179 protein-coding genes, 12 tRNA genes and 3 rRNA genes (2 of these 194 cut by a window edge) are annotated in these 230,686 nt (G+C 38.4%); 58 read left to right on the plus strand and 136 right to left on the minus strand.

Features of this window, described 5'->3' with window-relative positions; translation table 11 throughout:
- On the minus strand, positions 1-313 hold the 5' portion of the coding sequence (locus tag AC0L3W_RS10195; protein WP_409438968.1) for a sensor domain-containing protein. Its footprint begins 2,393 nt before the window's first position; 313 of the gene's 2,706 nt are visible here — the first part of the coding sequence; it begins with the start codon at positions 311-313; the stop codon falls past the left edge of the window.
- A gap of 145 nt (positions 314-458) precedes the next feature.
- Positions 459-4,355, minus strand: coding sequence for a phosphoribosylformylglycinamidine synthase (gene purL / locus AC0L3W_RS10200; protein WP_409438967.1), 3,897 nt, complete (start codon positions 4,353-4,355; stop codon positions 459-461).
- 192 nt (positions 4,356-4,547) lie between these two features.
- Between purL and mltF the strand changes: the two genes are divergently transcribed.
- From mltF to AC0L3W_RS10215, 3 genes are all read left to right on the plus strand, one after another.
- Positions 4,548-6,380, plus strand: a complete 1,833-nt coding sequence (mltF, locus tag AC0L3W_RS10205) for a membrane-bound lytic murein transglycosylase MltF (protein WP_409438966.1) — start codon at positions 4,548-4,550, stop codon at positions 6,378-6,380.
- 192 nt (positions 6,381-6,572) lie between these two features.
- The gene (locus AC0L3W_RS10210; RefSeq protein ID WP_409438965.1) at positions 6,573-6,989 is read left to right on the plus strand and encodes a CBS domain-containing protein; all 417 of its coding nucleotides are present in this window, start codon (positions 6,573-6,575) and stop codon (positions 6,987-6,989) included.
- Between the two features lie 221 nt (positions 6,990-7,210).
- The gene (locus tag AC0L3W_RS10215; RefSeq protein WP_290041207.1) at positions 7,211-8,152 is read left to right on the plus strand and encodes a DMT family transporter; all 942 of its coding nucleotides are present in this window, start codon (positions 7,211-7,213) and stop codon (positions 8,150-8,152) included.
- 84 nt (positions 8,153-8,236) lie between these two features.
- Here AC0L3W_RS10215 and AC0L3W_RS10220 read toward each other — a convergent pair whose 3' ends face one another.
- From AC0L3W_RS10220 to ndk, 4 genes are all read right to left on the minus strand, one after another.
- On the minus strand, positions 8,237-8,407 hold the full coding sequence (locus AC0L3W_RS10220) for a hypothetical protein (protein ID WP_169727660.1): 171 nt from the start codon (positions 8,405-8,407) through the stop codon (positions 8,237-8,239).
- Complete coding sequence (tadA, locus tag AC0L3W_RS10225) at positions 8,397-8,900, minus strand: tRNA adenosine(34) deaminase TadA (RefSeq protein ID WP_290041211.1); 504 nt, start codon at positions 8,898-8,900, stop codon at positions 8,397-8,399. Before tadA ends, AC0L3W_RS10220 begins: the two co-directional genes overlap by 11 nt.
- Before the next feature lie 4 nt (positions 8,901-8,904).
- Positions 8,905-9,777 (minus strand): prepilin peptidase, encoded by an 873-nt coding sequence (locus AC0L3W_RS10230; RefSeq protein WP_409438964.1) that lies wholly within the window; start codon positions 9,775-9,777, stop codon positions 8,905-8,907.
- A gap of 175 nt (positions 9,778-9,952) precedes the next feature.
- Positions 9,953-10,381 carry a nucleoside-diphosphate kinase gene (gene ndk / locus AC0L3W_RS10235; RefSeq protein ID WP_290041215.1) on the minus strand — a complete coding sequence of 143 codons (429 nt, stop codon included), beginning with the start codon at positions 10,379-10,381 and terminating at the stop codon, positions 9,953-9,955.
- Between the two features lie 150 nt (positions 10,382-10,531).
- Between ndk and AC0L3W_RS10240 the strand changes: the two genes are divergently transcribed.
- Entirely contained in the window at positions 10,532-11,416 is an 885-nt protein-coding gene (locus AC0L3W_RS10240) for an endonuclease/exonuclease/phosphatase family protein (protein ID WP_290041218.1), read from the plus strand.
- Positions 11,417-11,969: 553 nt separating this feature from the next.
- Here the strand turns inward: AC0L3W_RS10240 and AC0L3W_RS10245 are convergent.
- The 4 genes from AC0L3W_RS10245 to orn form a co-directional block, all read right to left on the minus strand.
- Positions 11,970-12,045 (minus strand) — tRNA-Gly (locus tag AC0L3W_RS10245).
- A 44-nt stretch (positions 12,046-12,089) separates the two neighbouring features.
- Positions 12,090-12,165, minus strand: a tRNA-Gly gene (locus AC0L3W_RS10250).
- Positions 12,166-12,215: 50 nt separating this feature from the next.
- Positions 12,216-12,291: transfer RNA gene (locus AC0L3W_RS10255), tRNA-Gly, on the minus strand.
- Positions 12,292-12,652: 361 nt separating this feature from the next.
- Complete coding sequence (gene orn, locus AC0L3W_RS10260; protein ID WP_290040542.1) at positions 12,653-13,192, minus strand: oligoribonuclease; 540 nt, start codon at positions 13,190-13,192, stop codon at positions 12,653-12,655.
- A 95-nt stretch (positions 13,193-13,287) separates the two neighbouring features.
- Between orn and rsgA the strand changes: the two genes are divergently transcribed.
- From rsgA to AC0L3W_RS10290, 6 genes are all read left to right on the plus strand, one after another.
- Positions 13,288-14,328 (plus strand): small ribosomal subunit biogenesis GTPase RsgA, encoded by a 1,041-nt coding sequence (rsgA, locus tag AC0L3W_RS10265; protein WP_290040543.1) that lies wholly within the window; start codon positions 13,288-13,290, stop codon positions 14,326-14,328.
- 57 nt (positions 14,329-14,385) lie between these two features.
- On the plus strand, positions 14,386-15,237 hold the full coding sequence (gene asd, locus AC0L3W_RS10270) for an archaetidylserine decarboxylase (RefSeq protein ID WP_290040545.1): 852 nt from the start codon (positions 14,386-14,388) through the stop codon (positions 15,235-15,237).
- Between the two features lie 52 nt (positions 15,238-15,289).
- Positions 15,290-16,828 (plus strand): threonine ammonia-lyase, biosynthetic, encoded by a 1,539-nt coding sequence (ilvA, locus tag AC0L3W_RS10275; protein ID WP_409438963.1) that lies wholly within the window; start codon positions 15,290-15,292, stop codon positions 16,826-16,828.
- Between the two features lie 9 nt (positions 16,829-16,837).
- Entirely contained in the window at positions 16,838-17,911 is a 1,074-nt protein-coding gene (locus tag AC0L3W_RS10280) for a potassium channel family protein (protein WP_409438962.1), read from the plus strand.
- 90 nt (positions 17,912-18,001) lie between these two features.
- Positions 18,002-18,913, plus strand: coding sequence for a MotA/TolQ/ExbB proton channel family protein (locus tag AC0L3W_RS10285; RefSeq protein ID WP_290040553.1), 912 nt, complete (start codon positions 18,002-18,004; stop codon positions 18,911-18,913).
- Positions 18,914-18,952: 39 nt separating this feature from the next.
- Positions 18,953-20,098: an energy transducer TonB gene (locus AC0L3W_RS10290; protein WP_409438961.1), complete on the plus strand. Its 1,146-nt coding sequence runs from the start codon at positions 18,953-18,955 to the stop codon at positions 20,096-20,098.
- Positions 20,099-20,844: 746 nt separating this feature from the next.
- Here the strand turns inward: AC0L3W_RS10290 and AC0L3W_RS10295 are convergent.
- The 8 genes from AC0L3W_RS10295 to AC0L3W_RS10330 form a co-directional block, all read right to left on the minus strand.
- Positions 20,845-21,822 (minus strand): hypothetical protein, encoded by a 978-nt coding sequence (locus tag AC0L3W_RS10295; protein WP_409438960.1) that lies wholly within the window; start codon positions 21,820-21,822, stop codon positions 20,845-20,847.
- 188 nt (positions 21,823-22,010) lie between these two features.
- Entirely contained in the window at positions 22,011-22,712 is a 702-nt protein-coding gene (locus AC0L3W_RS10300; protein WP_409438959.1) for a M48 family metallopeptidase, read from the minus strand.
- On the minus strand, positions 22,712-26,032 hold the full coding sequence (locus AC0L3W_RS10305; protein ID WP_409438958.1) for a type I restriction endonuclease subunit R: 3,321 nt from the start codon (positions 26,030-26,032) through the stop codon (positions 22,712-22,714). The genes AC0L3W_RS10300 and AC0L3W_RS10305 overlap by 1 nt, the downstream gene beginning before the upstream one ends.
- Positions 26,032-28,401, minus strand: coding sequence for an AAA family ATPase (locus tag AC0L3W_RS10310; protein WP_409438957.1), 2,370 nt, complete (start codon positions 28,399-28,401; stop codon positions 26,032-26,034). Before AC0L3W_RS10310 ends, AC0L3W_RS10305 begins: the two co-directional genes overlap by 1 nt.
- Positions 28,402-28,433: 32 nt before the next feature.
- Entirely contained in the window at positions 28,434-31,250 is a 2,817-nt protein-coding gene (locus AC0L3W_RS10315; RefSeq protein ID WP_409438956.1) for a hypothetical protein, read from the minus strand.
- Complete coding sequence (locus tag AC0L3W_RS10320) at positions 31,243-32,148, minus strand: SIR2 family protein (RefSeq protein ID WP_409438955.1); 906 nt, start codon at positions 32,146-32,148, stop codon at positions 31,243-31,245. Before AC0L3W_RS10320 ends, AC0L3W_RS10315 begins: the two co-directional genes overlap by 8 nt.
- Positions 32,148-33,416 carry a restriction endonuclease subunit S gene (locus AC0L3W_RS10325; protein ID WP_409438954.1) on the minus strand — a complete coding sequence of 423 codons (1,269 nt, stop codon included), beginning with the start codon at positions 33,414-33,416 and terminating at the stop codon, positions 32,148-32,150. The genes AC0L3W_RS10320 and AC0L3W_RS10325 overlap by 1 nt, the downstream gene beginning before the upstream one ends.
- The gene (locus tag AC0L3W_RS10330; RefSeq protein ID WP_409438953.1) at positions 33,409-35,964 is read right to left on the minus strand and encodes a type I restriction-modification system subunit M; all 2,556 of its coding nucleotides are present in this window, start codon (positions 35,962-35,964) and stop codon (positions 33,409-33,411) included. The genes AC0L3W_RS10325 and AC0L3W_RS10330 overlap by 8 nt, the downstream gene beginning before the upstream one ends.
- Positions 35,965-36,187: 223 nt before the next feature.
- Here AC0L3W_RS10330 and AC0L3W_RS10335 point away from each other — a divergent pair, with 223 nt between their 5' ends.
- Both AC0L3W_RS10335 and AC0L3W_RS10340 read left to right on the plus strand, forming a co-directional pair.
- Entirely contained in the window at positions 36,188-37,183 is a 996-nt protein-coding gene (locus AC0L3W_RS10335; protein WP_409438952.1) for a TniQ family protein, read from the plus strand.
- Between the two features lie 18 nt (positions 37,184-37,201).
- Positions 37,202-38,328, plus strand: a protein-coding gene (locus AC0L3W_RS10340) for an IS3 family transposase (protein ID WP_409438951.1) whose coding sequence is annotated in 2 segments (ribosomal slippage) — positions 37,202-37,436 and positions 37,436-38,328 — 1,128 coding nt in all. Because the reading frame shifts where the segments join, the coding sequence is not laid out codon by codon here.
- 5 nt (positions 38,329-38,333) lie between these two features.
- Here the strand turns inward: AC0L3W_RS10340 and AC0L3W_RS10345 are convergent.
- From AC0L3W_RS10345 to nudF, 5 genes are all read right to left on the minus strand, one after another.
- Positions 38,334-38,855 (minus strand): Tn7 transposase TnsA N-terminal domain-containing protein, encoded by a 522-nt coding sequence (locus AC0L3W_RS10345; protein ID WP_409438950.1) that lies wholly within the window; start codon positions 38,853-38,855, stop codon positions 38,334-38,336.
- A gap of 114 nt (positions 38,856-38,969) precedes the next feature.
- Positions 38,970-40,859: a DNA topoisomerase IV subunit B gene (parE, locus tag AC0L3W_RS10350; protein WP_290040557.1), complete on the minus strand. Its 1,890-nt coding sequence runs from the start codon at positions 40,857-40,859 to the stop codon at positions 38,970-38,972.
- 95 nt (positions 40,860-40,954) lie between these two features.
- Complete coding sequence (locus tag AC0L3W_RS10355; RefSeq protein ID WP_290040559.1) at positions 40,955-41,542, minus strand: YqiA/YcfP family alpha/beta fold hydrolase; 588 nt, start codon at positions 41,540-41,542, stop codon at positions 40,955-40,957.
- Between the two features lie 19 nt (positions 41,543-41,561).
- Positions 41,562-42,398: a 3',5'-cyclic-AMP phosphodiesterase gene (gene cpdA, locus AC0L3W_RS10360; protein WP_290040562.1), complete on the minus strand. Its 837-nt coding sequence runs from the start codon at positions 42,396-42,398 to the stop codon at positions 41,562-41,564.
- A gap of 171 nt (positions 42,399-42,569) precedes the next feature.
- Complete coding sequence (gene nudF, locus AC0L3W_RS10365) at positions 42,570-43,166, minus strand: ADP-ribose diphosphatase (protein WP_290040564.1); 597 nt, start codon at positions 43,164-43,166, stop codon at positions 42,570-42,572.
- A 422-nt stretch (positions 43,167-43,588) separates the two neighbouring features.
- On the opposite strand from nudF, the gene AC0L3W_RS10370 reads away from it, so the two are divergent.
- Positions 43,589-44,926: a TolC family outer membrane protein gene (locus AC0L3W_RS10370; protein WP_409438949.1), complete on the plus strand. Its 1,338-nt coding sequence runs from the start codon at positions 43,589-43,591 to the stop codon at positions 44,924-44,926.
- A 69-nt stretch (positions 44,927-44,995) separates the two neighbouring features.
- On the opposite strand, the gene hldE is transcribed toward AC0L3W_RS10370, so the two are convergent.
- From hldE to ffh, 7 genes are all read right to left on the minus strand, one after another.
- Positions 44,996-46,438: a bifunctional D-glycero-beta-D-manno-heptose-7-phosphate kinase/D-glycero-beta-D-manno-heptose 1-phosphate adenylyltransferase HldE gene (gene hldE / locus AC0L3W_RS10375; RefSeq protein ID WP_290040567.1), complete on the minus strand. Its 1,443-nt coding sequence runs from the start codon at positions 46,436-46,438 to the stop codon at positions 44,996-44,998.
- Between the two features lie 91 nt (positions 46,439-46,529).
- The gene (locus AC0L3W_RS10380; protein WP_290040568.1) at positions 46,530-46,901 is read right to left on the minus strand and encodes a YbaN family protein; all 372 of its coding nucleotides are present in this window, start codon (positions 46,899-46,901) and stop codon (positions 46,530-46,532) included.
- Between the two features lie 579 nt (positions 46,902-47,480).
- A complete protein-coding gene (gene rplS, locus AC0L3W_RS10385) occupies positions 47,481-47,831 on the minus strand; it encodes a 50S ribosomal protein L19 (protein ID WP_113818297.1) in 351 nt (116 codons plus the stop codon).
- Between the two features lie 42 nt (positions 47,832-47,873).
- On the minus strand, positions 47,874-48,620 hold the full coding sequence (trmD, locus tag AC0L3W_RS10390) for a tRNA (guanosine(37)-N1)-methyltransferase TrmD (protein ID WP_290040569.1): 747 nt from the start codon (positions 48,618-48,620) through the stop codon (positions 47,874-47,876).
- 19 nt (positions 48,621-48,639) lie between these two features.
- The gene (rimM, locus tag AC0L3W_RS10395; RefSeq protein ID WP_290040570.1) at positions 48,640-49,167 is read right to left on the minus strand and encodes a ribosome maturation factor RimM; all 528 of its coding nucleotides are present in this window, start codon (positions 49,165-49,167) and stop codon (positions 48,640-48,642) included.
- Between the two features lie 26 nt (positions 49,168-49,193).
- Positions 49,194-49,442: a 30S ribosomal protein S16 gene (gene rpsP, locus AC0L3W_RS10400; RefSeq protein ID WP_028869134.1), complete on the minus strand. Its 249-nt coding sequence runs from the start codon at positions 49,440-49,442 to the stop codon at positions 49,194-49,196.
- Between the two features lie 208 nt (positions 49,443-49,650).
- Positions 49,651-51,075, minus strand: coding sequence for a signal recognition particle protein (gene ffh, locus AC0L3W_RS10405; RefSeq protein ID WP_290040571.1), 1,425 nt, complete (start codon positions 51,073-51,075; stop codon positions 49,651-49,653).
- Between the two features lie 298 nt (positions 51,076-51,373).
- On the opposite strand from ffh, the gene AC0L3W_RS10410 reads away from it, so the two are divergent.
- Entirely contained in the window at positions 51,374-52,162 is a 789-nt protein-coding gene (locus AC0L3W_RS10410; protein ID WP_290040573.1) for a cytochrome C assembly family protein, read from the plus strand.
- 87 nt (positions 52,163-52,249) lie between these two features.
- Here AC0L3W_RS10410 and AC0L3W_RS10415 read toward each other — a convergent pair whose 3' ends face one another.
- Positions 52,250-52,966, minus strand: a complete 717-nt coding sequence (locus AC0L3W_RS10415; protein ID WP_409438948.1) for an endonuclease — start codon at positions 52,964-52,966, stop codon at positions 52,250-52,252.
- Between the two features lie 350 nt (positions 52,967-53,316).
- Here AC0L3W_RS10415 and AC0L3W_RS10420 point away from each other — a divergent pair, with 350 nt between their 5' ends.
- Positions 53,317-54,594 (plus strand): HlyC/CorC family transporter, encoded by a 1,278-nt coding sequence (locus AC0L3W_RS10420; protein WP_290040577.1) that lies wholly within the window; start codon positions 53,317-53,319, stop codon positions 54,592-54,594.
- Between the two features lie 360 nt (positions 54,595-54,954).
- Entirely contained in the window at positions 54,955-56,484 is a 1,530-nt protein-coding gene (gene focA, locus AC0L3W_RS10425; RefSeq protein WP_409438947.1) for a formate transporter FocA, read from the plus strand.
- Between the two features lie 33 nt (positions 56,485-56,517).
- Here focA and AC0L3W_RS10430 read toward each other — a convergent pair whose 3' ends face one another.
- From AC0L3W_RS10430 to AC0L3W_RS10505, 16 genes are all read right to left on the minus strand, one after another.
- On the minus strand, positions 56,518-57,441 hold the full coding sequence (locus AC0L3W_RS10430) for a LysR substrate-binding domain-containing protein (protein ID WP_290040581.1): 924 nt from the start codon (positions 57,439-57,441) through the stop codon (positions 56,518-56,520).
- A gap of 149 nt (positions 57,442-57,590) precedes the next feature.
- Positions 57,591-58,100 (minus strand): S-ribosylhomocysteine lyase, encoded by a 510-nt coding sequence (luxS, locus tag AC0L3W_RS10435; RefSeq protein WP_409438946.1) that lies wholly within the window; start codon positions 58,098-58,100, stop codon positions 57,591-57,593.
- Positions 58,101-58,156: 56 nt separating this feature from the next.
- Positions 58,157-58,771 carry a transglycosylase SLT domain-containing protein gene (locus AC0L3W_RS10440; RefSeq protein WP_290040585.1) on the minus strand — a complete coding sequence of 205 codons (615 nt, stop codon included), beginning with the start codon at positions 58,769-58,771 and terminating at the stop codon, positions 58,157-58,159.
- Between the two features lie 163 nt (positions 58,772-58,934).
- Positions 58,935-60,515, minus strand: a complete 1,581-nt coding sequence (gshA, locus tag AC0L3W_RS10445) for a glutamate--cysteine ligase (protein ID WP_290040587.1) — start codon at positions 60,513-60,515, stop codon at positions 58,935-58,937.
- Between the two features lie 247 nt (positions 60,516-60,762).
- Complete coding sequence (locus AC0L3W_RS10450) at positions 60,763-61,170, minus strand: YqaA family protein (protein WP_290040589.1); 408 nt, start codon at positions 61,168-61,170, stop codon at positions 60,763-60,765.
- Positions 61,171-61,258: 88 nt separating this feature from the next.
- Positions 61,259-62,377 (minus strand): sodium ion-translocating decarboxylase subunit beta, encoded by a 1,119-nt coding sequence (locus tag AC0L3W_RS10455; RefSeq protein ID WP_409440404.1) that lies wholly within the window; start codon positions 62,375-62,377, stop codon positions 61,259-61,261.
- A gap of 22 nt (positions 62,378-62,399) precedes the next feature.
- Positions 62,400-64,196: a sodium-extruding oxaloacetate decarboxylase subunit alpha gene (gene oadA / locus AC0L3W_RS10460; protein ID WP_409438945.1), complete on the minus strand. Its 1,797-nt coding sequence runs from the start codon at positions 64,194-64,196 to the stop codon at positions 62,400-62,402.
- A gap of 32 nt (positions 64,197-64,228) precedes the next feature.
- Positions 64,229-64,483, minus strand: coding sequence for an OadG family transporter subunit (locus AC0L3W_RS10465; RefSeq protein ID WP_113818313.1), 255 nt, complete (start codon positions 64,481-64,483; stop codon positions 64,229-64,231).
- Between the two features lie 579 nt (positions 64,484-65,062).
- Positions 65,063-65,139, minus strand: a tRNA-Arg gene (locus tag AC0L3W_RS10470).
- Between the two features lie 81 nt (positions 65,140-65,220).
- A tRNA-Arg gene (locus AC0L3W_RS10475) sits at positions 65,221-65,297 on the minus strand.
- A gap of 63 nt (positions 65,298-65,360) precedes the next feature.
- A tRNA-Arg gene (locus AC0L3W_RS10480) sits at positions 65,361-65,437 on the minus strand.
- 18 nt (positions 65,438-65,455) lie between these two features.
- Positions 65,456-65,548: transfer RNA gene (locus AC0L3W_RS10485), tRNA-Ser, on the minus strand.
- A 1,502-nt stretch (positions 65,549-67,050) separates the two neighbouring features.
- On the minus strand, positions 67,051-67,233 hold the full coding sequence (gene csrA, locus AC0L3W_RS10490) for a carbon storage regulator CsrA (protein ID WP_113818314.1): 183 nt from the start codon (positions 67,231-67,233) through the stop codon (positions 67,051-67,053).
- Between the two features lie 98 nt (positions 67,234-67,331).
- A complete protein-coding gene (locus tag AC0L3W_RS10495) occupies positions 67,332-68,564 on the minus strand; it encodes an aspartate kinase (protein WP_290040598.1) in 1,233 nt (410 codons plus the stop codon).
- 41 nt (positions 68,565-68,605) lie between these two features.
- The gene (gene alaS, locus AC0L3W_RS10500; protein WP_409438944.1) at positions 68,606-71,233 is read right to left on the minus strand and encodes an alanine--tRNA ligase; all 2,628 of its coding nucleotides are present in this window, start codon (positions 71,231-71,233) and stop codon (positions 68,606-68,608) included.
- Between the two features lie 318 nt (positions 71,234-71,551).
- Positions 71,552-72,394: a 23S rRNA (adenine(2030)-N(6))-methyltransferase RlmJ gene (locus AC0L3W_RS10505; protein WP_290040600.1), complete on the minus strand. Its 843-nt coding sequence runs from the start codon at positions 72,392-72,394 to the stop codon at positions 71,552-71,554.
- Positions 72,395-73,059: 665 nt separating this feature from the next.
- On the opposite strand from AC0L3W_RS10505, the gene AC0L3W_RS10510 reads away from it, so the two are divergent.
- Entirely contained in the window at positions 73,060-73,701 is a 642-nt protein-coding gene (locus AC0L3W_RS10510) for a single-stranded DNA-binding protein (protein WP_409438943.1), read from the plus strand.
- Positions 73,702-73,933: 232 nt separating this feature from the next.
- On the opposite strand, the gene AC0L3W_RS10515 is transcribed toward AC0L3W_RS10510, so the two are convergent.
- Positions 73,934-74,935 carry a Gfo/Idh/MocA family protein gene (locus AC0L3W_RS10515; protein ID WP_409438942.1) on the minus strand — a complete coding sequence of 334 codons (1,002 nt, stop codon included), beginning with the start codon at positions 74,933-74,935 and terminating at the stop codon, positions 73,934-73,936.
- Positions 74,936-74,941: 6 nt separating this feature from the next.
- Positions 74,942-75,241, minus strand: a complete 300-nt coding sequence (locus AC0L3W_RS10520) for a putative quinol monooxygenase (protein WP_409438941.1) — start codon at positions 75,239-75,241, stop codon at positions 74,942-74,944.
- A gap of 110 nt (positions 75,242-75,351) precedes the next feature.
- Here AC0L3W_RS10520 and AC0L3W_RS10525 point away from each other — a divergent pair, with 110 nt between their 5' ends.
- Positions 75,352-76,233 carry a LysR substrate-binding domain-containing protein gene (locus tag AC0L3W_RS10525; protein WP_409438940.1) on the plus strand — a complete coding sequence of 294 codons (882 nt, stop codon included), beginning with the start codon at positions 75,352-75,354 and terminating at the stop codon, positions 76,231-76,233.
- A gap of 334 nt (positions 76,234-76,567) precedes the next feature.
- On the opposite strand, the gene AC0L3W_RS10530 is transcribed toward AC0L3W_RS10525, so the two are convergent.
- Positions 76,568-77,719, minus strand: coding sequence for an iron-containing alcohol dehydrogenase (locus tag AC0L3W_RS10530; RefSeq protein ID WP_409438939.1), 1,152 nt, complete (start codon positions 77,717-77,719; stop codon positions 76,568-76,570).
- Positions 77,720-77,978: 259 nt separating this feature from the next.
- Between AC0L3W_RS10530 and ohrR the strand changes: the two genes are divergently transcribed.
- The 3 genes from ohrR (at position 77,979) to AC0L3W_RS10545 (ending at position 81,133) form a co-directional block, all read left to right on the plus strand.
- Positions 77,979-78,446 carry a transcriptional regulator OhrR gene (ohrR, locus tag AC0L3W_RS10535; RefSeq protein ID WP_290040604.1) on the plus strand — a complete coding sequence of 156 codons (468 nt, stop codon included), beginning with the start codon at positions 77,979-77,981 and terminating at the stop codon, positions 78,444-78,446.
- Positions 78,447-78,481: 35 nt separating this feature from the next.
- Complete coding sequence (locus tag AC0L3W_RS10540; protein WP_409438938.1) at positions 78,482-79,096, plus strand: glutathione S-transferase family protein; 615 nt, start codon at positions 78,482-78,484, stop codon at positions 79,094-79,096.
- Between the two features lie 267 nt (positions 79,097-79,363).
- A complete protein-coding gene (locus tag AC0L3W_RS10545) occupies positions 79,364-81,133 on the plus strand; it encodes an alkaline phosphatase D family protein (protein ID WP_409438937.1) in 1,770 nt (589 codons plus the stop codon).
- 61 nt (positions 81,134-81,194) lie between these two features.
- On the opposite strand, the gene ansA is transcribed toward AC0L3W_RS10545, so the two are convergent.
- On the minus strand, positions 81,195-82,214 hold the full coding sequence (ansA, locus tag AC0L3W_RS10550) for an asparaginase (RefSeq protein ID WP_290040608.1): 1,020 nt from the start codon (positions 82,212-82,214) through the stop codon (positions 81,195-81,197).
- A gap of 647 nt (positions 82,215-82,861) precedes the next feature.
- On the opposite strand from ansA, the gene AC0L3W_RS10555 reads away from it, so the two are divergent.
- The 3 genes from AC0L3W_RS10555 (at position 82,862) to AC0L3W_RS10565 (ending at position 85,259) form a co-directional block, all read left to right on the plus strand.
- Positions 82,862-83,497, plus strand: coding sequence for an alternative oxidase (locus AC0L3W_RS10555; protein ID WP_290040609.1), 636 nt, complete (start codon positions 82,862-82,864; stop codon positions 83,495-83,497).
- Between the two features lie 313 nt (positions 83,498-83,810).
- Positions 83,811-84,545, plus strand: a complete 735-nt coding sequence (locus AC0L3W_RS10560; protein ID WP_409438936.1) for a tRNA-uridine aminocarboxypropyltransferase — start codon at positions 83,811-83,813, stop codon at positions 84,543-84,545.
- Between the two features lie 84 nt (positions 84,546-84,629).
- A complete protein-coding gene (locus AC0L3W_RS10565) occupies positions 84,630-85,259 on the plus strand; it encodes a LysE family translocator (RefSeq protein WP_409438935.1) in 630 nt (209 codons plus the stop codon).
- Between the two features lie 77 nt (positions 85,260-85,336).
- Here the strand turns inward: AC0L3W_RS10565 and AC0L3W_RS10570 are convergent, their stop codons facing one another.
- The 6 genes from AC0L3W_RS10570 to AC0L3W_RS10595 all read right to left on the minus strand — a co-directional run bounded on the left by AC0L3W_RS10570 (position 85,337) and on the right by AC0L3W_RS10595 (position 90,011).
- On the minus strand, positions 85,337-86,245 hold the full coding sequence (locus AC0L3W_RS10570; protein WP_409438934.1) for an aldo/keto reductase: 909 nt from the start codon (positions 86,243-86,245) through the stop codon (positions 85,337-85,339).
- Positions 86,246-86,761: 516 nt separating this feature from the next.
- On the minus strand, positions 86,762-87,688 hold the full coding sequence (locus AC0L3W_RS10575) for a porin (RefSeq protein ID WP_290040618.1): 927 nt from the start codon (positions 87,686-87,688) through the stop codon (positions 86,762-86,764).
- A gap of 709 nt (positions 87,689-88,397) precedes the next feature.
- Positions 88,398-88,847: an outer membrane beta-barrel protein gene (locus AC0L3W_RS10580; RefSeq protein WP_290040619.1), complete on the minus strand. Its 450-nt coding sequence runs from the start codon at positions 88,845-88,847 to the stop codon at positions 88,398-88,400.
- Between the two features lie 843 nt (positions 88,848-89,690).
- Positions 89,691-89,767: transfer RNA gene (locus AC0L3W_RS10585), tRNA-Pro, on the minus strand.
- Between the two features lie 26 nt (positions 89,768-89,793).
- A tRNA-His gene (locus AC0L3W_RS10590) sits at positions 89,794-89,869 on the minus strand.
- A 65-nt stretch (positions 89,870-89,934) separates the two neighbouring features.
- A tRNA-Arg gene (locus AC0L3W_RS10595) sits at positions 89,935-90,011 on the minus strand.
- A 208-nt stretch (positions 90,012-90,219) separates the two neighbouring features.
- Here AC0L3W_RS10595 and rnr point away from each other — a divergent pair.
- Both rnr and rlmB read left to right on the plus strand, forming a co-directional pair.
- Entirely contained in the window at positions 90,220-92,730 is a 2,511-nt protein-coding gene (gene rnr / locus AC0L3W_RS10600) for a ribonuclease R (protein ID WP_290040620.1), read from the plus strand.
- 51 nt (positions 92,731-92,781) lie between these two features.
- Positions 92,782-93,522: a 23S rRNA (guanosine(2251)-2'-O)-methyltransferase RlmB gene (gene rlmB, locus AC0L3W_RS10605; RefSeq protein WP_409438933.1), complete on the plus strand. Its 741-nt coding sequence runs from the start codon at positions 92,782-92,784 to the stop codon at positions 93,520-93,522.
- Between the two features lie 78 nt (positions 93,523-93,600).
- On the opposite strand, the gene AC0L3W_RS10610 is transcribed toward rlmB, so the two are convergent.
- Entirely contained in the window at positions 93,601-94,914 is a 1,314-nt protein-coding gene (locus AC0L3W_RS10610; protein WP_290040622.1) for a DUF481 domain-containing protein, read from the minus strand.
- A 240-nt stretch (positions 94,915-95,154) separates the two neighbouring features.
- Between AC0L3W_RS10610 and rpsF the strand changes: the two genes are divergently transcribed.
- Genes rpsF through rplI form a run of 4 tightly spaced genes read left to right on the plus strand, consistent with a single transcriptional unit; the run spans position 95,155 to position 96,567 of the window.
- Entirely contained in the window at positions 95,155-95,547 is a 393-nt protein-coding gene (gene rpsF, locus AC0L3W_RS10615; RefSeq protein ID WP_290040624.1) for a 30S ribosomal protein S6, read from the plus strand.
- 8 nt (positions 95,548-95,555) lie between these two features.
- Complete coding sequence (priB, locus tag AC0L3W_RS10620; RefSeq protein WP_290040626.1) at positions 95,556-95,861, plus strand: primosomal replication protein N; 306 nt, start codon at positions 95,556-95,558, stop codon at positions 95,859-95,861.
- 9 nt (positions 95,862-95,870) lie between these two features.
- A complete protein-coding gene (gene rpsR / locus AC0L3W_RS10625) occupies positions 95,871-96,098 on the plus strand; it encodes a 30S ribosomal protein S18 (RefSeq protein WP_113820525.1) in 228 nt (75 codons plus the stop codon).
- Positions 96,099-96,114: 16 nt separating this feature from the next.
- Complete coding sequence (rplI, locus tag AC0L3W_RS10630) at positions 96,115-96,567, plus strand: 50S ribosomal protein L9 (RefSeq protein WP_113820526.1); 453 nt, start codon at positions 96,115-96,117, stop codon at positions 96,565-96,567.
- A 54-nt stretch (positions 96,568-96,621) separates the two neighbouring features.
- On the opposite strand, the gene AC0L3W_RS10635 is transcribed toward rplI, so the two are convergent.
- The 4 genes from AC0L3W_RS10635 to AC0L3W_RS10650 form a co-directional block, all read right to left on the minus strand.
- A complete protein-coding gene (locus tag AC0L3W_RS10635) occupies positions 96,622-97,947 on the minus strand; it encodes an IS4 family transposase (RefSeq protein ID WP_409438932.1) in 1,326 nt (441 codons plus the stop codon).
- 196 nt (positions 97,948-98,143) lie between these two features.
- Entirely contained in the window at positions 98,144-98,818 is a 675-nt protein-coding gene (locus AC0L3W_RS10640; protein WP_409438931.1) for a response regulator, read from the minus strand.
- Positions 98,819-98,954: 136 nt separating this feature from the next.
- Positions 98,955-100,400 (minus strand): ATP-binding protein, encoded by a 1,446-nt coding sequence (locus AC0L3W_RS10645; RefSeq protein WP_409438930.1) that lies wholly within the window; start codon positions 100,398-100,400, stop codon positions 98,955-98,957.
- A gap of 474 nt (positions 100,401-100,874) precedes the next feature.
- On the minus strand, positions 100,875-101,165 hold the full coding sequence (locus AC0L3W_RS10650; protein ID WP_290040632.1) for an EF-hand domain-containing protein: 291 nt from the start codon (positions 101,163-101,165) through the stop codon (positions 100,875-100,877).
- Between the two features lie 176 nt (positions 101,166-101,341).
- Here AC0L3W_RS10650 and AC0L3W_RS10655 point away from each other — a divergent pair, with 176 nt between their 5' ends.
- Positions 101,342-101,803, plus strand: coding sequence for a GAF domain-containing protein (locus tag AC0L3W_RS10655; RefSeq protein ID WP_290040633.1), 462 nt, complete (start codon positions 101,342-101,344; stop codon positions 101,801-101,803).
- 59 nt (positions 101,804-101,862) lie between these two features.
- On the opposite strand, the gene AC0L3W_RS10660 is transcribed toward AC0L3W_RS10655, so the two are convergent.
- From AC0L3W_RS10660 to prfB, 4 genes are all read right to left on the minus strand, one after another.
- Positions 101,863-102,621 carry a DUF6969 family protein gene (locus AC0L3W_RS10660; protein WP_290040634.1) on the minus strand — a complete coding sequence of 253 codons (759 nt, stop codon included), beginning with the start codon at positions 102,619-102,621 and terminating at the stop codon, positions 101,863-101,865.
- Between the two features lie 91 nt (positions 102,622-102,712).
- Positions 102,713-102,988 carry a hypothetical protein gene (locus tag AC0L3W_RS10665; RefSeq protein ID WP_290040636.1) on the minus strand — a complete coding sequence of 92 codons (276 nt, stop codon included), beginning with the start codon at positions 102,986-102,988 and terminating at the stop codon, positions 102,713-102,715.
- 661 nt (positions 102,989-103,649) lie between these two features.
- The gene (gene lysS / locus AC0L3W_RS10670; RefSeq protein WP_290040637.1) at positions 103,650-105,167 is read right to left on the minus strand and encodes a lysine--tRNA ligase; all 1,518 of its coding nucleotides are present in this window, start codon (positions 105,165-105,167) and stop codon (positions 103,650-103,652) included.
- Between the two features lie 61 nt (positions 105,168-105,228).
- A protein-coding gene (prfB, locus tag AC0L3W_RS10675) for a peptide chain release factor 2 (RefSeq protein WP_181817787.1) occupies positions 105,229-106,327 on the minus strand; the annotation gives its coding sequence in 2 pieces (ribosomal slippage) (positions 105,229-106,251 and positions 106,253-106,327; 1,098 coding nt in all).
- Positions 106,328-106,770: 443 nt separating this feature from the next.
- Between prfB and AC0L3W_RS10680 the strand changes: the two genes are divergently transcribed.
- The 9 genes from AC0L3W_RS10680 (at position 106,771) to AC0L3W_RS10720 (ending at position 115,798) form a co-directional block, all read left to right on the plus strand.
- Positions 106,771-108,495 carry an acetolactate synthase 3 large subunit gene (locus AC0L3W_RS10680; protein WP_290040640.1) on the plus strand — a complete coding sequence of 575 codons (1,725 nt, stop codon included), beginning with the start codon at positions 106,771-106,773 and terminating at the stop codon, positions 108,493-108,495.
- Entirely contained in the window at positions 108,488-108,988 is a 501-nt protein-coding gene (gene ilvN / locus AC0L3W_RS10685) for an acetolactate synthase small subunit (RefSeq protein ID WP_290040641.1), read from the plus strand. Before AC0L3W_RS10680 ends, ilvN begins: the two co-directional genes overlap by 8 nt.
- 162 nt (positions 108,989-109,150) lie before the next feature.
- Complete coding sequence (locus AC0L3W_RS10690) at positions 109,151-109,360, plus strand: hypothetical protein (protein ID WP_290040643.1); 210 nt, start codon at positions 109,151-109,153, stop codon at positions 109,358-109,360.
- Positions 109,357-109,812 carry a copper chaperone PCu(A)C gene (locus tag AC0L3W_RS10695; protein WP_409438929.1) on the plus strand — a complete coding sequence of 152 codons (456 nt, stop codon included), beginning with the start codon at positions 109,357-109,359 and terminating at the stop codon, positions 109,810-109,812. The genes AC0L3W_RS10690 and AC0L3W_RS10695 overlap by 4 nt, the downstream gene beginning before the upstream one ends.
- A gap of 29 nt (positions 109,813-109,841) precedes the next feature.
- Positions 109,842-110,453: a TIGR04219 family outer membrane beta-barrel protein gene (locus tag AC0L3W_RS10700; protein WP_409438928.1), complete on the plus strand. Its 612-nt coding sequence runs from the start codon at positions 109,842-109,844 to the stop codon at positions 110,451-110,453.
- Positions 110,454-110,734: 281 nt separating this feature from the next.
- Positions 110,735-112,534: an assimilatory sulfite reductase (NADPH) flavoprotein subunit gene (locus AC0L3W_RS10705; RefSeq protein WP_409438927.1), complete on the plus strand. Its 1,800-nt coding sequence runs from the start codon at positions 110,735-110,737 to the stop codon at positions 112,532-112,534.
- On the plus strand, positions 112,534-114,285 hold the full coding sequence (cysI, locus tag AC0L3W_RS10710; protein ID WP_409438926.1) for an assimilatory sulfite reductase (NADPH) hemoprotein subunit: 1,752 nt from the start codon (positions 112,534-112,536) through the stop codon (positions 114,283-114,285). The genes AC0L3W_RS10705 and cysI overlap by 1 nt, the downstream gene beginning before the upstream one ends.
- Positions 114,278-115,042 (plus strand): phosphoadenylyl-sulfate reductase, encoded by a 765-nt coding sequence (locus AC0L3W_RS10715; RefSeq protein ID WP_290040652.1) that lies wholly within the window; start codon positions 114,278-114,280, stop codon positions 115,040-115,042. The genes cysI and AC0L3W_RS10715 overlap by 8 nt, the downstream gene beginning before the upstream one ends.
- A 129-nt stretch (positions 115,043-115,171) precedes the next feature.
- Positions 115,172-115,798, plus strand: coding sequence for a tetratricopeptide repeat protein (locus AC0L3W_RS10720; protein ID WP_409438925.1), 627 nt, complete (start codon positions 115,172-115,174; stop codon positions 115,796-115,798).
- A 3,881-nt stretch (positions 115,799-119,679) separates the two neighbouring features.
- On the opposite strand, the gene AC0L3W_RS10725 is transcribed toward AC0L3W_RS10720, so the two are convergent.
- The 11 genes from AC0L3W_RS10725 to AC0L3W_RS10775 form a co-directional block, all read right to left on the minus strand.
- Positions 119,680-120,651 carry an IS30 family transposase gene (locus tag AC0L3W_RS10725; protein ID WP_409438924.1) on the minus strand — a complete coding sequence of 324 codons (972 nt, stop codon included), beginning with the start codon at positions 120,649-120,651 and terminating at the stop codon, positions 119,680-119,682.
- Positions 120,652-121,232: 581 nt separating this feature from the next.
- The gene (gene tuf / locus AC0L3W_RS10730) at positions 121,233-122,417 is read right to left on the minus strand and encodes an elongation factor Tu (RefSeq protein WP_290040656.1); all 1,185 of its coding nucleotides are present in this window, start codon (positions 122,415-122,417) and stop codon (positions 121,233-121,235) included.
- Positions 122,418-122,491: 74 nt separating this feature from the next.
- Positions 122,492-124,588 carry an elongation factor G gene (fusA, locus tag AC0L3W_RS10735; RefSeq protein WP_409438923.1) on the minus strand — a complete coding sequence of 699 codons (2,097 nt, stop codon included), beginning with the start codon at positions 124,586-124,588 and terminating at the stop codon, positions 122,492-122,494.
- Between the two features lie 77 nt (positions 124,589-124,665).
- Positions 124,666-125,136: a 30S ribosomal protein S7 gene (rpsG, locus tag AC0L3W_RS10740; RefSeq protein WP_113820545.1), complete on the minus strand. Its 471-nt coding sequence runs from the start codon at positions 125,134-125,136 to the stop codon at positions 124,666-124,668.
- Between the two features lie 84 nt (positions 125,137-125,220).
- Complete coding sequence (gene rpsL / locus AC0L3W_RS10745) at positions 125,221-125,595, minus strand: 30S ribosomal protein S12 (protein WP_025565709.1); 375 nt, start codon at positions 125,593-125,595, stop codon at positions 125,221-125,223.
- A gap of 208 nt (positions 125,596-125,803) precedes the next feature.
- Positions 125,804-126,097, minus strand: a complete 294-nt coding sequence (gene tusB, locus AC0L3W_RS10750) for a sulfurtransferase complex subunit TusB (protein ID WP_409438922.1) — start codon at positions 126,095-126,097, stop codon at positions 125,804-125,806.
- Positions 126,098-126,457: a sulfurtransferase complex subunit TusC gene (gene tusC, locus AC0L3W_RS10755; protein WP_290040662.1), complete on the minus strand. Its 360-nt coding sequence runs from the start codon at positions 126,455-126,457 to the stop codon at positions 126,098-126,100. It abuts the gene before it with no gap.
- Positions 126,458-126,467: 10 nt separating this feature from the next.
- Entirely contained in the window at positions 126,468-126,872 is a 405-nt protein-coding gene (gene tusD, locus AC0L3W_RS10760) for a sulfurtransferase complex subunit TusD (RefSeq protein WP_409438921.1), read from the minus strand.
- Between the two features lie 9 nt (positions 126,873-126,881).
- Positions 126,882-127,268 (minus strand): RidA family protein, encoded by a 387-nt coding sequence (locus AC0L3W_RS10765; protein WP_333388668.1) that lies wholly within the window; start codon positions 127,266-127,268, stop codon positions 126,882-126,884.
- A gap of 3,314 nt (positions 127,269-130,582) precedes the next feature.
- Entirely contained in the window at positions 130,583-131,233 is a 651-nt protein-coding gene (locus tag AC0L3W_RS10770; RefSeq protein WP_290040667.1) for an ABC transporter ATP-binding protein, read from the minus strand.
- 139 nt (positions 131,234-131,372) lie between these two features.
- Positions 131,373-133,403: a HAMP domain-containing methyl-accepting chemotaxis protein gene (locus AC0L3W_RS10775; RefSeq protein WP_409438920.1), complete on the minus strand. Its 2,031-nt coding sequence runs from the start codon at positions 133,401-133,403 to the stop codon at positions 131,373-131,375.
- Between the two features lie 289 nt (positions 133,404-133,692).
- On the opposite strand from AC0L3W_RS10775, the gene AC0L3W_RS10780 reads away from it, so the two are divergent.
- Entirely contained in the window at positions 133,693-134,997 is a 1,305-nt protein-coding gene (locus AC0L3W_RS10780; protein ID WP_409438919.1) for an ABC transporter substrate-binding protein, read from the plus strand.
- Between the two features lie 1,765 nt (positions 134,998-136,762).
- On the opposite strand, the gene AC0L3W_RS10785 is transcribed toward AC0L3W_RS10780, so the two are convergent.
- The 21 genes from AC0L3W_RS10785 to AC0L3W_RS10885 form a co-directional block, all read right to left on the minus strand.
- Complete coding sequence (locus AC0L3W_RS10785) at positions 136,763-138,139, minus strand: MBL fold metallo-hydrolase RNA specificity domain-containing protein (protein WP_409438918.1); 1,377 nt, start codon at positions 138,137-138,139, stop codon at positions 136,763-136,765.
- A gap of 177 nt (positions 138,140-138,316) precedes the next feature.
- On the minus strand, positions 138,317-140,398 hold the full coding sequence (locus tag AC0L3W_RS10790) for a glycosyltransferase (protein ID WP_409438917.1): 2,082 nt from the start codon (positions 140,396-140,398) through the stop codon (positions 138,317-138,319).
- Positions 140,398-141,195, minus strand: a complete 798-nt coding sequence (locus AC0L3W_RS10795) for a sulfotransferase (protein ID WP_409438916.1) — start codon at positions 141,193-141,195, stop codon at positions 140,398-140,400. Before AC0L3W_RS10795 ends, AC0L3W_RS10790 begins: the two co-directional genes overlap by 1 nt.
- Positions 141,192-142,949: a glycosyltransferase family 2 protein gene (locus tag AC0L3W_RS10800; RefSeq protein ID WP_409438915.1), complete on the minus strand. Its 1,758-nt coding sequence runs from the start codon at positions 142,947-142,949 to the stop codon at positions 141,192-141,194. Before AC0L3W_RS10800 ends, AC0L3W_RS10795 begins: the two co-directional genes overlap by 4 nt.
- 52 nt (positions 142,950-143,001) lie before the next feature.
- Positions 143,002-143,751: a hypothetical protein gene (locus tag AC0L3W_RS10805; RefSeq protein WP_409438914.1), complete on the minus strand. Its 750-nt coding sequence runs from the start codon at positions 143,749-143,751 to the stop codon at positions 143,002-143,004.
- A gap of 291 nt (positions 143,752-144,042) precedes the next feature.
- Entirely contained in the window at positions 144,043-145,062 is a 1,020-nt protein-coding gene (locus tag AC0L3W_RS10810) for a glycosyltransferase family 61 protein (protein ID WP_409438913.1), read from the minus strand.
- A gap of 9 nt (positions 145,063-145,071) precedes the next feature.
- Positions 145,072-147,096: a glycosyltransferase family 2 protein gene (locus AC0L3W_RS10815; protein WP_409438912.1), complete on the minus strand. Its 2,025-nt coding sequence runs from the start codon at positions 147,094-147,096 to the stop codon at positions 145,072-145,074.
- Between the two features lie 288 nt (positions 147,097-147,384).
- The gene (locus tag AC0L3W_RS10820; RefSeq protein WP_409438911.1) at positions 147,385-148,017 is read right to left on the minus strand and encodes a hypothetical protein; all 633 of its coding nucleotides are present in this window, start codon (positions 148,015-148,017) and stop codon (positions 147,385-147,387) included.
- Entirely contained in the window at positions 148,014-148,892 is an 879-nt protein-coding gene (locus AC0L3W_RS10825; RefSeq protein ID WP_409438910.1) for a sulfotransferase, read from the minus strand. The genes AC0L3W_RS10820 and AC0L3W_RS10825 overlap by 4 nt, the downstream gene beginning before the upstream one ends.
- The gene (locus tag AC0L3W_RS10830; protein ID WP_409438909.1) at positions 148,892-152,389 is read right to left on the minus strand and encodes a glycosyltransferase; all 3,498 of its coding nucleotides are present in this window, start codon (positions 152,387-152,389) and stop codon (positions 148,892-148,894) included. The genes AC0L3W_RS10825 and AC0L3W_RS10830 overlap by 1 nt, the downstream gene beginning before the upstream one ends.
- Positions 152,386-153,480 carry a dTDP-glucose 4,6-dehydratase gene (rfbB, locus tag AC0L3W_RS10835; RefSeq protein ID WP_409438908.1) on the minus strand — a complete coding sequence of 365 codons (1,095 nt, stop codon included), beginning with the start codon at positions 153,478-153,480 and terminating at the stop codon, positions 152,386-152,388. Before rfbB ends, AC0L3W_RS10830 begins: the two co-directional genes overlap by 4 nt.
- Positions 153,481-153,794: 314 nt before the next feature.
- Positions 153,795-154,139, minus strand: coding sequence for a four helix bundle protein (locus AC0L3W_RS10840; protein WP_409438907.1), 345 nt, complete (start codon positions 154,137-154,139; stop codon positions 153,795-153,797).
- A gap of 60 nt (positions 154,140-154,199) precedes the next feature.
- Positions 154,200-155,090 (minus strand): dTDP-4-dehydrorhamnose reductase, encoded by an 891-nt coding sequence (rfbD, locus tag AC0L3W_RS10845; RefSeq protein WP_409438906.1) that lies wholly within the window; start codon positions 155,088-155,090, stop codon positions 154,200-154,202.
- A gap of 34 nt (positions 155,091-155,124) precedes the next feature.
- The gene (locus AC0L3W_RS10850; protein WP_409438905.1) at positions 155,125-156,078 is read right to left on the minus strand and encodes a glycosyltransferase family 2 protein; all 954 of its coding nucleotides are present in this window, start codon (positions 156,076-156,078) and stop codon (positions 155,125-155,127) included.
- Positions 156,075-156,878, minus strand: coding sequence for a glycosyltransferase family protein (locus AC0L3W_RS10855; RefSeq protein WP_409438904.1), 804 nt, complete (start codon positions 156,876-156,878; stop codon positions 156,075-156,077). The genes AC0L3W_RS10850 and AC0L3W_RS10855 overlap by 4 nt, the downstream gene beginning before the upstream one ends.
- A gap of 3 nt (positions 156,879-156,881) precedes the next feature.
- Positions 156,882-157,427, minus strand: a complete 546-nt coding sequence (gene rfbC, locus AC0L3W_RS10860) for a dTDP-4-dehydrorhamnose 3,5-epimerase (RefSeq protein WP_409438903.1) — start codon at positions 157,425-157,427, stop codon at positions 156,882-156,884.
- A 1,138-nt stretch (positions 157,428-158,565) separates the two neighbouring features.
- Positions 158,566-159,471 carry a glucose-1-phosphate thymidylyltransferase RfbA gene (rfbA, locus tag AC0L3W_RS10865; protein ID WP_290040706.1) on the minus strand — a complete coding sequence of 302 codons (906 nt, stop codon included), beginning with the start codon at positions 159,469-159,471 and terminating at the stop codon, positions 158,566-158,568.
- Positions 159,472-159,512: 41 nt separating this feature from the next.
- Positions 159,513-160,829, minus strand: a complete 1,317-nt coding sequence (locus tag AC0L3W_RS10870) for a KpsE/RkpR family capsule polysaccharide export protein (RefSeq protein ID WP_409438902.1) — start codon at positions 160,827-160,829, stop codon at positions 159,513-159,515.
- 112 nt (positions 160,830-160,941) lie between these two features.
- The gene (locus AC0L3W_RS10875; RefSeq protein WP_409438901.1) at positions 160,942-161,727 is read right to left on the minus strand and encodes an ABC transporter permease; all 786 of its coding nucleotides are present in this window, start codon (positions 161,725-161,727) and stop codon (positions 160,942-160,944) included.
- Between the two features lie 48 nt (positions 161,728-161,775).
- Complete coding sequence (locus tag AC0L3W_RS10880; protein WP_409438900.1) at positions 161,776-163,524, minus strand: polysaccharide biosynthesis/export family protein; 1,749 nt, start codon at positions 163,522-163,524, stop codon at positions 161,776-161,778.
- A 33-nt stretch (positions 163,525-163,557) separates the two neighbouring features.
- A complete protein-coding gene (locus tag AC0L3W_RS10885; protein ID WP_290040711.1) occupies positions 163,558-163,962 on the minus strand; it encodes a hypothetical protein in 405 nt (134 codons plus the stop codon).
- 361 nt (positions 163,963-164,323) lie between these two features.
- On the opposite strand from AC0L3W_RS10885, the gene AC0L3W_RS10890 reads away from it, so the two are divergent.
- Positions 164,324-165,172, plus strand: coding sequence for a class I SAM-dependent methyltransferase (locus tag AC0L3W_RS10890; RefSeq protein WP_409438899.1), 849 nt, complete (start codon positions 164,324-164,326; stop codon positions 165,170-165,172).
- Between the two features lie 1,097 nt (positions 165,173-166,269).
- On the opposite strand, the gene AC0L3W_RS10895 is transcribed toward AC0L3W_RS10890, so the two are convergent.
- The 6 genes from AC0L3W_RS10895 to nirB form a co-directional block, all read right to left on the minus strand.
- Positions 166,270-166,791: a transposase gene (locus AC0L3W_RS10895; RefSeq protein WP_409438898.1), complete on the minus strand. Its 522-nt coding sequence runs from the start codon at positions 166,789-166,791 to the stop codon at positions 166,270-166,272.
- Positions 166,792-167,560: 769 nt separating this feature from the next.
- Complete coding sequence (locus AC0L3W_RS10900; protein ID WP_409438897.1) at positions 167,561-168,082, minus strand: transposase; 522 nt, start codon at positions 168,080-168,082, stop codon at positions 167,561-167,563.
- 498 nt (positions 168,083-168,580) lie between these two features.
- Positions 168,581-170,338, minus strand: coding sequence for a bifunctional protein-serine/threonine kinase/phosphatase (locus AC0L3W_RS10905; RefSeq protein ID WP_409438896.1), 1,758 nt, complete (start codon positions 170,336-170,338; stop codon positions 168,581-168,583).
- Positions 170,339-170,357: 19 nt separating this feature from the next.
- Positions 170,358-171,830, minus strand: coding sequence for a NarK family nitrate/nitrite MFS transporter (locus AC0L3W_RS10910; protein ID WP_290040721.1), 1,473 nt, complete (start codon positions 171,828-171,830; stop codon positions 170,358-170,360).
- Positions 171,831-171,990: 160 nt separating this feature from the next.
- Positions 171,991-172,338: a nitrite reductase small subunit NirD gene (nirD, locus tag AC0L3W_RS10915; protein WP_409438895.1), complete on the minus strand. Its 348-nt coding sequence runs from the start codon at positions 172,336-172,338 to the stop codon at positions 171,991-171,993.
- A gap of 12 nt (positions 172,339-172,350) precedes the next feature.
- Positions 172,351-174,876, minus strand: coding sequence for a nitrite reductase large subunit NirB (nirB, locus tag AC0L3W_RS10920; RefSeq protein ID WP_409438894.1), 2,526 nt, complete (start codon positions 174,874-174,876; stop codon positions 172,351-172,353).
- Positions 174,877-175,353: 477 nt separating this feature from the next.
- Here nirB and AC0L3W_RS10925 point away from each other — a divergent pair, with 477 nt between their 5' ends.
- Positions 175,354-178,080, plus strand: a complete 2,727-nt coding sequence (locus tag AC0L3W_RS10925) for a nitrate reductase (RefSeq protein WP_409438893.1) — start codon at positions 175,354-175,356, stop codon at positions 178,078-178,080.
- Positions 178,081-179,612: 1,532 nt separating this feature from the next.
- On the opposite strand, the gene rpoC is transcribed toward AC0L3W_RS10925, so the two are convergent.
- The 18 genes from rpoC to AC0L3W_RS11015 form a co-directional block, all read right to left on the minus strand.
- Complete coding sequence (gene rpoC, locus AC0L3W_RS10930) at positions 179,613-183,863, minus strand: DNA-directed RNA polymerase subunit beta' (RefSeq protein ID WP_409438892.1); 4,251 nt, start codon at positions 183,861-183,863, stop codon at positions 179,613-179,615.
- Between the two features lie 80 nt (positions 183,864-183,943).
- Positions 183,944-187,981 carry a DNA-directed RNA polymerase subunit beta gene (rpoB, locus tag AC0L3W_RS10935; RefSeq protein WP_290040728.1) on the minus strand — a complete coding sequence of 1,346 codons (4,038 nt, stop codon included), beginning with the start codon at positions 187,979-187,981 and terminating at the stop codon, positions 183,944-183,946.
- A 239-nt stretch (positions 187,982-188,220) separates the two neighbouring features.
- Positions 188,221-188,586 (minus strand): 50S ribosomal protein L7/L12, encoded by a 366-nt coding sequence (gene rplL / locus AC0L3W_RS10940; RefSeq protein ID WP_290040729.1) that lies wholly within the window; start codon positions 188,584-188,586, stop codon positions 188,221-188,223.
- Between the two features lie 43 nt (positions 188,587-188,629).
- A complete protein-coding gene (gene rplJ / locus AC0L3W_RS10945; protein ID WP_290040730.1) occupies positions 188,630-189,133 on the minus strand; it encodes a 50S ribosomal protein L10 in 504 nt (167 codons plus the stop codon).
- Positions 189,134-189,400: 267 nt separating this feature from the next.
- Positions 189,401-190,105: a 50S ribosomal protein L1 gene (rplA, locus tag AC0L3W_RS10950; protein ID WP_290040731.1), complete on the minus strand. Its 705-nt coding sequence runs from the start codon at positions 190,103-190,105 to the stop codon at positions 189,401-189,403.
- 4 nt (positions 190,106-190,109) lie between these two features.
- Positions 190,110-190,538: a 50S ribosomal protein L11 gene (rplK, locus tag AC0L3W_RS10955; RefSeq protein WP_113818378.1), complete on the minus strand. Its 429-nt coding sequence runs from the start codon at positions 190,536-190,538 to the stop codon at positions 190,110-190,112.
- Between the two features lie 284 nt (positions 190,539-190,822).
- A complete protein-coding gene (gene nusG, locus AC0L3W_RS10960) occupies positions 190,823-191,371 on the minus strand; it encodes a transcription termination/antitermination protein NusG (protein WP_290040733.1) in 549 nt (182 codons plus the stop codon).
- A 9-nt stretch (positions 191,372-191,380) separates the two neighbouring features.
- Positions 191,381-191,761: a preprotein translocase subunit SecE gene (gene secE, locus AC0L3W_RS10965; protein ID WP_290040735.1), complete on the minus strand. Its 381-nt coding sequence runs from the start codon at positions 191,759-191,761 to the stop codon at positions 191,381-191,383.
- 1,451 nt (positions 191,762-193,212) lie between these two features.
- Positions 193,213-194,382: a nucleotide sugar dehydrogenase gene (locus AC0L3W_RS10970; RefSeq protein ID WP_409438891.1), complete on the minus strand. Its 1,170-nt coding sequence runs from the start codon at positions 194,380-194,382 to the stop codon at positions 193,213-193,215.
- Between the two features lie 180 nt (positions 194,383-194,562).
- Positions 194,563-195,519, minus strand: a complete 957-nt coding sequence (locus tag AC0L3W_RS10975; RefSeq protein WP_409438890.1) for a DHH family phosphoesterase — start codon at positions 195,517-195,519, stop codon at positions 194,563-194,565.
- 57 nt (positions 195,520-195,576) lie between these two features.
- Positions 195,577-196,692, minus strand: a complete 1,116-nt coding sequence (wecA, locus tag AC0L3W_RS10980; protein WP_290040738.1) for a UDP-N-acetylglucosamine--undecaprenyl-phosphate N-acetylglucosaminephosphotransferase — start codon at positions 196,690-196,692, stop codon at positions 195,577-195,579.
- 535 nt (positions 196,693-197,227) lie between these two features.
- Positions 197,228-198,154: a 5-oxoprolinase subunit C family protein gene (locus tag AC0L3W_RS10985; RefSeq protein ID WP_290040739.1), complete on the minus strand. Its 927-nt coding sequence runs from the start codon at positions 198,152-198,154 to the stop codon at positions 197,228-197,230.
- 21 nt (positions 198,155-198,175) lie between these two features.
- Complete coding sequence (locus AC0L3W_RS10990; RefSeq protein WP_409438889.1) at positions 198,176-198,859, minus strand: 5-oxoprolinase subunit B family protein; 684 nt, start codon at positions 198,857-198,859, stop codon at positions 198,176-198,178.
- Positions 198,856-199,614: a 5-oxoprolinase subunit PxpA gene (locus AC0L3W_RS10995; protein WP_290040743.1), complete on the minus strand. Its 759-nt coding sequence runs from the start codon at positions 199,612-199,614 to the stop codon at positions 198,856-198,858. The genes AC0L3W_RS10990 and AC0L3W_RS10995 overlap by 4 nt, the downstream gene beginning before the upstream one ends.
- 20 nt (positions 199,615-199,634) lie before the next feature.
- Positions 199,635-200,150 (minus strand): winged helix DNA-binding protein, encoded by a 516-nt coding sequence (locus AC0L3W_RS11000; RefSeq protein WP_409438888.1) that lies wholly within the window; start codon positions 200,148-200,150, stop codon positions 199,635-199,637.
- Positions 200,151-200,153: 3 nt separating this feature from the next.
- Positions 200,154-201,458, minus strand: coding sequence for a TRAP transporter large permease (locus tag AC0L3W_RS11005; RefSeq protein WP_409438887.1), 1,305 nt, complete (start codon positions 201,456-201,458; stop codon positions 200,154-200,156).
- Entirely contained in the window at positions 201,455-202,012 is a 558-nt protein-coding gene (locus tag AC0L3W_RS11010) for a TRAP transporter small permease (protein WP_290040749.1), read from the minus strand. Before AC0L3W_RS11010 ends, AC0L3W_RS11005 begins: the two co-directional genes overlap by 4 nt.
- 99 nt (positions 202,013-202,111) lie before the next feature.
- Positions 202,112-203,080 carry a TRAP transporter substrate-binding protein gene (locus tag AC0L3W_RS11015; protein WP_409438886.1) on the minus strand — a complete coding sequence of 323 codons (969 nt, stop codon included), beginning with the start codon at positions 203,078-203,080 and terminating at the stop codon, positions 202,112-202,114.
- A gap of 523 nt (positions 203,081-203,603) precedes the next feature.
- Between AC0L3W_RS11015 and AC0L3W_RS11020 the strand changes: the two genes are divergently transcribed.
- Genes AC0L3W_RS11020 through pcp form a run of 3 tightly spaced genes read left to right on the plus strand, consistent with a single transcriptional unit; the run spans position 203,604 to position 205,842 of the window.
- Complete coding sequence (locus tag AC0L3W_RS11020) at positions 203,604-204,296, plus strand: DUF969 domain-containing protein (protein ID WP_409438885.1); 693 nt, start codon at positions 203,604-203,606, stop codon at positions 204,294-204,296.
- Entirely contained in the window at positions 204,290-205,195 is a 906-nt protein-coding gene (locus tag AC0L3W_RS11025) for a DUF979 domain-containing protein (protein ID WP_290040754.1), read from the plus strand. Before AC0L3W_RS11020 ends, AC0L3W_RS11025 begins: the two co-directional genes overlap by 7 nt.
- Positions 205,196-205,203: 8 nt before the next feature.
- On the plus strand, positions 205,204-205,842 hold the full coding sequence (pcp, locus tag AC0L3W_RS11030; protein WP_290040755.1) for a pyroglutamyl-peptidase I: 639 nt from the start codon (positions 205,204-205,206) through the stop codon (positions 205,840-205,842).
- An 83-nt stretch (positions 205,843-205,925) separates the two neighbouring features.
- Here pcp and AC0L3W_RS11035 read toward each other — a convergent pair whose 3' ends face one another.
- Complete coding sequence (locus AC0L3W_RS11035; protein WP_290040756.1) at positions 205,926-206,750, minus strand: 2-keto-4-pentenoate hydratase; 825 nt, start codon at positions 206,748-206,750, stop codon at positions 205,926-205,928.
- 351 nt (positions 206,751-207,101) lie between these two features.
- Here AC0L3W_RS11035 and AC0L3W_RS11040 point away from each other — a divergent pair, with 351 nt between their 5' ends.
- The 3 genes from AC0L3W_RS11040 to AC0L3W_RS11050 are packed head-to-tail and all read left to right on the plus strand — an operon-like array spanning position 207,102 to position 210,181.
- On the plus strand, positions 207,102-207,797 hold the full coding sequence (locus AC0L3W_RS11040; RefSeq protein ID WP_409438884.1) for an ABC transporter ATP-binding protein: 696 nt from the start codon (positions 207,102-207,104) through the stop codon (positions 207,795-207,797).
- Positions 207,797-209,512: an ABC transporter permease gene (locus AC0L3W_RS11045; protein ID WP_409438883.1), complete on the plus strand. Its 1,716-nt coding sequence runs from the start codon at positions 207,797-207,799 to the stop codon at positions 209,510-209,512. The genes AC0L3W_RS11040 and AC0L3W_RS11045 overlap by 1 nt, the downstream gene beginning before the upstream one ends.
- A 6-nt stretch (positions 209,513-209,518) precedes the next feature.
- Positions 209,519-210,181, plus strand: a complete 663-nt coding sequence (locus AC0L3W_RS11050) for a DUF3299 domain-containing protein (protein WP_409438882.1) — start codon at positions 209,519-209,521, stop codon at positions 210,179-210,181.
- A 52-nt stretch (positions 210,182-210,233) separates the two neighbouring features.
- Here the strand turns inward: AC0L3W_RS11050 and AC0L3W_RS11055 are convergent, their stop codons facing one another.
- The gene (locus tag AC0L3W_RS11055; protein ID WP_409438881.1) at positions 210,234-210,662 is read right to left on the minus strand and encodes a hypothetical protein; all 429 of its coding nucleotides are present in this window, start codon (positions 210,660-210,662) and stop codon (positions 210,234-210,236) included.
- Positions 210,663-210,831: 169 nt separating this feature from the next.
- On the opposite strand from AC0L3W_RS11055, the gene AC0L3W_RS11060 reads away from it, so the two are divergent.
- Genes AC0L3W_RS11060 through AC0L3W_RS11070 form a run of 3 tightly spaced genes read left to right on the plus strand, consistent with a single transcriptional unit; the run spans position 210,832 to position 212,568 of the window.
- Entirely contained in the window at positions 210,832-211,437 is a 606-nt protein-coding gene (locus AC0L3W_RS11060) for a flavin reductase family protein (protein ID WP_290040764.1), read from the plus strand.
- Complete coding sequence (locus tag AC0L3W_RS11065) at positions 211,434-211,871, plus strand: thiol-disulfide oxidoreductase DCC family protein (RefSeq protein WP_409438880.1); 438 nt, start codon at positions 211,434-211,436, stop codon at positions 211,869-211,871. Before AC0L3W_RS11060 ends, AC0L3W_RS11065 begins: the two co-directional genes overlap by 4 nt.
- Positions 211,834-212,568, plus strand: a complete 735-nt coding sequence (locus AC0L3W_RS11070) for an SDR family NAD(P)-dependent oxidoreductase (protein WP_290040766.1) — start codon at positions 211,834-211,836, stop codon at positions 212,566-212,568. The genes AC0L3W_RS11065 and AC0L3W_RS11070 overlap by 38 nt, the downstream gene beginning before the upstream one ends.
- A 32-nt stretch (positions 212,569-212,600) precedes the next feature.
- On the opposite strand, the gene AC0L3W_RS11075 is transcribed toward AC0L3W_RS11070, so the two are convergent.
- From AC0L3W_RS11075 to gmhB, 8 genes are all read right to left on the minus strand, one after another.
- Positions 212,601-212,996, minus strand: coding sequence for a DUF2391 family protein (locus AC0L3W_RS11075; RefSeq protein WP_290040767.1), 396 nt, complete (start codon positions 212,994-212,996; stop codon positions 212,601-212,603).
- A 33-nt stretch (positions 212,997-213,029) separates the two neighbouring features.
- Entirely contained in the window at positions 213,030-214,160 is a 1,131-nt protein-coding gene (locus AC0L3W_RS11080; protein ID WP_409438879.1) for a DUF3541 domain-containing protein, read from the minus strand.
- A gap of 804 nt (positions 214,161-214,964) precedes the next feature.
- Positions 214,965-215,080: ribosomal RNA gene (rrf, locus tag AC0L3W_RS11085) — 5S ribosomal RNA — on the minus strand.
- 148 nt (positions 215,081-215,228) lie between these two features.
- Positions 215,229-218,117, minus strand: a 23S ribosomal RNA gene (locus tag AC0L3W_RS11090).
- 476 nt (positions 218,118-218,593) lie between these two features.
- A tRNA-Ala gene (locus tag AC0L3W_RS11095) sits at positions 218,594-218,669 on the minus strand.
- A gap of 114 nt (positions 218,670-218,783) precedes the next feature.
- Positions 218,784-218,860 (minus strand) — tRNA-Ile (locus AC0L3W_RS11100).
- Positions 218,861-219,018: 158 nt separating this feature from the next.
- Positions 219,019-220,561: ribosomal RNA gene (locus tag AC0L3W_RS11105) — 16S ribosomal RNA — on the minus strand.
- Together the 16S, 23S and 5S rRNA genes with 2 tRNA genes alongside form the textbook arrangement of a ribosomal RNA operon.
- A gap of 529 nt (positions 220,562-221,090) precedes the next feature.
- Complete coding sequence (gene gmhB / locus AC0L3W_RS11110) at positions 221,091-221,642, minus strand: D-glycero-beta-D-manno-heptose 1,7-bisphosphate 7-phosphatase (RefSeq protein ID WP_409438878.1); 552 nt, start codon at positions 221,640-221,642, stop codon at positions 221,091-221,093.
- Positions 221,643-221,726: 84 nt separating this feature from the next.
- Between gmhB and rcsF the strand changes: the two genes are divergently transcribed.
- Complete coding sequence (rcsF, locus tag AC0L3W_RS11115; protein ID WP_409438877.1) at positions 221,727-222,107, plus strand: Rcs stress response system protein RcsF; 381 nt, start codon at positions 221,727-221,729, stop codon at positions 222,105-222,107.
- Positions 222,082-222,825, plus strand: a complete 744-nt coding sequence (gene tsaA / locus AC0L3W_RS11120; RefSeq protein ID WP_409438876.1) for a tRNA (N6-threonylcarbamoyladenosine(37)-N6)-methyltransferase TrmO — start codon at positions 222,082-222,084, stop codon at positions 222,823-222,825. The genes rcsF and tsaA overlap by 26 nt, the downstream gene beginning before the upstream one ends.
- A 12-nt stretch (positions 222,826-222,837) precedes the next feature.
- Here tsaA and AC0L3W_RS11125 read toward each other — a convergent pair whose 3' ends face one another.
- The gene (locus tag AC0L3W_RS11125; protein WP_290039382.1) at positions 222,838-223,386 is read right to left on the minus strand and encodes a rhomboid family intramembrane serine protease; all 549 of its coding nucleotides are present in this window, start codon (positions 223,384-223,386) and stop codon (positions 222,838-222,840) included.
- A 164-nt stretch (positions 223,387-223,550) separates the two neighbouring features.
- On the opposite strand from AC0L3W_RS11125, the gene AC0L3W_RS11130 reads away from it, so the two are divergent.
- The 3 genes from AC0L3W_RS11130 to AC0L3W_RS11140 all read left to right on the plus strand — a co-directional run bounded on the left by AC0L3W_RS11130 (position 223,551) and on the right by AC0L3W_RS11140 (position 227,194).
- Positions 223,551-225,266, plus strand: a complete 1,716-nt coding sequence (locus tag AC0L3W_RS11130) for a proline--tRNA ligase (RefSeq protein WP_290039383.1) — start codon at positions 223,551-223,553, stop codon at positions 225,264-225,266.
- Positions 225,267-225,386: 120 nt separating this feature from the next.
- Positions 225,387-226,400 carry an alpha/beta fold hydrolase gene (locus AC0L3W_RS11135; RefSeq protein WP_409438875.1) on the plus strand — a complete coding sequence of 338 codons (1,014 nt, stop codon included), beginning with the start codon at positions 225,387-225,389 and terminating at the stop codon, positions 226,398-226,400.
- A complete protein-coding gene (locus AC0L3W_RS11140) occupies positions 226,388-227,194 on the plus strand; it encodes a Cof-type HAD-IIB family hydrolase (RefSeq protein ID WP_409438874.1) in 807 nt (268 codons plus the stop codon). Before AC0L3W_RS11135 ends, AC0L3W_RS11140 begins: the two co-directional genes overlap by 13 nt.
- A gap of 86 nt (positions 227,195-227,280) precedes the next feature.
- Here the strand turns inward: AC0L3W_RS11140 and yaaA are convergent, their stop codons facing one another.
- The 3 genes from yaaA to AC0L3W_RS11155 all read right to left on the minus strand — a co-directional run bounded on the left by yaaA (position 227,281) and on the right by AC0L3W_RS11155 (position 230,279).
- Complete coding sequence (gene yaaA / locus AC0L3W_RS11145) at positions 227,281-228,057, minus strand: peroxide stress protein YaaA (protein WP_409438873.1); 777 nt, start codon at positions 228,055-228,057, stop codon at positions 227,281-227,283.
- A 68-nt stretch (positions 228,058-228,125) separates the two neighbouring features.
- Positions 228,126-229,235, minus strand: a complete 1,110-nt coding sequence (locus AC0L3W_RS11150) for a PilT/PilU family type 4a pilus ATPase (protein ID WP_290039387.1) — start codon at positions 229,233-229,235, stop codon at positions 228,126-228,128.
- A gap of 9 nt (positions 229,236-229,244) precedes the next feature.
- Entirely contained in the window at positions 229,245-230,279 is a 1,035-nt protein-coding gene (locus AC0L3W_RS11155) for a type IV pilus twitching motility protein PilT (protein ID WP_290039388.1), read from the minus strand.
- A gap of 20 nt (positions 230,280-230,299) precedes the next feature.
- Between AC0L3W_RS11155 and AC0L3W_RS11160 the strand changes: the two genes are divergently transcribed.
- A protein-coding gene (locus AC0L3W_RS11160; RefSeq protein ID WP_409438872.1) for a YggS family pyridoxal phosphate-dependent enzyme crosses the window boundary here: on the plus strand, positions 230,300-230,686 show its 5' portion. The gene runs 306 nt beyond the window's last position; 387 of the gene's 693 nt are visible here — the first part of the coding sequence; its start codon is at positions 230,300-230,302; its stop codon lies off the right edge, out of view.

Raw genomic sequence — 230,686 nt, forward strand, 5'->3', positions numbered from 1 at the left:
CATCTGAAATACAATCTTTTGCTTTAGCGTCAGTAAAGCATGCGGACGTTGCATTGTCCTCTTCTTGGCTTGATAAATAGATACACTCTAATACAGGATAGAGCTGTTTTATACGTTCTTTTAATACCCCTGAGATAGGAACTTCACAAATGAAGTAATCAAAATCTTGCTCTTGCAACATTTCCTCAAGACCATTAACACAATGACAGTGGGTAAGATTTGCTGCACCAAACGCTGCATTGATGGGTAATAAGGCTTTAACTAACTGTACATTATTACCTATGTATAAAACCTTACTGACTTGACTAGACAACCGAACTGCCCTCCATGACGAAAACAATAACATTAACAAACTGCACTACTACAAATACTTTGAGTTAATACCATTAATATAATAACAGTCGTTCATTAGAACACAAAAAGGGAGCTTTACGCCCCCTTTTATTCATTAATTATTTTTAACCTAATTGTTTGCGCACATTTCTGAACATACGCATCCATGGGCTATCTTCTTTCCATTCATCTGGATGCCAAGAGTTAGCAACCGTTCTGAATACACGCTCAGGGTGAGGCATCATGATAGTGACACGACCGTCCTTAGACGTTAGACCAGTAATACCATTTGGCGAACCATTTGGATTAGATGGGTAAGATTCAGTGTTATTACCGTAGTTATCGATAAAGCGTAATGCAACAGAACCACTTGCTTCAATAGCTGCAAGGTGTGAGCTGTCTTTCACTTCCACACGACCTTCACCGTGAGATACTGCGATAGGCATTTGTGAGCCCGCCATATCATTTAAGAATAACGAGTTAGACTTTTGCACTTCTACCAAACTGAAACGTGCTTCGAAACGCTCTGAGTTATTGCGAACAAAACGCGGCCAGAGATCAGAACCTGGAATTAACTCGTTGAGGTTTGATAACATCTGACAACCGTTACACACGCCTAATGCAAATGAGTTTTCACGCTCAAAGAAAGTTTGGAACTGAGTACGAGCTTGTTCGTTGAACAGAATAGACTTAGCCCAACCTTCACCAGCACCTAATACGTCACCGTAAGAGAAACCACCACAAGCCACTAAACCAGCAAAGTTCTCTAGTTGAACATTACCCGACAGAATATCACTCATGTGTACATCAATCGCAGAGAAACCAGCGCGGTTGAAGGCTGCTGCCATCTCTTGCTGCGAGTTAACACCTTGCTCACGCAAGATAGCCATACGCGGTTTAACACCTTTAGCAATATAAGGTGCTGCAACATCTTCGTTAATATCAAACGTCAATTTAGTCGATAGACCTGGGTCTTTATCGTCTAATTTAAGGTCAAACTCTTGTTGTGCACATTCAGAGTTATCACGTAATGATTGCATTTTCAGTGTTGTTTCAGCCCAAATACCACGGAACTCCGCACGTTTAGCTGCTAATACTTCAACACCATCGCGTAGGAATTCAATTTGGTCTGTGCTATTGATTGAACCAATCACTAGGGAGCTAGAAGATAAACCGTGGCCAGCTAAAGTATTTAATACCGCTTCTTTATCTTCACGTTTAACTTGAATTACCGCACCTAACTCTTCTGAGTACAATGCAGAGAAGTCATCGCTACCAACTTGATCAAGCTTAACGGTTACACCGCAATGTCCTGCAAAGGCCATTTCTGTAATAGTTGAGAATAAACCACCGTCACTTCTATCGTGATAAGCTAATAATTTCTTATCAGCTAATAAGCTTTGCACTGAGTTAAAGAAGCCTTTTAATAATTCTGGGCTATCTAAATCAGGCGTTGTTTCACCTAACTGCTTATATACTTGCGCCAGTGATGACCCACCTAAACGGTTTTTGCCGTTACCTAAGTCGATTAGGATCAGGTCGGTTTCACCTTGGTCTGTGCGTAATTGCGGTGTCACCGTATTACGGATATCACGTACTGCACCAAATGCAGTGATAATCAATGATAATGGTGAAGTCACCTCTTTATCACTGCCATCTTCTTCCTGCCAACGTGTCTTCATTGACATTGAGTCTTTACCTACAGGAATAGTAAGCTCTAATTCAGGACATAATTCTTCACCAACCGCTTTAACTGCTTCGTATAAACCAGCATCTTCACCAGGGTGACCGGTTGCTGACATCCAGTTAGCAGATAGTTTAATACGTTTGAAATCACCAATATCAGAACAAGCGATATTAGTAATTGATTCAGCCACAGCTAAGCGAGCAGATGCACCAAAGTTAAGTAATGCCACAGGTGTACGTTCACCTAATGCCATTGACTCACCAAAATAAGTATCGTAACTTGCAGCTGTTACAGCACAATCGGCAACAGGTACCTGCCAAGGACCGACCATTTGGTCACGAGCAACTAAGCCCGTTACAGTTCGGTCACCGATAGTAATCAAAAAGGTTTTTTCTGCGATTGAAGGTAAACGTAACAAACGCTCTGCCGCTTCTTTCACACTTGCACCAGATAAGTCTAACGCTTTACCTTTAGCTGTTTGTGATTGAACATCACGATGCATTTTAGGTGCTTTACCCAATAACACTTCTAATGGCATATCGATTGGTTTGTTATCAAACTCAGGATCGTTCAGCGTTAAGTGTAACTCTTCAGTGGCTGTACCGATCACCGCATATTGTGCACGTTCACGCTTACAAATCGCTTCAAAAGTCGCTAGATTTTCAGGCTTAACCGCCATTACGTAACGTTCTTGAGACTCATTACACCAGATTTCATGTGGTGCCATGCTTTTCTCGTCATTTGGAATTGCACGTAAATCAAATACACCACCACGGCCACCATCATCCACTAACTCAGGCATAGCATTAGATAAACCACCCGCACCTACATCGTGAATAAATTGAATTGGGTTATTTTCACCCATCTGCCAACAACGATCGATTACTTCCTGACAACGACGTTCCATTTCTGGATTCTCGCGCTGTACTGAAGCAAAATCTAAGTTTTCAGAAGAAGCACCAGAGTCCATTGAAGACGCGGCCCCCCCCCCTAAACCGATATTCATTGCAGGCCCACCTAACACGATCAGTTTCGCGCCAACTGGGATATCTTTTTTCTGTACGTGTTCACGGCGGATGTTACCTAAACCACCAGCAAGCATAATTGGCTTGTGGTAACCACGGATCTCGCTACCGTTATGGCTATCTACTTTTTCTTCATAAGTACGGAAATAACCTAGGATATTAGGGCGACCAAATTCATTATTAAATGCAGCACCGCCCAAAGGTGCTTCTAACATAATATCCAAAGCAGAAACGATACGGCTTGGCTTACCAAAATCTGTTTCCCATGCTTGTTCAAAGCTAGGAATACGTAAATTAGATACAGAGAAACCCACTAAACCAGCTTTCGGTTTAGAGCCAATACCTGTTGCGCCTTCATCACGAATTTCACCACCAGAGCCAGTTGCAGCACCTGGGAATGGAGAGATAGCAGTTGGATGGTTATGTGTTTCCACCTTCATTAAGATATCGATATCTTCATGGTGGTAACCAAATTCACGGTCATCAACACTTGGGAAGAAACGCCCTGCTTGGTAACCTTCCATTACCGCTGCATTATCTTTATATGCAGACAATACGTATTCAGGATGTAATTCGTGGGTATTACGAATCATTTTAAATAATGATTTAGGCTGTTTTTGACCATCAATGGTCCAATCAGCATTAAATATTTTATGACGACAATGCTCTGAGTTTGCCTGTGCAAACATCATTAGTTCGATATCGTTAGGGTTACGATTTAACTTAATAAAGTTTTCCACTAAGTAATCGATTTCATCATCTGCAAGTGCTAGACCTAAGTTCACATTGGCAGTTTCTAATGCGCTACGGCCTTCGCCTAACACATCAACACTGGTCATTTTTCCTGGCGTACCTTGGACAAATAAGGTCGCGGCGTCTTCCAACGAAGTTAACACGACTTCCATCATGCGATCATGCAACAAGTCTGTTAACGCTTGAATTTGTTGTTCATTTAACTCTGTTTCAGTTTCAACGTAATAAGCGATACCACGCTCTAAACGTTTTACTTTGGTAAGACCACAGTTTTTAGCAATGTCCGTTGCTTTTGAAGACCAAGGCGAAATAGTGCCTGGGCGTGGTGTAACAAATAACAGAGTCCCTACTGGGTCATGCTCTGCAATTTTAGGTCCGTAAGTTAATAGCTTTTGTAGAACAGCTAACTCTTGGTCATTTAAAGAATCAGATAGATCTGCAGCATGCATAAATTCAGCATATAGGCCTGTTACAGGTAAATCTAATACTTCACAGTTTTTCAACAACTGGTTAACACGAAATGTCGATAAGGCAGGTGCCCCACGCAAAATTTCCATAGGTTATTACTCTCGTTGGATAAATAAATGAACTTGGGTTTAGCTCAATATTATAAAAGAAAAGCATTTTTTATTAAATAGAAACACTCTATAGTCTGTCATAAATAAACCTGATAATTGGTAAATAAATAGATATTTAAATCGTTTCTTGAATAATCTACCAATTCGACTCATTGGATCGGCAACATTTTTATGAATAAACCTGTTTTTCTCACTTCTACGACTATTAAATTTAAGCTATTTTTAAGCGCCATTTTTATATTTTTGTTAACCGCTTGTAATCCGGTCACCCCAATGACCGATCTTGAAGAGATGCAAGCACGGCAAACATTAATCATGGGCACCATGAATAGTGCACTGACTTATAGCTTCGATGGCGACAATTACAGTGGATTGGATTACGAATTAGGCAAGAAGTTTGCTAAATACCTCAACCTAAAATTAATTATTAAAGAATATGACGATTTCGACTCATTATTTTCAGCCTTAGAAGATAATGAAATAGACTTTGCAGGAGCTGGCTTAACCTTAACTCCTAAGCGTGCCGAGAAATATCGTAGTTCACCACCTTATTATTATCTTTCACAAACCTTGGTTTATCATAAAGGCACTTACCGCCCTCGCGACATCTCAGACATAGATGCGCCAGTTAATGTGCTTAAAGGCAGTAGTCATGAGGAAAATATTAAAGCCTCGTTAATTGACTACCCGGATCTCGTGATCAATGTTTTAGAAAATGAAGACCAAGAGTCTCTATTACAAAAAGTTGCCCAAAAAGAGATTCAATATGCGATTGTTGACAGTACCACTTTGGCACAAAAGCAGCGTTATTACCCTTCACTTGCAGAAGCTTTCACTATCTATGAAAAACAACCTGTAGCTTGGTTAATTCGTAAAGCTCAAGATGACTCTTTTTATTCAGCAATGATTGAGTTCATGGGTAACCAATATAACTCAGGTACCATTGCTAAAGTTGAAGAAAAGTATTTTGGCCACATCGGTGACTTTGATTACGTCGACACACGTATTTTCTTAAAGCGTATTGATAGCCGCTTACCTAAATACGAAGCGCTATTTAAACAATATGCCACGCCTGAAGTGCCATGGTTATTACTTGCATCAGTGAGTTATCAAGAGTCACATTGGAACCCGAAAGCCACCTCCCCAACGGGTGTTCGAGGCATGATGATGTTGACCTTAGACACCGCTAAATTTGTAGGAGTTAAAAACCGTGTTAATGCAGAACAAAGTATTCAAGGTGGTGCCAAATACCTCACACAATTAATCAAACGTTTACCTGAAAGCATCCCTGAAGATGAACGAATTTGGTTTGCATTAGCCTCTTATAATATTGGTTTAGGGCATCTATTAGACGTGCGAAGAATTACCAAAATGCGCGAGCAAAATCCAGATTCTTGGGCTGATGTCAAAGAAAACTTACCACTATTACATGAGCGAAAATGGTACACCAAAACCCGTTACGGTTATGCCCGTGGACGCGAAGCGAAGCATTATGTTGATAATATTCGAGAATACTTAGAAACATTAACTTGGCATGCTCAAGAGCAAGAAAAAGCACTTAAATTAGCGGAAGAGCAAAAAGCAGAAGAAGCAAGATTGGCAGCAATTGCAAAAGCCGAGGAAGAAAGACTAGCGGCTATTGAATTAGAAAAACAAAAAAAACTTGAAGAGGAAAAATTAGCCGAAGCACAACGTCAAGCAGCAATTGAAGCTGAAAATCAAGCAAGGATAGCAGCTGATAAACAAGCAGAAGAAGCTAAGCAAGCCGCGTTAGAAGCAGCAGAAAAAGCTGAAGCAAAGGCAGCGGCCAAATTAGCTGAAGAACAAAAAGAGCAAGCCGAAGCGGCCGTAAAACTAGCCGAAGAACAAAAAGCACAGGCCGAAGCCGCTGCTAAGCTAGCAGCTGAGCAAAAGGCACAAGCAGATGCTGCTGCTAAATTAGCAGAAGAACAAACACAAACAGAACCAGCCCCCAAAGTAGATCAAACGACAGTTACCCCTTAATGGACTTTTAGTGGGAGGCTGAGCCTCTCACTAACACCAATCAAACTAGCCTCGAAGCAACTAACCCTACCCAGTGCCCCAGAAAAGCAACAACAAAACCTATTAAATTAATAAAAACAATCGATTTAGACAATTATAAAACTTCATTTATGATGACTGATATTAACTTCCAATAATTATAAAGGCCTTGCAATGAGCAAAAAAACAATTAGCCAAATCATGAAAAACAACCCCATCACATTACAGTGCCACACATCGCTAACTGATATCGTAAAAACCTTAATTAGTAGTCAACAATCACAATTACCAGTGGTTAATAACGAGAAAAAGTTACTAGGAATGGTATCGTTAGTAGGATGTCAAAAAGCATTATTAAGCAGTGCTTACCATTGTGATAAACCAGTACAGGTTGATAACGTCATGGCGACAAACTTTAATACATTCAATGCCGATGAAGATTTATCTGAAGTCGCCATTAAAACGCAGCATTTATCGGATAATATATTCCCTGTTGTGAAAGGCGATAAGTTAATCGGCATTATGAAACGAACAGATTTACTGACACACTTACAAAACAATTTATCTTTGTGTTCGCAAAAGCAGTTGTAATCCTTTTCTAAGGGATAAATGAAGCTAAAATGGAAAATACAAATTTAAAGGATAAACCTTAGAAAATGAATAAAGGTTGATTTGTAAACAGCAGATCAACCACTTAGTAAGATCCTACCTTGATTTAACTCAACCTAAGCCACGATACAAAAATAGTTTTCTGTACAAATGCATTAAAAATAGGCAGAGTGCACACCCTTTTTATTTTAAGAGCGACATCAATGAACGTAATATTGGCAATGATAGCTGCATTTTTTTGGGGTACAACCTATGCAGTAACACAGTACACTTTAAGCGGATGGCCGCCTCTATTATTGGGAGCATTACGCGCATTGCCAGCAGGTTTACTGCTACTTGCCTTCAAACCAAATTTACCAAAAGCACATGAATGGCCTGTATTAATACGATTAGGCTCGATTAATATCGCCCTGTTCTTTGGCTTATTATTTATTATGGCGCAAACACTGCCTTCTGCTATATCAGGGGTTGGCATGGTTTCATTACCGGTATTTGCCATGTTTTACTATTGGATTGTTCATAAAAGTACACCAACGAAGGTGCAACTGATCTCAGGAGGCACTTTAATCACACTTGCGTGGTTCTTATTTGACCCATTACATCTGAAACTTAACCCCGTAGGCTTAGTGGCTATGCTTTGTGCTTTAGCCTGTATTGTGATCGGCAGTAATATCACTAAAAACTTAGGCTTAAAAATGCACTGGTGGCCGGTTTTATGTTGGCAGTTAATTATTGGCGGTAGTATTTTAACCGTGATCGCAATAATGCATGCTTTATCTTCACCAGCACAATATGTCTCGGCTTTACAAAATATTAGCTACCTGAATATTGGTGGCTTAGTCTGGCTAATCGTTCTGAATACCATGTTGGCTTATTCATTATATGTTTGGTTATTAAGCCGAATGACAGTAGTTGAGTTTACTTTTGCAGGCATTAGCAATCCGATTGCAGGGATTTTGATGGGGTTAATATTGGTTGGAGAGCAGTTTACTCATATTCAATATGTATTAATGGCTTTGATCATTATGACCTCGTTATTAGGGTCTTTATTAAGTACTTATTTTGCTAAAAAACAAGCTAATAAGCAGGTAAATAAAACCATCATTAACAATGAAATTAAACCTACAGCGACTAAGTCTATTTAACAGAAAATAAAAAACACCTTTATTTATATGCTTTGTTATATAAATAAAGGTGTTAAATATTATTCATCTTATTAGCGAATAAGCTTAATCTTTCTTTTCAATGGTTACTTGTATATTTTTACTATTACCAGCAAACCACTTTTGAACATATAAACTCCCGACAATTGGTGCTTGCCCCTCTTCTGGCACTTCTTTATAACGGACGCTGTTTTTAGTCTCTTTTTCTATTTCAAAATTAACGACTTTATTGCTCATTATTGCGCTCCTTTTTTAAGGCTTTTTTTTCTTTACGGCGGCGTTTAAAGAAATCACTGATTTTTGTCGCACATTGTTCGGCATCAACACCAGCTGTAACTTCAACTTGATGGTTCAGTTGTTCATGACGCACTAAATCAAACACGCTCCCCGCCGCACCGGTTTTATAATCACCCGCACCATAAACTAAACGTTTGATACGAGAGTGTACAATCGCACCTGCACACATAGGACAAGGCTCTAAAGTCACGTATAAAGTACAATCAATTAGACGGTAGTTTTGTAAATATTGTCCAGCTTTGGCAATAGCATTCACCTCTGCATGGGCACAAGCGTTATGTTCAACAATCGACAGGTTCCAACCTTCACCAACAATTTGGTTATCTTTAACCAGCACAGCACCGACAGGGATCTCGCCAAGCGTTTCAGCTTTATCCGCTAAAGATAAAGCATATTGCATCCAGTCATGGTCGGTAAAATGTTCAGTATTCATGGTACTAAAGAATCAAAGAGTAATAGAGGTCAGTTAATTCTGCACCGTAGACTAAATAAACCCAACCTGCTATCGCTAAATATGGGCCAAAAGGCATTGGTTTGCTTTGTTTATCCTTAGATAAAGCGATCATAATAATGCCCAAAATGGCACCAGCAAATGAAGAGAGAATAATAATTAAAGGCAGCGCTTGCCAACCAAACCATGCACCTAACGCAGCTAATAATTTAAAGTCACCGTATCCCATGCCCTCCTTGCCCGTCAGGAGCTTAAACGCCCAGTAAACTGACCAAAGGGTCAAGTAACCGAAAACAGCGCCTAAAACCGCATCCTGAAGCCCTATGAAGGTATCAGACATATTCACCAGTAAACCTAACCAAACCAATGGTAAAGTTAACTGATCCGGCAGTAACATAGTATCTACATCAATAAAGGTTAAACTAATCAAGGTCCAAGTGAACAATAGTGCAAATAAAACAGGCCAACCAAACGGAATGACATAAGCAACAGCTAATGACATTAAACCAGTCAATAACTCTATGCTTGGGTAACGAGCAGGGATATTGCAATCACAATGCTTGCAACGACCTTTTTGTAGCAACCAGCTGACTAATGGAATATTTTCAAGTGAACCAATCAAATGATTACATTTAGGGCAACGCGAACGAGGTAGTACTAAATTGAAGGTGGAATCGTCAACTTTAATATTACTGTCAGGAAATGTTTCTGCACAATCAGCTTCCCAACTACGTTGCATCATCACAGGCAAGCGATAAATCACCACATTTAAAAATGAACCAACCAATAAGCCTAAGACTAAAACAAGCCCAAAATAAAAAGAGGGAACTTGTTCCATCAATGTGATCACGTCACTCATAAATGCCTTCATTGTTAATATTTAAATTAATGCGGGTAAAAATTCAGCATCACCAGATTTATTGGTAATGCTGAATGTAGGTGGTTAATCACACTGATTAACGTCATCAAAGCTATAGACTGTTAATGAAAACATTCTATAGCCGTATTAACCAATATGAACAATATCAAATAGATTATGCTTTAACGCAAATCTCATCATCAACAAAGAAATAAGCAATCTCACGTGCAGCAGATTCAGGGCTATCTGAACCATGTACCGCATTTAAACGAGTAGACTCAGCAAAATCAGCACGGATAGTACCCGCAGCTGCTTGTGTTGGATCAGTTTTGCCAATAAGTTCACGATAAGCAGGAATGATATCTTCACCCTGTAATACTAACGCCATCGTTGGGCCAGATGTCATGAAGTCAATCAATGGCTCATAAAAATCTCTGCCTTCATGCTCAGCATAAAATCCTTCTGCTTGCTCACGCGTTAATTGCATTAGTTTTGCAGCAACAACAGTGAAGCCAGCTTGTTCGAATCGTTGTAAGATAGTGCCAATTAGTTGTTTACCAACAGCATCAGGTTTAATCATGGAAAGTGTTCTTTCTAATGGCATAATAGTTTCTTAAATTAGTTAATGGGACTCATAATATACCCTGTATAGACACTGGCTATCAATAACAACCTGACCATTCAGAACTCAATATCACATTTCCTTCATATAGATGGGTATTTATCGTGCAGTTTTTATTTAAGGCAATACAAAATGCGAGCTAATTTCAATATAAAAAAAATCATCTTAATATCCTTAATAGTGCTGATTGCAATTGTTCTCTGGTTTATTAGTAATGGTTTACTCCCTCATACGCCGGCACAAATGACCATTATTAATCAAGAACAAAGGCAATATTCAGCGACTTGCCCTGCATTGAGCGAACCTTTATTAACGACGAATAATAGCGTTTTACCAACGACCTTTTCTTTATTAAATTGGAATATTTATAAACAACAAAATACACAATGGTTAGCGCAATTAACTAAATGGGCAAAACAAGCCAACTTACTAACGTTACAAGAGGCTAAATATGAACCTGCTTTAAAACTGTTTTTACAACAGCAAAAACTTTCATCTTTACAAAATATAGCCTTTGAATATCAACAGATTAATTATGGTGTAAATACCTTAAGTAGCGCGACTGCGCTGCAAGTTTGTGGAACTCGTTATACGGAACCCTGGAGTCGAATCCCTAAAAGTGCAATTGCATCAACTTATCAAATAGCAGGAAGTACCAACCTTTTATTAGTTGTGAATATACATGGGGTGAACTTCACACTAACCTCAACACCATTAGCCGAACAATTAACTCCTTTTATCGCCTTAATCAAGGATCACAAAGGTCCAGTTATTGTAACTGGTGACTTTAATACATGGAGTGAAGCCCGAACATCGGTTGTCGATCAAGCATTAACAGAATTAGGTTTAAATGAAGTGACTTTTACCACGGATAACAGGCTAAAAATATTCAATACCCCCTTAGACCATGTTTTTTATAAAGGTTTAGCTGTCACTAATGCCCGAAGTATTCCAACCAATGCTTCCGATCACACACCGCAATTAGTCACTTTTATACCAATTGCATTAAATAAGTGATCTAAATTTTGCACAGGGAAAATGACTGAGTTCAAAGCGTAATTTAAGTCAAATAGTTGTTCTATTTACGAAAATTACAACGAAGAAATAAGTTATTTTAACAAGTAAAATAGATCCGTTAATTAGTGCGATTGGCATTAGTGCAACAATTGAGAATTGATCTACTGAGTAGGCTAATAGTATTTAGATAAATAATTTTTGAAAAATAAGGTTGTTTGATTCTTTGGGATATGAGGATACTTTAGGAAGTAAATTTGAAGCGGTACACGAGACTAAAAAAACAGGTGCCCCCAGCACTTAATCCGGGCAAGGTTGTTTGATTCTTTGGGATATTAGGATATTTTAGGAAGTAAATTGGAGCGGTACACGAGACTCGAACTCGTGACCCCTGCACTTAATCTGGGCAAGGTTGTTTGATTCTTTGGGATATGGAGATACTTTAGGAAGTAAATTTGGAGCGGTACACGAGACTAAAAAAACACGTGACCCCAGCACTTAATCAGGGCAAGGTTGTTTGATTCTTTGGGATATTAGGATATTTTAGGAAGTAAATTGGAGCGGTACACGAGACTCGAACTCGTGACCCCAACCTTGGCAAGGTTGTGCTCTACCAACTGAGCTAGTACCGCTTAATTTGAAGCTATTCGGAATAATAAATTTTAAAATTAAAATTTGGAGCGGTACACGAGACTCGAACTCGTGACCCCAACCTTGGCAAGGTTGTGCTCTACCAACTGAGCTAGTACCGCTTAATTTAAAGCTATTCGGAATAATAAATTTTAATTTTGAAATTAAAATTTGGAGCGGTACACGAGACTCGAACTCGTGACCCCAACCTTGGCAAGGTTGTGCTCTACCAACTGAGCTAGTACCGCATCACATTTTCCTGTAGCGGCTAGTAAAGCATTTGGTGATGCCTGTCCGTTACGAGGTGCGAATTATAGAGATGGCGGTAATGATTGCAAGCTTTTTTTAGCTATTTTCTACTTAACTTAGTTTGCTTGCAGAGTTTTTGAGCAACGGCCTAATAACTTGTCTAAAAAGCGACCGAATAAATCTCAACTCGGGATACGCCAAACCATATAATACCGCTATTCCCGCAGGTTTCAGCATTAAATCACCGACCAATAGCCAGCGATTGCTAGGATAATTCGCCTTGACCATGCAAAACTAACGGCATTAAATAATGAGATAAAATAAGAAATTGAATTACGTACTAATCGCACCGAGTTGAAGTTAATAAGTAAAAAAGTGCTTCTGGTAATGCTGTAATTCAGAAATTGATTCTTTAATATCTTGTAACGCTAGATGGGTACCAGACTTTTTATGTGCAGCTACCATCTCCGGAGCCCAACGACGACCTAATTCCTTAATAGTACTCACATCAATACTACGGTAATGGAAAAAAGCTTCCAAGGTTGGCATATGTTTCACCATAAAACGACGATCTTGACCGATGCTATTTCCACATAATGGTGCCGCACCTGCTGGTACCCATTCTTTAAGAAAATCAAGCGTCGCCTGTTCTGCTTGAGCACAACTAATATCACTGGCTTTTACACGTGCAGTTAACCCTGAATTACCATGATGTTCAGTACACCAATCATCCATTGCATCTAATGCAGCATCGCTTTGATGAATTACAAACTGTGGGCCTTCCGCTAAAATATTTAAATCGCTATCAGTAACAATAGTGGCAATCTCAATAATTTTATCGGTATCAGGGTTCAACCCGGTCATCTCTAAGTCAATCCACACCAAATTATCTTTATTCATTTTCCTAACACCCTTTTATATTGATGAATCGCTATTTAATATAAGAATAGAGTATAATACTCGATTAAAATCACCAGTGGTAGCAAAGGAAGTCTGTGGCTAAGAAGAAAAAACTCAGTAAAAACCAAATCCGTCGTGTTCAAAGCAATCATAACAAACGCTTAACACCTAAAAGCGACACGCAATGGGATGAAGCTGAACTCGGTCCGCAACTCGAAGGGTTAGTGGTTAGTCGATTTGGGCAACATGCAGATATTGAAGATGACCAAGGTAAAGTAGAACGTTGTACATTGCGCCGCTCAATCCGATCTTTAGTGACTGGCGATCGCGTAGTATGGCGTGCAGGCAAAGAGTCCCATCAAGGGATCAGCGGTGTGATTGAAGCCGTTCACCCTCGTAAAACCGTATTAACTCGTCCAGATTATTATGATGGCATCAAGCCGATTGCAGCGAATATCGATCACATCATTATTGTTAGCTCTATTGCTCCTGAGTTTTCTCGTAACATTATCGACCGCTACCTTGTCGCTTGTGAAGATATTGGTATTACTCCAATCATCGTATTGAATAAAGTCGATTTACTAGATGAAGAATCAGCAAAACTTATTGATAAAGAGTTACAAAGCTACCGAGATATTGGTTATCAGGTTATTTATAGCTCTAAATTAGGTGATGGTTTAGACCACCTAAAATCAGTGATGAAAGATAAGGTGAATATCTTTGTAGGGCAATCTGGTGTAGGTAAAACATCACTGCTTAATATGCTATTACCTGAAGTTGAAGCGTTAACTGGTGAAATATCAGAAGGTTCAGGATTAGGTAAACATACCACCACCACAGCTCGCCTGTATCATTTTACAGAAGGGGGTGACTTAATTGATAGCCCAGGGATTCGCGAGTTCTCGCTTTGGCACTTGGAAGCAGAACGTATTGCCAGTGGATTCATAGAATTTAGAGAGTTTTTAGGCGGTTGTCGCTTTAGAGACTGTAAACACCAAGCAGATCCTGGTTGTGCACTTGTAGCTGCCGTTGAAGATGGACATATTGATAGTGCTCGATTCAATAGTTTCCTGCGTATTTTAGAAACAATGGATGATGCAAAAAATGCGCGTCATCGCGATCCTAATGTGTACTAACGACTACATATTAGTGAGCTTTATACTTTAATTACATTAAAAACAGAGAGTTTTAATATGAACGACCAAATGAAAATCGTTTTTCAATATATTCTGCCGAAACATTTATTCACCTTTATTGCCGGTAAATTAGCAGAAGCTAAGATGGGGGCATTCACCACCTTCTTAATTAAAAAATTCATTAAGCAGTTCAATATCGATATGAGTGAAGCAAAACACTCTGAAGCAGAAGATTTTGATACCTTTAACGACTTTTTTACCCGTGAACTAAAAAGTGGTTTACGCCCTATTGTTGAAGGTGATGAAAACCTGGCTATTCCAGTCGATGGCTGTATTAGTCAACAGGGAGAGATTAAACAAGGTCGCATTTTCCAAGCTAAAGGCCATGACTTTAGCTTACGTGAATTGTTAGGGGGAAGAGATGATGTTGCAGCACCATTCGATGATGGTCTATTTTCTACTATTTATTTAGCACCTAAAGATTACCACCGCATCCATATGCCTATTACCGGTAAATTAGAGAAGCTCATTTTTATCCCTGGTGACCTATTCTCAGTAAACCCATTAACGGCACAAAATGTACCTAATTTATTTGCTCGTAATGAACGTGCTGTGGCCATTTTCTCAACGGCAATTGGACCAATGGCAATGGTATTAGTCGGTGCGACTATTGTGGGTAGCATTGAAACCGTATGGGAAGGTACTTTAAAAGCACCAAAAAACAAAGAACTACAATACTGGGATTACCAAGATCAAGAGATAGTGATCGAAAAAGGCCAAGAGATGGGCCGCTTTAAACTAGGTAGTACTATTGTTGCCCTATTCCCTAAAGATAGTATAGAGTTTGACGAGCAACTTGAACCCTCTAGTGTGACGCGTTTAGGCAAGCTATTTGCAACAGTAAAATAAACGATTTGCTCCACAGCAGTAAAAGACAAAAATAATAATAACAAGGCCTGTAATGTCAAACATCACCAGTGAACAATATTTAAAAAACATCTTATTAGCACCTATCTATGAAGCTGCTATTGAGACAAAGCTACAACCTTTAAATAAATTATCTAAGCGTTTAGATAACCATATTTTACTGAAACGAGAGGACTTACAGCCAGTTCATTCTTTTAAACTACGTGGTGCTTATAATAAATTAGCCAGCTTAACTGACGCTCAAAAGGCAAACGGTGTCATTGCTGCTTCTGCCGGTAACCATGCGCAAGGCCTTGCTTTATCAGCACAAAGGATGGGTGTAAAAGCCACTATCGTAATGCCAAAAACAACGCCAGATATTAAAGTTAACTCTGTGCGTAGTTTTGGTGCAACCGTGGTACTTATCGGAGAAAGTTTTGACGCGGCCAACGCTCATTCATTAGCGTTGGCAGAGCAACATGGTTATACCCTAATCCACCCTTTTGATGACCCAGATATTATTGCTGGTCAAGGCACTGTGGGTAAAGAACTACTTCAACAAGATGCACATATTGATAAAATATTTGTACCTGTGGGCGGCGGCGGTTTAGCAGCTGGTATTGCGGTATATATTAAGCAATTGCTACCACATATTAAAATTATTGCCGTTGAACCAGAAGATGCAGCGTGCTTGCAAGCAGCATTAGCTGCTGGTGAGCCCGTTACCCTACCTAAAGTAGGATTATTTGCTGATGGTGTTGCAGTAAAAACCATCGGTAAAGAAACCTTCCGTTTATGCCAACAATATATCGACGAAGTGATTACTGTAAACAGTGATGAAATTTGTGCTTCGGTTAAAGATATCTTTGATGATACTCGTGCCATTGCAGAACCCGCTGGTGCACTATCACTTGCAGGGTTAAAGAAGTACGCTCATCAACATCAATTAAAAGGTCAACGCTTAACGGCTATTTTAAGTGGTGCTAACGTTAACTTTCATAGCTTACGTTATGTTTCTGAACGCTGTGAATTAGGCGAGCAAAACGAAAGTATCTTAGCCGTGACTATCCCCGAAAAACAAGGTGCATTTTTAGCTTTCTGTAATCAATTAGATGGACGTGCTATCACAGAATTTAACTATCGTTATAGCGATAGCCAGTCCGCGAATATTTTTGTTGGTGTAAGAACACCGCAAGGATTTGATGAATTAACCAGCTTAACCGAAGGGTTAACCGATGCAGGTTACCCAGTGACAGATTTAAGTCATGATGAAACGGCTAAGTTACATGTTCGTTATATGGTCGGTGGAGTCCCTTCTCAGCAACTCACAGAGCGCTTGTATAGCTTTGAATTTCCTGAGCACCCTAACGCCCTATTAAAGTTTTTAAATCTACTCGGCATGCACGCAAACATCACTTTATTTCACTATCGTAATCACGGTGCCGCTTACGGGCAAGTACTCGCAGGGTTTGAGGTAGATGACACACAAACAGCTGAATTTAGTCAACATTTAGATGCACTGGGTTATAGTTATAAAGACGAAACCCTTAACCCTGCATATCGATACTTTTTATCACATGCTAACAATAACTAAGATAGTCACATGCGTACTTATTTATCGTCATCAGAATTAGCTAGAATTTTACAAAAGCTGACTCGCAGATTAACTTGGCCAGCGATGTTGGCCTTATTATTAATGCAAGCAGCCATTACCTATTTTTTATTTGTGCTTGCACAAGAATCAGAGTTAATCTCAGATCCTGTCAGGTTCTTTTATTATAATATGGTTGTAGTATCAACAGTCGGCTTTGGCGATTTCAGTCCAACAACGGATTTAGGTAAAGCAATAGTCGCACTCTGGCAAATCCCATCGGGTTTGATTGTATTTGCTTCATTTATCGGTAAAACAACACAACTATTCATTGATATAGCGAGAAAAAATATGAACGGTAGTAATGACTACTCACACTTAACTGACCATATTCTACTGTTATGTTGGGATGAGCATTCAACAAACCAAATTGTGCAGCTAATTTTAGGTGATAAGAAGCGCCAACAACGCCGCATTTTGTTGTGTGTTACACAAGATATGAAAAACCCTCTACCTGATGTTGAAGAGGTCTCTTTTGCGAAATTAGGTGCTTTCTCTGATACCAAAGAATTAGATCGTATCGCATTACGAAAAGCACAACGAATTATTATAGATGGTAAGTCTGATGACGAAACCTTATCTATCGCCCTAAGTATTGCCACTTTTGCCGATAAAAATGCCAATATTACTGCACATTTTTTTGATGAAACGAAAGCTCAACTATTAAAAATTCACTGCCCTAATATTGAATGTAGCATTGATAACAGTGCACAAATGATGGTCAGAAGCATGCAAGATCCAGGCTCAAGTAAGGTTACTGAAAAGCTTTTATCAACGCTAGATGGCGCAACGTTATACAGTTTTTTAGTACCGAGCCTTGAAAAAAGCATTACTTTTGGCGAGCTATTTGACACCTTTAAACACCATTATGACATGATTTTAATTGGTTTCAGTAAACATAAAAATGGTCAAGAGATGAACTTAAACCCAAATAGTAACAGCTTGGTGAATAGCGGTTTTTACCTGCATTATATTGCCAATGAACGCCTTGATGAAAATGATATAAATTGGAAAGAGATCAAATAAATAACAAGTAAGCCGAATAAAGTGGGAAGTTCTTCTAATTTCTATTATTCTAAGTATTATTAACTTTAGAATGCTAGGATGCAGTAGATAATGAGTACAGGTATGTCTCCCTCACACTTTTTAACGTGGTTAGATCCCATAACACAATATATGCCAACTTGGTTTCAACAAGGTGGCTCTATTATGTGGTTATTGCTATTACTGTCGATTATTACTAACGTCGTTATTTTAGAGCGATTATTCTTTTGGTTTATTTACAGTTTACAAAAAGAACGCTACATCGTACAAGAATGCTTTGCCGCCCTAACAAGACAACAAAAAACCGAAGCTTTACTTGCTTGCCAAGCTCTTAAAAGTCCTGCGTTAACTATGCTTCAAGAAGGCATCAATCTATTACCTTTATCACCTAAAGAGCGCATGACTTATGCTCAAAAAATACAGATAAGTCAAATGTCACGAGGTCAAAAGTTATTACGTTCAGCTATGTTTATCACCCCTATATTAGGCTTATCTGGTGCGCTGTTAATATTGACTCAATCCTTTGATATGTTTAGCCATCAAACAATACAAGATGCAGCAGTAATTATTCCTAGTATTGCTCAGGCACTTATTCCCCTTACTTGTAGTGTTGCGATACTGCTACTTATTTTAGTACCACATCAACTATTTCGTTCTCTATTGATAAAGCAAACATTACATCTAGAAAATATCAGACATCAGTTCCATCATATTTGTATGCAACATCACCTAGTTCAAACTTCAGAAGAAGCTCCCTCCCCTAAAGAAGAAGTCGTTAAACAAGAAAATAAACCGGTATCAGAGCAACAAGAAATGCCATACCACTATGAGTTCTCAGATGAAACAGGTGAGGTGCACGTAGCGATTCATGAACAAACAGAAGCAATTAAGCAGGTTCCTCATTCAGCCATTGCAAAAATGTATAATCAGGAATTAGCCTTAGGAAAAACGAAATCTTACGAACATACTAATAAACTTCAATAGGCACTCGCTTAAGTAATCTAGATAGAGTAAAAATATTCCATGAAAACGTCATATCATTATTTTACATTTATTATTATTAGTCTGTTGTTGCACTATTTATTCTTTTATTTAATAGATATTAACTCAGAGAGTGAGCAAGCACTTAGCAATACTCAACTTGTCAACACTCAGCCTATTGCAGTGCGAACTATTACAGCTCAAACTAACAAAATACCTAACGCTGCCACTAATTTAGATGAATCAAAGTTAGACACACAGATAGATGAAGCAGAACAAAGTATAGATGCAACGACAATCAGCGCTGACAATATAATGACCACGCATAAAGCAGCTGAAATAGATGTTAAAAATCAAACGCTTTCAGAGCAGCAAACGAAGATAGAAGCAGTTTACACACCAGCACTCAATACTGAAAGTCTCAACACATTGCAGACGCAACGGATTCAAGACGAACAAGCAAAGCAAAAACACATTGAAGAGGAAGCATTGGCAGCCCAACAAGCGATTGTGACGCAACCAGAGCTTATTATAACTTCGACAGTTCAAAGCGATGGCGATGACCTAAGTAAAGAGCAGCTAAAACTCAGTAATGCAGGTTATTCAGTTAACCTTAAAACACATAAAGCAACTGAAGCCGCTTTATTAAAAGCAGACCTATTTGAACAAGAAATAGTGAATTTACCTAAGTTACCTAAGAAAAGAAGTGTTAAAAAGAAGGTGTTGGTGAGTTCTACAACATCGCCAATAAAAACACCAAAACCAATAAGTAATAACTTAACAACTGCAAACACGATGCATGAAAGTGTAATCAACGACAAAGCAATAGCTAAAACAACAATTAAGACAACAGCTAAAACCGCTAAACCGACCTTTAAGCCTAAAGTCGATACTGAATTACTTAGCCTAAGCGACACCATTAAATTACCGGAAGCCGTTGCCATATCAGGTAAAAAACCCAGCTACCCAGAGGTTGCAGCGAAACTAAACAAAAAAGGACAAGTTGTCGCGTCTATGACAGTATTACCAACAGGCAGCACCAAGGAGGCAGAAATTCTTAAATCCAGTGGGTCTAAAGAGTTAGATCAGGCTGTTATAGAGTTTATCGTACAGGAGCGTTTTATGCCTAGTTTACAAGGACAGGATAAAGTATCTAGCAAACAGGTATTCTCATTCAGTTATGAATAATTCATCGCCACTAAAGTATAAGCTGCTCATATTAACTAAGCAGCTATCGCTATAACAACGATAAACTACACTGTTATGCAGACATACTCCCGAGGAGCGATGATATGAAATATTTAATGATAGGATTAACAGAGTTACTGACATTGTCAGCAGCGGTAAATTTGGATGCCGAAAGCGTAGAGATAGCATTAAGGACAAGCTAGATAGTTATCAAAATGATTCTTGTTTAGATATCATTGGAGGAAAACAAATAGCCCCTCAAAAAGCTTACAAGTACATACTTGTTATAAGCTATAAAGGCACTCTGGCTAGCGGATAACTTTTTGAAAGTAACAATATTGCCAAGACCCTTTTTTATCACTCAATTTAATGTCTGCACACATTTATCAGAAAGAAAGGAAGACGCTCTGAGAACACCAAGGGACTTCTTCTTCTACTCACTCCAAAAAAGTCATCTCACAAAAATGTAGCGAAAACCGCGATATTTTCCCAACAGTGTTTTACCCGTGTACTGGCATTTAATAAGTGATTCATTAGCCAGCTATCACAATAATAACAATAACTGTTAATACTACACTAATCGACTAACGAGGCCATTGACGATTGATATTAGTTGTTGTTTAAAGCATAAGTTGTCCTAATATTTTAACTTAAAGCTAGTAAATACAATATTCTTATTTTTATAAAAACCACAAAAATAAAGCATAAGATGGCATATAAAAAATAAAACAAAGCATAAGTTGTCATTATATTTCAATTTTTAAATGTTGATAAAATCTACTTTTAACGGACTCTACATATAATGGGTAGCGGCTGAATTGGTCAACAATAAACTGAGGGCTTAACTCCATGTGAGTTAATTCATTTTGCATTCTTTGAAAAATTTGCAAAAAATACACTGGTGAGCAAGCAGTATAAATCTCATCATCGAAATCTATATCTGTTTCATAAGGCATAAATAACACATTAATATCCTTTCTGAATTTATCGATAGTAATAAAATAATAGGTTAATGTATTGCCTTTTTTTTCTGGTTTTAACCAACGTTGAAATTGTTTCTTTATTCGACTTATATCTGGATCTACTTCGTGTTCCAATGACCCAGGATTCTGTGCTTTAACAATATCTCTATAGTAGACAGTACTCTTGATCACTTTTCCTGAATATTCTTGTTTCTCCCATCTTTCTTTAGCAATTTTCAAGAGCAGAGTATTGGACTTAATTAGCTTTCCTTTCTCGCATAATTTGGGGAGATATTTTTCAAAAATGAAATGACTTTTAAGATCGGATTCATGTACGAGAGCAATCAAAACCTCAAAGATTGCTACTAGGCTTAAAACTTTTGCAATGTTGTATTTGATTTTTTCATCTGGCTTATTTTCCAAATCTTGCGATTGGAAATTATCAAGTAAAAGCCATTTAGCAATATAATCATTCGTTAATTCTTCTGAAATACTTGAAGGTTCTTTTCTACACTGTCCGATAAAGTCTCGTTCGGTATGGCACAAGTGAGTTACGTAATTCAAAAAGGGTAAAAGATGTTCACATCCTCCCACTTTGTTAACTTTATAAATTGCACCATTGACCAAGCAAGCCAAATCAAACCAACCACCATAGTTTTCATCAGCCATACCATCAGGAATAAATGCTTTAAGATCAAGTGAGGGGAAAGTAATTTTATAAAGTTTGATTAATTCATCAATATCGAGCAGCCCTTTTCTCACTTTTCTAAAAAATTGGTTGTCTGCATCAAAAGATTTACCTTCGGGGTTAATCAGATGATCAAAAAATAGCGCAGGTCATGTTGGACTGCGTTTTTCACCTTATAGGCCGTAGCGAAGTTATTAAGTTATATATTGTGTAGCTCTTTAAAAACAGGAGAAGTAGTTTTTCCTTTTTCTGTATTAATAAATTACAAGCTCATCCCCGCCCCATTAAATTTCAGCCATTTTTTTGCTTCATCATAATCAGGCATTACTTTTTCAATTGTTCGCCAAAATTTAGGGGAATGATTTCTATCTTCTAAGTGAGCAAGCTCATGAACAATAACGTAGTCTAATACGCTTAAAGGTAACATAGCGCATTTCCAATGAAGGTTAATAGTGCCTTTAGATGTGCATGACCCCCATCGGTTTTGTAGTTCCATCACACGAATGCTAGATGGTTTAAGCTGCATTTTAGGTTGATAGAGCTTAAGCCTTTCATCCAGTCGATTTTGTAGTTTTGTTTTATAAAACCTTTTAAAGTGTTCTGGTGCATCAATTACTTCTGATCTTAGTAACTTAAACTGTCCATAGTGAAAAGAGAGTGGTTCCTCTTGCTCTGTCACAAGTTTTAAACGATAGTTCCTACCAAAGTACAGGAAACTTTCTCCATTCACGTATTCACGATGAATTCGTGTTCGATTAAGATCTTCCCATTCAGCCAGGCTTTTATAAATCCAACTTCTTTTAGACTCGATAATTTGCTCTATTTTATCGACATCAAAAGGTGCAGGCGCAATAACCAAAACGGAGCCATCACGTTCAATATAAATACTTGTTGTTTTACGGTCACTTTTCTTTAGTTGGTAGCTAATATCCTTATATGTGCTGACACTTTCGATATTAACCACTAATTATCACCTTTCGATTTTTTACTTGATAAAATGTCTAATTCTCTTCTCTTGGCTAAGTTTAATAGCTCTACTGTGACTAGTTCGAAAGATTCTTCTAAAGCAGGAATTTCACTCAAGATAAATATTTCCTGAATTTTCCCTTCCAACTCATCAACCATATTGGGTCTATCCCAAAAGTTAAGACCTTCAATTTTCTCAGCCATCGTTTCTATAATTTGTTCAACGACCTTCTTAATGGCCGTTAACTCATTCGCCTGACAATTTCCATCAAAAGCTAATTCAATAATAAGGTCAGTGAACGGATCTCCAGCAGTAGTATCTTTCCCTCGACCTTCATCAATTTTTTCTCTTAAAGTTCCCAACTCAAGCAGCATTTGATCCCAGTTTTCATTGTATTTTTTAAGAATGTCTTCAAGCTTTTCACTGAATCGCTTATACATTACTGGGTCATCGGCTTCATTCACCTTACAGTGCTTGCGAATGGCGTGCTCCATCTCACTAGCTGCTGCGCGGTCATCTTTATGCTCGTTCAACGTGGTTATAAATTTATCTGAAAATAGTTCTACAGGCGGTACTTTAGGGTTGATACCTAAACTAACCAAATGCTCACTAACAAGCTTTCTCACCTTCTCTCCTGCACCACCAATATTGATCGAGTCATCCTTATACCTTTCTCTCGCTTTCGCTTGTAAGTGACTAAATTGATACATTGGAATTTTGTAAGGATGAGCTAATTTATTTGGCAAAATTATATCCATGCTCTGCATGAATTTTTTAAGGTAAACATTAAAACTATCGCGTGTTTTAACGTCTTCTAAAGATTGAATTACCGCTTCAGTTACCTTGTATCTTTCAATATCAGAAGTTAGCTTTTGTTGAACGAGGTTTTCAACTTGATTGATATTCTTATCTTCAAACAACTGTACCAATTGTCTATAACGGCTTTGTAATACTGGCATTTCAGATTCTACAGATTTGAACGTAGCTAAAATATCTTTTTGATCTTTACCAGAATATAGAGATAAAGCTTCTTTTAAGTTCTCAGTTAAACCAATATAGTCCACGACATAGCCAACAGTTTTACCGGGGTATGTTCTGTTAACACGCGCTATTGCTTGTAGTAAGTTATGTTCTTTGAGCTTTTTATCAATATACATAACCTGCTCAATTGGTGCATCGAAACCAGTTAACAGCATGTCACAAACAATTAGAAATGCGATACCAGTGTCTGGTTTTTCATGGTCAAATTTCTTTTTGAAATTTTCAACAGCATTACGTTTACGAGACTGATTTCGAGAAGCAACAAATGCTGCCTTCTCATTTGTGCCATCAGAAGAAATAACAACCATAGCATCAAGGAATTCTACTTGCTTTAAAAGCTCACTATCTTGCTCAATAGTTGGCTTTTCCTTTTCTTCTTCAGCCCATTGTTTTAAGGCTTTTCTTATATACGTTTGATAATGCAGTGCCGCTTGTTTTGAAGAACAAACTACCTGACCTTTATAACCGCTAGGTAATACTTTTTGCACATAGTGTTTAACAAGATCATTGGCAATTTCTTCAATGCGGTCCTCTGCCTCTAGTATGTCACCTGTGGCACCGTATTTTTTGCGAATTGCAGCTATTTCTTCATCACTTCTATCTTTGAATAGGTTATCAAATTTTGTATCAAAGCCGTGTTTATCATAGATTGCAGAATCTGCCGTTTTACCTTCATACAATATTTGCAATGTCGCGCCATCATCTACCGCATCTTGAAGCTTATATTCATCAATATAAGGCTCATCTGGGTTATTACCAAAGCGCTTCCATGTAGGGTCGTTATGGTGATCTGCTATTAGTGGCGTACCAGTAAAAGCAAGACGAGTCGCATTTGGAAATGCATCAAACATATTGTCAGATAAGCTAGATTTATCTTGGCCTGTTTTTTGTGTGCGATGCGCTTCATCAATCATGATAAGCACTTTGTCTGAAGGGTTAACTTCACCAAAGCTTTCGAATAATTTTACAATATTATCCTTATCGCTTTTAGCAGCGTACTCAGAAGGTGGTTCAGCAACAGACTTGCCAAGAGCTTCATTTAAATAGTCAGGAGTATTGCTATCATCATCTTCCCTAAACTTGTGTACCATCACCATATTTAGTGTCGAGCGATCATCACTTAACTCACTTTTAACTTCATCGCTACTAGATATTTTATAAACTTTTTCACCCGTCAAGTCAGCCGTTACACCTAACTGTTTATCCAAATCTTTTCTGTCATTTACCATTAACACTTTATAGTCTTTTAAGTCTTCAGTACTTCGCATCTTGCGCACTAAAAAAACCATAGTTAATGATTTACCACTACCTTGTGTATGCCAAACCACACCAGAACGCTCATCACTCGTTTCACCAGTTCTGATACGTAGAATAATCTTATTAACTGCTCGGTATTGCTGATAACGTGCGACCACCTTAATCCTTTGTTTACCTGCATCCATAAACAAAGTGAAGTTATTTGTTATATCAATCAGGTTTCTTGGGTGTAACATGCCCTGAACAAGTGTTTCTTGCTTTCGGTGCTTTCCTGATGTTGGATCTACGTAAGGTGTATCATCTGGATAGATGGTCTTCCAATTAAAGTAGTATTCTTCTGTTGAGGTAATGGTGCCGAATTTTGCATCATCACCATACATTCCTATCATCAACTGGTTGCTATAAAACAGCTTCTCTTCACCCTCAATTAGCTGAGAGCCTTCAGGTTCACGTAGGTCAGCATAACGCCTTAACTGTTCAACTGCTTGGTTCATCGGGTCTGAAGTAAAGCTATTCACATCTTTACACTCAATCACAACTAGTGGAAGACCGTTAACGAATAGTACTACATCAGGAATTATGCATTCTTTAACGCCAGCCGGGGTATCAATTCGGTACTGGTTAATTGCAATAAAGCTATTAGCTTTCCAGTTATCAAAATCAATAATTTTTATCGTAGGGTTTTGCTCACCAGTGACAGTATTTTCATCTACTTGCCACTTCTTTATGCGATCCATAAACTCTTGATTGTTTTCAAGCAGGCTTTTTACACCAAAATCAGTAAAATCGTCATAAAGCCCATCAAGTTGCGCATCTGTTAGCCAGCATTGTTCATCAATGGTATTAAGCAAGCTGATAGCCTTTATAAATTCGCGCTTAATTACACATTCTCTGAAGTGATCTCTATAACTAATACTAGGGTCTTTAGGTATAACACTTGAAGAGTGTTCAATCACTTGCCATCCCATAGTTGCGAGCTGATTTAAAAGAGGCTTTTCTACAAATTGATATTCAGACATTAAGCCTCTCCAACTGGTTCTGGTACTAACACATAAAACACGAACTCTAAAAAATTAGAAATAGTCGTTCTTTGATTTTCGATATCATCATCAACCCAAACGTGATGCTCTGGGTTAAGCTCTTCACGCCAATCATGTAATTGACGAGCAATTTCTTGTGAAACGATTTTCTTTTCTTCTAATGCATTGATACGTTTACTCAAGGTTTCACCAGTGATTTGTTTAAAACGTATTTGTTTTGAAAAGCGCAAATTGAGTACTTCTTCAAGATATACGCGAGGCTTACAACTCAACTTATCCGTGCTTCGTTCAACAAAATCAATTAATTCTTCGGTATTTAAATGGTGAGCTGATTTTACAAAAGCATCTTTATTACCAACCTCTAAATATGAACCTTGAGCATTTTTCTTAATTTCGATAAGCGCAATATCATCTTTTGAAAATCCATGTACTTTTAAGAAATTAGCAACACCATCTTTAAAGTGACTAAGCATAATTACTTGCTGGCACTTATCAGCCAATTTAACCAGCTTACTATGCGTTTGCCCAACTCTATTCTCATCAAATGAAGTTACGGGATCATCAAAAATGACAATTGTCTTTGCTACGATCTCATCATCAAGTGAGTCTAACGATGCTAGAAAGATTGATAAGCCAAGTGAACGCCTATCAGATTCACTGAAAATCTTATCTAAATCCTGCTCAGCAATATCAGTCCCTTTAAACTTAACTTTAAAGCTATAAATAGGTTTATCACCACGAGGTTCATGCTTATATTCAAGCTTAAAATCTCGGCTACCCAAATCGTTAAAATGTTTATTAATTTTAGTAAAGTACTCCTTTAAATAATCACCTTGCTCATTACGCAGCGACTCTTTCAGTTTCGGAATACCTTCTTCTAGTTTGCTAATTTCTTTTGATAAAGCTACATGGTCATTACAGGCATCATTCTTCTCATATCTATCAACATGCAGAGCCAGCAGAAGCCCTTCTGATTTTAAGCGCTCAAGATCTTTTTCAATTTGCTCAACTTCAAATTGCGCTTTAAAATCGTTAGCTCGTTTGTTAAATGTTTGGTAATAAGTATTAAGCAATACTATGTCAACAGATAACCCATGAAGAAATTGATCAAATTCCGTTACATCGATGGTTTCAAAGACCTTCTTTGGATCTGCTAACTTCGCCTCAATAGTTGAATTAAACTCGCCAATTATTTTGACAGCCAACAAGATTAGTTTATCGATTTTTGTTTGTATTAAAGCATGGGAGTCTTTGATATTAGATATGGTTTCAGGAATTTCACCTTCGTTAGAAAGTTCAGGGTAGCTACCTGTGACTAAACTAGCGTTTTCAATTGAAGACTTAAGCTTTTCTATCCAATATTTAGTTAACAAAGGATGATGCTGAGTTACCGCAGATTTCACAAAGCCTTCATGCCTTGCAAACTGATCATCAAAACACTGACGATAAAGGTCTAATAATTCATTGGCTTGTGGTGAAATCATCTGGCCACAGAAGTGACAATTATCGCCATCGAGTAAGCTTAAACCTTGTTTAATCCACTGTTCAGCACCTTCTGGTTTTACAAAGTGTTTTTCGATATGACGATTCAATTCAGCTTTAGCAGCTTCATGTGGGTTGTCTAATCCCGTATTTAACACATTGTTTATAGCAACTACTGCATCACTAAAATCCGTAGCCACTCTCTGGGGAAATAAATTTTTTCTTTCCCTGATGGCTTTGCTTGCTCTCTTTTGTGAATTGAGCAAAGCGTAGTCTTCACGTTTATTTTCTAGCGCGACTTTAGTTGCATCAATGTCGGCTACTAGTGGCTCAGCAATGAACGATTTTACATCATCTATTTTGGATAATTCGCTTTGAACAAGCTTTTTCAGATTAGAGCGTTTTTCTTTTAATGATTTATTCTTTTCCGAAATTATTTCAGCTTTAGCGACACCTTGAGAGCCTAGAATAAAATCACTAAAACACTCTTTGGTAGTTCGGGTCAGTGTTCTACCTAAAAATACGTTTTGGTGATAAAAAGCATCATCATAAACCGCTAAACCCAGATGACTAGGTAACTTATTCGACCAATTACCATTACTGAAAATGGCTTTTATTTCTTCCTTACCATCTGCATCTAAAAATTTAAGCTCAACTCTCTGAGCTGAGCCATCCTCTGGAATACTTTTCCTTGCTGTGAGTGTATCCGCTTCATCAGATTTTAAAGATGAAAATATATCGCCCAAGGTACTTTTACCATAGGTATTACGACCATACACAAGCGTGAGCTTTTCAAATTGGCTTTGACTAGCATTACAGTTTTTATAAGTACCAACATTTTTTATTGAGGAAATCCGTTTTAGCAAAACTACTCCTTAACTGACTAAGTTAGATATTATTAGCCGTTACTAATTCTTTTATAAAGTTCAACAACTACTTCATCATTGGCTCTTATGTACATATCAGCGATTTCTTTAGCTACTGAACTACCGCCTTGGCCTAGAGATATTAGATTATTGAATATTGTTTCCAAAGGCTCTAGATCATACATATAGAAAGGTTTTGAAAGTGCAACCTTCCAGATATCAGCTGCATCCAATGCATGCATTTCACTTAACCTTGCTAACTCCACCATAAAGTCCATTCCATTGTGATCATCATTAATGAACGGGGCGACTGCAATCAACCACTTTTTGGACTGCTCATCTAACTCTTCTACATATTCAGCCCACAGCGCCAACTTTGAAGCTAACGGTCTTCTGTCACCAGCTTGCTGTTCGATAATTTGAACTAAGTCCGGCCACAAAGCGAAAACAAGTTCTTTGGTCATATCGATATTTTGATCTCTTATCGACCACAAAAACCAAATCACTTTGCTTAATTCATTATCATTATTACGATCGAGAAGAAGTCTTAATAAACTATCGTCATCAAAATTTTCTCTTTTTTGAATATGCACAATGCAAATGTATTCAATAAAGCGCTCTTTAACAGTATCAGATAAATCATCATGATCTAATAATGCAGTATAAAAGCCTTTTTCCTTAAACATCTGATGTATCTCAGGGATCAGCCATGCAACATACGAATATGCTTGAACTGCGCAAACCCACTGAAGTGAATTTACATTACCAAACATTCTCTCTAAATTACGATGAGTCCAGTCGTTAGATAAGTAAAAAAAGTTACGGATATACATCAGTAAGATTGTAATGAATTCATACTCATTAGCTGATTCGGGCTTAAGCAATTCACTATCAAACGTTGGTAAATATGTAGCCCAAATTTCTTGATGTTCTGTTGAGTTTTTCTCAACGTTTCGACACTGATACAGAGCTAACTTTAAGTAAGCTTCTATACACCTACCTCTTGGGCTATTGATTGCAATAGATACAGCATCAGAATCTCTACCAAAGTCTTCTCCCGCTGCGCGTTCAAGAATTATTTCTAGGATGTTTTTTACACCATCAGCTAAATCTAAATTAAAAGCTCTCTCATCTTTTTCACACCCTGATTCAACTAAACGGCAGAAAGAGCTAATTACCCAGTCCTTATCACCTATGAAGGGAGCAGATTCAGTGTTGTCATTTGACTCCCAAAATGAATTATCGTTAAATACCTTTGAAGAGAAACCTAAGATTTTAGGCCACAGCTCACTCCATGAGCGTTGTGCTTTGTCTGTCCACAACTTGGAATAAGCCGTAAATATCTGATTTAAATAGTGTGGTTTAAGCTTAGTGAATGCGTCTAAATTATTAAGCACTTCACAGCTATCAAGTAAAACTAAGTCTTCAAACGTATTAACTAACCCTTCAATACCTGGCTCATTAAAGTGGCTAACCACATTATACTCATTTAAAAAGCTAACTAACTCATTAGTATTTTCAAGCATTACTGCTAACTCGGAGACCGATACAGGAGAAACGTCTACAGCAACACCACCACTCATATAACTTGAAAAGTCAGGATGGTCTGGCTCAACATCCGTAATATCAATACAAGCTTGATATTTAGTTTGAGCTATCTCACTTAAGTCTTTAATTGCAGCAAACCAATTTGATTGCTTGTACGCTGTTGGCTTGTCTTGAACTGCCCCTGTGTCTTCATTCGTCACTGATAGAGATTCTATTACAGCAACAATTGACTGTTGCTGCTGTTCGCATATATTAGGAAAGTTCTTATGTAAAAAATGCCAAAGCTCATGCCGATACTTATCGTTAAAATGACTAGGTTCTATAACTAAATCTATTACTTTCTCATCAAGTTTATTAAAGCACTCACTAGCGACATGGATACCAATTCGCTTGATTGTCTGGTAATCGCTATTGATAATCTCAGTAAGTTTTTCTAATGCATTGGCATCACTAGTTGTTTGAGCGTAGCCTAATAAAGAATCTCTAAAAAGCTTTAAAACGATATCGTCTGCATCATTTCTTCTACTATTTTGCTTATGTTCAGGTATTGCGTTACGCCAAATGTTTGACCACTTATCATTGCCATTAATATCCAGTACTTTTTTAAGCTTTAGCTCAAACAAGTTTATAGCTACCAAGCCAAGTTTTTCACCTAACTCTAACGCTGAATTATCAACAAATTTACCAGCTAAATAATCATCAAACCCAAGTACAGCTTCTTGTCTATTATTAGAATATCGCCCTTCGACACTGTTAATTGTGAATAATTTATCTAGCAGGTCTATGGCAAAAACTATTGATTCCTCGCTATTAACCTCAACAAGTTCAATAACCCATTCACTAACTTCTTTACTAATAAGATGTCGATCAAACTTGTCAATTAACCAATAACCAATGCAATCAAAATCATCAACCGTTAAAATCTCTAATGGTATGTTTCTCAGTATCTTACTGAATTGCCACCATGTTCGATAATTACTGCGCTCGTTTGCAATAGCATACTGAGTTACTTCTTCAATAAGAGTTAAATATTTTGGGGCCATTTCAACATCATTCACCTCTTTTAACTTTAGAGATGATGCAACTAGATATTCAGTTATGGGCCAAGAAGGAATTTGGAAAGTATTGTCTGAAGTCTCAATTGGTGTGGGATTTAGCTCTGGTGAAAATAGCCCATGATCTTTAAAAGCGTCAAACCATATTGTGCTATCAACTTTTTTAAATAGCCAAGGTTGTAGAGCTGGATCATCAATAACTCGTTGTAAAGCACTACGCTGCTTTGCACTTAGCTCATTACTCATCGAGATCTGCCTCTAACGCGGCTAACTTGTCGGCAAGAGCTAAATCATTAAACTCAAGTTCATTTCCCCACTTTTTAATAATGGCTTGTTGCTGAGCATAATCTTCATGGTCACGAGGAAATATTATTAGTTGCGCATTAAATGACTGCTCATAATAATCTTTTAACTTCTTAAATAACGGCTCTTCAGCATTAAAGAAACCTTGTAGAATAAATAGTCTTTTTTGAGGTTCTTCTTTCTGGTCACTAGACTTCAATACATATTCAAGTATTTCAGTCTCTTCCAACCCATAACCAAGAAATAATACAATTTTGCTTGAAAAAAGGTGGGTAAGAAATTTGGGAACTTCGTCAGAAACATAATGCTCTAAGTAATCTTTTGTTGTAACTATCATACTTGAAGGGTCATCCACGCAGCCATGTAGATGAATTACAGCACCTTTAGTATCTAACTTAGCGTTCAATAAGTCTTTTCGTTTGAAACAACGCCAACTTGTTTCTGGTTTTCCGTGAGATAATTTGGGCTTGATCAATTTGTCGTAATTTGTAGTTACAAAAGTACAATCATATTTATTGATAAAGTCATAAACATCACACCAAGGCTTATCTAATTGAAATATTTTTTTATAATCAACCTTCGCACCATTGTCATCATCTAATATTTTAGCAATAGATAAGCGCTTTCTTGGATCTGGAAGCGCATTAATTAATGACTTTTCATGATGATCTATGACCTCATTCTTTACTAATTGATTGACAACAGCATCAGCAAAGCCATCCCAAGATGGGTGTCCCGCCATTCTTGAAATACCAGCCCCTATAAATAAGACTAAATTCCCTGCTTTTGCAGCCTCTATTATTTCTTCGGGTAGCTTAGGTTCTGCTCTTAAAATTGCCATTAATTAACCTGCTTTTTGCCTGTTAGTAAGTCTTGCATCAGCCCCTTTTTCTTTAGCTTTAGTTTTTCTAGATATTCTTTTTCAGTGATAATTCTAAAGTTAATAGATGAAAGCCTTTTCGTTACTTCTTTCTGCTCATCTCCAGTTGGCACTTTGATAAGCATCTTTGCAAGTTGGCTTTGAGTAATCTTAGGTTGAGCACTACCAGATACTATGTTTTCATAATTTATATTTTCGAGGTATTCTGTATAAAAATCGATGTCCATACCAACCTTGGTTGTCATAATATGAGCATGATTATTAACCCAAATCTGTCCTTTTACTTTGAAAGCTAATGGAAGGTTTCGAGACAGCACATTTTCACCATCTTCGCCTAATAAGATAAATGAACCTTCAAAAATAAAATCATTAATATAATCAATAATTCCACTTGCGCCATAGTACGGGTATTGTCCCCCCATGCTAGCTCTATCTTCTTGCTTTAACGGAACTCTCTGACGGTCCAGAAAGTTTAAACAATTACATAATGGTTCTACTCCCCACCCCTTAGGAATCCAGCCTAACTCTGTTTCTTGATATAGCTCAGGTAATTCTTCATAGCTTGGGCGTAACTGACCATAGTTTTGGTTGGTTTCTGGTGTTCCAGAAAGCTCTATGCCACGAGTGAATAAATCCGCCATCATGCCTTTTTTAACAGAAGTATATTTGTCGATAAGGTTTTGGGTTTGGTCAATTAGGTTATCAACAGTGCTTAATAGCTTGGCGATTTTATTTTGTTGCTTAATAGGCGGTAAAATCAGCTCAAATTTATTTAACTTTTGCTGTTGTATGCCTGTTACAGTAGATCCTGTAGAACGCTGAAACAACCTTGTTTGAAAGTCATCTCCTCTCATCAAATAAGCTATATAAGTGCTATTGGCAACTTTATCATTTATCTTTAACAGGATTACTCTCTGACTTAGAATGTATTTATAATTGTCTGGAATTTGGGCAACATTACCCAAAGGCGCTTCCATAGTAAACACAATATCGCCTAGCTTACACTCACCTCTTGTCATCCACTTATTGTAAAGTTCAATGCTACCCAAATGTGCTTCTTTTTCTTTATCTATATAGCCCCGCTTAACATTATTAGCTGACAAGGATAGTATTTCACCGTTTCCCCAGTCCATACCAATTTTTAAAGGGGTTCTCCCTCTAAAGTCGATTACTTTATCAACTACATTTTGAAATGGAACGATATCCCAATCGGTTGCTAAGTTACTCATAACCTAACTCCATCAAAAAATCATTTAGCAAGGCTGCTTGTTGGTCGCGTTCAAAAAGAATATCTTTCACTGTAATCGCGTACTTGTTATGAAGGTTTTCAACGACCTTTACTAATTGAGCTAGCAACTGACATAAGTAGTGAGCATAACTAGCGACCATTTGTTGTTTAAAGCGTGCTTCAATTAACTCCTTTGCTTCCTCAGGTGTAATTTTCTCACGCGCAGCATCAATTAACTCTTCTTTTTTCTTTTCAGCTTCTTTGATACCACCCTTTAAGTCTTTCAGTTCTTTTTCAAGTGCATTATGCAACTCCAGCTTAGTATCAATTACGCTGTTAGCTGTGGTTAGCTTTTCAATGCCTACTTCAAGCAGCAAAGCTCGTGTAGGATCTTCTTTTTTGGCAAATTTTAGCTCTTTTTTTAAATCGCGAAGTTGACCATTATTCTCTTTTTTCGCATCTTTAAATGCTTTTACCTGAGGTTTTGACAATATACCAGATTCAGATTCTTGCTCGTCTTCATTATCTTCTTCAGGCGTTTCATTTGCCGCAGCAAAGAGTGCTTCAAGTTCGGTAATTCTGGCAGTATCTTTTTTCAAGCTAGCTAGTACTTCAGGAAATTGTGATGCTAGAATTTCTTCATCAGGGATCAGCTCAGCGTTCCAACCTGAGTTAGCGATAGATTTTAGATCTGCCTCATATTGCTTGAAGTTGCTGGCCATCGCACCGCGAACCTGGTAAATAGATAACAAGTTTTCAGGTAATAGCGCAGTCACAATACTATTTAACGCATCACGCCTTAGGTCAAATACGCCTTTAGACCCTAATTTATCATCGCCAAGCTGGTGAAATGCTGGTAAGAATTGCGTATCCCACCATTGTCTTAATTGAGTGTTAAATGCATCATGTTTGGCAATAAGCTGCGGGTGATTCTCAATAGTAATTTTAATATCAGCTTTGCTTTCAATTATCTCATTAAAAGAGAAGTAGTAACCACTAGCTTGTTTAGGGTGCCCCGAAGTAAATAAGGCTTCTTTTAGGTTTGAGTAATTTTGCCAATGTGAATCAAGACTGTTTACTTCATCAGCAGGAACGCCACCGTTTAAGTGTGCTTTTACATCCTGTGACTCTGATGCCGGACTGTTATCAACGTAACGTCTGATATTTAAGTTGAACTCTTCGTCTTCAAGCTCACTAACAGGCACTGCTCGTGCGTACTTCTCGATTTCATTTTCTGTGTTTGACGTTAAAGCGCCATAAACATGAGTGATCTTTTCAATGTCTTCTGGACGAAGGCTATTTTGATTTTTACCTTCTTTGTATTCTCGGTCAGCATTGATAAATACTACGTGTTTGCGCTTAGCTGCATTTGCTTTGTTAAACACTAAAACACACGCAGGAATGCCAGTACCGTAGAATAAGCCTTGTGGTAAGCCGATAACAGCTTCAAGAATGCCTTCTTCAACAAATCGTTGGCGACATATTTTTTCTTCACCACCACGGAATAACACTCCATGCGGCATTACTATTGCCATTTTTCCATCTTGCTTGAGTGAAGCAAGCATATGCTGTACAAACATGAAGTCAGCTTTTTTGCCGCCTTCAGGCAACCATGTGTGAAAACGGCCTTGATGTGTCATGCCATCACGACTGTAGTTCTGCGAAAATGGAGGATTCGCGATCAGCCGTGAAAAAGTGCGTATCTCGCCATTGGCATCGACATGTTGAGGTTTAGCCAGTGTATCTTCATTCTGAATATTCGCACCGCCAACACCGTGTAATATCATGTTCATTTTACAAATAGACCATGTGGTGCCGCTATCTTCCTGCCCAAATAAATCTATTTTGCTTACGTCATCACCCGTTTCTTCAACGTATTTTTTACTTTGAATCAACATGCCACCACTACCAACAGTAGGGTCGTAGATCTCCATACCTTCACCGGGCTGTAGAATCTCAACTAATAAGCGAACCACTTCTGAAGGGGTGTAAAATTCACCGCCTTTTTTACCCGCGCTATCGGCAAAATGCTTAATTAAATATTCATAAGCAGCACCAAGGAGGTCTGGAAATTCAAAGTCGTCATTAGTTAGCGGGATAGTGTTAAAGTGTTGGATAAAGTTAACGAGAACACTATCTTCCATAGGCTTTTTGCCTACTTTTTTGTTGAAGTTAATGTGCTTAAGTACGTCTTCCAGACCCTTTTTAATATTCGCATCTTCAAGAGCTGCAAGTGCTTTATTTAACTCAGTACCGACATTCTTTTTAATGTGTTTTATGGTTGACCATGCAGCCGCTTCTGGTACAAAGTAATCAAACTGTGAGGGTAATGAAACGAGCTTTTCAATTGCAGACTCTGACTTACCTTCTTTTGCTAAGCGTGCTCGAATAGCGGCTTTATCAGCTTCAAATTGATCAGACATACGTTTTAAGAACAACATACCAAAAATATATTCTTTGTATTCTGATGCATCCATTTTGCCACGTAATATGTCACATGCTTTAAATAGTAGGCTTTCTAATTTAGTTAGTGTCAGTTTATTGCTCATATATGCTTACGCTTTCCAATTAATTATGTTTTCAATAAGTGTACTTACCATCATACCTAAAACTCCTGATTTAATTGAGGTTTATATCAAAATATAAATATATAAAAAACTAGACAAATAAACATGTCTCGTAGAAATATGCATGCCTTATAACTACATATAAGTTATCTGTTGAATCATAATTTCTGTTCTATTATTAGTTTATTAAGCACTAAGGTATTTTATGATGTTTTTAGTCAGACCAACTCCCTTAAAAAGTGAACACCTACTTAGCTATCTGCTACGCCTTTCTATTGTTAATGGTTTTAAAAATACAGTTCAATTATTACGCTGTATTGATCTCCCCCTAACGAATAATCGTCTTCCACCTAAGAAAGTGGCTCTAGGGAACTTTCCCATTGAGTTACTACAAAAAGAGTTAAACCTAAGAACTAATCAATTATCAGCCACTTTGCTTCATCAAGTTGACGATAATTTTTATCGATTTAATCAGCTTATCATTCCAACTTCATCGATTAATTTTTCAAAGCCAACATTCTGCCCACAATGCTTTAGCGAAGAGTCAAATCAGCCTATCCATCATTTGTTACTAGCCGTCACTCATTGTCAGAAGCACCAATGTGTACTTATTGATTTTAATGTGCGTAATGAGAAACGTTTAACTTGGTCAACGCCTGGTTTACCAACAATTATGGAGGACGCTTCCTCAACAGTGAGAAAAGAGATTATACCAACCGTTACCTGCAACATTAATCAATTACTCTTATCACCTTCAGAACGATTGTTAATAGACAAACAGCAGTTTGACCTCAAAAACTACCTTGTGCTTTTACACTTTTTTGCCCATTACCATCAAAGAAGCTTTAGCAATCAAACTAAACGAGCATTACAGCTTCCTAACGAGCAGAGGGCTAAACTATACAACACTGCTAGCAATTACCTCAATGACTGGCCTACAGGCTTCTATAAGCTTCTTAATCGCTTTATTATTAACCCTATGGCACAAAGAGGAGAAACTGGCATCAGGCACTATTTTCGAGATTTATACGATGAAATATATTCAGGTGCACAACAGGAGATTTTTGCTTACCAATTCTTAATGGGTGCTTTTGAGAGTTATCTGGAAAATGAGTTTTCAGAATCAGCTTTTACTAATAGCTTAACGAGAATAAAGATGATCTTCCCTCAAATCTGTAGACATCTTATATTTAGAAACTGAAATTTAAAGAGAGATGTTATGAGTAATAATAAATACCCCCAAGAATTCAAAGATGAAGCTGTTAGACAAGTGATAAATAATGGTTATTCAGTTCCTGATGTTGCCAAGCGTTTAGGTATTTCTGATAAATCCCTCTATTACTGGGTCAAAAAAGCAAAAGTTCCACCAACTAAATCAGCCGAGCAGGATGAAATTAAAAAGCTTAAAGCCGAGCTCAAGCGGGTAACCGAAGAAAGGAATATTTTAAAGGAAGCCGCCGCGTTCTTTGCAAGCGAGTCAAGGAAAGATACGCATTCATAAAAACCAGGCTCAATGTTTATCGCGTTAAATCGATGTGTTTAGCGCTTAATGTTCATCGCAGTGGTTTCTATGCTTGGCTTAAACAGCCAGAATCTAAGCAGAAGCAAGAGAACAAACGCCTCCTAGTGCGAATTAAAGAAGCATATGCAGAAAGTGGAGGAGTATATGGAAGTCCTAGAATAACACATGAGCTTCGTCGACTTGGTGAAACCTGTGGAGAAAATCGCGTTGCTCGATTAATGAAACACAATAAATTGAAAGCCAACATTGGCTATAAGCGTCGTTTCTTTAAGTCATCGGTACCATCACTCATTGCAGATAATCATTTACAGCAACAATTCGTTGTATGTGAGCCTGATACAGCTTGGGTTGCAGATATTACCTACATAAAAACGAATGAGGGTTGGTTATATTTAGCGGTTGTTTTAGATCTATTCTCTCGAAAAATTATTGGTTGGTCTATGCAAGCTAACATGGGTAAAGATATCGTAATTAAGGCGTTGTTGATGGCGGTTTGGAGGCGAAGTCCTAAACAAAAAGTGATCGTTCATAGTGATCAAGGAAGCCAATATGGCAGTGGTGATTATCGTGACTTTTTAACATCGAATAATCTGGTGCCAAGTATGAGTCGTCGAGGTCATTGTTTGGATAATGCAGTAGTAGAAAGCTTTTTTCATTCACTAAAAACGGAAAGAGTTAAGCGAAAAATCTACGAGGATCGTAATACAGCTCGAGCAGACTTGTTCAATTATATTGAGATGTTTTACAATCGGAAGCGATTACATAGCCACCTTGGCCATGTGTCTCCTGATGAGTATGAAAAAAGGTACTTAATCGAGAATTAATGTGTCTACAAAGTCGGGGGAAGATCAAATATCTGATTATTTTTTACAGAAACTTTAACAAAGTATAAAAAATCAGGATCAATAGTGACCTTTGAAAACTTATAGAGTAGACATAAATTCTCATACATATACTGCTTAGTGATAAATTCATCTGTAATTAAAAAAAGATCTTTACCAAGTTCTCTTGCTGTTTTTTTCTGCTCAGCAAATCTAAGCTCAAATTCATCATCTCGTTCAACATCTTTTTGGTATTTAATTTCATAATAACAGGATGATTTTTCATAAAAGGCTTCAAAATCGGGTGTGTACCAGTGCCTTTTCCCACCATACCAATATGCAATAGCGGTTGGCTGGGCTTCATATTTTATCACTTCATTGTCAAACTCAAGATAGTAACAAAAATCAGATTCAAGTGGGCTCTCAGTTAAAGTTGGAGAAATGTCAGATTTTATGGAGGGAAACTTAGTGATGCTTTTCGACAAAAGGTTATTTAAATTTCGTTTTTTAGGGGCTTTGAATCGGTTCATAAATATCTCCTTGATACTAACACTTTAGTACCAATTAGATATTTATGCCAACTTATGCTTTATACTTTAGGACAACTTATGCTTTCTATATGACAACTTATGCTTTATACAACATTAGTCAATCGCAGCCATATCACCACTTTCTTCTAACCAAGTTTTACGGTCACCTGCACGCTTTTTAGCTAATAACATATCCATCATTTCTAACATTTTATCTGCGTCTTCGATGGTTAGTTGCACTAAACGACGGGTATTTGGATCCATGGTGGTTTCACGCAGTTGTAATGGGTTCATTTCACCCAAACCTTTAAATCGCTGCACATTTACTTTGCCACGCTTTTTCTCAGCTTCAATGCGATCTAAAATGCCATTCTTTTCAGCTTCATCAAGGGCATAATAGACCTCTTTACCAATATCAATTCGATATAAAGGAGGCATAGCAACATAAAAATGACCTGCATCTACAACCGCTCTAAAGTGCTTTACAAATAGCGCACAAATCAGTGTGGCGATATGTAGTCCATCTGAATCGGCATCGGCTAAGATGCATATTTTTCCATAACGTAACGCTGATAAATCACTAGAAGCTGGGTCAATACCAATAGCAACTGAGATATTATGGATCTCTTCAGAATTTAGAATGATATCCGACTCGTCTTCCCATGTATTCTTGATCTTTCCGCGTAGTGGCATAATCGCTTGAAACTCTCGATCTCGGGCTTGTTTTGCACTCCCTCCCGCCGAGTCACCTTCCACTAAAAATAACTCTCCGCGCTCCGGGTCTTGTGTCGAACAATCCGTCAACTTACCTGGTAAAGCAGGCCCTTGAGTAACCTTTTTACGTGCCACTTTTTTACTTTTACGATTTCGTGTTTGAGCGTTGTTAATACAAAAGTCAGCAAGTATTTCAGCTTCAGTCACATTGGCGTTTAACCACAAACTAAATGCATCTTTCACAACACCGGAAACAAACACAGCACATTGGCGAGACGATAAACGTTCTTTCGTTTGCCCTGCAAATTGAGGCTCTTTAATTTTAACTGATAAGATATAACTACATTTATCCCAAATATCCTCTGGGCTTAACTTCAAGCCACGCGGTAGTAAATTACGAATATCACAAAACTCACGCATAGCATCCAATAACCCCTGACGGAAACCATTTACATGGGTCCCGCCTTGCGCTGTCGGAATAAGGTTTACATAACTCTCAGTAATTGAGTCGCCACCTTCAGGTAACCAGACCACAGCCCAATCGGCCATTTCATTGTTAGCAGAGAACTTACCAACAAAGGGTGCAGAAGGTAGTAACTCATTTTCAGCAACAGCTTCTAATAAATAGTCATTAAGACCATCTTGATAGCACCATTCATAATTATTTTTATTTACACGATCTTTAAATTTAATGCTTAAACCCGGGCATAAAACAGCTTTTGCTTTTAACAAGTGCAATAAACGAGACACGGAAAATTTAAAGCTATCAAAGTATTTAGGATCAGGTCTAAAGTGAACGCTCGTACCGGTATTACGTTTACCACAAACACCTATTTCACTTAGTTCTTCAACTTTATCGCCATTTTCAAAGGCGATATGAAACACTTTTGCATCGCGACGAATCTGTACATCCACTCGCGTTGATAAGGCATTTACTACTGAGATACCTACCCCATGTAAACCACCTGATATTTCATAGTTTTTACCAGAAAATTTGCCCCCAGCATGTAGCTTACAAAAGATTAGCTCGACACCTGTTATTTTCTCTTCTGGGTGAATATCAATAGGCATACCTCGACCATCATCTATGACTTCTAAAGATTGATCTTCATGCAAAATAACTTGAATTGAACTTGCGTGGCCGGCTAATGCTTCATCTACAGAGTTATCAATAACTTCCTGACCTAAATGGTTAGGACGATTAGTCTCTGTATACATACCTGGTCGATGGCGAACGGGATCTAGTCCGTTTAATACTTCAATGGAATCCGAATTATACTGTTCGCTCATGCATGCACCTATTTGACGTCTATTATGTAGTGTTGATCTTGGGTTATTTTTCTGTGCTTAAGTTAACACAGAACAAATATATTGATTGTATGTATTTAATAAAGAAAGTGAATTATTTCTGCTAAGTAGCGTTCGAAACCAACAAAACTATGATCGCCTCCCTTCTCACAAGTTATTTTACACTGAGAGTACTTTTGTAAAGCATCGCGATAATCCAACACTTCATCGTCTTCTTGTAACAACACCCAAATATTTTCAGGGTGACTTATATTGTCAACGTTCAAAGCAACGAGTTGCTGAACATAATCTTGATCAATAAAGTAATCTTCCAATAAATGCGGATGAGTTTGCTTACCTTGATAGCGTGTCAATAATAAATCAGGCGTCACCGCTGGATTAATCAAAATCACCTTCGCCGTATATTGTTGTGCGACTTTAGTTGCTAAAAATCCGCCTAAAGAGCTACCCATCACAGTAATTTCACAACCGGTATATTGATTAAAAATAGATTTAATCGTTTCCCACATTTGTTGAGGAAAAACGGGAAGTTGTGGACAAACAAAATGGATATCGGGATGTTCTGAAGCTAGGTATTCACGCATTTGTTGCGCTTTTAATGAACCAGGAGAACTGTGAAAACCGTGTAACGAAAGTAAAACTTTAGTTATATTAGGGTCTCTCATTTTACCTCTTTATATAATATTAATAGCCTGTTGCGTTTTCATCTGTTGTAAATTCACCAGCTTTGAGTCGCTCTACTTGAGTTTCTATTTTACCTGACTTTGTTAATACTAAATAGCGATATCCAGGCGGTTTATCATCAAGTGCGAAATCATCACTTTGAGGTTTAAACTGAACACAGGTTGACGGGCTCGTTATATAACGTACTTTATTTTTGACAGTATCAAATGATTGATGAACATGACCAGATAACACCGCATTTACGTTATTAAATTTACTAATCAGTGCGATAAATTGGTCATTGTTTTTAAGAATATGCTGATCTAACCATGCTGCTCCAACCGGTAAAACATGATGGTGTACCGCAATCAAAGTATGTTTATCAGGATGTTGTTGTAGCTTTTGTTCAAGAAATGATAACTGTGAGTCACTTAAATGGCCGTATGGCACCCCTGAGACTTGGGAATCTAATAAGATAATTTGCCAATGTTCGCTAATAATTTGCTTGGTTTGTGCTAACCCTTCAGCCAACAACGATGGCAACATGATTTCTTGCATATCATGATTACCCGGCAACCAATAACAAGGCATCTGCAATGTTTTGATACGGTCACTAAAATCCACGTAAGATTGAGCAGAGTGATCTTGAGATAAATCACCGGTACATAATACCGCCGCACACTGCCCCGCATACTTTGCAGCATGTTTGATAATGGCATCGTAACTGGTAACGGTTTTAATACCCAACAGATCTTTTTCACTATCAGCAAAAAGGTGAGTATCGGTAATTTGTAATAGCTTTATATCCCCTTCGGGGTCAGGCACTAGGTTTACAATTGTCTGATTTACACCATTCATCTATTATCTGTTTCGCTCTGCTGTAATGAAAAAGGCTACTAACTACAGTAGCTTTAATGAAATTTAAGCTAATTATTTTACCATCGTCATAAAAATGAAAATGATTTAATCGTTAAAAATGTCGACAGCGCCACATTTCCGATAAATGAAAGACAAAAATTGTATATTGAGTTAGATATTTAACCCCTCTTTGTGGTTAAGCTCCAACCACTGCAAACCAATAATAGTAATGCCATTATTAATCTTACCTGTTTGTACCCATTTATAAGCTTCTGCCCTTGATACCACATGTACACGAATGTCTTCACCTTCATCGGCTAAACCGAATACACCTTGCACATTAGTGCTGTCCACATTCGCAATAAATAAATCAACGGTTTCAGTAGAGCCACCAGGGCTAACAAAGTAACTCAACATGAATTGGCAGTTTTCAACCACTAAACCAGCTTCTTCATAAGCTTCTCTTATCACAGTTTGTTCCGCGCTTTGCCCTTCATCGATCATACCGGCAATCAATTCTAATAACCAAGGGGAGCGGTCAGAATCTATTGCACCTAAGCGAAATTGTTCAACTAATATCACCTTATCCTGAGCTTTATCATAGGCTAATAAGGCTGCTGCTTTACCTCGCTCAAAACACTCTCTTTCGATAGGCTGATTCCATTCACCCGAAAACAGTTTATGGCGAATAGTCCATTTATTACATTTAAAAAAACCTTTATAAAGTGGTTCATTAGATATTATTTCAACATCATTTTTATCGTACATTTTTTCATCCATTATTTTTTATTTAAGGTATCTAAGCATTAGACTTAATAACACTCTAATCGCTTTAAAAAATATTACTTTGTTCGGTTATTATTGATAGATTAAATGAAACTCATAAATGCATAAAACGCACTAATAAACGATTTACTCGTTTTTTAAAAAGTTATACGATAATCGTAATAATTAATTGATTAAAATTAATAATTACAGGTCTATATAATTTAAAAAATAACCTTTAAAAATCATTTGGATAGCGTAAAAACATCATAACTAAGTTGGAAAAAATACGAGTCTATTTATATTTTCATTGTATTTCTAAGCAACAAATAATAGTTAATAATAGGTTTTTATAATACCCTACAATAACAAGTATTAGTCTTTCTTCACACGAACAAAAATACATTCAACAGGATCTCTTTACCATGACGCTAAAACGCATTTATATCGCGACCTTATTAGGTTTATCAAGTCTAGCTGTTAATGCAGATACTTTAAAACAAGTATATGAAACAGCTAAATATAAAGATCCGGTAATTTTAAAAAGTAAAGCCGAATATGACCTATACAAAGAACAAATAAACGAATCTAAAGCTGATCTATTACCACAAATTGGATTTGGATTAGATGCGAATAGAGTACAATCAAGCCGCGATACTAGCCGTTACAATTATTTTGGCGCAGGCTTCGATCTAACGCAATCAATCTATAATGGCGCTTATTGGCAAAATGCAGATATTGCTGAAAAACAAGCAGTACAGTTTGGCACTATTTATGGTTATGCTGCGCAAAATTTAATATACCGTGTAGCCGTTGCTTATTTTGATGTATTACGTGCCGATGAGTCAGTAAAGTCAGTTGAAGCAAATAAACGTGCGGTTGAACGTCAATTAGAGCAAACTAAACAACGTTTTGATGTTGGTTTAATTGCCATCACAGACGTACACGAAGCACAGGCTGAGTACGATAGAACGGTGGCAGATTTAATCACAGCAAAAAATACGCTAGCAAACAATTATTATCTATTACGCCAGTTAACCGGCGAAGATGTTAAAAAAGTCACTTATCTTGATACAGAAAACTTTCAACCAGTTGCATTGGAAGGAGATGTAAATGTGTGGCGCAATAAAGCGATTGAACATAATTTGGAACTGCACTCCAAACGTATCGCTAAAGAGCTAGCTAAAATGAATATCGATTTAGCGGAAGCTGGTCATGGTCCAACGATTGATTTCACATTAGACCTAGATTATGACGATTATAATTATGACGACTCAACTTCAAGTTCTTATGCAGCTAAATCAGCAACGGCAGGATTAAGTTTAGATGTACCAATTTACACTGGCGGTTCAATCACTTCACAGGTAAAACAAGCACAGTACAGCTATGTAATGGCTAGCCAAGACTTAGTAGAAACCTTCCGTAGTACAGAAGTAAGTATTAGTAGTGGTTACAACAACGTGCAAGCTTCTGTTAGTTCTGTACGAGCTTATGAGCAAACCGTTATTTCATCACAAAGTGCATTAGATGCAGCTGAAGCAAGCTTTGAAGTAGGTACACGTACGATTGTTGATGTATTGGATGCAACACGTAGCTTATACGAGTCTGAGAACCTATTAGCCAATGCACGTTATGATTACATCATCAACATGCTACAACTGAAATTGTCGGCAGGAACATTAACTGAGCAGGATCTATTTGATATTTCTGCAGGGCTATCAAAGCAAAGCAACGAAAGTCAAAAAAGTAACACTAGCTCTTAATTGAAGTTGTTTAAAAGATGAATAAAAGGGAAGCAGCAGCTTCCCTTTTTTATGGGTTAAATGAACGAGTTATTTAGTATGATTGGCATTACTTCGAATAGTGTTGATTATTTCAGAAGTAGAACAGCCATCTTTGAATTGTAAAACACGTACTTCGCCACCATTAGCAATCACTTCTTCACCGCCAGCAATCTCTTCCGGTTTATAGTCACCACCTTTTACCAATAAGTCAGGCAATACACCTGCAATCAGACGTTGTGGTGTATCTTCGGTGAACTCTACAACCCAATCCACAGCACCTAAACCCGCTAATACGGCCATTCGACGATCCACTGGATTAACAGGTCGGCCATCGCCTTTTAAACGACGGACAGATTGATCGCTATTAACTGCAACGATAAGGCGTTCCCCCTGCTCTCTTGCGGTATTTAGATATGACACATGTCCAGCATGTAAAATATCAAAGCAACCATTTGTCATCACGACTTTTTCACCACGATGCTGCGCTAATTTTACCGCTAACTTTAACTGTTCTTCCGATAACACACCAAAACCAATCTCTTGCTGGCTAAATACTGCATTTGCTAATTCAATAGTATTAACCGTTGAAGTACCAATTTTACCGACAACAACTCCCGCCCCTGCATTCGCTAATGCACAAGCATCTTCAAAACTACTACCAGCAGCAATAGAAGCGGCTAAGACAGCAATAACCGTATCACCAGCACCAGTAACATCAAAAACTTCCTGTGCTTGTGTAGGTAGATGGAAAGGAGCTTGGTTCTCACGAATCAAAGTCATACCATGCTCACTTCGAGTTACTAACATCGCCTCCAAATCTAACTCTTTGACCAATTGAGCGGCACGTTCAAATAATATTTGATCATTTTCACAATGCCCAACGACAGCTTCAAATTCAGATAAGTTAGGTGTTAATAAAGTTGCACCTCGATACTTTTCAAAATCAGTCCCTTTTGGATCCACTAATATTCTTGCACCTTGTTGCTTAGCAATTTGAATCATATTTTGCACGTCAGCAAGTGAGCCTTTATTGTAATCAGAAAAAACAACAACAGGACTTTTACCGCTCAATGCTTTGTTCATATTAGCGATCATTGGCGCACTATCAACATCGCTAAAAGAGGTTTCAAAATCTAGACGAATCAATTGTTGATGACGACTTAATACACGCAATTTAGTAATAGTTGGTGCACTGCTTACAGCAACAAAATCAGTTTCAACGTTTACAGAGTTTAAGCTATCTTTAATTGCTTGAGCGGCTTCATCTTCACCAACTAAACCAATGATATTTGACTTAGCGCCTAAAGCGGCAATATTTAGGGCAACATTGGCAGCACCGCCAGGGCGTTCTTCAATCTGTTTAACATTAACAACAGGAACAGGAGCTTCTGGAGAAATTCGCGCTGCAGGGCCGTGCCAATAGCGATCTAACATTACATCACCAATGACTAATACATTCGCTTTTTCATATTCAGGTAGGGTTATTTTCATTTTATTTATCTCTAAACCATATATCGGCTTAGATTATCACAGACATAATCAAATCACATTTTCAAACATCAAATTTGCAGACAAATAAAGATTAATACTCAGGTAGGCGTCTAATAAATAAAAGTAATATACACATCATGGTGATCAACATTAATTGTAAATATGGCTTTCCAATTAACAGAGAGATAGAGATTAAAAAACTAATCACAACACTTAAGTAAATTGCTGGTTTACGTTCTTTATGGATTTTTTTATGTGCTTGCCAATTTCTCAAGTCATTACCGATACCCGGTAAGTTTAATAGCCATTGTTGAAATTGAGGAGAACTTTTTGAAAAACAAAATAACGCAAGAATAAAGAAAGGGGTAGCTGGCAATAGCGGTAGAATAACGCCTAAAGCACCTAATATAGTCGATATTAAACCGATACTAAATAAAGTATATTTTAATAACAGTGCTCTCATTCGCACTCCCAGTAGGTGATCATATTTATACCCATTCACTATCTAGCAGATTGATTTACTTAGTCCAAACAACTCACTTATGTATGGTAAGTTTGATAAAGAAAATAATCATTAATGAATTGACATATTTTGGTCAATTCTCAAACAGGTGATTAACGACATTAATCTTCAAATGGCATCAATTTATACCTGAATTTAGTTTTTTCTGAAAAATTTAAACACATACTTAATGAAATTAAGTATTACTGGGCTCGTAACTTATTTTGCATTGATACTAGCAGTATTTAACCAAGGGCACTTTTAACCTTCATGATTATTAAAAAATAATAGACTAAAAACAATTAGTTGCAAGTTACACAACTCTAAATATATCCATTAAGAGTTATAATTTTTTGCAGAGAAACATACCTTAATTTAAATTATAGAATGTTGTCTAACCAAAAATTATTTTTATCTATTAATTTTACTTACATAAGTAAAAATATAAGTAAAAAAAAGGCCTGCATCAGCAGACCTTTTTATTATAGCAATTTGCAACTTACATATTTTAGCTTATTTTATTAAGCTAAAATAATGAAATTACTTACCTAGCTTCTCTTTAATACGAGCAGCTTTACCAGTAAGTTCACGTAAGTAGTAAAGTTTAGCTTGGCGAACCAGACCGCGACGTTTAACTTCAACGCTTCCTACAAGTGGGCTGTGAGTTTGGAATACACGCTCAACACCTTCACCGCTCGAGATTTTACGAACTGTGAATGCTGAATGTAAACCACGGTTACGCTTAGCAATAACAACACCTTCAAATGCTTGAAGACGCTCTTTTTCACCTTCTTTTACGCGAACACGTACAACAACAGTATCACCTTGAGAAAACTCAGGGATATCTGTACGAAGTTGTTCGTTTTCAATTGCTTCTATAATCTTGCTCATTTTTATACCTTTTTATGCCTAGTTAACTAATAACATCGCTGTCTAGTTGGAGCTACTGTCCAGAGCAGCAAGCAATTTTGCTTGCTCGTCAGTCAGAGCTAGGTTTTGTAATAAATCGGGTCTTCTTTGTTTCGTGCGTTGTAATGATTGAGTTAATCGCCATTGACGAATCTTCTCGTGATCACCACTCAATAAAACACTTGGCACTTGTTTCCCATCTAACACCTCAGGTCTTGTGTAGTGAGGACAGTCTAACAAGCCATCCGCAAAGGAGTCTTGCTCAGCTGACTGACTATGACCTAGTACACCCGGTACAAAACGTACCACAGCATCCATTAAAATCATTGCCGGTAGCTCACCACCACTTAGCACATAATCACCAACAGACCATTCTTCATCTATTAAGCTTTCGATTATGCGTTCGTCTATCCCTTCATAGCGCCCTGCCACTAATATCAAAGCATCAGAGCTTGATAGTGACTGTGCACCTTGATGGTCTAAACGTCGACCTTGAGGAGAAAGGTAAATCACCTTTGCCTCATGCCCTGCTTCTCTTGCGCTCTGTTTTGCTGCGTTGATTGCATCCCGCAAAGGTTGCACCATCATCAACATACCAGGCCCACCACCATAGGGACGATCATCGACCGTTCTATGTTTATCTAATGTAAAATCACGAGGATTCCAACATTCGATAGAGATCAGGTTATTATTAATCGCTCGACCTGTTACCCCATTTTCGCTAATGGCCCGAAACATGTCCGGGAAGAGGCTAATAACCCCTAACCACATAACTTTTCTCCTAGGGTAATTAGAAATCAGGTTCCCAATTAACAGTAATTAGTTGGCTTGCAATATCAACATTTGATATTACTTGCTCTTCGATGAACGGAATTAACCGTTCTTTTTGCCCAAAAGCATCATTCGAGTTGGCTTTTACAACAAGTACATCATTTGAACCTGTTTCCATCAAATCGGTGACAACACCAAGATGATAACCTTTGTCAGTTTTAACCTGACACCCGACCAAATCTCGCCAGTAAAAGTCAGCTTCCAATTCAGGAAGACTTGATGGATTCACTAAAAGCTCAATACCCACTAAGGCTTGTACTTCTTCACGAACATCATAACCATCTACTTTTGCAACAAAACCTTTATTGTGGCGTTTCCAATCAGTAATAATAACTTCTTGAACTCCACCAGCAGATTTCATTAACAATGGTTTGTATTGAAAAATACTTTCCGGATCATCGGTGTAGGAGTGGACTTTTAACCAGCCTTTGATGCCATATACCGCACCAAACTTGCCTATCTCTATTGGTTGTGCTTTATCGCTCACCGAATATCCCCTTCACCTAACTGCAATTAAGCAGCTACTGCGTTATCTTTTACTAATTTAGCTACACGATCACTTAGCTGTGCGCCAAGACCAACCCAATGGTTGATGCGATCTGTATCTAAACGTAATTTTTCTGATTGACCTTGTGCTGTTGGGTTAAAGAAACCAACTTTTTCAAGGAAACGGCCGTCACGTGGGCTACGGCTATCAGTTACTACCACTTGGTAGAATGGGCGTTTTTTAGCGCCACCACGAGCTAAACGAATAGTTACCATATCGTCCTCTTTATATTGTTAAACGTCGAAAGTCAGTGAATTCTGACCACCTGCTTCTGTAGAAAGCCGCAAAATTATACTCTTATTTGAGAAAAGAACAATCAAAATCACAATTTACAAAGGGTAGTTAATACTAAAAAAGCAAAAAGCCCCGTCGAATCGCTTTCAACGGGGCTTTAGAACCAATTTAACTAAGCTTCATAGACGCTTATTTTTTACGAAAACCACCTAAACCAGGAGGCATTTTCATCCCACCAGGCATGCCGCCACCCATTCCAGGCATACCACCGCCCATCATGCCTTGCATTCCACCCATCATCTTACGCATACCGCCTTTACCAGACATTTTTTTCATCATCTTCTGCATTTGCGTAAACTGTTTAAGTAGTTTGTTCACATCTTGTATTTGAGTGCCAGACCCCATCGCGATACGACGCTTACGTCCGCCTTTAATAATTTCAGGTTTAGCACGCTCTTTTTTGGTCATAGAGTTAATGATCGCTTCCATTTGATTGGTTGCTTTATCGTTAACTTGGCTTTTCATCGCCTCAGGCACATTCGACATACCCGGTAATTTATCCATCATCCCCATCATGCCACCCATGCTTTTCATTTGCACTAACTGGTCACGGAAGTCTTCCAGATCAAAACCTTTACCTTTTTGTACTTTGCTCGCTAATTTTGCCGCTTTATCTTTATCGACTTTGGTTTCAAGCTCTTCAATTAATGAAAGCACATCACCCATGCCTAAGATACGAGAGGCAATACGATCTGGGTAGAATGGCTCTAGCGCATCAATTTTCTCCCCCATACCGATAAACTTAATCGGTTTACCAGTAATATGGCGAATAGATAACGCTGCACCACCACGTGCATCACCATCGGCTTTAGTTAGGATAACACCGGTTAATGGTAAAGCTTCGTTAAACGCTTGTGCTGTATTAGCGGCATCTTGACCAGTCATTGCATCAACAACAAACAGTGTTTCAACTGGGTTAATCGCTTGATGAAGATCTTTAATCTCATTCATCATTTCGCCATCAACGTGTAAACGACCGGCAGTATCGACAATAACTACATCAATGAATTTCTTTTTTGCATGCGCAATAGCTGCATTAGCAATATCGATTGGCTTTTGCGTGATATCACTTGGAAAGAACTCAACATCAACCTCAGATGCTAAGGTTTCTAATTGTTTGATTGCCGCTGGACGGTAAATATCCGCACTCACGACTAGAACAGACTTTTTCTCTTTGTTTTTTAATAGTAATGAAAGTTTAGCAACAGAGGTGGTTTTACCCGCACCTTGCAAACCAGCCATCAATAATACAGCTGGCGGCTGGGTTGCTAGATTTAAGTTTTCATTTACTTCACCCATTGCTAATTCAAGCTCGCTTTGTACGATCTTGATAAACGCTTGCCCTGGATTTAGTGTTTTAGTCACTTCTCTACCGATAGCACGCTTTTTAACTGCTTGAATAAAATCACGAACAACAGGTAATGCTACATCCGCTTCTAACAGTGCCATACGCACTTCGCGTAATGTACCTTTGATATTATCTTCTGTTAATCGACCTTTGCCGCTGATATTTTTCAGCGTTTTCGACAATCTGTCCGTTAAGTTCTCAAACATGTTTATGACTCATTGCTATAAATTATTAGGATTCTGCTATTATACCCGTTATCACCCAAGGTGCAAAATACAACAGCAATTGTGATTGTTTAGTGCCACCTCATCGTTAATGCCATTACCTTCTACTAATTCTCACATTTAACTATTTTGATTGTAACCATAATATAAAAAATCTAAATGATAATAGTTATAATTGCTTTTGTGACCAATGAAAAATACTATTAACTTCTCATCTGCCTAATAAAGCTTATAATGTGAGCCCTAAACAGACTCATTTTATGACAATAGGTAACAACATATGGATCTACTGGCCATTATCAGCATTGTATTTTATGTACTAAGTGGCGTTCATGCTAGTCGTCAGCTTTTTTCACGTAATCAGACTCTTACTTTTCCATTGATAAGCCTATCAAGTATTGCTTTATTAACGCATGCATTTTGGTTATATCAACATATATTTCTGATTAACGGTCAAAACCTCCCTATCTTAAATGTTTTGTCATTAGCGACTTTTGTGATTGCGCTACTCTCTTTTGCGATGAGTAAAAAAATTAACACAGGCGTACTATTACCAATTGTTTACGGGTTTAATGCAATCAACTTTATTGCACTTATGTTTTTACCGAGCCATTACATTACCCATTTAGAAAATCATCCACAGCTTGGTTTACATATTATTTTAGCCATTCTCGCCTATGCATTGATGACCATTGCTAGTCTATTTGCGATGCAACTTGCTTATGTAGACCACCGTTTAAAGAAGCATAAAATGCTGCTGGGTAAAGTTAATCTACCGCCACTAATGACCTTAGAAAAAAGCCTATTTCAACTGATCTTTATTGGTTTTATTTTATTAACTGGAACCTTAGTGACTGGCTTTATTTTCTTAGAGGATATGTTTGAATCTGAGAATGCACATAAAGCAATATTAACCATGATCGCTTGGGTGGTGTATGCCGTGTTATTGTGGGGCCATTACAAGAATGGTTGGCGTGGGCGTTTAGTTATTTACATTACCATAGCAGGCTCATCACTATTAACGCTGGCTTACTTCGGTAGCCGAGTAGTACGAGAAATAATTCTATAATATTTTTATAGATAAAATGGTACTTATAAAGAAAGCAGCATCACTATAATATGCTGCTTTCTTAATTATCTAACGTCCTTTATTTTCCTAATTAAAACCAGCCGCTTGGCAGCTTTGTTCAAGAATCTCATTATTACTTCCCTGAATTTTACTAATACGCTTAGCTCGCTCACATTCCCAAGCACTCACAGGATAAGTTTTATTCCAAGCATTCATTAATTGGCGCTGCTGCTTACTCATTTTATAATGGTCATAAAAACTATCCATGTATAAGTAAGTACGCGCAATAACACCACGACTTCCTACTGGGGGCTCCGCTTTACTGTTTTCAATTTTCATGGCACAGCTACCAAAACTGTTTTTAATATCACCTAACATCACAAAATTATAATTACGGCGACTAGCGTTAACGGAGCCAATAGCTGGGTATAAGTTATACATATCTGCTTGCATATAACGATACTCTTCATTGGCTTTTTCAGCACAACGTCGTCCTTTATAAGCCTCCCCCTTACTGGTCACACAAATTGGGTTACCAGTACGCCATTCGCTAAAGTTACGGCCAAAGTTCTCTGCAGGTACGACATGTTCCCACTCGATGCGTTTTGCTCTTTTTTGATACTTGTCACTTTCAAAACCATTAGGTGGAATAATGTTTTTCTTACTATCAAACTCAGCTTCACAATATAAGGTGTGACGATCTTGAGAAGTTAAATAAATCTCTTTTTCCAGTTTCTTCTTTGCGCTGGAAAAAGACTGTATTTGTGTATTTGCTGCGTGAAGTGATAAAGAGAGTGGCAACATGGATAAAATAAGAAGTGATTTGATAATTATATTCCCTTATAAAAAAGGGCCTATTATCTACTGTAATATGCATGAAAAACAAGCAATTAAGAGGAATAAAAAAGAATTAATTAAATTATAATGAACAGCATTAAGCATAGTCAAAGTAGATAAAAATAACGGTCGTTTTTAAATATAAAAATCAACCAAATCATCTTCTTTGATGAAACTTATTCAAGGCTTTTATGGTTTCTATCAAAAATTAATTATTAATCTTCATTTTTCGAAAATCTACTTTGTTATATCGGAGTTTCTTCGCTAATATCGAGGTTATTAATGTAATTTTTTTAAAGCAACCATAGAGACAACTTTTGAACGATATACCTACAAGTGCACTATTTATTAGCTTAGTCATTTTAATCATCATTTCGGCTTATTTTTCAAGCTCTGAAACCAGTATGATGTCTTTGAATCGCTACCGCTTACGCCACTTAGCTGAAGATAAAAATAAAACTGCTCTACGTGTTGAAAAGTTATTAAATAAACCAGATAAACTCATCGGGTTAATTTTGATTGGTAATAACTTAGTGAACATTTTAGCATCAGCGATTGCCACCATTATCGGACAACGTTTATTTGGCGATGCCGGTATTGCTATCGCAACGGGTGTATTAACCTTTGTAATACTAATTTTTGCAGAAGTCACACCAAAAACACTAGCTGTTTTATACCCTGAAAAAATAGCTTTCCCAAGTTCAGTATTGCTTGCACCATTACAAAAACTGCTCAGTCCATTTGTTTGGTGTATTAATGGTATATCTAATGGTCTTTTAAGAATATTTGGTATTAATGTTAATGAACAAAGTGATAACGCCCTTTCAAGTGATGAATTAAGGTCAGTGGTGAATGAAGCAGGTTCAATGATCCCAGAGCATCACCAACAAATGTTACTAAGTATTTTAGAATTAGAAAAAGTTACTGTTGATGAAATTATGGTGCCGCGTAATGAAATTGCCGCAATCGACATTAATCAAGATTGGGAAACCATATTAAAGCAACTAAAACATCGTACTCATACCATGACTCTGCTTTATCGAGATACAATTGATGATGCCATTGGTTTTTTACATGCACGAGACTCTTTGCTTAATTTTTTAAAAGAAGATTTCTCAAAAACAACTTTATTACGAAGTGTACGTGAGTTGTACTTCATTCCTGAAGGTACTCCACTCAATACCCAATTAATAAAATTCCAACAAAATAAAGAACGTATGGGTTTAGTAGTTGATGAATACGGTGATATTCAAGGCCTAGTAACCTTAGCTGATATTCTTGAAGAGATTGTAGGTGACTTCACTACAACGCATGAACCACATAGTTCTGAAGAAATACACAAACAGCAAGATGATAGTTACATTATCGAAGGTAGTATTGGCATACGAGACCTCAATAAAGAGATGGGCTGGTCATTACCTACCGATGGTCCGCGTACATTAAATGGATTAATTCTAGAGCACTTAGAGACCATTCCAACTTCAGCCGTGAGTACTCGAATTTGTGGTTACCCAATGGAAATAATGGAAGTGGAAAATAACATGGTTAAGTTAGTTAAAATTCTGCCTGCACTGTATACGGAAGAAAACCCATAAATAGATAAATAAAACGCCTCAAAAATCCATTACATCATAGCTAACCACCTTAGTTGCGGTTAGCTATGACAATTATCCACAATTCAAACATCAAGTCCTCTACGGTAATATTTATTACTTAAACACTAACCAATGATATTAATACGACTCCTTTAAAACATTAAACAATCCATATTAGTAATATCAAACGTTCAATTCTTAATAAGACATCTTCAAAAATTACTATCAATATTCTTGATAGTGATAATAAAAACTATCAAATATTTTTCTTTAGCTAATCGTCGTATTGTTTTTATAGCGAATCAACAACGCTATTTAAACATTTTATTCACACATACTTCGGAGGCTTAGTGATTGAATATGAATCAACCCACTAGCAGCATAAATGAAAATACGATCAAACAAATGCCATTAGCCTCGCCTTTATTAGAGGTGAGTCAATATGGATTACATAAAATTAATAAAAGCATACGGCACTCTTTTGGTCTATCAGTGTTTGCCGGGATATTCATCGCCATTGCTTTTGTTTTTTACGTTACCGTTACAACCGGATCAGACACCTCATCCTGGGGATTAACCAGACTAGCAGGCGGTATTGCTTTTAGCCTTGGCCTTATATTAGTCGTTGTCTGCGGCGCAGAACTCTTTACTAGTACCTTATTAAGTAGTGTTGCTTGGGCACAAGGTAAACTCAATAGTAAACAGCTATTAGCTTGTTGGGGGCGTGTTTATATCGGTAACTTTGTAGGGGCAATGTTAGTTCTGCTATTAGTCGTCGGTGGCAAAATGTACCTACTTGATAGTGGCCAATGGGGATTAAGTGTACTCAAGCTTGCACAACATAAAATTCATCATACTTGGTTAGAGGCCTTCTCATTAGGAGTGTTATGTAACCTATTAGTTTGCCTAGGGATTTGGATGACATTCAGCAGCAAAGATATGTTAACTAAATCACTACTACTGATCCTGCCCGTTGCAATGTTTGTTAGCAGTGGTTTTGAACATAGCATTGCAAATTTATTCATGGTGCCTTTAGGTATTGTTTTACAAAACACCGTCTCCCCTGAATACCTTCTATCACTGGGGTATAACGTCAATAGTTTCGGCGACCTAACCGTGAGTCACTTTGTTACCAGCAACCTCATTCCAGTAACACTTGGCAATATCGTAGGAGGAGGTGTCATGGTTGGCTTAGGTTATTGGTTTATTTATGACTCAGCACCACAAACTTTAATCAAAACAGACACTTCAATAGAACAACTTCAAGTAAACACATATACAGCTACTTCAGCAGCTATCCACCTTCCATCACAAGGAGTTTCAATCATGAACAATTCATCACTTACACAATTAACCGTAGCTCAAATTATGGATACACAAGCACTAAAGTTAACGGCGAAACAAAGCGCGGCATCAGCTTTACTACAATTATCAACACACAAGGTACGTGGCGCGGTGGTCGTTAATACAGAAAATAATTTAATAGGGTTTGTCTCAGAACAGGATTTATTACGCTCATGGTGGGCTAACGATTTCGAACTAGACAGTGAATTAACGGTAAACGATGTCATGCAAACTGAAGTGCTTAGTGTCACCCCCGAACAAAGCGTGTCTGAACTCATTGAGTTTATGACTGTGGATAAAACGGTTCTTTACCCTGTCAGTGACTCAGGAGTGTTACTGTCTAGTCAATATTTAGATTATAAACAACGCCTCAACAAAGCAGCGGCTAAACGCCCCTCTATTTATCCGGTGATAGACAATGGGCAAGTCGTTGCCACAATCAGTCGTCAACATATTACCGATTATTTGTTACGTGATTTTTCACCTGAAACGAATCAAGTCAGCAGCACTCACTCTATTAATGAAAACGATAATCAAGCGGCTTAGTTGAAAGGTCGCTTGATAGCTAAAACTATAAAGTTAATCATAAAAGTGATTAACTTTATTTTTTTTAGCATCTCGAACCAAGCGTTTTGCTTCGGTCATCACACACTCTTTTAGAGGGTTTTCACCTAACTCATTTAACCAAACAAAGGATAAGCTACGATGCATATTCAAATCAGGGGTGTCTAGAATAACTAATTCTCCATTTGCCACCTCTTGATGAACATCTAGTAAAGGCAAGCAACCTAAATAAACACCATTTTTTACTAGCTCTTTAATCACAGCAACACTTTCATACTCTTTCCACACATCCAGTTGTTCAATTAGTCCATAAACTGCACTTTCAAAAATTCTTCTGGTTCCTGAACCATGCTCTCGCAGTATCCATCGAGCTTGCTCTAAACGAGCCAAGTTCACTTTTTGATCATTAGCATAAGGATGGTAAGGATTTGTGAAGACCACAAGATGATCATCAACAATTGCTTCTTGCATGACTCTGCTATCATCATTTCTCGCTTCAATAATACCTAATTCAAATTCATGATTTAATAGCCCTCGAATCACTTCTTCACTATTCTTAATGCTCAATTCAATACGTAACTCAGGGAAATCACTATCAATATTACTGATTAAACGCGGTAAAAGATGTTTAGCAGGAGTTTGACTTGCACATAATGATAGAGAGCCGCTAATCAGATTCTGATCTTTTAACCCCTGTTCAATTTGTTGTGCATTTTGAATGAGTTTTCTGGCTTGTGGTCTCAACCAACGTCCCCAGTGGCTTAAGGTTAAGCGATTGCCATGACGAATAAATAAAGGTCTATCTAATAAGTTTTCAAGCTGTGCTAAAGACATGCTAACAGCAGATTGTGTCATGCATAACTCATCGGCAGCTCTACTAACCCCTTCGTTACTAGCAATAGCGTTAAAAACTTGCAGTTGTTTCAATGTATATTTCATAATCTTTCATTGATGATTGATTTGCTATCAATGTAAACTATCAATTATTTTGATACTTGATATGAAACAAGTTATACCAATTGTTTTTTACTAAAAATAAAAAAGGCTGCAAAGCAGCCTTTTAGATGATGAATGGTTAATCAGTTGAATTACAATGCTTGTAATTGTGCTTCTGATAAAGAGATATCGTCATTTTTGTTTACACCAACACCCGCATCAATGATTGCTTGTGCAATCTCTTTTGCTTCTTCAAGTGAGTGCATTGCATAGGTACCACATTGGTATTCATTCAACTCAGGTATCTCATTTTGATCGGCAACGTTTAATACGTCTTGCATCGCTGCCAACCAAGCTTTACCTACTTGATCTTCACTTGGTGCGCCGATCAGGCTCATGTAAAAACCTGTGCGACAACCCATTGGTGAAATATCAATGATCTCTACTGTATCGCTATTTAAGTGATCACGCATAAACCCAGCATAAAGGTGCTCAAGTGTATGAATTCCCTTCTCTGATAAAATATCCTTATTAGGAGCGGTAAAGCGTAAGTCAAAGACAGTAATAGTATCTTTGCTTGGCGTTTGCATTGTTTTAGCAATACGCACAGCAGGTGCTTTCATGATCGTATGATCAACGGTAAAGCTATCTAATAATGGCATGGTCTTTCCTTTTTACTAAGTGACGTGTTTTATTTAATAAGTTTAATTTAAGCCTGTTATGTGAAAAATAAACGCCATAACCAGCTTGAATCTAAATTTTCTTGGCAACCTCTTAACTGTGTTGCATAACGCTTGGAACGAGCATCAACTTTTTTCGATACATTAATCAACCAAGCTTTTTGGTTATAGGTTTTATTCTTATAACCGGTCCAGCCTTCATGATAATTCAAATATTGGTTATATGCATCCCACTTCGATATACCGTTTATTTTATGGGTTTTATTAGTAAACCATCCCATAAAATCGATAGCATCACCAAAGTCGTCTCGATCCGACCAACTGTTACCAGATTCTTTTTGGTAATCCCCCCACGCAGCGTCACGTGCTTGAGCATAACCATAGGCATCACTCACTCGTCCAATCGGAATAAACCAAAAGTACTCCATTGGTGGAGCGGCATCATGTTTAAAGCTACTTTCTTGATACATCATAGCCATAGGCACATGAATAGGCGTACCCCAACGTTCATTCATCTCTTTAGAGGCGGAGTACCAGTCACGATATTCAAAAAAGATATCACAAATATTTTCTGGGTTTTCTGGAGGAGCTGTAGAGCAAGCCATTAACGATATAGGGACAAGTAAAATACTTAATTTTTTAACTAAATACATTTGATTTTATTCCCCACTTTACCGTTTTTTCGCTCATCAAAAGAGTAGAGTTATTGCGCCAGTTCACTAACTTTACAAACTAAGTAACAACGAGGTTAATCGCCATAACACTATGTTTAAAAAAGAAGTAAATAAGTGGCTTTATCTACTTCTTTAATCTTGGCTACTGTTTATTGGCATTAGCAAAATAGTTTGCTAAGAAATCAGGGAAAGACAATGTATCTGCATCTTCAATCTGCTTTTGTTTAACAATAGACTGTTGTTTTTGCTCTGCAAACTCTTGGTCAGACCAAATAGTATAAGATTGCTCAGTCAATTCAGCTTTATACTGTTTACTCAACTGTAACGCTAATGAACCATTATCCCCTTGCGTCTGTTTAATACGCTCTAAAATACGTGCTGAACTGGTATTTTCAGGGTGACTGAAACGAGGGCTAATATGTCGCATTGCATTTTGGTAGCAGTCATCACTGTTGTTTTTATCTAATAAAACCGCCATTTCCATCAGCTGAGAATTTAACCATTCTCCCCAACCTGCAATATCTAAAGTTTGCTGTGCAATCTCCAACGTTAACTGTGGATCACGACCACGTGTAACGACTTCATTAAAGTTGCTTGCGCAGGCTTTATATTCTTGCTGAGATAATTCAGGAGAATCAATGCTTGCACACCAAGTTAGGAATAAGTCTAAGAAATGTACTTGCTCTTTGGTAATGCCTAACTTACAAAATGGATTAACATCCAACGAACGGATCTCAATATACTCAATACCACGTGCTTTTAGTGCTTGAGATGGCGTTTCATTTGCAGTTTGTACGCGCTTTGCACGAATCGATGCGTATAATTCATTTTCAATTTGTAACACATTGTCATTAAGCTGTAAGTACTCACCTTCTTTTACAATTCCCATTTCAGTGAAGCTAGGATCTTTCATTGACAAAGCCTTACGCACACTGCTTAAGTAATCATCTAAACTATTATAACAAATGTTTAAGCCTGACTGAGAACTGTTGGTATAGCCTAAATCACTTAATCGTAATGAGGTACCGTAAGGTAAATAGATAGTCCCTTTACCCGTTGTTTCGAAAGATAACTTAGTCTCTTTACCTTGTAGAAAAGATTTACAAATTGCAGGCGAAGCACCAAATAAATAAGGGATGACCCAACCATAACGTAAGTAGTTACGAATCAAGCCCATATAACCTGCTGATTGTGCAGCTTGGCCTGTTAAAGGAGAGTTGTGGAGTTTAGCCCAAACATCCCAAAAATCAGCAGGGAGTGAAAAGTTATAATGCACGCCTGAGATAATCTGCATCATACTACCGTAGCGATTTTTCAAACCTTGACGATAAGTTGTTTTCATTCGACCAATATTAGAAGTACCGAACTGTGCTAATTCAACGTGATCTTCAGTTTGTACATAACAAGGCATACTCATTGGCCATAAGTATTGCTCACTTGGTAAATTAACAGCCACGTGGTGATGAATATCATTTAAATAATCAAAGAGTTGATCTACACCTTTTGCAACGGGTGTAATGAACTCTAATAAACTTTCTGCAAAGTCAGTAGTGATCGAGTCATGCGTTAATGCACAACCATAAGCACTCGGGTGCTTCTCCTGAGATAACTTTCCGTCTGCATTAACACGTAATGTTTCGCGCTCTATACCGCGACCAAATTCAGTGAGACTTGTAGAGTATTTGCTGAGGATAGTGATACGCTGTTGAAAATTGTTAGCCAAAAGTAAGCCCCTGAGTAATTTTTAGAGCGCTAACTTTACCACTGAACTTCATTGAACTAAATAAGGATTTTCTTAAACTAACCAGTAAAATTCAGAACATGAACATTTGTTCCAATAAAGCCGCTATTTATGGCCTTCTTTATATTATTTTATCTACCGAAAAAAGTATTTCTAATGCTAAAGAGTATAATTAACATTATCTAACCTCGGTTCTGATTAACGGAAGCGAGACCTTAACTATTCAATATTAAAAAATAAACAACCACATCAAAAATAGATAGCGAACACTTTTACTCAATACAATATTTAAGAAAGCGGTTGCACGTGGTAACTTTAACCACCCTGCGAATAAACAAATAACGTCACCAATAACCGGTAACCAGCTTAACAGTAAAGCAGCATTTCCCCACTTTTTACAAAAAGCGAAGGTTTGAGGATACTTTAACGCGGCTTTATCTTGCCCAAACGAAAAATAATAGCCCAAAAAGTAAGTGGTTACTGCGCCTAGGCTATTACCAAGTGTAACGGCGAAGAAATATCCCCACTTTACACTCAATGTTTGTTTCAGATAATAAACAAACAAAACTTCTGAGCCACCGGGAAATAACGTCGAAGAGATAAAACCACTACTAAATAGCAGCCAGTAATCATTCATTAACCTTGATAACTCCAATTGATTAAGCAACAAAAAAGGCCACTATGATGAAGTGGCCTTAGAGATTAAACTATATTAAGAGAATGTGTTAACCAACAATCGCTAACAACACACCTGCTGCAACAGCACTACCTAGTACACCTGCAACATTGGGTCCCATGGCATGCATTAATAGGAAATTATGAGGATTAGCTTCTAACCCTACTTTATTTGCTACACGAGCAGCCATTGGCACCGCAGAAACACCGGCCGCACCAATTAGAGGATTGATTGGACTTTTCGAGAAACGCCCCATCCCTTTTGCCATTAAGACACCTGATGCAGTACCGATTGAAAAGGCAATTGCGCCCAAGCCTAAAATACCCAATGTTTCTAAATTTAAGAACTTATCTGCAGACAGTTTAGAGCCAACGCCTAAGCCTAAGAAAATAGTCACAATGTTAATCAGCTCGTTTTGTGCCGTAGAACTTAAACGATCAACCACACCAGATTCACGCATCAAATTACCTAAACAAAACATGCCTACTAGAGGCGTAGCCGCAGGTAAAAATAGAATGGTCATAAACAATACGGCCAGCGGAAAAATAATTTTTTCCTTCTTACTCACTGGACGTAACTGTTCCATTTTAATCTCACGCTCTGCAGGTGTTGTTAGCGCACGCATAATTGGCGGTTGGATAATAGGAACCAATGCCATGTATGAATAAGCTGCTACCGCGATTGCGCCGAGTAAGTCAGGAGCCAACTTAGACGCTAAGAAAATAGCTGTTGGCCCATCAGCGCCACCAATAATGGCAATCGCCGATGCATCCGCTAAGCTAAACTCGAATCCAGGCACCAAGTTTAATAAAATAGCGCCAAATAATGTCGCAAAAATACCAAACTGCGCCGCAGCCCCTAAGAACAAAGTCTTAGGATTTGCAATTAGCGCTCCAAAATCAGTTAAAGCCCCTACACCCATGAAGATGATTAATGGGAAAATCCCTGTTTCAATCCCAATATGGTAAATGTAATAAAGCATGCCACCTTCATCATTAAAACCAGCATTAGGGATATTCGCTAAAATAGCGCCAAACCCAATAGGCAATAATAATAAAGGTTCAAATTTACGAGCAATGGCTAGGTACAATAACAAAGCCCCTACAGCCATCATCACTAACTCAGGCCACTGGAAGTTCGCTATCCCAGTATCTGCCCATAGTGTCATTAATCCATTCACGTTATCTTCCTTAACCTATTAAGAACAATGATTCGCCTACAGTAACCGCATCACCTTCACGGATATTCACTGCTTGTACTGTGCCTGATTTAGGCGCACGTATCTCGGTTTCCATTTTCATCGCTTCCATGATTAATAAAACGTCACCTTCATTAACCTGATCACCGACCTTCGACAATACTTTAAAAATATTACCCGCTAAAGGTGCCGGTACATCTTCGCCTTCTCCAGTTGTAGCAACAGGGGCTACTGGAGCCGCACCTGATGTTGTTGCTTGAAGTGCTGCACTATTAGCTTTAACTGGCGCAATACCATCAATACTCCCCTCAGGGCCAACTTGTACTGTGTATAATTGACCATCAACAGAAACAGAATAAGCTTCAGGCTCTTTAGCAGCCGATGCAACCACCATATCATCAGCACTTGGTACAGGTTCAAAGGCATCTGGATTATTACGGTTTTCTAGGAATTTTAAGCCAATCTCAGGAAATAGCGCAAAGATCAATGCATCATCTACTTCATTTTCAGCAATTTTAATGCCTTTCTCTGCCGCTAACTTTTTGAATTCCGCTTCAATAGAGGCCATTTCTGGTGCGATATTATCAGCAGGGCGACAAGTGATTGCACTTGCCCCATCTAATACTTTCGCTTGCAGTTCAGTATTAACAGGGGCAGGTGTTGAACCATACTCACCTTTTAATACACCAGCCGTTTCTTTAGTGATGTTTTTGTAGCGTTCACCCATTAATACGTTAATGACTGACTGCGTACCTACAATTTGCGAAGTAGGTGTTACTAATGGAATAAAACCAAGATCTTCACGAACACGTGGAATCTCTTTTAATACTTCATCCATTTTATCACCAGCACCTTGCTGTTTAAGCTGGCTTTCCATGTTGGTTAACATGCCACCCGGTACTTGCGCCAATAAAATACGAGGATCAACCCCTTTTAATTCACCTTCAAATTTAACGTATTTTTTACGTACTTCACGGAAGTAAGATGAGATATCTTCTAATTGATGCAGATCTAAGCCTGTATCACGTGCAGTTCCTTCCACAATTGAAACTAATGTTTCTGTTGGTGAATGGCCGTAAGTCATACTCATTGATGAGATAGCCGTATCGATAATATCAACACCAGAATCGATCGCTTTTTGTTGTGTTGCAACACTTAGACCAGTGGTTGCGTGACAATGTAATGCTAATGGAATGTCAGTACAGGCTTTAATTTTTGTTACTAGCTCTTCTGCAACATAAGGCTTTAATAAACCAGCCATATCTTTAATACAGATAGAGTGGGAGCCCATATCCTCAAGGCGTTTTGCCATGTCCACCCAACCATCGATAGTATGCACAGGGCTAGTAGTATATGACAGAGTACCTTGTGCATGTGCACCAACTTCAATTGCAGATTTAATCGCAGTATCAAAGTTACGAAGATCGTTCATCGCATCAAAAATACGGAAAACATCTACACCATTAGTATGTGCGCGCTCAACAAATTTTTGCACAACATCGTCAGCATAGTGACGGTAACCTAATAAGTTTTGTGCTCTTAATAACATTTGTTGTGGTGTATTAGGCATCGCAGCTTTGAGTGCGCGAATACGATCCCAAGGATCTTCACCTAAATAACGAATACATGAATCAAAAGTAGCGCCACCCCACGTCTCTAAAGACCAGTAACCTACTTTATCTAGTTTCTCTGCAATGGGTAGCATATCGTCAATGCGCATGCGTGTTGCAAATAATGATTGGTGTGCATCACGTAACACAACTTCTGTGATTGCTAGAGGCTTAGACATATTCACTTGCTCCTTTATTAATTTCTTGTCCATTATGCTGATTGTGCTTTACGGTATTGTTGCACTGCTGAAGTAATAGCAGCAATGACTTGTGGGTTAACCTGAGTGTCACTCGCTGTAGGAACAGCTGGTGCTTTTCTTTGCGGAGTTGCAACAGGTTTATCTGCAGGGATGTATTTCGCCATTAACGTAATACAAATAAATAATAACCCTAAAAACAAATAAACAAATGCCATACCAAGACCCAGTAACATTAAAGCAGTAACTAAAGAGCCTGAAATATCCATAGACGTATCCTTATCCTTTTATAAATATCCAACTTAACTGCTAACAACTACAAAAGTGAATATTTATTCAATAAATGTATTTTTCATGTTGCAATAAAGTGGACTTTGAATACCTGCCAGAAAGTGTTCCGATTTAATAATAATGAATCAACAATAAGTTATTTAATTGAATTAACTTATTAATATATATCACTATTAATAAAATATTATCTGGCAGCAGTTTATTGTACTGGTTTGACCTATAAAATGAAAGTGAGCGAAGTTGACCAACTAGGCAGAGTTGAGATTTAAAACCCACTATTTAATGTTATTTCCATCCATTTTGTGCTTTCAATTTCCTATACAAAACATGACTTAATTTGCAATTAAACTAAATAAACATGCAGCATCACTAAATAAAAAATAGACAGAAAAATAAACGGCATAAAAGAACTTAAATAATTTATTAAAAACATCAAAAAGTATAAATAATATAAATAAAGACAGGCAGTTTAATCATAAAGAACAAATGAATTATAATTCAAGGTTATTGAATAAATATAATGAGGGGTATTAGGGATAACAACATAATCAAAGAAATGGTGCGGGTGAAGGGATTCGAACCCCTGACCGCCTGGTTCGTAGCCAGGTACTCTATCCAGCTGAGCTACACCCGCATTGGTGTTTAATATTATTGGGAATAATATTAATAAAGCTCTAAAAACAAAAAAACTTACCTAAGGTAAGCCTTTAAAGAATGGTGCGGGTGAAGGGATTCGAACCCCTGACCGCCTGGTTCGTAGCCAGGTACTCTATCCAGCTGAGCTACACCCGCCGCGATATTCTTTTGTTTTTATTCAATTCTTAAGCTCACCGTATTTTCGTGCAAATAGAAATATGGTGCGGGTGAAGGGATTCGAACCCCTGACCGCCTGGTTCGTAGCCAGGTACTCTATCCAGCTGAGCTACACCCGCTTTAAGAATCTACAAGAATGGCGGTGGAGGAGGGATTCGAACCCTCGAACAGGCTATAAACCCGTTACTCCCTTAGCAGGGGAGCGCCTTCGGCCACTCGGCCACCCCACCGTCGTCTTGTTGGCGCACATATTACTGTCTTATGAAAACAAGTCAAACTTTTTTTAAAGAAAAAGTTTTGCTTGCTTGCTAATTAAACAAACTGCTTGTTTTTTACGTTAAATGAGGGATTTTCAAGCTATCTAAAAGTAAGTTTTATATTTATTTCATAGCAAGCCAATTGATACTGCTCGCAAAAGATTACATCAAAAGGTAATTAACGGATAAAAAGGGAGTAACTATTAAGGAAATGCCAAAAGAGATCATAGAGCGCTCACATTTATGATTTTAGACTTCTGCTTAATAACCCCTGTGCGGCAAAATAAAAAGCTAAAACAAGCAGTCGTAGCTATCAAACAAAGTTTCATATTAAGGCCGTATGCTTACCCTGCAGCTTTTGCATTAAATATACCTAATAGCAGCAGCCATTAGGCTAAGTCTAATGTCAGGGCGCTGACTTAAGTCTGCCAGTAGGCAAATCATCGCATACAGCTATTTAACTGCATCGGACTAAATGAACCAACAAATATTCACAACATCACAATACTTAAAAAACACAAAAACCAAAATACTGCAGGCTAAAGCCAGCGCCCCTTAAAAGATGTGTCGTAATTTTCATAAATATCGATAAAACACAAAAAACAAAATACTGTAGGCAAAAGCCAATGTGCGCGTCATCGCATGCGGATATTAATGGCTTTAAAGTTAACGAAGCGACAAGTATTTACAGAATCAAAATACTAAAAAACACACAAAAGCAAATACTGCAGGCTAAAGCCTGCGCCCCTTAAAAGATGTGTCGTAACTTTCGTAAATATCGATAAAACATAAAGCCAAAATACTGCAGACAAAAGCCAATGTGCGCGTCATCGCATGCGGATATTAATGGCTTTAAAGTTAACGAAGCGACAAGTATTTACAGAGTCAAAATACTAAAAAACACACAAAAGCAAACACTGCAGGCTAAAGCCAGCGCCCCTTAAAAGATGTGTCGTAATTTTCATAAATATCGATAAAACACAAAAAACAAAATACTGCAGGCAAAAGCCAATGTGCGCGTCATCGCATGCCGATATTAATGGCTTTAGAGTTAACGAAGCGACAAATATTTACAGAATCAAAATACTAAAAAACACACAAAAACAAAATACTTCAGACTAAAGCCAGTGCCCCTTAAAAGATGTGTCGTAATTTTCATAAATATCGATAAAACACAAAAAACAAAATACTGCAGGCAAAAGCCAGCCCCTTAAAAGGTGTGTCGTAACTTTTATAAATATCGATAAAAGTATTAAATCAAAATAGCTTTCGTATTATCCACCTACAAACGTAAACAAGTCGTATTAGACTGAACGAAGTGGCAAATATTCACAACATTAAAAGCAATACACAAACAAACCTAAAAAAACCAACAGGCATAAAAAAAGAGCTAATTAGCTCTTCTTTTCAACATCATGTTTATTACTGTTAATAGCGGCTATTAGCCTCTATACAAAAAATTAACAACTAACAAGTTAACTTGCGGTTGCGTTCTTTTCTGCTTGAATACGCATGTAGATCTCTTCACGATGTACAGATACATCTTTTGGCGCATTAACACCAACGCGTACTTGGTTACCTTTAACGCCTAATACAGTCACAGTCACGTTGTCACCGATCATTAGTGTTTCGCCAACACGGCGGGTCAAAATTAGCATATTTAAGCTCCTAAATTATTCGATTGAATATAATGATTAATCAGTATGGCTCATAACACAGTAAAAACGCTATTTATTTACTGTGTTATCGCATAGTTTTATTTTTCTTGCTTTGGTTCACTCTCAAGCTCAAATGCTTTGTGTAAAGCACGTACAGCCAATTCTAAGTATTTACTATCTACTAATACTGAGATTTTAATTTCAGAAGTAGCAATTTGATGCATATTGATTCCTTCAGCACCCAATGTTTCAAACATTTTTTGTGCTACACCAGGGTGGTTCCACATACCCACACCAACAATAGACACTTTGGCAATCTCGTTATTACCTTGTACTGAATCGGCACTTAACTTAGTACAAACTTCATTTAATAGCTTAGTTGCTTCAGCATAATCATCACGATGTACAGTAAAAGTAAAATCAGTTTTACCATCACCTAATGTATTTTGCACAATCATATCGATATCGATATTAGCAGCACCAATAGGTGAAAGGATTTGAGCAGCAATGGTTGGTTGATCAGGCACACCAGATAAAGTTAAACGCGCTTCATCACGGTTGAATGCGATGCCAGAGATAACAGGAGATTCCATTTTATTTTCCTCATAACTAATTAACGTACCACCACCATCTTTAAAACTAGAAAGTACACGTAGTGGCACGTTGTATTTTCCTGCAAATTCTACAGAACGAATCTGTAATACCTTAGCACCTAGACTCGCCATTTCTAACATCTCTTCGAAAGTGATGCTATCAAGACGACGTGCATTTGGTTCAACACGAGGGTCAGTAGTATATACACCATCAACATCAGTATAGATCTGACATTCATCGGCTTTTAATGCTGCTGCAATTGCCACGGCTGAAGTATCACTACCACCACGACCTAATGTTGTGATGTTGTTATCTTCACTACGGCCTTGGAAGCCAGCAACCACAACCACCCTACCCGCTTTTAAATGCTTCTGAAGGTTCTCAGTTTCAACATTTAAAATACGTGCTTTAGAGTGACTCGCATCAGTTTTCATGCGAATTTGGTCGCCCGTCATCGACACTGCTTCAACATCTAGGTTATGCAACGCCATTGACAATAATGCAATCGTCGTTTGCTCACCTGTTGTTAATAGCACGTCCATTTCGCGTGCACTTGGTTTCTCAATAAACTCTTTTGCTAAGGCAATTAAACGGTTTGTTTCACCTGACATTGCAGATAAAACAACCACTACATCATGACCCGCTTCTCTTGTTGCTTTGACTTTATCTGCAACCACTTTAATACGCTCAACAGTACCAACTGAAGTACCGCCATATTTTTGAACTATCAGTGCCATCTCATTTCCTTGCTATACTCTCGGGTATAGACCCTTAATTCTTACAAACGTTCGGTTAACCAAGGGTTAACTAACGCTAATGCATCTTTTAAAGCAGCTGGGTTATTTCCGCCAGCCATCGCCATATCAGGACGACCGCCACCTTTACCGCCAACAGGAACAGCAACAACATTAACTAATTCACCTGCTTTTACTTTACCAATTAGGTCTTTAGTCACACCAACCACTAGACTAACTTTATCGTCGCCTACGGTGGTAGCTAGGACAACAACACCCGATTGTAACTTGTTCTTCATCTCATCTACGCTAGTGCGTAATGATTTAGGGTCCACCCCTTCCATATGAGCAACAACGACTTTTACACCGTTAACTTCAACAGCTTGGTCTGTTAAATTAGAACCAGCTTCACTAGCAATTTTTGCTTTTAATTGTGCTAACTCTTTTTCTAGTGCTTTATTACGATCTAAAGTGCCCATGATTTTTTCACCTAGCGTGAAACTATCACCTTTTACTAGGTCACATGCTTTGGAGAATTGCTCGCGAAGGTTTTGTAGCACAACACTCGCCGCTTCACCGACAGCGGCTTCAATACGACGTACACCAGCAGCAGTGCCCGCTTCAGATGTGATTAAGAATAACCCCATATCACCGGTACGTTTAGCATGCGTACCGCCACAAAGTTCAACTGAAAAGTCACCCATTGTCACTACGCGTACCATGTCATCATACTTTTCACCAAACAGTGCCATTGCCCCGCTTTCTTTCGCTTGCTCAATGTCCATCAATTGCGTCACAACTTCAAAGTTGTTACGAATTGCTTGGTTAACTAAATAAGTGACTTTATTTAATGTGTCATTAGACAAGGCTTCAAAGTGCGAGAAATCAAAACGTAACTTTTCAGCATCACATAATGAACCTTTTTGCGTAACATGATCACCCAAAGTTTCACGTAAGGCTGCGTGTAATAGATGCGTTGCAGAGTGGTGTAAGGCAATTGCTTTACGACGATCTGCTTCTACTTCTGCTTTTACTGTATCGCCAACTGTTAATGTACCAGCGCTTAAGTAACCGACATGTAGGAATGCATCACCTGATTTTTTAGTATCGGTTACAACAAACTTCACTTCGCCCAATGTTAGTACACCAGCATCACCTACTTGACCACCAGATTCAGCGTAGAATGGTGTTTGCGATAAAATAACTTGAGCGTTATCACCTTCACCTAAGGTTTGTACAAACTCACCTTGTTTAATTAACGAAACCACAGTGCCTTCAGCTTCTAAAGTTTGATAACCCAGGAATTCTGTTTTATCTTCAACTTTTAAAACATCGTTATAATCTTTACCGAAGTTGTTAGCTTGTTGAGCGCGAGTACGTTGCTCAGTCATCGCTGCATCAAAGCCATCTTGGTCGATAGTTAATTCACGCTCACGTGCAATATCAGCGGTTAAATCAGCAGGGAAACCGTAAGTATCATAAAGCTTAAACACGATATCACCAGGGATCACAGAGCCAGTTAATGCTTCTAACTCATTATCTAAAATTTGTAGGCCACGCTCCAGTGTTTTACCGAATTGCTCTTCTTCTAAGCGTAATATCTTTTCTACAAATTCACGTTGTTTTTCAAGCTCTGGGTAAGCTTTGCCCATTTGATTAATCAACTCTTCGTACACTTTGTAGAAGAATACACCTTGAGCGCCTAGCTTATGTCCATGGCGAACAGCACGACGAATAATACGACGTAATACATAACCACGACCTTCGTTAGAAGGCATAACACCGTCACAGATTAAGAAACCACATGAACGAATATGATCAGCAACTACGCGTAAAGATTTATCTTCAAGATCTTTTGCACCCGTCACTTCCGCTACTTTCTTGATTAGACCTTGGAAAAGATCGATATCGTAGTTTGAATGGCCGTTTTGAATAATCGCAGAAATACGCTCAAGGCCCATACCTGTATCAACAGACTGCTTTGGCAAGTTTTCCATCGTACCATCGGCAAGACGGTTGTACTGCATGAATACTAGGTTCCAAATTTCAATGAAACGGTCGCCATCTTCTTCAGGTGAACCTGGAGGACCACCCCAAATATGTTCACCATGATCATAAAAAATCTCTGAACAAGGACCACAAGGACCAGTATCCCCCATTGACCAGAAATTATCTGATTCAAATTTTTTCTCAGGAGATTTATCACCGATACGAATGATTTTTTCTTCTGGTACGCCAATTTTATTGGCCCATAATGAAAATGCTTCATCGTCACTTTCATAAACCGTCACAAGTAATTTTTCTTTTGGAATATTTAAAACTTCAGTAAGGTATTCCCATGAAAATGCGATGGCTTCTTCTTTAAAATAATCACCAAAACTAAAATTACCCAACATTTCAAAGAAAGTATGATGGCGAGCTGTGTAACCCACGTTATCTAAATCGTTATGTTTACCACCAGCACGTACACAGCGTTGGCTTGACGTAGCACGCGTATAAGCTCTTGTTTCAGAACCTAAAAAAGTATCTTTAAATTGGTTCATCCCTGCATTTGTAAATAGCAGTGTCGGGTCATTATCAGGAACAAGCGAGCTACTGCTCACTGTCTGATGCCCTTTTTTACCAAAGAAGTCCATAAATCCTTGGCGAATATCAGATGTCGATTTAGTCATGATATATTCCGTGTAAAAGTGTCGATTTAGGCTTTCTTAAAACAAGGAGGATTTAAGCCCTAAACAGATCAAAAATAAATGGAGGCTAATATATCACGGCACTGAGTGAGGTGAAAGTAGCTATAAATGCAGAGATAACAATAATTTTTTAATCAACTGGGAGTTTTTGAATAAATGAGGAAATGGCTAAGTCGCTTATCCCATTATCAAGAGGCAAAGAGTCTGTATAAACGGAATAACTAAACTGTATTACGAGTAATAATTAAAAGCATAATCTAACCTCAACAGTATAAGGCTAGATTATTGATTATATTAATATTATTCTGCGACTAAAGTCTCTACTCGATAATGACCTTGAGCATCAAGGCCTAAGGTTTCAGCTAAGAAAGGCAAACTTTGTTGCATCTCTCTTAAAAGAGTCCAAGGAGGATTAATCACAATCATACCGCTAGCCGTCATGCCATGCTCTTCAGAATCTGCTGTAATACCCAATTCAAATAATTGAATATTTTTAATTCCAGAAGCTTTTAGCGCACGTTCCATTTTATTGATAACGGCACGTTTTACTACTGGGTACCACAAGGCATAAGTGCCAGTAGCAAAACGACGATGTGCAGCAATTAAGCTTTCAACCACTTCTTCATATTCAGTTTTAATTTCATAAGAGGGATCAATCAACACCAAACCACGGCGCTCTTTAGGCGGCATATTAGCGATTAAACCTTGTAAACCATCAGTATTAGCCATTTTTATACGACGATCACCAGAGAAATTACCACGCATATTAGTAAATTCATTAGGGTGTAATTCAAATAAGAACATACGGTCATCATCGCGACGCATTTGGTTACAGATCATTGGCGATCCAGGGTATGAATTTAATTTATCCATACCATTAAATGCAATTACTTGTTCCATATAACGAGACAAAGGAGCAGGCAGATTTTTTTGTCCCCACAACTTAGCAATCCCATCTTTAAACTCACCTGTTTTTAATGACTGTTCCGAGTTTAATTGATAAGCACCACATCCAGAGTGGGTATCTAGATAACAAAATGGCTTATCTTTTTGTAATAGGTAATCAAGGATAGAAACGACTACAGTATGTTTTAGCACATCTGCATAATTCCCTGCATGGTATGAATGACGATAACTGAGCACAAAAAACTCCAAAATATAAATAAAATAACCCAGCTAGTATAAATAGTTTACCTAGTGATTGCGCTAAAAACATGTACTGAAAGAGAATAAACGCAATGGATTACTTAGCACCTTAATTAACTCACTCAACAAAGTGATTAAATAGTGTCAGAATCAATCTGCTAATTTAGTTTATATACTCTCAGCAAGGTATTATTTGTCATTCTGCTTAAGGGGATTTTATTGTTTGTATTGATCACACTAGGTGGCTCAAGCCCTATAGCTAAGTTTTATGGGGCACTTCACCTTTTAGGTGAATTTTCGGTAGTATTACAGGGGCTTTTTCCTATAAACTAGACGCTAGTAGTAGCTTGTTTTTTATGCCTAGCAGAATTGATACTAATTATGGTTTTTATTTTCTCTTGGTATCTACAACCGCAGTGAACTGACTATTTTCGCTTTTTAATAATGATAAAAAAGTGAAATAAAAAACAGCAGAACATTTGAATTAAATCATCGCTCTTTTCGAACCTTCGAACCAGCGTTAAGTCAGAAATAAAGCTGTTAATAGCCAGGGAAACGCACAGGTTTTTGAACAGCAATGAGCACAACCAATTATAGCGCTTCATGGTATTCATTAAGCGCTAACAATATTTTAAGTAAAGTCGAAATAGCGGAGCAAAAACATGTTTAACCGTAGTGTAAACAAAGTAGTCCTAGTGGGAAACCTAGGTAAAGATCCTGAAATGCGTTATACCCAAAACGGTGGCGCAGTAGCTAACTTTTCAATTGCAACCACTGAAAGTTGGAAAAATAAACAAACAGGTGAATACGAAAATAAATCTGAGTGGCACAACATTGTTGTTTTCGGTAAATTCGGCGAAATGGTAGGTCAGTACCTTAAAAAAGGTGCAAAAGTATATGTTGAAGGTAAATTACAGACTAACAAATGGCAAGGTCAAGATGGCCAAGATCGCTACAAAACAGAGATCATTGCTAACGATATCCAAATGTTAGACGCACGTAATCAAGCACCAGGTCAAGGTCAACCTTATCAAGGTGGTCAACAAGCAGGCGGTTACTCAAACCAAGCGCCACAACAAGCTGCACCTCAACAAGCTTGGGGTAATCAACCTCAACAGCCACCAGCGCAATCGGCTCCACCACAAATGGCACCTGCTTATCAACCACAACAGGCTCCTCAACCGACGCCACCGCCAGCATCTCGCCCAGCTCCAACACCGCCACCAGCGGCAAAACCAGCACCAACGGCGCCAGCAAGCTTTAACGAGCCATCAATGGATTTTGATGATGATATTCCGTTCTGAGGAATACATATAAATTAAAAGTGTTGAAAAATGACTTCGGGAGCCGCTATTAAGCGGCTTTTTTGTTTTTTTACTCATTGTATTGAATAAATGCTCTCAGTTTTACGTTGGAGATAGAACAGCCATCCCTTTTACAAAACTTACAAAGAAGAAATAAGTTATTTTAACAAGTAAAGTCGTTTAGTTCATCTGCTTAATATGACGCACAAAAAACTTATGTATTATATTTCTGTTAGGGCGATACCGCTAATATTGCACCTTCCCAATCGGTTAATAACTTCATAATGTGTGCTGAATCTTCTGGTGTTGCTGCTGGTCGTTGTAATCTTTTATGGCCTTGCAATAATGCTTCTCGAATTAATTTCACTTGATATAAAAAACCATTTCCATCAGCTTCTACTGATATGCTTTCAGTTTTCTGTTCATATTTTGTTATAGCAAAACTATTACCACTTACATCAGGTAGCCAAGGATTAGATGTTAATACTAAAGTTCCTTTGCTACCCAGTACGGTAAATGAGAAATGTAAACCATAATTTTCTGCCGTATGTAATTGACAAGTAACGCCATTTATATATTGAATAGTTGCAGCAGATTCACAAATATTACCATCATTACCACGTATACCCGATGCACTTATTTGATAGTTATCGCTTACTTCATGGCCAAACTCTTGTTTAATTAATAAGTGCATTAATGACGCAGGATAACAACCTAAATTATATAATGCCCCCTTACTCATAGGATTAACAAACTGCTCTATTGCGGCACAATATTGTCCAGTTATCGATTTTATCTCACCGATTGCACCAGATTTAACAGTTTGAGCAAGAGTATTGATAAATGGATGAGTCAGATACATCAAACCTTCCACAAAGAAAGTGTCATTTTCTTTCACAGCCGCTAATGCCGCCTGTGTTTTTTGCATATCCACGGATAATGACTTTTCGCATAATACAGCTTTGCCTGCATTAGCCGCTTTTATGACATAGTCATGATGGATGTGATTAGGTAAGGCAATATAAATAATATCAACATCAGCATCGTTGATCAGTGCATCGAAATCGGTGTATCTATTTTTAATATCATATTTATTAGCAAATTCTGTTAATGTCTTTACTGAGCGACCTGCAACAGAATGAAGATGAGTATTACCTTCTTTCACAATAGCATCCGCCATTTCTCCAGAGATAAAACTTGTGCCTAATATTCCCCAATTGAATGTTTTTTTCATGATGGTTTATTTCCCTGTTAATAATGTACTTTCAAATGATTGCACTAAATCAGTCAAACCTGATTGAATAAATTTTTGGGTATGCTCAGCTTTAAAATGTTGCTCAAAAGCTTGTCTATTGTCGTAGCGCTCCCAAAAGATATAACGACGAGGATCTTCTTTATCTTGTAATGCGACCGCCATTGAACAACCTGGCTCACTGTTCATTCCTTCACAAAAAGATTGAATTGCTAAAATGGCAGTATCAAGATCGCTTTCAGCCTTAATACGGAGCTCTGCTGTAATGAACAAACCTTGTTTAAACATAAGTAGTCCTTAATAGGTGGATAAAATGAAACAATTCATCATTTTAATTGACTATTTATAGTTGATAAACGAACATTTAGTTTATTATTTAACAACTATAAGTTTCTAATGTGGATAAACTAAAAAGTATGCAAGTGTTTGTTTCTGTTGCCCAACATGGCAGTTTTACTGCTGCAGGTGTTCACTTTTCAGTAACGGCGACTATGATTGGCAAACACATTAAATATTTAGAAACGCATTTAGGAGCCAAATTACTCAACCGTACCACTCGTAGACAATCTTTAACTGAAGCAGGACAAATTTATTTTTTAGAATGTACACGTATTTTGGATAATATTGCAGAAGCAGAAAATAGTTTACAACGATTAGAAAACAATCCTAAAGGCACAGTTAGTATTAACTCCTCAGTAACCTTTGGCAATATTGTATTAGCGCCGATTCTGGCTGATTTTTTGCTACAGTATCCTGATATAAATATTGAACTAACATTGGACAATGGTTTAATTGACCCACTACATGAACAGTTTGATTTAGTTATCCGTATCGGAGAATTGGCTAATTCATCACTGATTGCCCGTAAAATTGCAGACTATAGAATGGTATTTTGTGCTTCGCCTCTGTACCTTGCTAAACACCGAACACCTAACAGCTTAGACGATTTAATCACCCATCAATGTTTAGGTTTTAGCTATGACCATATCCAAGCGAATACAGCTTTAAGAATAGATACCCAAGCATTTGATAGGCAACACACACGTTTAACATCGAACAGTGGTCAAGCTTTAAAGGTAGCAGCACTTAAGGGGGCCGGCATCTTGTTACAGCCTCAGCTATTATTGCAAGAAGAGTTTGCTAATGGAGGCTTGATAGAGATATTAAAAGATCATGCTCCGCCACCTATGCCTGTCCATATGTTATATAAAAGCAAAACACCGTTATTAAAAATACGTACCCTGATTGAATTTATTTTGGCATCGATGCGATCTTCATAGCTAAAAAATAGCCTATATAACCATCAAATTTTTCATGATAATAAGTAAGCTACCTAAATTTTGTGCAAGAAAAATAACTTATAACAATTACATTAAATCAGAGGCCTTCATTCTGCACTGGAAATGACTTAATTTAAGCCATAATTTAAGAAAAATAGAGCAGTTAATTAATATGATTGATATTAGTGTGGGAACAATACAGCGCTATAAAAAAAACGCATGACTAATTAATTGCCATGCGTTGATATCATCTAAAATATTGTAAGCTAAAAATTTCTAGCTCACCACTACCAGCACAACGACTATAAATAGCAAGCCAGATCATTTCTACAATTTAAAGTGCAGTTTCTAAAATTTGACGAGAACGTGACAAATCAATTGTGCCGTTTTCGCCTAGTTTAGTCATACCATGCGCTTCTAAACTCGCCATAGCAGTATCAATATCAGCTTGATTCAAGTCTATTTCAGTTAAGGTTACCGGTGTATTCATCGCAGAGAAGAACTGTTTAGTTTTCTCTATTGCTGCATCAATACGCTCTGCTTCACTACCCGTTGTAATACCCCATACTCGCTCTGCATATTGCACTAATTTTTGTGCTTTTTCTTCACGGCAAACTTGCATAATAGCAGGCAGAACAATGGTTAAACTACGGCCATGATCAACACCAAAATTACCAGTTAACTCATGACCTATCATATGTGTAGCCCAATCTTGAGGAACACCTACCCCAATTAAACCACTTAATGCTTGAGTCGCGGCCCACATGACATTAGTACGCGCCTCCATATCTTGTAAATCAACAATTAGTTTTGGCCCTTCTTCAACTAGTGTTAACAGAATACCTTCTGCAAAACGATCTTGAATTTTGGCATTAACTGGATACGTTAGATATTGCTCCATAACATGAACAAAAGCATCAACTACACCATTTGATGTTTGACGCTCAGAAAGGCTTAACGTAGTTTGAGGATCAAGAATTGCAAATTGCGGACGCACTAGTGGATTTTGGAATGCTAACTTATTTTTACCACGAGTCACTACAGCACCAACATTCGTTTCAGAACCTGTTGCTGGTAAGGTTAAAATACAGCCCAATGGTAATGCACTCTCTATTTTCCCTTGTTTTGCAAGGATATCCCAAGCTTCTTCACCTTTAAAATCAACAGCTGCAGCAATAAATTTAGTTCCGTCAACAACAGAACCACCGCCTACTGCTAATAAATAATCAAAGCCTTCTGCACGAATGCGTTCAACAGCCTTCATAAGCGTGTCGTACTGTGGATTTGGCTCAATACCTGAAAACTCATCCCAATTATGTTCAGCAAGTGCAGCAACAACTTGATCATAAACACCATTACCCTTGATAGAACCACCACCATAAGTTACTAATATTTTTTTATCTTTAGGAATACTATTAGTAATTGCTGCGATTTGACCTTGACCAAAATGAATCTCTGTGGTGTTTTGGTAACTGAAATTGTTCATCTATCACTCCTATTTAACAACTTAAAACAAAGTTATTTTTATTTACATTTATTCAGATTTAATCGATTACTTTTGTGTTGCACACATTAACCGTAACAATTAATAGGACAAGCAATACGACCAATATTTTAATTACGATCACCTTTATTAAAAATAAATTGCGCACAACCTAATTGCCAGCAATTATATCTCGCATTAAAACTATAACGCAAGTATATTGTGCACAATCTAATTAACACCACTATTTAAAGGATTGAATATGTCTAATAATAAAATTGATCAGGAAGTAGATAATCAAACCTCCGATCTAGTAATAGAAAAGCAAGTTTGCTTCTCATTATATAGTGCCGCTAACGCCATTATTAGAGCTTATCGACCTATGCTAAAAGCCTTAGATCTCACCTATCCGCAATATCTAGTGATGATTGTGCTTTGGAATGATGATGGGATTAACGTTAAGGAATTAGGCCATAAACTGCATTTAGATTCAGGTACCTTGACACCATTATTAAAGCGCCTTGAAGGTAAGGAGTTATTAACTCGACAACGTGGTTTAGAAGACGAACGAGTACGTGAAATTTTTTTAACAGAGCAAGGAATTCAGTTAAAAAACTTAGCAGAAACGATACCAAATCAAATGTTATGCAAATCAAAATTACCCGTAGAAGAGCTGTTAACATTAAAAGAAAGCTGCGACAAAATGTGTGACAACTTACAAGATGAGTAACCATTTTAAACAAAATGAACAACAAGGAATATAAGATGATTAAACTTCACCACCTAAATAAATCTCGCTCCAAACGTATTATTTGGTTACTTGAAGAACTGGGCGTTGACTACAGTATTATTGCTTATCAAAGAGACAGCCAAACCTTCCTTGCACCACCAGAATTAAAGGATATTCATCCATTAGGGAAATCACCAGTAATTGAAGATGCAGGTGTAGTGATTGCTGAATCAGGCGCAATTACAGAATATCTCATTAATAAATATTCTAATGGGCGTCTAGCACCGGAAAAAGATACAACAGATGACATAGAATACAGCCAATGGATTCATTTTGCCGAAAGCTCTGCTATTTTACCTTTATTATTAAAGATGTTTGTTAACAAGGATGGCTGTGAAACAAACTTTCTAGGTGACTATGCTGATACAGAAACCTTCAAAGTACTCAGTTACTTTAATAATTCACTAGCTGGTAAGCGTTATTTAGTAGCAGATAAGTTAACTGGAGCCGATATCATGATGTCTTTTATCGTGGAATTAGTGGCAAATAGCGGTCAACTCGCTAACTTTTCACATATTCAAACCTACGCGAAGCAACTGGCAACTCACAGTGCATTTCATAAAGCAGAAAACATTGAATTAAATCATTAATTAATTGTGTAACTGAGAAATTGAAATACATAAAGATGTAAAACGCGTAAACCACGTTTTACATCTCGCCTTCTCGAAAGGCTATCCTACAGCGTGATCCCCTATTCCATACACGTATGGTTAATTTAAATTAACAATGACTAAAGTGCCATCGTTGAAGCCACTTCCAAAATTTTTGAATTATTCATCAAATAAAAACCAATTATTTAACAACTAAGTTGTCACATTAACACCATACACTGTTAATTTTAAAATAAGGATAGTTTAATGAAAGGTTCTATTTCTCGCCGTGATTTCCTAATATTAACCGCTAGAGGAGCAGGTGCAGCAGTTGTTTCATACGGTTTAATGGGGTGTGCAACAGATGAAGATGAAGAAGTAGTTAGCAGCGTTAGTTTTAATCATGGTATTGCCAGTGGTGACCCCTTAGCTAATTCAATTATTCTATGGACACGCATCACCCCAGACACTGACGCAGAGCTAACTGTTTCATGGGAAGTATCAAAAGATCAAACTTTTACAGAGCTAGTTAGTACAGGTAATAGCACCACCAGTACCTCAAAAGATTATACAATAAAAGTAGATGTAGTCGGTTTAGAGGCAGATACCACATATTATTATCGCTTTATTAGTCATGGTGTTACTTCAACTATTGGAACGACTAAAACCATAAGTAATGGCTCACCCAATTCAGTTAAATTAGCTGTAATGTCTTGTGCTAACTACCCAGCAGGATATTTTAATGTCTATAACTTAGCAGCCCAACAAGAAGACTTAGATGCGGTATTACACCTAGGCGATTATATCTATGAATATGCACGAGATGAATACGCAAGTGAAAATGCTGAAGCACTCGATCGTGAAGTATTACCTGCCACAGAGCTATTTAGTCTAAGTGATTATCGTACTCGATACGCTCAATATCATAGTGATCCTGACTTACAATTATTACACAGTAAAGTGCCTTTCATTACTGTCTGGGATGATCATGAAATTGCAGATGATACTTGGCAAGATGGCGCAGGAAATCATAACGATGGAGAAGGCAGCTTCGAAGAACGAAAACTAGCAGCCTTACAAGCGTATTTTGAATGGCTTCCGATTCGCCCATGGAGCGAAGGCAATAATGAGGAAATTTATCGCCACTTTGCTTTTGGTGATCTAGTGGATCTTTATATGCTAGACACCCGTGTATTAGCTCGTGATCAACAGCTAGATTATGCTGATTATTTTGATGGTAGTATCTTTTTTGATGAAGAGACATTTAATCAAGATTTATATGAAACTGAACGAAACATGCTAGGAACAGAGCAATTACAATGGCTTGAAGATAATGTCACAGTCAACACTGGACGATGGCAACTCCTGGGTCAACAGGTCTTAATGGGAGAGATGAAACTACCTGGTGCAATTGCATTAAATACTATGAGTACCAGTGATTATGAAGAGCTAGGTGGATTAGCACTACTTGCCGCTCGCATCGAAGCTAACGACCCTAGCTTAACAACCGCAGAGCAAACTTATTATGCAGAAAATGCAGATAAATTAACAACAGAAGTGTTAAGTCAACTCTCTTTCCCAACACTTCCCTACAATTTAGATGCTTGGGATGGTTATGCAACAGAGCGCGATAAAGTATTAGATATTTTTAATAACAATAATAAAAACTTAGTCGTGGTGGCAGGCGACACACATAATGCTTGGGCGAATAATTTGTCTAATGCAGATGGCACTATCGTAGGTGTAGAGTTCGCAGTATCATCAATTTCATCTCCAGGCCTTGAGTATTATCTAGGCATTAATGATACCGTTGTTGAAGCAACTGAAGATGGCTTTGTTTCACTGGTTGACGGGCTAGAGTACGTTAACGTTAAGGATCGTGGTTTCTTAACACTTACCTTTACTCAAGATAAGGTAGAAAGTGAATGGCACTTTGTTGATACCATTTTATCAGACCAATACCAAGAACTAACGAATCGCTCAACCGTGGCAAGTAGTTTAGCTAATAACCCAACATTGGTTTTAGCAACAGAGTAAGCTCTATAAAACAAGACCTCATTAATTAGATAATCAATGAGGCCTTTCTCACAACCTTTTATCAAGTTGAAGTCGTTAACTCACCACGTAGGTCTGTAGTTAGTAACTCTTTTACCACTTTATGGCTCAGATCTTGGCTTAATAAATAATGCAATTTAGCAATAACCGCCTCAGTAGTCATATCAATACCGCCAATCACGCCTGCTTCGCTCAACGCGTGCCCCGTTGCATAACCGTCCATGTTCACACTGCCTTTTAAGCATTGGCTACAGTTAACAATCAAAATACCGCGCTCGCTTGCTTCTTTTAATGTCTTTAGCAACTCAGGATCTTGCTGTGCATTACCTACGCCATAGGTTAATAATACTAACGCTTGCAATGGACTTTTTAATAAATTATCCAAAACTTGCCAATCTAAACCAGGAAATAGATGCAATATAGCAATCGATTGTTTCTCAATCTGGCCAATTGTTAAGCGCGTATTAACGGTGCGTTGTTTTTTACCTGCGATATTCTTAATATCAATACCCGCTTCCAATAAAACAGGGTAATTCGGTGACACAAATGCGCTAAAACCATCTGCATGTTGTTTAGTCGTTCTGTTACCTCGAAACAATTGATTATTAAAAAATAAACACACTTCATTAATCGGGTGATGTGCAGCAATATATAATGAGTTCAGTAAATTAGCTCGCGCATCTGAACGTAACTGAGATAATGGAATTTGTGAACCAGTAATGATCACAGGTTTACTTAAACTTTCAAAAATAAATGATAGTGCAGATGCCGTGTAAGACATAGTGTCGGTGCCATGCAAAATAATAAACCCGTCAAAATCATGGTACTTCTGCTGGATATCATTGGCCAGTATTTGCCATGCTTGCGGGGATATATCGGCAGAATCAATTAATGGATCGTATTCGTGAATTTCAAAATCAGGCATATCCTCATGGAAAAATTCAGGCATATTTTTAATCGTTTCCGATAAATAACCAGCCACTGGAATATAGCCATTTTTTGATGGTTTCATACCGATCGTGCCACCAGTGTAAGCAATGTAAATACGTTTTTTCTCAGCCATTAACTTCTCATTTTTGTTTCATAAAAAATAACCATCCAATAATACCTACTAACAATCAATATTAAGGATGAATTCAACACCTGAGTAGCATACTACTTATTTTTAACCTCATTATATACGCGATAACGACACAGTTAATAACACCGGAATTTACTCATAAACTCAACAGAATTAATCAGTGACCCCATAATAAAAATAAAAATAGATAAAGGAATAGCACTCAGGGCTACAAGATACACATATTTTGTCAAACACCCCAGCCTTTGCAAGAGGTTAACCGAAAAATAGTACGACTAATTACCCTGCTACCCAACACTGACTTAAAATATATTTAGAAACTTACTTAACTAATGTAAAAGCTATTAGCGATGAAAAAGAAATAACAGGTCAAACTTTAGTCAATATTATGAAAGGTTTTAAAAATCGTTGAATTACAAAAAACTAACAAAAAGTGATCAATAAGGCTTTTTTCAATGAGTTTGAAGTAAAAATTATTCACAATTGTTAATGGGATATTTCCAGACTTGTTAATACTTATTTACATGATAAAAATTCAACATTTTCAAGCCTTTTGAATGCATTGACCAAGATCACATTTAGTATTAATTTGTTTATAGAATGACTTTTAACCTACTGAGAGAGATGCCATGTCAAACTTTGAATTGCTACACCAAAAGCCTAGTAAATTGTCTGAATCTATCGCTTACAAAATAACTCAGATATTGAAATTCACACTTAACCTTTTTTACGGTACTAAATATGCAAAAAGAGCCGTTATATTAGAAACGATTGCCGCAGTACCGGGTATGGTAGCAGGCATGTTTAATCACTTAAAAGCACTTCGTCGTATGCGCGATGATCAAGGCTGGGTTCGAGAGTTATTAGACGAAGCTGAGAATGAACGTATGCATTTAATGATTTTTTTAGATATTGCCAAACCTACTTGGATTGAGCGTACCTTGGTATTATTAGGGCAAGGGGCTTTCTTATTTGTGTACACATTCTTATACCTTTTATCCTCTAAAACAGCTCATAGAGTAGTGGGCTACTTTGAGGAAGAAGCATGCAAAAGCTATACAGAGTTTTTAGAGAAAATAGATGAAGGTGTTGTTGAAAATGTACCTGCACCTCGCATCGCTAAAGATTATTATAATTTACCAGAAGAAGCGTTATTACGTGACGTAGTACTGTGTATACGCGATGATGAAGCAAAACATCGCGACCGTAACCATGAGTTTGCTGATTCATTTGAAAACAACAACTTACCATCACATCAACGATAATCTATTAATCATAATATAAAGTGAGAAGGGGCGGTAACTCCCCCCTTTTCATATCAATATTTTACTCAAAGTAGCAAACACCTTACCTTCCTCTATTCTAGCGCTTCACTTATTTACGTATAATACCTCCCCCGTTAATTAAATGATCTATTTAAGTATAGATAAAATGGATGAAAGCAAGGCATTGATTACAGTAACCAGTAACTCTAATTGCAAAATCAATAACCAAACTAATATTCATTTTAACAAGTATAAATGAGTAGATAATTAGCGGAATTGGTATAATCATAACTCAATCATTAAAGAGCCAATTATGCGTATCCATGCTATTCACAAATTATACGACTTTCGATTAAGCCAAAGTACACGCCCTTTTCTTGCAAGAGGAGGAAGTATTAATCGCTGCAAACATTGCATGTTATTGCCCTATCTTTGCCTTTGCAGTATTAAACAACCAGTACTTAGCAACAGTGGCTTTTTGCTATTAATGTACGATGATGAAATATTAAAGCCTAGTAACACAGGCCGACTAATTGCTGATCTAATTATTGATACTCATGCCTATATTTGGTCTCGCACAGAACCAAACTCAGCAATGTTAAAGGTATTACAAGACACTCGTTGGTACCCTATTGTGGTATTCCCATCGGAATATGCACAAGTGGAAAGAGAAGTAATAAAGCAACATGCTTTACCAAACCTCATACAAGACAAGCGCCCTCTCTTTATTTTATTAGACGGGACTTGGGCACAAGCGAAGAAAATGTTTCGTAAAAGCCCTTACTTGAATAATTTCCCAGTATTATCTTTTGCACCAGAAAAACTGTCTGAATATTTAGTACGCAAAGCAACGAAAGATAATCAATTAGCCACAGCTGAAGTAGCAGGGTTGATCTTGGAAAGCCTAGGTGAAACTAATAACGCTAAAATCATGCACCTGTTATTTAATGCGTTTAAAGAAAACTATTTATTAGGGAAAAGCCGCCAACCACTTCCAGAGAATAATCAGCAGACACTCTTGTCATTAGCATTAAATGAATTAACATAACCACCACTTGCGTCTAGTGAGGTGTTTTTTACCCCTTAACCCTCTCATTCTATTATCTCTTTATACCCAACAAGAAAGGATTCTATGAACTACTTACATGAATTTTTAATGTTAACGCTCATTCATTTTCTCGCTGTAATCAGCCCTGGGCCTGATTTTGCTATTGTACTGAGACAAAGTATTAGCTTTGGCAGAAAAACCGCTGTTATTACAAGTTTAGGGATAGGGGCCGGTATTGCAATTCATGTTATTTACACTTTATTAGGCATAGGTTTACTCATATCACAATCAACCTATTTAATGTTATCAGCCAAAGTACTAGGAGCACTCTACCTAACCTACCTAGGTATTAACCTGTTAAGTAGTAAAGCAGCAACAAACCAATCCAGCTTAGTCGAAGCAGACAACAATAAAGAAGATCAAAAGAAAGCATTTATGATTGGGTTCATGACCAATGTATTTAATCCTAAAGCAACATTATTTTTCCTGGCTATTTTCAGCACGATAGTTAACCCTCACACGCCAATTGCTATTCAATCAATATATGGAGTATGGATTGTAGTAACAACAGCAGCGTGGTTTAGCTTAGTTTCTTTTCTATTTTCTAAAGAGAGCGTCCGTCAACGCTTCGTAAAGCAAGGACATTGGTTTGAGAGAGTAATGGGAGGGATTTTATTAATCTTTGCAGGAAAGTTATTCCTAAGCCTCATATAAAGAATATGTCGTTAGCAATTTACTCAGTAAAGCCATCTACACTTAACTTTACTGAGTATAAATAAACCACTTAACAATTAAGGAACAGGTTGCCCTTTAGACGCCACTAAAATACGGTACCATTGTTCAGTGTTCATATTTAGTCTTAAGGCAGCCACAGGATCTTGTACTCGCTTAATTTTTCCTGAACCAATTAAAGCAACGGGTTTAGAAGGATGTTTTAAAATCCAAGCAAAAATAACCTGAGTAATAGAAGTTGCACCAATCTCCTTCGCAACTTCTTCTAAGGTAGTTCGTAAGCGGGCAATACACACATTAGTTTTATTAAATACAGCACCGCCAGCTAAACATGACCAAGCCATAGGTCTAACCCTATCTTTTTGCAATTGCTCCAATACACCATTCTCAAGGCTATCAAGATTGATTGGATTGAGCTCAACTTGATTAGTAATTAAAGGGCGACTCAAACGAGATTGCAATAAATCAAATTGCATAGGTGTGAAATTTGAAACACCAAAATGAGCTACTTTTCCAGAATTTTCAAGCTCAGTAAAAGCTGCTTGAACTTGGTCGGCCACCATTAAAAAATCAGGTCTATGTATTAACAATGCATCTAATTGCTCCACGCCTAATTGACGTAAAGAATTATCAACAGAAGTCAGTATTGCAGACTTACTAGAATCATAATGTGAAACACGCTTTTCAGACGGAGAGTCAGGGATACTATTAATGCCAAATTTAGAAATTATCTGAATTTTATCTCGTATTCCTGGATCTAACTTGAGAGCCTCACCAAGCAACGTTTCACTATTTTTATATATAGCTGCCGTATCTATTGTAGTAATACCAAGCTCAACATGTTGCTTCATAAACGTTAAACGAGCTTGTTTTGACATTCCCCAACTGTCTAACCGCCAATATCCTTGTATTAACTTAGAAAAAGAAGGTCCTTCCGGTGCCATCACTACCTTTTCTACGAAACTCATAAAATACTCCATTACTAATATGGTTGAATCCCTTTGAAGGGATACCCGATCAAATTGATCTATCCAAGGTTTTTAAAATGAAAAAGAGAGAGCTACAAAATAAGCATTTAATTATCATATTTTAATAAAAATATTTATATCACGTTCTTCAAAGTATATCTAATTGAGTAGGGAGCTAAATGTTAAAAGTGAGGGCTTTATACACATAAAAAGAAAAGAAGGGGTAATCATCTTTTTTAGTATTAACCAAAGGATATTAATTCTTTACTAGTTGTTCTTTTTACAAAATTTACAATGAAAAAGTAAGCTATTTTAACAAGTACATAGACCAGTTAATTAATATTGCTAATGCTAGCTTAAAGCTGAATCCAATAATGGGTTGTTGGTATTTATATAATCATAAGGCATAAAAAAACTGCTTACCTGTTTTCACAAATAAGCAGTTTTATTGTTTATTAAAATAACAGTATTAATTTTGTCTATAACAAAAAGAAGACTGTATTTAATAAAGCTAAATTAGAATGTTACAGCCATACCAGCACCGTAACCTAATTCTGAATCGTCAGAATCATCGCCACCAAGTTCAGCGTAAACAGTTACATTGCTGTTAAATGCGTATGCAGCATTTACAAAGTATGTATTTAATTTATCTTCATCACCGTCAACATCTAGAAGAGAATAACCACCAGAGTATGTTACTTTGTCAACTGTGTATGCAGCAGCTAAACCGAATGCAGTGCTGTCTTCAGCAGAAGTGTACCCATCAAGGCTACTTACAGATGCTGCAAGTGCTAAATCATCCATTGTGTAACGTGCTTCTAAAAGAACAGAAGTAGCGCTTGCATCAGCATCATCAGCTTTACCTAAGTAAGCAGTTAAGTCTAATTCGTCAATACGTACGCCTAATCGAGCATCAATAGACTCTACATCATCAGAAGCTGCATTCTCATTTAATAGGTAAGAAATACCAAAGTAGTAATTACCGTTATCAACAACGTATTTCACTACTTGCTTACCATCTGTTGCAACACCAGCGTAACCGCTGTTGATACCAAATGCGTAATCGTTAGCAATACCGATATCATCAGCAATAGTGTATTGTTGACCGATAGTTACTGTACCAAACTGTGTAAAGCTTAAACCAACAAACGCTTCATCAAGATCGATGTTGTTTGTAGATCCAGTTTCATCTTCACCAGTTACAGAGATTTTAGCAATCGCAGATAAACTATCGCTAAGTACGTAACCAGCTTGAACACCGAAATCTGCATCATCAAGATGAATCATTTTAGGTGCGTCATCTTCAGTACCTTTGTTAGCCTGAATTTCTACATCACCAAAAAGATCTAAAGTTACGCCGTCAGCTTCATAAACTGTTGCACTGTGTGCTGCTGTTGCTGCGAATAGAGAAGTCAGCATTGTTGCTAAGATTGTTTTTTTCATTTTCCATCACCTTGTGGCTATTAATTTAATTGAGTCCTTTGAATACTTAAGTCGTGTAATGTTAACAACGTATTACAGTTCTTTAAGCGCAAAATAAAATTACCACACAATTCTCAAGGCTGAAATAGCAAACACACTTATATGACGAGACGTCACAAATAAATTGATAAAAAAGAAAGTTAATGTGATGAAGATCTCATAAATTTACAAAATTGAAATGCTAAATAAGTGTTAAATCCTTCATTTTTCCGTTTTTTACAAAAAAAACAGATTAAATATTGAACTTTTTAAGATTTTTAATATCTCTGTTTTTTAAATCAAAGCAAATAAGTAAAACTTAACTCAGCTTTTCACCTAATCAGCGCTCAATCATAAATAATATTAAAAGTATTCACAGGGTTAAGTAAAACCAAATCGCACCTCGAGTTTATTCGTTTAGACTAATTTAGTATTAACCTTGTGTTGGTATTGAACCGTCAAAACAAGAATAAATCGACGACACAATCTTTGGCAGTAGTAAAATTTTCTAATTAATCAAACGTACTTACTAAGTATTATCCTCTTTTTATTTAGCAGGTGGGAGTAAAGGGAGTGGTCGATTTAAAAATGAAGATGGAATTATAAAAATGAAACTATACAGTGAAGGGTTATCGGGAAAAGAAATATCTATTATCTAATCCCAATTTATACAATAAATATTTAATAATAATTAAAAACCGTAGCGCACGCCTAAAGCGACATCGACACCAAATTCAAAATCGTCATCGTTATTATGTTTATCTTGAAAAGCGAGGTCAGGTGCAACTTGACCATAAACATCCCAATTTTTTGCAAAAGGAATTGATGCACCTAGCGGCACTCGAACAGCATAAGAGTTGTCATAATCATGATGATGATCATCCCAGTTAATGGCACCACCGACACCAACATACCAATTAACAGGAACATCGGAGTTAAATGTTCCTTGCTTCAAGAGATAATCTGCAGACACCCCATCATTACCTATGAAGGCATTAATTGTGTTATTAAATTGCGCCGTCACACCGAAACCTTGATCAAAAGCGACACCAGCTTTGATACTTCCAGGGGCCGCTAATGCAGGGCTAAATAAAGTTGCAATTAACAGAGAACCGGCGAACGTTTTAGCTGTTTTATTCATTTTTTTACCTTAATTATTTCTTATATTGATCAATTTTTTTAAAAGTAATATCTCAATGAATGAATACTAATTTAGCATTTCCTTCATTTACATCTATCAAGACTTATATAGATACCTTCTAATCAAAATAGTTCATTGAAAATAAAAGCTAAAACGTTTGTGATGGAAGAAAGACTAAGTAAAGTGGCTTAAAATCTAGCGCGTTTGAAATTATCTTGCCTATTAAATATTTATCCAATATGACGAACTTTCTAATATGGTTGGTAATAGATGGAGCAGCAAAAAAGCGAGGCTTTATGCCTGAGCAGTCTGTTTGCCGGCAGCTTAGTGTCAGAGCGATCCTTTAAGGTCAAACCATTGATAGAAACCTTATATCCCTAAAATGCAAAAAGCCTGTAACACAATCAAGTATTACAGGCTTTTCTAATGTGGTCGGCGATAGAGGAGCGAACAAGTGACAGCTTGGGGGCTGAGCAATCCTTTAAGGTCAAACCATTGATAGAAACCTTATATCCCTAAAATGCAAAAAGCCTGTAACACAATCAAGTATTACAGGCTTTTCTAATGTGGTCGGTGATAGAGGAGCGAACAAGCGACAGCTTGGGGGCTGAGCAATCCTTTAAGGTCAAACCATTGATAGAAACCTTATATCCCTAAAATGCAAAAAGCCTGTAACACAATCAAGTATTACAGGCTTTTCTAATGTGGTCGGCGATAGAGGAGCGAACAAGCGACAGCTTGGGGGCTGAGCGATCCTTTAAGGTCAAACCATTGATAGAAACCTTATATCCCTAAAATGCAAAAAGCCTGTAACACAATCAAGTATTACAGGCTTTTCTAATGTGGTCGGTGATAGAGGATTCGAACCTCTGACCCTCTGGTCCCAAACCAGATGCGCTACCAAGCTGCGCTAATCACCGAGTATCTGTTTTACATCAAGAAAAGATGGGGCGAATGACGGGGTTTGAACCCGCGACAACCGGAATCACAATCCGGGGCTCTACCAACTGAGCTACATCCGCCACTAATAACCTAAAGACTTTATTTACTTCCGAGCTTTCTTTTAAAACAATTGCTCTCGAAGTAATGGCGCACCCGACAGGAGTCGAACCTGTGGCCTTTGCCTCCGGAGGGCAACGCTCTATCCAGCTGAGCTACGGATGCTCACGTCTTTAGCGTGGCGCGGATAATACTGAACCCAACAAAAGCTGTCTAGTCTTTTTTATAGTTTTTTTAATAAAATAGGTTTACTTGCTCAATAGATGTACAATTCGTTTGAAAAACAAAAAAATCAGCCTTTTCTTCATTAATTCAAAGCTTTTATCAATTTTCAGATATACTTTCACTAATTGCCTTACAAAGAGTTTCATATATGACATTAGACCCAAATTTAGATCGCGAATCACAAACTTACGAACATCCCGTACCTAGCCGTGAATTCATTTTACAATTTATCGAAAAACATGGAAAACCAATCACACGTGATGCTTTATTCAAAGCATTCTCATTATCAAGTGATGAAGAAGCGGAAGGATTACGTCGCCGCTTAAAAGCAATGGAACGAGATGGCCAGTTAGTTTGGTGTCGAAATGCGACCTATGGGTTACCGGACAAATTAGACCTGTCAACAGGAGTCGTTATTGGCCATAAAGATGGCTTCGGTTTTCTAAAAACCGCAGATGACGGCAAAGACCTGTTTTTACCTAATCACCAAATGCGTTTTTTATTCCACGGAGATACTATTTTAGCGCAGCCTGTCAAAGTAGATTCACGTGGCCGCACTGAAGCACGCTTTGTACGTTTACTAGAAGCTCGCAAAGAAACTATCGTTGGCCGCTATTTTGTTGAAGATGGTATGGGGTCAGTGGTACCTGACGATTCTCGTATTAATCAAGAGATCTTAATCAGCAAAGAAAACAATGGCGGAGCAAGACACGGGCAAATAGTTGTTGTTGAAATAGTACAACGCCCTAAAGCTCGCTTTTTAGCAACAGGTAAAATCACTGAAGTACTTGGTCAAGATATGGAACCAGGGATGGAAGTTGAAATTGCACTACGCACTCATGATATTCCACACGAATGGCCAGCTGGGTTAGATAAAGAAATTGCTCACTATGGTGAATTTGTCCCTGAAGAAGCTAAGAAAGGACGTGTAGACTTACGAGATTTACCTTTAGTCACCATTGATGGTGAAGATGCTCGCGACTTCGATGATGCTGTATTTTGTCAAAAAGAGCCTAATGGCGGCTGGCGCTTATGGGTTGCAATTGCCGATGTAAGTTATTACGTTCGTAAAGACACTATATTAGATAAAGAAGCGGTTAATCGTGGTAACTCAGTTTACTTCCCAGACCAAGTGATCCCAATGTTACCGGAAGTATTGTCTAACGGCTTATGTTCCCTAAACCCAAAAGTAGATCGCCTGTGTATGGTCAGTGAAATGGTTATCTCTAAAGATGGGCATTTAACAGACTATAAATTCTATGAAGCAGTGATGAATTCACATGCACGTTTCACCTATACTAAAGTCGCTTCTATTTTAGAAGGTGATCAAGACTTACGTGAGCAGTACAAACCATTAGTGCCACACTTAGAAGAGCTTGAGAACCTATATAAAGCCTTTAAAAAAGCGCGCCATATACGTGGTGGTATGGAGTTTGAAACATTAGAAGTACGCTTTTTATTCAACGAAGCGCGTAAAATTGATTCAATTGTGCCGTTAGTCCGTAACGACGCACATAAAATCATTGAAGAATGTATGATTCAAGCTAACGTTGCTTCAGCTCGTTTCATTGGTTCTGCCGATGCTGCTGCTTTATTCCGTGTTCATGAAACACCAAGCGAAGAAAAGCTAGCTAACTTTCGTTCATTTTTAGGTGAATTAGGCTTAACCTTACAAGGCGGTGAAAAACCTGCTCCACGTGATTATGCCAACTTAGCAGAGAGCTTTGCCGAGCGTGATGATAAAGAATTACTGCAGACGATGTTACTTCGTTCAATGAAACAAGCTGTCTACCAAGGCGATAATTTAGGGCACTTTGGTTTAGCATTAGAAGAGTACGCGCATTTCACCTCTCCTATTCGTCGTTACCCTGACCTTATCCTACACCGTGCGATCAAATACTTAGTGGCACACCAAGAAAATAATCAATTAAAAGCAAAATGGACTGAAACCGGTGGTTACAACTATCAATATGATGAAGTAAGCCAACTAGGTGAACATTGTTCGATGACAGAACGTCGCGCTGATGATGCAACACGTGATGTAGCCGACGCATTGAAATGTGAATACATGCAAGACCATATTGGCGATAAGATGGTAGGTACCATTGCCGCCGTTACTAACTTTGGTTTCTTTGTTCGCTTAAATGATATCCACATTGACGGACTAGTACATGTCACAGGGTTAATTTCCGATTACTACCAATTTGATGCAGGCAAACAAACCTTAACCGGTGAACGTACCGGCAGAGTCTACCGTATCGGTGATGTATTAGAAGTTAAAGTATTATCAGTTAACCTTGATGATAAAAAGATTGATTTTGAACTAGCCGATGAAGCGTTAGCGGGCCAACGTACGCGTGGACGTAAACCTTCAACAAAAAAATCATCAGACCGCCCTATTGATAAAAGAGCGCGCAGCAAAGCAGCACCTTCTAGTGGTAAGAAAACACCGCCACTTAGTGAACGTGAAAAGCTACAAGAGGGAGCGATAGACACTAAGAAACCTGCCGCTAAAAAAACAACGCCTAAAAAGAAACGCCCTGTGAAGCAAGGTGTAAAAAATACGTTATCTTCTAAAAAGAAAAAAACGACTAGCACTAAAAAAAGTCGCCCTGGTCGCGCAGAACGTGCACGTAACAAAGCTAAAAAATCCGATTAGACTTTTAAGACCTAATCCGTGATCAAACATATTAAATATTAGAGAAAGCAAATGAGTAAAAGTGAAATTATTTACGGTATGCATGCCGTTGATGCCTTATTAGAAAAGCAACCAGAGCGTGTTATTGAGATTTACGCATTAAAAGGACGTGATGATGAACGTTTAAATGATGTACTTAATAAAGCGAAAGAGTGGGGAGTATCTGTTCAGTTCATGCAACGTAAAGCATTAGATGAAAAATCTGATGGAGAGCAACACCAAGGTATCATGGCTAGAGTAAAAACGATGAAAGTGCTAACAGATAACGATTTAGAGCCTATTTTAGCGAACTTGGATGTGCCACCATTTCTATTAATTTTAGATGGTGTCACCGACCCTCATAATCTAGGTGCTTGTTTACGAAGTGCAGAAGCCGCTGGTGTGCATGCCGTAATAATACCTAAAGATAACTCAGCCAGCTTAACGCCTGTTGTACGTAAAGTCGCTTGTGGTGCAGCAGAATCAATCCCATTAATCCACGTAACTAACCTAGCCCGTGCAATGCGTAACTTGCAAGATAAAGGTATTTGGATCTATGGGACGGCTGGAGAAGCTGAGCAAAGCCTTTACGATTGCAAATTAGAAAGTGGGATGGCCTTAGCAATGGGTGCAGAAGGTAAAGGCTTACGCCGTCTAACTCGTGAACATTGTGATGAGTTAATAAAACTACCCATGGCAGGTGCTGTATCGAGCCTAAACGTATCGGTAGCGACAGGCATCTGTTTATTTGAAGTGGTCCGTCAACGCCGCTAATCATCTGCATTGAAATAAACTAAAAAGGCCTAGTAATATTGTTACTTGATATTACTAGGCCTTTTTTATTACAGCCTCTTAGAACGCATATTGTAAGTTAAAACCGGTGGATAACTCGTCATTTTCAGTATCATCGGGTACGTTTTGATTATATTTATAGTTAATATCAAAGATTAAATACAATTCCTGATAGATTCTATTTTGTACTTTAAACTCACTTTCATACACACTATTTTTATGGCCTAGCTCAAAGGTCCCTTCTAAGGTTACTTGTAAGTTTTCAGTGACGATCCTTTCATAATTTAATTTAGTTCGGACAATGAATTCATTATAAGAGACTGCATCTTCACCGTCGTTTGGCTCGGCCTGCTTGTAACCAGGACCAATCTCTGTGTTAAATTTATGATTATTTTCATTAAAGAAAACATGACCATGGCCAACTGTAAAAGTATCCTCTTTTTGATAAGAAGCAGATTGACTACGCTGAATATCACTACGTAAGAACAAAGAATTAACCGGATCTAAACTATAGTTTCCTTGTAGCTGCCAACGCCAATCGTTATCAGTATCTTCATCTTCTTCATCTTCGAACTCAAATTGAATATCATTATTGATGTTGTAATCATCAGTCACGTTATAATCTAAAATTAATCGCCCTTCCGCACTTTTAGTGACATCGTTCTCTTGTTCATAATTGAAACCAAACTCCACCGCACCACTAAAACGTTTTTCCTCTTCAGTCTCAGGTTCATTACCATCAACAACATCGGTTTTAATTTTATTGGTTTGTATCGCTACATCAATATATTCGGCATCGGATATCGCATCTTTACCATTAGCCATCTTTTTAGTTTTTAATAGATCAGGCTGTTGATCAATTGAAGTTTTAATATTATCAATAGGTGAACTGGTAATACTGGCTTTCTGCAATAACTGTTTTTGTAATTGATCATTTAAACGCTGCTCTCGTTTTAAACTTTCAGCAAGATGAGATTCTTGAATGTTAACTTGATTGTCTAAGGTAGAGATTTTATCAAACAGACGCTCATTTTCAGATTGTAGATAACTTAGTTTATTTTGTTGAATTTGTTGTGCTTCTAACGCCTGTTGATTTTTTAATTTTTCAGCTTGTAATTGAGCTTTTAATGCATCAATCTCCTTTTTAGCTTGCGCTTGCGCAGCGGTTAATAATAAAGATTCAGGCTCACTTGGGGGAAGGGGCGTTTGTTGTAACACAACCACCTCAGGCTCAGCAGAAACAGGCTGTTTTTCTACTAGCTCTTCGGTATTGGGCTCGGTGTCATCTTCTTGTTCCGAGTCCAATGAAAACCACGCATCGGCACTTACTGCCATTAAGCTAGCGATTAATATGTAAATAGGTAGAGAATTCAAATAAATCGACTCTTTGATAAGTATAGAAGTTGTTATTTTAGCTTGCTTAGCTATAGATACAAACGAATACGAAAAGTTCAGCGATAAAGATTAAAATATATTAGCTTTATTGCTTGCGCAGTTTGATTGCAGAATGTACAATTTGCCGCCTTAAATCAGCCACCCTTTTTGTTCCTTGCTTCTATTTGGTACGGCTGAGCCAACTTATGAAGCTACTAACCCGTAAGGAGCGATTTTTATATGCGTCATTATGAAATCGTATTTATGGTTCACCCAGATCAGAGTGAACAAGTTAATGGTATGATCGAGCGTTACACTACTTCTATCACAGAAGCAGCTGGTACTGTTCATCGTCTAGAAGACTGGGGCCGTCGTCAACTGGCTTACCCAATCAACAAACTACACAAAGCACACTACGTTCTTATGAACATTGAAGCTGAGCAAAAAGTAATCGACGATTTGGAAACTGCTTTCCGTTTCAACGATGCTGTGATCCGCAACATGATCATGCGTACTAAAACTGCTGTAACTGAAGCATCTGTAGTAGCAAAAGCAAAAGAAGAACGTGTTGAACGTGCTCCTCGTGCTCCGCGCCCAGAAGCAGAAGCTGCACCAGCTGAAGCTGAAGCATAAGAAACTGAGTGACTGATAACTTTTTGCAACTTACAGGTATTGTGACCGAAAGTCCGATACACAAAACAAGCCCAAGTGGCGTGGAACACTGTAATCTGACGATAGAACATCGTTCAGTGCAAGAAGAAGCTGGATTGCCACGAAATGCAATGTGCTATATGCCGATTGTCACAAGTGGACCATTAGCAAGTCAGTTGAAAAATAAATTATCGAAAGGCATGAAAATTAAAGTAAGTGGTTTTATCACTTACCACCAAAACAAGAGCAATCTTGGTAAATTGGTATTACATGCTCAGTACATAGAACAAATTTAAGGAACTACCATGGCTCGTTACTTCCGCCGTCGTAAATTCTGTCGATTCACAGCAGAAAATGTTGTTGAGATTGATTACAAAGACGTTGTTACATTAAAAAACTACATCACTGAAAGTGGTAAAATCGTACCTAGCCGTATTACTGGCACAAGTGCAAAATACCAACGCCAATTAGCGCGCGCAATCAAACGTGCACGTTACTTGTCACTTTTACCATACACAGATTTACACAAGTAAATAGGAGCTATAGATTATGGAAATTATCCTACAAGATACAGTTGCTAACCTTGGTAAACTTGGCGATAAAGTAAATGTTAAAGCAGGTTACGCACGTAACTTCCTTTTCCCACAGCAAAAAGCTGTACCAGCAAACAAAGCTAACTTAGAAGCTTTTGAAGCACGTCGTGCTGATTTAGAAGCTAAGCAAGCTGCTAACCTAGCTGCTGCTCAAGCACGTGGTGAAGCACTTACTGCATTAGAAGCGGTTGTTATCACTTCTAAAGCTGGTGATGCTGGTAAACTGTTCGGTTCAATCGGTACACGTGATATTGCTGATGCAATCACTGCTGCTGGTGTAGAAGTTGCTAAAAGTGAAGTTCGTCTTCCTGAAGGCGCTTTACGTTTAACTGGTTCTTACGAGATTACTGTTACAGTACACTCTGACGTAACTGCAGTTATCAACCTTGAAGTTGTTGAAGCTGAGTAATCAGTAAAAACACTTTAATGTTATAAAAATACCCGCCTTCGTGCGTAATGCCGTTCACTTAAGGTGAACGGCATATTTACTTTTAGCTACAGGGTATCTATTTTTAGATGATTTTAAACACCTTGGATAACTTCGTTCTCTCCTCCCCTCTAACTTAAATTGCTTTGCATTTCTTTCTATATCAATAATTATCTTCGGCACATTGCCAGGCGCATATAACGGCATCATAGTGAGTGTATGAATGATGTGGGAAGACGCGTCTCTAAAGCTTAATTGATTCGCAAAAACACCCTTAAGCGATTTCGCCATCAATATCATTTTGTAACGAATTAAATTGTAAGCGAGTAAAACACCCCATAATTCTTGATGAATTAGCTCAGGAAGATTGCTGCGTAACGTAAAACGACTTTCAAGCATATGTTGCTTCATTTCACGGTAACCTAATTCTATTTCCCAACGGTGCGTATATAAATCAACAATTTCAGCACTAGGGTAAGCCATATGATCTGTCATTGACGTAAGTATTTTTACTTCTTTTCCTTTGATACTCCGTGTGACGAGTCTTGCTTCAATATGCGTCGGTAAATGAGGGCGCTTTTTTCTCGCTTGAGGTGTTGTTGCTATACGTACCAGTTTATATTGTCTGCCTAGACTTCTTACCAACTCATATTGAGTGCCTTTCTTTAATGGCAGTAGCCAGTGTGTATTTTTTCCTTTTTGTAGCCAATCATACAATAAGCCTAGCGAGTAAAAGCCTTTATCGAATAAGGTCAGACTATTTTCTGGTATCCCATCAATTAAATGGGCAGCTAAATTCATTTCACTTTCAGCAACACTGTCAAAAGCACTGTTCAATATAAGGTGACTACTTAATTCCATCATACAGACCATACGAACTTGTGGGTAAGAGGACTCATAAGATTTATTAGCTGACCGCGAGAAGACCGCACTGTTTTTTTTTGTGTCTGGTGTTCGCCAAACAACCCCATCAACACCATACAAATTGAGCCCACACCACTGTGGGTGCTCGGCACGTTTATGCCATATCATCGCTGTTTGATGAAAAACATCTTTGACGACATGGCTACCTAATTTTTTACGAGCTTGTGTTATTGCGCTTCTTGCGACGTAATCGACTTCTTGAGGGAGTACAATATCGAGTTTGTTAATAAGCTGGCGGACAGATTCTGTCCTAAAAAGTGACATACCTACAACAGCCCAGATCATAGCATCCATAGGAAGCTTTCGTTTCCTTAACGTCGCGACACCGTTAGATTGGAGACAGGATTCAATAATATCAGGCACTAAGATATCTGATAGTGAGGAGAATTCGGTAAGACGATTAATCGAAGTGCGAGCGAGTGCTTCTGAAAGTTCCATAAAAAATCCCATGACCTTTTGAGTCATAGGATTTTGATCTTCTTCAGCTAAAAATCAACTAATTTCTCTTAACTGATCGGCATTAGCCTTCGTGCGGGTATTTTTTTATCTTATGATATTTATAATTAGTTAATATCAATTCAGGTTAACGCATAAACCTGTATAAATAGCGGTGTCGGCTCGCTTTTCTTGCCTGTTAGTCAGGTAAAACTAAACGGTACCCTGCTCCATACACCGACTGAATTAAATCCTCACCCAGAGTAATATCAATCAACTTCTTTCTTAATTTCTTAATATGGCTATCGATTGTACGGTTATTTACAATACGATCATCTGAATACATATTCTGCATTAACTGCTCACGAGTAAAAATGCGATTCGGTTTATTTGCCAAACGTTTAATTAATTGAAATTCAACAGAGGTTAACGACGTTTCCGTGCCATTAAAAACAGCAACAAGACGGTTTTCATCAAGAGAGAAGCCAGGAGAAGCAAGCGTATGATGACTTTGTACTCTTCTCATGACCGTTTTAACTCGAGCCACTACTTCCCTTGGACTGAAAGGCTTACAGATATAATCATCGGCACCTAACTCTAAACCGAGCAGTCGATCCAATTCATCCACTTTCGCCGTCACCATTAAAATTGGTACATCAGAGAAAGCTCTGATCGCTTTACATAGTGTGATTCCGTCTGTTCCGGGTAACATAAGATCTAATAAGATAACGCTAGGCTGATAGGCTTTCACCCACTCAACAACTTGATTACCATCGTGAATAAGATGTGGTACATACTCAGTCAATTTAAAGTAGTCACCGAGTAAATGAGCTAACTTTATTTCATCTTCCACAATCAAAATTGAACTTGCCACTGGTAACTCCTTTAAATAACCTCAATCTAATATAACCCTAACTCTAAGTAAGTAAAATTAGGGTTAAATAAGTAGAAATAGATATCAAATAATACAAGATTAACCTGAGTGCCAAACAAGTATTCTTTCTCTTATATTATTCCAAGGGCAACTCGATAATAACAGCCAAACCACCTAGTTTTGCTTTAGCAGCCTTAATTTTCCCCTGATGTGCACTAACAATATGCGCACAAATCGATAAACCTAATCCAGATCCACCCGTTTGTCGGTTTCTCGAATTTTCAACACGGTATAAAGATTCAAAAAGATGCATTAAGTGATGTTCAGCTACACCAACACCATTATCTTCGACTTCGATACGCATATGCTTTTGTTGTTCATCGGTTATCACCTCCCATGATAACCTGACTAAACTAGCCATCGAGTACTTAATACAATTGCACATGATATTTTCAAACAGTTGGCATAAACGAGTGGTATCCACAAACGCTAAGTACTCTCCAGACTGTTTGTCGACTTCTAGTTTAATATTGGCATCTGCAAGATAACTGGTATATTTAGGCACTTCAGATTCTAACCAAAGACCAATATCGAGGCTTTGTTTACGGTAATGCATACCGCCGATGTCAGCGCTGGTTAACAGGTGTAGGTCATCAATCAAATGCTGTAAGTGTTTTACCTCATCATTTGCTGATTCTATATTTTGTTTTTCTAACGCTCTCACCCCATCTAAGATCGCTTCTAACTCACCTCTTAAAATAGCAACAGGGGTGCGTAATTCATGTGAAATATTTGCTAGCCAACGCTTACGAGCACTTTCATTTTCATAAAGTGTGAGTGCTAGTTCATTAAAATCTCGGCCCAGTTCACCTAGCTCATCTTTTCTTTTGACATCGATATTCTGCTGATAATTACCTTGGGTAAGTTTATGCATACCTAAAATAATTTTTTTGATAGGCTCAGCTAAATGCCTCGCTAATGGCTGCGTAATCAAAATAACCAATACCATGGTAATTAATGCAATCAACCATAAATAACTTTGCTGTTGCTCGAAAAAGTCTAATTCGAAGCCATCAGTTAGCTGTTTACGTTTAGGGATCATTAACCAACCAATATTAACCTGGTCAACGACAATAGCCATTCGATTGTAATCTATGCCTTCAATATAGTGCCCAACAATAATAACGTCATTAGCATCGAACAGTGCATAACCTTCATTCAAATCAACTGGAGGGGGACGCCTTCTTTCTGAAGGAGACACAAACTTATCTGCTCTTGGTAATCTGGTATTGTTTTTTGGTTCATAAAGAGGAGGTTGAATTTGTGGCTCTAGCCCTTGAGAATATAAAAATAATAGATGTCCAAAATATCTATTTCTGCCCTGTATGCCATTCCAATTATTATTTTTTTGATATTCATTTTGAAGCTCAGTAATCAAGGGCTTTAATGACTCAACCTCCTTGCTATTAACATACTCAACAATCCCCTTACCAATACTCCATTGTATTAATAAAACTAACGCAGTTACCAGCACAAGACTAAAGCCGAAAAAAACGAGGAATAATTTATTATGTATTTTCATGGAGGTATCTCATGCTTGTGTAACAGGTATTAAATTCATTGCGTTAATAACAAATAGGACCAATATTTTAATAACATACAGAATGATAGAGCAGAGGGCGAGAGAAACTAGAGTCGATGTTACCTATTGTACAAAAAACTAAACCCGTTAGCTTATTGATACACTAACGGGTTTATAGAATGATTTATACTACCTGTATCAAAATAATATAGATCAAATTACCCACTTTAAATCCCATTTATATAAGCTAATATAAATATTTACGACTAGCTTACTTTACATGACGAGGATCTTATGTCCCTTGGCCACATAAATGGGTTATTATTATTATTGCTTTCCGTTAAGGTCGAAATGGAAAGTACCTTTATTCCTAAGCTTAGAAAAATCTATGTTTAGAAAAACTGTTGCTGAGATAACGAATCGATATGCACTAACGTCATAAATAGAATGCTCGCTATATCATTTATTTTAAGCTTACTGACGAGGTGGTTTAAAACTAGTAAACTCATTTTCACTCACTACGCCGTTACCATCTGAATCCATGTCATCAAATACAGTTTGGTGATCACCATGGGGAATTTCTTGAGCAGAAAACTCTTCAAAAGTAAGCTCACCATCACCATTAGTATCAACAGAAGAAAATTGTGGCGGACCACCTTGAGGACCGCCTTCAGGTCGACCTTGATCAGAATCGGCAGCGTAACTTTGACTCATAACACCCACAGACATTACTAAAGCCAGTAATATGTTTGAACTATTTTTCATTTCAAAAAATCCTATAAGGTTTAAATTTCGTCAGAACAATAACAACAGAATGTGCAAATACTGTGCAAAAAATAAAATAATTTAAAAAAACAGTAAATTCTCTTAACTATCTATTTTATTTAAGAGAATAAAGCCTGATACTGAGTAAATAATCTCAACCGATATAGCAGGTATAAATGAAAACATTAGCTGATTACCATTCATTAACAAAACAAGCCGTTGCGCTAATTGAAGATGAAAAAGATCTGATCGCCAATCTATCTAATTTAAGTGCGCTACTGAACAGCAGCTTAGACAATATTAACTGGGTAGGGTTTTACCTCTACAAAGAGCAACAACTCGTACTAGGCCCTTTTCAGGGGAATGTTGCTTGTGTACGTATTGAATTAGATAAAGGAGTTTGTGGTAAAGCATTCAGCACTAATACCACACAGCGCATAGCAGATGTGCATGAATTTCCAGGGCATATTGCCTGTGACGCAGCAAGCCAATCTGAAATCGTAGTGCCGATTAACAACCAAGGTAAAACAATCGCTGTATTAGACATTGATAGCCCTGTAACAGACCGTTTTAACGAAGTCGATGAAGCAGGGTTAATTCATTTTGTAGAGCAAATACAAGATAAACTTATATTTTAAGAAAATTAACAGACACGAGCATGAAGGCATCACTTTATGCTCTTTTTAATGGAAGGTATTTATCCCTCTTTATACTCTAATAGCGTATTTAATTGTGCTACCCACTGCTCAACTGTAATAGTAAATGAACCTGTTACATCTAACTCACGGTCTTCCAATACATCAACATCAGGATTGTTTACTTGCCTTAATGCAATGACTTTATCTCTGTGTCTTAATAACGCCACAATATAAGGCCTGAATAATACAAACATAGCCGTTAACCATTGGTTCACCACCAAGTTAGGGTAAGCATGATCAATATAAAACCGATCTAATAGCGCAATCGTATCTTCAGCTGAATACCATGTTTGTGCACAGACCCAACGGTTGATAGCAAATAAACCTATTGGTAAACCTTCATCATCCATTGAAATACAAACAAAATGAGCAAGCGCATTCTCACCCGATGGCCAAGGCTCAGATTGCATCAACCCACTCATTGGTTTTATCGACTCAGGAATACCAGGAGAGCGTATAAAGGTATGAAAATGACCGTGTTCCCCTTCTACGCCTCTATGATTATGATAATAATACTGACAATGAGATTCATCATCATAAACATCTTGTTCAGGGTAGTGATTTAACTGATAAAAAGTGCCCTGCCCTTTAAGTAATTCACTTACTACATTAATGCCTGCTTTATCTAATAAACGCTGGCACTCTTTTATGGTTTGAGCAGCATTGAGCATCTCATCTACATTATCAATATGCTCAAGTAAAGGCATCTCAAGTGGGATATCTGCTTCACAGGTAAAACAACTTAGCGTATTTGACATATAGGCCTCACCTTATAAATAAAAATATAATGGTGTAAAAGTAATACACCATTATTTAATACCGCTTATCAATCGTTACAACGCATAACGCTTATTTTGCTGCACATGGATTTTTCGCTGCGCAAGGGTTAGTTGCGGCACACGGGTTTTTCGCTGTGCAAGGATTAGCTGCGGCACACGGGTTTTTCGCTGCGCAAGGATTAGCTGCGGCACATGGGTTAACGACTTTTGTGGATTTAGCTTTACATGGAGAGCAAAACACATCACAAGAAGCACCGCATGAAGCTACAGCAGGGTTAATAGATAAAACAGCGCCTACAATACCAGCAGCGATAACAGCAGGTTTATTTTTTAGTATCTTTTTCATTTTTAATATCCTTAGAGTTAATTTAAAAATTATTCACAATAACTGCCGCACCTTGCTGGTATGCGTTATTGTCCTCTAAAAGACCTATGGCTATATTTAAAAATTTCAGAAAAAGTCATCACAAATTCAAACTTATCAAGTTGTTATCAAATACTTTAGATCTCACATACAAAAAACAAATGTAGTTGATTTATAAACAATATTACTAATATTTTTCATTTGAGCTTTTCAACTTCATTAAATCAATACAATAGCGCTAGACTAACTTCATAAATATCAATAAATGATCATAGTAAAAAGTTAAAGTAACTGATGAGCCATAAATATAGTGACTTAGGTCACAACTAATTTTCATTGCAAATAAATAGACATTATTTTTAACTTTATTGCGAATAATGGCCATCTGATATAAATCAGTTATGGTGGGGAGAAAACTGGGGAGCTTGTATTGATAAATAAGTATTAATAGACAGCCCAATCGCTAATAGCCAAAAGGAAACTCAGACAACGCTAAAATAATACCAACTCCGTGAATTAGATGAGTAGATAATTAACAGAACTGGTATAACAATCGATACGTAACTAATACAATTATCATAGGCACAAAAAAGCCCCGTATCAACGAGGCTTAAATACTCAATAAAAGCGATTAACGCTTATATTATTTAGCTTGTGGACGCATATGTGGGAATAGCAATACATCACGGATGGTATGGCTATCTGTAAACAGCATCACTAAACGGTCGATACCAATACCTTCACCCGCTGTTGGTGGTAAACCATGCTCTAGAGCAGTAATGTAATCTGCATCGTAGAACATCGCTTCATCATCACCTGATTCTTTTTGTGCAACTTGATCCATGAAACGCTGTGCTTGATCTTGTGCATCATTTAGCTCAGAGAAACCATTTGCTAGTTCACGACCGCCTACGAAAAATTCAAAGCGGTCTGTTACATCTGGGTTATCATCGTTACGACGTGCTAACGGTGAAACCTCTGCAGGGTAAGCAGTAATGAAAGTAGGCTGCATTAATTTGTGCTCAGCCGTCTCTTCAAAGATCTCTGTTAAGACTTTACCTTCGCCCCAGCTATCTTTGATATGAATATCTAAGCGTTTCGCTAATGCTTTTAAACCTTCCATGCTATCTAACTCAGCAGCTTCAATCCCTTCGTTATATTCTAAGATTGACTCTTTCATGGTTAAACGTACAAATGGCTTGCCAAAATCAAACTCTTCTTCACCGTATTTAACGATACTTGAACCTAATACGTTTTCAGTAATAGTACGTAACATATCTTCAGTTAAGTTCATTAGGTCAATGTAATCAGCGTATGCTTGGTAGAACTCGATCATTGTGAATTCTGGATTATGACGTGTTGAAACACCTTCATTACGGAAGCTACGATTAATTTCAAATACACGCTCAAAACCACCAACCACTAAACGCTTAAGATTTAATTCTGGTGCAATACGTAAGTACATAGGTAAGTCTAACGCATTGTGGAATGTTTCAAATGGACGTGCCGTTGCTCCACCAGGAATCGCTTGTAGCATAGGTGTTTCTACTTCCATAAACTGACGGTCGTTTAGGTAAGTACGAATCGCATTAACTATCTTATTACGTAAAATAAATGTTTTACGAGATTCTTCATTAGCAATTAAGTCAAGGTAACGCTGACGGTAACACGCTTCAGTATCTGACAAACCGTGGAACTTGTCTGGTAGTGGACGTAACGCTTTAGTTAGGATACGAATTTCAGACACTTTAATACTTAATTCATCTGTTTGTGTTTTAAATAAAACACCTTTCGCACCCACGATATCGCCTAAATCCCATTTTTTGAATTCAGTATTGTAAAAACCTTCTGCCAAGTTATCACGTGCAACATAAACTTGTACTTGGCCGCCCATATCTTGGATAGTCGCAAAACTTGCTTTACCCATAATACGACGTGTCATCATACGTCCAGCAACACTTACTTCAACTGCTAGCTCTTCTAACTCTTCTTTGCTTTTTGCATCATATAGCTTATGTAGATCGTCAGAGATATTTTCACGACGGAAATCATTTGGGAAAGCTTGTCCCTTTTCACGCATTGCATCTAACTTAGTTAGACGTTGCGCAAGAATTTCGCTTAACTCGACCTGTGGTGCTTCTGCTTTGTTTTGCTCTGACATGATAGTTCCTATCTTTTACTTCAATTTTTAAAATGATTGTTATTGCAAACCTGACTTAAAATCACAAACCTGATTTTAAGCTGGCTTCAATAAATTTATTTAAATCACCGTCTAACACCACTTGCGTATTACGGTTTTCAACACCAGTACGTAAATCTTTGATACGAGAATCATCTAATACGTAAGAACGAATTTGACTTCCCCATCCGATATCTGACTTACCATCTTCGTTAATCTGTTTTTCTGCGTTCTGCAACTGCAACTCATGCTCATAGAGTTTAGCGCGAAGCTGCTTCATCGCTTGATCTTTATTTTTATGTTGTGAGCGGTCATTTTGACATTGTACAACAATATTCGTTGGCGTATGGGTAATACGCACCGCAGATTCTGTTGTATTAACGTGCTGACCACCCGCTCCCGACGCTCGATATACATCAATACGTAGATCTGCTGGGTTAATCTGAATATCAATATTATCGTCAATTTCAGGGTAGATAAAAGCAGAAGCAAATGAAGTATGACGTTTGCCAGATGAATCAAAAGGTGATTTTCGTACTAAGCGATGAACGCCGGTTTCAGTACGTAACCAACCATATGCATATTCACCGCTAAAACGGATCGTCGCACCTTTAATACCAGCAACATCACCAGGCGTAGCTTCCATTAACTCAGTTTTATACCCGTTAGCTTCGCCCCAACGTAAATACATACGCAGTAACATGTTTGCCCAATCCTGTGCTTCTGTACCGCCAGAGCCTGATTGAATATCAAGGTAACAAGAGCACGCATCCTGCTTGCCAGAGAACATACGACGAAACTCAAGTACTTCTAATTGCTTTTCTAGGTCGTTTGCTTCTTTAATTGCTTCATCAAAAGTATCTTGATCATTTTCCTCAACAGCCATCTCAACTAACATTTCAATGTCGTCAGTGCCGGCAGTTAAGGCATCAATGGTTTTAACCACTAACTCAAGACTACTACGCTCTTTACCTAAAGCTTGAGCATAATCTGGATCATTCCATACTTCAGATGATTCTAACTCGCGACTTACTTCTTCTAAACGCTCTAGTTTAGCGTCGTAGTCAAAGGTACCCCCTAAGCATTTCAGCACGCTCAGTTAGGTCTTTAAGTTGATTAAGAATTGGGTTTACTTCAAACATCAATACTCGCTATTTGTTTTATTAATAAAAAGAGCCGAATTTTAACCAATTATTACGTAAATAAATAGAGAACAATGAGAATTTGTAAGGAGTTCACGACAACAATTTTTATTAACAACCAATAAAGCCAATATAAAGCCTTAGTCTGTTGCAGTAATACGCCTAAAACAGTGAATTGGATTACAAAAAAACATCAACCTAGCAAAACAATCAGTAAGCGAAAAATATATCAATCCTAAAATTTATTAATAAAAACTGGATAGACCACAAATAAGTCAATAAAAAAGGCTAATAAATAGCAATTATAGGATGCATTTTAATTTGATTAACGTAAAGTTAGAGCTTCATTAACGTCACGTTAGTGATTCATTTACACAAGGTTCGCTTCTACCCGATACAGGTAGAAAACGACGCAATTAACCGATTGTATAAGGATACAACTCATGGAAATGCTCTCAGGCGCAGAAATGGTAGTGCGCTCTTTACAGGATGAAGGTATAGAACATATCTTTGGCTACCCTGGCGGTTCAGTATTAGATATATACGACGCAATCTTTCAATCTGATGAAATCGAACACTTTTTAGTACGTCATGAACAAGCTGCTGTACACATGGCAGATGCTTATTCACGCTCAACTGGTAAAGTTGGCTGTGTATTAGTAACAGCAGGACCAGGCGCTACAAACTGTATTACCGGTATTGCAACCGCTTATATGGACTCTATTCCATTAGTTGTTTTATCAGGTCAAGTACCGACTTTTTGGATTGGTGATGATGCCTTCCAAGAAACAGATATGATTGGTGTTTCTCGCCCAGTTGTAAAACACAGTTTCTCTTGTCGTACTGCGGAAGATATTCCAAAGGCGATCAAAAAAGCGTTTTATATTGCATCGACAGGCCGACCTGGCCCGGTAGTTATTGACCTACCAAAAGATGTACAAAACCCACTTAACAAATTCCCTTATGAATATCCTGAAAGTGTTAGCTTACGCTCATACAACCCAACACTAAGCGGCCATAAAGGACAAATCAAACGTGCTGTTGCAGCATTAGTAAGTGCTAAAAAACCTGTTTTATACGTAGGTGGTGGCGCAATCATTGCCAATGCCTCAAAACAAGTATTACAACTTGCTGAAAAACTAAACTTACCAGTTACCAATACCCTAATGGGCCTTGGCGCATTCCCTGGTGAGCACGAGCAATTTATCGGTATGTTAGGTATGCACGGTACTTATGAAGCGAACCGTTCAATGCATAATGCAGATTTAATCTTTGCATGTGGTGCACGCTTTGATGACCGAGTAACTAATAACGTAGATAAATTCTGTCCAAACGCAAAGATCATGCACATTGATATCGACCCAACGTCTATTTCAAAAAATATCCATGCTGACTTACCGATTGTAGGTAGTGTTGAAGTGGTATTACAACAGATGTTAGATCTGATTGATGAAACTAAAGCATCTAATGACAGCAAAGACATTGCCGCTTGGTGGGATCAAATCAATGAATGGCGCGCTAAAGACTGCCTTGCTTACCAAACGTCAGATACGCATATCAAACCACAACAAGTGATTGAATGTTTATACAAGGTAACAAAAGGTGATGCCATTGTGACATCGGATGTTGGTCAACATCAAATGGTTGCAGCACAATATTACCCATTCAAAGAACCTCGCCAATGGATCAACTCTGGTGGTGCAGGCACAATGGGTTTCGGTTTACCAGCAGCAATGGGTTGTAAAATTGCATTCCCAGATCGTCCGGTAGTTTGTGTTACAGGCGATGGCTCTATTCAAATGAATATTCAAGAGTTATCTACTTGTATGCAATACAATATTCCAGTTGTTATCTTATTATTAAATAACCGTTCATTAGGTATGGTAAAACAGTGGCAAAAAATGTTTTACGGTGGCCGTCAATCTCACTCTTACATGGATAGTGTGCCTGATTTCGTTAAATTATCAGAAGCTTATAACCATATTGGTATTAAAGTAGATACCATTGATGAGCTTGAGCCTGCACTCACACGTGCATTTGAATTGAAAGATCGTGTGGTGTTTGTCGATGTTGCAATTGACCCTGAAGAGCACGTTTATCCAATGCAAGTTAAATTCGGCAGTATGGAAGACATGTACCTAAGCAAAACGGAGCAAACTGATGCGTAGAATTATTTCTGTATTAATTGAGAATGAATCAGGCTCACTTGCACGTGTTGTAGGTTTATTCGCACAACGTGGTTATAACATTGAGTCATTAACCGTATCCCCAACCAACGATAATACTTTGTCACGTATGACTATCACCACTGATGTGGTTGATAACGCAACGCTTGAGCAAATGATGAAACAATTACACAAATTAGTTGATGTATTACGCGTTTCAGAGTTGACACAAACACCGCATGTTGAACGTGAATTGTTACTACTTAAAGTACGTACCCTTGGTAGTGAAGCGCGTGAAGAAGTGAAACGCACAAGTGATATTTATCGTGGTCAAATAGTTGATATTACACAAAACTTATACACGATTCAGTTAACTGGTGCAGGTGCAAAACTAGATGCATTTGTAGCAACAATGGATGAATCAAGCGAAATAGTTGAAATGGTTCGTTCAGGTGTGTGTGGTATTGCTCGTGGCGATAAGTCTTTACGAGCTTAATACAACAGATTAGCTTAGATAAACTCGCTAAGTAATTTAAGTTAATATCAGTATAATTAATGCAAAGTACAGTCACTGTACTTTGCATTTTTTGTATATGCCGAGCTAAATCAATCAACAGCAATATATGAAATGGTCTATTCACTATTATAGGAGATTCAAATGTTTGAGCTTTTTGCACTACTCATGTCCGCATTTGTACTTTTTATGTTTGGCATATCTGTACTAAGCTTAGCCGTCATTGCGGTTATTATGATTGCCTGCTTTATATTAGTTGGCGCACTTTCTTTCTTATTTAAATTTGGTATTTGGATACTACTCGGCTATCTTATTTATTATTACTTCTTTAAACATGACAAGGAAAAACCATGAGTCGTTTCGTTTTAGTTGCTTGCTCACTCTTGTTTTCACTAAATAGCTTTGCAGCAGCGTTAATGGTAAGTGAGCAATATGTTAGAGCGACTCCACCACATGTTAAAAATAGCGCCGCTTTTCTTACAATAGAAAACCAAAGCGAAGAAACTGTTAAATTAGTCTCTGTCAGTAGTGATATAGCAGATCGTGTTGAGCTACATACACACATTAGTGAAGATGGTTTGATGAAAATGCGCCAGGTTGAGTCTATACTCATAAAGGGGCATAATAGCGTACAGTTACAACCTGGTGGTTACCATGTCATGTTTTTAGGTTTAAAGAATGATTTGGTTGCCGGTGACAGTGTTGATATTACACTCTATTTTGATAATGGAGATGCAATCGAAACTACAGCACCAATACAAAAAATTACAATGTCTCACAAAAAATCAGATACTAAGCACCAATAATAATTGAGATCACAAAGGAATTTCCTATTATGAAAAAACAAATTTTAGCCGCTGCGGTAGCAGCTACAATGAGCATGCCAGCAATGGCTGATTTCTTAGGTGTTTATGCAGGTATTGATTACAATACTAACGAAACAACATACCAAGGCCAATCGGACCGTTCAAATAACATCTCTGGTTACATTGCATTTGAACATTTCATTCCACTTATCCCAAACGGTAAAATTAAGTTTTCTGATTTACAAAACGATGACTTTACCACTGAAGATAGCCAAGCAAAAAATGCGATCTTATACTACGAAATTTTAGATAATGACCTAGTAGAAGTTGACTTAGGTGTCGCTTACACAGATGCAGATGGTTTTAATGAAAGCGCTTCAATTGCACAAGCTTACGGTGCAGCTAAATTACACGTACCAGGTGTCAGCATGCATGCCTTTGCTGAAGTAATCGCAGGCTCAGTAACTAGCGATGATTACTTAGATACTGAAATTGGCTTGGCTTATACATTTAACCCAGACTCACCATTTATTAATGTATCAGCACGTGCCGGTTACAAACTACAAGAGTTAGACCTTAACCACACTAACAGTACACAAGAGGTAAAAGGTTTATTTGCAGGTGTAGAAATACACTTCTAATGACTCGCTTACACTACTCTATTTAGGTTTTGTTAAAGCCACTAACTGTTTCTTTTAGTGGCTTTTTAATTCTCTCTACAAAGCGAGCCCTAAACTCTCCCCTTCTTAACTTACTCCCTTAATTATATTATTCCCGCTTAAAAAAGCCTTTAAATGATAATGATTATTAACCCTACACTTTAAATGCCATTTAGTTATAAAAGAGTAACTTTTATTCTTTTGTCCTCTCAATAACCTCGCGTAAACTCCGCTTATCTTAATGTAATAGTGGAAATTACTTCATGGCACTTAACAATTTATCGGCTTTAACATCGCCTTTATCTGAGTCACAATTGACTCAGTTGCAACAAGCAACAGCAGGCTTAGATGCAGTACAAACTGCATGGGTTAGTGGTTACCTAGCAGGCGTAAGCCAAGGTCCAGTAACTGCTTCAGCTCCTACACAAAGTGCAGGTCAAACGCTAACTATCCTTTACGCATCACAAACGGGTAATGCGAAAGGTGTAGCGAGTCAACTTGCTGAAAGCGCAAAAGCAGCGGGCCTTACTGTGGTCCTTAAAAACACTGCTGACTACAAAGCAAAAGCATTAAAAAATGAAACTCATTTATTAATTGTTGCTAGTACTAATGGTGAAGGTGAAGCGCCAGATGATGCGATTGAGTTCCACGAATTCTTATTAGGCAAAAAAGCACCTAAATTACCTGAACTAAAATACAGCGTATTAGCATTGGGTGACAGCAGTTACGAATTTTTCTGTCAAACAGGTAAAGACTTTGATGAACGCTTAAAAGCATTAGGCGCTAGTCAATTAGCACCTCGTGTTGACTGTGATGTCGATTATGAGAGCGAAAGTGAAGCTTGGATCTCAAATGTCGTGACAACCTTAAAAGGTGAAATGGCACAAGTAACAACAGCGGTACCAGTTACAGGTATTGCAACAGCAAGCGCAGTGAGTCAGTACTCTAAACAGAACCCATATGCTGCGGAATTTGCGTTAAGCCAAAAAATTACCGGCCGCGATTCAGCAAAAGACGTTCGCCACATAGAGATTGATTTAGGTGAGTCTGGTTTAACTTATCAAACAGGTGATGCTTTAGGTGTCTGGTTTGAAAACGATGAAGCACTGGTTGACGAGCTAATTACTGAATTAGGTTACAGCGCTGATGACAAAGTAAGTTTAACCATTTCTGGTGAGGATACAGAGTTTAGCGTAAAAGAAGCGCTATTAACGCAACTAGAAATCACCCAAACAGCACCTTCATTTATTGAGTTTTGGGCCGAGAAATCTGGTGACGACAAACTAAAAGCTATCGCAAATGATAAAAACGCTGCGCGTGAGTTTTCAGGTAACCATCAAATTATCGATGTTGTGAATCAAGCTAAAGCAGATGTTGATGCACAAACTTTCGTTGACGCATTACGTAAAATCACACCTCGTCTATACTCTATCGCTTCTGCACAAGCTGAAGTAGAAGAAGAAGTTCACTTAACTGTAGGTGTGGTGAACTATGATGCTAACGATAAAACACGTACAGGTGGCGCTTCTGGTTTCTTAGCGAATCGCTTAGAAGAAGGCCAAAAAGTACGCGTTTTTGTTGAGCATAACGATAACTTCCGCCTACCTGCATCAGATGATACTCCTGTTATTATGATCGGCCCAGGTACAGGTGTTGCGCCATTTAGAGCGTTCATGCAAGAGCGTGAAGCACGTGATGCAACAGGTGATAACTGGATGTTCTTTGGTGATCAAACCTTCACACAAGACTTCTTATATCAAGTTGAATGGCAGAATTACTTAAAATCGGGTTTGTTAACGAAAATGGACGTTGCTTTCTCTCGCGACCAAGCTGAAAAAATTTACGTACAAGACCGTTTAAAAGAAAACGCTAGCGAAGTATTCGCATGGTTAGAACGCGGCGCACACTTATACATATGTGGCGATGCTAACCGCATGGCAAAAGATGTTCACCAAACCTTGTTAGACATCATTGCAGAGCACGGCCAATTAAGCATTGAACAAGCAGAAGATTACTTAAAATCACTTAGATCTAACAAGCGTTACCAGAAGGATGTTTACTAATGAGCAACGATTTACCAAAAGTTGAAAACCCTGTACTGATTGTTGAAGGTAAACACGCCGACAATGAACGTTTAAAAGCTGAGAGTGATTTTCTTCGCGGTACTATCTTAGAAGATCTTCAAGATCGCATGACCGGTGGTTTTACTCCAGATAATTTCCAATTGATACGTACCCACGGTATGTATCAACAAGATGATCGCGATATTCGTGCTGAGCGTCAAAAGCAAAAACTTGAGCCATTACACAACGTAATGCTTAGAGCACGTTTACCTGGCGGTATTATTAATACTGAGCAATGGTTAGCGATTGATAAATTTGCTGATGATTATACATCTTACGGCAGCATTCGTTTAACGACGCGTCAAACGTTTCAATTTCACGGTGTACTAAAGCCAAACATTAAATTAATGCACCAAACACTTAATAGTGTAGGTCTTGATTCAATTGCAACGGCTGGCGATGTTAACCGTAACGTACTTTGTACCTCTAACCCAGTTGAGTCTGAACTACATCAAGAAGCTTACGAGTGGGCGACTAAACTGAGTGAACATTTGCTACCAAAGACTCGTGCTTACGCTGAAATTTGGTTAGATGAAGAACGCGTTGAAACAACAGAAGATGACGTTATTGAGCCAATTTTAGGTAGTAATTACTTACCACGTAAATTTAAAACAACGGTTGTTATTCCACCTAATAACGACATCGATGTTCATGCGAATGACTTAAACTTTGTTGCAATTAGTGAAGACGGTAAATTAATTGGCTTTAACGTGCTTGTGGGTGGTGGCTTAGCCATGACACATGGCGACAACTCAACATACCCTCGTTGTGCTGATGATTTTGGATTTATTCCAAAAGAAAAAGCATTAGATATTGCTGCCGCTGTTGTAACCACACAACGTGACTGGGGTAACCGTGTTAACCGTAAAAATGCTAAAACTAAATACACATTAGACCGTGTAGGAGCACATGCATTCCGAGAAGAAGTTGAAGCGCGTGCAGGTATTAAATTTGAAGATTCTCGTCCGTATAAATTTACACACCGTGGTGACAGCTTTGGTTGGGTAAAAGGGATTGATGGTAAAGAACACTTAACTTTATTTATCGAAAACGGCCGTATTCTTGACTTCCCGGCAGATCAATTTGAAGGTAAGCAGTTAAAAACAGGTATGCGAGAAATCGCTAAAATTCACGAAGGTGATTTCCGTTTAACAGCAAACCAAAACTTAATTATTGCTGGCGTTGATCCTAAGAACAAAGCGAATATAGAAAAAATCGCACGTGAACATGGTTTAATCAGCGACAAAGTATCAAACCAACGTATGAGCTCAATGGCTTGTGTTGCTTTTCCTACTTGCCCATTAGCAATGGCTGAAGCAGAGCGTTACTTACCTGGTCTTGTTGATGATGTTGAAGCGATTCTAGAAAAGAACAACTTAGCAGGTGAAAGCATCATCCTACGTGTTACTGGTTGTCCAAACGGTTGTGGTCGTGCAATGCTTGCTGAAATCGGTTTAGTCGGTAAAGGTCCGGGTAAATACAACATGTACCTAGGTGCAGATTTAGCAGGTACTCGAGTGCCTAAAATCTATAAAGAAAATGTTGATGAAGCAACAATATTAGCTGAAATAGATGCATTAAGTGCCCGTTGGTCTGCAGAGCGCAACGAAGGTGAAGCTTTCGGTGATTTTGTTATCCGCGCAGGTATTGTCGCTGAAGTCGTCATTTCAGCTAGGGATTTCCATGCCTAATACGTTAGATCTTGCCCATCTACTAACATTATCTAAAGCCGAGCAGACCACTGCTCTGGCTGAAGTTAATCAGTTATTAGAAAAACAGACCGCTCAACAGCGCGTTCAATGGGCGATCGACAATTTAGAAAGTGAATTTGTTTTATCATCAAGCTTTGGTATACAAGCAGCCGTCTGTTTACACATGGTAACCAGCGTAAAAGCCGACACACCAATTATATTGACTGATACAGGCTACTTATTTCCTGAAACTTATCGATTTATTGATGATTTAACAGAAAAGCTAAACTTAAATTTAAAGATATATAAAGCTGAGCATGGTCCAGCGTGGCAAGAAGCACGTTATGGAAAACTTTGGGATCAAGGTATTGATGGGTTAACCAAATACAACCAGATCAACAAAGTAGAACCAATGAAGCGGGCCTTGAAAGAGCTCAACGCTAAAACTTGGTTCTCAGGCTTACGTCGCTCACAATCTTCAAGCCGCGAAGATTTAGCAGTACTAAGCATTCAGAATAATTGCTTTAAGTTTTTACCGATTATCGATTGGACAAATAAAGAGGTTCATTATTATCTACAAGAGAATAACCTAAGCTACCACCCGTTATGGGAACAAGGTTATGTATCAGTAGGTGACGTACAAACATCTCGTCCACTAGAACTAGGCATGACAGAAGAAGAAACACGCTTCTTTGGCCTAAAACGAGAATGTGGATTACACGAAGATCCTATCGAAGAACAAGGCAGTGGGATTTAACTCCCCTCTTTCTATCTTTACTCTAAAAAAACCTCTACTTAGCTTAGAGGTTTTTTTATGCTACAGAAAAAATAAAACCTGCCGATAAGTTAATATTCACGTTGATAATTTACTTGGTATAAATATTTTATGATAAAAACAGTCGCAAGGTCGTTACTCATATTCAGCATATTTTCTAGCCACTTTTCCAGTGCGCAAGACTATGAGGTGATTCAAGTTTATACACAAGATGAATTAAATGCCTTAGTCAGAGAAAATAAACACCTGCAACGGGTCAAAGCTGACGATTGCCAATTAGTTCAGGATATTGAAGCTCACGCCTTAAAAATACAAGAACCATCATACGTATACCTATGGGGCGATATGCTCGCCTGGGGCGTCTGTGTTGACCGTGATGCCACATTAGGCATGTACTATATACATGAAGCAGCCAATAAAGGCTTACTAGCCGCGATTGAACAATTAGGCCGTTACTACAACAATGGTACCTTAGTTATCCAAGACAAAGAGAAAGCTATCCGTTACTTCAGAGAGGCAGCCCTACTGGGCCACCTAAACGCAAAAATAAACTACATCAAATTACTCAACCAAGGTTACGGCAGCCCATACGATTACGAAGAAGCCTACCACGCGCTATATAACACAGTATTCGAAAACAAAAAGGTCAAAGCAGATGCCAAGCAACAACTGGCAAAACTAGCCACAAAAATGCCAGAATATGCCATCAAAAGCGCCCAACGCAGTGAACAGTTTTAACCGGCTATTCGCTAAAATAAAACAAATAAAAGATACAGGTTAATATTCAAAAAATACTAGTCAATGGCAACAGCCATTAGACGAATCTTGGTATCAGGGAGCGCTGAGCGAAGCGAACTAATACGCCATTCACATAAAACCCAAATATGCTCATACTATTCATAAATAAAACCTAATTAGTAGCGACAGCTATCAAGCGAAGTCTAATATTCGGGGTGCATGCATCAGCCTGCAGATCTTTGTGTGTTGGATAAACGAAAGCTATCAAGCGAAGTCTAATATTCGGGGTGCATGCATCAGCTTGCAGATATTTTTGTGTCGATTTTAAAGTTTCTATATCGCTTTTCTTACAAAGCAGTAAATAAAAGTATGCCGCAAAATGGCTTAACACTGCTACTTAGAAGCCTAATTCACTTATCTATCAAAGACCAAGCTCAACACACAAAACACTGCAGGCTAAAGCCAGCGCCCCTTACAAGATGTGCCGTAAAACTTGCATTGATAACATAAATCACAAAGCCAAGAATGCTTCGTTATATCCACAAACAAAACCAAGCGACTAGCAGCAGCTATCAAGCGAAGCTTGATATTCGGGGCGCAGGCTTCAGCCTGCAGATCTTTGTGTGTTGGATAAACGAATTCTATCAAGCGAAGTCTAATATTAGGGGCGCTGGCTTTAGCCTGCAGATCTTTGTATCTCAATTTTAAAGTTTTTATATCGCTTTTCTTACAAAATAGTAAATCAAAGCATAATCCGAGAACACCTTAACTCTTATCCTTAGGTGTCTAATTCGCATATCTATCAAAGACCAAAGTCAACACACAAAACACTGCAGGCTAAAGCCAGCGCCCCTTACAAGATGTGCCGTAACTTGCATTGATAACCGTAAAACATCAAAAGATGTATCGTAATATTCATTGATAACATAAATCACAAAGCCAAGAATGCTTCGTTATATCCACAAAAAAAACCAAGCGACTAGCAGCAGCTATCAAGCGAAGCTTGATATTCGGGGCGCAGGCTTCAGCCTGCAGATCTTTGTGTGTTGGATAAACGAATTCTATCAAGCGAAGTCTAATATTAGGGGCGCAGGCTTCTGCCTGCAGATCTTTGTGTGTTGGATAAACGAATGCTATCAAGCGAAGTCTAATATTCGGGGTGCTGGCTTTAGCCTGCAGATCTTTGTGTGTTGGATAAACGAAAGCTTATCAAGCGAAGTCTAATATTCGGGGCGCAGGCTTCAGCCTGCAGATCTTTGTGTGTTGGATAAACGAAAGCTTATCAAGCGAAGTCTAATATTCGGGGGGCATGCATCAGCCTGCAGATTTTTTTGTGTCGATTTTAAAGTTTTTATATCGCTTTTCTTACAAAGCAGTAAATAAAACATACCGCAGAACGGCTTAACACTGCTACTTAGAAACCTAATTCACTTATCTATCAAAGCTCAACACACAAAACCCTGCAGACTAAAGTCAGCGCCCCGTACAAGATGTGCCGTAACTTGCATTGATAACCGTAAAACATCAAAAGATGTATCGTAATATTCATTGATAACATAAATCACAAAGCCAAGAATGCTTCGTTATATCCACAAACAAAACCAAGCGACTAGCAGCAGCTATCAAGCAAAGCTTGATATTCGGGGAGCAGGCTTCAGCTTGCAGATATTTGTGTGTTGGATAAACGAAAGCTTATCAAGCGAAGTCTAATATTAGGGGCGCTGGCTCAGCCTGCAGATCTTTGTGTGTTGGATAAACGAATTCTATCAAGCGAAGTCTAATATTAGGGGCGCTGGCTTTAGCCTGCAGATCTTTTTATCTCAATTTTAAAGTTTTTATATCGCTTTTTTACAAAGCAGTAAATAAAAACATACCGCAGAACGGCTTAACACTGCTACTTAGAAGCCTAATTCACTTATCTATCAAAGACCAAACTCAACACACAAAACACTGCAGGCTAAAGCCAGCGCCCCGTACAAGATGTGCCGTAACTTGCATTGATAACCGTAAAACATCAAAAGATGTATCATAATATTCATTGATAACATAAATCACAAAGCCAAGAATGCTTCGTTATACCCACAAAAAAAACCAAGCAACTAGCAGCAGCTATCAAGCAAAGCTTGATATTCGGGGCGCTGGCTTCAGCCTGCAGATCTTTGTGTGTTGGATAAACGAAAGCTTATCAAGCGAAGTCTAATATTAGGGGCGCTGGCTTTAGCCTGCAGATCTTTTTATCTCAATTTTAAAGTTTTTTGTATCGTTTTTCTTACAAAATAGTAAATCAAAGCATAACCCGAGAACACCTTAACTCTTATCCTTAGGTGTCTAATTTTCATATCTATCAAAGGCCAAAGTCAACACACAAAACACTGCAGGCTAAAGCCAGCGCCCCGTACAAGATGTGCCGTAACTTGCATTGATAACCGTAAAACATCAAAAGATGTATCGTAATATTCATTGATAACATAAATCACAAAGCCAAGAATGCTTCGTTATATCCACAAACAAAACCAAGCGACTAGCAGCAGCTATCAAGCGAAGCTTGATATTCGGGGCGCAGGCTTCAGCCTGCAGATCTTTGTGTGTTGGATAAACGAATGCTATCAAGCGAAGTCTAATATTAGGGGCGCTGGCTTTAGCCTGCAGATCTTTGTATGTTGGATAAACGAATGCTATCAAGCGAAGTCTAATATTCGGGGTGCATGCATCAGCCTGCAGATATTTTTGTGTCGATTTTTAAGTTTTTATATCGCTTTTCTTACAAAGCAGTAAATAAAAACATGCCGCAGAACGCCTTAACACTGCCACTTAGAAACCTAATTCACCTATCTATCAAAGACCAAACTCAACACACTGCAGGCTAAAGCCAGCGCCCCGTACAAGATGTGCCGTAACTTGCATTGATAACCGTAAAACATCAAAAGATGTATCGTAATATTCATTGATAACATAAATCACAAAGCCAAGAATGCTTCGTTATATCCACAAACAAAACCAAGCGACTAGCAGCAGCTATCAAGCAAAGCTTGATATTCGGGGCGCAGGCTTCAGCCTGCAGTACTTTGTGTGTTGGATAAACGAATTCTATCAAGCGAAGTCTAATATTAGGGGCGCATGCTTTCGCCTGCAGATATTTTTGTGTCGATTTTTAAGTTTTTATATCGTTTTTTTACAAAGCAGTAAATAAAAGCATGCCGCAGAACGGCTTAACACTGCTACTTAGAAGCCTAATTCACTTATCTATCAAAGCTCAACACACAAAACCCTGCAGACTAAAGTCAGCGCCCCGTACAAGATGTGCCGTAACTTGCATTGATAACCGTAAAACATCAAAAGATGTATCGTAATATTCATTGATAACATAAATCACAAAGCCAAGAATGCTTCGTTATATCCACAAACAAAACCAAGCGACTAGCAGTAGCTATCAAGCGAAGCTTGATATTCGGGGCGCAGGCTTCAGCCTGCAGTTCTTTGTGTGTTGGATAAACGAATGCTATCAAGCGAAGTCTAATATTAGGGGCGCTGGCTTTAGCCTGCAGATCTTTGTGTGTTGGATAAACGAATTCTATCAAGCGAAGTCTAATATTAGGGGCGCTGGCTTTAGCCTGCAGATCTTTTTATCTCAATTTTAAAGTTTTTATATCGTTTTTTTACAAAGCAGTAAATAAAAACATACCGCAGAACGTCTTAACACTGCTACTCGGAAACCTAATTCACTTATCTATCAAAGACCAAACTCAACACACAACCCCCTGCAGGCTAAAGCCAGCGCCCCTTAAAAGATGTATCACAACTTTGGTAGAGCTTCGATAATTATAAAATGAAAAAATGTGTCGTTATTAACAAGGCAGATTCAAGTCTGAAGTGCATAACGACTAAGCAGCTATAGCTGCCATATGTTCAGCCATTAATTTGGCTGGCGTATTGTAATCTAATTTCTTTCTTGGTCTTTCATTGAGTTTCACTATTACATCTTTTACTGCCCAATTCGATACTTTTCTAAAGTCGATAGATTTCGGCCAATATTGTCTTAATAAACCATTTGTATTTTCATTCAAACCGCGTTGCCATGAACAGTATGGATCTGCAAAATAAACTGCACACTTTAAATTTTTGGTTAACTCTTTGTGATAAGCGAACTCTTTACCGTTATCAGCGGTAATGGTTAACACTGCATCTTCAAATGGTTTTAATAATGCAATCGTAGCCGCAGTGACCGTCTTTGCTGATTTATCATTAATACGTGTCGATACTGTAAAACGTGTTTTACGCTCAACAATAGTCACCAATGCGCCGCAGTGTCCTTTACCAATGACTAAATCTATTTCCCAATCACCAACTCGGCTACGTGTGTCAACGATACTAGGTCGCTCATCGATGCTGACGCGGTTCTTGATAAAACCTCGACCAGCTTGCTTATCTTTATTGCGCGCTTGGTAAGCTTTGCCTTTTCGGCGTAGATGTTGGAATAATTGACCACCATTCCGCTTATCGGAGTAAATATGTTGGTAAATAGTTTCATAGCTAATACTGATGCCACGCTCTTTCTTAAGCCATCCTGAAATTTGTTCAGGGCTCCATTTATCATCTAGTTTTATATTTATTAATGCAATCAGAATAGATGTCATTTTTATTGCTTTACGGGCTTCAATACGGCGTTTAACTGTTGCTTGTTGAGCTTGATTAATACGGTAACCTCGCTTGCCTGTATTACGAGCAAACTCTCTACTAAGGGTCGATTGATTCACATTCAATTGTTTAGCTATTTTATTTTGACTCATGCCTATTTTCTTTAGGGCATAAATCTGGCATCGTTGCGCATAGGTCAGTTGTTTATATGTTTTCATTGTTGCATCTCTTGCCGGAGAAAAAGCGATAAGCATATATTCAGCTGATCGTCTTTTCTACCAATTCAAGTTATGCACTTATGATCTGAATCCAAGCAATAAAGTACGGAACATTCTGTAGTTTTCTCTATCTTTTAGCATCGTACAAACATTTTCTTTCGCGTATAAAAAAAGAGAGCCTAAGCTCTCTTTTTTGAATGTAGTTTAAAAACTATAAAGAGTAATTATTACTCGATGATTATAGAAACAAGCACCTACGTCTTTACAGGTATAGCGCCACTTTCACGTATAGCGAAACATGATACGTAAAAGATTTTAATAAATAACACTTTATTTAACCCATAAAAAAAGAGAGCCTAAGCTCTCTTTTTTAAATGTAGTTTAAAAACTATAAAGAGTAATTATTACTCGATGATTATAGAAACAAGCACCTACGTCTTTACAGGTATAGCGCCACTTTCACGTATAGCGAAACATGATACGTAAAAGATTTTAATAAATAACACTTTATTTAACCCATAAAAAAAGAGAGCCTAAGCTCTCTTTTTAAAATGTAGTTTAAAAACTATAAAGAGTAATTATTACTCGATGATAGTAGAAACAACACCAGCACCTACAGTACGGCCACCTTCACGGATAGCGAAACGTAGACCTTCATCCATAGCGATTGGACCAATTAGTTCAACAACGAACTTAAGGTTATCACCAGGCATTACCATTTCTACACCTTCTGGAAGCTCAACAGCACCAGTGATGTCAGTTGTACGGAAGTAGAACTGTGGACGGTAACCTTTGAAGAATGGAGTGTGACGACCACCTTCATCTTTACTTAGTACGTATACTTCAGATTCGAACTTAGTGTGTGGCTTGATAGAACCAGGCTTAGCTAGTACTTGACCACGTTCAACGTCTTCACGCTTAGTACCACGTAGAAGAACACCAACGTTCTCACCAGCACGACCTTCGTCAAGAAGTTTACGGAACATCTCAACACCAGTACATGTAGTAGTAACAGTATCTTTAAGACCAACGATTTCTACAGACTCACCAACTTTGATGATACCGCGTTCAACACGACCAGTAACAACAGTACCACGACCAGCGATTGAGAATACATCTTCAATAGGAAGGATGAATGGCTTATCGATGTCACGCTCTGGCTCAGGGATGTAAGAATCTAGTGCGTCAGCAAGTTCAACGATCTTGTCTTCCCACTCAGCTTCACCTTCAAGAGCTTTAAGAGCAGAACCAAGGATAACTGGTAGGTCATCACCTGGGAAGTCGTATTCAGAAAGAAGTTCACGAACTTCCATTTCTACTAATTCTAGTAGCTCTTCATCATCAACCATGTCACATTTGTTTAAGAAAACAACTAAGTGTGGAACACCAACTTGACGAGAAAGTAGGATGTGCTCACGAGTTTGTGGCATAGGACCATCTGTAGCAGCAACAACTAAGATACCACCATCCATTTGAGCAGCACCAGTGATCATGTTTTTAACGTAATCGGCGTGTCCAGGACAGTCTACGTGTGCGTAGTGACGAGTTTCTGTATCGTATTCGATGTGAGAAGTATTGATTGTAATACCACGTTCACGCTCTTCTGGAGCATTATCGATAGAAGAGAAATCTTTAGTGTCGCCACCAAATTTCTTAGTTAATACAGCAGAGATTGCAGCTGTTAAAGTAGTTTTACCATGGTCAACGTGGCCGATTGTACCTACGTTTACATGTGGTTTATTACGTTCAAATTTTTCTTTAGACACAGTGTGTACCTTCTTTATCAGTAAATACCTCTCCACATGCCATCACATGGAAAGGCGTTAGTTTAATTTATTTTTTATTTCGCTTCAATAATTGCGTTAGCAATTTTTTTAGGCGCATCGGCATATTCTAAAAATTCCATCGAATAAGATGCACGACCCTGCGTTGCTGAGCGAACTGCGGTAGCATAACCGAACATTTCAGACAGCGGTACCTTAGCATGAACGATTTTAACGCCACCAGGGCCATCGTCCATTCCTTCAATAATACCTCGACGACCATTAAGATCCCCGACTACAGTGCCCATCCATTCTTCTGGAGTAGTTACTTCCACTTTCATCAGAGGCTCAAGGATTGTAGCATCAGCTTTTAATGCCCCATCTCTGAAACCCATCATGGCAGCAATTTTAAAGGCCATTTCGCTAGAGTCAACCTCATGGTAAGAACCATTTAATAAAGTTACTCGAACGTCAAGCATTGGGAAGCCAGCAAGTACACCTTGGTTCATTTGTTCTTCACAGCCTTTGCTCACTGCTGGAATGTATTCTTTAGGAATTACATTGTCAGCCATTTTGTTCACAAATTCAAAACCAGCACCACTCTCAAGTGGTTCTAATTTTAATTGGACGTGGCCATAGTGGCTCGGTCCTTCGCCTTGACGAATAAATTTACCTTCGATCTCAACCGATTTACGGATGGTTTCACGGTAAGCTACTTGTGGATTACCCACGTTACAGTTCACGGAGAACTCGCGACGCATACGGTCAACAATGATATCAAGGTGAAGTTCACCCATACCAGAGATCAGTATTTGTCCAGACTCTTCATTCGTTTCAACACGGAATGAAGGATCCTCAGCAGAAAGTTTATCTAGTGCTAGCGTTAATTTATCTTGGTCAGCCTTAGTTTTAGGCTCAACCGCGATTTGAATAACCGGTTCAGGGAAATCCATACGCTCAAGTATAATATTCTGCCCAGCAGCACAAAGCGTGTCCCCCGTAGTGACGTCTTTAAGACCGATCGCAGCGGCGATATCACCAGCGCGAACTTCTTTGACTTCCTTACGTTCGTTAGCGTGCATCTGTACGATACGCCCTAAACGCTCTTTTTTGCCTTTAATAGGATTATAAACTTGGTCACCAGACTTAACTACGCCTGAGTACACACGCATAAACGTTAACGTTCCCACGAATGGGTCTGTTGCAATTTTAAATGCGAGTGCTGCAAATGGTGCATCATCAGAAGCAGGACATTCAATCTCTTTATCATTGTGGGCATTGATAGCTTTAATCGCTTCAACTTCCACTGGAGAAGGTAAATAATCGATAACCGCATCTAGCACTGCTTGAACACCTTTATTTTTAAAGGCACTGCCACATGTTGCTAAAACGATTTCGTTATTTAACGTACGAATACGTAAACCTGCTTTGATTTCTTCTTCTGAAAGCTCACCTTCTTCAAGGTATTTTTCCATCAGATCATCATTTGCTTCTGCAGCTGTATCTACTAGCTCTTCGTGCAAAGCTTGCGCGTGCTCTAGTAGATCAGCAGGGATTTCATCATATTCAAATGTCATCCCTTGATCTGCATCGTTCCAATTAATTGCTTTCATTTTAATGAGGTCAATAACCCCACGGAACTCTTCTTCTGCACCAATATTCAAATGAATAGGTACACAAGTAGCCCCAAGGCGATTACGAATTTGCTCAAGTACAGCCTCAAAGTCAGCCCCTGTTCTGTCCATCTTGTTAACAAATACAACACGTGGAACGTGGTATTTATTAGCTTGACGCCAAACGGTCTCTGATTGTGGTTCTACACCTGATGTGCCACAAAATACAACTACAGCGCCATCTAACACACGCAAAGAGCGTTCAACTTCAATGGTGAAGTCTACATGCCCAGGTGTATCGATGATATTAATGCGGTGCTGTTCATACTGATTTTGCATGCCCTGCCAGAAAGTAGTAGTGGCAGCAGATGTGATAGTGATACCACGCTCCTGCTCTTGCTCCATCCAGTCCATTGTTGCTGCACCGTCGTGAACTTCACCAATACGGTGAGATACGCCAGTGTAGAACAATACACGCTCTGTAGTAGTAGTTTTACCTGCATCAACATGAGCTACAATACCGATATTACGGTAACGCTCAATTGGAGTAGTACGTGACAATGCAATGTCCTTTTTAAATAAAGCTTTGTGCAAATAGAAACGAAAAAGCACAGGCTAAAGCCTGTGCTAAATACTTTCTACCAACGGTAGTGAGCAAACGCTTTGTTTGCATCAGCCATACGGTGAACGTCTTCACGTTTCTTAACCGCAGAACCTTTGTTATCTGCTGCATCTACTAGCTCACCAGCTAGACGTAATGCCATTGATTTTTCACCACGCTTACGAGAAGCTTCAACTAACCAACGCATTGCAAGAGCATTACGACGAGAAGGACGAACTTCTACAGGAACTTGGTATGTTGAACCACCAACACGACGAGATTTAACCTCTACGCTTGGGCGGATGTTTTCTAGAGCTACTTCAAAAAGTTCCATTGGATCTTTGCTGCTTTTTTCAGCTGCAGTTTCCAATGCACCGTAAACGATTTTTTCTGAAATAGATTTTTTTCCGTCAACCATTACTACGTTAACGAATTTTGTTAGGATTTCTGATCCAAACTTAGGATCTGGTAGTACTTTACGAGTAGCTACGACGCGTCTTCTTGGCATCTTATTATCTCCGTGCGCTTCAGGATTTTACCCAAAACATATTAAAATTAAATAGTGTTTGTTTGGCCTTACTTACGGAAAGTATTAAGATTTAGGCTTTTTAGCACCGTATTTAGAACGACCGTTACGACGTGCTGCAACACCTGAAGTATCAAGTGCACCACGAATTGTATGGTAACGAACACCCGGTAAATCTTTTACACGACCGCCGCGGATCAAGATTACACTATGCTCTTGCAAGTTATGGCCTTCACCACCGATGTACGAAGTTACTTCGAAACCGTTAGTTAGACGTACACGAGCAACTTTACGCATTGCCGAGTTAGGTTTTTTTGGTGTAGTAGTATATACACGAGTACATACACCACGTTTTTGTGGACACGCTTCTAGCGCAGGAACGTTAGTTTTTTGAACTTTGTCCTTACGCGGTTTGCGTACCAATTGTGAAATTGTTGCCATTGTTAAATAGCTCCTAAGTGTGTGTGAAAAATCAAGCCCTATAAATTAGGGTCGCAAGAGTTTACGCTGAATAGAATGGCGAGTCAATAATTAGGCAATTGTGTTTTTGCTCACACAATAAAAAAATAAGAAGGTATAAAAGAAAAAATCTATAATTAGCGAATAAAGCATTAGTAAATCAACAAGATAACTAAGGTTTTAGGTAAATTTAAGACCAACTTAATTGACTTTTACATTGCACCGTTAATGCAACAAATTCACTGTAATCGATTAGTTTACCGCATTTTGCTTCAATAGCACGCGCATCGACATCAGGCTTTAACACAAATAAACGTTTACTTTCATGCAGTTGCAACAATTTACCCTGTATATCTGTATTGGCAGCACTCGCAATCACCGCATCGTTAAGCAGCAACACAAGGTCATCATCTCCTAACTGCTTAACACAGTCAGATAATGCAAAAGAACTGAAGGGTGAACGACTAACCGTATGTAATATCATTTAAAAACTCATTAATTGATCTTGTTCAGCGAGATGCTGCTTAATCTCATCAGTACTTAGCAACTCAGTTTTAATAACCAATTGTTCTACTGAAATATTACGTAGAGCAAGCGAACTAGCACAAACATAAACCTGTTCAATATCGTATAGGTCAAACATCTTCAACATAGGCTGAAAATCTTTTTGTAAAATACTGTCTGCTTGATGCTTTTTTAATAACTGATAAACCCCATCACCTATAAAAAAAACACTAAGCGACTCATTATAGGCCGATAATGCTAAGGTTAAATCCAACGCTTCACGGGCATCGCTGCGGCCATGTGGTGCTTGGCGATTAACAATACCAATTTTCTTTTCCATATAACGTCCCTTAAAACTGTATTAGTCGGTCACAACTAGCAGATAATTCAGCCAACTGCCCTAACCCACTCAACACAAACGGTGCTTTAAGGTTGTAATGCTGTAAATCTAACTGCTTAGCTTCAGTCTCATTAACAATACCGCGACGTAAAGAGGCTGAGACACAAACTTCTAATCGAAAGTTATATTGGGTTGCTAAAGCAGCCCAGCGATCAGGCAAATTCACCTCATCGCTGGCAGGACTAATTAAATGACTTGCAGTTAACACACCATCCAAGTAAAAAAATACACCTGAAATATGATGTCCAGCAGACAAAGCCGCTTCGCAGAACTGTAACGCCGTCGATGCACTTTGATCGCTCGCTGGATTACCCGTTACTAGCAAAGAAAATTTAATATCCTGAGAGTCAGACATAATTAGCCTTTAAGCAGTGTAAGCAACAGCTTCAACTTCAACTAATACGTCTTTTGGTAAACGTGCAACTTCGATGCATGAACGAGCAGGCGCTAATTCAGCAAAGTACTTACCGTAAACTTCATTAAATGCAACAAAGTCATTCATATCTTTAATGAAACAAGTTGTTTTAACAACAGTCTTTGCAGAAGCACCCGCTTCTTCTAATACAGCCATTAAGTTTTTCATTACTTGCTCAGCTTGCTCAGTAACGCCACCAGCAACAACTTCCATTGAAACAGGATCTAATGGGATTTGACCAGAAGTGAATACTAAATTACCTAATTGATTAGCTTGTGAATAAGGACCAATTGCCGCAGGCGCTTTTTCAGTATTAATAATTGTTTTAGTTGTCATGAGATACTTCCTTTATGAATGAAATTTCGTGCCAGTATATTGAAGTAGAAGCACAATAAAAACAAGACAAAAGGACCGCTATTTATCATCATTCTAATGCCAATTAGAGAAATCAATTAACACCTACATATAAAACCAAAAGAAGCAGGCTGAAAAAAGGAATCGCAGAGCTCTTCCGCTCATAATACTAGGCTGTCACCTAATTCGCCCAGCGCCCCAAGGTCAAAACATGCTTCGTAACTTTTATAGATAATATAAATAATAAAACTACAATTGTTTCGTTAAATTAAGAAACAAACACAAATGAGAAGCGGCAACTATCAGACAAAGTCTGATATTAGGGGCGCATGCTTCAGCTTGCAGATCTTTATGTGTTAATGGTTAAAGTTTTTATCTCGCTTTCCTACAAAGCAATAAGCCAAATCAACACACAACCCCACTGCAGACTAAAGTCAGCGCCCCTTAAAAGATGTGTCGTAACCTTCATTAATGTTGATAAAAAGCAGAAGGTGTTTCGTATGATTCATAGATAAACGCTAATTAGTAGCGATAGCTATCAAGCGAAGCCTGATATTAGGGGCGCATGCTTCAGCTTGCAGATCTTTTTGTGTTGGATAAACGAAAAAAGTAGCGGTAGCTATCAAGCGAAGCTTGATATTAGGGGCGCTGGCTTTAGCCTGCCAGTATGCGAGTTATCGCATACAACTATTAGCCACCGTTGAGCGAAGCGAACTAATGCACAATTCAAAACGCTAAAATTCAACACACAAAACACATGCAGGCTGAAAAAAGGAATCGCAGAGCTCTTCCGCTCATAATACTAGGCTGTCACCTAATTCGCCCAGCGCTCCAAAATCAACACACAAAACACCGCAGGCTGAAGCCAGCGCCCCTTAAAAGATGTGTCGTAGCTTTCATAGAGTTAATAACAAAGCCAAAATATATTTTGTCATATCTACAAAAAACACAAATGAGAAGCGGCAACTATCAGACAAAGTCTGATATTAGGGGCGCATGCTTCAGCTTGCAGATCTTTTGTGTTAATGATTAAAGTTTCTATACCGGTTTCTTACAAACCAATAAACCCAAATCAACACACAAACACCGCAGGCTGAAGCCAGGGCCCCTTAAAAGATGTGTCGTAACCTTCATTAATGTCGATAAAAAGCAGAAGGTGTTTCGTATGATTCATAGATAAACGCTAATTAGTAGCGGCAGCTATCAGACAAAGTCTGATATTAGGGACGCTGGCTTCAGCTTGCAGATCTTTTGTGTTAATGATTAAAGTTTCTATACCGGTTTCTTACAAACCAATAAACCCAAATCAACACACAAACACCGCAGGCTGAAGCCAGCGCCCCGAAAAGATGTGTCGTAGCTTTCATTGATGTCGATAAAAAACCAGAAGGTGTTGCGTATGATTCATAGATAAACGCTAATTAGAAGCGGCAGCTATCAGACAAAGTCTGATATTAGGGGCGCATGCTTCAGCTTGCAGATCTTTTGTGTTAATGATTAAAGTTTCTATACCGGTTTCTTACAAACCAATAAACCCAAATCAACACACAAAACACTGCAGGCTGAAGCCAGCGCCCCGAAAAGATGTATCGTAGTTTTCATAGAGTTAATAACAAAGCCAAAATATATTTTGTCATATCTACAAAAAACACAAATGAGAAGCGGCAACTATCAGACAAAGTCTGATATTAGGGGCGCATGCTTCAGCTTGCAGATCTTTTGTGTTAATGATTAAAGTTTCTATACCGGTTTCTTACAAACCAATAAACCCAAATCAACACACAAACACCGCAGGCTGAAGCCAGCGCCCCTTAAAAGATGTGTCGTAGCTTTCATTGATGTCGATAAAAAGCCAGAAGGTGTTGCGTATGATTCATAGATAAACGCTAATTAGTAGCTACAGCTATCAAGCGAAGCTTGATATTAGGGGCGCTGGCTTTAGCCTGCCAGTATGCGAGTTATCGCATACAACTATTAGCCACGTTGAGCGAAGCGAACTAATGCACAATTCAAAATGCTAAAATTCAACACACAAAACACATGCAGGCTGAAAAAAGGAATAGCAGAGCTCTTCCGCTCATAATACTAGGCTGTCACCTAATTCGCCCAGCGCTCCAAAATCAACACACAAAACACTGCAGGCTAAAGCCAGCGCCCCGAAAAGATGTATCGTAGTTTTCATAGAGTTAATAACAAAGCCAAAATATATTTTGTCATATCTACAAAAAACACAAATGAGAAGCAGCAGCTATCAGACAAAGTCTGATATTAGGGGCGCATGCTTCAGCTTGCAGATCTTTTGTGTTAATGATTAAAGTTTCTATACCGGTTTCTTACAAACCAATAAACCCAAATCAACACACAAACACCGCAGGCTGAAGCATGCGCCCCTTAAAAGATGTCTCGTAGCTTTCATTGATGTCGATAAAAAGCCAAAAGGTGTTGCGTATGATTCATAGATAAACGCTAATTAGTAGCGACAGCTATCAAGCGAAGCATGATATTAGGGGCGCATGCTTCAGCTTGCAGATCTTTTTGTGTTGGATAAACGAAAAAAGTAGCGGCAGCTATCAGACAAAGTCTGATATTAGGGGCGCATGCTTTAGCTTGCAGATCTTTTGTGTTAATGGTTAAAGTTTCTATACCGGTTTCTTACAAACCAATAAACCCAAATCAACACACAAACACTGCAGGCTAAAGCCAGCGCCCCTTAAAAGATGTGTCGTAGCTTTCATTGATGTCGATAAAAAGCCAGCAGGTGTTGCGTATGATTCATAGATAAACGCTAATTAGCAGCGATAGCTATCAAGCAAAGTCTGATATTAGGGGCGCATGCTTTAGCTTGCAGATCTTTTGTGTTAATGATTAAAGTTTCTATACCGGTTTCTTACAAACCAATAAACCCAAATCAACACACAAAACACCGCAGGCTGAAGCCAGCGCCCCTTAAAAGATGTGTCGTAGCTTTCATTGATGTCGATAAAAAGCCAGAAGGTGTTGCGTATGATTCATAGATAAACCCTAATTAGCAGCGATAGCTATCAAGCAAAGCCTGATATTAGGGGCGCATGCTTTAGCCTGCCAGTATGCGAGTTATCGCATACAACTATTAGCCACGTTGAGCGAAGCGAACTAATGCACAATTCAAAATGCTAAAATTCAACACACAAAACACTTCAGGCTGAAAAAAGGAATAGCAGAGCTCTTCCGCTCATAATACTAGGCTGTCACCTAATTCGCCCAGCGCCCCGAAAAGATGTGTCGTAACCTTCATTAATCACGATAAAACCAAAGCTTTACAACCCCTCGTATACTGTAATAGCTTCTTGCAGATTATCATAAAAAACCAATTCGCCTTGATGTAAAATAATGGCGCTATCGCAGAACTCTTCTATCTCTTTGAGATCGTGGCTAACCATAATCACGTTAGCGGTTTTACGTTTATCCAATAACGCTTGGCGGGCTTTTTTACGGAATTTTTGATCACCAACTGACGTCGCTTCATCAATCAAATACACTTCAAAATCAATGGCGATACAACAACCAAAAGCCAAACGTGAACGCATACCGCTTGAATAGCTTTTTACAGGCAAATCATATTTAATGCCTAACTCCGCAAACTGTTTTACCTTCTCTTCATATTCATCTAAATTCTCAACACCATTTACACGGCCAATAAAACGAGTATTTTCACGTCCTGTCATTTGAGGATGAATACCAGATGCTAACGCCACCGGCCATGAAATGGCCTTATCAGTTACCACCTTGCCTTTATTAGGATACTCACTCCCCGCTAGAATGCGGAACAGAGTTGACTTACCCGCACCATTCGACCCTAAAATCCCAATATTGTGACCATCAGGAATAGTAAAATTAATATTCTTAAAAATATATTGAGGGCCTAAATCGGAAGGATAATACTTAGTGAGGTTGTGTAATTTAATCATAGGTTGGCATAAAACTTTGTTATAAAGTGGATGGTTAGCTTATCGTTATTAACAAACAGGGGCAAGATAACGATAAGCAAAACACAACAATCATATTAAAAGCATGCACTAAACCAGCGCACCACGCTAACCAACAAGTCTAACGTTCAAAAACGAATTTAGAGACATTCTCTTGCAGTTTTTTAGCAATAGTAATTTGCGAAATAGCCTCATGCTTCGCAGATTCAGCTTTACTGTTCGTCTCATTCGCTAACATTGCAATCTTATTAATATTTTTATCTAACTCGGCGACAGTCACTGCTTGCTCTTCAGTTGCAGTAGAGATTAAATAACTCAAATCCTGTACTTCAGACATTTTACTTTCAAAGCTAGCAATAATTTCATCAGCTAATTTAGCTTGCTTAAGACTCTCATTAACCAGCCCTTCACTCTTAGTAGTCGCTTCAACGGTTAACTTAGAATCTAAAGTCATTGCTGATATTTTTTGTTGAATCTCTAAAGTCGACACCTGAGTACGTGTTGCTAACGTACGCACCTCATCTGCCACGACAGAGAAACCTCTACCCTGCTCTCCGGCACGCGCAGCTTCAATCGCTGCATTCAAAGCTAACAAGTTAGTTTGATCGGCAATTTCAGTAATAGTATCAACAATATCTTCAATGCTTTTTACGCCATTGTGCAAATCATTAATCGCAGATAACGTCACTTTAGTTTGCGAAGCAACTTGCTCAATACTCTTATGGTTATCTAATACACGTTGACGACCACTCTTAGATAACTCAACCGCATTAATAACCGCTTCGTGCGTTTTCTCAGTATGCTGAGCTACCTCATTGGCAGTTGAACTCATCTCTACCAGCGCCGTCGCGACCATGTTTAATTCATCTTTTTGCTGATTAACAATTTCTAAAGTGCCCGTTGAACTATCAACAACAGAATCAACAGAGGCTTCCACTTGTTTAGAAGAATCTTCAATATTCAACACAGTTTGTTTTAAGTTATTAATCACCTTACTCAAATAATTATTAAGCTGTCCAAATTCATCATTAGATTTAGAAGGTGGAATATTGCGTAATACACCTTGTGATAACGCATCAAGTTCGCCCATGAACTGTTTAATTGATTGGCGAATCAAGCGAGTCATCGCAATAGACAACAAAACAATACCGATTAAAATGGAAATCCCCACAATAATACTTAAGTTGTTTTGGCTTTCCGTACTGCTGTTAATTTCACTCGCTAACTTACGGTTTTGAGCAAAAGACTTATCTAACAATAAGCCCGTTAATATACTGGCATTATTTGTTTCTGCCTGTAACGTCGCAAAATCTGCTTGCTGCTGTTTTATCAAAGCAAGTCGTTGCTCTTGAATAGCTAACAACCCAGTATCACCTTCAATGGCATCCAATAAAGACAGCGTTAACTCAGATAATTGACGAACAAAGCTTTGATAAAAAGCATCATTTGACGCAAAAATTAGAGAAGGTAATAGCGTTGAATGTTGATTCTGCCAGCCGACAAACTGCCCACGGCTAACCGTTAAATCTTCTAATGAGGTCGCATTGGCAGTTTTTTCAATAATTAACATCCCAGCAATCACCGACCCATTAACTTCATTCACAATAGAAATCGTCGCTTCATCTTCAAGCTCAATTAACGTATCTGATAAAAGGGGAGCAATTTTCTCTAACAATGCATCTAGCGTCATCGTTATATCATGAGCCTTTTCAATGGCATCAACTACTTTGGCTTGTTTATCAATGAGTAAAGTAGATTGCGTATTAACGGTTTGCATATTGCTATTAAGTTGCGACAAGGCATCGTCAACAATGCCAGAAAATTCACTGCTTAATTGCAGCTCACCAAACTCTTTAAGCGTTGTTGCAATCAACTGATTATTTGCACTTAGCTGACTAGCCGTTTCTTTATATTCATTTGGCGTATGGCTAGATAGTAACTTGAGGATCAATGGTTCAGTCGCATTCACTAACTCATTGGTCTTTGAGGAGTAATTAATAACAGGAGCAGATTCGTTGTTAATCAGGGTTAAACCTACGATAACTTGCTTACCATTAATAAAGCTAAACAACACCATACCAATAAAAAGCACACCAATTAATGTAAAGCTTAAAATGATTTTAGTGGAGAGGTTAATATTAAAAATTTTCATAAATCCGTTTCACCTGCTAGTAGTGTCCATTTCCATTATAGACACTTTTTAATGATACTATTGGACTACATTTTTTACATTTTGTAAATTCAAACATCACAAAACTATAACCAATTGATTAGTATATGTAATCGCGGGTATTATACTAAAACTCTGAATAAGAAGCTGTGAATAAACACACGTTGCGCTATTTTTAAGCTTTGAATTTACAATAGCAGTGCTATTATTTTGTTAATTGAACAAACTATCCACCTTAGTTTGTGCATAACACTTCCAGGATGGAAACATAATGAAAAAAACCTCTACCTTTATACTTAGCCTTTTAGCCATGGGGTTCAGTGCCAATGTATTATCAGTCGACCTAAATATCGCTACGGTAAATAACGCCCATATGATGGAGATGAAAGCCCTCACTCCAGAGTTTGAAAAAAATAACCCAGACATCAAACTAAAATGGCATATCTACAATGAAGGTAGTTTACGCATGCGTGCCATTGCGGATATCGCCTCGGCTGGCGGCCATTATGATGTAGTAACTATCGGTCTATACGAAGCACCCATTTGGGCACAACGTAACTGGTTAATTCCGCTAAAACCCGAAGCAAGTTACGATGAGAACGATCTACTGCCTGCAATCAAATCTGGCCTATCTTATCAAGGCGAACTTTACGCAGCCCCGTTCTACGGCGAAAGCTCAATGTTGATGTACCGTAAAGACATTCTGAAAAAAGCGAATATTGAATTTAAAAGCAGACCAAATTGGACTGACATTGAAAAAGCAGCCAAAGCCGTACACGATCCAGATAACGACATGTATGGAATCTGTTTACGAGGTAAACCAGGATGGGGCGATAATATGGCCTTAGTCTCGACCATCGCTAATAGTTTTGGTGGACGTTGGTTTGACATGGATTGGCAACCAGAAATTAACAGCCCAGCGTGGAACAGAGCAGTGAGCTTCTATGTTGATTTACTTAACAACTACGGGCCACCGAATCCAGATAAAAATAGCTTTACTGAAATACTCTCATTATCTCGCGATGGTAAATGTGCCATGTGGGTAGATGCATCAATTGCAGCCTCTTTTTTAATGGATGAAAAACAAAGTAAATACTCTGAGTTATGGTCTTATACCGAAGCGCCATACCAAGTGACTACTCGTGGAGCTAGCTGGTTATGGTCTTGGTCATTAGCAATCCCTAAAGCCTCTAACAACGTTGATGCCGCGAAGAAGTTTATTAGCTGGGCAACTTCTAAAGAATATATTAAGAAAGTTGCAGATAAAAATGGCTGGGCAAACATCCCAACCGGCACCCGTTCTTCAACCTACAAGAACTCAAGTTACATTAACGCCGTTGGCGATTTTGCTAAAGCCGAGTTAGCCGCATTAAACGGCATCGACCCGAACAACAACACCCTCTACCCATCACCATACTCAAGCGTACAATTTGTACCTATCCCTGAGTTTGTATCGATAGCAGGTTTCGCCGGACAAAAAATCACCGAGGCACTACAAGGAAAAATCAGCGTAGAACAAGCCCTAGACAGCAGCCAAAAAATCGCCCTACGCGAAATGCGCCGAGCCGGCTACTAACCACCAGCAACAATCAGAAAGCATGGCGTCAAATACAACACCATGCTTTTCACACAACCACACTTGAAAACAACTAAACTATTAGTAAAAACACTTCGTAATACCCACAAATAAACACAAGCAAGCAGCGACAGCAATTAGACAAAGTCTAATATTAGGGGCGCAGGTCTTCAGCCTGCAGTTTTTGTGTTCAATACACGTAAATAGCGATAGCAATCAGGTGAAGTCTAATATTAGGGGCGCTGGCTTCAGCCTGCAGTTTTTGTGTTCAATACACGTAAATAGCGATAGCAATCAGGTGAAATCTAATATTAGGGGCGCATGCTTTAGCCTGCCAGTATGCGAGTCATCGCATACAAGGATTAAGCACAATGAGCAAAGCGAACCAACATGCATTTCACAACATAAAACATTAAAGTCAAAACAAGCAGGCTAAAGCCAGCGCCCCAGGGTCAATACATGTTTAGTCACTTTTATAGATAACATAAATAATAAAGTTATAATTGTTTCGTTGAATTAAAAAACAAACACAAATGAGAAGCGGCAGCTATCAAGCAAAGCTTGATTTCGGGGCGCATGCTTTAGCTTGCAGATCTTTTGTGTTGTTTTTTTAGGTTTTTCTATCTTTTCAATTACAAAGTAATAACCCCAAAGTCGACACACACAAAATAAAACACTGCAGACTAAAGTCAGCGCCCCGAAAAGATGTGTCGTAGTTTTCATTGATATCGATAGTCCTCAAAAGATGCCCCGCAATAACCACAAAAAACACAGGAAAGTAGCGATAGCTATCATACGAAGTCTGATATCCGGGCCGCTGGCTTCAGCCTGACAGTATGCGAGTCATCGCATACAACGATTAAGCACAATGAGCAAAGCGAACCAACATGCATTTCACAACATAAAACATTAAAGTCAAAACAAGCAGGCTAAAGCCAGCGCCCCAGGGTCAATACATGTTTAGTCACTTTTATAGATAACATAAATAATAAAACTACAATTGTTTCGTTGAATTAAGAAATAAACACAAATGAGAAGCGGCAGCTATCAAGCAAAGCTTGATTTCGGGGCGCATGCTTTAGCTTGCAGATCTTTTTGTGTTAATGGTTAAAGTTTCTATATCGCTTTCCTATAAAACAATAAACCAAGATCAACACACAAAATAAAACAAGCAGACTAAAGTCAGCACTCCAGGGTCAAAATCAACACACACAAAACACTGCAGGCTAAAGCCAGCGCCCCAGGGTCAAATCAACACACAAAATAAAACACTGCAGACTAAAGTCAGCACTCCAGGGTCAAAATCAACACACACAAAACACTGCAGACTAAAGTCAGCACTCCAGGGTCAAAACCAACACACACAAAACACTGCAGACTAAAGTCACCACTCCAGGGTCAAAACCAACACACACAAAACACTGCAGACTAAAGTCAGCGCCCCAGGGTCAAATCAACACACACAAAACACTGCAGACTAAAGTCAGCACTCCAGGGTCAAAACCAACACACACAAAACACTGCAGACTAAAGTCACCACTCCAGGGTCAAAACCAACACACACAAAACACTGCAGACTAAAGTCAGCGCCCCAGGGTCAAATCAACACACACAAAACACTGCAGACTAAAGTCAGCACTCCAGGGTCAAAACCAACACACACAAAACACTGCAGAGTAAAGTCAGCACTCCAGGGTCAAATCAACACACACAAAACACTGCAGACTAAAGTCAGCGCCCCGAAAAATGCATAGACCCCACCCCATCACGGAATAACCACAACCATCTCATCATCTAACTCATGCAACTTGGCTTTCAATGCCTGCTTTGCTTCGTTATCACCATGTACTATTACTACTTTTGCAGGGCCTTTGCGTATACGTTTAATGAAATTAACTAGGTTAGATTGATCTGCGTGTGCTGAATAGCCGGAAATAGTATGCACGCCTGCTTTTATATCTCGCTTATCACCGTCAATAAATACATAACCGCCGCTTGGTCCATATTGCTGAATCTGACGCCCTAACGTTCCTTGTGCTTGATATCCCACAAACAACACATCGGCGGTTGGCTCACCAATAAAGCGTTTCAAATAATTTACCACCCTGCCACCGCTACACATACCACTGGCCGCAATCACAATTGCTGGTTTATTACGATTCGCCAAATACTCAACCACTTGCATATGCTCTTGGTGCGAATCCACCGTATACAAAGCATCAAAATTAAGCGGTTGCCTTCCCTGCTTCACTCGTCTTTTCGCTTCTGCATCCCACAACGTTTGAAAAGCTTTATAATGCTCAGTGAACCTAGCTGCCATCGGCGAATCCACGATCACCTCAATATCCGCTAGCTTCTTAAACTTAGCCCTAGCCGTAATCTGCTCTAATTCGTAAAGCAACTCTTGAGTACGACCAATACTAAAAGCAGGAATAATCACCACGCCATTATCACTAATCGCCTTAATTAACACCCTCTCTAAACTCTTAGCACGATCTCGACGCCCTTGATGATTTTTATCACCATAAGTACTTTCAATCACCACCACATCAGCTTTATAAGGGCTTTTAGGTGAAGCTAACAAAGGAGAATAAGTCGCACCGAGATCACCAGAAAAAACAACACGACTAGATACCTCAGCGACAGGTTTAACATCAACTTCAATATAAGCAGAGCCAAGAATATGCCCCGCAGGTTGGAATTTTACTTTAGCTCTAACATCCCCTACCAACTTCAATGCAAACCATTGTTTATAAGGCACTGCAACCAACTGAGCTTGTAAACGCGACAAACAAGCCTTAATGATCGATTGATTACGCGTCACACCTACTTTCAATGCATCTTCAATCACCATAGGCAACAACGCAGCCGTCGCTTCCGTGGCAACAATAGGCCCACTAAAACCAGCCGCCAGCAAATAAGGCAAACGTCCAACATGGTCAATATGACAATGCGTCACCAACAAAGCTTGCACCGTACTAATATCAAACTCAATAGATAAAAGGTCATCGTCACCTCGCCCGGAGGTTTCAGCACCTTGGAACAAACCACAATCCACCAACACACTATTACGTTCGTCAATCATCAACTGATGACAAGACCCCGTCACACCATTAACCGCACCATGATGAAGAATATCCATATTCGTTCCCCTCCTTCTCAAAAGTATTGCAAAGAGTATGGTTCACATCATGTTAAATACAAAAAGGGCTTAGTTAAAATGAGAAGTAAATGAGAGGGAAAACAAAATGAAGGAATCAAAGGCACTAAATCAGCGTACTATCAGCTTAGTGCCTTAATCAATGTGAAGAAATAAAATCTACTTTTTAATAGTCAAAGATTTATAGGTCAATTGCTGACCCGTTTCCTTGGCAAACACCTCAACCTTATCGCCCTTTTTACAATGAGCAGATAAAGCAACATGAACACCAATATAACGCTCACGCGGGAAGTTAACTTTAGGTTGGCCACCATAAAACCCATCAGCAACCACAGTTTCAATCACCTCACCATTACACAAGACCTCAAACTCAACAGGCTTTTCAGAGTGACTATAATAGGCACAACCGATCAACACATTATTAGGATTAATCATAAAATGACTATAAACCCACTGTTTATTTTCTTGGCTTAATTTAATGCGTTGTTTATGTAGGAACCGAACTTGTTTCACACACTCAATATCTTGCTTATTCTGTTCGCTAATCTTCTTTCTCAATGCAACTGAAATAGCCTCTTTTTCAATGGTTTTTTTACCATTTACATTAGCATTTTTAACAGCTAAATTAAGATTGTAATACCCATTGATCAAATCAATACTTTCATCATAACAATCCGTTAAACCAATATAACCAATTAACCCAAGCGGCATTGGATTCAAATTCTTACGCTGGAAGTTAGAGGCTGCAGGACGTTTTAAAAATTGCTCAATATCACCTTTAAAACCATGATACGTCACATAATGGTTAAAATGAGAAATCACTTGTTCAACAGGATCGCGCACAAAAGCAATAATATGACGAGCAGAAACCATATCTGAATAACGTGGAAAACTAACATGCCCCGTTACCCAAGTATTTTGCATCGCCTTTAACTCATTCTTAAATGCAAAAGGTGATTTATCCCTATAGATAGCGCTTTGTATCTGTTTCGCAGTATGTTTGGACTTATCACCATAATCACCCAGCACAACAAACTTATCTTCTAAGGCCCTTCTAAAACTAGTACCTGCCGTTTTAGGGATATGAATAAAGAAAAAGTTATTATTTTTTTCTTCGTCACTTAACTCCCTGACTAAACTATTTGCCGAACAGATACTCTTGGTTACATTTTTGGCATTTTTGACAACATCAATAAAAGCCAACCGTTCTTGCTCAGTTGTCCAAGGGTAAACATACCCTTGTTTGCCTTTTAATGATGACTTAATAGCTTGATTACGTTGAATATCCTCTTCACTCTTATGCGTTGGCGCATCCTCTGAAAGCAAACCAGTATTAATACAAGGAAAGCTAGCATGGCTATCAGTTAAACCATTAAAACCTTGATTAATAAAACGCTGAGTCCATTCAACATGGCCGCAACCATAACCTTTAAAAACAGGGTTCAAATATCCCACTTTCTGAAAAGCGCTTAAACTCGTCGCAGTACATTGTCCAGTCACTGATTTAGAAACATATGGAGAGTATATTTTACCCGTTCCTTTTATTAACTTAGTATCACCAATAACTCGCTTATGTGCAAAATTAACATGGCCCCATGTTAAAGCCGTTAATGCCCATGTTGCATCCCAGCCTTGAGCAATAGGTTTACAATCATCTTCTAGTAAAATGCTCACATCACACTGTTCAACTTCATGTAAAAAATAAAGCGCACGGTTTTTATTAGCGACTACTCCTGAATTACTCAGACTAATACAAGTAACCCCATTTTCATCACACCAAGTTTTAGTACCATCTTGGCTGCCATCATCGGCAACCACTAATACAGTCTCTTTATTAGAGAAAGCATTAATCTGTTTAATGTTATCTTGTAGTCGCTCAAGGCGATTATAAGTAATTACCGCAACACCTACTTTTATATTATCTAACGTCGCTTTTTCTAATAAAGGCAAGTTAATAAAATCAACAGCGGCAGTAGGCTGAAAGTAACGAAAAAAAGTTAATAATTGATATGTTTGAACAGGGTAATGTTGCTCTGCCGCAATAATTAAAGCTTGTAAATAGTTGCCCTGTTCAGAAGTTAAACCAGTGCGACGCTTAAACCACATTAAGTTTTCTTTTATCGCATCAAGTGACAATTGATCACTGTCTACCAGTCCCTTTTTTTGATAATCGATAAATGCCTTAGGCTCAGAACGTCCTTGTACACTATGTTGAATTTTACTTACCATTTTTTTAAACATTATTGATTATCACCAAAAATAAATTTCATCTTCCTACTCCAACCTTTTACTAAAGAAAGCTTCTTGTTGTTTAGCTCATATTTAACATAAATATTAGTAGGATCAACTTTTAACGCAGCTAATAATAAAGATTGGCTGATATCACTTTCATCACCCTTAAAATACCAAGCTGCATCTAATAACTTGCTTAATTGTTGCTTTTTCTCAGGTAACTTTTTTCCGGGGGATTTATGTGCATGAGGTAGACTTAGCTGGGTTAAAGGAACACCAGCTTTCTGTAAAAAGTGACCTAAATCATCTGGTTGACAGCTAGCTAAATCTAAATGGATAAAATGTGCATCAGGGTATTCAGAAAAATAGCTCAACACATTAGTCACATGTTGGTGGTATTGCTTGTGCCAAACCTCAATAATATCTGCTTTAGGTTTATCTAAAATACAACGATAACGGTCTAAATAACTCCCGCCACCATGTCTTAATCGACTGTTTATCCAGTCATCAACGGGCCGTGTATTTAAAATAAAAACAGCGTCAGGGTAAGAGCGGTGTAGAACTTTAAACAGATCATTAGCAACATATTGAAAACCATCAGGCGTTAAGGACTCCATATCAGAGAAAGCATCATAATCATCTAACCCTTTTAATAAATCATCCCCATTATCATAATTCTTAAAAATAGTATTCGCTAATTGCCCTTTCATATAATGCACAGAGCGAATACCATTTGCCACTAAGAAGTCATGAATGCTTAACGTACCGCACTTATTAAAACCAATTTGGAATATTTTAGTGTTCATCGTAGAGTAAAATCTTCTCTATCCAATGTTAACCATTGGCTATAACAAGGGTCGTTTAACAAAGGCTCACCCCATGTTTTTTTCATATAATTCACTTCACTCGCAAAGCGTGCTTGTTTCTCTGGTGTATCTTCAGTACCACGACTAATAGACTCATGGTGCACCATTTCAATATAAGGTGACCATAAATTTCGATAACCAGCCTGTTGAACCTTCAAGCACAAGTCTACATCATTAAAGGCAATGGTTAAATGCTGTTCATTTAGTCCACCAACCTGTTCAAATACATCTTTGCGTACCGCTAAACAAGCCGCTGTCACAGCCGATAAATTTTGAGTAACCTTCAAGCGTTTAAAATAACCATCATGCCCTTTTGGGAAATACTTATGAGAATGCCCAGCAACCCCACCTAACCCGGTGATCACACCAGCATGTTGTAAATTACCATCAGGATAATAAAGTTTAGCACCGACACAACCAATATCAGGGCGGCTCATATTTACCACCATCTCCGTTAACCAAGGCTCAGACAATATTTCAATGTCATTGTTCATTAACACTAATAAATCGCCTTTCGCTTGTGTGACCGCATAATTATTAATCGCAGAATAATTAAAAGGCTTATCGTATGAAATAAGCCTAACCTTACCTTCCGCTTCAAGTACATTGAAGTAATCGACACTATCAAGTTCATCAGATTGGTTATCCACCAATAGAATCTCAAAATGAGGATATAAGGTTTTTTTATAAATAGAGTTAATACACTGCTTAACTAACTTTTTAGCATTCTTGGTAGGGATAATAATTGACACTAAAGGTTGCGGATCAGGAATTGGCCAATTCACTTTATAAGTATTAGCAAGTTTACCGAATTCAACAGAAGTAACTTGACCAGCTAACGCATCCTGTAAAGCTTTTAACCCAGCTTGAGCAGAGTATGATTTTTCAGATTCAGCCAAAGCAGTAGAACCTTGAATAGCCCGCCAATGGTATAACACATAGGGCACATGCACTATCTGTTGGTCATTGCACTTAGCAAGACAGCGTAATAACAAATCATAGTCTTGACTACCTTCAAAGCCAACTCGAAACCCACCTACAGATTCCACTAGCTCTCTCTGATAAACACCAAGGTGAGAGACATAATTCATTGAGTATAATAAATCTCGATTCCACTGTGGCTTAAAGTGCGGCAAAACACGTTCACCTTTTTCAGTAATCTTATCTTCATCACTATAAAACACTTTGGCTTGAGGATTATTATGAATAGCCTCCGCCATCGCAGACAAGGCATCACAATGTAACAGGTCATCATGATCCAATAACACAATATAATCACCAATAGCAGCGGCTAAACCATCATTAGAGGCTTTTGAAATATGGCCATTGTCAAAACGTTGAATAACATTAATACGCGTGTCATCAACCAATGAATCAAGGTAATCCGTTAATGCAGCATCTTGAGAGGCATCATCAACAATCACCAACTGCCAATGGCGATAGCGTTGCCCAATAACGGAAGCAACCATCTCTTTAAATAAACGAAGCTCAGGCTGATAGGTTGGTACAATAATTGAAAAGCACGTTTGGTAACGTACAATGTTAATAGCAGATAGCAAACTATTTTGTGCTGTTTGGATTTCAGAATACCCCCCATCAAGGGGGAGTTTCATAAAATACTTTCGGTATAAACGAGCAAGCCAGTCTATTTTTCGTAGTTGTTGACGAAGAGGCATGAAATATTTACTAAACATCAGACATCCGTGTAAGAAAACTATAGAGAGTTACCAATAATATGATTCATTATTAGAGTGGCAACATACCATGCAATAATTGCTTAATATGTAATGACCTAATATATAGTGAATCAACTAAATGGTGATCTTGTCCTGCGGGGATATACTTCAAATCGACTAACCCTTTGTTATCTTTATCTTCTACCAAATAATTAATATCAAAGTATTTCATACCAGAAGTAACAGCAGTGTCCTGTAAGGCCTTATTAAACTTCAAATGGTAATAAGATCTTTCTAAATTCGATGGGAAAGCCGCATTCAGTTTTTTCTTATATTCAAGAATACTTGCGCTATCAGTTATATTTTCAGTAATGATCCTAGAAGTATAATTAACGGCCTTCACTCGACTATTTGTTAACACAGATAAATTAATACCTTTAAAAATAACGTTATTTACATCAATCCCTAACTCACTAACTAAAGTAATAGTATTGTTTATGTATGTTTCTACAAGTTCAGATGCAAAAGTATGAAAATCAATATCATCGCCTTTTACAACTTTTTTGTAATAATACCCTAGTTCAACATCAACCTGCCCTAAAGCAAAACATAAAACATCTGGTTTAAACTGATTAACCTTCCTAATAAAAACTTCACGGCTATTCAAAGAGCTTTTTCTTTTACCAAAACCAGAAATTGTTGCACCAGATAAAGAAACGACTTCACATGCAATTTTTTTAAAACTTGGGTAGATTTCTTTCATTTCGTCAGATAATTTTAGAAGCTGACTGTGGCTATCACCAAATACCAATATTTTCATAATTTACCTTACTAACCTCTTAAATTCTGCAAGTAATTACTCTCTAACTGTAAATATTAATGTTTATCAATGATATAGCTAAATTCAGAAAGTAATCACTCTAGAAGTTTCCCTAATGAAAAATAATTACATTTCCAGAGCTGTTAATTTATTAAGGAAAACTGGAAGTTAGATATATCACATTAATAGAAAGCAACACCAACACTGTCCAAACTACTTTACAAACACCTTTTATATTACATAAAAATAATGTGATTTATTCCATTCCGAGAGCAATTATTACCTTTACCTTCATTCATATTTTTTAATTATCCCTCTCAAGTCTTTTGATAGATTCTTGTACCTGTCTTTAGTTTGCAGCTCTATCTGCTTTACTTTATTCACTAAACCTTTTTTGCTATCTTTTTTTACTCTACTAATATAATTTATGACATTTATATCATTATCATTCAGTTTATCCCCTAGACATTCAAATACTTCACATATATTTACTTCTCCAGATGGTTTCTTTTCAGGAGAGTGAAACTTATGATTTTTATTTACGACATCACTAATTAAAAAGTAATTGCCGTTAATTTCTTTCCCTTTTCTTTTAAATATATGAATTTCATCTATTACGTTTTTAGAAAACACCATGTTATGAAACGCAGTTCCTTCAACTCCAGCAATTTGCTTAGCAGAATTAAAGACAGATATTTGCTCTTGAAAACTCAGCTCTTCTAATTGGATAATTTCCCAACCTCTAAATGATAATAGTATTTCGATAATGTTTTCGTTTGCATATGAATTAAAACCAGAACGACTTAGCCATACTTTTTTATTGGAGTATTTAGAGTTTTCTTCACTATTTCTACTTAGGTATGAATAATGATTTTTTGTAAATTTAGACCATATAATATAGTTTCTATCCGTTACAGTAAGTTCTTCACACTCAATTGTTTCCTGAACAAAAATATGATTAACATTTTCTAAACCAAGGTGTTTAAATATTAAATCTTGAAACTTTTTTCTATATTTAGTGTTACCAACCCAAATAATGTTTTCTTCACCATTATAATTAGATAGCCTAGATAAAGACTCGAGTATAAAATGACCATAATGAGCATACAAATAGCCACCAAAAAAGCTTTTACCTTTAATTGTTTCTATACTGTTATTATTGGAATTTACCACATTTAGAACTGCTTCATCCGGGTAGTTAATATAATCAATCACACCCTCTCTTTCTCTATAAAAATCAGGTACAGTTACTTTCCCTTCTTCTTCTATTAAGTTTTTTTGTAGCACTTTTACATTATAATATGTTCTCATCTTTACTTCCTAATTAGAGAATGGCAATTTTGTTTTATATTCTGAGATTTTTTTGTTTATAAATGAGCCATTTGGCCTTATCTTCTTTGCCATCTCCATTAATACTAAAGCTGTTTCAATTTTATTATCTTTTTCTAGCTCTAAAGCTATATCCCTGAGCACTGTAGCATCACGATCTTCTAACTTATCTCCTTTGAGGTTATTTATTAAAAGGTTAAGTATCGAATCTACATCTGAATTGTTTATGTAATAATCACTATTCTCTGGATATTTATTGAAATCTTTACTGAAGTGTATGCCATATTTATCTTCAATTAATGCATTTGATGCCTTAAATTGATTAAATAAATTTATAGCTTCTACTCGATTGGGCATAACTTTGATATCATCTTTATTTATTTTTTTTCTGATTTTTCTGATCACATGAGGTGGGGCATTATTCTCAATTAACTTATGAGACACCAAGCTTTGTCTTCTATTTACTCCTTCATTAATAAATAAACTCTCCAATTTAGTTTGTAAATTCAAACGAGTTGAAAAATCTAAACATATATCATTACCATGAAGTTCATCAAAATTAGCAATAATTATATTTTCCTCGCCAAATACCTCTTCCCAAAGGCTTATTTTTTTATTGAAATCTAAGTACTCATATAAAGCAGTCGTTAATTCCGGTAGTGCATTAGGGCTATGGCCACATAAAACACTTGATATTAACTGATTTCTTTTCGTTCCTTTACTGCTCTGCTGTTTAAACGATAAAGCTAATTTATCTTGTCTGCGTAGATATACGACTATTTTAATATTTGAAAACTCTTTATTTAATTTGTTCTTTAAACTGAGTAACAATTTTTTATTATTTATAGCTGATAGGTGTTCACCAGAGATAATATTATTATCATATTGAACATTATTAATTAGTTGATCTATTTTATTGGAAATCCTAGTTATCAACCCCAACTTATCATGCTCAAATTCAACAATATTAGATGAGTTACCATCTTTATCTAAATGCAAAAAATCCCAATTTAATTCATTTAGTTGTTCCTTTGCATTTAATAATGATTTTTGAAGAGAACTAGATCCTGTTTTATGGCACCCTATGTGTAAATATAGGCTTTTAGATGCGGTGTTTTGAACCTTGGATAGATGTGACAAATAATCTTTATACTTTGATTTTATTTCTTGATACTCACTAATATATGAAGAGAACTGCTCTTTGGCTAAATCATCAGTTACTTCATTTTTATCCATACTTTTGAAATACTCATCATTATGTCTTATAACTCCTTTTTTCCCCATTCCTCTACCTCGAGTTCTTCTATTTATGAACTCTTCATGGCTTTTAACTGCATAATGATTTAATTGTGCTGTATCTAACGCAGCTTTTCCTTCCGATAAAGGAGATGAACCTTTTCTAAATTCATAATATACATTAGATTTTTCTTTATTTTCTGTCGGCACGATCCACTTTAAATCGGTTATATCTTGGTCGTTAGTAAAGAAAGGTCTATGAGGTCCGAATCCCCTCACTGTTTCAGTTAACTTCCATAATGATTTTAAAGACCTATTAACCTCGTCATCATCTGAAGCCCTTTTTATAAATCTATTAATTACCGGCTTATCGTTGTAGTCCGTTTCATATGAAGAACCAAAAATAGCCCAGTTGAAAGAGATAACATCTGGATTTTTAAACTTTTCAATAAGAGATTGAAGACTTTTATCTTTCTTTAAGACTAAGAACTCATCCATATCTACCATTAATACATAATCAATATTTTGGTTTGCTTTAATAATAGGAAATACAGTATTAGCCCCACTAATTTGTGGCTTTGTCCCTTCTTTTACTATGTTTTCTACAAAGTTGACATTACTATCAATTGTGTTCAAAAATTTTAATACATGCTCACTATCATCCGAACAATTATTGTAGACATAATAAAATGTAGTAATGCCTAATTTTTTATACCATAAATAATGTTCAATTATGTAAGGAGATTCGTCTTTAAGAAATGAAACTAAAGCAATATTCATCGTTTTACCCTTTAATAAATTTTTATAGTGTTGGTTTTTTATTACGGTTGCGTAACCAATTTCGTTTATTCTCTTTCCGATACGATTATTAAAATCGGAAATAGCTTTTATGGTTAACAATTCAAACTAATTGACCACAAATAACTTTGTTATTTAGTACGCATAATTGGTTACATTATGCAGTTGAACAGATATTTTTTTATTTAGGAAATTAATACTTATATTTATTGCAACTCATAATAAGCCCTTGTATGAGAGCTTTCTTAGCACTAATTGAAAAAGTAAGTTTTAATCATATTTTAACCATTTGACTGTTTTTATTTGTTCTTTGGACCATAACGCTAATACTTTATGTCTAGATGCGTTTTTACTATCCTCATAAACTTCTAAAGGAATAGGAAAATTAAAAGGAGGCGCTTGTAAATTTAATAGCCTCCACTGCCCTGTTAATATATCTTTATTGTTCTTCACATCTATCATCGTTGTAAGTAAACAGTATTCAATATGACTTTCAATAAAGTTATTCAAAACCTTTTTAATATCTTTATTAGAAAGGTGAATGAAACAATCCCTACACAACCAAACATCGGATGCAGGCATATTTTGAGACGTTAGATCAAACTCAATAAAATTTGTTTCTAAATTGAAATAATTTATAAGGTTATCTTGTATTATTTCTTTGACTATATCCCCACCTAAATAAGTAACATTTGAGTAATCTACGTTTTTAAACCAGTTAAAATCTCCGCAAGGGCAGTCAAAAATAGAACTAATCTCGTATTGAGATAAAAACGAGTTAATACCTTTTACCAAGGTTTTTGTTACTAGTTTTTCAGAGCCTGGACCTGACCGGCTTTCATCACTATTCCAAACGTTATTTTTATATATATTGGTAAAAGTATTTTTATACTCACGATTCATAACACGCAATTCTCTTTACCAAAATAGCTGTTTAAAAAAGCAATTTGAAGTTCATATCGTTTATTTAAAATGTTACGCGTTTCAGATGAAACTATGCCAGTTTCACCAATGGCATTAACTTTTTTCGTTAACATTTGTAAGTATTTAGTTTTATCTACAGGTGTACCTAAAAACTCTTCAAGTTCTAAATGAGTTTTATCTCCTTGTGAAACAATATTGTCATAGGATAAAAACAACACATTCGAAAAGTATTTTTTATAATTTTTCAACATATTCTGATAATCATTTAAGCTATCTTGCTGTTTCATCCATTCTTTAGAGTCCGCCATTGTCTCTACTAACATTTTTTCAAAAGTCTCAGGTTCAAAACCTTCGCCGTTATAAACTTTAAGCAGCTTAAAAGCTGATAGAAACCTTTCAGTTGGATTACGAGCAATTAAAATAATTTTACTTTCTTTACCCACAGCCTTAGCTAGCTGTTTAACACCTTCTTCGGGCAAAATCATGTACTCAGGAGTTATTTCCCCCACTTTTTCGTTACCCATTAAACAAGGTCTATAAAGATCCAAGTAGTCAATATTTTTAATTGCTTGGTTAGCGAGTAGTTTATTTGCTCTTAAATAACATTTGTATTTTTTACTTTTTAAATAACCATGTTCGTTAGTTGAGATTATTCTTTCGAGCTCCCTATCAACTTGCTTTCTCGAATATTTTGTTAAAACATCTTGATGTCTAACGTTATAAAGCGTATCGAAGTAATGCAGCTCCTTTACTGGGTGCATAAAAATATTAGTGCACTCATCTAAAATCCTATGTAACAAAGTAGAACCAGCTCGTTGAGACCCTATCCCTATAACAAATTGCGGCTTTTCCATTAATATAACTCTCTTAATTCTTCAACCTGCTTATCCACTAGTCGGATATTAGATTGTTCTATTGTTTGTTTAAACTTGTTCACACTTGTATCAATCTTATTGATTGCTTTAACAACACCTGTTAAATCAGGCTTAATACGTAACCCCGTTTTACCTTCGATAACATCTTCACCTATTCCCCCCAGTTCACTAGCCACAACCCAACAACCGCAAGCAGCAGCTTCTCGGGTCACTAAACCATAACTTTCAGGCCACATAGAGGGGGCAAATAACACGTCCATTTTTTGGTATAAAGCCGTGACACCAGTTTGACTAACACGACCAATAAAGGTCACAGGAACTTTACCCCAAAATGTTTTTTCAATATGCCCTTCATCTTTAGCATGATCGACAATTAACATTTCAATATTTTTAGGCTGTTCCTGCTCTACAGCTTTTTTTAATAAGAAATAACCTTTATGGTTAGCCATACCACCAATATGTGCACAAATAACCTTATCGCTATCAGAAGTATCTTTTTCACCCCACTCAACCGTTGAGCTGATACCATTTTTATTTACCTGTATTTCTGGGTAACCATTCTTACGGTAAATAGCAGCAAAACTTTCTGATACTGTTAATAGATGCTTTGCACCTTTTAATAGCTCTTTAAAATAGATTAAACGTTCAATAGAATCACCTAAATTAACATTGTTAGGTAATGTTCTTGGCGCAAACATATCTGGGTGGCCATCAGGGTAAACATTATCATCAGCATCCACTAAGAATTGATGATCAGAAATCCACCAAGCATCATGTGCAGTAATCACATAAGGAATATCGTTATCTTTAGTTGCTTCAATCACCGAAGCCGTTAAGCGTTGAACACAATGGAAATGCACTATATCAGGCTGCTCAATCTCGATGAATTGCTCAAATAGATCATACATTTCTGGGTCTTGTGCATGCCAATCCATATTTTCACGATATAAAACAGTAGTGCGATAAACAGTGACGCCTTGGTGTTGATAACTCGTGAGTTCATAAGGTGTTGTACAGCGGTCATCAGAGGTAAACACCACTAAGTCGTATTCATCACCATATTCTTGTTGCAATATATCAAAGTTATCTGACACAACACGCGTTGCACCACCTATTGCTTGTGGTGGGAAAAATACATTAACTAAGGCTAGTTTCTTCTTCGCTTTAGTAGACTTAGGTAATAGAGCATCTAAACCTTCAACTAAGCTTTTGCCTAAATGATCAACAGAGTATTCAGTTTCTACTTTTTGTAGGGCGTTACTAGCAATGCTTTCACGTAATTGGTTATCAGTAATCAGGTTATTCAATGCATCAAACCATTCTTGCTCATTACTAGCAATAAACGCATCTTCACCATTAGTTAACACATCTCGATAATTAGCAGTAGTGCTAACCACTGACGGAATACTAAAACAGGCTGCTTCAAACCATTTTAATTCACTCTTACAACCATTTATCTCATCATCATCTAATACCGCTAGGCTAATATCAGCTTGAGCTAAAAATGCCCAATAGGCTTTTACATTTTTTATGGGTGGGACTTGTTGCAATTGCTCTTTATAACGCGCGATAAAAGCTTTAGGTAATTGTAAATATCCAGCAATAACTAAACGAGCGTGCTTATGTTTGTTTAAAATACGCGTTAAAGCAGGTAAAGCTTGATCAATAAAATCACTATTATGAGCCTGGGTGCCACTGCCATAAAAGATGTCAATGGTTTTTTTATGCGACTTATCTTCTTTTCTTATAACGTTTAACTTATCCAACCCATTACGATGCAATAGACAAGTTTTATCCATCACTATATTTTGCAATTTATCACATAGCAATTGAGTAGAAGATATACCAAAACGACATTGTCTAGCAGCAGCATAAAAGCTTGCCATCGACTTACGTAATTCGATATGTGTATCTAAACCAATATAACCACCAAATGAATCGATAGGTGCTGGATAACTCTCTTCAAAGAGTAAATCATCGATTTCATAAAAGGAGGCTTTACCATTAGCATTCACTTGTGCCATGGTTTTTATTACTTCAGGTACGGCAGGCACACGATAAAAGATAACAACATCATGCAAAGCAATTTCATTTTGATGTTGCTCAAGCTTCATCCAATCTACCGTTGTAACTTCTTTACCCTGAGACTCTAATTGCTCTACTTTTTGATCAATACGATAGCGAATACATTGCGGTACATGATAATCCCCAATGATTAACACTTTATCTGTATTTAATATTTTTAGTGATTGCTCATCAACGCCGCCGTAAAAGCTAAAGTATGTTTGATAAATAATATCGCTGTATTCTAAAACTTTTCCTTTTAAGTCTTTACGTTTATCTAACGTAGCGAGCATATGCACACCACCTAGATAATCCCAATAAAACTTTTGAATGAAGTTTTTAAGCAGTTCAAAACTATAGGTAAATTCAGGTCGACTTTTTTGTAGCTGGGTTAAGAAGGTAACACCGCGTTTAAATTCAGATTGTTTTTCAAAACAAAGTAATAAACGCTCAATTACTTGCAAAGAGAGCTTTTCAGAAGCATCAACTAAGTGTTGGTAGGCTTTTTCTGCATCTCGATAGTTTTGCTTATTAAAGAAATAATCCCCTACTAAAGTCATTAACTTACTGTCATCAAAAGTAGAGATAAAACGAACCGCTTCAGTTGTACGCTGCTGTTGCTCATAACAAAGTAAAAGGTTATTAACTAAAGAAGTCGTCGCTTTTCTTACTTTAGGAGAGGTTATTAAAAGAGCAGACTTATAAATTTCTTGTGCAGTTCTATAATCCCTTTGATCTAAATAGGTGTGCCCTAAATGCGCTAAAGCATCACAGCTCTCATTAAAATATAATGCCATTTGCCAGGCTGTACGTGCAGATTCTAAACTAATATTTTTTTTGTTTTTTTTATACTCTAAATAACATTTATTAGCTAATTGATCATAAAAGTCAGAATTTTTAACGACATCTTCGTAAAAGCGAATAGGTTGTCTAATATTACCAACAGCAACATTCAATACATCCATTGCAGTAAGCATGTACTCATTGTTTAACGCGATGGTTTTATTGATATCCAGCTTTTTAATATCTAGGTAAACACTACCGGAGTTTTGCTGCGCCCACTCTTCTAATGTTTTAACTCTACTCTCTGCTTTACCATTAGTCAGCCAGTGGATCTTAGCTTGCTGTAAAGAGGTTATTCCTGCTTCAAATAAATCAGGATAATAAGCGAGGTAAAAATCTAAATCTAATTCGAAGTCGAACTCTGCCATAGACTTTACGCCTTTAGCATAGAGCATTGCCTCTAAATTAGGGAAACGCCCCTCTTTTTTACCGGTAAAGTGCCAGTGATTCTTTAAGCGTTTATTAGATAACTCGCTTAAATCTGGATAACTGGCACGGTAAAAATCAACATCTAAGCTGCTTTCATGAGCAGTAATAAGACGACTCATGATTTTTGTTTTTACACTCATTTTTTGGCGGCCTCTAGTAGCTCACTCCACCAAGCTTCATTTGTTAAATACCATTCAACCGTCTTTTTAATCCCTGTTTCAAAGGACTCAACTGGCTTGTAACCTAGTTCATTATTGGTTTTAGTTGCATCAATTGCATAGCGCCAGTCATGACCTGCACGGTCTTCAACAAAGGTAATTAACTCTTCGGCTTTGTTGGCTAATGCAGATTTAGCTGTTGGGTATTTAGCCGCTAATTCAGGGGTATTTTGAAACTGTTCGTTAAGCATAATGCACACTAGTTTAACGATATCGATATTCGCCCATTCATTATGGCCACCAATATTGTAGTTTTCACCTAAGCGACCTTTGTTTAATACCAATTCGATACCACGTGCGTGATCTTCTACATATAACCAATCACGAATTTGCTGACCATCACCGTAAACAGGTAGTGGTTTGTCATGCAAAATATTAGTAATAATTAACGGGATCAGTTTCTCTGGGAAGTGGTACGGCCCATAGTTATTTGAACAGTTTGATGTCGTTACTTCTAAGCCATAAGTATGGTGGTAAGCACGCACTAAGTGGTCACTTGCTGCTTTTGATGCTGAGTAAGGTGAGTTTGGTGCGTACGCAGTGTCTTCAGTAAAGGCTGGATCATGAGGACCTAATTCACCGTATACTTCATCGGTTGATACATGATGGAAACGGTGTTTAAGTGGTGCTTCGCCTTTCGCTTTAGGTTCATCAATCCATACTTTTTTGGCTGCTTTTAATAGGCTATATGTACCAATAATATTGGTTTCAATGAACGCATCTGGCCCAGTGATTGAACGGTCAACGTGAGACTCTGCTGCAAAGTGAACTAAAGTATCAATGCTATATTCTTTTAGTAAGCTTTCCACTAACGCAGTATCGCAAATATCACCATGAGCAAATACAAAATTTGGATTATCTTCAACAGAGGCTAAGCTCTCACGATTACCCGCATAGGTTAAGGCATCTAACACCACTACTTTATCTTGTGGGTTGTTTGCTAACCAATATAAAACGTAGTTTGCACCAATAAAACCTGCGCCGCCTGTTACTAATAAGTTTCGTTTTTCCATATATTGTTACTACCTTTTAAACTTAAAATTATGTTCTTTGTGTGAAGGCTAAGGGGGCAGCCTTAAGGGACAAGAGGAAAGGCTCAAGGAGCAAGATGAAAGCCTCAGAGGCAAGATAAACTGTTCTTGCCTTGAAGCGAATCACCCTTGTAGCTCTAATCTTGTACCTTAAAGCAAAGCACCCTTTTAGCTTGTACCTTTAACCTTGTTCCTTGAAGCAAAGCGCTCTTGTCGCTTTAACCTCGTACCTTGAAGCAAAGCACCCTTGCCGCTTTAACCTTGTTCCTTGTACCTTTAACCTGAACCTTGTACCTTCACATCCCTTTTCTTACTGCCATTAAACTAGCTATCATTCTTGATATTTCTTCTGCTTCTTTTACCCAAAGCATACCTGTTTCTTTTTCTATATAGTTAATTTCAATGCCAATATAAATTTGAGTGCTTAGCTCACCGCATGAACCTTTGGCATACGACAGAAAGTTAATAAACTCTTTATTACTTTTTCTCTCATAGCCCTCTGCAACATTAGATGGAACTGAAAGTGAGGAGCGTGTAATTTGATCTTTAAAGCCAAAGTCTCTTGAAGTTTGGAAGTATTTATATATTTCAGCAGATAACCTTGCAGAACGTTTCCACACAGCTAAATCTTCAAATCGCATAATCCCCTCCTATACCTTGCCGCTTGTACCTTTAGCCTTGTACCTCGCTCCTTAAACCTTCTACCTCTCGCCTTCGGCGAGTTCATCCATCATTGCCGATAGTTGTTTACGCCAATGAATAGTTTCAATACCGCTTGCTTGTTCAGCAGTGCTTTTATCAATCACACTAAAGCTGGGTCTTGTCGCTGGTGTTGGGTAAGCACTCGCAGGAATTGGACGTACTGGGATTGCCTTTTCTAACATCCCTTTCTCAATTGCTAACTCTTGAATGGCTACCGCGAAGTCATACCATGAGCACACGCCGGCATCAGTCCAATGTAATTTTAATGCATCACCTATTGGTGGGTTTTGGTCGCTGGCGATTAACGCCCAAATCATTTCTGCTAAACCTTTTGCCCAGGTTGGCGTGCCTACTTGGTCATAAACGATACCTAACTGATCTTTTTCAGCCATTAAGCGCAGCATGGTTTTTACGAAGTTATTGCCATTGACGGAATAGACCCATGCGGTGCGAATGATGGTGGCTTGCTCGCGAAGAATTTCGTTGATTTTTATATCGCCAGCTAGCTTTGATGCACCATAAACATTGATAGGATTAGTAATATCATTAGTTTGATAAGGAGTGGTTTTGGTACCATCGAACACAAAATCGGTAGAAACGTGGATCAGTTTTGCCGACACTTTTTTACAAGCGTTAGCGATATATTCGCTACCTAAATCATTAACTGCGTAAGCGGTTTCTGTATCACTTTCAGCTTTATCAACGGCTGTATAAGCAGCAGCATTAATAACAACGTCAGGTTGAAATTGCGTGATGGTTTGATTCACTTGCTCTGCATTGGTGATATCGAGTTCTTCTACTGAACAACTAAGTAATTGTATGCCTTGTGGCGCTAGCTTTTCTAATTCCCACGCGAGCTGACCGCCCTTCCCTGTAATTAATACTTTCATAGCAACCTTACTTGTTTTCAATTGTTTGTTTTTGTTACTTTTGTTTTTTACTATCCAAAAGTGATACTAAAAGCGCTACTTTACCGAAAAAATGAGATCGAGTCACTTTCCCTTTACAAAAATAAGACATTTTTTTGCACAAAGTCGCGTCATTGAGACTACTTAAAATAGCGAGGGTTTCATCCTCACTTAATTTATTTTTTTGTTCGAACTGTTTAAAGGCAATAGCTTGATTAATAATGCCTTGTTGGCTTTTTTTAAATTGGCGTAAATGGTGAGTAAATTTAAAAAGCAAAGAGCTCAAACTGCGTTCACGTGCACCAATGGTGTTGTGATGGTGCTGACGATATTGGATCAATGCTTTGTCTATAAACACTATCTCTCCACAACGATGCGCCACTAGTGCTAACCACCAATCGTGCATGTAAGCTTGCTCTGGTATTGGTAAGGCTTTTTCCATTAATGCGCGATTAAATAAGGTGGTGCAGCCAGAGACTACGTTCTGTTGGCATAGTTGTTTAAATGTGCGATGCCAATCTTTGCTGATGTTCTTTAAGCTAAAGTAGCTATGGCAAATGAGTTGCAGCTCTTCATCTACAATTTGTTTATCGCTGAAGACTAATATTGGCGTTTGAGGTGATAACCTACTTTCTGCTTGTTTTAAGTGCTGTATCGAAAGGCTGATTTTTTCAGGGAACCAAATATCATCTTGGTCGCACAGCATGAGGTAGTTCGCCGAGGTTTTAGTTACCCCGTAAGCAAAATTATGACTCGGCCCGTGTAAACCACTTTCGTTGAGGTGTAGCTCTATTCGATGATCTTGTTTAGCAAGGTCTTGAATAAGACAAATGGTATTATCCGTTGAACCATCATCTATAACAATTAAACGAGAGACTAAAGCATGATAGTCAACACAGGCTTGAATTGATCGCACCTGCTCTTCTAAAAATCGCTCACCGTTGTAGGTCGCTAATACAATATCAATCATTTTTTATATCTGTTTTGATATTCAAGACGCGAGGTTAATGCGGTTTCTTGTTTTTTAGAGAAGGAGTATTTGAAAACGCTTTGTACATGCCAAAAAAAGTATTTACTCAAGAATTGTTTGCTGGCACAACGTCTAAAATGCACGGCTTTAACTTGCTCTAAGTATTGTAATGGATAACCCGCTTTGTTGGCTCTGAAACTAAAGTCGATATCTTCACAATACATGTAATAACGTTCGTCTAAGCCGTTGAGTTGATTGTAAACATCTGCTTTTACCGCTAGAAAGGCACAGCTTGCCCAGTAGAGTTTGTTTTTCTTTAAGCCTCTAGTGCGATTAACCATGGTTGACCGGTCGTTAAGTAAATAGGTTTTAACGAAGCTAGAGAATTTAGGATAAAGGCGAATATTGTCGTCATGCACCATCTCTTCTCTATCTAAGTACAGGTTCGCAACACCTAGGTTAATATCACCATGCTTTAAGGCAGCGATTAACTGCAGTATGTTTCGTTTGGTAATGAAGACATCTGGGTTGAGTAGCAGAAAGTAATCATCTTCTGTCATGCCTAGCTCAAACTTACAATACATGTAATTAGCATTGTTGTTAGCAGAGAAGCCTTGTTCATGACCGTTGGCTAAGTAATGAGCGTTGTATTTATCACAGTATCTTTTTAGCTTGCCAACGGGATCATTGTCTCGACATACGACGGTTATTTCATCGTATTTCGAGAGTGCTTTAATAGTGCCTAGGTTAATGATCACATCATGATGGCGGTGAGACACTATTGAGATGAAAATGCGCATTAATTAAAACTTTGGTGCATCAGTAAAACTTAAACCTGCTTCATCTTTGGCAGAGAGTAATGGTTTTTTATCTGCTACGATTGGCCAATCAATGTTGAGTGATGGGTCGTCCCATTTTAGAGAGACTTCTGCATTTGGGTTGTAAATATCCGTGCATTTGTAAACGAACTCAGCTTCGTCAGTGGTGACGTAAAACCCGTGTGCAAAGCCTTCTGGCACCCACAGTTGACGTTTGTTTTCAGCTGAGAGTAATACACCAGCCCATTGGCCGAATGTTGGAGAGTCTTTACGCATATCAACGGCAACATCAAATACTTCACCTTTGGTGACACGAACGAGCTTACCTTGAGTGTTTTCAGTTTGGTAATGCAAACCACGTAGGATACCGTGACTAGATTTGCTGTGGTTTTCTTGTACAAACTCACGCTCACCACAGTGTTCGTTAAATAATGATGTACGGAATGTTTCCATAAAGAAACCACGTTCATCACCAAATACTTGTGGTTCAATAATTTTCACATCAGGAATATTCGTTTCAATAAATTTCATAAATACACTCAGTTATAAGTTGAAAGTTACAAGTTACAAGTTAAAAGGCTAAAGTTAAAAGTTAACAGTCAAAATCAACACACTAAGATCAAAGTCAACACACAAAAAACAAAACACTGCAGGCTGAAGCCAGCGCCCCTTAAAGATGTTTCGTCACTTACTATATTATTCGTCAATTTTATTGCATCAAAGCTCAACACTTTCGCTCATCGCATAGCAGTGCGATAGCTATCAAGCAAAGCTTGATACTTGGGGCGCTTGGCGAATCAACCGTCAGGTTGGTCTCATGAGCGGGTAAGCTCTGCGCACCCTTTTTTTTAGCCTGCAGATCTTTTGTGTTGGCTTTTGAAGCTTTTATATCGTTTTATTACAAAGCACTAAATCAAAATCAACACACTAAGGTCAAAGTCAACACACAAAAAACAAAACACTGCAGGCTGAAGCCAGCGCCCCTGAAGATGTTTCGTAACTTACGTCACATCAACACACTAAAACCAAAGTCAAAAGACTAAGATCAAAGTCAACACACTTAAACACTGCAAGCTAAAGCATGCGCCCCTAAAGATGTTTCGCATACTTCAATGTTTTTCGAAATGGCGAAACACAAAAATCAAAAGACTAAAATCAAAAGACTAAAATCAAAATCAACACCTTCGCTCATCGCATAACAGTGCGATAGCTATCAAGCAAAACTTGATACTTGGGGCGCTGGCTTTAGCCTGCAGATCTTTTGTGTTGGCTTTTGAAGCTTTTATTACAAAGTACTAAATCAAAATCAACACACTAAGGTCAAAGTCAACACACAAAAAAACACTGCAGGCTGAAAAAAGGAATCGCAGAGCTCTTCCGCTCATTACCCTAGCCTGTCGGCTAATTCGCTCAGCGGCCCTAAAGATGTTTCGTCACTTACGTCACATCAACACACTAAAACCAAAGTCAAAAGGCTAAGTTCAAAAGTCAACACACAAAAAACAAAACACTGCAGGCTGAAGCCAGCACCCCTGAAGATGTTTCGTAACTTACGTCACATCAACACACTAAAACCAAAGTCAAAAGGCTAAGATCAAAGTCAACACACTAAAACCAAAGCCTGAAAAAAGGAATCGCAGAGCTTTTCCGCTCATTGCCCCTAAAGATGTTACGTGCTTGGTAGTATTCTTACTTCTAGTAGGCTTAGTAAATATTCACCGTAACCTGACTTCTTTAATGGCGCGGCTAGTTCTTTGATACCGTCTGCGTCTATGTATCCCATGCGGAATGCTATTTCGCCTGGGCAGCATACTTTTAAGCCTTGACGCTTTTCGATGGCACGGATGTATAGTGCTGCATCTAGTAAGTCATCTAATGTGCCTGTATCTAACCATGCGGTACCGCGGCCCATTACTTCTACTTTTAATGTTTTATTATCAAGGTATTGTGAAATAACATCTGTTATTTCTAACTCGCCACGCGGTGACGGTTTAACATTTTTTGCGAATTCAACAACGTCTGCATCGAAGAAGTATAACCCTGGTACAGCATAAGATGATTTCGGTTTTTCTGGTTTTTCTTCAATTGAAATTGCTTGGCCTGCTTCATCAAATTCAACTACGCCGTAAGAAGTTGGGTTTGCAACGTAGTAACCGAAAACTGTTGCCCCTTTCTCTTGTTTGTTGGCTTTTTGCAGCGATTTAGCTAAATCATGGCCGTAGAATAAGTTATCACCTAGGATCAATGCAGCTGGAGAGCCATCTAAAAATTCTTCTGCTAGTAGGAAGGCTTGTGCTAAACCATCTGGACTAGGTTGCACTACATATTCAATGCTCACGCCCCATTGTGAACCATCTTTTAACAGTTCTTGAAAACGTGGTAGTTCTAATGGCGTAGAGATGATTAATATTTCAGTAATCCCAGCCATAAATAGGTTTGATAACGGATAGTAGATCATTGGTTTATCATAAACAGGCATTAGTTGTTTACTCACCACTTTAGTCAGTGGATAAAGTCGTGTACCTGAACCACCAGCTAAGATAATCCCTTTGCGGTTTAATGGGTTATTATTCATTTTCATTCCTTTCCGTTTTTTGAGAGTTGAAATAATAAAAACTATTTCAATTCTTTAATTGTGCTAATAATTATTTTACCGATACCAAATGCAAGGCTTAACAACAGTAAAAACAATGAGATATTATAAATCACATCAGGATATTTACTGTCCTCACTCAAAGTTGCTTTTTCAACGGTAATTAAATATTTCAATTGGCGATAAGCCTCTATTCGAGACTTTTCTAATGAAATTTGCGATGACGTATAAGCTTGCAACGCTAAATCCATTTTGATTTTATAGTCAGTGAATCGAGAGAGAAGTTCACTGACTGGCACTTCATCTAACCCAGTTTGTGACAACTTATCTCTTTCTACTTCCAACTGAGCATTTAATGCGGATAACTCATTTTTTAAGCCTTGCACTTGTGGTGAGCTGTCACTCATGATCGCTTTTAGGGTTTTTATCTCGGTTTGCTTAGTGGCGATTTGGCTTTCAATGGTATTGGTAATAGTTTGTTTTGCTGTGCCTTCTGCCGTTGGGTCGAGTAGATTATATTTTTGCTGAAAAACCAGTAAGTCTTTCTGTGCAGCAGTAAAGCGTTCTTCAATGCGTTTATGTTCACCTTGCATAAAACTAAGCTGTGCATTGGCGAGTTGATGCCCTATGGAGTTAATAAACCATTCGGCTCTTTCCACGATAGTGTTAGTCAACAACTGAGCATACTCGCTGTCAAACCCTTGTGCTGCGATGGTAATCACACCAGAGGATTCATCCAAGACAACATCCACATGGTTTTGATAATATTGGTTTAATGCTTCTTTAGAGTCGTCGTTATGAATACGGCTAAAGAAGTCAATATTAGATTGAGAATAATGTTCTCTTAAAGTAATTTTATTATTCAAGTACTCGATCATATCGTTAGAATAGATATAAGCTTTTACGAGTTCAGGATCTGAATTACTGTTACCCCCGGTTAATCCTGTTAATAACGCCATACCAGAATCCATAGTGGAAGCACTGTCAGGCTGTTGCACAATGACTTTAGCTTGACTTTCATATCGGTCGGTCGCCCAAAGAAATTGATAGGCAGCAAAGATTAAGGTTGGTAATACAACGCAAGCAAGAAAAGGTGAACGTTTTAATTTAGCAACAACTGACTTATTCTTCGACCCTTTATTTTTTTGTACAGCAACTTTTGGCTGCTGCGCTGTCGCGGTTTGTTTTTGTTGAAGGTTGTTGACCCTAATTAAAATACGATCAGATAATTCAGCGTCTGCTTCTTTTAATTCTTTTGCTTTTGATTGTAAAAACTCAATATTATTAAATTCTGATGGTTTGATTGAACTTTTAAATTCATTAAATCGTTTTTCTAACATAAATAACTATAAAGGCTATAGGCGATAACACCTAAAGGCTTGAGAATTAATAAAAGCTTTAAGCATTTCTACTTAAGCCCTGAAAAGTTAAATCGTTATCTTTGATTACTGATTAACGACTTATCACTTGCTTCCAACTAATGTGGTAACAAGCTAATGCAAAAAACACACTACATAAAGTAAACATATCTAAATAAAATTGGCTAACACCTTCATTACCATAACTTGGGTATGCGGCATAACGAGTTAATTCAACAGCATGTAAAAAAGGATTCCAATCTAGATAATGCCAATATTCTCTGGGGATATCTTGCAAACTAAAGAAAATTCCAGAGATGAAAAACATAGGGCGCATAAGCATTGCTTGTATCTTAGCGAATTCAGGTATAAAGCTAGTGAGGATCGCAGCTAATACCCCGATACTAGATGAGATTAACCATACTTGAATAAAAATAATAATAATTGATATTGGGTCATATACTTCTATATCAAAGTGAAGCAAATATGAAATAAAAACCAATAGTACAACTACAAATATTTTAATTAAAAAGCTAAATAATGAAATTGCAATAACAGAACTAATTGGTTGCACTTGTCTAAAGGCATAAAGCGGTTTATTTTTTTTTATTGCTGATGATGTTGATCCAACTAACCCCATAAAAAATTGAATTAGAATCATACCGTATAACATAAAAAAGAAAGTGGGTATGGTATGCGTTTCGCCTCCATCTAACCTACCTCGGAAAAACGACATGGCCATTATAAAAATAACCGGAGATAAAACAGCCCAAGCTATGCCCAATTTATCATTAAATTTGCTTCGAATTTCCCGCAAAAAAATCGCAAATATGACATCTCCCCAAATTTTTAGGGTTGAGCGTTTTTGAACTAAAGCCATGCTAAAGCCCAGCCTGTTTAGTCAATAATGGCATATGAAAACAGATCATTAGTTAACGGCCACATTCGCTGCAACAGCTATTTGATAAACTATTTGTGTGATATCTTTAACTGACTGAATAATTTTTGTATCCACTTTCGGTAGTACTAATACTTGATCACCACGGTTTATTTTAATCGATTTGGCATCTTTATCATCTTTAGCAAATATCACCATGCCATTAGCACGTACGATTGAAATACGCTCATCGTCAGCTCTGTCAGTAAAGCCCCCTGCCCATGCAACGTAATCGTCTAATGTTGCGTTAGGGTTATAAACAATCGCTTGCGGTACAAGTACTTCACCACCAACGTTAATTAAGTCGGTGTAATGTGGGATGACAATTTGGTCGCCCTTTTCTAATAAGATGTCTGCAGTGACACCGTTATCAGACACAATCACTTTGCCTAATGGTTGAACTTGACGTGCTTTTTCAACAAATTGCATTACCAATTCTGCTTCTTTTGCTCGAATTGATGCTTCGCCATCCGATGATGCTGGTGCAGTGAAGACACTGCGCTCAAGTTTATCTAATGAGTCGTCTAATATTTGTTTTTGGCGTTCCGCTACACTTTTTCTTAAAACATAAATAGATTTGTTATCGGTTAACTGAGGCACAATTGGAATAGCATTTAATACGTCATGTAAGTGCGCGCTTTTCTTAACAGCAAAGTAAGATGGGCCTAGGTAGCTGCCTGATACTTGTACATCAATAACTTGTGCATGATTATCGTCGTTAAATACTAAACTATCGCCATCTTGCAGTGTGTAGTTTAAGAAGTCTTTGTAAGTCAAGTAAACAGAGAACGGCCCACTTGCACGTGTACCAAATACTCCAACATGACTTATTTTCACGAGTGGTTTCGCGTATTCAGCTAGTTCACTGCCTTTGGTTTGTTTTTTCTTTAGCTCGAAGCGGAATGGGTTTTTAACACCACCAGAAACATTCACTGCGGATTTTTGTGGTTTAACTAATATGACATCTTTATCTTTAAAGGTGATGCTTGGTAATTGCCCAGTTTGCACGAAGTCATACAGGTCGACTTCTTGTAAAATTTTATTATCTCGAATAATTTGGATGCTGCGGTAACTACCACGCTCTGTGTCTATTCCACCTGCTCGTTTCAAGTAATACAAGACGCTGTCTGAAGCCATGCCTGCATATTGCCCTGGTCGAACAATGGCACCAGAAAGGTATACACTTACAGGCGTTGCAGTAAGTAAGTTTACGTAAACTTCAACATTATTGGTGTAAATGGCTTTGATTTTTGATTGTACTAGTTGGTTAACGTCACTGGCTGGTACGTCTAATACATTGATTGGCCCGATATTAGGTATGAAGATGTTACCTTGGTTGTCGACGGTCACCACACTGCTATAGGAAACTGCGCCCCATATCCAGATATTGATTTGGTCGCCTGCTGCTATCAAATAGTTTTCATTTAAGCCATCAACACGTTCTGTTTCATAACCACCGGCAAATAAGTTAGCGCCATAGGGTGGTGGATTGTCTTCGCCCGATGAAGGTAATAGCTCACGTACATCAACTTCACCCGGGAGCAAGATACCTGAACGAGCTTGGCTTTGATAAGAGCCAATACTGTTGCTTGCAGCATCGTCATTGGCTTCTATTTGTGGAATACCTGAACTTGTGCTGTTTTGTAGGTCAATTGAACTTGGCTCAAAGGCTGCATAGGCGTTTGGCATGATCAACGCACTGCTAAGTAACCAAACTGTGATTTTTTTAAGAATATTCATATTATGCTCAACGTCATTAATAAGTGTTTCATGCTATAAGTCGATATTATTATCAGCTTCGGTAATTGCGTGCTCTAAAAACCAAGATTTCATTAGCTTATCGTTCTCTTTGTAAGGGATTTCGCAGGCGATCCTTGTTTTCGATGCTTGGTTTGATTCGTTAAATATCATTTGACGGCATGAGTAACTTAATGCTGAAACATAAGTTGGGGCGATGGTAATGCTGTATTGTTTGTAAGTTAATGCGGTTGAAGCAGGGTTATTTAGCGCAGAAACAAAAGTAGGTGGTAGAGCTTGTTTGTTTGGTTTTACATCACTAGCGGTTACTAACGGAATAGTCGCGTAAACTTCTCTTGGTTTGCTGGTACAAGCAGCGAGTGTTAGCACCATTGGGACCAGTAGAAATCGACTGTGTTGTAAAGATAAAAAATTAATCATAGCACCTACTTTAGGTAAATCTAACCAAAGAAATTTTTGATAAAAAAACTAAGTTACAATAGCAAAAACAAAAATTTAGAGCAATCTATAAGCTATTGATTTATACATCAACTTTTTCATAATCAAATTCATATCAAGTAACTTTATAACAAAAGCAACATTTATGCTCGTCTATTATAACGATTAATGTTTGTAAATACCTACTTCGCACATAAGCGCTTAACATTAAACTCTGTGACAGGCTGAGGCCATTACTATAAAATAAGTTTTAGTATTAACAGGTTTTGCTAAGAAAATGTTAGCAAACACTATAAAATGCTTATTTTGTCATTTCTATTCACTTTCAAAAAGCTAACTTTCTATGATTAAACGCACTTTTACTTCCCCTTGGCATGACTATGAATTAATCGATGCTGGTAATAACCAAAAACTCGAACGCTGGGGAGATGTTTATACTATTCGCCCAGAGATGAATGCTTACTTTGAACCCGTTTTATCTAAAAAAGAGTGGTTAGCTAAAGCTCACTTCGAATTTATTGAAAGCAGCAGTAATGCCGGAGAGTGGCGTTCGCTACAAGGTGATTTGGAGCATGATTGGCAAATAAAGTTCAATAACATCACTATTAATTTGCACCTGACTAAGTTTAAGCATGTTGGGTTATTTCCTGAACAGCGTGCGAATTGGGATTTTATTGCTGATAACCTGAAAGCAGGCGATCGCTTTCTTAATTTATTTGCTTATACAGGGGTTGCGTCATTAGTTGCACGCGATCAGGGGGCTGAGGTATTGCATTGTGATTCAGTGAAGCAAATCATCAAATGGGGCAAAGACAATATGGAGTCTTCTGGCCTAACCGATGTGCACTGGGTATTAGAAGATGCATTGAAATTTGCTCAACGTGAGATTAAACGCGGCAAGCAATATCAGGGGCTGATTATGGATCCCCCTGCTTTTGGTATTGGTGCAAAGAAAGAACGTTGGAAGATTGAAAATAAGTTTCCAGAGTTGATTGAAGCAGCATTAGCTCTGCGCGCCAAAGGCGGCTTTATCATCGCGAATACTTACTCACCACGTTTAGATGCAGAACGCATCCGCCAAATAACCAGCGAACTATGCACTAACGAGAAAGTACAAGTCACCACGCTAAGTGTAAAAACCCGCACCGGAAAAATTTTGGACTATGGACTGAGAACGGTTATTACTGGGTAGTTTTATTATTGATACCTAAAATCACCAAAACCTACGAAGCATTTTTTGACTTTGGGGCGCTGGGCGAATTAGCCGACAGGCTATAGCTATAAGCGGAAGAGCTCTGCGATTCCTTTTTTAGCTTGTAGTGTTTTGATCTTGGGGCACTGACTTTAGTCTGCAGTAGGTTTATGTGTTGATTTTGGTTTACTACTTTTTAAGAAAACGATAAAAACTTTAAAAAAACACAAAAAAGATCTGCAAGCTGAAGCATGCGCCCCGAACATTAGACTTCGTCTAATCGCCGTCGCTGCTCAAATTTGTTTATAACCATAATATTACGAAACATCTTTTGACCTTGGGCGCTGACTTTAGTCTGCAGTGGGGTTGTGTGTTGACTTTGGTAGGCTTTGACTTTGATTTACTGCTTTGTAAAAAAAACAATAAAAACTAACACAAAAAAATCTGCAAGCTGAAGCATGCTCCCCGAATATTAGACTTCGTCTAATCGCTGTCGCTACTCAATAATTTTTTGCCATCGTGATATTACAAAACATCTTTTTGATTTTGCCCCTGGGGCGCTGACTTTAGTCTGCAGTGGGTTTATGTGTTGACTTTGGTAGGCTTTGACTTTGATTTACTGCTTTGTAAAAAAAACAATAAAAACTAACACAAAAAAATCTGCAAGCTGAAGCATGCTCCCCGAATATTAGACTTCGTCTAATCGCTGTCGCTACTCAATAATTTTTTGCCATCGTGATATTACAAAACATCTTTTTGATTTTGCCCCTGGGGCGCTGACTTTAGTCTGCAGTGGGGTTGTGTGTTGACTTTGGTAGGCTTTGACTTTGATTTACTGCTTTGTAAAAAAAACAATAAAAACTAACACAAAAAAATCTGCAAGCTGAAGCATGCTCCCCGAATATTAGACTTCGTCTAATCGCTGTCGCTACTCAATAATTTTTTGCCATCGTGATATTACAAAACATCTTTTTGATTTTGCCCCTGGGGCGCTGACTTTAGTCTGCAGTGGGGTTGTATGTTGACTTTGGTTAGGTGTTTATTTACTAACGAAAACTATGACATATTTTCGAAGAAGTATTTACTTCAAGGCCTAATCATTCACTTTCATAAAGACCGTAAAACCGTTTACTTGCATCTTTTAAATTTGCTTTGTATGCATTATTTTTAATGTATTGATAAGTCATTTGAAACTGCTTTTCACTACGAATAACTTTATCGTAATAGCTTTTCTCCCATAACCTTTTGGAATCAGATCTATATTTATTAATTATAAATGCACTGCCCCCTTTAAGGCTTTGCATAATGATACTTAATGGCTGCAATTGTTGAAAAAGTAGATGAACATGGTTAGGCATAATAGATACTGCGTATAAATGGTAATAAGTTTTATCTTTAGACTTAATGAATGAAATCAATAATGAAATAATTTCACTATTTAATACCGAACCTGCCCTGCTTACATCTAAAAATTGATCTAATTCATGCTGTTGCTGAGGCTTGCTTTCGATTATTTGCTTATTATGTTTTTTAAGATAATAAGCAACACTTTCATGTGTTCGGAATGTAACGAATTGAACAGCATTTTTTTGATTGATATGAAATAAATTAGTTCCCATTTTCACCTCTTAATCACAACAGCGCTTAACTTTAGAAGTTGAAGTTTAGTTTGCAATCAAATTTTTGTGTAAATGAAGAGTAATTAAATTTATGTATTTAAAAACCAACACACAAAAGATCTGCAGGCTGAAGCCAGCGCCCCGAATATTAGACTTCGTCTAATCGCTGTCGCAGCTCAATTTTTTTATTATTGATATCAAAAATCACCAAAAGTGACGACACATATTTCGACCTTGGGGCGCTGACTTTAGTCTGCAGTGGGGTTGTGTGTTGACTTTGGTAGGCTTTGACTTTGATTTACTGCTTTGTAAAAAAAACAATAAAAACTAACACAAAAAAATCTGCAAGCTGAAGCATGCTCCCCGAATATTAGACTTCGTCTAATCGCTGTCGCTACTCAATAATTTTTTGCCATCGTGATATTACAAAACATCTTTTTGATTTTGCCCCTGGGGCGTCTGCAGTGGGTTTATGTGTTGACTTTGGTAGGCTTTGACTTTGATTTACTGCTTTGTAAAAAAAACAATAAAAACTAACACAAAAAAATCTGCAAGCTGAAGCATGCTCCCCGAATATTAGACTTCGTCTAATCGCTGTCGCTACTCAATAATTTTTTGCCATCGTGATATTACAAAACATCTTTTTGATTTTGCCCCTGGGGCGCTGACTTTAGTCTGCAGTGGGGTTGTATGTTGACTTTGGTTAGGTGTTTATTTACTAACGAAAACTATGACATATTTTCGAAGAAGTATTTACTTCAAGGCCTAATCATTCACTTTCATAAAGACCGTAAAACCGTTTACTTGCATCTTTTAAATTTGCTTTGTATGCATTATTTTTAATGTATTGATAAGTCATTTGAAACTGCTTTTCACTACGAATAACTTTATCATAATAACTTTTTTCCCATAGACTTTTGGAATCAGATCTATATTTATTAATTATAAATGCACTGCCCCCTTTAAGGCTTTGCATAATGATACTTAATGGCTGCAACTGTTGAAAAAGTAAATGAACATGATTAGGCATAATGGATACAGCAAATAAATGATAGTAAATTCCATTTTTAGACTTAAACAATGAAATCAATAATGAAATAATTTCATTATTCAATACCGCACCAGCTCTATTCACATCTAAAAACTGATCTAATTCATATTGTTGTTTGGGCTTATTTTCGATTACTTCCTTGTTATGTTTTTTGAGGTAATAAGCAACACTTTCATATGTTCGGAATGTAACGAATTGAACAGCATTTTTTTGATTGATATGAAATAAATTAGTTCCCATTTTCACCTCTTAATCACAACAGCGCTTAACTTTAGAATTTGAAGTTTAGTTTGCAATCAAATTTTTGTGTAAATGAAGAGTAATTAAATTTATGTATTTAAAGATCAACACAGAAAAGATCTGCAAGCTGAAGCATGCGCCCCTCATATCAAGCTATGCTTGATAGCTATCGCTACACAATAGTTTTTACCATCGAGATATTACGAAACATCTTATTACTCATGATTTTCGAAGATCTATCAAAAGCTACGACACATCTTTCTGGGGCGCTGGCTTTAGCCTGCCTTTTTTGATTTTTGTATTTTTATGTTTTGAATTGCTTATTGATTCGCTTTGCTCATCGTGGCTAATGCTTGTATGTGATGGCTCGCATACTGGCAAGCTGAAAACAGGGTGCGCAGAGCTTACCCGCTCATGAGACCAACCTGTCGGTTGATTCGCCATGCGCCCGAGTATCAAGCTATCGCTGTTCACTACAATTAAGTAGGCTTCTCGCTATCAAAAACTATCTCTTAACATGATGAAGAGTTGTGTTGCGCTGATGCCCATGAAGATGAAGGCTAGCCATTGCCAGAATTTTACTGGGTCTCTTTCTAGGAGCGACTTTTTCGGGGCTTTGGCTATTTGTCTTTGTTGTACTTTGGTGAGATCGCCGACGAATTCGCTCATGCTGCTGTAGCGTTGACTTGGTTTTGCGTTGAGTGCTTTTTGTAACACCTTGTCTAAGCGAGGTGATAGATCAGGTCGTAAAGGCGAAATAGGTGCATATTCCCAGGTGTATTGCCTTGCTCTATCTAATGATTGTGCTTGGTTATCAGGGTACGGTAACTGTCCTGTTAACATTTCATAGGTGATCACAGCGATGGAGAATAGATCAGACAACACGCTGCTTTCACCTTCGTTTAGGTATTCTGGTGCAATATAGTCGACTGCGCCTAAAGGCTCTTCTTGCTGCTCTTTTACTATTTCTTCAAACCCGTTAACTCTAACAGTTCCGAAGTCTAATATTTTTATGTTTCCACCTGGGGTAAGCATGATATTTTCTGGTTTCAGGTCTCTGTGCACCATACCCGCGCGCTGTAAGACTCTTACTGCATTAACGACTTTGTTGATGATGCTATTAACTTGTTGTAGTTCAGGATGAGGATTGTCTAGCATCCATTGTCGCAGCGAGATGCCTTCTACGTACTCACAAATATGATATAAAAATACTGAGTTTTTAATATTATTAGCTATCGACATAATACTTGGGTTATTAATCGATTGCCCTACCCACTGCTCTTTGTAAAAACCCAGCAGATAGTTTAGGTCTTCTTCAAAGTTCAAGGATGGCATTTTTAATACCACTTTGTTTTGGTTGCTTTTGTCTGTGGCAAGATAAACATGGCTTCTTGCGCCTTCATGTAAGACTTTTTCTATTCTAAAACAATCAATTTCATTGCCTGCTTGTAATGCAGGTGGAATGACTAATGTATTTAAATGCGTAAATAACTCAGATAGATCAGCTTTAGGCAGGCTATTAATTTTAACGATTAAACAACTGATGTTATCACTACTTCCCTGAGCTAGGGCTTGATCACAAATTGCTTTAGCGACTTGCTCGTATTGCTGTGTTGTTGCTTTTTCAGTTAGCGTCTGTAAATGCTCGGTGATTTCGGTTTTATCTAGGTAATCATGCACGCCATCACTGGTTAACATGAACAGATCATCCATTTGCAGTGAAACGGTCTGATAATCAATATCGAGGTGACAATCCATGCCTAATGCACGTGTTAATACTGAGTTTTTAGTGTGCGTTGTACGACTGTGATCATGGGAAAGTTGCGTTAATGTTTGTTCGCGGTAACGATAGATACGACTGTCACCGATGTGTATAAGATGCGCTGTAGTAGATTTAAAAATAACACTACTAAAGGTCGTAATTAGACCGTTATGTCGTAGGTCGTTTTGGTTATGCTGATATAACCAAGTATTAAGGGAGTTTAATACTTTGCTTGCGGATTGCTTAACGTCCCAACTGTTGTTAGTACTGTAATAATCTGCAATGAATTGAGTGACACTAGTATGACTGGCTTGTTGCCCATTATCACTACAGCTTACGCCATCAGCAACACAGGCAACGATACCTTTAATACGTTTTTCTGAATCTGAATAAGGGTCCTTTAGCGCAAAAGCATCTTGGTTAACTTCTCGATTACCCGCTGTGGAGTAACCACCCATTGATACTGTTAGCTTAGCTTTAGGACGCTTATCCATTCAGTTTACTACCTTCTATCTAGTGGCTACTTACGTCAATCATAGTCACACTACCATCTTCATTTACTTCGGCGATTTTACCTTTTGGTTCAGCCATAAATAATAGCGTGATTAAGCCAACAAAGGCAGTACAAGCAATCACATAGAAGAAGGTTTGGTAACTTACAAACGATAACACAGTTAAGTAAACTACTGCACCAACATTACCATAAGCACCTGTCATACCTGCAATTTGACCTGTCATACGACGTTTGATTAATGGCACTGTCGCAAATACTGCACCTTCACCCGCTTGCACGAAGAAAGAACATAACATTGCTGCTGCAACGGCAATCCATAGTGTCCAGCTAGATTCAATTTGTGCCATTAGTAAGTAACCTAATGCTAACCCTGCTGTTAAGATAATCAACGTAGATTTACGACCAAATTTATCAGACAACCAACCGCCACCTGGACGTGATGCTAAATTCATAAAGGCGTAGGCCGACGCAACCATACCAGCGATAACCGGCGTTAATTCAAAGGTTTCTAGGAAGAATAACGGCAGCATTGATACTACCGCTAGCTCTGAACCAAAAGTTGCAAAGTAAAGAATGTTTAATACTGCCACTTGCTTAAATTTGTACTGATGAATTTCAGGTACGGGTGTCGTGAAGATTGATTTATTCACTTTCCAGACTTGTGACCATTCGTATAAGTATAAAGCAAATAGGAATGCATAAATCGCATAACAAACACCATCGGAAATCATACCAACATTATCTGGCGATAATTTCCATGCTAACAAGGCTAATGCCGCATACATTGGCACCTTCATTATTAATAGTAAGAAGAAATCACCTTTTGATGTGACTTCCATCGCTGTTAGGTTTTTCGGCTTAAAATAAGTCGCGCCTTTTGGTGTATCTGTAATGTTTGTGTAGAAGATAAAACCAAAGACTAAACTCAGTAGGCCCGTTACTACCATAGCGTAGCGCCATCCATCATCTCCACCGAACATCAGTGCTACTGTTGGTAAAGTGAATGCCGCTGCAGCACTACCAAAGTTACCCCAACCGCCGTAAATACCTTCGGCTGTTCCTAGTTCATTATGCGGGAACCATTCAGATACCAAACGAATACCGATAACAAAACCAGCACCAATAAAACCTAATGCAAAACGTGAAATAGCTGCTTGCATAAAGTTATCTGAAAAAGCGAATGTAAAACAAGGGATTGAACATAAAACTAATAGCGCAGAGTAAACTAATCGTGGGCCATATTTATCTGTTAACGAGCCGATAATGACACGGGCAGGAATAGTTATCGCAACATTTAGAATTAATAGGGTTTTAACTTCTTCAGTCGTTAAGCCTAGGGTTTCTTTTACTGATTGTAACAATGGCGCAAAGTTAAACCACACTGCAAAGGTAATAAAAAATGCCATCCAGCTTAGGTGTAATGTTTTCATTTTTCCTTGGAAGGAAAATATATTAAATGAACTGTTACTCATAGATATCCTGTCTATTGATTTTGGGAGTTAATGCCAATTTCACTGTTTAAAATGTAGATTCACTTTCAGAGTCATAGGCTAAACCAACCCGTTATTTTTATGAGAAGCTAAACGCTTCATTAAAATAATGGGTTAGGTATTGGCTGATTTAATGATCTGATTAAGACGCTTCTTTTAGCTGAACCTGATCATTTTCAATGCGTACGTCGAAGGTTTTTAATTTATGATCTTCTGAGTCTAAACACTCACCCGTTGATAAATTAAAACGCTGCTTGTACAGAGGAGAGGCAACATAGGTAATATCTTGTGTAGAACCAATAATACCGCGTGATAATACATTTGCTTTTCCGAATGGGTCGTAATTAGCAATGGCGTAAACATTGTTCGTTTTTTTGCATAAGAAAATAGCAACTTGTTGTTCGTTGTATAATGCGCAAATACCTGCATTCGGTGTTAAGTCGCTTGCTGGACAGATATCTGTCCATGTTGTGTTAGCCGTTGTGTTCATTTTATGTCCCTATTAAACTAATTCTGTTATTTCAATTTCTTTTGCTAGCGGGAAGCGTTGTCCCCTTACCACTTTGAAAGCAAGACCAGAATCTTCTTCTTTACTATTAATAAAGTGGTTGAAGCGTTTCAGTTTTTCAGGATTTTCAATGGTTGTTTTCCACTCACATTGGTAATTGGCAATGTTATTTTCCATTTCTGACTCTAACTCTGCATTAATATTCAGCGAGTCATCTACCACTACTTTACGTAAGTACTCAATACCGCCTTCTAAGTTTTCTAGCCACACTGATGTACGTTGTAAACGATCTGCAGTACGAATATAAAACATGTAAATACGGTCAATATAAGTACGCACTTGTTCATCAGTTAAATCAGAAGCAAATAAATCACCATGGCGAGGACGCATACCACCATTGCCACCAAAGTATAAATTCCATCCACCATCTGTCGCGATTAAGCCAAAGTCTTTACCTTGTGCTTCTGCACATTCACGCGTACATCCGGACACACCAAACTTCACTTTGTGTGGCGAACGTAAACCTTTGTAACGATTCTCTAGCTCTATAGCGAAACCAATACTGTTTTTAACACCGTAACGACACCAAGTATCACCAACACAAGATTTAACAGTACGCAGTGATTTACCGTAGGCGTGTCCCGTTTCAAAGCCAGCATCAACTAGCTTTTTCCAAATCGCCGGTAGTTGATGTAACTGTGCACCAAAAAGATCCACACGAGCTCCGCCGGTTACTTTGGTATAAAGATTGAATTCTTTAGCTACTTGGCCAATAACAATTAAACCATCAGGCGTGACTTCGCCACCTGGCATACGAGGAACCACTGAGTAAGTACCATCTTTTTGCATGTTACCTAGGTAGTTATCATTGGTGTCTTGTAAGCCTACATGCTCATCTTCTAATACGTATTCGTTCCAGTAAGCAGCTAGGATATTAGCCACGGCAGGTTTGCAAATTTCACAGCCTAAACCTGAACCACATTCATCAAGTAATGCTGAGAATGTTTTAATTTTCTTAACTCGAACGATATCTGCTAACTCTTGACGAGAGTAGGCGAAATGCTCACAAATATCTGTGTTTACTTCAAAACCAAGGCTTGCTAGTTCACTGTCTAATACTTGTTTTGCTAATGCTGAACAACCACCACAACCAGTTGCGGCTTTAGTCGACTCTTTAAGGTCTCCCATGCTACAACAACCTGCAGCAACAGCTTCCTTGATATCACCTTTTGATACATCAAAACATGAACAAATAGCAGCAGTATCAGGTAAGGCATCCACGCCCATTCCGGCCGCTTCTTCACCATCAGCAGATGGTAGAATTAATACACTTGGATTCGCAGGTAAATCCATATCGTTTAATTTTAATTGTAGTAATGTACCGTAAGCTTCTACATCACCAACGAGTACTGCACCGACCATTTTTTTGCCATCAGCCGATACGATTAAACGTTTATAAACTTGTTCAATTTCATCATGGTAAGTGTAAGATTGCGCACCTGGAGTTTGTCCGTGAACTTCTCCAATACTGGCTACATCTACACCCAGTAGTTTCAACTTAGTACTCATATCAGCACCAGTAAACTCTGTTTCTTTATCACCTTGCATATGTGCCGCTGCGACTTTCGCCATTTGATAACCAGGAGCAACTAAACCAAAGATGAAATTTTCCCACAATGCACATTCACCAATCGCATAAACGTCATCAATGTTAGTTTGACAGTGGTTATTAATAACAATACCGCCACGCTCACCAATCGCGATACCACTGGTACGTGCTAATTCATCTTGAGGACGAATACCTGCAGAGAAGATGATCATATCGGTTTCTAAGAATGAGCCATCTGCAAAGTTCATGCGGTAACGACATTGCTCACCCGCCACTATTTCAGTGGTTGCTTTTTGTGTGTGTACTTGCACACCTAGCTCTTCTATTTTACGTTTTAGTAACGCACCGCCGCCATCATCTAACTGCACAGCCATTAAGCGTGGAGCGAACTCGACAATATGCGTTTCTACTCCTAAATTAACCAGCGCATTACCTGCCTCTAGGCCTAATAAACCACCACCGATCACGACACCGACTTTACTTGATTTGCCTGATTCTGTGATTTTTTCTAGATCGTCAATGGTACGGTAAACATGGCAATGTTCTTGGTCGTTACCTGGAATTGGGGGAACAAAAGGGAAAGAGCCCGTTGCAAGCACCAGTTTGTCGTAGCTTTCTACGCGGCCGCTTGCAGTAATAACGTTTTTGTTTGGGAAATCTAAATCAACTACTTTGTCATTTAAAACAAATTTAATTCCATTTTCTTCGTAATACGCAGCATCTGTTAATGCGAGATCATCTGCTGTTTTACCTGAAAAGAAGTAACTTAATTGTACTCGATCGTAAGCTAGGCGGGATTCTTCAGAGAAAGTGATCACCTCAAAGTTATGGTTATCACTACCAATAATAGTATCGATAAACTTATGTCCTACCATGCCGTTACCGACGACAATAACACGTTGCTTGCTCATAGCTTTTTACATCCTTTTAACATTATATTGTTACTTTCGCTTATTTGCCCGAATAAGCGCCTTAAAAATAACGTTGCAAAGAAAACGCCAAAAAAACATTAAAACACAACAAAAATAATAACTTATAATATTCAACACTTTAGAGCTGACCACTTGAACAGGACTAATATCAAGATGCACACCTCTGCATTATTTTGTTAAATAAATGTAAAATAGAGGTGCGCTAGGCACCAATATGGTGCGATATTTCTTTTATTATTAATTCATTTAATTTTTCTCTTCTTTATGTAGCTGTTTTAAGTTGAAGTTTAGCTATTGATTTTAAAAGATATTTTAGATTCTTTTTCAATATAAGCAAAAACCCTCACTATTTGGTCTGCTCTTTGCTGTAAAAGTACTGTAACTATTTTAAATAGCTATTAACTGGACATTCATAACAATTGAATTCGTGTGTAATTGTTATCAAAGAGAGACAAAATGACTCAAAGTAAAGATTTATGGACTAAATCAACCTGTGCGTATTGTGGAGTAGGATGTGGTATTGAAGCGCAATTACAAGCTTCAGGAGAATTAACAATACGTGGGGATAAATCTCACCCCGCCAATTACGGTGACCTATGCTCTAAAGGATTAGCATTAGGTGAAACGGTTACCCATGAAGGACGTTTGCTGCACCCTTCCATCGATGGAGCCGAAAGCGATTGGCCAACCGCTTTACAACATGTCGCCGATCAGTTTTCACAAACTATTGCCGAACATGGGCCAGACTCAGTAGCATTTTATGTATCAGGACAGTTGTTAACAGAAGATTATTACGTGGCAAATAAGCTGATGAAGGGCTTTATCGGTAGCGGTAATATTGATACTAATTCACGCTTATGCATGTCTTCTACCGTAGCGGGACACAAACGTGGTTTTGGTAGTGATACGGTACCAGGATGTTATGAAGATCTTGATACTGCAGAGTTAGTGGTAATTACAGGATCTAACTTAGCTTGGTGTCATCCAGTTTTATTTCAACGTTTGAAAAAACAGAAAGCACAGCGCGATAACCTGTTTATTGTGGTGATTGACCCTCGTGAGACAGATACTTGTTCCATTGCAGATTTACATTTAGCAATTCAGCCAGAGACAGATGTTGCATTATTTAATGGGCTACTCTCTTATCTAGTTACTCATAATAAAATAGATAAAGAGTATATTGATAATTACAGTGAGGGTTTTGAGGCTGCATTAAGTAGTGCTCAGCAAGATGCACAATGCATCCAAGTATTAGCTGAAACATTAGAAGTTAATGAGCAACATATTTCGCTATTTTTTGAGCAATTTGCAAACACAGAAAAAGCGATCACTATCTTTTCACAGGGTGTAAATCAATCAACACAAGGCAGTAATAAGGTAAACAGTATTATTAATTGCCATATTGCAACTGGCCGTATTGGTAAGCCTGGCATGGGCCCTTTCTCTGTCACTGGACAACCGAATGCTATGGGTGGACGTGAAGTCGGTGGTTTATCCAATACACTTGCTGCGCATATGGAATTTGGTGACGATCATGCTAATCAGCTGATTAGTAACTTCTGGCAAACTGATACCCTAGCGACACAACCTGGTTTAAAAGCCGTTGATCTATTTGATGCGATGCACCAAGGCAAGATTAAAGCAGTTTGGATCATGGCAACTAACCCTGTAGTGAGTATTCCTAATAGTAATAAAGTGAGAGAGGCCTTAGAGAAGTGTCCTTTTGTGGTGGTTTCTGACTGTATTGCGGACACCGCAACTACTGAATATGCTGATGTGCTTTTACCGGCGCAAGGCTGGAGCGAAAAATCAGGTACTGTGACCAACTCAGAACGACGTATCTCAAGACAAAGACGTTTATTATCTAGCCCTGGTGTCGCGAAGCCAGATTGGTGGATCATGAGCGAAGTCGCAAAGCGTATGGGATTTACTGAGGCCTTTAACTTTTTACATGAAGGTGAAGTGTTTGCTGAATTTGCAAAAATGACCACCTTAGATAATGAAGATGGCCGCAACCGAGATTTAAACTTGATTGGCTTAACACAACTTGATGCTAAAGGTTACAGCCAGTTAACACCGCAGCAATGGCCGGTTACAGAGCTACAAACAGAGATTGTTCAACAGCGCTTATTTGCAGATAAACAGTTCTTTACGGCCTCTAAAAAAGCGCAGTTTATTGCTGTTTCATCAAAACCTAAACTTGCGACTACAACCCAATCATTGATTAAATACCCGTTAATTGTGAATAGTGGGCGTATTCGTGACCAGTGGCATACCATGACGCGAACAGGATTATCGAGTCGATTAGCTGCGCATATTACTGAGCCTTTTGTTGCAATCCACCCTGACGATGCAGCTCCCTTATCTATTGAAGATAATAATTTAGTGGCGATAAATAGTCCGCAAGGTGCGATGTTAGTTAGAGCATTAATAACTAAGCAACAGAAAGTTGGTCAAATTTTCACGCCGATCCACTGGAATAGACAAACGGCTAAAACAGCTAATGTTTGTAACTTAGTTAATGATGATACCGACCCAGTTTCTGGTCAGCCTGCTTTGAAATCAACACAGGCAAATATTAAACATTGGCAATATCAAAGTGAAGCGATCTTACTGACTCGTACACAGCTTGATTTGGACCAGTTTGATTATTGGGTGAAGCAAAAAGTTGAGCAAGGTTATTTATATCGTATTGCAGATGAATGTATCCCTTCTGAACTGGCTGCCTCACTTGAAGCATTATTATGTAATGAATCAGGTAAAACCTTGCAGTTTGCTAGTACAGATAGCACACAGCAGATGTTATACCGCTATGCTTTCATTCAAGGGAATCAATTAAACAATGCTTACATAGTGTCAGATAAGCTAACTAACCACTCTTTAGATTGGTTACAGAGCGTATTAGATATGCCTTTAGATGGCAGTATCGAACAAACGCTTATTTCTGGTGTGGTTGAAGGTAAACTCGCTCAAGGTAAGATTATTTGCGCCTGTAAACAAGTGGGCATCAATACCATTACTGATGCGATTGTCGAGCAAGGTTGTTTGACCCTGGATAGTATCAAAGAATGCACCAGCGCCGGCACCGGCTGTGGCAGCTGTTTACCGGAAGTACAAAGCATTTTGGATGAGAAACAAGAAACCATTACACAACGTATTGATATAGAAGAGTTTGTGGCATAAGGTTTTGGTTAGCTTAATCACTGACGCTATTCATCACCATTAAGCAATGATATGCAGTAAAACATGACGTAACTTTATCTATCGAAGCTACGTCATGTTTTGACTTTGTTATCACGAAGAATCTATTAAAGTTCGAAATATCTTTTGACCTCGCTATAACGAATAATCTATTAAAGTTGCAAAGCATCTTTTATGGGGCGCTGACTTTAGTCTACAGTGGGGTAATGTGTTGGATTTGGTTTATTGTTTTGTAAAAGCAGTATAGAAACTTAAAAATCAACACAAAAAAGCCCTGCAAGCTGAAAAAAGGGTGCGCAGAGCTTACCCGCTCATGAGACCAACCTGACGGTTGATTCGCCATGCGCCCCTAATATCAAGCTATACTTACCACCTACCGCAACGTAATTGTATTTATCTACAAAATAATACACACCATCACCAATCGAAGCTAACACTCGTATGCGCTGGCTCGCATACTGGCAGGCTAAAGCCAGCGCCCCTAATATCAAGCTACGCTTGACAGCTATCGCTACTTGCTTATGGTTATTTATTGGTTTTACGAAGCATCTTCTGACTTCGTTCCTTATGTTATCTATCAATATTACGAAACATGTCTTGACCTTGGGGCGCTGGCTTCAGCCTGCTTCTTTTGACCTTGAATTTTAGTGTTTTGATGTTGTGAGTTAGTTCGCTTCGCTCATCGAAGATAACACTCGTATGCGATGGCTCGCATACTGGCAGGCTAAAGCCAGCGCCCCTTAAATTAGACTTCGCCTAATCGCTGTCGCTACTTGCTTATGGTTATTTATTGGTTTTACGAAGCATCTTCTGACTTCTTTCCTTATGTTATCTATCAATATTACGAAACATGTCTTGACCTTGGGGCGCTGGCTTCAGCCTGCTTCTTTTGACCTTGAATTTTAGTGTTTTGATGTTGTGAGTTAGTTCGCTTCGCTCATCGAAGATAACACTCGTATGCGATGACTCGCATACTGGCAGGCTAAAGCCTGCGCCCCTTAAATTAGACTTCGTCTAATCGCTATCCCTACTATTTATTGATTTTACGAAGCATCTTTTGACTTCGTTACTTATGTTATCTATGAATATTACGAAACATGTCTTGACCTTGGGGCGCTGGCTTCAGCCTGCTTCTTTTGACCTTGAATTTTAGTGTTTTGATGTTGTGAGTTAGTTCGCTTCGCTCATCGAAGCTAACACTCGTATGCGATGGCTCGCATACTGGCAGGCTAAAGCCAGCGCCCCTAATATCAAGCTACGCTTGACAGCTATCGCTACTTGCTTATGGTTATTTATTGGTTTTACGAAGCATCTTTTGACTTCGTTACTTATGTTATCTATGAATATTACGAAACATGTCTTGACCTTGGGGCGCTGAGCGAATTAGCCGACAGGCTAAGGTATTGAGCGGATGAGCTCTGCGATTCCTTTTTTAGTCTGCAGGGTTTTGACTTATATGTGTTGCGTTTTCTACTCAAATTTTAGGCATAAAAAAAGGTGCCGAAGCACCTTTTTTAAACAATATAATAAATTATATTGACTGATTGCTCACCAAAATCAACGGCGTTTAGTAAGTCAGCTAAGTTTTGCTCAGCTGCTTCAACATCAATGATTGGCTCTTCTACTACTGGCTCAAGCTCTTTCGCTTTAGCAGCAGCACGAGTACGGTGATGTGCAAAACCAGTACCAGCTGGAATCAAGCGACCTACGATTACATTCTCTTTCAAGCCATGTAATTGGTCACATTTACCTGCAACAGCAGCTTCCGTAAGAACACGTGTTGTTTCTTGGAAAGATGCAGCTGAAATAAATGATTCAGTTGCTAGTGATGCTTTAGTAATACCTAGTAACTGGTATTCAAACTTAGCAACGATTTTACCTTCAGCTTCAAGTTTACGGTTTTCAATGATAACGCGTGCAACTTCCGCTTGCTCACCCACTAGGAACTGAGTGTCACCAGCATCGGTGATGATACATTTACGTAGCATTTGGTTAACGATAACTTCGATGTGCTTATCATTAATTTTTACGCCTTGTAAACGGTATACTTCTTGTACTTCGTTTGTGATGTAGTTAGCCACTGGGCTAATACCACGTAGACGAAGAATGTCATGAGGAGACTCAGGACCATCAGAAATAACCTCACCTTTTTCAATCTTCTCACCTTCGAAGATGTTTAGGTGACGCCATTTAGGGATCATCTCTTCATATACATCGCCGTCAGGTTTAGTAATCACTAAACGACGTTTACCTTTGGTTTCTTTACCAAATGATAATGTACCAGAAACTTCCGCAAGGATAGCAGCATCTTTAGGAGTACGTGCTTCGAATAAATCGGCTACGCGAGGTAGACCACCCGTGATATCACGAGTCTTCGAGCTTTCTTGTGGGATACGTGCAACCGCGTCACCAACTCGTACTTTAGCACCATCTTCTAGACTAACGATTGCTTTTGCAGGTAATGCGTATTGCGCAGCAACATCAGTACCAGGAATGAATAAATCATTACCTTTAGCATCAACAAGTTTAGTCATTGGACGCATTTCTTTACCAGCACTTGGACGTTGTGCAGGGTCAATAACAACAATACTAGATAGACCAGTTAGTTCATCTGTTTGTTTGTCAATTGTTACGCCTTCAATGAAGTCTAGGAACTCGATAGTACCTTCCACCTCAGTGATGATTGGATGCGTATGCGGGTCCCAGTTAGCGATGATTTCGCCAGCTGTGATAGCTTCGCCATCAGCTTTTTCAAGTACAGCACCGTAAGGAAGACGATGGTTTTCTTTCGTACGACCTAGTTCATCGATTACTGTTAATTCAGTAGAACGAGATGTGATAACGACTTTGTTATCAGAGTTAGTTACAAACTTAGCGTTATGTAATTTAACTTTACCTGTGTTCTTAACTTGAATACTGTTTTCAGATGCAGCTCGAGATGCGGCACCACCGATGTGGAACGTACGCATCGTTAACTGTGTACCCGGTTCACCGATTGATTGTGCAGCCATAACACCAACAGCTTCACCTTGACCAACCATGTGTCCACGAGCCAAGTCACGGCCATAACATTGTGCACAAGCACCGAAGTCAGTGTTACAAGTAATTACTGAGCGAACCCATACTTGGTCAACAGATGCTTCTTCGATTAAGTCACAGTATTTTTCGTCTAGTAATACGTTACGTGCGATTAATACTTCGTTATCTGTACCTGGTTTGATGATGTCACGAGCAACAACACGACCTAGTACACGTTCACGAAGTGGTTCAACAACATCACCACCTTGGATTAACGGCGTTACTAATAGACCTTCTTCACTACCACAATCTTCTTCTGTGATAACTAAATCTTGTGCAATATCAACAAGACGACGAGTTAGGTAACCCGAGTTTGCTGTTTTAAGTGCTGTATCGGCTAGACCTTTACGTGCACCATGCGTCGAGATAAAGTACTGAAGTACGTTTAGACCTTCACGGAAGTTAGCTACGATAGGTGTTTCGATGATTGAACCATCCGGTTTAGCCATCAGACCACGCATACCAGCTAGCTGACGAATCTGAGCGGCACTACCACGTGCGCCCGAGTCGGCCATCATGTAAACACTGTTAAACGAATCTTGCTGAACTTCTTCACCTTTCGCTGTTAAGACTGTGTCTTTAGAAAGGTTTTCCATCATCGCTTTAGCAACTTGCTCATTCGCACTTGCCCAGATATCGATAACTTTATTGTAACGCTCACCCGCAGTAACAAGACCGGCTTGGAATTGCTCTTGGATTTCTAGTACTTCCGCTTCAGCTTCGTCAACTAATGTTTTCTTAGCGTCTGGGATAACCATATCGTTGATACCAACAGAGGCACCAGATAGTGTTGCGTACTCAAAACCTGTGTACATTAATTGGTCAGCAAAGATAACTGTATCTTTAATACCTAGTAGACGGTAACAAGCATTCAATACGTTAGAGATAGCTTTTTTGCCCATGTTCAAATCAACATGCTCGAACGGTAAACCTTCAGGCATGATTAACGATAAGATGGCACGACCAATCGTCGTTTCAACTAAACTAGTAGTTGATGTACGAGATTTGTCTTCAGCAATGTGTACTTGCGTCATACGAACTTTAACAATTGCTTGTAAGTCTACAACACCAGCACGGTATGCTTTTTCAGCTTCTTTTGCGTTTTGGAAGTACATACCTTCACCACGTGCATTAATGCGCGTACGAGTCATGTAGTACAAACCAAGTACAACGTCTTGAGAAGGTACGATAATCGGCTCACCATTTGCAGGTGATAGGATGTTATTCGTAGACATCATCAAGGTACGAGCTTCAAGCTGCGCTTCAATTGTTAACGGTACGTGTACCGCCATTTGGTCACCATCGAAGTCGGCGTTGTATGCCGCACAAACTAATGGGTGTAATTGAATTGCTTTACCTTCGATTAATACAGGTTCAAACGCTTGGATACCTAGTCTGTGAAGTGTTGGTGCACGGTTAAGTAGCACTGGATGTTCACGGATAACACCTTCTAGGATGTCCCAAACTTCACCACCTTCACGGTCAACTAATTTCTTAGCCGCTTTGATAGTAGTAGCAAGACCTAATGCTTCTAACTTACCGTATACGAATGGTTTGAATAGCTCTAATGCCATCTTCTTCGGAAGACCACATTGGTGTAAACGTAGAGATGGACCAACTGTGATTACAGAACGGCCAGAGTAATCTACACGTTTACCTAGTAAGTTTTGACGGAAACGACCTTGCTTACCTTTGATCATATCTGCAAGCGATTTTAGAGGACGTTTGTTAGAGCCAGTGATAGCTCGGCCACGACGACCATTATCTAATAACGCATCAACAGATTCTTGTAACATACGTTTTTCATTACGTACGATGATATCCGGTGCAGCTAGTTCTAAAAGACGTTTTAGACGGTTATTACGGTTAATAACACGACGGTATAGATCATTTAGATCAGAAGTAGCGAAACGTCCGCCGTCTAGTGGTACTAGAGGACGTAAATCAGGTGGAAGTACTGGAAGTACTGTTAAGATCATCCACTCTGGTTTGTTTGAAGACTGGTGGAAAGATTCAACCAATTTCAGACGTTTAGTCAGTTTCTTACGACGTGTTTCTGAATTAGTCGATTCTAATTCTTCACGCATACCTTTGATTTCATGCTCAAGGTCAAGGTCTTTAAGTAGTGCAAATACGGCTTCAGCGCCCATCATTGCGTCAAACTCATCGCCCCATTGCTCTAGGTTATCTAGGTATTCTTCTTCAAGCAGGATTTGACCACGCTCAAGATCAGTCATACCTGGTTCAACAACCACGAATGATTCAAAATATAAGATACGTTCGATATCACGTAACGTCATATCAAGCATTAAGCCGATACGAGACGGAAGTGATTTAAGGAACCAAATGTGTGCAACAGGTGATGCTAATTCGATGTGTCCCATACGGTCACGACGAACTTTAGCTTGAGTAACCTCAACACCACATTTTTCACAAATAACACCACGATGTTTAAGGCGTTTGTATTTACCACATAAACATTCGTAATCTTTGATTGGACCAAAGATACGCGCACAGAATAAACCTTCACGTTCTGGTTTAAAGGTACGGTAGTTAATTGTTTCAGGTTTTTTAACTTCACCAAAAGACCATGAACGGATCATTTCTGGTGATGCTAAACCGATTTTAATACCATCGAATTCTTTGGTTTTATTTTGTTGCTTTAAAAACTTGAGTAAGTCTTTCACGCTACTCTCCCATTAGGAGTTAAAACTAGGTGCCTCAACAAACAAGGCACCACATATGTACTTCAGCCGACTGCTAATGCTTAGCCGTTTTCTTCATCTAACTCGATGTTGATGCTTAATGAACGGATCTCTTTCAACAATACGTTGAATGACTCAGGCATGCCTGGTTCCATTCTATGGTCACCGTCAACGATGTTTTTATACATCTTAGTACGACCATTTACATCATCCGATTTAACCGTTAGCATTTCTTGAAGAGTGTAAGCAGCACCGTAAGCTTCTAGTGCCCATACTTCCATCTCACCGAAACGCTGGCCACCGAACTGAGCTTTACCACCAAGTGGCTGCTGAGTAACCAAGCTGTAAGAACCTGTTGAACGTGCATGCATTTTATCATCAACCAAGTGGTTAAGTTTTAACATGTACATGTAACCAACGGTTACTGGACGCTCAAATGGGATCCCCGTACGACCATCAGTTAGTTGCAATTGACCAGATTCTGGTAAATCAGCTAAACGTAATAGTTCACGGATTTCACTCTCATGTGCGCCATCAAATGCAGGTGTTGCTACTGGTAAACCTTTGTATAGGTTTTTAGCAAGACGTAATACTGCATCATCATCGAAGTCATTTAAGTCTACGTGACAAGGTGCATCGCCAAATGAGTATAGTTTTTGTACGTATTCACGTACTTTACCGATCTCAACTTCACGCTGATCTTTGATCATACGCTCTAGTTTCTCACCCACACCTTTACAAGCTAGACCAAGATGCGTTTCAAGAATCTGACCGATGTTCATTCGTGATGGTACACCCAATGGGTTAAGTACGATATCAACTGGAACACCAAACTCATCGTGAGGCATATCTTCAACAGGAACGATGTTTGAGATAACACCTTTGTTACCGTGACGACCAGCCATTTTATCACCTGGTTGTAGGCGACGACGTACCGCAAGGTAAACCTTAACAATTTTTTGTACACCCGGTGCTAAATCATCACCTTGTGTAATTTTACGACGTTTAAGATCAAACTCTTTATCGTAGTCTGCTTTAACTTCGTCGTATTGTGCATTGATTTGGTCTAAGTGCGTTTGCTTTTCGTTGTCAGAAAGCACGATGTCGAACCACTGTGCCTTAGGCATTTGTAGTAGACGCGCTTCTTCTTGTCCAGCAGACACTAATAGTTTCAATGCTTTTTCGTGGATTGCGTTTTCTAAGATCTTGAACTTCTCAGTTAAGTCTTTCTTCGCAGCACGTAATTGCATCTCTTCGATTTCTAATGCACGCTTATCTTTCTCAACGCCGTCACGAGTAAAGACTTGAACGTCAATTACTGTTGCGTATGTAGAGTTAGATACACGTAGTGAGCTGTCTTTAACGTCAGACGCTTTCTCACCGAAGATTGCACGTAATAGTTTCTCTTCTGGCGTAAGCTGTGTTTCACCTTTAGGTGTTACTTTACCTACTAAGATATCACCTGGTTTAACTTCAGCACCAACATAAACAATACCAGATTCATCTAGTTTGCTTAATGCAGATTCACCAACGTTAGGGATATCCGCAGTGATCTCTTCAGTACCCAATTTAGTTTCACGTGCAATACATGAGAACTCTTGGATATGGATCGTTGTAAAACGATCTTCTTGAGATACACGCTCAGAAATAAGGATTGAATCCTCAAAGTTGTAACCGTTCCAAGGCATGAAGGCAATCTTCATGTTTTGGCCAAGTGCTAAATCACCCATATCAGTCGATGGACCATCGGCTAATACGTCACCGCGAACAATCGGCTCGCCAGGTTTACACGTTGGTTTTTGGTTAATACAAGTATTCTGATTCGAACGAGTGTATTTAGTTAAGTTGTAGATATCGATACCTGCTTCACCAGCTAGTAACTCATCATCAGCAACTTTAACAACGATACGAGATGCATCAACGTAATCGATTACACCACCGCGCTTAGCGATGATAGTAACACCAGAGTCGATAGCAAGACGACGTTCGATACCTGTACCTACTAATGGCTTATCAGCACGTAGTGTTGGTACAGCTTGACGTTGCATGTTCGCACCCATTAAGGCACGGTTAGCATCATCATGTTCTAAGAACGGGATAAGTGACGCAGCAACAGAGATGATCTGTTGTGGTGACACATCCATATAATCGATGTCATTCGGTCCCATGAAGGTAGTTTCACCTTTATGACGACACGGAATCATCTCTTCATCTAGTAAGCCATTTTCATTAACGTTAGCAGATGCCTGTGCGATAACGAAAGTACCCTCTTCGATAGCTGATAAATATTCAACTTGATCAGAAGGTTTTCCATCAACTACTTTACGGTAAGGTGTTTCTAAGAAACCGTAGCTGTTAGTACGTGAGAACGTAGCTAACGAGTTGATAAGACCGATGTTTGGTCCCTCTGGCGTTTCGATTGGACATAAACGGCCGTAGTGAGTTGCGTGAACGTCACGTACTTCAAAACCAGCACGTTCACGTGTTAGACCACCAGGACCTAATGCAGAGATACGACGCTTATGTGTTACTTCTGATAACGGGTTATTTTGGTCCATGAACTGAGACAGTTGTGAAGAACCAAAGAACTCTTTAACAGCAGCTGAAATAGGTTTTGCATTGATCAGATCTTGCGGCATAGTTGCATCAAGGTCGCCTAGAGATAGACGCTCTTTAACAGCACGTTCAACACGTACTAAACCAACACGGAATTGGTTTTCTGCCATTTCACCTACACAACGAATACGACGGTTACCAAGGTGATCGATATCATCCACTTCGCCATTACCGTTACGGATATCGATCAGTGTTTTCATTACACTTAAGATATCTTCGTTAGATAGGATACCAGGACCTTCATCGCCTTCGATACCAACACGACGGTTGAACTTCATACGACCTACTTTAGATAAGTCATAACGTTCTTCAGCAAAGAATAAGTTTTGGAATAGGCCTTCAGCAGCATCTTTTGTTGGTGGCTCACCAGGACGCATCATACGGTAGATTTCTACTAACGCTTCTAAACGGTTAGTTGAAGAATCAACACGTAAAGTGTCAGAGATGAAAGCACCACAATCTAATTCATTAGTGTAGATAGCTTCGAAGTTTTTGATACCTGATTGAGCAAGTTCAGCTAATAGCTCTAGAGTGAATACATCATTTGCATTAACGATGATTTCGCCAGTTTCGCTGCTGATGTAATCTTTAGCAGATACTTTGCCTTCTAGATGTTCAAACGGTACTTCGATGTGTTTAACGCCATCTTTTTCAAGCTGACGAATATGACGAGCTGTAATACGCTTGCCACCTTCAACGTACGTTGTGCCGTTGCTCACGATGTCAAATGTAAACTGTTCACCACGTAAACGGTCTGCAATTAGTGCCATTGTGATTACACCATCTTTAATTGCAAACTCTGTTGTATCAAAGAAGATGTCTAGGATTTGTTCTGTTGTGTACTCAAGTGCACGTAGCATGATCGTTGCAGGTAATTTACGACGACGGTCAATACGAACAAATAAGTTGTCTTTCGGGTCAAATTCAAAATCTAACCAAGAACCACGGTAAGGGATAACACGTGCGTTATATAACACTTTACCCGAACTGTGTGTTTTACCTTTATCATGGTCAAAGAAAACGCCAGGAGAACGATGTAATTGTGAAACAATAACACGCTCTGTACCATTGATTACAAAGGTACCATTTTCTGTCATGAGTGGCATTTCGCCCATGTAAACTTCTTGTTCACGGATATCTTTAACCGTACCTGCTGGTGCATCGCGGTCATAAATAACAAGACGTAATTTTACACGTAAAGAAGCAGAGTATGTTACTCCGCGGATTTGACATTCTTTTACATCAAATACGGGATCGCCTAAACGGTAACTAACATATTGTAGCTCCGACGTACCTGAGTAACTAGCGATAGGGAAGATGCTGTTAAAAGCAGCTTCTAGGCCCACTTCTCCAGTTAGATCGACTTCAATGAATCGTTTGAATGAATCTAGTTGAATTTCCAACAAGTATGGTTTTTCCATTACTTGTGGACGTTTCCCAAAATCCTTACGAATACGTTTTTTCTCAGTATAAGAGTAACCCATGTGGTTCCTTTGCTCGCTGATAAAATTGGTCATAGTTGTCTGGCTTGGTTTGGATCTTTAATTAGACAACGGCGGCACATTATTTTGGTGTTAATGATGCGTTCTATAACATCACCTTAAGCGTCCGATGACCGTAAAAAATAATGATAAATCACGGTATCCTATAGCGCAAAAAGGCCGGTGATTAAATAATCACCAGCCAATGCCATTTTCATGGCTAATAAGTTAGAAAGTCTAACTTATTTAAGTTCAGCAGTAGCACCGATTTCTTCTAGCTCTTTCTTGAATGCTTCAGCTTCGTCTTTCGAGATGCCTTCTTTCAATACAGCTGGGCAAGATTCAACAGCTTCTTTAGCTTCTTTCAGGCCTAAACCTGTGATGCCACGTACAGCTTTGATTGCTTTAACTTTGTTCTCACCGAATGCAGTAAGTACTAGGTTGAATTCAGTTTGCTCAGCAGCAGCTTCGCCAGCAGCAGCAGGACCTGCAGCAACAGCAGCAGCAGATACACCGAATTTTTCTTCCATTGCTTCGATTAGTTCAACAACTTCCATTACAGATAGTTCTGCAACAGCATCAATGATTTGGTCTTTAGTAAGAGACATGAGTCAATTCCTATATATAGATTATAAAATGGTATTACAGCTATTATGCTGCAGATTCTTCTTTCTGGTCGCGTAATGCAGCCAGAGTACGTACAAGTTTGCCAGCTGCAGCTTCTTTCATAGTAGCCATCAGTTTCGCAATTGCTTCGTCGTATGTTGGTAATGTCGCTAGACGGTCGATTTGAGCGGCTTCAATGAATTCACCCTCAAATGCTAATCCTTTAACTTCAAACTTTTCGTTTGCTTTAGCGAAGTCTTTTAAAAGACGTGCTGCTGCACCCGGATGTTCGTTTGAAAATGCAAGGATAGTAGGACCGGTAAACGTTTCTGCCAGACATGCAAAGTCAGTACCTTCAACTGCACGACGTGCTAGTGTGTTACGAATAACTCGTAAAAATACACCGTTTGCACGTGCTGCTGCACGAAGTTCAGTCATTGCACCTACTGTTACACCGCGTGAATCGGCAGTTACAGCAGACAGAGCGCCTTTAGCAGCTTCGTTGACTTCAGCAACAATAGCTTGTTTGTCTTCGAGTCTTAATGCCATTTGGTTTTACTCCTGGATTCCACTAGGTTTTACCCTAGATAAACACCCCCACCTGATGGTGAGGCACTATTTTGGTTTCGGATCCAGTAGAATAATCTTTCTGGGGTCCGGTACCATCTACGCAGGAAATTAAGTGGACTCTAAGAATTCACACCTGCGGTCTAAGAAGGGACCTAAGGCCCTCCAAAGTAAGGTCGCATATTATACAAGCAATACGCGTCCTTGTATAGTCACTAAATGATTAATCACTCAGTGACTATAAAAAAATTACGCTACTACAGTTACTAGAGTTGCTTGGTCAACTTTAACGCCAGCACCCATAGTTGTAGATAGAGAAACTTTCTTGATGAATTGACCTTTAGCGCCTGATGGTTTTGCTTTTTTAAGCGCAACGATTAGAGCTTCTAGGTTTTCTTTGATCTGTTCAGCAGAGAATGTCGCTTTACCGATTGTAGAATGGATAATACCATTCTTGTCGTTACGGTAACGAACCTGACCAGCTTTAGCATTTTTAACTGCTTCTGCAACGTTAGGTGTAACTGTACCAACTTTCGGGTTAGGCATTAGGCCACGTGGACCTAAGATTTGACCTAATTGACCAACAACACGCATAGCGTCTGGTGATGCAATTACTACGTCAAAATCCATTTCGCCAGCTTTAACTTGAGCAGCAAGATCGTCCATACCAACGATATCCGCACCAGCAGCTTTAGCAGCTTCTGCGTTAGCGCCTTGTGTGAATACAGCAACACGAACTTCACGTCCAGTACCGTGTGGTAATACAGTTGCGCCACGTACGTTTTGATCACTACGACGAGGATCAACACCTAGGTTAACTGCAACATCAATGCTTTCGCTGAATTTAGCTGTAGCGAACTTTTGTAAAAGTGCTACTGCTTCATTGATTTCGTATTCTTTAGTTCCGTCAACTTCTGCACGGATAGCTGTCATGCGTTTAGATAATTTAGCCATTGTATTAACCCTCTACTTCCAGACCCATAGAACGAGCAGAACCCGCAATACAACGTACCATCGCTTCAAGATCGGCACCCGTTAAATCAACTTCTTTCGCTTTAGCGATTTCTTCAAGTTGAGCAACTGTTACTTTACCTACTTTATCTTTGTTAGGTACAGCAGAACCAGATTTGATGCCAGCAGCTTTCTTAAGTAAGTAAGATGCAGGTGGAGTCTTAGTTTCGAATGTAAAAGAACGGTCAGCATATACTGTAATTACTACAGGAACTGGAGCGCCTTTTTCTTGAGCTTCTGTTTTTGCATTGAATGCTTTACAGAATTCCATGATGTTAACACCGTGTTGACCTAGAGCTGGACCAACTGGTGGTGACGGGTTTGCCATACCAGCTGAAACTTGCAGCTTGATATATGCGGTTACTTTCTTAGCCATGATATATTACCTTTATTTGGGTATAACGCTGAAATAATCAGCTTCCCGTAAAAACGTAAGTGACTGCCTTATTGCAGCCAACTCGAACCCTAACCTGTTTACTATTTTAAAATGCATTAAAAACAGCAAATAAATTGGGCGGCGAATTATAACGTCATCAACACCTTTTCCACAAGATCTTTTGGCGTTTTTTTGAGCGTTTTATTTAATTAAACTTCAGAAAACAAAAAAGCCAATAAGAATGACCTTATTGGCTTTTCAAAATCGCATTTTAAAATGCTTAATTAGTTCTTTTCAACCTGAGAAAATTCAAGTTCAACTGGCGTTGCACGACCAAAAATAGAAACCGATACTTTTAAACGGCTCTTATCGTAATCAACTTCTTCAACTGTACCAGAGAAGTCAGCAAATGGGCCGTCAGTAACACGAACCACTTCACCTGCTTCAAACAAGGTACGTGGACGTGGTGCGTCATGAGACTCTTGTAAACGATTCAAGATGTTATCTACTTCTTTCTTAGAGATAGGTGCAGGACGTTCTGCAGTACCACCAATAAAGCCCATAACACGGTCGATGCTTTTCACTAAGTGCCAGCTATCGTCGTTCATTGCCATTTCTACTAAAACGTAACCAGGGAAGAACTTACGCTCACTCTTACGTTTTTGACCAGCACGCATTTCAACAACTTCTTCAGTAGGGACTAAAATTTGTCCGAAGTGCTCTTCCATCTCATTTAGACGGATATGCTCTAATAATGTTTTTTGTACACGGCCTTCGTAACCAGAAAAGGCTTGTACGACATACCATCTCTTTTTTTGAACTTCTTCAGTCATAATAAACCCTTAAATTGAGGTAGTGATAAACGATACGACACGAACAAAAATGCCATCAAGACCCCATAGCACTAAACCAACAATAGTTGATACTGCTAAGATGATTAATGTAGTTTGTACGGTTTCTTGACGCGTAGGCCAAACAACTTTACGTACTTCAAGGCGTGCATCCTTAGCAAAGCCAATGAAGGTTTTGCCTTTTTCAGTAAATGCAGCAGAAAGAACCGCTAAAGCAGCTAGTACTAGCAGTACAGCTACACGTAATACAACATGTGTTTCTTCACCGTATAAATAATTACCAACGATCACTGCCGCTAATAATAAAACGGTAATAGTCCATTTCAACCCATCAAGTGAGCTTTTGCTGTTTTCAGAATTTACTGTACTCATAACGCTTTGTATCCACTGTTAAAATTAATAATACCAATCTCAGCGCAATTGCTAAGAGGTAAAACAACAACTTTTTATTTAGCCATTGTTTAATAGATGAAAGACCGCTTTTTATATTAAGCTAAGTCGCCACCTAAAAATAAAGCACGTAAGTATAAGGATTTTTCTCTCTTTTGTAACCAGAAAAGATACAAAAAGTTCAATTCTTATTGATTAAATTCAAAACAAGTATGATAAACCCTACCCATCAGGCTCAAAAGATACCTAATAACCTTTGTTGATAAATACTCATGGGTAAGAATAACACTCAGCTAGGGTTCATATTGCTACTCTCAGTACGAATAGATACTTAATGTATCACACTCACCCTCAAAACAAGTAAGCTGCAAGAGAAACGTAGGGCGCTTCTGCTCATTGCCTGTCGCCTAATTCGCACAGCGCCTTAAAAAATGTGTTGTAATTTTAGTGGGTGTTAGGTAAACAATAAACCTCTAAACATACTTCGTAATATCCGTAGATAAACGCAAAAAAGCAGCGACAGCGATTAGACGAAGTCTAATATAAGGGGCGCTGGCTTTAGCCTGCAGATCTTTTTTGTGTTGTGATTTAAAGTTTCCTAAATCACTTTTACGAAGCAGTAAGCCCAAAGTCAACACATAAAACAAAACACTGCAGGCTAAAAAAAGGAATCGCAGAGCTCATACGCTCATTGCCCTAGGCTACCGGCTAATTGGCACAGCGCCTTAAAAGATGTTTTGTAATTTTAGTGGGTGTTAGGTAAACAATAAACCTCTAAACATACTTCGTAATATCCGTAGATAAACGCAAAAAAGCAGCGACAGCGATTAAACGAAGTCTAATATAAGGGGCGTAGGCTTTAGCCTGCAGATCTTTTTGTGTTGTGATTTAAATTTTCCTAAATCACTTTTACAAAGCAGTAAGCCCAAAGTCAACACATAAAACAAAACACTGCAGGCTAAAAAAAGGAATCGCAGAGCTCATACGCTCATTGCCCTAGGCTACCGGCTAATTGGCACAGCGCCTTAAAAGATGTTTTGTAATTTTAGTGGGTGTTAGGTAAACAATAAACCTCTAAACATACTTCGTAATATCCGTAGATAAACGCAAAAAAGCAGCGACAGCGATTAAACGAAGTCTAATATAAGGGGCGTAGGCTTTAGCCTGCAGATCTTTTTGTGTTGTGATTTAAATTTTCCTAAATCACTTTTACAAAGCAGTAAGCCCAAAGTCAACACATAAAACAAAACACTGCAGGCTAAAAAAAGGAATCGCAGAGCTCATCCGCTCATTGCACTAGGCTATCGCCTAATTCGCCAAGCGCCCCTTAAAAGACGTGTTGTAGTGTTCATTAATAGTTTTTTCCACCAATAAAAAAGCCGTTGTTTATTCAACAACGGCTTTTAAAATAGTTACTTGTATTCTAATTAAGCTTAATCACTACCAAACAAATCACGAGTATATACTTTATCAGAGACGTCTTTGATCTCGTCTACCATACGGTTAGATACGATTACATCTGACATTGCTTTAAACTCTTCCAAGGATTTGACCACTTTTGAGTTAAAGAAGTCATCGCCTTCAAATACAGGTTCATATATAACGACTTCAATGCCTTTGGCTTTGATACGCTTCATGATGCCTTGAATACTTGATGCTCTAAAGTTATCAGATCCCGCTTTCATAATAAGACGGTAAATCCCCACTACCTTAGGTTGTTTAGCAATAATAGAGTCTGCAACAAAGTCTTTACGTGTTGAGTTAGCATCAACAATTGCACCAATAATGTTATTAGGTACATCTGCGTAGTTAGCACGTAACTGTTTAGTATCTTTAGGTAAACAATAACCGCCGTAACCAAAAGATGGATTATTGTAATGACTGCCTATACGCGGGTCTAAACTAACACCTTCAATAATTTGACGGCTATTTAAACCATGCGCTTCTGCATAGCTATCTAACTCATTGAAGTAAGCTACACGGAGTGCTAGGTAAGTATTAGAGAATAGCTTAACAGCTTCCGCTTCCGTTGAATCAGTGAAAAGTACATCAATATCTTCTTTGATTGCACCTTCTACTAATAAACCCGCAAACGTTTCTGCTCGCTCAGATCGCTCACCGACAACAATACGTGATGGGTGCAAGTTGTCGTATAATGCTCGCCCTTCTCTTAAGAACTCAGGTGAAAAGATTAAATTCTCACAACCTAGCTCTTCTTTAATACTTTTAGTGTAGCCAACAGGCACTGTTGACTTAATGACCATGACTGCGTCTGGGTTAATCGCCATAACATCTTTAATCACAGATTCCACGGAAGACGTATTAAAATAATTCGTCTCTGGATCGTAATCTGTTGGCGTTGCAATAATAACGAACTCAGCATCTTTATAAGCCAGTTCTTTATCTAAGGTTGCAGTAAAATTAAGTGTTTTGTTTGCTAAGAAATCTTCAATTTCAACATCAACAATAGGTGATTTTTTCTCGTTTAATAACGCAACTTTTTCTGCTACAACATCTACCGCGATCACTTGGTTATGTTGAGCAAGTAAAACTGAGTTAGAAAGGCCAACGTATCCTGTCCCTGCTACCGCTATTTTTCTCATTTTATATTCTCTCTATACTCAAAATTTAACAAACATCAAATTATAATTATTATATCAATATGGACTATACCGTTACTTTTAAATAAAAGTAGACACAAATCAACAAACTCCGCGATTTTATAGCTAAAGCCACCTCATAAGGAGTAGCCAAGGTCCGATATTGCTGTATCCACGACATATTTAACGGTAATAATCTTCGACTGTATTAATGAATACAGATAGCGACTCAAGTGGTAAATGGTTTATACCGGCAGCGGCAGCACGCCCACCACCCGTTTCAAATTGACTACAGATATCACCAGCACCTTGTTTATTCTCTAAAGGTGCGCGTAATGAAACTAAATATCCGCCCTGCGCATTCTTAGTTAATACTGCAAATGCACTACTAGGGCCTTTATTAGCTAACAAGTTGCCATATACACCGCTGATTCGGCGAGACCATTTTTGGTCTGGTAACTCAAACACGCTTAATGTATCACTACTATGCATAGCAGGAATCGCTAATGCCTGTTCTAAATCATCTTGATATGCAGCTTGTAATGCGTAATAGGGTGATGTTTTATCTGCAAATACATCAAATGGGCTTTGGTATTTTAACAAGGCTTGAAAAAGCTCAGCTGGATCAAAGTGCAAATCCGTTAAATCAGCACCATAACCATTATAGTTAATTAACGTACCTAACTCTTTTAACTGTTCTGCCTGCCCTTTGCTGTAACCTGCAGCGGCTGATAACTGATCCGCCTTTGCAATTAAGTTATCGCCATAAGCCGCACAAATAGCCCAGTCGTGAAATTGGCCATTTAAGTGCTGATCAATAATCAATGCGGTACACATATTGGCATCAAGATCGATTAAAGCTGTTAGGTTACTATGTTCAGGAATATCACCAGCACGGTGATGATCGGCATAAAATACTTCAGCTCCTTTATCTAGAACGTCCAGTAAAGGCTGAGTATTTTTTTCCATTGAAATATCTAAAACAGTAAAACTATCTTGCGCTTCAGCTGAAACGGTTTTTAATAATTGAATATTACGTTTTACGCCAGTAACAAGCTGGGAATTTAATGGAGTGGATAAACGAAGTTGAATTAACGAGATAATACCGTCGGCATCACCGTTAAAAATATCATAATGCATAACAAAACCTTTCTTATGAAGTGGGTAACCTAAGCCGATAACATGTGTGAACCGAATTTAGTTGACGCTATTTGCCTTATTACCAAATAAACCATGAATTATGCGGCTCACTTTATGACTATGAGAATAGAAATGAAAGTATGTCGCAAATAAAATAATTAAAGATACCGACATAACCACTTCTGGGGCATTGGTGACTTCACCAATAACACCAATGCTAGCGGTCAGCAGCGCTAATAAAGAAATAAATATCAGTACTTGAGTGTCCGATAAACCTATATCTTGCAATTTATGGTGTAGGTGACCTCGGTCGGCTTGAAATGGAGACTGGCCATTCTTGAGTCGTCTAATAATATTAGCAATCATATCCATCACTGGAACAGCCATTAACCATAATGCAATAACTGGTTTAAAAGCGATAAATGCAATGGCTTTGGGGGTATTATCATCAATATGCATAGCTTCTTGACTACCAGCCACCAGCAAACAAATCATGGTAAAGCCAATAAAGAAACTACCCGAGTCGCCCATAAATACTTTGTAGCGATTACCCGGTAATAAGGATAGATTACACATTAGAAAAGGAATTAACGCGGCAATAAAACAAACACAAGTAGAAGAAAGGTGAAACTGTCCATTAACCGCAAATAGCAACGCCATCGCTGAAAAACTGATAATACTTAAGCACCCTAATAAACCGTCTACCCCATCAACCATATTAAAAGCAGTGATCACGCCAATCACCACTATGATAGTAAATAGTAATCCAAAGCTACTTAATTCAACCTCTCCTAACGCAAATAAATTACCGAGGGATAAGATTTGTAAATCTGCAAAATAGTAAAGAAAAGCAGTAATCGACATCATGGACAAGAGGCGCAATGAAACTTTCAAATTAACTTTGTCGTCAATAACCCCTAGCAGCATTAAAAAACCTGCACAACAAACAAAAGCGAGTATTTCTGGCGTGAAATTTTGATTCATGAACAAAGCAAACACTAACGCAATGTAAATCGCAGGTCCGCCAATAACCGGGATATTACCTTTATGTAATTTACGATGGTCAGCTCTATCAACAAGCCCAAATTGAATTGCTTTAGGATGGAAGAAATAAAATAGAAAGGCAGAAACAGCAAAAGACATAAGCGATGTTATTATCATTGAACTTAACATTACTGACACCTTTATTGTTTGTTCACTTATTGTTCATAATCGATGTGTATATTAAAGTTTACAAAATAATTTTATAAGTCACTATTTTTAAAATGATTTTAATATAACTAAAAGATTAACTCTTAATTTAGATTGTAATCGAATTTGACTTTTAATCAAATAATCTATGGCCAATAAAAGACCCTATCTTCTCTAGTAAGTTCATATCAAATAATAATATTTTCTTAATAAAGCGTTTAATACCGCTAATAATGAGGCTTAAATTAAGGTTCATTATAACGCATTCATATTACTCCAAAAGGAATATAAATTATTTTTTTTGATTTCTTCCAGCCTCTTTTATTCATTTTGATTACTAACGTTTGCTGGTGTGGGGTATTTTACTTCGTGTCGCTCATCTAAGCCGATACTCGTGTGCGATGACTCTCATACTGGCAGTATGCACAGAGCTTACCCACTCATGAGACTAACCTGTGCAAATTAATCGCTTTTATCAAGAATATATAACGATCTACTTCTTTTTACTTTTACGCTTTTAATCCCCCTCAAAAAAGTATTGTTGTACTTGCTGTAGTTCGGCTTCGGCTTGATATAGGTCTTGTTCGAAGAATTGCACCTTAGTGCCTGGTGTTGCCTGGCTTAATAAATTTAAATCGCGTTGGCAGATACAACCTATTTTCGGGTAGCCGCCTATGGTTTGCCTATCTCGCATTAATACTATAGGTTGCCCATTTGCGGGGATTTGAATTGCGCCAAGTGCAATACCTTCTGAAATGAAATTTTGTTGTTTAACCTCAACAGCTTTTCCCTTAAGACGATAACCCATCCTATCCATCTCAGGGGTGACGGTATATAACTCATTAAAAAGCGTTGTCCTAGCAGACTCACTAAACTCATGAAATTGGTAAGTTGGTAATACTCCCAATCTAATGACGTTATTAAAATCAGGAGTAAATTGTTTCGGTACAGTACGAGTGTAATGACGTTTTATGCTTTGATACGGAACAACATCACCATCACTCAGTTTATGGCCCTGCTGATCTAAACCACCTAGCTGATCACGCATGACACTACTCATACTTCCCAGTGTTTCGGTGATTTGAAATCCACCAGCAACCGCAAGATAACTACGTAATCCTTTACTCGGATAACTTAACTCTAAAAAATCTCCCGGGCTTGCTTGCCATGAATGCCAAGGAAAAATGACCTGTCCATTAAGCTTTGCCTCAACATCTGCACCACAAACACTGAAAGTAGTTTCTGCTTGAAAATAGGCTTGAAAAGGCCCCATGGTTATCTCTATTTGTGCATCATTGGCAGCGTTATCTAATAATTTATTTGCCCAATGAAATGCATGGCTGTCCATCGGGCCGCCTGGTGTTACACCAACATCTTGATGACCATAACGACCAAGATCCTGTAACAAGCTCAACACACCAGCCTGTTTAATATGTAATGTCATACTCTTTCCATTTTATTCACGTTACAGCTCGCCACCCATTGCGAGAAAAGTAACACGGTCAATCGCTTCAAAACGCACATGTTCGCCAACCGAGAACTGGCTTAAATTATCTTGAGAAAAGTCTAATAAGTTCACTGGAGTCCGTCCAATAACTTGCCAACCACCGGGCGATGAGCGTGGGTATACTGCGGTTTGTTGATCTGCAATAGCAACACTCCCCTTCGGTACCTTTGCTCTCGGTGTCATTTTACGAGGCATAGTCATTGATTCAGGTGTATTACCTAAATAAGCAAAACCAGGGGCAAAACCAATGGCAAATACACGATAGCATTCAGAGGTGTGTAGCTTTACCACTTCTGAAAAAGGCAAACCAACATGTTCGCTGATCTCTGCATAGTCTAGTGCGACCTCTTCCCCGTAATAAACGGGTAAGGTGATTTGCTTTGCAGCAGGAGTGTCAACGTTATGCGCCTCTATTTGTTCAAGCACTCTTTTCACTGCTAATACAAACCCCTGCAGCCCTGTTTTACGTAAATTACAACTTAATAAGATAGACGTATAGGAAGGGACAATATCCGATAACATTGTCGCAAGGCCATTTCGTAACAAGTGACAAGCGTAAGCAATACGATCAGCTGTTTCTATACTGACGGTATCTGAAAAATAAATGATCACACTGTTTTCATTGACCAAATTAATTTTCATGAAACATTCTCACGGCTTTCACTTGTAGTTTTAAGTTGTTGATATAACGCTTTCGCTACATCAACAGCGAGTGCTCCATCGCCATGTATGCATAATGTATCAGCTTTAATAGGCACTTCGACATTATCAATACTCAACACACTTTGTTGTTCGACCAAACGTATCGCCTGTTTACAGATAGACTGTAAATCACGATGGCAAGCACCTGGCTGACTTCTTGGTGTCAAACGACCATCCTGCTGATAAGTACGGTCAACAAAGGCTTCAAATAAAAGAGTCACTTTATGCTGCCTAGCCATCTCTTGATAACGTTGATAATCAGGGACCGCCATGACCATAAAAGGTAAAGTCGCATCGTATTTAGCTAACGCTTCAATTAATGCCTTAAAGATAGCATCGGATTTCATCATCGCATTATATAAAGCGCCATGCGCTTTCACATAACTAAGCTGTACACCTTCACTTTGGCAAATGCCCTGTAATGCACCAAGCTGGTAAATAAATAAAGCTTGTAATTCATCCAATGGCATTTCAATAAAGCGACGGCCAAAACCTTGTAAATCGTTATACCCAGGGTGAGCACCAATTTGCACATTTTGTGCTTTAGCATTGCGAACTGTCTGCAACATAACACTGGGATCAGAAGCATGCATTCCACAAGCAATATTCGCCATATCGATAAAAGGCATAATCACTTGATCTTGACCTAACTCCCATATACCAAAGCTTTCACCCATATCACAATTTATAAGCATCACTGACTCCTTATCTAGCCTTAAAGAGAACTAGCCGATCTTGAGGCTTGTGCATAGACACCAGACAAGGTTCTCATTAGTTTTGCCACTTCACCTAACGAGTCATCAATAGAAAGATGCTCTAATGCTTGAATAAGACACTTCTCTCTCACTGCTGCATATTCTAAGCAATACTTTTTACCTGCCTCTGTCACACTGTAGAAGGTTTCTTTACCACACTTTTTATGAGTCAACATGCCACTTTTTACCAACTTTCTCACAGAATAAGAGACGTTATGTGTGTCATCTATATTTAAAGTAAATGCAACATCGGTAATACGCTTTGCTCTCTCTCTATGAAATATATTATGGATAACTAAATTATCTAACGGGCTTAAGTTATGTTGCTCACAAGCATTACTACATGACTGCATCCAACGTTGGAAAGCATTGTTGACCATGGTTAAACCATATTCAAACTCACTGAGGGCTTGTCCATTTTTACCCACTAAGTGAGCGGATGATAAAATAGGGACATATTCTGGTTTTTGATTCATTTTTTATCCTCTCGACATTGAGTTTGGTAACCAAGTAACAATCTCAGGAAAAACAGTGACTATAAACACTGCGGCAACTAATAATAGGAAGAAAGGTAATGCCGCTTTAGCAACAAAGAAAATATTTCGTCCGGTTAAACTTTGAATAACAAATAGGTTAAAACCAACTGGCGGGGTAATTTGAGACATTTCCACCACTAATACGATATAAATACCAAACCATAAAGGGTCAATACCTGCTTCAATCACCATAGGGAGCACCACTGACGTAGTTAATACCACTACAGATATACCATCTAGGAAACATCCAAGAATGACGAACATAATAGTCATTAAAAATAACAGCATATAAGGTGAGAGATCTAATAATGCAATATTCTCGGCTAGCATTCTAGGCAAACCAATAAAGCCCATTGCCATGGTTAAGAAAGCGGCTCCAGCAAGAATAAAGATGATCATACAAGAGGTTTTAACTGCTCCCATTAAACTATCAATAAAACTGTTTAAGCTTAATGATCGACTACTAAGCGCTAGGACTAGGGAGCCAAGTACACCAAAAGCAGCAGCTTCTGTTGGTGTGGTTAAGCCTCCATAAATAGAGCCAATAATGAAAATAACTAATGCGCTAACGGGAATTAAACGCGCTAATGAACGCAGCTTTTGTGCCCATGAGTAGTGTATTGTTTGCTGAACTTTATGACTTTTTTGGCGCATAGCCCAAAACGCGGTATAACCCATAAACATAATAACCAGCATAATGCCGGGTAACGCACCGGCCATAAATAAACGACCAATAGACACTTCAGCAGCGACACCATAAACAATTAAAATAATTGAAGGTGGAATTAACAAGCCTAAGGTACCAGATCCGGCTAATGTCGCGATTGCCATTTTATCATCATAACCTTGACGTTTTAATTCAGGTAAGGTCATTTTCCCGATAGTAGCCGCTGTTGCAGCTGATGAACCAGATACCGCAGCAAAAATGCCACAACTTAAAATATTAACATGTAGTAATCGGCCCGGTACTCGGCTTAACCAAGGAGTTAATCCTTCAAATAAATCTTTTGATAAGCGTGTTCTAAATAGGATTTCTCCCATCCAAATAAACAAGGGTAATGCAGCCAATGACCAATCAGAGACAGCCCCCCAGGTTGAAGTGCTATATAACAAACCAAAATTGTCATTACCCAGTAACATTAATCCTGCAAATGAAACGGCAATTAAAGTAAAGGCAATCCAAAAGCCACTCGCCAGCAACGCAAATAAAACACCTAATAATATGAATCCAATAGTTATCTCGTTCATGACTTACTCTCCGCGACTGATGATTCATTAAGGTCGATAGGCGCACTTTCACTGAGCGCTTCTTCTTCAGACTTTGGAAGAGGCTGATCAAACAACAGATGACAAATAGTTTGGTCAATAATAGCAATACTAAAAAGAACCATTCCTACAGCTAATGGTAATTGTACTAACCAGAGTGGCACAGCAATATAGCCAGAAGAAAGCTCATCGAAGATATATGATTCATATACTAAGTAGATCAGTTGCCAGCATAAATACAAAATTAATCCGCAGCCTAAGCTTAAAATGACCCTTTCAATAAGTTTATTAACTACTGCAGGCAAGCGAGAAGTAAAAAGGCTTACGCGGATATGTCCACCTTCACGAAAGGTGTAAGCTAACCCTAAAAAAGTGGCTGCCGCTAATAAAAATCCAGCAAAATCATCGCTAGAAGGAGCTTCAATACCAAGCCAACGACCTATAACGCGGGCCAAAATAATACAACAGATGGCAATAATACATATACCTGATAATGCACCGGCACAGAGATAAAGTTTATCTAAAAAGGAACGCATAGCGCTAACTCCTATGATCTTAATAATACAGCTAGGGTTAGATTCGCTAATCCCTAGCTAAGAAGATAACTGGATAGTTATCATCATAAAAGTGACTTCTTAGTGGTACTCACTTAATAGTGCTTTACCTTCATCTCCAGCTTCTTCAGCCCACTCTTTGGCCATATCATCACCAATTGCTTTTAGTGATTCCATTAGTTCAGGTGTTGGCTCAACTACCTTCATTCCTTTAGCTGCTAGCTCTTGGGTTTTGCTAGTCGTTTCATTAATAGCCATCTCCCAACCACGTTGCTCAGCAGTTGCCGCCGCAGTTAATAATGCTTGTTGGAAAGATTTGTCTAAACGTTTAAATGCACGTTTATTAACAATCACCATATTTTTAGGGATCCACGCCTGCACGTCCGTGTAGTTATTAACATAATCCCAAGATTGGCTGCTCACGCCCGTTGTTGGTGAAGTGATCATCATATCAATAATGCCTGTCGAGAAAGCTTGTGGAATTTCAACAGTTTGTACAGTCGTTGGCGAAGCATTTAATAAAATAGCTAAACGCGATAATGTAGAACTATAAGCACGTAGTTTCGCACCTTTAAAATCGTCGATGTTATTGATCGGCTCTTTACTATATAAGCCTTGTGGAGGCCAAGGTACTGAATACAAAAGCATCATCCCTTTTTTATCTAATTTAGCTTGTAGCGCTGATTTAGAAACTTCATATAGCTTTTTAGCTTGTGTAAAGTTTGTGGCTAAAAATGGTAGGTTGTCCAATTTATAAATAGGGTCTTCATTACCTAATATACCGATAAATACTTCGCCAATCGGTACTTGCTGTGTACGTACAGCTCTTGCTATCTCTTTATGTTTAATTAAAGAAGCACCAGCATGTACGATAATTTCGAACTCACCATCTGTTGCGGCTTTTACCTCTTCAGCAAATTGGCGGATATTTTGTGTGTGATGTGTTGCATCAACATAAGGAGTTGCCATATCCCAACGTGTTGCTGCGTTTACTGTTGCAGAAGTACATACCGCCAACGTTAATGCGGCCACTTTAATAAATTGCTTCATAGATCATCCTTATCCTTTATTAACTTACAAAATTAATGTAAATACATATTACGTGTAAATTACATTCAATATATCCTATGATTCGTAAAATGCATGGTTCGTACCATTTTCAACAATTGATACTTGACCTTGACTTTCTCCTTCAACCAAAAAACATAAACTATTGTTTATAAATAATTAAATTTACTTTTTAATTTTTCTTGATCGTTTTTTTAAAAAAATAAATATTAAATTAATGGTTCCCTCCGCGACTTAAAAACAAACCAAAATAGTGCATAAAGTCCCAAATTAGTGCAGCCAATAAGTTTCTTTGATCAATGATTTTCTTTAAATAACAAGTTTGTGACCACTCAAGCATCTATTTATCGTGATCAAAAAAAGATCTATGACAAATAATAATATTGGCTCAGTATATGCAGAATACAATTTGCATTCACTTTACGTTTAAAATGAATTCAAATTAAAACCTAATTCAAACTTGAACTTTGAATACCGACAAATACTTTATATTAGGGACAATATTATGATCGACTTCTGGCCATTGATAGGCATTGCTATTATTACAATAGGCTTTGCTTTTAGGCTTAATACTTTATTGGTGATTTTAGTGGCGGGCGTGGTGACAGGCTTAGTTGCTCATTTAGACCTTATCGAGATTCTATCTATATTAGGCGCATCATTTACTAAGAATAGATACATGTCATTATTTATACTTATTTTACCTATGATTGGTTTATTAGAGCATTACGGCTTAAAAGAGCGAGCTGAAGCACTGATCTCTTCCATGAAAAACTCATCTGTCAGTAAAGTCACATTGAGTTACCTGTTACTACGTAAATTCACTAATGCTATTGGATTAAGTTTAGGTGGGCACCCAACTATGGTTCGTCCATTAATCGCACCGATGGCGGAGGCTGCAGCTGTAACAGATGCTCCAGACTTACCTGTTAAAGATCGCTTACGCGTTAGGGCATTTAGTGCAATGAGTGAAAACTTTGCTAATTTCTTTAGCCAATTATTGTTTATTGGTAGTGGCGGTTTATTACTTATTAAAGGTGTATTAAATGACAGCGGTTATGCAATGGAATTAGATGATATGTATTACTGGGCCCTGCCTACCACCTTTGCCTCCATATTTATCTTCTTTATATTTGCTAAGTTGCAGCAAGGTCAAATCGAGAATACCCGTACAACAGTGGAGAAAGAGCAATGTTAGAATATGTATATCAAGCAACAGGCTTACTCTTAATTGCCTTTTCACTACAAACCTTCGTTGATACCAGTAACAGTAAACGTATAGGTACTGGATTATTTTGGTTAATTTACGGCTTATCCTTTATTTTAGGTACTATTTTGCCTGATTGGTTTATCGGTTTAATGGTATTGGCTTTAACGCTTATTGCAGCAGGCGGATTTATGGGAATTGGGCACTATCGCCACTCTGATCCTGCATTTCGAAAATCCAGCGCAGATAAATTAAAAAATAAAATGTTCATTCCTGCGTTAATCGTGCCTATTGGTACGATCATGTGGTCTAAATTGACCGGAACCAGTGCTTTAATTGGTTTAGGGATCAGCGCCTTACTTGCATTGATAGTTGCATTAATGATCACTAAAGGCAAAGCACAACAAAGTGTACATGAAGGTCGCCGTCTTATTGATGCAATTGGCTGGGCAGCTATTTTATCGCAATTTTTAGCCGCATTAGGCTATTTATTTGGTGAGGCAGGTGTTGGTAATACTGTGTCACAAATAGTGAAAGAGATTGTGCCTGACAGTAACTTATTCGCTTATGTACTTTGTTATACCTTCGGTATGGCTCTCTTCACTATCATTATGGGTAATGCATTTGCAGCTTTTGCGGTGATTACTACTGGTGTTGCGGTCCCATTATTAATGATTGAACAATCTGGCGACCCAATCATCATTGGTGTCATTGGTATGCTATCTGGTTACTGCGGTACATTAATGACGCCTATGGCGGCTAACTTTAATATTGTCCCTGCTGCATTATTAGAATTAAAAAACAAAAACCAAGTGATCTATATGCAGTTTTTCCCTGCACTATTAATGCTTGCCATTAATACCCTCCTTATCTACTTTTTAGCATTCTAAGGTTAATTATGAAAACCATACTTATTACAGGATTTGAACCTTTTGGTGGAGATAAAATCAATCCAGCATTGGAAGCCATTACACGATTGGAAAACACACCGATTGAAGGGGCAAAGATTATTACCTGTTCAGTGCCAGTTGTTCATCAAAAATCCATTGATACTGTGATTGCAGCCATTGAACAACATAAACCAGACTTTGTAATGACTGTAGGTCAAGCAGGCGGTCGCGCTGCAATTACTCCCGAACGTATCGCGATTAATCTTGATGATTATCGAATTCCAGATAATGAAGGTAATCAAGTGACCGATCAACCGGTAGTGATAGATGGACCGGCGGCGTACTTTTCAACTTTGCCGATTAAAGCAATGACAAAAGCAATCCAAGATAAAGGTATTCCCGCACAGGTCTCAAGCACTGCAGGTACTTATGTATGTAACCATCTTTTTTATGGTGTGCAACATTATCTACGCAACTCTAATATTGGCCATGGTTTTGTGCATATCCCTCTCATGTCTGAGCAAGCAATTGACGGATCTAAACCAACTTTATCTTTAGACTTGATTGTTGAAGGCTTAGCAGCGGCAGCACAGGCTATTGTAAAAAATAAGCAAGATATTGATTTTGAAAGTGGCAGTATTTGTTAGATAATGATTAATAGTCCATGATCAAGACATAAAAAAGCGATCTAATAAGATCGCTTTACTAGTTTCTTTATTCGGTTAGTGTTTTAGCTTTTGCTGTTATCTACTAATGTGAAATTCATTTCACATACATCACCAAACTTCACCGTAGACGTTGCGCCCACTAATGCTTCGTGTACACCAGTAATTGCACCAGTACTACAGATTGAACCAGCAGGAAGTGTAATTCCACGCTCAGCACAACAGTCAATCATAAAGGCTAATGCAGCCATTGGACCATTTAAAATGCCATCGGTCGGCGCTGTATTAATTAACTCACCATTGATGCTAGTGCTTGTTTCCATAGTAGTAATAGCATTCTCCCAGTTTTCGATCTCAGTACCCACGATCACACCATATTGGTTACCGATATCTGAAATAATAGCCGTTGGACCATAGCTATTTAAATCAATCACAGGGCTGCTTGCCATTTCGATACCGGCATAAACTGCTTTCACTAAATGAGTAACACCATCAGCAGTATTGATACTACCAGGTTTGATCTCTTGGTTTATTTCTACCACTAACTCAGGTTCAATGGCAATAAACCCACCAGCAAAGACAGGTAAGTCAAACGCTTCACCCGTCGCTTGTTTTTCAGTTAATTCAATATGTACTTCTTTAAAAACAGGGCCCAATACACGTACATCACCTAATGTATCGCGTAAATCAGGGGGAATCATGCCTACTTTCCAGCCAACAATTTCTTGATCTAAAGCTTCAATAGAGGCGTCTTGTACTTGGTAAGCTTCTTTTAGCGTACTTGGAATTGGTCCAGGAAAACCGTCTACAATACGAATCTCTTTACGTGCACTTGATAGTGCTTGAGCTAGTTCACTAATTTGTTCACTCGTTAATGCTGTAGTTGACATAAAATACTCTCACAATGGTTTGATAAATTTATGGGTTATTAGCGACAAGTGGGTTAATACTTGTGCGATTAAATTCAGTATAAACGTCCTATAAGTTCAAACAAAGTGATTATTTTGTATTACTTAATGATTTTGACTAAGATCTATTATTCAATTACTTACTCAAAAAATATTGTAAATTTCAGATTATTTAACATAGAGAATCACCAATTATCTTCGCTTTCTATTTAACCTCCCCCTTGCTTATAGCAGTATCCTTGAGGAATTTTAAATTTTGTTATGTTATAACAAGATAACTGTTATATTGTAACAAAGTGATATTTGACTATCTTCAAAACAAACGAGAAAAATATGATCAATATAAATAACTTACGCTTTGCTTGGCAAAAAGAGCCGATTATTAGTATCGATGCACTTAGCATTGAACAAGGACAACACCTTTTTATTGAAGGTCCTAGTGGCAGCGGTAAAAGTACATTATTAAATTTACTCGGTGGTGTTATCACTCCTCAAAGTGGCGATGTTGAAATACTTGGACAATCATTAAACCAGATGTCTTCAAGTCAAAAAGATAGTTTTAGAGCAAATCATATTGGATTTATATTTCAGCAATTTAATCTTATCCCTTACTTAAGTGTCTTAGAAAATATTACCTTACCTTGCACCTTCTCTCCAGACCGTAAACAAAAAGCATTAAGTCATAGCGGTAGTTTACAAAAAGAAGCAATACGTTTGCTGTCTGCACTAGGGATTAATGATACAAAACTAATACAACGCAGCGTGAATGAGTTAAGTGTAGGGCAACAGCAACGTGTAGCTGCAGCAAGAGCAATGCTAGGTAGCCCTGATATTATTATTGCTGATGAACCAACTTCTGCGCTTGATAATGACCACCGCCAAGCATTCATTAAAATATTATTTGAAGAATGTGAAAAAGAAAACATCACGTTAATTTTTGTTAGCCACGATGCCACATTAAAACACCATTTTTCTCATCATATTAATCTTCAAGAGCTCAATCAGGTTAGCAATAAGGAGGCTTTGTAATGGCTATTTTATCATTAGCTTTTAAAAGTTTACTTAACCGTAAACTGACTTTTTTCATTACTCTCTTTTCAATTGCGATCAGTGTTACCTTGTTATTAGGCGTACAAACGTTAAAGACAGAAACTAATAGCAGTTTTATGAAAAGTATCTCAGGCACTGATTTAATCATCGGTTCTAGAGGTGCATCCTCTCAATTATTATTAAGCTCTGTGTTTCATATCGGTAATACCCCTAATACAATTAAATACAGTACTTACAAAAAGATCAGTCAATCACCAGCCGTTGAGTGGGCTGTACCAATTTCGATGGGAGATTCTCACAAAGGTTATACAGTGATGGCCACTGATTTAACTTTTTATGACTACTTTAGCTTTGCCAATAAACAACATTTAAGTGTAGAGCGAGGGGCAATTGATGATGATATGTTTGCTGTTGTTATTGGCTCTGAAGTTGCTAAAAAACTAAATTACAAGATTGGGGATCAAGTTATCGTGACACATGGTGGCGGTGAAATAGAAGGTCATCATCATGACAATATTCCCTTTTATATTAGTGCCATCCTTGCGCCTTCTTTTACTGCAATTGACCAAACTTTAATTATTTCATTAGAAGCAATGGAAGCGATGCACACGGATAATCACGGTCACTTTGGCGCTCTACCAGGTGAACAGATTCTACCAAGTGATAACCATCAAGACCATGACGCACATGATCAGCATGACGAAATAGCTCATGAGGAACATGCCGGCCATGATACACACCAACATCATGACGAAGTAGCTCATGAGGAACATGCCGACCACGACGCACACCAACATCATAACGAAGTAGCTCATGAGGAACATGCCGACCATGACGCACACCAAGATCATGACGAAGTAGCTCATGAGAAACATGCCGACCACGACGCACACCAACATCATGACGAAGTAGCTCATGAGGAACATGCCGGCCATGATACACACGAGCATCATGACGAAATAGCTCATGAGGAACATGCCGGCCATGATACACATGAGCATCATGACGAAATAGCTCATGAGGAACATGCCGACCACGATGCACACCAACATCATGACGAAGTAGCTCATGAGGAACATGCCGAGCACAGTCATCAAGATACACAAGACCAACGTATTGCACGTTTATTAAAAATAAAACCAGAAAAGATTAATGCTATTTTTATTGGCTTAACTTCACCCCAAGCTATTTTAGGTATGCAAAGTTACGTCAATAACTACCAAGCAGAACCATTATCTGCGATTATTCCAGCTGTCGCGCTACAAGAACTATGGCAATTCTTTAGTCTTGCTGAAGTGGCATTGAATATAGTCACAGCTTTTGTTGTCCTAGTTGGACTACTAGGTATGCTGAGTATTATCTTAATGAGTCTAAATGGGCGCCGAAGAGAAATGGCAATATTACGCTCTGTAGGTGCAAGGCCTAGCCACATCTTTGGTTTAATTATTGGAGAAGCTGGCTTTGTTTGTTTTGCTGGTATTTTACTAGGTGTTGCATTACTGTATCTACTGCTGTTTACGCTACAGGCCCCCTTAGCAAGCTATTACGGGTTCTATTTAGAGATCAATATGCTAACGTCGAACGATTTGTTTATTTTAGCCATCATTCAATTAAGTGCATTGATTATCGCATTTATTCCGGGATGGTTGATTTATAAATATTCATTGTCAGATGGGATGAGTATTAAATTTTAGGAAATTATGAAGAAACTATTATTAATCACCTTATTGCTGAGCTTGACCTCAATGGTTCAAGCTCAGCCAATGAAAATTGGTTGGCAGGATTTAGAAGGCAAAGTTGAACCTTATCAAGACCCTTTTGCAGAGCTAACCGATGATCAGTTATATAATTTATCCGTGTATGGACGTATTTCAGAAATGCAGCGTCTCTACCCAGATTACGAATTAACTGAGGCGATGTTACAAGAAGCAGAAAATGCCAAGGCGCAATTAATAGCCGAGAATGTCGATATTGATTATATGTTTGAACAACGCGAAATCATTATAAAAAAACGCGAGAAGGCAGCATTAATCACCAATGATCTATTAGCAGATAGAGAAATTGAAATGGCCGGTTATATGCTAGCGCTTGAGTTTGATGAAGGGACAGTTTCTGAGTTTTTATTGGTACCGACGATTGGTGCCTGCTCGCACAAACCGGTACCGCCAGCAAACCAATTAATATTTGTCAAAGCCAAAACCCCCGTTGCGGCAGGCTCGCCTTACATGCCAATCAAAATAACAGGCACTTTACGAATTACACCAGAGGTGAAAGATCTATACCTTGTAGATGGCACAAAAAAAATCACTATGTCTTACAGTTTAGACAATGCAATTGTAGAGCCTTTTATAGCCACACATTAGATAATTTAATTAGCCCTATAGCTAGTAGCTAAATTGTTAGCTATAGGGTTAATTATTGACTTCTTTGAACCTTAAAATCTTTGCCTACATCATTTAATAAATTCACTGTTACCGTTTTCCCACCCCAACCATGTAGGTTACATTTTGCCCGTACCATTACTTTATGCACATTAGTCTTAATGTTAATTTCACACAAACTGCGTGTAAAAGGTTGCTCGTTATCATGAGGATGAGCCAGCTTTCTTTCCGCTAATACGTTACCTTCCATATCCACTACCTGCCACGCATCAGCATAATGATCCCAGCCTTGATCATTATGTTGCACCTGAGTAGTAAAACACCAACTACCTTGTTCACTTTGAAGTGCTTTAACATAAGTCACTTGGGCAAAGTCTAACGGGCTTGTGGTAACCGCCTTTCCTTGTGCCAAAGGCACTGCGATTAATAATGAGAGCACTATAACCGTATAAAATTTTTTCATTATTCTACCTACTTCACTCCATGAACAATCCTCACGGTAGCATAACATTGTGTTAATTTTATAAGCAGTAGATCTTAAGTTGAGTCAAAGACGTATCTTTAATTATTAAAACAGAGGTTAGGAGCTTGGTATCGCTATTCAACATTTTAATCAACAGCACATGAAACAGATGCCTTCACGGTATCGAGCTCGATTTATTAATAGCTTATCGGGCTTTAAAAGTGCCAACTTAATTGCTACACAAGACAATCAAGGTAACACGAACGTTGCTATCTTCAGTTCAATAGTGCATTTGGGTGCATCTCCTGCATTGGTTGGATTCATTATGCGTCCTGACACTGGTCAACGACATACCCTAGATAATATTATTGAAACTCAGACTTATACAATTAATCAAGTCTCTGAGGCTTTTTACCAACAAGCACATCAAACATCAGCACGTTACTCGATAGATGACAGTGAGTTTGATATGACAGGGCTAGAGTGCGGTTATATTGATAACGTCCCTTTTGTTAAACAAAGCAATTTAAAATATGTGGTTAAATTAAAAGAGATAATGCCTATTCCACTTAACAATACGCAAATGGTGATTGGTGAAATTACCGATGTATTATGCGAAGAAAGTGTGATTGAAAAAGATGGTTATATTGATATAGAAGCATTACAAACGGTCACTATTTCAGGGTTAGATAGTTACCACAGTAGCCAACGATTAAGCCGGTTAAGTTATGCAAAACCAGATATTCCACTCCATGAAATAGAGTCTTCAAAATGAATACACAACAACTCACTATTTTCTTTGATGGGCAATGCCCGCTATGCACCTTAGAGATGCAAAAGTTAAAGGAGCAGGACAAAGATAATCAAATCCTACTTGTAGATCTGCACCAAGAAGATTTTAAAACAATATACCCTGAGATCGACATTGACCAAGGGTTAGCTATTTTACATGGGCAATATAAAGGAAAAGTACTACTAGGTTTAGATGTCACGCACAGAGCATGGACACTAGTAGGTAAAGGCTGGTTAGTTGCCCCACTACAATGGCCAATTATTAGGCCACTTTCGCATCAAGTTTATCTGTTAGTCGCTAGATATCGTCAGCCCATTTCCAACTTTATTTACCAACGTTTTGGTATAGGTATTAAACACTGTGAACAAGGAACCTGTTATGGCAAACCCAACGACATTAATCATCGGAGCAAATAGTGAAATAGCGAAAGCATTAGCGTTGCAAACAGTACATGAAAATGACAACGCACTGATTGTTATCACTCGAGATCCTAGCTTTTATCAACAGCCTCTATTCCATAACAGTAAAGTCATCGCTTTAGTCGATTATCAAGAGCATTCTATTAATGAGGCCATTGATAACATTAAGGAAGATGCAGAAACACTGATTACCAATGTCTTTATCTGTCATGGATTATTACACAACAAACATATTACCCCTGAGAAACGCTTACAGGCATTTGATGTGGATAGTTTTACAGAGGTTATCAATGCCAATACCATCACGCCTATGTTATGGCTGAAAAACCTGGTCCCATATTTATCTGGAAAGCAAACCTGTAAAATTGTTATTTTTTCTGCAAGAGTAGCTAGTATTTCTGATAATAAAATCGGTGGATGGTATAGCTATCGCGCTTCTAAAGCTGCGACTAATATGTTGTTAAAATCAGCAGCTATTGAACTTGCTAGAACCGCTAAAAATATCAAACTTATTTCGTTTCATCCGGGTACAACTGACAGTCCTTTATCCAAACCATTTCAGAAAAATGTGCCGGCAGGTAAATTGTTTACTAGTGAATTTGTTGCATCTCAATTATTTGATATCGTAGCGAACACCCAACTAGATGGTGAAGCTAGCTTCCTAGATTGGAAAGGAGAAAGTATTCCCTGGTAAAAAATCAACAGAGTAAGGGTGATAAAAGCCCCTTACTCTTTATCAAAGCTATCTACGACGATTGCCCCCATCGATGCAGGCATACTGATAACGATAATACGTTTGATGGCAGTCCAAGGGGAATCAATGAATGGCAATTTATTGAGGCATAGCAATACGAGTGCAACTACAAACGCTGTCATTAAATAAGCGATCACAATACGAAAGACAAAAACAAAGCGTCTATGCTGAATATTGGTTTGAAAAACACTATGGTAGGTATATAGACTTAAAAATAAAATTGATAACGACAATAACATTAACAAATTACCTGTAGGTAATGTCTCGCCAAGGTGCCATGCCTCTTCTGAAAAAGAAACCGGAACTGCTAATGCAAATGCACCTACAAATATTTGCCCTGCATCTTCTACATTAAAACTGTATTTCATATAAACCTTTATTAAAAATAGTCGTTACGGAGGCTACTTAGGCACAAGGCCATAAGGAACAGAGTTAAACAGATCTGGCTGCGCACTTACAGTTGGAGCTTGATGTACGCCCCTCCAATCCAATAACATAATCGCTAACACATTACGGTGCTCTCCTTTTTTAAGATCAAACTCTCCATCTACAGAAGGCACTAAACCATGCTCTCTATCTAATGCTTTTTGGATAACACTTTGTGTTTGAAGCACCACAGGATCATCAGCTAAACCGGCGAGTAAAAAATTAATACCAACTTCTGCAATTACATCCTCTTTGGTACGCTTAATAATCATGTCGATATTGTTTCGATAATAATCATAGATCCATTGAAAGTCAGTTTCTTTAATTGGATGTTGGTAATATGCCGAAGCGGCGAAGATAATATGTGTTAAACCATACACTTTGTTAATTAACTGTTGTTCAGATAATTGCTGATCTTGATGATCTGGATAGGTTTCTCTGAATGCCTCTATAAATTCTTCAGTTACATCCTGCTCACCTAGTTGCTTTAACCAGTATACTTGATTAGCTAACTGTGCAGCCCAAGCTTTTATCATCTCTGGATTGGTCGCATAGGTAGTAAAGTTATAACGACGTATAACGTCTCTTAACTTAGCATCCTGTTGATGCTTTAAACCATATTCGTTTGCACGCGCCATAGACCCTAATAAATCAACACCAAGGTACAAATATTCAGGTATCGCTTTTGTAACCTGATAACGTAATACGCTTCGTTCACTTACATCGCTTAAGTAGTTATTAATACGCTTTGCTGAATAGTCAATTATTTGCTCAGGTGTATGCACTTCACTGCTAAAGTAATTCAAGCGACTTGCTACACGTGCCATGTCTGACCATATCGCAGCAGCATACTTGTCATTTAAGCTTTGACGGTACATTCTCAGCCCATAGTGGCCAGATTTGAAAGCAGATAAGGTATATAACTGAGATTCATAGGTATTGCGGATCAAAGCAGCATCTTGTTTAAATGCATTGCCAATAATAGTTTGGTTACTAATACTTTGAGAAACAGCATGTGTATCAGTATTTTGATTAAGAGGCTCAAAAAAAGTCATTGTAATCAATAAACATAAAACAACCACTAGACTGAGCATGAGTGATTTCATAACTATTTCCTTATCAATATAAGTACCCTTTAATACCAATACATTAATACCCTGATCATTCTATAAAGCCTAATACTATCTACTAAAAATTTAAAAATTAGCAAAATAAGCCTATGTTTAATAACGTATTAACAAAGTAATGAATAATAAGACATTGTTTAAATGCTTAAGTTGCTATTACCAAATAGACATTTTCTAATTATCTGATATCAATACTAATCAAGAAATGTTGATGCTGAAACTATCGGGCACAATTAAGAAGATGACAAGATTCAAACAATAATTCGCAGGTTTCGCTTTTTAATCTATGCAATTCAATATTGGAACGTTTATTCCTAGAGACTAATCGTCGGATACAATGATTAACTGCGATTAACCAATCAATACTCGATAAATCCCTAAAAACCAACACAAACAACTGCAGGCTGAAGCCAGCGCCCCTTAAAAGATGTGTCGTCAATTGATATATAAATAACGATAGACTCAGATATAGTCGAATTTTAAACATAAAAAAACCCTGTCGATGTTAGTCAACAAGGTTCGTTTAAAGAAGCGCTTGGCGATGGAAAGTCGTCGCAGCGCTCCTCCACTCGTGGGCCATCGCTGTCGCGGATCCACCAGGGCACGCGGAGCTTAGCCCGCTCATAAACCGATACTGGCGTATCATTCGCCCCTAGCTATCACACATAAGGCCAGCCACTACGTGGCACTTTATTTACCCCATGCTCAAGTCGCTATAAAACCAACAGCTAATAACGAAAAAATCCCTGCTGACATAGTCAACAGGGATTGTTCGAATTAGGCGCTTGGCGATGACCTACTTTCACATGGGGAGACCCCACACTATCATCGGCGCAGCTGCGTTTCACTTCTGAGTTCGGCAAGGGATCAGGTGGTACCACAGCGCTATGGCCGCCAAGCATAAAATTTAATTAGGAAAATGACAGTCTAATGTTCTTTATTTGTTCTATATAATCGTCGCAGTTATGTAAATACGCTATCACAAGCGTTATATTTTAACGTCTTCTTTGACTCTCTTGGTTAACAGCAACACTACTTAGGTGTTGTATGGTTAAGCCTCACGGGTAATTAGTACAAGTTAGCTCAATACGTTACCGCACTTACACACCTTGCCTATCAACGTTGTAGTCTCCAACGGCCCTTTAGGGAACTTAAAGTTCCAGTGAGAACTCATCTTGAGGCTCGCTTCCCGCTTAGATGCTTTCAGCGGTTATCGATTCCGAACGTAGCTACCGGGCAATGCTATTGGCATAACAACCCGAACACCAGCGGTTCGTCCACTCCGGTCCTCTCGTACTAGGAGCAGCTCCTCTCAATTCTCAAACGCCCACGGCAGATAGGGACCGAACTGTCTCACGACGTTCTAAACCCAGCTCGCGTACCACTTTAAATGGCGAACAGCCATACCCTTGGGACCGACTTCAGCCCCAGGATGTGATGAGCCGACATCGAGGTGCCAAACACCGCCGTCGATATGAACTCTTGGGCGGTATCAGCCTGTTATCCCCGGAGTACCTTTTATCCGTTGAGCGATGGCCCTTCCATTCAGAACCACCGGATCACTATGACCTACTTTCGTACCTGCTCGACGTGTCTGTCTCGCAGTTAAGCTGGCTTATACCATTGTACTAACCTCACGATGTCCGACCGTGATTAGCCAACCTTCGTACTCCTCCGTTACTCTTTGGGAGGAGACCGCCCCAGTCAAACTACCCACCAAACAGTGTCCCAAACCCCGATTCAGGGGCCATGGTTAGAACTCAAAACATACAAGGGTGGTATTTCAAGGTTGGCTCCACCGCATCTGGCGACGCGGTTTCAAAGCCTCCCACCTATCCTACACATGTAGGCTCTAAGTTCACTGCTAAGCTATAGTAAAGGTTCACGGGGTCTTTCCGTCTAGCCGCGGGTACACAGCATCTTCACTGCGATTTCAACTTCACTGAGTCTCGGGTGGAGACAGCATGGCCATCATTACGCCATTCGTGCAGGTCGGAACTTACCCGACAAGGAATTTCGCTACCTTAGGACCGTTATAGTTACGGCCGCCGTTTACCGGGGCTTCGATCAATAGCTTCGACCTAAGTCTAACCACATCAATTAACCTTCCGGCACCGGGCAGGCGTCACACCCTATACGTCATCTTACGATTTAGCAGAGTGCTGTGTTTTTAATAAACAGTTGCAGCCATCTGGTATCTTCGGCCCCCAACAGCTTAGAGAGCAAGTCTCATCACCGTCAAGGGCGTACCTTCTCCCGAAGTTACGGTACCATTTTGCCTAGTTCCTTCACCCGAGTTCTCTCAAGCGCCTTGGTATTCTCTACCTGACCACCTGTGTCGGTTTGGGGTACGATCCTTATATTCCTGAAGCTTAGAGACTTTTCCTGGAAGTATGGCATCAATGACTTCACTACCTTGGTAGCTCGACATCGAGTCTCAGCGTTAATAGAAATCCGGATTTACCTAAATCTCCCGCCTACACTCTTGAACCTGGACAACCATCGCCAGGCCCACCTAGCCTTCTCCGTCCTCCCATCGCAAAATATAAGGGTACGGGAATATTAACCCGTTTCCCATCGACTACGCCTTTCGGCCTCGCCTTAGGGGTCGACTCACCCTGCCCCGATTAACGTTGGACAGGAACCCTTGGTCTTCCGGCGGGGAGGTTTTTCACCCCCCTTATCGTTACTCATGTCAACATTCGCACTTCTGATACCTCCAGGATGGTTTACACCTTTCCCTTCGACGGCTTACAGAACGCTCCTCTACCACGCGTATAAATACGCGTCCGCAGCTTCGGTGATATGTTTAGCCCCGTTAAATCTTCCGCGCAGGCCGACTCGACTAGTGAGCTATTACGCTTTCTTTAAAAGATGGCTGCTTCTAAGCCAACTTCCTAGCTGTCTAAGCCTTCCCACATCGTTTCCCACTTAACATATACTTTGGGACCTTAGCTGGCGGTCTGGGTTGTTTCCCTTTCCACGACGGACGTTAGCACCCGCCGTGTGTCTCCCATGATTGCACTTGTTGGTATTCGGAGTTTGCAAAGGGTTGGTAAGTCGGGATGACCCCCTAGCCTTAACAGTGCTCTACCCCCAACAGTGATACATGAGGCGCTACCTAAATAGCTTTCGAGGAGAACCAGCTATCTCTTGGTTTGATTGGCCTTTCACCCCCAGCCACAAGTCATCCCCTAATTTTTCAACATTAGTGGGTTCGGTCCTCCAATTGATGTTACTCAATCTTCAACCTGCTCATGGCTAGATCACCAAGTTTCGGGTCTAATCCCAGCAACTATTCGCCCAGTTAAGACTCGGTTTCCCTACGGCTCCCCTAAATGGTTAACCTTGCTACTGAAATTAAGTCGTTGACCCATTATACAAAAGGTACGCAGTCACGGAATAAATCCGCTCCTACTGCTTGTACGTACACGGTTTCAGGTTCTATTTCACTCCCCTCACAGGGGTTCTTTTCGCCTTTCCCTCACGGTACTGGTTCACTATCGGTCAATTAGGAGTATTTAGCCTTGGAGGATGGTCCCCCCATATTCAATCAGGATTTCTCGTGTCCCGACTTACTCGTTTTCACTGTAAAGAAGTTTTTGTGTACGGGACTATCACCCTGTACCGTGGCACTTTCCAGAGCCTTCCACTAACTTTTAAACAGCTTAAGGGCTGTTCCGATTTCGCTCGCCGCTACTTTCGGAATCTCGGTTGATTTCTTTTCCTAAGGGTACTTAGATGTTTCAGTTCCCCTCGTTTGCTTCGCTATGCTATGTATTCACATAACGATGACACTAAGTGCCGGGTTGCCCCATTCGGAAATTCCAGGATATAACGCTTGTTATCAACTCCCCTGGACTTATCGCAGATTACCACGTCCTTCATCGCCTCTAATTGCCTAGGCATCCACCGTGCACGCTTATTCACTTAACCATACAACACCTAAGAAGTGTCATTAAGCAATTTATATGATGTTAAAAACATCCTAAATTGCATAAATACGCAACTGGGTTGCTGTATGTTGTTTCCAAGACGCTTGCGACTCTCATATTTACATATGAAAAACGTTTACGTTTTTCGTGCACCTAACACTCAGAAGAGTGTGTAGATACGTACTCATTACATTTGCATGTAATGTGCATTTTATTTTTGCTTGATTACAATATTAAAACCGAAGTTTTAATATTGAGAACTCGTTTAATTCATCGTAATGAATTAAACATTTCGTTTTATTTATCACACCAATCAACACTAAGTGTCATTGTTTTTGTGCGATAAATAAGAACATTTATCAGCTTTCCTAATTGTTAAAGAGCAGACTTTTTCGTTAAAAAAAGCCTTAGATAAATAGTGTAACTTATCTAAGGCTTCTATCATGTTGGTCACATCAAACTTGAAACAAGATGAAGTGGTGGAGCTATGCGGGATCGAACCGCAGACCTCCTGCGTGCAAGGCAGGCGCTCTCCCAGCTGAGCTATAGCCCCAACATGGTATAGATAGTTTTTTATTTGTTACCAAATCATGCTAATACAAGGCATAAAGTAAGGACGTTTAGTTCACTAAACGACGCGCTTTATAACGCAGTAGTAGTGTGATTTTGGTGGGTCTGGGCAGATTCGAACTGCCGACCTCACCCTTATCAGGGGTGCGCTCTAACCAACTGAGCTACAGACCCAATTTTTAGTTCTATTTAATTGTTGGAGACCAACTAATTAACAGAGCCAAGATAAAAGGTCTATCTATTCTCTTTTACATTTCAATCAAACAATCTGTGTGGGCACTCATTATTACTTGCGCCAATGTACCTAAGTACAAAGGATGTGTTTCTTTACGTAAGGAGGTGATCCAGCCCCAGGTTCCCCTAGGGCTACCTTGTTACGACTTCACCCCAGTCATGAACCACACCGTGGTCATCGCCATCCCGAAGGTTAAGCTAATGACTTCTGGTGCAGCCCACTCCCATGGTGTGACGGGCGGTGTGTACAAGGCCCGGGAACGTATTCACCGTGGCATTCTGATCCACGATTACTAGCGATTCCAACTTCACGGAGTCGAGTTGCAGACTCCGATCCGGACTACGACAAACTTTAGGAGATTCGCATACCATCGCTGGTTAGCAGCCCTTTGTATTTGCCATTGTAGCACGTGTGTAGCCCATCCCGTAAGGGCCATGATGACTTGACGTCGTCCCCACCTTCCTCCGGTTTATCACCGGCAGTGTCCCTAGAGTTCCCGGCATAACCCGCTGGCAAATAAGGATAAGGGTTGCGCTCGTTGCGGGACTTAACCCAACATTTCACAACACGAGCTGACGACAGCCATGCAGCACCTGTCTCAGAGTTCCCGAAGGCACTCATCTATCTCTAGGTGATTCTCTGGATGTCAAGGGATGGTAAGGTTCTTCGCGTTGCATCGAATTAAACCACATGCTCCACCGCTTGTGCGGGCCCCCGTCAATTCATTTGAGTTTTAACCTTGCGGCCGTACTCCCCAGGCGGTCTATTTAATGCGTTAGCTTTGAATCCCACGGCATATAGCCACAAAATTCTAATAGACATCGTTTACTGCGTGGACTACCGGGGTATCTAATCCCGTTTGCTCCCCACGCCTTCGCGCCTCAGCGTCAGTCTTTGTCCAGGTGGCCGCCTTCGCCACTGGTATTCCTTCAGATCTCTACGCATTTCACCGCTACACCTGAAATTCTACCACCCTCTACAAAACTCTAGTTAACCAGTTTCAAATGCAGTTCCAAGGTTGAGCCCTGGGATTTCACATCTGACTTAATTAACCGCCTACGCGCGCTTTACGCCCAGTAATTCCGATTAACGCTCGCACCCTCCGTATTACCGCGGCTGCTGGCACGGAGTTAGCCGGTGCTTCTTCTGCGAGTAACGTCACAGCTGCACTCTATTAAAGTACAACCTTTCCTCCTCGCTGAAAGTGCTTTACAACCCGAAAGCCTTCTTCACACACGCGGCATGGCTGCATCAGGCTTGCGCCCATTGTGCAATATTCCCCACTGCTGCCTCCCGTAGGAGTCTGGACCGTGTCTCAGTTCCAGTGTGGCTGGTCATCCTCTAAGACCAACTAGGGATCGTCGCCTTGGTAAGCCATTACCTTACCAACTAGCTAATCCCACTTGGGCTACTCTTATGGCGTGAGGCCCGAAGGTCCCCCACTTTGATCCGGAGATGTTATGCGGTATTAGCAGTCGTTTCCAACTGTTGTCCCCCACCATAAGGCATATTCCCAAGCATTACTCACCCGTCCGCCACTCGTCAGCAAAGTAGCAAGCTACTTTCTGTTACCGTTCGACTTGCATGTGTTAAGCCTGCCGCCAGCGTTCAATCTGAGCCATGATCAAACTCTTCAATTTAAAGTTTAATTTGCAACCTAAGTTGCGACTCAATATTACTGACTAAAACTATGTACCTAAGTACAATGTTATTCTGAATTAATGAATTAATTCGTGTGTCACTTCTATTGATGTTGCCTAACAAGTAGGACTTTGATTTTTTGAAATCACATCAACAATAAGTGCTCACACAGATTGTTTGATTAAATTGTTAAAGAGCGTGCCTTTCGGCTAGGCGGCATATATTACGCGCCTTTCAAACAATGTCAAGGTCTTTTATTTAATGTTTTCAAAAAGATAATTAATCTTTTTAAAACATGAAAAATTGCCATTCGGCAAAACTTAATTTCAAACCTAAGTTTGAATCGTTAACCTTATTTTGTTCTCAAACTCGCTGGGTAACTTGCGTTCCGTCCCGTGTCTGTGGGTGCGCATTATAGGGATTAAGATCTCATTGGCAAGCGTTTTATTACGATTATTTGCAATTAATTTTTATACTGTTCTTGGGCACAAGTTACACACAAATATGTGCAACTTATCCACAGAGTTATTAAATACTTTCAACAACTGCCGTCAAATCATCAAAAATGGCTGTTGCTAAAGTTTCACCTTCTTCTGTTATTGCTTTACCAGTACGTACCAAGTAGTTAGTTTTCACTCCAGCTGCAATACCAGCTTGAATATCTGACACCTTATCTCCTACTAAAATTGAGTTTTCAACATCTATACTTAAATCGTCAATAGCGTTACTCAACATACCAGGCTTTGGTTTACGGCATTCACAATCTATTTTGAATTCGCCGATACCAGCTTCACTATGATGTGGGCAATAATAGATACCATCTAAATCAACACCACGATCAGCCATCGACCAATCCATCCATTCGGTTAATGTGTGAAATTGCTCTTCCGAGAAGTAACCGCGTGCAATACCAGATTGGTTTGTAACAACAACTAGTAGGTAACCTTTTTTCTTTAATGCAATACATGCTTCGATTGCACCTTCTAGAAACTCAAAGTCATCACTTTCTGACACATAGCCATTATCTTTGTTGATAACACCATCTCTATCTAAAAATACTGCTGGTTTTGATTTACTCATTTGCACTTCTCTATTTCAGGGCTGTTTAATAATGTTATTATGCCATTCATTATTATTCCCTACTATTAATAAAGAGTAACGGCCATGAATAGACTACTTATACTTACATTACTTATCCTAATCGCAGGTTGTAGTGATTACCAACTGCACTCTAATGTTGATAAAGAGAATTTTGAAACCTACTTCAAACCTTCTAAAGTGACCGTTTATAATAAGGATCAATTATTAGATCTTGAATATACTGTGTTGGGTGCAGTTGAAGGGAGTAGTTGTCAGATTGATGAAATCGACTTGCCAGCCAGTGAATCAGAAGCGCGTACAGAAGCTCGTATTAATGCCGCTGATATGAATGCAAATGGTGTTATTTTCCAATCTTGTATTAATTTTGAACGTGATGAAAGCTGTGTTAGTAATGTTATTTGTTACGGCAGAGCATTAGATGTTGAAGAACCAACCAATGGTTAATGTACAACATACTATTATAGGGAAGGTACATTCTCCTTATAAAGAGAAATTTGCTGTTCCAAGGCAACCTGGATTGGTTCCCAGCGCAAAGGCTGAATTAGAGATCTTACCGCCCTTTAATGATATTAATGCATTTAATGGTTTAGATGAATTTAGTCATTTATGGCTTATTTTCACTTTTCATAAAAACCTTTGCCCTGATTCCGAATCTGCGAATTCATGGAGCCCTATGGTACGACCTCCACGTTTAGGTGGTAATAAACGCGTCGGTGTATTTGCGACCCGCAGCCCTAACCGACCTAACCCGATAGGTTTATCATTAGTGAGGTTTCATGGGCTAATCCAACGTGAAGGTAAGTTATTTCTTTCTTTAAGTAATATCGACCTTGTTGATGGAACCCCCATTATCGATATCAAACCTTACTTGCCTTATGCAGATGCTAAACCTGATGCAGCGGCTGGATTTGCACAAACAACGCCTAGCTCGCCACTGATTATCACTTTTAGTGAGCAGTCTCTATCTCAGCTGGCTGATCTGCCTGCTGAATATCAAATGCTAAAGCAATTTATCATTGAAGTATTACAACAAGATCCAAGGCCTGCTTATAAAAAATCAAAAGTAGATACTAAGGTTTATGCAATGCACCTCTCCGATTTTAATATCAAGTGGCAATGCGAGTTTGATAAGATCAATGTATTATCGATTGATAACATTTAAACTTCCTGTCCTTTATGTTGGCTTGGTCTTTGATAAAAGATAACCTATCAATGCACCAGATAAAGCTCCAAAAAGATGGCTTTCATAAGATATATTCGGTGAGCTTGGCAACACACCGAATACCAATCCACCATAGATAACCAAAACTAAGATAGAGATTAACAGATCACGAAAATGGCGTTGTTTGATGCCGTACACGATTAAATATCCCCACATTGCGTAAACAACACCACTCATGCCAATATGAATACTTGCCGCCCGTCCAAATAACCAAACTAAACTACCCGTCATTAATATAGATAATACGAACACCAACCAGAAGCGCTTTAGACTATGCAGTCCAATCAAGCATGAAAAAATAACAAAGGGAAAGAAGTTGCTGGCTAGATGAGCCCAATCACCATGTAAAAAAGGAGCAAAGATAATCCCTGTTAAATGGTTTAGTTCTCTTGGTGCAATGCCATAACGGTTGATCTGGAAAACGGTATTTAACAGTAACAATACGACACAACATAACATGATCACTAAGCTGTGTTTGACAGGTTTAAAATAGCTTTGCATATTAACTCCTTTGGCTAGAGTTATAAAACTAACCAAAATTTATAAAAAAACACAATATTATTTACTTAAATCAACTAACAATGCTTTAGTCCACAGCAATCGACTGCTAAAATCAGCCAACTTAATATTCGTTATACGATAGATAACTATCAACAAGGATCACCATGCGCACTACCAATTATTTATTATCCACTCAAAAAGAAGCACCAAGTGATGCAGTAATTGCCAGCCACCAGCTGATGTTACGCGCAGGGATGATTCGAAAACTTGCCTCGGGTTTATATACCTGGTTACCCACTGGTTTACGTGTTTTACGTAAAGTTGAACGTATTGTACGTGAGGAGATGGAACGAGCGGGTTCTATTGAAATATCAATGCCTGTTGTACAGCCAGCTGACTTATGGCAAGAATCTGGCCGTTGGGATAAATTCGGCGGTGAATTATTACGCATTAAAGATCGCCACAACCGTGATTTTGTTTTAGGGCCAACTCACGAAGAAGTGATCACTGAGTTAGTACGTAAGGAAGTGAATAGCTATAAGCAGTTACCACTTAACCTATTCCAAATTCAAACTAAATTCCGTGATGAGACTCGTCCTCGCTTTGGTGTGATGCGTACTCGTGAATTTATTATGAAAGATGCTTACACTTTCCACCTTGACCAAGAATGTTTAGAAAAGACTTATCAAACTATGTTTGATGCTTACTGCCGTATCTTTGATCGTTTAGGTTTAGAGTACCGTGCTGTAATTGCAGATACGGGTAGCATCGGCGGAAGTGCGTCACATGAATTTCACGTATTAGCACAAAGCGGTGAAGATGCGATTGTTTTCTCTGATCAAAGTGACTATGCAGCAAACATTGAAAAAGCAGAAGCTCTTGGCCCACAGGTTGAACTAGCAGCTGCAACCGCTGAGATGGAATTAGTAGACACGCCTAATGCAAAAACCATTGCTGAACTTGTTTCTGAACATAACATTGCGATTGAAAAAACAGTTAAAACATTAATAGTTAAAGCTTCTGAAGAGAGTGAATCGGATTTAATCGCACTGATTATTCGTGGAGACCATGAGCTGAATGAGATAAAAGCAGAGCACCTAGCTGAAGTAGCTTCTCCTTTAACATTTGCCCATGAGTCTGAAATCCGTGAATTGGTTAAAGCTGGTCCTGGCTCTTTAGGTCCTGTATCACTGCCTATGCCATTTATTGTGGACCGCAGTGTTGCCGTGATGAGTGATTTTTCTGCTGGCGCTAACATTGATAACAAACACTACTTCAATATTAACTGGAACCGTGATGTAAATTTAGGCCAAGTTGCAGATTTACGTAATGTTGTTGAAGGCGATCTAAGCCCATGTGGTAAAGGTACCTTATCAATTGCACGCGGCATTGAAGTTGGTCATATCTTCCAGTTAGGTGATACTTATGCGCAAGCAATGAATGCAGCAGTATTAAACCAGCAGGGTAAAAACCAAGTAATGACCATGGGTTGTTACGGTGTAGGTATTTCACGTATTGTTGCAGCAGCTATTGAGCAAAACAATGATAAAAACGGCATTATCTGGAATGATGTGATTGCGCCTTTCACTGTTGTGATTGTGCCAATGAACATGAAAAAGTCACATCGCGTTGCAGAGTTAGCAGAGCAATACTATGCAGAATTACAAGCAGCTGGCATTGAAGTATTGTTAGATGACCGTAAAGAACGCCCGGGTATCATGTTTGCTGATGCTGAGTTAATTGGTATTCCACATACACTAGTGATTGGCGATCGTAGTATTGATAACGGTGTTATCGAATATAAAAACCGTGCTTCTGGTGAGAAAGAAGAAGTTAAGATTGAAGAAGCCATTGCTTTCATTAAAGCAAAATTAGCTTAATCATCATCTAGTCTAATACCTGACCATTAAAAACCACGCTTTTTAGCGTGGTTTTTTTATATCTCATTTTTCCTCTTTATCCTGATAAACTTATTGAAAAATTTGTAGAGTACACAGCGAATGTTAGACAATAAATATCAACTCAATACTGAAGATTTATTAAACGATGATTTTTCACCAGAGATTCATAACTTCTGGCTGCAACATGCCACAACACATACATTTGATAGTGAGCATGAGGGTAGCATTCATACTGTACATATTAAGACCGGCAACTCACAAGCCATTGTTATTTGCCAAGGTCGAAATGAATCAGTGTTTAAATACAAAGAGCTCGCTTTTGATCTAAGCAAACAAGGCTACGATATTTTTTTAATTGATCATCGTGGGCAAGGGCTATCAAGTCGATTAGGCGGAGACCTGCATAGGGGGCATGTTCATGAGTTTGAACATTATGTCGCGGATTTGCGTTATTTTGTTAACTCATTATCATTACAAGAACACTATCAATCATGCTTTTTACTGGCTCACTCTATGGGTTCTGCAATTAGCGCCTTGTATTTACAAGAACAATCACATCCCTTTCACAAAGTGGTTTTTTGTAGCCCAATGTTTTCCATTAATACTGGAAAAATACCAATTTGGGCAGCTAAACTCATTAGCTTTATATGTGATGCTGCATATAGTTTATTTAATGAACTAGCATGTTATGCGCCCAAGGTAGGTGAATACCAAAAGGGGATATTCGAACAAAATGAATTAACATCAAGTGAAAAACGCTTTAATGCCATATTCACTGTTTTTGAACAAGTGGTAGAAACTCAACTAGGCGGGCCAACTATGCGCTGGGTGAATAGAAGTTTATACGCCACAGAAAAAGCAGTAAAAAATGCCACAAAGATAAATATCCCCGTATTATTAATTCAAGCAGGCGCAGATACTATTGTCACTAAAAAAGGCCAACAGCAATTTCTCGCCAATCGTAGTCATTGTGAAGAAAGCCAACTGTTATGGGTAGAAGGTGCAAAGCATGAAATATTATTGGAACAAGATCAATATAGAATACCTGCGCTCAATCAAACATTAGATTTCTTTAAATCCGCTCAACAAGGTAAGTCAACATGTATAAAATAGCCATTTCAGATCTAGATGGAACATTACTTGGTCCAGACCACCAAGTATCAAGTGAAACTAAAGCAGTTATTAAACAATGGAAGCAAAGTGGTAAGAAATTTGTCATTGCAACCGGCCGTCATTATATAGAAGCTAAAAAAATCCAAGATACCTTAGGTGAGCCAATTCCTCTCATCACCTCTAATGGCGCACGTGTTCATGACCAAGATGGCAAGATTGTTCTAAAACAAAACCTACCTGACGATATCGCAACGGCAATCTGTGAGATGGACTTTGATCCAACAGTACAAGTAAACTTATTTACTGATCAACAATGGTACGCAAATTTTTCTCTACAAGCATTAATGGGGATGAGTATCGATAGTCACTTTATGTGCCAAGAGGTGGATTTAAAGACCCTTGATCAATCCAATACCATTAAAATATTCTTTTGGGGAGAAAGAGATAAACTCAACCAAATTTATAATCAATTAAGTGACGCTTTCTCAGACAGAGTTAACCTTACCTTTTCTCTTGATAAATGTTTAGAAGTGATGGGAGCGAAAACCAATAAAGGTGCCGCAGTTGAAACTGTTTTACAATCAATGGGATTCACAGCAGATCAAGGTATTGCTTTTGGTGATGGGATGAACGATGTTGAAATGCTACAAAGTATTGGTACGCCGATATTAATGGCGAACTCACAAAAAGACCTATTGAATTCTCTGCCTAATGCAGAAGTTACTAAATCCTCGAAAGAGCATGGTGTGGCAGTAAAACTTGCCGCGATCTTAACGCTAGCTAATACTATTTAACACAATAAAAAAGCCGATTTACTAGGGTAATCCCAATAAAGTCGGCTTTTACTTATCAATCAGTATCGGCTAAGCCAATAAACGCATTATTGCTCTTCGCGTTGGAAAACTAACTCAGTGTCACTTGAAGCCGCTTCGACAAAGTAATATCCAGCTTCAGTGAATGCTTTCAGCTGTTCAATATCAGTAACTTCATTTTCCATGATATAACGAGCCATTAAACCACGCGCTTTTTTAGCATAGAAGCTAATCACCTTATACTGGCCATTCTTTTGATCTTTAAAAATAGGTGTAATGACTTTTGCTTTTAAGGCTTTAGGTTTTACAGCTTTAAAGTATTCATTTGATGCTAGGTTAATGAGGTATTGTGAATCTTGTGCAACTAACTGCATATTTAATTGCTCAGTGATCAAATCACCCCAGAATTGATACAGATTAGTACCACGCTCATTATCTAAACGTGTCCCCATTTCAAGACGATACGCTAACATTAAATCTAACGGGCGTAATAAGCCATATAGGCCAGACAAAATACGCAGATTTTTTTGTGCATATTGTAACGTACTTTCACTTAAAGTTTCCGCTTCAAGGCCAGTATAAACATCACCTTTAAAAGCAAACAAACATTGCTTTGCATCATTGTCTAATGAGAAAGGTGTTTTCCACTCTGCAAAACGAGCCACATTTAATCCAGCGATTTTATCACTGACTTTCATTAATGAAGCGATATCTTGCATCGATAATTCTTGGCAACGATCAATTAATCGCTGACTTTCGGACAATAAATTAGCTTCTGTAAATTCAGAAGTCGTTGCCGGTGTTTCAAAATCTAAGGTTTTAGCTGGAGAAATAACAACTATCATATTTTTTCCTAATCTTTAAAAAAATAAGGCAATAATCCTCAGCCCTATTTAACTTTCATTCACAGACATCAGTCGATAGTAAATTCATTTAAGCTATCCGAAGCAAGGTTAGAACTTGACCCAACTTTTAATTTAATCATTAAGCGTAGATCATTGGCTGAATCTGCATGTGCTAGAGCTTCACTATAACTAATTTTTGCTTCTGAATATAATTTAAATAACGCCTGATCTAAGGTTTGCATTCCCGCTTGTTTAGATGCTTTCATAATATCTTTTAGCAGGTGTCGTTCCCCTTTACGAATCGCATTAGATAATGCAGGTGAATTAACCATTACTTCAAAGGCAGCAACACTGCCTTTTTCATCTAAAGTCGGAATAAGACGTTGTGCAACAATTGCTTTTAAATTGACCGAAAGCTCGTTTAAAAACTGATTATGGCGTTCTTCAGGTATGTAATGTAGCATCTGCTCCAGTGCTTTATCGGTACTATTTGCATTAAGCGTTGCCATACTTAAATAGCCAGTTTGTGCATGGCTAATAGCATGCGACATGCTCACCGCACTACGAATTTCACCTTGTACAATCACATCCGGTGCTTGACGAGTCGCATTACGTAATGCTTCTTCAATCGAGTCAGTATCTAATCCCACTTCACGCTGCGTGACCACTGAGCGAGCATGCTCATGCACAAACTCAATGGGATCTTCAATGGTTAATATATGCCCAGATGCATGTTGATTACGAAACCCCACCATCGCGGCTAGTGTTGTAGACTTGCCAGATCCAGTAGGCCCAACAAATAACACTAAACCAGACTTAGCCATGCAAATCTCTTTCAGCTGATCTGGAAGGTATAATTCATCGCTGGTTGGAATCTTGTCGTTAATACGACGCACTACCATACCAGGATTATTTTTTTGCATAAAAGCACTAATACGGAAACGCCCTAGCCCTTCAAGATGTAATGCAAAGTTAGCTTCTTTTTGGCTTTTAAACTGAGCGATGCCTTGATCATCCATAGTACGCGCTAATAAATTATAAATATCTTCAGATGTCATCTTATCATCGGATAGGGAAGATAAACGCCCATTGAGTTTAACTGTCGGTGGTAAGCCCACTGAAATATAAAGGTCTGAGGCTTTTAATCGATCTAAAGAACTTAATAACTCATCTAGCATACCTACTCCTTAAAATGTTTTAGGATCCATCGCTTTTGAAGCTGCATCTTCATAAGCCACAAAACCTTGAGCAACCAAATCTCGTAAACATTGGTCTAACGTCTGCATTCCGTGGACTTTACCCGTTTGTATAACCGAGTACATTTGCGCCACTTTATCTTCACGAATTAAGTTTCGAATAGCTGGAATACCAATCATAATCTCATGAGCCGCAATACGACCACCGCCATTTTTCTTTAACAGCGTTTGTGAAATAACCGCACGTAATGATTCTGATAACATAGAACGCACCATGGCTTTTTCAGCAGCAGGAAACACGTCAACAATACGGTTAATGGTTTTTGCAGCTGAAGTGGTATGTAAGGTACCAAACACTAAGTGACCTGTTTCAGCCGCTGTTAAGGCTAAACGAATTGTTTCTAAGTCTCGCATTTCACCAATCAAAATAACATCGGGATCTTCACGTAATGCACTACGTAGCGCCATTTCAAAGTTTAATGTATCTTTATGCACTTCACGTTGGTTGATCAGTGATTTTTTAGCTGTATGTACAAACTCAATAGGGTCTTCGATAGTTAAGATATGCTCATTACGAGAATCATTAATATAATCGACCATCGCCGCCAATGTAGTAGATTTACCTGAGCCCGTTGGGCCTGTCACTAATACCAACCCTCGAGGGTAATCTGAAATATCTTTAAAAATAGCAGGTGCACCTAGTGCTTCTAAAGTTAACACTTCACTAGGGATGGTACGAAATACCGCAGCAGAGCCACGATTTTGATTAAAGACATTCACACGAAATCGAGCAAGATCTTTAATTTCAAAAGAGAAATCTGTTTCTAATAGCTCTTCAAAGTCTTTACGTTGCTGATCACTCATTATGTCATAAATTAAATTATGCACTTCTTTATGCTCTAAAGCAGGCATGTTTATTTTACGTACTTCCCCATCCACACGAATCATTGGAGGAACACCTGCAGAAAGGTGTAGATCTGATGCTTTATGCTTTACACTAAAGGCTAATAATTCCGTTATATCCATAATTTAAAAATCCTAATAATATGACTAATATACCTAACAATATCGTAGCTGTTGAACAAAAAATAGCCCAAGCTAGTATAAAAGCACAACGCCAAGACAAAGTGCGGTTATTAGCAGTAAGTAAAACCAAGCCGGTTTCCTCAATTAAACAAGCTTTCTTACAGGGTTTATCTCACTTTGGAGAAAACTATGTACAGGAAAGCGTAGAAAAAATTCAACAAATAAAAACAGATCCCTCTTTTGATAAACCGATTCACTGGTATTTTATTGGTCCATTACAGTCCAATAAAACACGACCAGTCGCCGAGCATTTTGATTGGGTGCAAAGTGTTGACCGTTTAAAAATAGCACAACGCTTAAGTCAACAACGCCCAGATGATATGCCGGACCTTAATATTTGCTTACAA

The organism is Psychromonas sp. KJ10-5 (assembly GCF_055808325.1).

Excerpts from the sequence above, each read along its gene's own strand:
- nirD (WP_409438895.1), bottom strand. The coding sequence starts at position 172,338 with ATGAACACAACGGCTAACACAACATGGACAGATATCTGTCCAGCAAGC.
- AC0L3W_RS10995 (WP_290040743.1), bottom strand. The coding sequence starts at position 199,614 with ATGCTTATAAATTGTGATATGGGTGAAAGCTTTGGTATATGGGAGTTA.
- AC0L3W_RS10370 (WP_409438949.1), top strand. The coding sequence starts at position 43,589 with ATGACGCTAAAACGCATTTATATCGCGACCTTATTAGGTTTATCAAGT.
- AC0L3W_RS10285 (WP_290040553.1), top strand. The coding sequence starts at position 18,002 with ATGAGTACAGGTATGTCTCCCTCACACTTTTTAACGTGGTTAGATCCC.
- AC0L3W_RS11060 (WP_290040764.1), top strand. The coding sequence starts at position 210,832 with ATGCCTTCACGGTATCGAGCTCGATTTATTAATAGCTTATCGGGCTTT.
- tusD (WP_409438921.1), bottom strand. The coding sequence starts at position 126,872 with ATGTCTGACTCTCAGGATATTAAATTTTCTTTGCTAGTAACGGGTAAT.
- nudF (WP_290040564.1), bottom strand. The coding sequence starts at position 43,166 with ATGTACGATAAAAATGATGTTGAAATAATATCTAATGAACCACTTTAT.
- AC0L3W_RS10975 (WP_409438890.1), bottom strand. The coding sequence starts at position 195,519 with ATGCATTATGATATTTTTAACGGTGATGCCGACGGTATTATCTCGTTA.
- cysI (WP_409438926.1), top strand. The coding sequence starts at position 112,534 with ATGAGCAACGATTTACCAAAAGTTGAAAACCCTGTACTGATTGTTGAA.
- ffh (WP_290040571.1), bottom strand. The coding sequence starts at position 51,075 with ATGTTTGAGAACTTAACGGACAGATTGTCGAAAACGCTGAAAAATATC.
- AC0L3W_RS10210 (WP_409438965.1), top strand. The coding sequence starts at position 6,573 with ATGAGCAAAAAAACAATTAGCCAAATCATGAAAAACAACCCCATCACA.
- AC0L3W_RS11070 (WP_290040766.1), top strand. The coding sequence starts at position 211,834 with ATGGCAAACCCAACGACATTAATCATCGGAGCAAATAGTGAAATAGCG.
- tsaA (WP_409438876.1), top strand. The coding sequence starts at position 222,082 with ATGTTGAAGAACCAACCAATGGTTAATGTACAACATACTATTATAGGG.
- AC0L3W_RS10540 (WP_409438938.1), top strand. The coding sequence starts at position 78,482 with ATGATTAAACTTCACCACCTAAATAAATCTCGCTCCAAACGTATTATT.
- AC0L3W_RS11080 (WP_409438879.1), bottom strand. The coding sequence starts at position 214,160 with ATGAAATCACTCATGCTCAGTCTAGTGGTTGTTTTATGTTTATTGATT.
- AC0L3W_RS10580 (WP_290040619.1), bottom strand. The coding sequence starts at position 88,847 with ATGAATAAAACAGCTAAAACGTTCGCCGGTTCTCTGTTAATTGCAACT.
- luxS (WP_409438946.1), bottom strand. The coding sequence starts at position 58,100 with ATGCCATTATTAGATAGCTTTACCGTTGATCATACGATCATGAAAGCA.
- AC0L3W_RS10380 (WP_290040568.1), bottom strand. The coding sequence starts at position 46,901 with ATGAGAGCACTGTTATTAAAATATACTTTATTTAGTATCGGTTTAATA.
- AC0L3W_RS10820 (WP_409438911.1), bottom strand. The coding sequence starts at position 148,017 with ATGAATCGTGAGTATAAAAATACTTTTACCAATATATATAAAAATAAC.
- AC0L3W_RS11025 (WP_290040754.1), top strand. The coding sequence starts at position 204,290 with ATGTTAGAATATGTATATCAAGCAACAGGCTTACTCTTAATTGCCTTT.
- AC0L3W_RS10655 (WP_290040633.1), top strand. The coding sequence starts at position 101,342 with ATGAAAACATTAGCTGATTACCATTCATTAACAAAACAAGCCGTTGCG.
- AC0L3W_RS10800 (WP_409438915.1), bottom strand. The coding sequence starts at position 142,949 with ATGTTTAGTAAATATTTCATGCCTCTTCGTCAACAACTACGAAAAATA.
- AC0L3W_RS10650 (WP_290040632.1), bottom strand. The coding sequence starts at position 101,165 with ATGAAAAATAGTTCAAACATATTACTGGCTTTAGTAATGTCTGTGGGT.
- AC0L3W_RS10905 (WP_409438896.1), bottom strand. The coding sequence starts at position 170,338 with ATGGATAAGCGTCCTAAAGCTAAGCTAACAGTATCAATGGGTGGTTAC.
- AC0L3W_RS10520 (WP_409438941.1), bottom strand. The coding sequence starts at position 75,241 with ATGTTTAAACAAGGTTTGTTCATTACAGCAGAGCTCCGTATTAAGGCT.
- AC0L3W_RS10990 (WP_409438889.1), bottom strand. The coding sequence starts at position 198,859 with ATGAAAATTAATTTGGTCAATGAAAACAGTGTGATCATTTATTTTTCA.
- hldE (WP_290040567.1), bottom strand. The coding sequence starts at position 46,438 with ATGAAAATAACCCTACCTGAATATGAAAAAGCGAATGTATTAGTCATT.
- AC0L3W_RS11035 (WP_290040756.1), bottom strand. The coding sequence starts at position 206,750 with ATGTCAACTACAGCATTAACGAGTGAACAAATTAGTGAACTAGCTCAA.
- nirB (WP_409438894.1), bottom strand. The coding sequence starts at position 174,876 with ATGAGCAAGCAACGTGTTATTGTCGTCGGTAACGGCATGGTAGGACAT.
- AC0L3W_RS10895 (WP_409438898.1), bottom strand. The coding sequence starts at position 166,791 with ATGGGAACTAATTTATTTCATATCAATCAAAAAAATGCTGTTCAATTC.
- AC0L3W_RS10910 (WP_290040721.1), bottom strand. The coding sequence starts at position 171,830 with ATGAGTAACAGTTCATTTAATATATTTTCCTTCCAAGGAAAAATGAAA.
- AC0L3W_RS10345 (WP_409438950.1), bottom strand. The coding sequence starts at position 38,855 with ATGAACCGATTCAAAGCCCCTAAAAAACGAAATTTAAATAACCTTTTG.
- AC0L3W_RS10770 (WP_290040667.1), bottom strand. The coding sequence starts at position 131,233 with ATGATTAAATTACACAACCTCACTAAGTATTATCCTTCCGATTTAGGC.
- AC0L3W_RS10515 (WP_409438942.1), bottom strand. The coding sequence starts at position 74,935 with ATGAAAAAAACATTCAATTGGGGAATATTAGGCACAAGTTTTATCTCT.
- AC0L3W_RS11125 (WP_290039382.1), bottom strand. The coding sequence starts at position 223,386 with ATGCAAAGCTATTTTAAACCTGTCAAACACAGCTTAGTGATCATGTTA.
- AC0L3W_RS10795 (WP_409438916.1), bottom strand. The coding sequence starts at position 141,195 with ATGAACACTAAAATATTCCAAATTGGTTTTAATAAGTGCGGTACGTTA.
- AC0L3W_RS10970 (WP_409438891.1), bottom strand. The coding sequence starts at position 194,382 with ATGAGAAAAATAGCGGTAGCAGGGACAGGATACGTTGGCCTTTCTAAC.
- AC0L3W_RS10665 (WP_290040636.1), bottom strand. The coding sequence starts at position 102,988 with ATGAAAAAGATACTAAAAAATAAACCTGCTGTTATCGCTGCTGGTATT.
- AC0L3W_RS10880 (WP_409438900.1), bottom strand. The coding sequence starts at position 163,524 with ATGAATATTCTTAAAAAAATCACAGTTTGGTTACTTAGCAGTGCGTTG.
- pcp (WP_290040755.1), top strand. The coding sequence starts at position 205,204 with ATGAAAACCATACTTATTACAGGATTTGAACCTTTTGGTGGAGATAAA.
- rpsL (WP_025565709.1), bottom strand. The coding sequence starts at position 125,595 with ATGGCAACAATTTCACAATTGGTACGCAAACCGCGTAAGGACAAAGTT.
- parE (WP_290040557.1), bottom strand. The coding sequence starts at position 40,859 with ATGAGCGAACAGTATAATTCGGATTCCATTGAAGTATTAAACGGACTA.
- AC0L3W_RS11015 (WP_409438886.1), bottom strand. The coding sequence starts at position 203,080 with ATGAAGCAATTTATTAAAGTGGCCGCATTAACGTTGGCGGTATGTACT.
- AC0L3W_RS11020 (WP_409438885.1), top strand. The coding sequence starts at position 203,604 with ATGATCGACTTCTGGCCATTGATAGGCATTGCTATTATTACAATAGGC.
- nusG (WP_290040733.1), bottom strand. The coding sequence starts at position 191,371 with ATGACTGAAGAAGTTCAAAAAAAGAGATGGTATGTCGTACAAGCCTTT.
- AC0L3W_RS10240 (WP_290041218.1), top strand. The coding sequence starts at position 10,532 with ATGCGAGCTAATTTCAATATAAAAAAAATCATCTTAATATCCTTAATA.
- AC0L3W_RS11040 (WP_409438884.1), top strand. The coding sequence starts at position 207,102 with ATGATCAATATAAATAACTTACGCTTTGCTTGGCAAAAAGAGCCGATT.
- AC0L3W_RS10565 (WP_409438935.1), top strand. The coding sequence starts at position 84,630 with ATGAACTACTTACATGAATTTTTAATGTTAACGCTCATTCATTTTCTC.
- AC0L3W_RS10215 (WP_290041207.1), top strand. The coding sequence starts at position 7,211 with ATGAACGTAATATTGGCAATGATAGCTGCATTTTTTTGGGGTACAACC.
- purL (WP_409438967.1), bottom strand. The coding sequence starts at position 4,355 with ATGGAAATTTTGCGTGGGGCACCTGCCTTATCGACATTTCGTGTTAAC.
- AC0L3W_RS11045 (WP_409438883.1), top strand. The coding sequence starts at position 207,797 with ATGGCTATTTTATCATTAGCTTTTAAAAGTTTACTTAACCGTAAACTG.
- tadA (WP_290041211.1), bottom strand. The coding sequence starts at position 8,900 with ATGAATACTGAACATTTTACCGACCATGACTGGATGCAATATGCTTTA.
- rnr (WP_290040620.1), top strand. The coding sequence starts at position 90,220 with ATGACATTAGACCCAAATTTAGATCGCGAATCACAAACTTACGAACAT.
- rfbD (WP_409438906.1), bottom strand. The coding sequence starts at position 155,090 with ATGAAAGTATTAATTACAGGGAAGGGCGGTCAGCTCGCGTGGGAATTA.
- AC0L3W_RS10855 (WP_409438904.1), bottom strand. The coding sequence starts at position 156,878 with ATGCGCATTTTCATCTCAATAGTGTCTCACCGCCATCATGATGTGATC.
- ndk (WP_290041215.1), bottom strand. The coding sequence starts at position 10,381 with ATGCCATTAGAAAGAACACTTTCCATGATTAAACCTGATGCTGTTGGT.
- AC0L3W_RS11155 (WP_290039388.1), bottom strand. The coding sequence starts at position 230,279 with ATGGATATAACGGAATTATTAGCCTTTAGTGTAAAGCATAAAGCATCA.
- AC0L3W_RS10430 (WP_290040581.1), bottom strand. The coding sequence starts at position 57,441 with ATGAAATATACATTGAAACAACTGCAAGTTTTTAACGCTATTGCTAGT.
- AC0L3W_RS10715 (WP_290040652.1), top strand. The coding sequence starts at position 114,278 with ATGCCTAATACGTTAGATCTTGCCCATCTACTAACATTATCTAAAGCC.
- secE (WP_290040735.1), bottom strand. The coding sequence starts at position 191,761 with ATGAGTACAGTAAATTCTGAAAACAGCAAAAGCTCACTTGATGGGTTG.
- AC0L3W_RS10280 (WP_409438962.1), top strand. The coding sequence starts at position 16,838 with ATGCGTACTTATTTATCGTCATCAGAATTAGCTAGAATTTTACAAAAG.
- AC0L3W_RS10305 (WP_409438958.1), bottom strand. The coding sequence starts at position 26,032 with ATGTCTGAATATCAATTTGTAGAAAAGCCTCTTTTAAATCAGCTCGCA.
- rplI (WP_113820526.1), top strand. The coding sequence starts at position 96,115 with ATGGAAATTATCCTACAAGATACAGTTGCTAACCTTGGTAAACTTGGC.
- AC0L3W_RS10815 (WP_409438912.1), bottom strand. The coding sequence starts at position 147,096 with ATGAATATTGCTTTAGTTTCATTTCTTAAAGACGAATCTCCTTACATA.
- AC0L3W_RS10465 (WP_113818313.1), bottom strand. The coding sequence starts at position 64,483 with ATGGATATTTCAGGCTCTTTAGTTACTGCTTTAATGTTACTGGGTCTT.
- AC0L3W_RS10635 (WP_409438932.1), bottom strand. The coding sequence starts at position 97,947 with ATGGAACTTTCAGAAGCACTCGCTCGCACTTCGATTAATCGTCTTACC.
- rfbC (WP_409438903.1), bottom strand. The coding sequence starts at position 157,427 with ATGAAATTTATTGAAACGAATATTCCTGATGTGAAAATTATTGAACCA.
- ohrR (WP_290040604.1), top strand. The coding sequence starts at position 77,979 with ATGTCTAATAATAAAATTGATCAGGAAGTAGATAATCAAACCTCCGAT.
- AC0L3W_RS10645 (WP_409438930.1), bottom strand. The coding sequence starts at position 100,400 with ATGAAAATACATAATAAATTATTCCTCGTTTTTTTCGGCTTTAGTCTT.
- rpsG (WP_113820545.1), bottom strand. The coding sequence starts at position 125,136 with ATGCCAAGAAGACGCGTCGTAGCTACTCGTAAAGTACTACCAGATCCT.
- AC0L3W_RS11065 (WP_409438880.1), top strand. The coding sequence starts at position 211,434 with ATGAATACACAACAACTCACTATTTTCTTTGATGGGCAATGCCCGCTA.
- AC0L3W_RS10900 (WP_409438897.1), bottom strand. The coding sequence starts at position 168,082 with ATGGGAACTAATTTATTTCATATCAATCAAAAAAATGCTGTTCAATTC.
- AC0L3W_RS10810 (WP_409438913.1), bottom strand. The coding sequence starts at position 145,062 with ATGAGAACATATTATAATGTAAAAGTGCTACAAAAAAACTTAATAGAA.
- AC0L3W_RS10455 (WP_409440404.1), bottom strand. The coding sequence starts at position 62,377 with ATGACACTATGGGCAGATACTGGGATAGCGAACTTCCAGTGGCCTGAG.
- AC0L3W_RS10840 (WP_409438907.1), bottom strand. The coding sequence starts at position 154,139 with ATGCGATTTGAAGATTTAGCTGTGTGGAAACGTTCTGCAAGGTTATCT.
- AC0L3W_RS11050 (WP_409438882.1), top strand. The coding sequence starts at position 209,519 with ATGAAGAAACTATTATTAATCACCTTATTGCTGAGCTTGACCTCAATG.
- rplA (WP_290040731.1), bottom strand. The coding sequence starts at position 190,105 with ATGGCTAAATTATCTAAACGCATGACAGCTATCCGTGCAGAAGTTGAC.
- AC0L3W_RS10495 (WP_290040598.1), bottom strand. The coding sequence starts at position 68,564 with ATGGCACTGATAGTTCAAAAATATGGCGGTACTTCAGTTGGTACTGTT.
- AC0L3W_RS10530 (WP_409438939.1), bottom strand. The coding sequence starts at position 77,719 with ATGAACAATTTCAGTTACCAAAACACCACAGAGATTCATTTTGGTCAA.
- lysS (WP_290040637.1), bottom strand. The coding sequence starts at position 105,167 with ATGTCAGAGCAAAACAAAGCAGAAGCACCACAGGTCGAGTTAAGCGAA.
- ilvA (WP_409438963.1), top strand. The coding sequence starts at position 15,290 with ATGTCAAACATCACCAGTGAACAATATTTAAAAAACATCTTATTAGCA.
- AC0L3W_RS10890 (WP_409438899.1), top strand. The coding sequence starts at position 164,324 with ATGATTAAACGCACTTTTACTTCCCCTTGGCATGACTATGAATTAATC.
- csrA (WP_113818314.1), bottom strand. The coding sequence starts at position 67,233 with ATGCTAATTTTGACCCGCCGTGTTGGCGAAACACTAATGATCGGTGAC.
- AC0L3W_RS10325 (WP_409438954.1), bottom strand. The coding sequence starts at position 33,416 with ATGAGTAACTTAGCAACCGATTGGGATATCGTTCCATTTCAAAATGTA.
- AC0L3W_RS11075 (WP_290040767.1), bottom strand. The coding sequence starts at position 212,996 with ATGAAATACAGTTTTAATGTAGAAGATGCAGGGCAAATATTTGTAGGT.
- AC0L3W_RS10720 (WP_409438925.1), top strand. The coding sequence starts at position 115,172 with ATGATAAAAACAGTCGCAAGGTCGTTACTCATATTCAGCATATTTTCT.
- rplS (WP_113818297.1), bottom strand. The coding sequence starts at position 47,831 with ATGAGCAAGATTATAGAAGCAATTGAAAACGAACAACTTCGTACAGAT.
- AC0L3W_RS10330 (WP_409438953.1), bottom strand. The coding sequence starts at position 35,964 with ATGAGCAATAAACTGACACTAACTAAATTAGAAAGCCTACTATTTAAA.
- AC0L3W_RS10830 (WP_409438909.1), bottom strand. The coding sequence starts at position 152,389 with ATGAGTGTAAAAACAAAAATCATGAGTCGTCTTATTACTGCTCATGAA.
- AC0L3W_RS10570 (WP_409438934.1), bottom strand. The coding sequence starts at position 86,245 with ATGAGTTTCGTAGAAAAGGTAGTGATGGCACCGGAAGGACCTTCTTTT.
- oadA (WP_409438945.1), bottom strand. The coding sequence starts at position 64,196 with ATGTCTAAGCCTCTAGCAATCACAGAAGTTGTGTTACGTGATGCACAC.
- rcsF (WP_409438877.1), top strand. The coding sequence starts at position 221,727 with ATGAATAGACTACTTATACTTACATTACTTATCCTAATCGCAGGTTGT.
- AC0L3W_RS10320 (WP_409438955.1), bottom strand. The coding sequence starts at position 32,148 with ATGGCAATTTTAAGAGCAGAACCTAAGCTACCCGAAGAAATAATAGAG.
- rplL (WP_290040729.1), bottom strand. The coding sequence starts at position 188,586 with ATGTCTCTTACTAAAGACCAAATCATTGATGCTGTTGCAGAACTATCT.
- ansA (WP_290040608.1), bottom strand. The coding sequence starts at position 82,214 with ATGGCTGAGAAAAAACGTATTTACATTGCTTACACTGGTGGCACGATC.
- AC0L3W_RS11140 (WP_409438874.1), top strand. The coding sequence starts at position 226,388 with ATGTATAAAATAGCCATTTCAGATCTAGATGGAACATTACTTGGTCCA.
- rfbA (WP_290040706.1), bottom strand. The coding sequence starts at position 159,471 with ATGAATAATAACCCATTAAACCGCAAAGGGATTATCTTAGCTGGTGGT.
- AC0L3W_RS11000 (WP_409438888.1), bottom strand. The coding sequence starts at position 200,150 with ATGAATCAAAAACCAGAATATGTCCCTATTTTATCATCCGCTCACTTA.
- AC0L3W_RS10875 (WP_409438901.1), bottom strand. The coding sequence starts at position 161,727 with ATGGCTTTAGTTCAAAAACGCTCAACCCTAAAAATTTGGGGAGATGTC.
- AC0L3W_RS10690 (WP_290040643.1), top strand. The coding sequence starts at position 109,151 with ATGTTTGAGCTTTTTGCACTACTCATGTCCGCATTTGTACTTTTTATG.
- AC0L3W_RS10705 (WP_409438927.1), top strand. The coding sequence starts at position 110,735 with ATGGCACTTAACAATTTATCGGCTTTAACATCGCCTTTATCTGAGTCA.
- tusB (WP_409438922.1), bottom strand. The coding sequence starts at position 126,097 with ATGATATTACATACGGTTAGTCGTTCACCCTTCAGTTCTTTTGCATTA.
- AC0L3W_RS10775 (WP_409438920.1), bottom strand. The coding sequence starts at position 133,403 with ATGAAAATTTTTAATATTAACCTCTCCACTAAAATCATTTTAAGCTTT.
- cpdA (WP_290040562.1), bottom strand. The coding sequence starts at position 42,398 with ATGAATGGTGTAAATCAGACAATTGTAAACCTAGTGCCTGACCCCGAA.
- AC0L3W_RS10560 (WP_409438936.1), top strand. The coding sequence starts at position 83,811 with ATGCGTATCCATGCTATTCACAAATTATACGACTTTCGATTAAGCCAA.
- AC0L3W_RS10575 (WP_290040618.1), bottom strand. The coding sequence starts at position 87,688 with ATGAAAAAAACAATCTTAGCAACAATGCTGACTTCTCTATTCGCAGCA.
- AC0L3W_RS11150 (WP_290039387.1), bottom strand. The coding sequence starts at position 229,235 with ATGCTAGATGAGTTATTAAGTTCTTTAGATCGATTAAAAGCCTCAGAC.
- AC0L3W_RS10850 (WP_409438905.1), bottom strand. The coding sequence starts at position 156,078 with ATGATTGATATTGTATTAGCGACCTACAACGGTGAGCGATTTTTAGAA.
- AC0L3W_RS10765 (WP_333388668.1), bottom strand. The coding sequence starts at position 127,268 with ATGACAACTAAAACAATTATTAATACTGAAAAAGCGCCTGCGGCAATT.
- AC0L3W_RS10335 (WP_409438952.1), top strand. The coding sequence starts at position 36,188 with ATGATGTTTTTAGTCAGACCAACTCCCTTAAAAAGTGAACACCTACTT.
- AC0L3W_RS10805 (WP_409438914.1), bottom strand. The coding sequence starts at position 143,751 with ATGAAAATATTGGTATTTGGTGATAGCCACAGTCAGCTTCTAAAATTA.
- AC0L3W_RS10825 (WP_409438910.1), bottom strand. The coding sequence starts at position 148,892 with ATGGAAAAGCCGCAATTTGTTATAGGGATAGGGTCTCAACGAGCTGGT.
- rpsP (WP_028869134.1), bottom strand. The coding sequence starts at position 49,442 with ATGGTAACTATTCGTTTAGCTCGTGGTGGCGCTAAAAAACGCCCATTC.
- AC0L3W_RS10450 (WP_290040589.1), bottom strand. The coding sequence starts at position 61,170 with ATGAATGATTACTGGCTGCTATTTAGTAGTGGTTTTATCTCTTCGACG.
- AC0L3W_RS11130 (WP_290039383.1), top strand. The coding sequence starts at position 223,551 with ATGCGCACTACCAATTATTTATTATCCACTCAAAAAGAAGCACCAAGT.
- AC0L3W_RS10695 (WP_409438929.1), top strand. The coding sequence starts at position 109,357 with ATGAGTCGTTTCGTTTTAGTTGCTTGCTCACTCTTGTTTTCACTAAAT.
- rplK (WP_113818378.1), bottom strand. The coding sequence starts at position 190,538 with ATGGCTAAGAAAGTAACCGCATATATCAAGCTGCAAGTTTCAGCTGGT.
- alaS (WP_409438944.1), bottom strand. The coding sequence starts at position 71,233 with ATGACTAAATCGACATCTGATATTCGCCAAGGATTTATGGACTTCTTT.
- rpoB (WP_290040728.1), bottom strand. The coding sequence starts at position 187,981 with ATGGGTTACTCTTATACTGAGAAAAAACGTATTCGTAAGGATTTTGGG.
- AC0L3W_RS10410 (WP_290040573.1), top strand. The coding sequence starts at position 51,374 with ATGGATCTACTGGCCATTATCAGCATTGTATTTTATGTACTAAGTGGC.
- AC0L3W_RS11005 (WP_409438887.1), bottom strand. The coding sequence starts at position 201,458 with ATGAACGAGATAACTATTGGATTCATATTATTAGGTGTTTTATTTGCG.
- AC0L3W_RS10925 (WP_409438893.1), top strand. The coding sequence starts at position 175,354 with ATGACTCAAAGTAAAGATTTATGGACTAAATCAACCTGTGCGTATTGT.
- AC0L3W_RS10985 (WP_290040739.1), bottom strand. The coding sequence starts at position 198,154 with ATGACATTACATATTAAACAGGCTGGTGTGTTGAGCTTGTTACAGGAT.
- AC0L3W_RS10870 (WP_409438902.1), bottom strand. The coding sequence starts at position 160,829 with ATGTTAGAAAAACGATTTAATGAATTTAAAAGTTCAATCAAACCATCA.
- AC0L3W_RS10290 (WP_409438961.1), top strand. The coding sequence starts at position 18,953 with ATGAAAACGTCATATCATTATTTTACATTTATTATTATTAGTCTGTTG.
- AC0L3W_RS10415 (WP_409438948.1), bottom strand. The coding sequence starts at position 52,966 with ATGTTGCCACTCTCTTTATCACTTCACGCAGCAAATACACAAATACAG.
- AC0L3W_RS10785 (WP_409438918.1), bottom strand. The coding sequence starts at position 138,139 with ATGGATATTCTTCATCATGGTGCGGTTAATGGTGTGACGGGGTCTTGT.
- ilvN (WP_290040641.1), top strand. The coding sequence starts at position 108,488 with ATGCGTAGAATTATTTCTGTATTAATTGAGAATGAATCAGGCTCACTT.
- tusC (WP_290040662.1), bottom strand. The coding sequence starts at position 126,457 with ATGGAAAAGAAAATTGGTATTGTTAATCGCCAAGCACCACATGGCCGC.
- AC0L3W_RS10355 (WP_290040559.1), bottom strand. The coding sequence starts at position 41,542 with ATGAGAGACCCTAATATAACTAAAGTTTTACTTTCGTTACACGGTTTT.
- mltF (WP_409438966.1), top strand. The coding sequence starts at position 4,548 with ATGAATAAACCTGTTTTTCTCACTTCTACGACTATTAAATTTAAGCTA.
- AC0L3W_RS10555 (WP_290040609.1), top strand. The coding sequence starts at position 82,862 with ATGTCAAACTTTGAATTGCTACACCAAAAGCCTAGTAAATTGTCTGAA.
- focA (WP_409438947.1), top strand. The coding sequence starts at position 54,955 with ATGAATCAACCCACTAGCAGCATAAATGAAAATACGATCAAACAAATG.
- AC0L3W_RS10545 (WP_409438937.1), top strand. The coding sequence starts at position 79,364 with ATGAAAGGTTCTATTTCTCGCCGTGATTTCCTAATATTAACCGCTAGA.
- yaaA (WP_409438873.1), bottom strand. The coding sequence starts at position 228,057 with ATGATAGTTGTTATTTCTCCAGCTAAAACCTTAGATTTTGAAACACCG.
- AC0L3W_RS10790 (WP_409438917.1), bottom strand. The coding sequence starts at position 140,398 with ATGTTTAAAAAAATGGTAAGTAAAATTCAACATAGTGTACAAGGACGT.
- AC0L3W_RS10230 (WP_409438964.1), bottom strand. The coding sequence starts at position 9,777 with ATGAGTGACGTGATCACATTGATGGAACAAGTTCCCTCTTTTTATTTT.
- AC0L3W_RS10700 (WP_409438928.1), top strand. The coding sequence starts at position 109,842 with ATGAAAAAACAAATTTTAGCCGCTGCGGTAGCAGCTACAATGAGCATG.
- rpsR (WP_113820525.1), top strand. The coding sequence starts at position 95,871 with ATGGCTCGTTACTTCCGCCGTCGTAAATTCTGTCGATTCACAGCAGAA.
- AC0L3W_RS11010 (WP_290040749.1), bottom strand. The coding sequence starts at position 202,012 with ATGCGTTCCTTTTTAGATAAACTTTATCTCTGTGCCGGTGCATTATCA.
- AC0L3W_RS11135 (WP_409438875.1), top strand. The coding sequence starts at position 225,387 with ATGTTAGACAATAAATATCAACTCAATACTGAAGATTTATTAAACGAT.
- asd (WP_290040545.1), top strand. The coding sequence starts at position 14,386 with ATGAACGACCAAATGAAAATCGTTTTTCAATATATTCTGCCGAAACAT.
- AC0L3W_RS10885 (WP_290040711.1), bottom strand. The coding sequence starts at position 163,962 with ATGATTAATTTTTTATCTTTACAACACAGTCGATTTCTACTGGTCCCA.
- rlmB (WP_409438933.1), top strand. The coding sequence starts at position 92,782 with ATGAGTAAAAGTGAAATTATTTACGGTATGCATGCCGTTGATGCCTTA.
- AC0L3W_RS11055 (WP_409438881.1), bottom strand. The coding sequence starts at position 210,662 with ATGAAAAAATTTTATACGGTTATAGTGCTCTCATTATTAATCGCAGTG.
- rpsF (WP_290040624.1), top strand. The coding sequence starts at position 95,155 with ATGCGTCATTATGAAATCGTATTTATGGTTCACCCAGATCAGAGTGAA.
- rplJ (WP_290040730.1), bottom strand. The coding sequence starts at position 189,133 with ATGGCATTAAGACTCGAAGACAAACAAGCTATTGTTGCTGAAGTCAAC.
- AC0L3W_RS10315 (WP_409438956.1), bottom strand. The coding sequence starts at position 31,250 with ATGAGTAATGAGCTAAGTGCAAAGCAGCGTAGTGCTTTACAACGAGTT.
- AC0L3W_RS10725 (WP_409438924.1), bottom strand. The coding sequence starts at position 120,651 with ATGAAAACATATAAACAACTGACCTATGCGCAACGATGCCAGATTTAT.
- gmhB (WP_409438878.1), bottom strand. The coding sequence starts at position 221,642 with ATGAGTAAATCAAAACCAGCAGTATTTTTAGATAGAGATGGTGTTATC.
- AC0L3W_RS10780 (WP_409438919.1), top strand. The coding sequence starts at position 133,693 with ATGAAAAAAACCTCTACCTTTATACTTAGCCTTTTAGCCATGGGGTTC.
- orn (WP_290040542.1), bottom strand. The coding sequence starts at position 13,192 with ATGAATAAAGATAATTTGGTGTGGATTGACTTAGAGATGACCGGGTTG.
- AC0L3W_RS10220 (WP_169727660.1), bottom strand. The coding sequence starts at position 8,407 with ATGAGCAATAAAGTCGTTAATTTTGAAATAGAAAAAGAGACTAAAAAC.
- AC0L3W_RS10680 (WP_290040640.1), top strand. The coding sequence starts at position 106,771 with ATGGAAATGCTCTCAGGCGCAGAAATGGTAGTGCGCTCTTTACAGGAT.
- AC0L3W_RS10660 (WP_290040634.1), bottom strand. The coding sequence starts at position 102,621 with ATGTCAAATACGCTAAGTTGTTTTACCTGTGAAGCAGATATCCCACTT.
- AC0L3W_RS10510 (WP_409438943.1), top strand. The coding sequence starts at position 73,060 with ATGTTTAACCGTAGTGTAAACAAAGTAGTCCTAGTGGGAAACCTAGGT.
- trmD (WP_290040569.1), bottom strand. The coding sequence starts at position 48,620 with ATGTGGTTAGGGGTTATTAGCCTCTTCCCGGACATGTTTCGGGCCATT.
- wecA (WP_290040738.1), bottom strand. The coding sequence starts at position 196,692 with ATGTTAAGTTCAATGATAATAACATCGCTTATGTCTTTTGCTGTTTCT.
- AC0L3W_RS10440 (WP_290040585.1), bottom strand. The coding sequence starts at position 58,771 with ATGTATTTAGTTAAAAAATTAAGTATTTTACTTGTCCCTATATCGTTA.
- rfbB (WP_409438908.1), bottom strand. The coding sequence starts at position 153,480 with ATGGAAAAACGAAACTTATTAGTAACAGGCGGCGCAGGTTTTATTGGT.